The 226,449-nt window shown below is 62.8% G+C and carries 215 protein-coding genes, 1 tRNA gene, 1 pseudogene and 1 riboswitch (1 of these 218 only partly in view); of the genes and pseudogenes, 106 read left to right on the forward strand and 111 right to left on the reverse strand.

The annotated features are described in order from the left end of the window. Both queF and emfA read right to left on the reverse strand, forming a co-directional pair. Window positions 1-77, reverse strand: the start of a protein-coding gene (gene queF, locus ACEN84_RS22240) for a preQ(1) synthase (protein ID WP_112719382.1). The gene continues 388 nt to the left of window position 1, outside the view; only the first 77 of its 465 coding nucleotides appear in the window; the start codon lies at window positions 75-77; the stop codon falls past the left edge of the window. Continuing rightward, window positions 77-991: a CDF family cation efflux transporter EmfA gene (gene emfA, locus ACEN84_RS22245; RefSeq protein ID WP_413709934.1), complete on the reverse strand. Its 915-nt coding sequence runs from the start codon at window positions 989-991 to the stop codon at window positions 77-79. Before emfA ends, queF begins: the two co-directional genes overlap by 1 nt. 202 nt (window positions 992-1,193) lie before the next feature. Here emfA and ACEN84_RS22250 point away from each other — a divergent pair, with 202 nt between their 5' ends. Next, a complete protein-coding gene (locus ACEN84_RS22250) occupies window positions 1,194-1,682 on the forward strand; it encodes a MarR family winged helix-turn-helix transcriptional regulator (protein WP_203428417.1) in 489 nt (162 codons plus the stop codon). Beyond that, window positions 1,682-2,362 carry a GNAT family N-acetyltransferase gene (locus ACEN84_RS22255; protein ID WP_413709935.1) on the forward strand — a complete coding sequence of 227 codons (681 nt, stop codon included), beginning with the start codon at window positions 1,682-1,684 and terminating at the stop codon, window positions 2,360-2,362. Before ACEN84_RS22250 ends, ACEN84_RS22255 begins: the two co-directional genes overlap by 1 nt. A 21-nt stretch (window positions 2,363-2,383) precedes the next feature. Here the strand turns inward: ACEN84_RS22255 and ACEN84_RS22260 are convergent, their stop codons facing one another. The 7 genes from ACEN84_RS22260 to ACEN84_RS22290 form a co-directional block, all read right to left on the reverse strand. Continuing rightward, the gene (locus tag ACEN84_RS22260) at window positions 2,384-3,037 is read right to left on the reverse strand and encodes an Isoquinoline 1-oxidoreductase subunit (RefSeq protein ID WP_413709936.1); all 654 of its coding nucleotides are present in this window, start codon (window positions 3,035-3,037) and stop codon (window positions 2,384-2,386) included. An 11-nt stretch (window positions 3,038-3,048) separates the two neighbouring features. Next, a complete protein-coding gene (locus tag ACEN84_RS22265) occupies window positions 3,049-5,208 on the reverse strand; it encodes a molybdopterin cofactor-binding domain-containing protein (protein WP_413709937.1) in 2,160 nt (719 codons plus the stop codon). Between the two features lie 3 nt (window positions 5,209-5,211). Further along, entirely contained in the window at window positions 5,212-5,670 is a 459-nt protein-coding gene (locus ACEN84_RS22270) for a (2Fe-2S)-binding protein (protein ID WP_413709938.1), read from the reverse strand. Window positions 5,671-5,810: 140 nt separating this feature from the next. Continuing rightward, window positions 5,811-6,506: a DUF2161 domain-containing phosphodiesterase gene (locus tag ACEN84_RS22275; protein ID WP_413709939.1), complete on the reverse strand. Its 696-nt coding sequence runs from the start codon at window positions 6,504-6,506 to the stop codon at window positions 5,811-5,813. Window positions 6,507-6,509: 3 nt separating this feature from the next. Next, window positions 6,510-6,749: a hypothetical protein gene (locus tag ACEN84_RS22280; protein WP_112719389.1), complete on the reverse strand. Its 240-nt coding sequence runs from the start codon at window positions 6,747-6,749 to the stop codon at window positions 6,510-6,512. Window positions 6,750-7,045: 296 nt separating this feature from the next. Continuing rightward, window positions 7,046-9,235, reverse strand: a complete 2,190-nt coding sequence (locus ACEN84_RS22285; protein WP_413709940.1) for an anthranilate synthase — start codon at window positions 9,233-9,235, stop codon at window positions 7,046-7,048. Window positions 9,236-9,488: 253 nt separating this feature from the next. Continuing rightward, window positions 9,489-11,600, reverse strand: a complete 2,112-nt coding sequence (locus ACEN84_RS22290) for a TonB-dependent receptor domain-containing protein (RefSeq protein ID WP_413709941.1) — start codon at window positions 11,598-11,600, stop codon at window positions 9,489-9,491. Window positions 11,601-11,908: 308 nt separating this feature from the next. Here ACEN84_RS22290 and ACEN84_RS22295 point away from each other — a divergent pair, with 308 nt between their 5' ends. Further along, window positions 11,909-12,784: an extensin family protein gene (locus tag ACEN84_RS22295; RefSeq protein ID WP_413711342.1), complete on the forward strand. Its 876-nt coding sequence runs from the start codon at window positions 11,909-11,911 to the stop codon at window positions 12,782-12,784. Between the two features lie 80 nt (window positions 12,785-12,864). Here ACEN84_RS22295 and ACEN84_RS22300 read toward each other — a convergent pair whose 3' ends face one another. Then, window positions 12,865-14,541, reverse strand: coding sequence for a formate--tetrahydrofolate ligase (locus ACEN84_RS22300; RefSeq protein WP_413709942.1), 1,677 nt, complete (start codon window positions 14,539-14,541; stop codon window positions 12,865-12,867). 202 nt (window positions 14,542-14,743) lie between these two features. On the opposite strand from ACEN84_RS22300, the gene ACEN84_RS22305 reads away from it, so the two are divergent. Next, window positions 14,744-15,277 carry a TIGR00645 family protein gene (locus ACEN84_RS22305; RefSeq protein ID WP_112719393.1) on the forward strand — a complete coding sequence of 178 codons (534 nt, stop codon included), beginning with the start codon at window positions 14,744-14,746 and terminating at the stop codon, window positions 15,275-15,277. On the opposite strand, the gene ACEN84_RS22310 is transcribed toward ACEN84_RS22305, so the two are convergent. Beyond that, window positions 15,274-16,275 carry a hypothetical protein gene (locus ACEN84_RS22310; protein WP_413709943.1) on the reverse strand — a complete coding sequence of 334 codons (1,002 nt, stop codon included), beginning with the start codon at window positions 16,273-16,275 and terminating at the stop codon, window positions 15,274-15,276. The two genes, ACEN84_RS22305 and ACEN84_RS22310, sit on opposite strands and share 4 nt — an antisense overlap. A gap of 372 nt (window positions 16,276-16,647) precedes the next feature. Between ACEN84_RS22310 and ACEN84_RS22315 the strand changes: the two genes are divergently transcribed. Together ACEN84_RS22315 and ACEN84_RS22320 are read left to right on the forward strand one after the other, a co-directional pair. After that, entirely contained in the window at window positions 16,648-17,373 is a 726-nt protein-coding gene (locus ACEN84_RS22315) for a helix-turn-helix transcriptional regulator (RefSeq protein WP_130277789.1), read from the forward strand. Window positions 17,374-17,417: 44 nt separating this feature from the next. Then, on the forward strand, window positions 17,418-17,861 hold the full coding sequence (locus tag ACEN84_RS22320; RefSeq protein WP_112719518.1) for a diguanylate cyclase: 444 nt from the start codon (window positions 17,418-17,420) through the stop codon (window positions 17,859-17,861). A gap of 7 nt (window positions 17,862-17,868) precedes the next feature. Here the strand turns inward: ACEN84_RS22320 and ACEN84_RS22325 are convergent, their stop codons facing one another. After that, a complete protein-coding gene (locus tag ACEN84_RS22325; RefSeq protein WP_413709944.1) occupies window positions 17,869-19,014 on the reverse strand; it encodes a DUF2333 family protein in 1,146 nt (381 codons plus the stop codon). Between the two features lie 213 nt (window positions 19,015-19,227). Here ACEN84_RS22325 and ACEN84_RS22330 point away from each other — a divergent pair, with 213 nt between their 5' ends. Continuing rightward, entirely contained in the window at window positions 19,228-20,634 is a 1,407-nt protein-coding gene (locus ACEN84_RS22330; protein ID WP_413709945.1) for an adenylate/guanylate cyclase domain-containing protein, read from the forward strand. Window positions 20,635-20,638: 4 nt separating this feature from the next. Here ACEN84_RS22330 and ACEN84_RS22335 read toward each other — a convergent pair whose 3' ends face one another. Further along, complete coding sequence (locus ACEN84_RS22335) at window positions 20,639-21,268, reverse strand: GNAT family N-acetyltransferase (RefSeq protein WP_413709946.1); 630 nt, start codon at window positions 21,266-21,268, stop codon at window positions 20,639-20,641. A 153-nt stretch (window positions 21,269-21,421) separates the two neighbouring features. Here ACEN84_RS22335 and ACEN84_RS22340 point away from each other — a divergent pair, with 153 nt between their 5' ends. Further along, the gene (locus ACEN84_RS22340; RefSeq protein WP_130277785.1) at window positions 21,422-22,402 is read left to right on the forward strand and encodes an SDR family oxidoreductase; all 981 of its coding nucleotides are present in this window, start codon (window positions 21,422-21,424) and stop codon (window positions 22,400-22,402) included. A gap of 6 nt (window positions 22,403-22,408) precedes the next feature. Here the strand turns inward: ACEN84_RS22340 and ACEN84_RS22345 are convergent, their stop codons facing one another. Next, window positions 22,409-23,356: an AEC family transporter gene (locus tag ACEN84_RS22345; RefSeq protein WP_413709947.1), complete on the reverse strand. Its 948-nt coding sequence runs from the start codon at window positions 23,354-23,356 to the stop codon at window positions 22,409-22,411. A gap of 95 nt (window positions 23,357-23,451) precedes the next feature. On the opposite strand from ACEN84_RS22345, the gene ACEN84_RS22350 reads away from it, so the two are divergent. Then, window positions 23,452-24,327, forward strand: coding sequence for a LysR family transcriptional regulator (locus tag ACEN84_RS22350; protein ID WP_413709948.1), 876 nt, complete (start codon window positions 23,452-23,454; stop codon window positions 24,325-24,327). On the opposite strand, the gene ACEN84_RS22355 is transcribed toward ACEN84_RS22350, so the two are convergent. Both ACEN84_RS22355 and ACEN84_RS22360 read right to left on the reverse strand, forming a co-directional pair. Further along, entirely contained in the window at window positions 24,324-25,397 is a 1,074-nt protein-coding gene (locus ACEN84_RS22355) for a hypothetical protein (RefSeq protein ID WP_413709949.1), read from the reverse strand. The genes ACEN84_RS22350 and ACEN84_RS22355 overlap by 4 nt on opposite strands. A 65-nt stretch (window positions 25,398-25,462) precedes the next feature. Continuing rightward, a complete protein-coding gene (locus ACEN84_RS22360; protein ID WP_413709950.1) occupies window positions 25,463-26,065 on the reverse strand; it encodes a thymidine kinase in 603 nt (200 codons plus the stop codon). 237 nt (window positions 26,066-26,302) lie between these two features. On the opposite strand from ACEN84_RS22360, the gene ACEN84_RS22365 reads away from it, so the two are divergent. The 6 genes from ACEN84_RS22365 (at window position 26,303) to ACEN84_RS22390 (ending at window position 32,083) form a co-directional block, all read left to right on the forward strand. Further along, window positions 26,303-27,259, forward strand: a complete 957-nt coding sequence (locus ACEN84_RS22365) for a choline ABC transporter substrate-binding protein (RefSeq protein WP_112719402.1) — start codon at window positions 26,303-26,305, stop codon at window positions 27,257-27,259. A 75-nt stretch (window positions 27,260-27,334) separates the two neighbouring features. Next, complete coding sequence (gene choW / locus ACEN84_RS22370; protein WP_112719403.1) at window positions 27,335-28,180, forward strand: choline ABC transporter permease subunit; 846 nt, start codon at window positions 27,335-27,337, stop codon at window positions 28,178-28,180. Next, on the forward strand, window positions 28,177-29,229 hold the full coding sequence (choV, locus tag ACEN84_RS22375) for a choline ABC transporter ATP-binding protein (protein WP_413709951.1): 1,053 nt from the start codon (window positions 28,177-28,179) through the stop codon (window positions 29,227-29,229). Before choW ends, choV begins: the two co-directional genes overlap by 4 nt. A 32-nt stretch (window positions 29,230-29,261) precedes the next feature. Further along, window positions 29,262-30,017, forward strand: coding sequence for a HugZ family protein (locus ACEN84_RS22380; RefSeq protein ID WP_413709952.1), 756 nt, complete (start codon window positions 29,262-29,264; stop codon window positions 30,015-30,017). A gap of 106 nt (window positions 30,018-30,123) precedes the next feature. Further along, window positions 30,124-30,441: an ArsR/SmtB family transcription factor gene (locus ACEN84_RS22385; protein WP_112719406.1), complete on the forward strand. Its 318-nt coding sequence runs from the start codon at window positions 30,124-30,126 to the stop codon at window positions 30,439-30,441. 316 nt (window positions 30,442-30,757) lie between these two features. Then, on the forward strand, window positions 30,758-32,083 hold the full coding sequence (locus ACEN84_RS22390; RefSeq protein ID WP_112719407.1) for an aspartate aminotransferase family protein: 1,326 nt from the start codon (window positions 30,758-30,760) through the stop codon (window positions 32,081-32,083). A 67-nt stretch (window positions 32,084-32,150) separates the two neighbouring features. Here ACEN84_RS22390 and ACEN84_RS22395 read toward each other — a convergent pair whose 3' ends face one another. Next, window positions 32,151-33,101 (reverse strand): HD-GYP domain-containing protein, encoded by a 951-nt coding sequence (locus ACEN84_RS22395; protein WP_199627239.1) that lies wholly within the window; start codon window positions 33,099-33,101, stop codon window positions 32,151-32,153. Window positions 33,102-33,370: 269 nt separating this feature from the next. Here ACEN84_RS22395 and ACEN84_RS22400 point away from each other — a divergent pair, with 269 nt between their 5' ends. Both ACEN84_RS22400 and ACEN84_RS22405 read left to right on the forward strand, forming a co-directional pair. Continuing rightward, window positions 33,371-33,625 (forward strand): hypothetical protein, encoded by a 255-nt coding sequence (locus ACEN84_RS22400; protein ID WP_413709953.1) that lies wholly within the window; start codon window positions 33,371-33,373, stop codon window positions 33,623-33,625. Next, window positions 33,622-34,725: a branched-chain amino acid ABC transporter substrate-binding protein gene (locus ACEN84_RS22405; RefSeq protein ID WP_413709954.1), complete on the forward strand. Its 1,104-nt coding sequence runs from the start codon at window positions 33,622-33,624 to the stop codon at window positions 34,723-34,725. The genes ACEN84_RS22400 and ACEN84_RS22405 overlap by 4 nt, the downstream gene beginning before the upstream one ends. A 98-nt stretch (window positions 34,726-34,823) precedes the next feature. Here ACEN84_RS22405 and ACEN84_RS22410 read toward each other — a convergent pair whose 3' ends face one another. Then, a complete protein-coding gene (locus tag ACEN84_RS22410; RefSeq protein WP_413709955.1) occupies window positions 34,824-35,102 on the reverse strand; it encodes an Lrp/AsnC ligand binding domain-containing protein in 279 nt (92 codons plus the stop codon). Between the two features lie 73 nt (window positions 35,103-35,175). Here ACEN84_RS22410 and ade point away from each other — a divergent pair, with 73 nt between their 5' ends. From ade to ACEN84_RS22425, 3 genes are read left to right on the forward strand one after another with little or no spacing between them, the layout of a single operon-like run. Beyond that, window positions 35,176-36,873: an adenine deaminase gene (gene ade, locus ACEN84_RS22415; protein WP_413709956.1), complete on the forward strand. Its 1,698-nt coding sequence runs from the start codon at window positions 35,176-35,178 to the stop codon at window positions 36,871-36,873. Window positions 36,874-36,876: 3 nt separating this feature from the next. Beyond that, entirely contained in the window at window positions 36,877-37,122 is a 246-nt protein-coding gene (locus tag ACEN84_RS22420; RefSeq protein WP_199627255.1) for a DUF4160 domain-containing protein, read from the forward strand. Continuing rightward, window positions 37,103-37,351: a DUF2442 domain-containing protein gene (locus tag ACEN84_RS22425; protein ID WP_413709957.1), complete on the forward strand. Its 249-nt coding sequence runs from the start codon at window positions 37,103-37,105 to the stop codon at window positions 37,349-37,351. Before ACEN84_RS22420 ends, ACEN84_RS22425 begins: the two co-directional genes overlap by 20 nt. Here the strand turns inward: ACEN84_RS22425 and ACEN84_RS22430 are convergent, their stop codons facing one another. After that, window positions 37,352-38,992, reverse strand: a complete 1,641-nt coding sequence (locus tag ACEN84_RS22430) for an alpha-glucosidase (RefSeq protein WP_413709958.1) — start codon at window positions 38,990-38,992, stop codon at window positions 37,352-37,354. Window positions 38,993-39,259: 267 nt separating this feature from the next. Between ACEN84_RS22430 and ACEN84_RS22435 the strand changes: the two genes are divergently transcribed. The 8 genes from ACEN84_RS22435 to ACEN84_RS22470 all read left to right on the forward strand — a co-directional run bounded on the left by ACEN84_RS22435 (window position 39,260) and on the right by ACEN84_RS22470 (window position 47,564). Then, on the forward strand, window positions 39,260-40,840 hold the full coding sequence (locus ACEN84_RS22435; protein WP_130277772.1) for a peptide ABC transporter substrate-binding protein: 1,581 nt from the start codon (window positions 39,260-39,262) through the stop codon (window positions 40,838-40,840). 48 nt (window positions 40,841-40,888) lie between these two features. Next, the gene (locus ACEN84_RS22440; protein WP_112719417.1) at window positions 40,889-41,812 is read left to right on the forward strand and encodes an ABC transporter permease subunit; all 924 of its coding nucleotides are present in this window, start codon (window positions 40,889-40,891) and stop codon (window positions 41,810-41,812) included. After that, window positions 41,809-42,726, forward strand: coding sequence for an ABC transporter permease (locus ACEN84_RS22445; protein WP_413709959.1), 918 nt, complete (start codon window positions 41,809-41,811; stop codon window positions 42,724-42,726). The genes ACEN84_RS22440 and ACEN84_RS22445 overlap by 4 nt, the downstream gene beginning before the upstream one ends. Before the next feature lies 1 nt (window position 42,727). After that, window positions 42,728-43,732: an ABC transporter ATP-binding protein gene (locus ACEN84_RS22450; protein WP_112719419.1), complete on the forward strand. Its 1,005-nt coding sequence runs from the start codon at window positions 42,728-42,730 to the stop codon at window positions 43,730-43,732. After that, window positions 43,725-44,708 carry an ABC transporter ATP-binding protein gene (locus tag ACEN84_RS22455; protein WP_413709960.1) on the forward strand — a complete coding sequence of 328 codons (984 nt, stop codon included), beginning with the start codon at window positions 43,725-43,727 and terminating at the stop codon, window positions 44,706-44,708. Before ACEN84_RS22450 ends, ACEN84_RS22455 begins: the two co-directional genes overlap by 8 nt. 149 nt (window positions 44,709-44,857) lie before the next feature. After that, entirely contained in the window at window positions 44,858-45,199 is a 342-nt protein-coding gene (locus ACEN84_RS22460; protein ID WP_112719421.1) for a hypothetical protein, read from the forward strand. 145 nt (window positions 45,200-45,344) lie between these two features. Next, on the forward strand, window positions 45,345-46,256 hold the full coding sequence (locus tag ACEN84_RS22465; protein ID WP_203428394.1) for a sugar kinase: 912 nt from the start codon (window positions 45,345-45,347) through the stop codon (window positions 46,254-46,256). A gap of 132 nt (window positions 46,257-46,388) precedes the next feature. Next, on the forward strand, window positions 46,389-47,564 hold the full coding sequence (locus ACEN84_RS22470) for a glycosyltransferase family 4 protein (RefSeq protein WP_413709961.1): 1,176 nt from the start codon (window positions 46,389-46,391) through the stop codon (window positions 47,562-47,564). A gap of 6 nt (window positions 47,565-47,570) precedes the next feature. Here the strand turns inward: ACEN84_RS22470 and ACEN84_RS22475 are convergent, their stop codons facing one another. After that, window positions 47,571-48,584 carry an alpha/beta hydrolase gene (locus ACEN84_RS22475; protein ID WP_413709962.1) on the reverse strand — a complete coding sequence of 338 codons (1,014 nt, stop codon included), beginning with the start codon at window positions 48,582-48,584 and terminating at the stop codon, window positions 47,571-47,573. 162 nt (window positions 48,585-48,746) lie between these two features. Between ACEN84_RS22475 and ACEN84_RS22480 the strand changes: the two genes are divergently transcribed. Further along, window positions 48,747-49,184 (forward strand): MarR family winged helix-turn-helix transcriptional regulator, encoded by a 438-nt coding sequence (locus ACEN84_RS22480; protein WP_413709963.1) that lies wholly within the window; start codon window positions 48,747-48,749, stop codon window positions 49,182-49,184. Between the two features lie 58 nt (window positions 49,185-49,242). Here ACEN84_RS22480 and der read toward each other — a convergent pair whose 3' ends face one another. From der to ACEN84_RS22495, 3 genes are all read right to left on the reverse strand, one after another. Continuing rightward, complete coding sequence (gene der / locus ACEN84_RS22485) at window positions 49,243-50,661, reverse strand: ribosome biogenesis GTPase Der (protein ID WP_130277765.1); 1,419 nt, start codon at window positions 50,659-50,661, stop codon at window positions 49,243-49,245. A gap of 15 nt (window positions 50,662-50,676) precedes the next feature. Next, window positions 50,677-51,360, reverse strand: coding sequence for a tetratricopeptide repeat protein (locus tag ACEN84_RS22490; protein ID WP_112719427.1), 684 nt, complete (start codon window positions 51,358-51,360; stop codon window positions 50,677-50,679). A 100-nt stretch (window positions 51,361-51,460) separates the two neighbouring features. Beyond that, window positions 51,461-52,057, reverse strand: a complete 597-nt coding sequence (locus ACEN84_RS22495; protein ID WP_203428391.1) for an NnrU family protein — start codon at window positions 52,055-52,057, stop codon at window positions 51,461-51,463. Window positions 52,058-52,181: 124 nt separating this feature from the next. Here ACEN84_RS22495 and ACEN84_RS22500 point away from each other — a divergent pair, with 124 nt between their 5' ends. Then, complete coding sequence (locus ACEN84_RS22500; RefSeq protein WP_413709964.1) at window positions 52,182-53,177, forward strand: polysaccharide deacetylase; 996 nt, start codon at window positions 52,182-52,184, stop codon at window positions 53,175-53,177. Window positions 53,178-53,252: 75 nt separating this feature from the next. Here ACEN84_RS22500 and sbmA read toward each other — a convergent pair whose 3' ends face one another. Both sbmA and ACEN84_RS22510 read right to left on the reverse strand, forming a co-directional pair. Continuing rightward, window positions 53,253-54,518, reverse strand: a complete 1,266-nt coding sequence (sbmA, locus tag ACEN84_RS22505; RefSeq protein WP_413709965.1) for a peptide antibiotic transporter SbmA — start codon at window positions 54,516-54,518, stop codon at window positions 53,253-53,255. A 122-nt stretch (window positions 54,519-54,640) separates the two neighbouring features. Continuing rightward, complete coding sequence (locus tag ACEN84_RS22510; protein WP_413709966.1) at window positions 54,641-55,822, reverse strand: YbfB/YjiJ family MFS transporter; 1,182 nt, start codon at window positions 55,820-55,822, stop codon at window positions 54,641-54,643. 159 nt (window positions 55,823-55,981) lie between these two features. Here ACEN84_RS22510 and ACEN84_RS22515 point away from each other — a divergent pair, with 159 nt between their 5' ends. Continuing rightward, window positions 55,982-56,569 (forward strand): PadR family transcriptional regulator, encoded by a 588-nt coding sequence (locus ACEN84_RS22515; RefSeq protein ID WP_199627304.1) that lies wholly within the window; start codon window positions 55,982-55,984, stop codon window positions 56,567-56,569. A 51-nt stretch (window positions 56,570-56,620) separates the two neighbouring features. On the opposite strand, the gene ACEN84_RS22520 is transcribed toward ACEN84_RS22515, so the two are convergent. The 6 genes from ACEN84_RS22520 to ACEN84_RS22545 form a co-directional block, all read right to left on the reverse strand. Continuing rightward, entirely contained in the window at window positions 56,621-57,826 is a 1,206-nt protein-coding gene (locus ACEN84_RS22520) for an acyltransferase family protein (protein WP_413709967.1), read from the reverse strand. Between the two features lie 164 nt (window positions 57,827-57,990). Continuing rightward, on the reverse strand, window positions 57,991-58,749 hold the full coding sequence (map, locus tag ACEN84_RS22525; RefSeq protein WP_112719433.1) for a type I methionyl aminopeptidase: 759 nt from the start codon (window positions 58,747-58,749) through the stop codon (window positions 57,991-57,993). Between the two features lie 41 nt (window positions 58,750-58,790). After that, window positions 58,791-59,852 (reverse strand): LLM class flavin-dependent oxidoreductase, encoded by a 1,062-nt coding sequence (locus ACEN84_RS22530; protein WP_112719522.1) that lies wholly within the window; start codon window positions 59,850-59,852, stop codon window positions 58,791-58,793. 199 nt (window positions 59,853-60,051) lie between these two features. Continuing rightward, window positions 60,052-60,519, reverse strand: coding sequence for an SRPBCC family protein (locus ACEN84_RS22535; protein ID WP_413709968.1), 468 nt, complete (start codon window positions 60,517-60,519; stop codon window positions 60,052-60,054). Window positions 60,520-60,623: 104 nt separating this feature from the next. Continuing rightward, the gene (locus ACEN84_RS22540; RefSeq protein WP_413709969.1) at window positions 60,624-61,883 is read right to left on the reverse strand and encodes an RNA polymerase sigma factor; all 1,260 of its coding nucleotides are present in this window, start codon (window positions 61,881-61,883) and stop codon (window positions 60,624-60,626) included. Beyond that, window positions 61,880-62,254, reverse strand: coding sequence for a YciI family protein (locus ACEN84_RS22545; RefSeq protein WP_413709970.1), 375 nt, complete (start codon window positions 62,252-62,254; stop codon window positions 61,880-61,882). Before ACEN84_RS22545 ends, ACEN84_RS22540 begins: the two co-directional genes overlap by 4 nt. A gap of 203 nt (window positions 62,255-62,457) precedes the next feature. On the opposite strand from ACEN84_RS22545, the gene ACEN84_RS22550 reads away from it, so the two are divergent. After that, window positions 62,458-63,411: a hypothetical protein gene (locus ACEN84_RS22550; protein ID WP_413709971.1), complete on the forward strand. Its 954-nt coding sequence runs from the start codon at window positions 62,458-62,460 to the stop codon at window positions 63,409-63,411. Here the strand turns inward: ACEN84_RS22550 and ACEN84_RS22555 are convergent. Next, entirely contained in the window at window positions 63,401-63,958 is a 558-nt protein-coding gene (locus ACEN84_RS22555) for a TetR/AcrR family transcriptional regulator (RefSeq protein WP_413711343.1), read from the reverse strand. The genes ACEN84_RS22550 and ACEN84_RS22555 overlap by 11 nt on opposite strands. Before the next feature lie 12 nt (window positions 63,959-63,970). After that, entirely contained in the window at window positions 63,971-64,432 is a 462-nt protein-coding gene (locus ACEN84_RS22560) for a DUF1348 family protein (protein ID WP_130277752.1), read from the reverse strand. Between the two features lie 168 nt (window positions 64,433-64,600). Here ACEN84_RS22560 and ACEN84_RS22565 point away from each other — a divergent pair, with 168 nt between their 5' ends. Continuing rightward, window positions 64,601-65,626, forward strand: coding sequence for an acyltransferase family protein (locus ACEN84_RS22565; RefSeq protein WP_413709972.1), 1,026 nt, complete (start codon window positions 64,601-64,603; stop codon window positions 65,624-65,626). Here ACEN84_RS22565 and glpK read toward each other — a convergent pair whose 3' ends face one another. Continuing rightward, window positions 65,627-67,120, reverse strand: coding sequence for a glycerol kinase GlpK (glpK, locus tag ACEN84_RS22570; RefSeq protein WP_413709973.1), 1,494 nt, complete (start codon window positions 67,118-67,120; stop codon window positions 65,627-65,629). It abuts the gene before it with no gap. A 139-nt stretch (window positions 67,121-67,259) separates the two neighbouring features. Beyond that, a riboswitch (TPP riboswitch) is annotated at window positions 67,260-67,371 on the forward strand. Here glpK and ACEN84_RS22575 point away from each other — a divergent pair. The 8 genes from ACEN84_RS22575 to xdhC all read left to right on the forward strand — a co-directional run bounded on the left by ACEN84_RS22575 (window position 67,363) and on the right by xdhC (window position 76,461). After that, complete coding sequence (locus ACEN84_RS22575; protein WP_413709974.1) at window positions 67,363-67,971, forward strand: YkoF family thiamine/hydroxymethylpyrimidine-binding protein; 609 nt, start codon at window positions 67,363-67,365, stop codon at window positions 67,969-67,971. Its footprint overlaps the riboswitch before it by 9 nt. A 27-nt stretch (window positions 67,972-67,998) precedes the next feature. Further along, on the forward strand, window positions 67,999-68,787 hold the full coding sequence (locus tag ACEN84_RS22580) for an ABC transporter permease (protein ID WP_413709975.1): 789 nt from the start codon (window positions 67,999-68,001) through the stop codon (window positions 68,785-68,787). After that, a complete protein-coding gene (locus tag ACEN84_RS22585; protein ID WP_413709976.1) occupies window positions 68,784-69,548 on the forward strand; it encodes an ABC transporter ATP-binding protein in 765 nt (254 codons plus the stop codon). The genes ACEN84_RS22580 and ACEN84_RS22585 overlap by 4 nt, the downstream gene beginning before the upstream one ends. Before the next feature lie 2 nt (window positions 69,549-69,550). After that, on the forward strand, window positions 69,551-70,561 hold the full coding sequence (locus ACEN84_RS22590) for an ABC transporter substrate-binding protein (protein WP_413711344.1): 1,011 nt from the start codon (window positions 69,551-69,553) through the stop codon (window positions 70,559-70,561). A gap of 76 nt (window positions 70,562-70,637) precedes the next feature. Next, entirely contained in the window at window positions 70,638-71,414 is a 777-nt protein-coding gene (locus tag ACEN84_RS22595) for a 3-hydroxybutyrate dehydrogenase (protein ID WP_413709977.1), read from the forward strand. Window positions 71,415-71,444: 30 nt separating this feature from the next. After that, window positions 71,445-72,911, forward strand: coding sequence for a xanthine dehydrogenase small subunit (xdhA, locus tag ACEN84_RS22600; protein WP_413709978.1), 1,467 nt, complete (start codon window positions 71,445-71,447; stop codon window positions 72,909-72,911). A gap of 180 nt (window positions 72,912-73,091) precedes the next feature. Further along, window positions 73,092-75,431 (forward strand): xanthine dehydrogenase molybdopterin binding subunit, encoded by a 2,340-nt coding sequence (gene xdhB, locus ACEN84_RS22605; RefSeq protein ID WP_413709979.1) that lies wholly within the window; start codon window positions 73,092-73,094, stop codon window positions 75,429-75,431. A gap of 223 nt (window positions 75,432-75,654) precedes the next feature. Next, a complete protein-coding gene (gene xdhC / locus ACEN84_RS22610) occupies window positions 75,655-76,461 on the forward strand; it encodes a xanthine dehydrogenase accessory protein XdhC (RefSeq protein WP_413709980.1) in 807 nt (268 codons plus the stop codon). On the opposite strand, the gene ACEN84_RS22615 is transcribed toward xdhC, so the two are convergent. Further along, window positions 76,440-76,643: a hypothetical protein gene (locus ACEN84_RS22615; protein ID WP_246777461.1), complete on the reverse strand. Its 204-nt coding sequence runs from the start codon at window positions 76,641-76,643 to the stop codon at window positions 76,440-76,442. The two genes, xdhC and ACEN84_RS22615, sit on opposite strands and share 22 nt — an antisense overlap. Before the next feature lie 103 nt (window positions 76,644-76,746). Here ACEN84_RS22615 and ACEN84_RS22620 point away from each other — a divergent pair, with 103 nt between their 5' ends. After that, window positions 76,747-77,652 carry a LysR substrate-binding domain-containing protein gene (locus ACEN84_RS22620; protein ID WP_413709981.1) on the forward strand — a complete coding sequence of 302 codons (906 nt, stop codon included), beginning with the start codon at window positions 76,747-76,749 and terminating at the stop codon, window positions 77,650-77,652. Here ACEN84_RS22620 and ACEN84_RS22625 read toward each other — a convergent pair. Both ACEN84_RS22625 and ACEN84_RS22630 read right to left on the reverse strand, forming a co-directional pair. After that, window positions 77,646-77,978 carry a hypothetical protein gene (locus tag ACEN84_RS22625; RefSeq protein ID WP_112719453.1) on the reverse strand — a complete coding sequence of 111 codons (333 nt, stop codon included), beginning with the start codon at window positions 77,976-77,978 and terminating at the stop codon, window positions 77,646-77,648. The genes ACEN84_RS22620 and ACEN84_RS22625 overlap by 7 nt on opposite strands. A gap of 86 nt (window positions 77,979-78,064) precedes the next feature. Next, window positions 78,065-78,763 (reverse strand): Type 1 glutamine amidotransferase-like domain-containing protein, encoded by a 699-nt coding sequence (locus tag ACEN84_RS22630; RefSeq protein ID WP_413709982.1) that lies wholly within the window; start codon window positions 78,761-78,763, stop codon window positions 78,065-78,067. 125 nt (window positions 78,764-78,888) lie between these two features. Here ACEN84_RS22630 and puuD point away from each other — a divergent pair, with 125 nt between their 5' ends. The 7 genes from puuD (at window position 78,889) to ACEN84_RS22665 (ending at window position 87,343) form a co-directional block, all read left to right on the forward strand. Continuing rightward, a complete protein-coding gene (gene puuD / locus ACEN84_RS22635; RefSeq protein WP_413709983.1) occupies window positions 78,889-80,133 on the forward strand; it encodes a urate hydroxylase PuuD in 1,245 nt (414 codons plus the stop codon). Then, window positions 80,130-81,437, forward strand: coding sequence for a guanine deaminase (gene guaD / locus ACEN84_RS22640; protein ID WP_413709984.1), 1,308 nt, complete (start codon window positions 80,130-80,132; stop codon window positions 81,435-81,437). The genes puuD and guaD overlap by 4 nt, the downstream gene beginning before the upstream one ends. Before the next feature lie 27 nt (window positions 81,438-81,464). After that, window positions 81,465-82,388, forward strand: a complete 924-nt coding sequence (locus tag ACEN84_RS22645; protein WP_413709985.1) for an adenylate/guanylate cyclase domain-containing protein — start codon at window positions 81,465-81,467, stop codon at window positions 82,386-82,388. Window positions 82,389-82,557: 169 nt separating this feature from the next. Beyond that, on the forward strand, window positions 82,558-83,700 hold the full coding sequence (locus tag ACEN84_RS22650; RefSeq protein WP_413709986.1) for an L-lactate dehydrogenase: 1,143 nt from the start codon (window positions 82,558-82,560) through the stop codon (window positions 83,698-83,700). Window positions 83,701-83,815: 115 nt separating this feature from the next. Further along, window positions 83,816-84,970 carry a PspA/IM30 family protein gene (locus tag ACEN84_RS22655; protein WP_413711345.1) on the forward strand — a complete coding sequence of 385 codons (1,155 nt, stop codon included), beginning with the start codon at window positions 83,816-83,818 and terminating at the stop codon, window positions 84,968-84,970. A gap of 4 nt (window positions 84,971-84,974) precedes the next feature. Beyond that, entirely contained in the window at window positions 84,975-85,631 is a 657-nt protein-coding gene (locus tag ACEN84_RS22660; protein WP_413709987.1) for an OB-fold-containig protein, read from the forward strand. Continuing rightward, on the forward strand, window positions 85,628-87,343 hold the full coding sequence (locus ACEN84_RS22665; RefSeq protein ID WP_413709988.1) for a flotillin family protein: 1,716 nt from the start codon (window positions 85,628-85,630) through the stop codon (window positions 87,341-87,343). The genes ACEN84_RS22660 and ACEN84_RS22665 overlap by 4 nt, the downstream gene beginning before the upstream one ends. Window positions 87,344-87,347: 4 nt before the next feature. Here the strand turns inward: ACEN84_RS22665 and ACEN84_RS22670 are convergent, their stop codons facing one another. From ACEN84_RS22670 to ACEN84_RS22725, 12 genes are all read right to left on the reverse strand, one after another. Beyond that, window positions 87,348-88,085, reverse strand: coding sequence for a metallophosphoesterase family protein (locus ACEN84_RS22670; RefSeq protein WP_413709989.1), 738 nt, complete (start codon window positions 88,083-88,085; stop codon window positions 87,348-87,350). A 1-nt stretch (window position 88,086) separates the two neighbouring features. Continuing rightward, complete coding sequence (uraH, locus tag ACEN84_RS22675; protein WP_413709990.1) at window positions 88,087-88,443, reverse strand: hydroxyisourate hydrolase; 357 nt, start codon at window positions 88,441-88,443, stop codon at window positions 88,087-88,089. Beyond that, the gene (locus ACEN84_RS22680) at window positions 88,440-88,940 is read right to left on the reverse strand and encodes an ureidoglycolate lyase (protein ID WP_413709991.1); all 501 of its coding nucleotides are present in this window, start codon (window positions 88,938-88,940) and stop codon (window positions 88,440-88,442) included. The genes uraH and ACEN84_RS22680 overlap by 4 nt, the downstream gene beginning before the upstream one ends. Before the next feature lie 3 nt (window positions 88,941-88,943). Continuing rightward, complete coding sequence (locus tag ACEN84_RS22685) at window positions 88,944-89,270, reverse strand: DUF86 domain-containing protein (protein WP_413709992.1); 327 nt, start codon at window positions 89,268-89,270, stop codon at window positions 88,944-88,946. 32 nt (window positions 89,271-89,302) lie between these two features. Next, window positions 89,303-89,593 carry a nucleotidyltransferase family protein gene (locus ACEN84_RS22690; RefSeq protein WP_112719466.1) on the reverse strand — a complete coding sequence of 97 codons (291 nt, stop codon included), beginning with the start codon at window positions 89,591-89,593 and terminating at the stop codon, window positions 89,303-89,305. A gap of 65 nt (window positions 89,594-89,658) precedes the next feature. Then, window positions 89,659-90,156 (reverse strand): 2-oxo-4-hydroxy-4-carboxy-5-ureidoimidazoline decarboxylase, encoded by a 498-nt coding sequence (uraD, locus tag ACEN84_RS22695; protein ID WP_413709993.1) that lies wholly within the window; start codon window positions 90,154-90,156, stop codon window positions 89,659-89,661. Next, a complete protein-coding gene (gene puuE / locus ACEN84_RS22700; RefSeq protein ID WP_413709994.1) occupies window positions 90,156-91,079 on the reverse strand; it encodes an allantoinase PuuE in 924 nt (307 codons plus the stop codon). The genes uraD and puuE overlap by 1 nt, the downstream gene beginning before the upstream one ends. Before the next feature lie 111 nt (window positions 91,080-91,190). Beyond that, window positions 91,191-91,496 carry an AzlD family protein gene (locus ACEN84_RS22705; protein ID WP_413709995.1) on the reverse strand — a complete coding sequence of 102 codons (306 nt, stop codon included), beginning with the start codon at window positions 91,494-91,496 and terminating at the stop codon, window positions 91,191-91,193. Beyond that, entirely contained in the window at window positions 91,493-92,158 is a 666-nt protein-coding gene (locus tag ACEN84_RS22710) for an AzlC family ABC transporter permease (RefSeq protein WP_413711346.1), read from the reverse strand. Before ACEN84_RS22710 ends, ACEN84_RS22705 begins: the two co-directional genes overlap by 4 nt. Before the next feature lie 106 nt (window positions 92,159-92,264). Beyond that, on the reverse strand, window positions 92,265-93,122 hold the full coding sequence (locus tag ACEN84_RS22715) for an AraC family transcriptional regulator (RefSeq protein WP_199627390.1): 858 nt from the start codon (window positions 93,120-93,122) through the stop codon (window positions 92,265-92,267). A gap of 47 nt (window positions 93,123-93,169) precedes the next feature. Then, the gene (locus tag ACEN84_RS22720) at window positions 93,170-93,877 is read right to left on the reverse strand and encodes a DUF1045 domain-containing protein (RefSeq protein WP_112719472.1); all 708 of its coding nucleotides are present in this window, start codon (window positions 93,875-93,877) and stop codon (window positions 93,170-93,172) included. A gap of 115 nt (window positions 93,878-93,992) precedes the next feature. After that, window positions 93,993-95,168 carry an NAD(P)/FAD-dependent oxidoreductase gene (locus ACEN84_RS22725; protein ID WP_413709996.1) on the reverse strand — a complete coding sequence of 392 codons (1,176 nt, stop codon included), beginning with the start codon at window positions 95,166-95,168 and terminating at the stop codon, window positions 93,993-93,995. Here ACEN84_RS22725 and mnmD point away from each other — a divergent pair. Beyond that, a complete protein-coding gene (gene mnmD / locus ACEN84_RS22730) occupies window positions 95,167-95,886 on the forward strand; it encodes a tRNA (5-methylaminomethyl-2-thiouridine)(34)-methyltransferase MnmD (RefSeq protein WP_413709997.1) in 720 nt (239 codons plus the stop codon). The genes ACEN84_RS22725 and mnmD overlap by 2 nt on opposite strands. On the opposite strand, the gene ACEN84_RS22735 is transcribed toward mnmD, so the two are convergent. After that, on the reverse strand, window positions 95,881-99,267 hold the full coding sequence (locus tag ACEN84_RS22735) for a response regulator (RefSeq protein ID WP_413709998.1): 3,387 nt from the start codon (window positions 99,265-99,267) through the stop codon (window positions 95,881-95,883). The two genes, mnmD and ACEN84_RS22735, sit on opposite strands and share 6 nt — an antisense overlap. A 322-nt stretch (window positions 99,268-99,589) precedes the next feature. Here ACEN84_RS22735 and ACEN84_RS22740 point away from each other — a divergent pair, with 322 nt between their 5' ends. After that, window positions 99,590-99,904 carry a hypothetical protein gene (locus tag ACEN84_RS22740; protein ID WP_112719476.1) on the forward strand — a complete coding sequence of 105 codons (315 nt, stop codon included), beginning with the start codon at window positions 99,590-99,592 and terminating at the stop codon, window positions 99,902-99,904. A gap of 43 nt (window positions 99,905-99,947) precedes the next feature. Here ACEN84_RS22740 and ACEN84_RS22745 read toward each other — a convergent pair whose 3' ends face one another. After that, on the reverse strand, window positions 99,948-100,349 hold the full coding sequence (locus ACEN84_RS22745; RefSeq protein WP_112719477.1) for a GFA family protein: 402 nt from the start codon (window positions 100,347-100,349) through the stop codon (window positions 99,948-99,950). Window positions 100,350-100,495: 146 nt separating this feature from the next. Here ACEN84_RS22745 and ACEN84_RS22750 point away from each other — a divergent pair, with 146 nt between their 5' ends. Continuing rightward, entirely contained in the window at window positions 100,496-101,167 is a 672-nt protein-coding gene (locus tag ACEN84_RS22750) for a VIT1/CCC1 transporter family protein (protein ID WP_413709999.1), read from the forward strand. 361 nt (window positions 101,168-101,528) lie between these two features. After that, window positions 101,529-103,319 (forward strand): ABC transporter ATP-binding protein, encoded by a 1,791-nt coding sequence (locus ACEN84_RS22755; protein ID WP_413710000.1) that lies wholly within the window; start codon window positions 101,529-101,531, stop codon window positions 103,317-103,319. A gap of 40 nt (window positions 103,320-103,359) precedes the next feature. Here the strand turns inward: ACEN84_RS22755 and dapB are convergent, their stop codons facing one another. Further along, window positions 103,360-104,133, reverse strand: a complete 774-nt coding sequence (dapB, locus tag ACEN84_RS22760) for a 4-hydroxy-tetrahydrodipicolinate reductase (RefSeq protein ID WP_413710001.1) — start codon at window positions 104,131-104,133, stop codon at window positions 103,360-103,362. 148 nt (window positions 104,134-104,281) lie between these two features. Beyond that, on the reverse strand, window positions 104,282-106,888 hold the full coding sequence (locus ACEN84_RS22765; protein ID WP_413710002.1) for an autotransporter outer membrane beta-barrel domain-containing protein: 2,607 nt from the start codon (window positions 106,886-106,888) through the stop codon (window positions 104,282-104,284). Between the two features lie 690 nt (window positions 106,889-107,578). On the opposite strand from ACEN84_RS22765, the gene ACEN84_RS22770 reads away from it, so the two are divergent. Both ACEN84_RS22770 and ACEN84_RS22775 read left to right on the forward strand, forming a co-directional pair. Continuing rightward, window positions 107,579-109,252: a DEAD/DEAH box helicase gene (locus tag ACEN84_RS22770; protein WP_413710003.1), complete on the forward strand. Its 1,674-nt coding sequence runs from the start codon at window positions 107,579-107,581 to the stop codon at window positions 109,250-109,252. Between the two features lie 270 nt (window positions 109,253-109,522). Continuing rightward, window positions 109,523-111,307, forward strand: coding sequence for a B12-binding domain-containing radical SAM protein (locus ACEN84_RS22775; RefSeq protein WP_203428347.1), 1,785 nt, complete (start codon window positions 109,523-109,525; stop codon window positions 111,305-111,307). Here the strand turns inward: ACEN84_RS22775 and ACEN84_RS22780 are convergent. Continuing rightward, window positions 111,308-112,188, reverse strand: a pseudogene (locus ACEN84_RS22780) (DMT family transporter). A gap of 169 nt (window positions 112,189-112,357) precedes the next feature. Next, window positions 112,358-113,350 (reverse strand): inositol 2-dehydrogenase, encoded by a 993-nt coding sequence (iolG, locus tag ACEN84_RS22785; protein WP_413710004.1) that lies wholly within the window; start codon window positions 113,348-113,350, stop codon window positions 112,358-112,360. Window positions 113,351-113,776: 426 nt separating this feature from the next. On the opposite strand from iolG, the gene ACEN84_RS22790 reads away from it, so the two are divergent. Beyond that, window positions 113,777-114,022, forward strand: coding sequence for a hypothetical protein (locus ACEN84_RS22790; RefSeq protein WP_112719486.1), 246 nt, complete (start codon window positions 113,777-113,779; stop codon window positions 114,020-114,022). On the opposite strand, the gene ACEN84_RS22795 is transcribed toward ACEN84_RS22790, so the two are convergent. Next, the gene (locus ACEN84_RS22795; RefSeq protein WP_112719487.1) at window positions 114,023-114,523 is read right to left on the reverse strand and encodes a hypothetical protein; all 501 of its coding nucleotides are present in this window, start codon (window positions 114,521-114,523) and stop codon (window positions 114,023-114,025) included. A 60-nt stretch (window positions 114,524-114,583) separates the two neighbouring features. Beyond that, complete coding sequence (locus ACEN84_RS22800) at window positions 114,584-115,588, reverse strand: LysR family transcriptional regulator (protein ID WP_199627427.1); 1,005 nt, start codon at window positions 115,586-115,588, stop codon at window positions 114,584-114,586. Between the two features lie 273 nt (window positions 115,589-115,861). On the opposite strand from ACEN84_RS22800, the gene chvE reads away from it, so the two are divergent. From chvE to araD, 6 genes are all read left to right on the forward strand, one after another. Further along, on the forward strand, window positions 115,862-116,926 hold the full coding sequence (chvE, locus tag ACEN84_RS22805; RefSeq protein ID WP_112515571.1) for a multiple monosaccharide ABC transporter substrate-binding protein: 1,065 nt from the start codon (window positions 115,862-115,864) through the stop codon (window positions 116,924-116,926). A gap of 97 nt (window positions 116,927-117,023) precedes the next feature. Next, window positions 117,024-118,562: a multiple monosaccharide ABC transporter ATP-binding protein gene (mmsA, locus tag ACEN84_RS22810; RefSeq protein ID WP_199627429.1), complete on the forward strand. Its 1,539-nt coding sequence runs from the start codon at window positions 117,024-117,026 to the stop codon at window positions 118,560-118,562. Continuing rightward, entirely contained in the window at window positions 118,559-119,764 is a 1,206-nt protein-coding gene (gene mmsB / locus ACEN84_RS22815; RefSeq protein ID WP_112719490.1) for a multiple monosaccharide ABC transporter permease, read from the forward strand. The genes mmsA and mmsB overlap by 4 nt, the downstream gene beginning before the upstream one ends. 119 nt (window positions 119,765-119,883) lie before the next feature. Continuing rightward, a complete protein-coding gene (gene araD1, locus ACEN84_RS22820) occupies window positions 119,884-120,879 on the forward strand; it encodes an AraD1 family protein (protein WP_199627437.1) in 996 nt (331 codons plus the stop codon). 70 nt (window positions 120,880-120,949) lie between these two features. Beyond that, window positions 120,950-122,383 carry an aldehyde dehydrogenase family protein gene (locus ACEN84_RS22825; protein WP_413710005.1) on the forward strand — a complete coding sequence of 478 codons (1,434 nt, stop codon included), beginning with the start codon at window positions 120,950-120,952 and terminating at the stop codon, window positions 122,381-122,383. A 63-nt stretch (window positions 122,384-122,446) separates the two neighbouring features. Beyond that, on the forward strand, window positions 122,447-124,186 hold the full coding sequence (araD, locus tag ACEN84_RS22830; protein ID WP_413710006.1) for an L-arabinonate dehydratase: 1,740 nt from the start codon (window positions 122,447-122,449) through the stop codon (window positions 124,184-124,186). A gap of 66 nt (window positions 124,187-124,252) precedes the next feature. On the opposite strand, the gene ACEN84_RS22835 is transcribed toward araD, so the two are convergent. The 7 genes from ACEN84_RS22835 to ACEN84_RS22865 form a co-directional block, all read right to left on the reverse strand. Further along, window positions 124,253-124,987, reverse strand: coding sequence for a TIGR02594 family protein (locus ACEN84_RS22835; protein ID WP_203428340.1), 735 nt, complete (start codon window positions 124,985-124,987; stop codon window positions 124,253-124,255). Between the two features lie 65 nt (window positions 124,988-125,052). Then, a complete protein-coding gene (locus ACEN84_RS22840; RefSeq protein WP_413710007.1) occupies window positions 125,053-127,815 on the reverse strand; it encodes an adenylate/guanylate cyclase domain-containing protein in 2,763 nt (920 codons plus the stop codon). Window positions 127,816-127,832: 17 nt separating this feature from the next. Beyond that, a complete protein-coding gene (locus ACEN84_RS22845) occupies window positions 127,833-129,032 on the reverse strand; it encodes a reprolysin-like metallopeptidase (RefSeq protein ID WP_413710008.1) in 1,200 nt (399 codons plus the stop codon). 108 nt (window positions 129,033-129,140) lie between these two features. Continuing rightward, window positions 129,141-129,299 (reverse strand): hypothetical protein, encoded by a 159-nt coding sequence (locus ACEN84_RS22850; RefSeq protein WP_413710009.1) that lies wholly within the window; start codon window positions 129,297-129,299, stop codon window positions 129,141-129,143. A 118-nt stretch (window positions 129,300-129,417) separates the two neighbouring features. Continuing rightward, the gene (locus ACEN84_RS22855) at window positions 129,418-130,242 is read right to left on the reverse strand and encodes a transglutaminase family protein (RefSeq protein WP_413710010.1); all 825 of its coding nucleotides are present in this window, start codon (window positions 130,240-130,242) and stop codon (window positions 129,418-129,420) included. A gap of 15 nt (window positions 130,243-130,257) precedes the next feature. Then, complete coding sequence (locus ACEN84_RS22860) at window positions 130,258-131,202, reverse strand: alpha-E domain-containing protein (protein WP_112719498.1); 945 nt, start codon at window positions 131,200-131,202, stop codon at window positions 130,258-130,260. Next, window positions 131,202-132,611: a circularly permuted type 2 ATP-grasp protein gene (locus ACEN84_RS22865; protein ID WP_413710011.1), complete on the reverse strand. Its 1,410-nt coding sequence runs from the start codon at window positions 132,609-132,611 to the stop codon at window positions 131,202-131,204. The genes ACEN84_RS22860 and ACEN84_RS22865 overlap by 1 nt, the downstream gene beginning before the upstream one ends. 287 nt (window positions 132,612-132,898) lie before the next feature. Here ACEN84_RS22865 and ACEN84_RS22870 point away from each other — a divergent pair, with 287 nt between their 5' ends. Then, the gene (locus ACEN84_RS22870) at window positions 132,899-133,639 is read left to right on the forward strand and encodes a phosphotransferase family protein (protein WP_413710012.1); all 741 of its coding nucleotides are present in this window, start codon (window positions 132,899-132,901) and stop codon (window positions 133,637-133,639) included. On the opposite strand, the gene ACEN84_RS22875 is transcribed toward ACEN84_RS22870, so the two are convergent. Next, complete coding sequence (locus ACEN84_RS22875) at window positions 133,636-134,871, reverse strand: ROK family transcriptional regulator (protein WP_112719500.1); 1,236 nt, start codon at window positions 134,869-134,871, stop codon at window positions 133,636-133,638. The two genes, ACEN84_RS22870 and ACEN84_RS22875, sit on opposite strands and share 4 nt — an antisense overlap. Window positions 134,872-135,095: 224 nt before the next feature. On the opposite strand from ACEN84_RS22875, the gene xylF reads away from it, so the two are divergent. From xylF to ACEN84_RS22895, 4 genes are all read left to right on the forward strand, one after another. Then, window positions 135,096-136,136, forward strand: coding sequence for a D-xylose ABC transporter substrate-binding protein (gene xylF / locus ACEN84_RS22880; RefSeq protein ID WP_112719501.1), 1,041 nt, complete (start codon window positions 135,096-135,098; stop codon window positions 136,134-136,136). A gap of 248 nt (window positions 136,137-136,384) precedes the next feature. Then, the gene (locus tag ACEN84_RS22885; protein WP_112719502.1) at window positions 136,385-137,695 is read left to right on the forward strand and encodes a sugar ABC transporter permease; all 1,311 of its coding nucleotides are present in this window, start codon (window positions 136,385-136,387) and stop codon (window positions 137,693-137,695) included. A 14-nt stretch (window positions 137,696-137,709) separates the two neighbouring features. Then, complete coding sequence (locus ACEN84_RS22890) at window positions 137,710-138,492, forward strand: ATP-binding cassette domain-containing protein (protein WP_112719503.1); 783 nt, start codon at window positions 137,710-137,712, stop codon at window positions 138,490-138,492. Window positions 138,493-138,662: 170 nt separating this feature from the next. Continuing rightward, window positions 138,663-138,739, forward strand: a tRNA-Arg gene (locus ACEN84_RS22895). A gap of 38 nt (window positions 138,740-138,777) precedes the next feature. Here the strand turns inward: ACEN84_RS22895 and ACEN84_RS22900 are convergent. The 3 genes from ACEN84_RS22900 to ACEN84_RS22910 form a co-directional block, all read right to left on the reverse strand. Then, complete coding sequence (locus tag ACEN84_RS22900) at window positions 138,778-139,371, reverse strand: Swt1 family HEPN domain-containing protein (protein WP_413710013.1); 594 nt, start codon at window positions 139,369-139,371, stop codon at window positions 138,778-138,780. Next, entirely contained in the window at window positions 139,368-140,093 is a 726-nt protein-coding gene (locus ACEN84_RS22905) for a DUF5343 domain-containing protein (RefSeq protein WP_199627461.1), read from the reverse strand. Before ACEN84_RS22905 ends, ACEN84_RS22900 begins: the two co-directional genes overlap by 4 nt. 301 nt (window positions 140,094-140,394) lie before the next feature. Then, the gene (locus tag ACEN84_RS22910; RefSeq protein ID WP_413710014.1) at window positions 140,395-143,610 is read right to left on the reverse strand and encodes a methyltransferase; all 3,216 of its coding nucleotides are present in this window, start codon (window positions 143,608-143,610) and stop codon (window positions 140,395-140,397) included. A 248-nt stretch (window positions 143,611-143,858) separates the two neighbouring features. Here ACEN84_RS22910 and ACEN84_RS22915 point away from each other — a divergent pair, with 248 nt between their 5' ends. Next, window positions 143,859-144,329: a nucleoside deaminase gene (locus tag ACEN84_RS22915; protein ID WP_112719082.1), complete on the forward strand. Its 471-nt coding sequence runs from the start codon at window positions 143,859-143,861 to the stop codon at window positions 144,327-144,329. Between the two features lie 59 nt (window positions 144,330-144,388). Here ACEN84_RS22915 and ACEN84_RS22920 read toward each other — a convergent pair whose 3' ends face one another. Beyond that, window positions 144,389-144,604: a DUF6719 family protein gene (locus ACEN84_RS22920; RefSeq protein WP_112719081.1), complete on the reverse strand. Its 216-nt coding sequence runs from the start codon at window positions 144,602-144,604 to the stop codon at window positions 144,389-144,391. 258 nt (window positions 144,605-144,862) lie between these two features. On the opposite strand from ACEN84_RS22920, the gene ACEN84_RS22925 reads away from it, so the two are divergent. Next, entirely contained in the window at window positions 144,863-145,972 is a 1,110-nt protein-coding gene (locus ACEN84_RS22925) for a helix-turn-helix transcriptional regulator (protein ID WP_413710015.1), read from the forward strand. Window positions 145,973-145,995: 23 nt separating this feature from the next. Here the strand turns inward: ACEN84_RS22925 and ACEN84_RS22930 are convergent, their stop codons facing one another. The 3 genes from ACEN84_RS22930 to ACEN84_RS22940 all read right to left on the reverse strand — a co-directional run bounded on the left by ACEN84_RS22930 (window position 145,996) and on the right by ACEN84_RS22940 (window position 147,633). Then, on the reverse strand, window positions 145,996-146,751 hold the full coding sequence (locus ACEN84_RS22930) for a hypothetical protein (RefSeq protein ID WP_413710016.1): 756 nt from the start codon (window positions 146,749-146,751) through the stop codon (window positions 145,996-145,998). Window positions 146,752-146,947: 196 nt separating this feature from the next. Then, on the reverse strand, window positions 146,948-147,136 hold the full coding sequence (locus ACEN84_RS22935) for a hypothetical protein (RefSeq protein WP_112719079.1): 189 nt from the start codon (window positions 147,134-147,136) through the stop codon (window positions 146,948-146,950). Window positions 147,137-147,240: 104 nt separating this feature from the next. Beyond that, the gene (locus ACEN84_RS22940) at window positions 147,241-147,633 is read right to left on the reverse strand and encodes a FliM/FliN family flagellar motor switch protein (protein ID WP_413710017.1); all 393 of its coding nucleotides are present in this window, start codon (window positions 147,631-147,633) and stop codon (window positions 147,241-147,243) included. Between the two features lie 387 nt (window positions 147,634-148,020). On the opposite strand from ACEN84_RS22940, the gene ACEN84_RS22945 reads away from it, so the two are divergent. Next, window positions 148,021-148,422, forward strand: coding sequence for a hypothetical protein (locus tag ACEN84_RS22945; protein WP_413710018.1), 402 nt, complete (start codon window positions 148,021-148,023; stop codon window positions 148,420-148,422). Between the two features lie 70 nt (window positions 148,423-148,492). On the opposite strand, the gene ACEN84_RS22950 is transcribed toward ACEN84_RS22945, so the two are convergent. The 9 genes from ACEN84_RS22950 to ACEN84_RS22990 form a co-directional block, all read right to left on the reverse strand. Then, the gene (locus ACEN84_RS22950; protein ID WP_413710019.1) at window positions 148,493-148,699 is read right to left on the reverse strand and encodes a hypothetical protein; all 207 of its coding nucleotides are present in this window, start codon (window positions 148,697-148,699) and stop codon (window positions 148,493-148,495) included. A gap of 47 nt (window positions 148,700-148,746) precedes the next feature. Beyond that, on the reverse strand, window positions 148,747-148,989 hold the full coding sequence (gene rpsU / locus ACEN84_RS22955; protein ID WP_112719075.1) for a 30S ribosomal protein S21: 243 nt from the start codon (window positions 148,987-148,989) through the stop codon (window positions 148,747-148,749). A gap of 28 nt (window positions 148,990-149,017) precedes the next feature. After that, window positions 149,018-149,308 (reverse strand): cold-shock protein, encoded by a 291-nt coding sequence (locus ACEN84_RS22960; protein WP_112719074.1) that lies wholly within the window; start codon window positions 149,306-149,308, stop codon window positions 149,018-149,020. A 110-nt stretch (window positions 149,309-149,418) separates the two neighbouring features. Continuing rightward, window positions 149,419-149,628 carry a cold-shock protein gene (locus ACEN84_RS22965; RefSeq protein WP_112719073.1) on the reverse strand — a complete coding sequence of 70 codons (210 nt, stop codon included), beginning with the start codon at window positions 149,626-149,628 and terminating at the stop codon, window positions 149,419-149,421. Window positions 149,629-149,938: 310 nt separating this feature from the next. Further along, window positions 149,939-150,613: a cupin domain-containing protein gene (locus ACEN84_RS22970; protein ID WP_413710020.1), complete on the reverse strand. Its 675-nt coding sequence runs from the start codon at window positions 150,611-150,613 to the stop codon at window positions 149,939-149,941. Between the two features lie 2 nt (window positions 150,614-150,615). Continuing rightward, window positions 150,616-151,359 (reverse strand): glucose 1-dehydrogenase, encoded by a 744-nt coding sequence (locus ACEN84_RS22975; protein ID WP_413710021.1) that lies wholly within the window; start codon window positions 151,357-151,359, stop codon window positions 150,616-150,618. A gap of 2 nt (window positions 151,360-151,361) precedes the next feature. After that, window positions 151,362-152,474 carry a flavin monoamine oxidase family protein gene (locus ACEN84_RS22980; protein ID WP_413710022.1) on the reverse strand — a complete coding sequence of 371 codons (1,113 nt, stop codon included), beginning with the start codon at window positions 152,472-152,474 and terminating at the stop codon, window positions 151,362-151,364. 52 nt (window positions 152,475-152,526) lie between these two features. Continuing rightward, the gene (locus ACEN84_RS22985; protein WP_130277686.1) at window positions 152,527-152,868 is read right to left on the reverse strand and encodes a carboxymuconolactone decarboxylase family protein; all 342 of its coding nucleotides are present in this window, start codon (window positions 152,866-152,868) and stop codon (window positions 152,527-152,529) included. An 11-nt stretch (window positions 152,869-152,879) separates the two neighbouring features. After that, entirely contained in the window at window positions 152,880-153,647 is a 768-nt protein-coding gene (locus ACEN84_RS22990; protein ID WP_112719069.1) for an SDR family NAD(P)-dependent oxidoreductase, read from the reverse strand. Window positions 153,648-153,749: 102 nt separating this feature from the next. Between ACEN84_RS22990 and ACEN84_RS22995 the strand changes: the two genes are divergently transcribed. Further along, window positions 153,750-154,253, forward strand: coding sequence for a TetR/AcrR family transcriptional regulator (locus ACEN84_RS22995; RefSeq protein WP_112719068.1), 504 nt, complete (start codon window positions 153,750-153,752; stop codon window positions 154,251-154,253). A gap of 11 nt (window positions 154,254-154,264) precedes the next feature. On the opposite strand, the gene ACEN84_RS23000 is transcribed toward ACEN84_RS22995, so the two are convergent. Beyond that, a complete protein-coding gene (locus ACEN84_RS23000) occupies window positions 154,265-155,041 on the reverse strand; it encodes a class I SAM-dependent methyltransferase (protein WP_413710023.1) in 777 nt (258 codons plus the stop codon). A 183-nt stretch (window positions 155,042-155,224) separates the two neighbouring features. Here ACEN84_RS23000 and ACEN84_RS23005 point away from each other — a divergent pair, with 183 nt between their 5' ends. The 6 genes from ACEN84_RS23005 to ACEN84_RS23030 all read left to right on the forward strand — a co-directional run bounded on the left by ACEN84_RS23005 (window position 155,225) and on the right by ACEN84_RS23030 (window position 161,124). Continuing rightward, the gene (locus ACEN84_RS23005) at window positions 155,225-156,109 is read left to right on the forward strand and encodes a LysR family transcriptional regulator (RefSeq protein WP_413710024.1); all 885 of its coding nucleotides are present in this window, start codon (window positions 155,225-155,227) and stop codon (window positions 156,107-156,109) included. Window positions 156,110-156,219: 110 nt separating this feature from the next. Continuing rightward, on the forward strand, window positions 156,220-157,200 hold the full coding sequence (locus ACEN84_RS23010) for a flagellin (RefSeq protein ID WP_413710025.1): 981 nt from the start codon (window positions 156,220-156,222) through the stop codon (window positions 157,198-157,200). 37 nt (window positions 157,201-157,237) lie between these two features. Next, window positions 157,238-157,831, forward strand: a complete 594-nt coding sequence (locus tag ACEN84_RS23015) for a hypothetical protein (RefSeq protein WP_413710026.1) — start codon at window positions 157,238-157,240, stop codon at window positions 157,829-157,831. An 85-nt stretch (window positions 157,832-157,916) separates the two neighbouring features. Continuing rightward, entirely contained in the window at window positions 157,917-158,609 is a 693-nt protein-coding gene (locus ACEN84_RS23020) for a class II aldolase/adducin family protein (protein ID WP_130277679.1), read from the forward strand. Window positions 158,610-158,643: 34 nt separating this feature from the next. Beyond that, the gene (locus ACEN84_RS23025) at window positions 158,644-159,660 is read left to right on the forward strand and encodes an amidohydrolase family protein (RefSeq protein ID WP_413710027.1); all 1,017 of its coding nucleotides are present in this window, start codon (window positions 158,644-158,646) and stop codon (window positions 159,658-159,660) included. A gap of 93 nt (window positions 159,661-159,753) precedes the next feature. Continuing rightward, window positions 159,754-161,124, forward strand: a complete 1,371-nt coding sequence (locus ACEN84_RS23030) for an MFS transporter (protein ID WP_203430078.1) — start codon at window positions 159,754-159,756, stop codon at window positions 161,122-161,124. 2 nt (window positions 161,125-161,126) lie between these two features. On the opposite strand, the gene ACEN84_RS23035 is transcribed toward ACEN84_RS23030, so the two are convergent. Further along, window positions 161,127-162,029, reverse strand: a complete 903-nt coding sequence (locus tag ACEN84_RS23035; RefSeq protein ID WP_413710028.1) for a cupin domain-containing protein — start codon at window positions 162,027-162,029, stop codon at window positions 161,127-161,129. Between the two features lie 89 nt (window positions 162,030-162,118). On the opposite strand from ACEN84_RS23035, the gene ACEN84_RS23040 reads away from it, so the two are divergent. Next, window positions 162,119-162,949 (forward strand): SDR family oxidoreductase, encoded by an 831-nt coding sequence (locus ACEN84_RS23040; protein WP_413710029.1) that lies wholly within the window; start codon window positions 162,119-162,121, stop codon window positions 162,947-162,949. A gap of 45 nt (window positions 162,950-162,994) precedes the next feature. Here the strand turns inward: ACEN84_RS23040 and ACEN84_RS23045 are convergent, their stop codons facing one another. The 3 genes from ACEN84_RS23045 to ACEN84_RS23055 all read right to left on the reverse strand — a co-directional run bounded on the left by ACEN84_RS23045 (window position 162,995) and on the right by ACEN84_RS23055 (window position 164,046). Next, window positions 162,995-163,423 (reverse strand): SRPBCC family protein, encoded by a 429-nt coding sequence (locus tag ACEN84_RS23045; RefSeq protein WP_199627507.1) that lies wholly within the window; start codon window positions 163,421-163,423, stop codon window positions 162,995-162,997. Further along, window positions 163,416-163,751, reverse strand: a complete 336-nt coding sequence (locus tag ACEN84_RS23050) for a metalloregulator ArsR/SmtB family transcription factor (RefSeq protein ID WP_130277674.1) — start codon at window positions 163,749-163,751, stop codon at window positions 163,416-163,418. Before ACEN84_RS23050 ends, ACEN84_RS23045 begins: the two co-directional genes overlap by 8 nt. A gap of 82 nt (window positions 163,752-163,833) precedes the next feature. Then, window positions 163,834-164,046 (reverse strand): DUF1127 domain-containing protein, encoded by a 213-nt coding sequence (locus ACEN84_RS23055; RefSeq protein ID WP_413710030.1) that lies wholly within the window; start codon window positions 164,044-164,046, stop codon window positions 163,834-163,836. Window positions 164,047-164,139: 93 nt separating this feature from the next. On the opposite strand from ACEN84_RS23055, the gene ACEN84_RS23060 reads away from it, so the two are divergent. Continuing rightward, entirely contained in the window at window positions 164,140-165,015 is an 876-nt protein-coding gene (locus tag ACEN84_RS23060) for a LysR family transcriptional regulator (protein WP_413710031.1), read from the forward strand. 4 nt (window positions 165,016-165,019) lie between these two features. On the opposite strand, the gene ACEN84_RS23065 is transcribed toward ACEN84_RS23060, so the two are convergent. Continuing rightward, complete coding sequence (locus ACEN84_RS23065) at window positions 165,020-165,412, reverse strand: hypothetical protein (protein ID WP_413710032.1); 393 nt, start codon at window positions 165,410-165,412, stop codon at window positions 165,020-165,022. A gap of 215 nt (window positions 165,413-165,627) precedes the next feature. On the opposite strand from ACEN84_RS23065, the gene ACEN84_RS23070 reads away from it, so the two are divergent. The 8 genes from ACEN84_RS23070 to ACEN84_RS23105 all read left to right on the forward strand — a co-directional run bounded on the left by ACEN84_RS23070 (window position 165,628) and on the right by ACEN84_RS23105 (window position 177,402). Next, window positions 165,628-165,960 (forward strand): hypothetical protein, encoded by a 333-nt coding sequence (locus ACEN84_RS23070; RefSeq protein ID WP_413710033.1) that lies wholly within the window; start codon window positions 165,628-165,630, stop codon window positions 165,958-165,960. A gap of 126 nt (window positions 165,961-166,086) precedes the next feature. Then, window positions 166,087-167,502, forward strand: a complete 1,416-nt coding sequence (locus ACEN84_RS23075; RefSeq protein WP_413710034.1) for an efflux transporter outer membrane subunit — start codon at window positions 166,087-166,089, stop codon at window positions 167,500-167,502. Window positions 167,503-168,079: 577 nt separating this feature from the next. Beyond that, window positions 168,080-169,324 (forward strand): polysaccharide biosynthesis/export family protein, encoded by a 1,245-nt coding sequence (locus tag ACEN84_RS23080; RefSeq protein WP_413710035.1) that lies wholly within the window; start codon window positions 168,080-168,082, stop codon window positions 169,322-169,324. A gap of 20 nt (window positions 169,325-169,344) precedes the next feature. Next, window positions 169,345-172,572 carry a glycosyltransferase gene (locus ACEN84_RS23085; RefSeq protein WP_413710036.1) on the forward strand — a complete coding sequence of 1,076 codons (3,228 nt, stop codon included), beginning with the start codon at window positions 169,345-169,347 and terminating at the stop codon, window positions 172,570-172,572. A 4-nt stretch (window positions 172,573-172,576) separates the two neighbouring features. Beyond that, entirely contained in the window at window positions 172,577-173,833 is a 1,257-nt protein-coding gene (locus tag ACEN84_RS23090) for a glycosyltransferase family 4 protein (protein WP_413710037.1), read from the forward strand. Between the two features lie 134 nt (window positions 173,834-173,967). Further along, a complete protein-coding gene (locus ACEN84_RS23095) occupies window positions 173,968-174,660 on the forward strand; it encodes a sugar transferase (RefSeq protein WP_112711348.1) in 693 nt (230 codons plus the stop codon). Window positions 174,661-175,098: 438 nt separating this feature from the next. Further along, window positions 175,099-176,553, forward strand: a complete 1,455-nt coding sequence (locus tag ACEN84_RS23100) for an oligosaccharide flippase family protein (RefSeq protein WP_203428238.1) — start codon at window positions 175,099-175,101, stop codon at window positions 176,551-176,553. Window positions 176,554-176,583: 30 nt separating this feature from the next. Beyond that, entirely contained in the window at window positions 176,584-177,402 is an 819-nt protein-coding gene (locus ACEN84_RS23105) for a methyltransferase, TIGR04325 family (protein WP_199627519.1), read from the forward strand. A gap of 52 nt (window positions 177,403-177,454) precedes the next feature. Here ACEN84_RS23105 and ACEN84_RS23110 read toward each other — a convergent pair whose 3' ends face one another. Continuing rightward, window positions 177,455-179,152, reverse strand: a complete 1,698-nt coding sequence (locus ACEN84_RS23110; RefSeq protein ID WP_413710038.1) for an FAD-dependent oxidoreductase — start codon at window positions 179,150-179,152, stop codon at window positions 177,455-177,457. Window positions 179,153-179,383: 231 nt separating this feature from the next. Here ACEN84_RS23110 and ACEN84_RS23115 point away from each other — a divergent pair, with 231 nt between their 5' ends. Then, window positions 179,384-180,562, forward strand: coding sequence for a DegT/DnrJ/EryC1/StrS family aminotransferase (locus ACEN84_RS23115; RefSeq protein ID WP_413710039.1), 1,179 nt, complete (start codon window positions 179,384-179,386; stop codon window positions 180,560-180,562). Next, on the forward strand, window positions 180,552-181,343 hold the full coding sequence (locus ACEN84_RS23120) for a 4'-phosphopantetheinyl transferase family protein (protein ID WP_413710040.1): 792 nt from the start codon (window positions 180,552-180,554) through the stop codon (window positions 181,341-181,343). The genes ACEN84_RS23115 and ACEN84_RS23120 overlap by 11 nt, the downstream gene beginning before the upstream one ends. A gap of 70 nt (window positions 181,344-181,413) precedes the next feature. Here ACEN84_RS23120 and ACEN84_RS23125 read toward each other — a convergent pair whose 3' ends face one another. The 5 genes from ACEN84_RS23125 to ACEN84_RS23145 all read right to left on the reverse strand — a co-directional run bounded on the left by ACEN84_RS23125 (window position 181,414) and on the right by ACEN84_RS23145 (window position 196,944). Continuing rightward, entirely contained in the window at window positions 181,414-183,006 is a 1,593-nt protein-coding gene (locus ACEN84_RS23125; protein WP_413710041.1) for a hypothetical protein, read from the reverse strand. Window positions 183,007-183,035: 29 nt separating this feature from the next. Further along, a complete protein-coding gene (locus ACEN84_RS23130) occupies window positions 183,036-185,852 on the reverse strand; it encodes a condensation domain-containing protein (RefSeq protein ID WP_413710042.1) in 2,817 nt (938 codons plus the stop codon). Further along, complete coding sequence (locus tag ACEN84_RS23135; protein WP_413710043.1) at window positions 185,849-193,924, reverse strand: amino acid adenylation domain-containing protein; 8,076 nt, start codon at window positions 193,922-193,924, stop codon at window positions 185,849-185,851. The genes ACEN84_RS23130 and ACEN84_RS23135 overlap by 4 nt, the downstream gene beginning before the upstream one ends. Further along, window positions 193,921-195,837 carry a non-ribosomal peptide synthetase gene (locus tag ACEN84_RS23140; RefSeq protein ID WP_413710044.1) on the reverse strand — a complete coding sequence of 639 codons (1,917 nt, stop codon included), beginning with the start codon at window positions 195,835-195,837 and terminating at the stop codon, window positions 193,921-193,923. Before ACEN84_RS23140 ends, ACEN84_RS23135 begins: the two co-directional genes overlap by 4 nt. 273 nt (window positions 195,838-196,110) lie before the next feature. Further along, window positions 196,111-196,944: a glycoside hydrolase family 16 protein gene (locus ACEN84_RS23145; protein WP_246777449.1), complete on the reverse strand. Its 834-nt coding sequence runs from the start codon at window positions 196,942-196,944 to the stop codon at window positions 196,111-196,113. A gap of 181 nt (window positions 196,945-197,125) precedes the next feature. On the opposite strand from ACEN84_RS23145, the gene ACEN84_RS23150 reads away from it, so the two are divergent. The 6 genes from ACEN84_RS23150 to ACEN84_RS23175 all read left to right on the forward strand — a co-directional run bounded on the left by ACEN84_RS23150 (window position 197,126) and on the right by ACEN84_RS23175 (window position 203,607). Then, on the forward strand, window positions 197,126-198,559 hold the full coding sequence (locus tag ACEN84_RS23150) for a hypothetical protein (protein ID WP_413710045.1): 1,434 nt from the start codon (window positions 197,126-197,128) through the stop codon (window positions 198,557-198,559). Beyond that, window positions 198,556-199,779 carry a polysaccharide pyruvyl transferase family protein gene (locus ACEN84_RS23155; RefSeq protein WP_413710046.1) on the forward strand — a complete coding sequence of 408 codons (1,224 nt, stop codon included), beginning with the start codon at window positions 198,556-198,558 and terminating at the stop codon, window positions 199,777-199,779. Before ACEN84_RS23150 ends, ACEN84_RS23155 begins: the two co-directional genes overlap by 4 nt. Before the next feature lie 173 nt (window positions 199,780-199,952). Continuing rightward, window positions 199,953-200,669: a Crp/Fnr family transcriptional regulator gene (locus ACEN84_RS23160; RefSeq protein WP_246777448.1), complete on the forward strand. Its 717-nt coding sequence runs from the start codon at window positions 199,953-199,955 to the stop codon at window positions 200,667-200,669. A 381-nt stretch (window positions 200,670-201,050) separates the two neighbouring features. After that, complete coding sequence (locus tag ACEN84_RS23165; protein ID WP_246777447.1) at window positions 201,051-201,683, forward strand: response regulator transcription factor; 633 nt, start codon at window positions 201,051-201,053, stop codon at window positions 201,681-201,683. 218 nt (window positions 201,684-201,901) lie between these two features. Continuing rightward, a complete protein-coding gene (locus ACEN84_RS23170; RefSeq protein WP_413710047.1) occupies window positions 201,902-203,092 on the forward strand; it encodes a glycosyltransferase in 1,191 nt (396 codons plus the stop codon). Window positions 203,093-203,211: 119 nt separating this feature from the next. Further along, window positions 203,212-203,607 carry a DUF1236 domain-containing protein gene (locus ACEN84_RS23175; protein ID WP_112711361.1) on the forward strand — a complete coding sequence of 132 codons (396 nt, stop codon included), beginning with the start codon at window positions 203,212-203,214 and terminating at the stop codon, window positions 203,605-203,607. Here ACEN84_RS23175 and ACEN84_RS23180 read toward each other — a convergent pair. The 6 genes from ACEN84_RS23180 to ACEN84_RS23205 all read right to left on the reverse strand — a co-directional run bounded on the left by ACEN84_RS23180 (window position 203,597) and on the right by ACEN84_RS23205 (window position 208,471). Then, window positions 203,597-203,803, reverse strand: a complete 207-nt coding sequence (locus ACEN84_RS23180; RefSeq protein ID WP_112711362.1) for a hypothetical protein — start codon at window positions 203,801-203,803, stop codon at window positions 203,597-203,599. The two genes, ACEN84_RS23175 and ACEN84_RS23180, sit on opposite strands and share 11 nt — an antisense overlap. A 91-nt stretch (window positions 203,804-203,894) precedes the next feature. Beyond that, window positions 203,895-205,421 (reverse strand): winged helix-turn-helix domain-containing protein, encoded by a 1,527-nt coding sequence (locus ACEN84_RS23185; protein WP_413710048.1) that lies wholly within the window; start codon window positions 205,419-205,421, stop codon window positions 203,895-203,897. A 91-nt stretch (window positions 205,422-205,512) separates the two neighbouring features. Further along, window positions 205,513-206,556: a Gfo/Idh/MocA family protein gene (locus ACEN84_RS23190; protein ID WP_130283893.1), complete on the reverse strand. Its 1,044-nt coding sequence runs from the start codon at window positions 206,554-206,556 to the stop codon at window positions 205,513-205,515. A 9-nt stretch (window positions 206,557-206,565) separates the two neighbouring features. Continuing rightward, window positions 206,566-207,351, reverse strand: a complete 786-nt coding sequence (locus tag ACEN84_RS23195; RefSeq protein ID WP_413710049.1) for a ThuA domain-containing protein — start codon at window positions 207,349-207,351, stop codon at window positions 206,566-206,568. Between the two features lie 197 nt (window positions 207,352-207,548). Next, window positions 207,549-207,890 carry an SMR family transporter gene (locus ACEN84_RS23200; RefSeq protein WP_112711462.1) on the reverse strand — a complete coding sequence of 114 codons (342 nt, stop codon included), beginning with the start codon at window positions 207,888-207,890 and terminating at the stop codon, window positions 207,549-207,551. 17 nt (window positions 207,891-207,907) lie between these two features. Next, window positions 207,908-208,471 (reverse strand): TetR/AcrR family transcriptional regulator, encoded by a 564-nt coding sequence (locus ACEN84_RS23205; RefSeq protein WP_413711347.1) that lies wholly within the window; start codon window positions 208,469-208,471, stop codon window positions 207,908-207,910. A 159-nt stretch (window positions 208,472-208,630) separates the two neighbouring features. Between ACEN84_RS23205 and ACEN84_RS23210 the strand changes: the two genes are divergently transcribed. The 3 genes from ACEN84_RS23210 to ACEN84_RS23220 are packed head-to-tail and all read left to right on the forward strand — an operon-like array spanning window position 208,631 to window position 209,906. After that, window positions 208,631-209,020 carry a group II truncated hemoglobin gene (locus tag ACEN84_RS23210; protein WP_130283897.1) on the forward strand — a complete coding sequence of 130 codons (390 nt, stop codon included), beginning with the start codon at window positions 208,631-208,633 and terminating at the stop codon, window positions 209,018-209,020. A 5-nt stretch (window positions 209,021-209,025) separates the two neighbouring features. After that, window positions 209,026-209,400 (forward strand): DUF423 domain-containing protein, encoded by a 375-nt coding sequence (locus ACEN84_RS23215; RefSeq protein WP_413710050.1) that lies wholly within the window; start codon window positions 209,026-209,028, stop codon window positions 209,398-209,400. Further along, the gene (locus tag ACEN84_RS23220; protein WP_413710051.1) at window positions 209,397-209,906 is read left to right on the forward strand and encodes a GNAT family N-acetyltransferase; all 510 of its coding nucleotides are present in this window, start codon (window positions 209,397-209,399) and stop codon (window positions 209,904-209,906) included. The genes ACEN84_RS23215 and ACEN84_RS23220 overlap by 4 nt, the downstream gene beginning before the upstream one ends. A gap of 211 nt (window positions 209,907-210,117) precedes the next feature. On the opposite strand, the gene ACEN84_RS23225 is transcribed toward ACEN84_RS23220, so the two are convergent. The 8 genes from ACEN84_RS23225 to ACEN84_RS23260 form a co-directional block, all read right to left on the reverse strand. Further along, complete coding sequence (locus ACEN84_RS23225; protein WP_413710052.1) at window positions 210,118-211,047, reverse strand: IS110 family transposase; 930 nt, start codon at window positions 211,045-211,047, stop codon at window positions 210,118-210,120. Between the two features lie 345 nt (window positions 211,048-211,392). Continuing rightward, window positions 211,393-212,163, reverse strand: a complete 771-nt coding sequence (locus ACEN84_RS23230) for a sugar phosphate isomerase/epimerase family protein (RefSeq protein ID WP_413710053.1) — start codon at window positions 212,161-212,163, stop codon at window positions 211,393-211,395. Between the two features lie 120 nt (window positions 212,164-212,283). After that, window positions 212,284-212,643, reverse strand: coding sequence for a bleomycin resistance protein (locus tag ACEN84_RS23235; RefSeq protein ID WP_413710054.1), 360 nt, complete (start codon window positions 212,641-212,643; stop codon window positions 212,284-212,286). A gap of 3 nt (window positions 212,644-212,646) precedes the next feature. Continuing rightward, the gene (locus ACEN84_RS23240; RefSeq protein ID WP_413710055.1) at window positions 212,647-212,961 is read right to left on the reverse strand and encodes an antibiotic biosynthesis monooxygenase family protein; all 315 of its coding nucleotides are present in this window, start codon (window positions 212,959-212,961) and stop codon (window positions 212,647-212,649) included. A gap of 9 nt (window positions 212,962-212,970) precedes the next feature. Further along, complete coding sequence (locus ACEN84_RS23245) at window positions 212,971-213,237, reverse strand: hypothetical protein (protein WP_413710056.1); 267 nt, start codon at window positions 213,235-213,237, stop codon at window positions 212,971-212,973. Beyond that, window positions 213,237-213,641 (reverse strand): DUF2325 domain-containing protein, encoded by a 405-nt coding sequence (locus ACEN84_RS23250; RefSeq protein ID WP_413710057.1) that lies wholly within the window; start codon window positions 213,639-213,641, stop codon window positions 213,237-213,239. The genes ACEN84_RS23245 and ACEN84_RS23250 overlap by 1 nt, the downstream gene beginning before the upstream one ends. A 112-nt stretch (window positions 213,642-213,753) precedes the next feature. Further along, window positions 213,754-215,034: a TonB family protein gene (locus ACEN84_RS23255; RefSeq protein ID WP_413710058.1), complete on the reverse strand. Its 1,281-nt coding sequence runs from the start codon at window positions 215,032-215,034 to the stop codon at window positions 213,754-213,756. 60 nt (window positions 215,035-215,094) lie between these two features. Next, a complete protein-coding gene (locus ACEN84_RS23260; RefSeq protein ID WP_413710059.1) occupies window positions 215,095-215,550 on the reverse strand; it encodes a hypothetical protein in 456 nt (151 codons plus the stop codon). A 141-nt stretch (window positions 215,551-215,691) separates the two neighbouring features. Between ACEN84_RS23260 and hemP the strand changes: the two genes are divergently transcribed. The 7 genes from hemP (at window position 215,692) to ACEN84_RS23295 (ending at window position 220,694) form a co-directional block, all read left to right on the forward strand. Continuing rightward, complete coding sequence (hemP, locus tag ACEN84_RS23265; RefSeq protein ID WP_112711378.1) at window positions 215,692-215,871, forward strand: hemin uptake protein HemP; 180 nt, start codon at window positions 215,692-215,694, stop codon at window positions 215,869-215,871. A 9-nt stretch (window positions 215,872-215,880) separates the two neighbouring features. After that, complete coding sequence (locus ACEN84_RS23270; RefSeq protein ID WP_413710060.1) at window positions 215,881-216,930, forward strand: hemin-degrading factor; 1,050 nt, start codon at window positions 215,881-215,883, stop codon at window positions 216,928-216,930. An 11-nt stretch (window positions 216,931-216,941) separates the two neighbouring features. Beyond that, window positions 216,942-217,874 (forward strand): heme/hemin ABC transporter substrate-binding protein, encoded by a 933-nt coding sequence (locus ACEN84_RS23275; protein WP_112711380.1) that lies wholly within the window; start codon window positions 216,942-216,944, stop codon window positions 217,872-217,874. A 1-nt stretch (window position 217,875) separates the two neighbouring features. Next, window positions 217,876-218,991 (forward strand): FecCD family ABC transporter permease, encoded by a 1,116-nt coding sequence (locus ACEN84_RS23280; protein ID WP_413710061.1) that lies wholly within the window; start codon window positions 217,876-217,878, stop codon window positions 218,989-218,991. Window positions 218,992-219,001: 10 nt separating this feature from the next. Next, on the forward strand, window positions 219,002-219,787 hold the full coding sequence (locus ACEN84_RS23285) for a heme ABC transporter ATP-binding protein (protein ID WP_413710062.1): 786 nt from the start codon (window positions 219,002-219,004) through the stop codon (window positions 219,785-219,787). 146 nt (window positions 219,788-219,933) lie between these two features. Next, window positions 219,934-220,284: a DUF883 family protein gene (locus ACEN84_RS23290; protein ID WP_112711383.1), complete on the forward strand. Its 351-nt coding sequence runs from the start codon at window positions 219,934-219,936 to the stop codon at window positions 220,282-220,284. A gap of 8 nt (window positions 220,285-220,292) precedes the next feature. Then, window positions 220,293-220,694 (forward strand): hypothetical protein, encoded by a 402-nt coding sequence (locus ACEN84_RS23295; RefSeq protein ID WP_413710063.1) that lies wholly within the window; start codon window positions 220,293-220,295, stop codon window positions 220,692-220,694. A gap of 187 nt (window positions 220,695-220,881) precedes the next feature. Here ACEN84_RS23295 and preA read toward each other — a convergent pair whose 3' ends face one another. From preA to ACEN84_RS23315, 4 genes are all read right to left on the reverse strand, one after another. Continuing rightward, entirely contained in the window at window positions 220,882-222,195 is a 1,314-nt protein-coding gene (gene preA, locus ACEN84_RS23300; RefSeq protein ID WP_130283925.1) for an NAD-dependent dihydropyrimidine dehydrogenase subunit PreA, read from the reverse strand. Window positions 222,196-222,210: 15 nt separating this feature from the next. Continuing rightward, complete coding sequence (locus tag ACEN84_RS23305) at window positions 222,211-223,572, reverse strand: NAD(P)-dependent oxidoreductase (RefSeq protein WP_413710064.1); 1,362 nt, start codon at window positions 223,570-223,572, stop codon at window positions 222,211-222,213. A 416-nt stretch (window positions 223,573-223,988) separates the two neighbouring features. Next, window positions 223,989-224,993: a sensor histidine kinase gene (locus ACEN84_RS23310; protein WP_413710065.1), complete on the reverse strand. Its 1,005-nt coding sequence runs from the start codon at window positions 224,991-224,993 to the stop codon at window positions 223,989-223,991. 185 nt (window positions 224,994-225,178) lie between these two features. Further along, entirely contained in the window at window positions 225,179-225,973 is a 795-nt protein-coding gene (locus ACEN84_RS23315; RefSeq protein ID WP_130283921.1) for a response regulator, read from the reverse strand. Window positions 225,974-226,236: 263 nt separating this feature from the next. Here ACEN84_RS23315 and ACEN84_RS23320 point away from each other — a divergent pair, with 263 nt between their 5' ends. Continuing rightward, on the forward strand, window positions 226,237-226,443 hold the full coding sequence (locus tag ACEN84_RS23320; RefSeq protein ID WP_112711386.1) for a NepR family anti-sigma factor: 207 nt from the start codon (window positions 226,237-226,239) through the stop codon (window positions 226,441-226,443). Window positions 226,444-226,449: the final 6 nt, after the last annotated feature.

Raw genomic sequence — 226,449 nt, forward strand, 5'->3', positions numbered from 1 at the left:
ACGGCTTCCTCGGGAGACTTCGCTGTCTCCGTCTGGTGACCCAGCATGGACAGGCTGGAGACATCGGTTTCAGGCATTATGCTTCCTTTATGACTTTGACGCGCAGCCCATGGGCCTTTTCGCCCTCCGGCTCGACGTGAATGGCAATGCTGGCGCCCGGATGCACCGCGCGGATGGCATCTTCAAGGCGGTCGCAGATATCGTGGGCTTCGCGCACCGACATATCAGCCGGAACGACCATGTGAAAGTCCACGAAGGTCACCGACCCTGCCCGGCGCGTCTTCAGGTCGTGGACACCGAGAGACCCCTGCGCATGCGTGGCGATCGCCTGCTTGATCGCCTCTTCCTCATCGGGTTCCGCCGCATGGTCCATCAGGCCGCCGATCGAATGCGAGATCACTTTGTAGCCCTGGTAGAGAATGTTGATGGCGACGAGGATGGCGAGCACCGGGTCGAAGATCGGATAACCGGTCGCCAGCGCCAGAAGCAGGCCGGCGAGCACGCCGACCGAAGTCACCACATCCGACATGATATGCTGGCCGTCAGCCGTCAGCGCCGCCGAGCGGTACTGCCTGCCGACGCGGATCAACAGCCGCGCCCAGACGAAATTGATAACGCCGGCCGCGAAGTTGATGGCCAGACCCAGCGCCGGCGCTTCCAGCATCTTCGGCTCGGCGAGATAGCCGACGGATTCCTTGACGATCAACAGGGCGGCGACGACGATCAGCACGCCCTCCGTGACCGCCGAGAGATACTCCGCCTTGTGGTGGCCAAACGGGTGGTCGTGGTCGGCCGGCTTCTGCGCATAGCGGATGACGAAGAAGGCGATGAAGGCCGCCACCACGTTGACGAAGGATTCCAGTCCATCGGAGAGCAGTGCCACGGAGCCCGTCACCCACCAGGCGACCAGCTTCAATCCCATGACCCCGAGCGACATCGGAATGCCCCAGAATGCCAGCCGGCGGACGGTCAGGTTACCTTGTTCGTTCATCGCTTATCCCTCTGCGGATGCGAATGAATTGCAGCATCTAGCCCATTCAAACGCAAAACCGCCCGCGCGAAAATCGCGCAGGCGGCCAATGCGGTCCATATGGTTCAAGCCAGCCGGTTTGTCAAAGGTCAAAAGCCGCAAATCCCGTTTGACGAAATTTACATAACACGTTATATAACTTCGCATGCAAATGGAGCTGACAGTGATCGAAGACATCGTGCGGACCTCAGGATTCCTGACGCTCGGCAGCAGGCTGCGCCGTATCGGCGAACGGCTGCAGGCCGATACCCAGCAGTTCATCGACGAGGCTGGCCTCGGCATACAGGCCGGGCAATATCCGTTCCTCGCCGCGATCGATCGCGCCGGACCGCTGACGATCGGCGAGCTCGCCCAGTCGGTCGGCATCACCCAGCCGGGCGCCACGCGCACCGTCGGCCAGCTTTTGGAACTCGAGCTCGTCGCCATAGAGCCTTCGGCCAGCGACCAGCGCCGCAAGCTCGTCTCGCTGACGCCGCGCGGCCAAGAACTCATCGATCTGTCGCGCGCCGAAATCTGGCCGCGCATCGCCGCCGCCGTCACCGATCTTTGCGGCAGCCTCGACGGCCCGATCCTCGATCAACTCTCTGCCATTGAAGACGGCCTCGCCGCGGCCCCCCTCATCCGCCGCGCTCCGGCCAAGGAGACGAAATAATGCCCCATATCCTCGACCGCCCGATCTGGAACGCGCTGCAGACGGAACATGCCGGGCTTGCCGAAGGCGGCGCGCTCGCCCGACGCTACCCGCCATCGATCGTGCCTTTCGCCGCCGCCAGCGATAATAGCAGCGAGAGCTTGGAAGCCTTGGCGAAACTCGCCGCCGCCGGCGAGGTGATGGCGCTGGTCGAGCCCGAGGCGATCGTCATCCCCGATGGTTTCGACATCGTCGGCGAAGCCACGCTCGTGCAGATGATCGGCAGCACGCCGCATGCGGAAATCTCCGATCCGCGCATCGTCAGGCTGACCGAAACCGATGCTGCCGAGATGCTGGCGCTCGCCCAGCTGACCAAGCCCGGCCCCTTCACTCTCGGCGCACAGAAGCTCGGCGCCTTCTGGGGCATCAAGGAAGACGGCAGGCTGATCGCCATGGGCGGCCAGCGGCTGCGCCAGACCGGCTTCACCGAACTCAGCGGCCTCTGCACCCATCCGGACTTCCAGGGCAAGGGCCTGGGCAAGCTGATGTTCCGCTATGTCGCCGGCCAGATCGCCGCAAGCGGCGCGACGACCTATCTCCACGTCAACGCCATCAACAGCGGCGCGATCGCGCTCTACAAGGCGCTCGGCTTCGAACAGCGCTGGGAGCTGAACCTTAGGATTATCAAGCGCCGGCCATGACCGGCGCCTGAAGGCTCAACCTCAGCCCGCCGGGCAGGCCGCGCCGGTATCGACCCAGGCCTTGATCAGCTCGCCGAACTCGGCCTGCGTTCCCGGCGCCGGCTCGCGCCCATCACCGGGGTTCCAGCCCCAGCCGACCAGGCTGTCATGCGACATGTGCTCGACGATCTTCGAAAGGTCGCGGCCGCCATTGCGTTTCGGGTCCTTCAGCTGCTGGCAGATCTCGCCAAGCGACTTGCCGACCCAGGCCATCTCGATCGGCGCCAGATGCCAGGCGGGATTGCCGGGGATGCTCTTCAGCGTCGGAGACTGGCCGACGATCGCTGCATTCTCCGGTCCGTGGCAGGTGTTGCACATCATGCCCGGAACGCCCATGCCGCCATCGCCGCGCGTCACCGGCGGCTGGTGCGGATGCATCGCCATCGTCTGCAGCGGCCGGTCGCCCGCCGGATGGCAGTTCAGACATCGCGGATGCTCGATCACCTTTCCCGCCTCTTCGAACAGCGCCACCGAACGCGCCTTCTGATCGGCGATCGATGCGAAGGAGGCGACCGGCTTCAGGGTCGTCTTGTCGGATGCCGGCGCCGTCTGCGCCAGCGCCATGAACGATACGGGCAAGGCCGCAAGAAGGGAAAGACCGCCTGCCATGCAGGCGAGTGCCAATCTGCTTGTCATACCGGCCTCCCTCAGCTCGTCGCCACGGCAACGATCGGCAGGCTGCGCACCGGCGCACCGGTGAGCCGCCGCCAGGCATTGGCCGTCGCCGGCCCGACCGGTGGCACGCCCGGCTCTCCCACCCCTGTCGGTGGTTCGCCGGATTTGATGACAGCGACCTCCACATCCGGCATCTCGTTGATGCGAATCGAGCGGTAATCGTGGAAATTCGACTGCATGATCGCGCCACCCTCACCCAATGTCACCGCATCGAAGAGCACCGCACCGAGCCCATAGCCGATGCCGCCTTCCATCTGCGCCTTGATGACATTCGGATTGATCGCCACGCCGCAATCGACCGCGCACCAGACCTTGTGCACCCGCGGCGCCCCATCGGCGCCGGCGGAAACCTCGACCACCTGGCCGACATAGGTATTGAAGCTCTTGACCACGGCAACGCCGCGCTGACGGCCTTCCGGGACCTTCCCGCCCCAATCGGCCAGCTCCGCCGCCTTCTTCAGCACACCGGCATAGCGCGGGTCTTCCGTCAGCTGCTCGAGCCGCCCTTCCACGGGATCCTTGCCAACCATCTGGAAGAGCTCGTCGAGGAAGGTCTCGACGGCAAAACCGGTATGGGTATGGCCGACCGACCGCCACCAGAGCGGCGGGATCGCGAGCTTCACATTATGCGAGGTCACCCTGAGGTTCGGCACGTCATAAGGCAGGTCCGAGGCGCCCTCGACCGAGGTGCTGTCGAGATCGGCCTTGCCCATGATCGACTGCCCGACGATCGCCTGGTCCCAGGCAACGATCCGGCCATCGGCATTGATGGCGCCCCGCATCTTGTGGAGATACATCGGCCGGTAATAGCCGCCGCGAATATCGTCCTCGCGCGTCCACATATGCTTGACCGGCCGCGACTGATCGGTGGCGGCGAAAACCGACGCCGCCTCCTGCATATAGGGCGAGCCGAACTGCGCCTTGCGCCCGAAGCTGCCGCCGGTGATCTGCGTATTCAGCCGCACCTTGGCGGGATCGATGCCGGTGATCTTCGCCGCCGTCGCCTTGTCCATGCCGGGGAACTGCGCCCCGTTATAGACATCGAGACTGCCATCCGCCGCCTTGATGAACACCGCGTCGAGCGGCTCCATCGGCGCATGCGCCAGGAACGGGAAGATGATCTGCGCCTCCAGCGTCTTCAGCCCGGCATCGGTGAAGGCCTTTTCGACATCGCCCTTCTCCGAAGCGGTGATCCCCATCTCGCCGAGCGCCTTGGCATAATCGGCCGAAAGCTGATTGCTGGAGCGCGTCTCCGCCTTCGACAGATCCCAATCGACCTTCAGCACGGAGCGGCCCTTCAGCGCCGCAAAGGTGTTGTCGGCATAGACGGCAACGCCCTGCGGCAGCTGCTTGACGTCGACGACGCCCTTCACCTTGCGGGCCTCGCTGTCGTCGAAGGATTTCACCGCCGCACCGAAATGGTTCGGATGGGCGACGACGGCAACGAGCAGATTGTTCGGCACGATATCCAGCGTATAGACCGCCTGTCCGTTGGTCTTCGATACCGTATCGAGCTTCGGCAGCTCTTGGCCGATCAGTGTGAACTTCGAGGGATCCTTGAGCTTCACATCGGCCGGCGGCTTGATACCGGCGGCCTTGGTGGCCAGCGCACCGAAACCACTCTCTTTGCCGGAGGCCGCATGCTTGACCCGACCTTTCTCGACGGTGATTTCTCCGGCCGGAACCTTCCACTCATCGGCTGCAGCCGCCACCAGCATGGCGCGTGCGGTCGCACCCGCCTGCCGGAACTGTTCGTAGGAATTGGCGATCGATGACGACCCGCCCGTCCCCTGAAGACCAAAGGCGAGGTTCGCATAGACCTTGTCGTCGGCCGGCGAATGCACCGCGCGCATCTGCCCCCAATCGGCATCGAGCTCTTCGGCAACCAGCGTCGCGAGACCCGTGAATGGCCCCTGCCCGAATTCGATATGCTTGGAGAGGATCGTCACCGTATCGTCGGTGCCGATCCTGACGAATGTGTTCAGCGTCACCAGCGCGTCCGCGCCGCCCGCCTGCACACCCTTCTCGGCGGCAAAGGCCGAGGTCTTCGGCATCAGCGCAAAGCCGATCACTAGGCCGCCGGTACCGGCAAGAAAGCCGCGGCGTGTCGTTGCAATCTCCTGAATGGTCATGGCTCAACCCTCCATCGACTGGGCGGCATTGTGGATGGCCGCGCGGATCCGGTGGTAGGTGGCGCATCGACAGATATTCCCGGCCATCGCGCCGTCGATATCCTCGTCGGTCGGTTTGGGGATGTTCTGCAGCAGCGAGACGGCCGACATGATCTGGCCGGATTGACAGTATCCGCATTGCGGCACGTCGATCTTCACCCAGGCGGCCTTTACCGCATCGGCCTCCTTGCCCTCGACACCCTCGATCGTGAAGATCTCCGATCCGTCGACGGTCGAGATCTGGGTGATGCAGGAACGGCGCGTGAAGCCATCCATATGCACGGTGCAGGCGCCGCATTGGGCAACGCCGCAGCCATATTTCGTGCCTGTCAGCTTTTCGAAATCCCGGATCACCCACAGGAGCGGCGTATCCGGATCGCCGTCGAAAGTCTTCGTCTGTCCATTGAGCGTGAAAGTAACCATGGTCGAGCCTCGGGGAATTTGGCTGGACCCATTGCGGCCCCAGCGAGCATCGCAGCTTTGTTCACGACGAATAAGCTAGGGCGACGCAAATCCTCGGCCATGGCAAGAAATGATAAAAGCGGCGCCCCGGGCGCCTGCGATCACGCGCCTTCCGAGGGCGCCTCACCACTATCGGCAGCAAAGACCACAGTCTGCGGCCAGCGAAGCAGCGCCTCGGCGCCCGCTGGCGTCAGAGCATAGACGCCCTTGTCCAGCCGCTCGAACCAGCCATAGACATTGCCGAGCAGGATCTTCCCGGCATCCGGCGCCTGCGCCTTCATGTCCCGCGGCCGCGCCAGTCCCTGTTGAAGTGCCGCGGCACAGATCAGCGCCTGCTGTCGATAGGCCGTCATCTGCGGCACGCGCGTGCTGCCGCCGAGTACGGGATCGCCACGGCGGCGCTGATGCTCCCGCACCAGCCGCGACCGCCGCTTCGGATTGGTCCGCGGCATCGGCGATATCGAGGAGACGATGACGCTGACCTCGCCGGTATCGGAAACGCCGAGCATGCCGATCCCCAGCCTGCGGCAGAGATCGCGATAGCGCTTGTCCGCCTCGCGCCCCCGCCCCTTGGCCGAGACCTTTGCGGCGATCCACACCTCGTCGCTCATCGCCGCCCGGTCCACCGCCTGCAGCACCAGCTCCAGATTGAAGCTCAGCTTCAGCTCGCAGACGACGACCACCGTCGGATCGCCCTCGCTCAGCCCGACGAGATCGCAGCCGCCGATCTCGCCCTTGACGGCATAGCCCGCCGCCTCGAGAAACGCCTTGACCGGAAGATAGAGCGAGGTTTCCATCGGTTACGCAGGATTGAGATCGGCGATCTCGCCATGCCGCGCCAGCAGCCGCGGCGACGACATGTCACCGGATTCCTCATCGACGATCACCGCATAGGCGGCCACGCCAACGAAACGCGCCGCCATCGAGCTCGCGATCTTCTCCGCGCTCACCGCATTCGACGCCTGCCGCATCTCGCCCGGCACCAGGTTTCCCCGGTTCTTGCGATACGGGAGCACGATAAACTTCTCAGCATTGGCCACGGCGACATTCCTCATTTGTTGTTCGCGAAATGTTCCGATTTGCGGGGAGATGTCAATGGTGGAAGTGGATGGGGCTGAGGGTGCGGTACGGCACCCCCCTCTGCCCTGCCGGGCATCTCCCCCACAAGGAGGGAGATCGGCCAGTGGCACGGCCTCAGCCGACAATGAAGCTTTTCGTCACGGCGCAAGAGTGGAGCGAGCGGCCGCCCCCAGCCAATCTCCCCACCTGTGGGGGAGATGGCCGGCAAGCCAGAGGGGGGCTTGCGAGGCACAACGCTCCCCGAAAACACGCAGACTCAAGCAGCCTTCGTCTTCGCCTTCCGCGCCAGATGCGCGACAACATTCTCGATCATCCGCATGCCGGCATCGCCGCCGAGCGTCATGATCGATTCCGGGTGGAACTGCACCGCGGCGATCGGCTCCTTGGTGTGCTCGATGCCCATGATCGTGCCGTCCTCGCTTTCCGCGGTGATCATGAAATCACGCGGCAGGGTCGAGGGATCGGCGAAGATCGAGTGGTAACGGCCGACGGTGACTTCCTTGGAAAGACCCGAGAACACGATGCCCGGCTCCAGCACGCGGATGCGCGACGGCTTGCCGTGCATCGGCAGCGCCAGATGCCGCAGCTCGCCGCCATAAGCTTCGGCGAGTGCCTGCAGGCCGAGGCAGACGCCGAAGATCGGCAGGTTGCGGGCGCGCGCCTTTTTGATCGTCGCCTTGCAGTCGAAATCCTTGGGATTGCCGGGTCCCGGCGACAGCACGACGAGATCCGGGTTCAGCCGGTCGAAGATTTCCTCCGGCACCGGCGTGCGCACGGTCGAGACCGTGGCACCCGTCTGGCGGAAGTAATTCGCCAGCGTGTGCACGAAGCTGTCCTCGTGGTCGATGAGCAGGATGTTGACGCCCTTGCCGACGGCAGCGACGTCGCGGCTCACCTTGCCGGAATTGCCGGCCTTGGCATCGCGAATGGCGGAAAGCATAGCGGAGGCCTTCAATTCGGTTTCGGCTTCTTCTTCCTCGGGGATCGAATCGTTGAGCAGCGTTGCCCCTGCCCGTACTTCGGCGATCCCGTCCTTGATGCGCACGGTGCGCAGCGTAAGCCCCGTGTTCATGTCGCCGTTGAAGCCAACCATGCCGATCGCCCCGCCATACCAGGCGCGCGGGCTCTTTTCATGGCTCTCGATGAAGCGCATCGCCCAGAGCTTCGGCGCACCGGTAACGGTGACGGCCCAGGCGTGGCTGAGGAAGCCGTCGAAGGCATCCATGTCGTCCCGCAGGCGACCCTCGATGTGATCGACCGTGTGGATCAGGCGCGAATACATCTCGATCTGGCGGCGGCCGATGACCTTGACCGAACCCGGCTCGCAGACGCGGCTCTTGTCGTTGCGGTCGACGTCGGAGCACATCGTCAGCTCGGACTCGTCCTTCTTGGAATTCAGGAGCTTCAGGATCTGTTCGCTGTCGGCGATCGGATCGTCGCCGCGCTTGATCGTGCCCGAGATCGGGCAGGTCTCGATGCGGCGCCCGGAAACGCGCACGAACATCTCAGGCGAAGCGCCGACCAGATATTCCTGGTTTCCGAGATTGATGAAGAACGAATAGGGCGACGGATTGATCGCCTTCAGCCGCTTGGAAATGTCTGATGGCTTGCTGTCGCAGCGCTCCATGAACTTCTGGCCGGGCACGACTTCGAACAGATCGCCGCGGCGGAAGCTTTCCTTCGCCTTGAACACAAGCTCGGCATATTCGCCGGGGCGGTGGTCGCTCTTCGGCGGAATGGCATCGGTGCGCACGAAGGGCTCGGAAGCGATATCGCCCTGCTTGCCTTCGGTGGAGACACCGCCCTTGGCAAAGTCGTAGCGATCGACCCACGCCTTGGCGGAGTAATTGTCGACGACGAGAATTTCGTCCGGCAGGTAGAGCACCATGTCGCGCTGGTCATCAGGGCGCTTCAGCTTCAGGTCGATCGCGTCGAACTGGAAGGCAAGGTCGTAGCCGAAGGCGCCATAGAGGCCGAGGCTGGCATCGGCCTGCGAATAGAAGAGATCGGTGACGGCGCGCAGTACGGTGAACACCGTCGGCATCTTCGAGCGCTCTTCCTCGGTGAACACCCGGTCGGGCAGCTTCACCTTGAGATCGAGGCGGCGGGCGGTGGAGGCGCCGAGCTCCAGCTCGCGCACGGTCTTCAGGCGCTCGGTGACGAAGCCGAGCAGCACTTCGCCGCGCTCGTTGTAGGCTTCGATCCAGACATCGCGGCCGAAGGAGGAAATGCCGAGCGGCGGATCGACGACGGCGGTATCCCAGCGCGTATAGCGGCCCGGATATTCGTAATTCGACGAGAAGACGGCGCCGCGGCGCTCATCGAGCTTCTCGACATAGGAGACGACGGCATCGGCATAGGGGATCGGCCGCCGCTGCCGGGTGACGGAGATGCCACCCTTGGTCTCGTAGATTTCCGCACCATCATCCCGAAGGATCGTAACCATAGTTCCACTCCGTTATCGGGCCCGGACGAAAGGCGGCCATAAAACAAAAAAGCCGCCTCGAAGTTTCGGGCGGCTCACTCGTCGTCTGAAGACACGATTGGTCGAGGCCGCCTCAGCGAGCCCACCACCAAACTGCAATGTTCTTAGACATGTTCATGGGCGAAATTGTTAGCGTGAGATGAGGGAGAGCGCAAGAGGCGAATGTGGAATGAAAAAGGGCGGCCCGTCGGCCGCCCTTTCCGCGAAGCATCGATCAGAATTTGGCCTTGGCCGTCAGCATGAAGGTACGTCCGCGGCCGGTCTCGACGGCACTGCCTGCAATCGTGCTAGATGCCGGCGTATAGGCCTTGTCGAAGACGTTCGTAACGCTGGCGGTCACTTCGAAGCCCTTCTCGAACTTATAGTTCGCGAAGAGATCGACGAGGCCGTAGCCAGGCTTGTAAGGGCTCGCACCCGCCGCCACGTTGACGTCGCCGATATTCGCGCGGCTGGCCGCGTAAAGGCGCGTGCCGACAGTCAGGCGCTGATCTTCCAGGAAGCGTGCGCCAAGCGTTGCGGTGAAGATGTCGTCAGGCAGATAGGACTGGACGCCGAAGCCGTTGACCTGGGACGGCAGGTCCGTATCGGTGTGCGTATAGGACAAATCGCCGAAGACAAAGCCGGCGTCATAACCAGCCTGGATTTCGATACCCTGCACGGTGGATGTACCGGGATTATTGACGAAGTAGACACCCCCCATCGGCGTGAATGCAGCCGTGATGTAGTTGTCGACCCGGTCGTAGAAATAGTTCGCCTTGAAGCGGAAGCTATCGCCGGAATCAAACAGTCCATCGACTTTGATGTTCGCGCCAATTTCCCAGCCCTTCGAGACTTCCGGCTCCAGGAACGGGTTCGGGAAAAACGCCATGAAGCCACCGGGGTGATCGCCACCCACAAAGGTTTCGTTGATCGTCGGTGCACGCATGGTTTCGGCATATGTCACGTAGGGCTGCAGCCAGTCGGTGGCATTGACGGCGAGCGTAACGCTCGGGTCCAGCCTGCCGTCCGAGCGATCGACACTGTAGGGGCCAGCCGGCATGCCGAGCGGGTTGAGCGCCGTAACCGCACCCGATCCGCTGAGGTCAAAGTGATCGTAGCGAAGGCCAAGCGTCAAATCTGCAATTCCGTAGGTAAAGGTCGTGCTGTTGAAGACACCGAGCGTGCCGTTCTTGCCGCTGCCGTTGACGCCGCCGGCCGGCTGCGCCGTGCTGTTCTTCACGTCATAATCGTCGTGAAAATATTCGACGCCGTAGTTCGAGGATACGGAGATATCGCCAAGATCGAATTTCGAGGTATTCGAGACGTCGAAGCCGATGCCGGTATCGGTAATCTCGCGTCCCGCTGCAGATCCGCCGCCTGTCGCGTTCGTATCGTAAGTCATCTTCAGACGGTTATAGTAAAAGCCCGTCTTGAAATCGATGAGGTCGTTGTCGCCGGGCTTGTACTCGTAGGTCGCGCTGAACGTCTTGTTCTTCAGGTTCTGGTAATACGAGTTCGCAAAGAAGTCGTTGTCATAGGTAAGGCCGCCAAGGCGAATGGTATTTTCGGCGTTTGGCGTGATTTCGGCCTTGAGCAATCCTGAAATCAGATCCTCTTCGGTGAACGGCACCTCGACACCATCACCGTTATCGAAGTTCTTCGGGTCGCTCTTGCTGATGCCGCCGACCACGGCGAAGACATCGTTGAACCTGTAGGCACCCACTGCCGATTCCGACCAACCCATGCCGTTGTCGCCAGTGGTTGCGGAAACGATGCCGCCGTAACTCTTGTCGCCCTCGATAAGGTCGTCGACATTGTAGGTTTGGAAATTGACGGAGCCGACCAGGCCGCCGCCGCCGACACCGTTGACCGCGCCGCGCGTGATATCGATGCCTGCGAGGAATGCGGGATCGACATAGGTCAGGCCCTGCGCTTCATGTCCGGTGAAGCGGAAGTTCTGGCGAACACCGTCGATCATCATGTTGACACGGCCGGAGCCTTCGAAGCCGCGGATATTGACTGCAACGCCCGGGTTCTGAGGATTGTTTGCCGTCGAGGTGCCGGGAACGCCGCGCAACAGATCGTCGGTTTCCTGACCAGACTGAAGATCGATCTGGTCAGCTGTAACGGTGCTGGAAGGACCCGCGGTATCATAGGGATCAGATGCCGCCTTGCGGCTGCCCTTGACGATGATCGGAGACAGGAACGTCTCCCCTTCCTTCGCCTGCTGATCATCGGACTGCTGCTCCGCAGGCGCGGCACTCTGCGCGAAGCTGACCGAAGAATGAGAAAGAAGAGCCATCGCCGTGCAAGCAAGCAGCAGCGAACGCGAATTGCGGACAACCATAAAACCAACCCTCTAATGTGATGAAGTACCGGGCTGGCTGGTCGGTTCGCGGGGCGATCGAGGGGCTGGCTAGGCGTTTTTTCAGATTGAGACGGACCCCAAAAATCCGCCTTCTTTTTGCCGCAATAAAAAACATGACTATTTGTGTCAATATATCGCGGCCAATTATCTTGAATAAAATGATCATGTTTTAACGATCGCCGCCGCCGTTGCGAAATTGCAACGAAATCAGCGCGTTTGCGTTGTCCCTCTCGCCGCTAACAGCAACGTGGGATGGGCATGTGAAAATCGCTTCCGCAATCGCCGCCATGAGCCTCGCCGTTTTCGTGCTCTCGGGCGCCACGCTCCCCCGCACCGGGCCGGTGCCGGAAGACAAGCCGCAGGCTGCAGAACCTGCAGCGCCGCAAACCGAGACGCCGCAAGCCCCCGCTCCCATTCCGCAGCCGAAACCCGAAGAGCCGAAGGAAGCGGAGCCCAAGCCCGAATCCAAGCCTGAGCCCACAAAGCCCGAAACAGCCAAGCCGGACGAAACCGCCCCCGCCGGGACAAAGCCGTCGGACGAAAAGCCCGAAGCGCCGAAGGCGGAGACGCTGGAGGAGCAGCATCTGACGATCGAGCCCGAAAGCGATGCCGATCATGCCGATTGCATCAAGGAATTGCAGAGCCTCGGCGTGGTCTTCAAGGAAATCCCGCGCATCGACGACAGCAATGGCTGCGGCATCGACAAGCCGATCGTGCTGTCGGAAGCGCTCCCCGGCATCAAGGTGAAGCCCGAGGCGACGCTGCGCTGCCCGACGGCCCGGGCGCTCGCCCACTGGATGAAGGAAAGCGTCATCCCGGCCGCCGCCGTTGCCGCCAGGGACCAGGGCCGCATTACCACGATCAACCAGGCCTCGGCCTATATCTGCCGCCTGCGCAACAGCGCCGAGACCGGCAAGATCTCCGAACACGCCCGCGGCAACGCCATCGACGTCGCAAGCTTCAGCTTCGAAAAGGGCGAGGACATCGCCGTCAAACCGCGCCGCGAGGATTCGACGCTGACAGGCGCCTTCCAGCGCACCGTCAGTGCCTCAGGCTGCCTCTATTTCTCGACCGTGCTCGACCCCGAAAGCGACGCCGCCCACGAAACCCATTTCCATCTCGATGTGCTGGAGAGGAAGGGCGGATACCGCTATTGTCACTGAAAAAGCAGCTCGCTCAGAGCCTTAGCGTGGGAGAGTGAATCGGAAACTGAACCACCTGATTCAGTTTCCGAAGCTGCCCCTTAGAACAACCCCTCGATATACCCCTGCTCGTTCAGGAATATCCGCTCAGCCGAAGGTGATTTCGGAAGACCCGGCATGGTCATGATCTCGCCGGTGATGACGACGACGAAGCCGGCGCCGGCCGACAGGCGCACTTCGCGCACCGGCACGATATGCCCTTCCGGCGCGCCGCGCAGGTTGGGGTCGGTCGAGAAGGAATATTGCGTCTTCGCCATGCAGACAGGGAGATTGCGGTAGCCCTGCTCTTCCCAGGCGGCGAGCTGGTCGCGCACCGCCTTGTCGGCGGTCACTTCGCCGGCGTGGTAGATCTTCGAGGCGACGATTTCGATCTTCTCGAGCAGCGGCAGGTCGTCGCCATAGAGCGGCTGGAACTTCGCCTGGCCGGAATCGGCAAGCTCGACAACCTTGTGGGCGAGCTCCTCGATACCCGCTGAACCCTCCGCCCAGTGACGGCAGAGGATGGCTTCGGCGCCAAGGCGGGCCACATATTCCTTGACGGCGGCGATCTCGGCCTCGGTATCCGAGACGAAATGATTGATGGCGACGACGACGGGAACGCCGAACTTGCGGACATTCGAGACATGCCGGCCGAGATTGGCGCAGCCCTTCACCAGTGCCGCGACATTCTCGGCGCCAAGGTCTTCCTTCTTCACCCCGCCATTCATCTTCAGCGCCCGCACGGTCGCGACGATCACCGCAGCCGCCGGCTTCAGACCGGCCTTGCGGCATTTGATGTCGAAGAATTTCTCGGCGCCGAGGTCAGCACCGAAACCTGCCTCGGTCACCACGTAATCACCGAGCTTCAATGCCGTCTTGGTGGCGACGACGGAGTTGCAGCCATGGGCGATGTTGGCGAAGGGGCCGCCATGCACGAAGGCCGGATTGTTCTCCAGTGTCTGCACCAGGTTCGGCTGCATCGCGTCCTTGAGGAGAACGGCCATAGCGCCATCCGCCTTCAGGTCGCGGGCATAGACAGGCGTCTTGTCGCGCCGGTAGGCGACGATGATGTTGCCGAGACGCTGTTCCAGATCCTTGAGATCGGAGGCAAGGCAGAGGATCGCCATCACTTCGGAAGCAACGGTGATGTCGAAGCCGCCCTCGCGCGGAAAGCCGTTGGCGACGCCGCCGAGCGAGCTGACCATGCTACGAAGCGCCCGGTCGTTCATGTCCATCACGCGGCGCCAGGTAATGCGGCGGATGTCGATATCCAGCTCGTTGCCCCAATAGATATGGTTGTCGATCATCGCCGCCAGCAGATTATGGGCCGAGGTGATCGCGTGGAAATCGCCGGTGAAATGCAGGTTGATGTCTTCCATCGGCACGACCTGCGCATAGCCGCCGCCGGCCGCCCCGCCCTTGACGCCGAAGCAGGGGCCGAGCGAGGCCTCGCGGATGCAGACGATCGCCTTCTTGCCGATGCGGTTCAGCCCGTCGCCGAGGCCGACCGTCGTCGTCGTCTTCCCCTCGCCCGCCGGCGTCGGGTTGATGGCGGTCACCAGGATCAGCTTGCCATCCGGCTTGTCGACCTGGGCGGCGATGAAGCCGGCGCTGATCTTCGCCTTGTCGTGGCCATAGGGCACCAGATCCTGGTCGGGAATGCCGAGCTTGGCGCCGATTTCGAAGATCGGTTTCTTCTCTGCCGCGCGGGCGATTTCGATGTCGGATTTGATGGCCACGGGGATGTTCCTCGGAATGGTGTTATTGTCCGACCATGCCGCCAAGCCCGCGTCGGAAACAAGACCCCGCATGCCGCTTTTCACGCCGTTCCACGACAATCGGCGCTGCGCCTGCCGCCGGAAACGGCCTTTCATCCTTGATGCGGCACATCGGGATAGGTTATGTCGGCCTCATCTTTTCTGCGTGCGGGGGCACCTCAAAATGAAATCACTCGAACTTCTCGTCGAGCGCATCATCCTTTCCAGCCGCTGGCTGCTGGTCGTCTTCTATCTCGGCCTCGTGGCCTCGCTCGCCGTCTATGCGGTGTCCTTCTGCTACAAGTTCATCAAGGTCGCAGGCGGCGTTTTCACGCTCGGCGAAGACGAGATGATCCTCGCCATGCTCGGCCTTATCGATGCCGCGCTGGTCGCCAGCCTCATCGTCATGGTGATGATCTCCGGCTACGAGAATTTCGTCAGCCGCTTCGACGAGGCGGAGGCTGACGCGGAGAACGAGGTCTCCTTCCTCGGCAAGCTCGATTCCGGCAGCCTGAAGATCAAGGTCGCCTCCTCGATCGTCGCCATCTCCTCGATCCACCTGCTGCAGGTCTTCCTGAATGTCGACCAGTACGAAGACGGCAAGATCATGTGGCTAACGCTGATCCACATCGCCTTCGTCGTCTCCGCCGTCATGCTCGGCTTCCTCGAAAAGCTGATGAGCTCGACGAAGAAGAACGACCTGAAGGACAAGGACTAGCCGCCTGAGGCAACGGGTGCGTCCGCAACCGGCTGCGCCGCTGGCGTGGCAGGCTCGGCTGCCGGCGCATCCGCATGCCGGTGGCAGCGCGCGCTTGCCGGATCATCCGCCCGGCAGAGCGGGATCCCCGGGCTTTCGTTCGAGGCCAGCATGTCGGTCAGCAGTCCGAGCTTCATCGCCTCGACGGAGGGCAGAAGCCGCAGTGTCTCCGGCGAGGCGCTCAGGATCCGTTCGATCAAATCCTGGCTAACGCCCATTTCGGTCAGATAGGCGGAGAGCACCGCCTCGGCCTGCTTGCCAAGCTTGGTGGACTTGCTCTGCCCGGCATTCTTGCGGCCGATCTCCTGGCGGGAAACTTCCTGCTTGCGGCCGTTCACCATCCGGTACTCGATGCGGTAGGACACGGTCACTTTACTGTAGATCGTCGTGAACTGGTGGACGCCGATATAGGCCCATTGCGAGGCGACGCGCGAGGTGCCGCCCGCCAGCGCCAGCGGACAGGCGGAGACACAATAGGCGCCGCCGGAATAGCTGCGGCCAGTCGACGGCCCCTTCCTGGCGATCGACGCCTTGCAGCGCATGTCGGTCAGCGGGCATCCCTCAAGCCGCGTGCCGCCGACAGCCGTCTCGAACCCGCCCTTGCGGATCATCCGGCCCATCGCATAGGCGGCATTCACCTCCCCGCCTTCGGAGTGAAAGACGATCGGCACCTTCTTGTCGCCGAGCGTCTTCAGAAATTTCTTCAGCCGCCCCGGCGTCGCCTGGGTGATCAGCCCTTCGGCCGAAATCCATTCGGGACAGTCATCCGTGCAGTCGGCGCTGCGCACCAGAATGAAGCTCATTGCCGGCTGCGCAGGCTTCTTCGCCTGCGTCTCCGGCCCTGTCTGCTTCGGCTTTGCCGCCCACGCCTCGCTGCCGGCCGAAAGCATCGGCTGGAAGGCGAAGACGAGCGAGAAAATCAACAGCTGTTTGACGACGAAAAGGATGGCGTTGCGCACGGGTCGGCCGTCTCCGGTTTGGATTTTCAAACGCTAGCAAGGCGGATTTCGTGCAGCAAGCGGCATCGCGATGAACAGCCGGAATATCCCGCCAAGGCCCGCAAGGCAGGAATAAAACTTCACTTGAAACAGGTTTCACCAGTGATTCTTACCCTCACAACACGGAGGGGAAACTTGATTGCTTCAGTAATAAGACAAGTAAACCTTCCGCATTCGCTACCTTAATAATACATTATACAACCATTAAGGGTGTTGGTGTGATTAATTTTTAACACTGTAAATTAATCAGCATGGCATCTGCGAATTGTGGCTAGCATCCCGCTCAGTTTTACGTATGTGTTAGCGGTAACATTCGGGTGATCGAGGCGCATTATGTCTTACATGACTACCTCAGAACGGCAATCGCTGCTGACAGGTGAACTGGCGGCCGCCCGAACGCGCGTCTTGTTTGTCCACGCGCTGCACAGGATCGCGGGCGCCTTCGGCCTCTCGCAAACCACCTTGTTTCATACCCCTTCGGCCGAAGACCTGCTCCTCAAGTCCCTGATCATCGAAAGCTCCCTGCCCGCCTCCTTCATCCGCGAATTCGACCGCTCGCACATGCTGCGCAGCTGCCCCTTCGTGCCGAAGCTGCGCGAATCGGCCGTGCCCCAGCACTGGAACATGGCCGAAACGATGCAGGGCCTCAGCTTTCCGTCGGAGCTGCGCAGCCTCGTCCTCGCCTACAACATGCCAACCGGCATCGCTTTCCCCATCAATGCTGTGGATGGCCATCGCCTGGTCTTCTGGTTCGGCGGCGAGCGGGCGCCCTTCGCGCAGAACGAGATCAACGAGCTGTCGATGATCATGCTGCATGCGCTCGATGCCTATAACGCCGTGCGCCGCAACGAGGACAATGCCTATAACGCGCTGTCGGCCCGCGAGCTCGAAGTCGTGCGCTGGACGGCGCAGGGCAAGACCTCCGTCGAGATCGGCCAGATCCTCGCTCTCTCCGACCACACCGTGAACGCCTACATGACCAACGCGATCAAAAAACTCGATTGCGTCAATCGGACCCAGTTGGTAGCTAAAGCCATTCGCCTGAAGCTGATCAGCTGAGAAATCAGAAGAGAATCAGCGCGCAAACCTCAATGGGAGGGAACGTGCCTCTTCGATTTGAACAGCCGGCAGACGGCAAGGAAAAGCAGACCCGCGATCATATCGGCATTACCGATCTAGAGATCGTGCAGATGGTCGCGGCCTACCGAAATTTCGGCTTCTGGCGCATCGAGGTGGAAACCGGGCATTTCTTTGCCAGCGAAGACATCTTTGCGATCTTCCGCATGCCTTTCACGGCGGGTCCCGCCAATCTCGTCGAAATCCTTTCGCGCATTCACCCCGAAGACCGCGTGCTGATCGCCGAAACATTCGAGCAGGCGAGCCTGCACAAGGCAGGCTTCCATTACGCCTACCGCGTCGAAAACGGTCTCGGCGGCTATAAGATGGTGCGCTCGGTCGGCAAGTTCCGCGACGAGGAGATCGTCGGCATCACCTACGAGTTCGTCGAGCAACTGCGCGTCGTCGGCTTCGAGGACAACGGCGCCTGAGGCGCCGTCAGCGCCCCAGCACCGCGCGCATCTCGACCAGGTTCGAGCGCACCCTCAACATATAGAAGCCCATCGTCGCCAGATGGCTCGGCATGATCCAGCCATCTTCGCGGCCGTTCGAAATGATCGCCGGCTGGATACGCAGCGCCGCCTGGAATTGCTTGGTCGTCCCGCCGAACAGGGCGCCGAGGTTGCGCTCGGCCACCACCTGCGAGAAGTCCGCCCGCGCCGCCGTGAGGATCGCGTAATAGCCGTAGAGCTGGCCATAGGCGAACCAGAAGCGGTCGTCGGCGCGCGTGTCGAACCAGCCGAAATTGTGGTTCTCGGAGCGCTCCGCCAGGATATCCGACGTGCCGCCGAGGTCGTTGGCGATGCGGTCGACGAATTGCAGCAGGTTGTCGGCGCGACCGTCGAAGACGGCGTTGCAGCCTGCCAGATCGGTGTTGAACTTGCGCAGCTTCTCGATCGCGGTGCGGTAGTAGCTCGGCGTCGGCGTCTTCGGGCCGAACGGGTCGAGGCCGAAATACCAGCTGTACTCGTCATATTGCAGATAGCCGCGGGCATCCTGAAGATCGCTGTTGATGCCCGATGTGCCACGCACGCGCCCCAGCGTATCGACGAGCTCCGCCGAGGTGCGACGCACCGCCTGATTGACGCCGCGCTGGAACGAAGCCTTGTTGTCGAGGAAGGGCGTGTGATCCCAGTCCATACCGAAAAGCCCCATGCGATAGAGCAGCATGGAGGAGATCCAGGCATTCTGGTTGACGTTGGAATCGATCAGATCGGCGGTCACATCGACGATCGCCGAACGCTGGCAGGTCTTCGGCGCCGCTGCCGTCGTCGTCGCTGCGGCAGCGGACGCATCGGCTGGGATTTCCTGACCGGCGGCAACCTTGCGCTCCGAGAAGCGGTACTGATCGACGAAATTCGGATTGAAGCCGCTCCAGACCTGCGTCTGCCAGACGAAATAGCCGTAGAGCACGGCAAACAGCGCGATAACGGCGATCACCGGTAGGCGGACGAGCCAGGTGCGCCGCTGGTACCAGCCATGCGCCGCCATGAACGGCCAGAGGATGCCGGCGGCAAGAACGCTGAAGCCGCGGCCGATGGCGCTTCCGATGGACCTGAAGAAACCGGTAATCCGGTCGAGCATTGCCGTCTCCCCTTGCGCAGATTTTCCCTATCCACATAAGTGCTTGCCGGAACGAGCACAACAAGAGCAAGAGAAATTTGCTTTGCCCGCCGCAATGCCCGGTGGCGAGGGCAGCACCCAAACGGCCAAGTTTTCGACTGGCTCGCTCCCGTGATATAATCCGCCTCCCTACTGGCGTCGTCCGCCGTGGTCTTTCGTGCAGAGGCTTGCCTGATGAGCGAAGTGGACGTGCTTTTTGCCAATCTTGGACATGCGGCGGACCCGCAGACGGCGGAGTGCATCGAAAAAACCGTGCGCGACGGCTCCGACCGCGATCTCAACCGCATCAATGCGCTGGCTTTCGCAGACGCCCATGGTCTCGATCCGGAAAAGACCATCGCCGCCTTCCTGCATGCCGCCCGCATCGGCGCCTTCGAGATGACCTGGAACGTGCTCTGTCCGGGATGCGGCGGCGTTCTCGATACCGGCGCGACGCTGAAGGCGGTCGATCGCGACAGCTATCACTGCGCGCTCTGCGCCGCCGGCTACGAGCCGACGCTCGACGAGATGGTCGAGGTCACCTTCACCGTCAATCCGCGGGTGCGCCGCATCGCCGCCCATGACCCGGACCGGCTGCCGCCGCTCGAATATTACCGTCAGGTCTTCTTCAGTTCCGGCGTCGATCTGCCCGACGACCTCGAAGAGCGCTTCGGCCGCATCCTGCTTGAGATCATCGAGCTCGATCCCGGCGAAAAGGCCTTCGTCTCGGTGCAACTGCCGCAGCAATTCGTCATCATCTTTGACGCCGTGACGCATTCGGCGCAGTTCATCGATGTCCAGGGAGAGCCGACCAGCGAACGGCAGAACCTGTCGATGGTCATCAGCCAGGCGCACGCTACCAACGAGACGCTGACGCTGCGCCCCGGCCTGCTGCGGCTGACGCTCGAAAACCATAGCGACCGCCGCGTCCTGCCGAATGTCTGCATCGCCAATGACGACCTGCACGACATATTGGGCCACCGCCGCCCGTTCCTGACTGCCAAGCGCCTGCTCACCAACCAGAGTTTTCGCGATATCTACCGGACCGATACGCTGGATGTCGATCAGCGCCTGCAGATCACCAGCCTGACCTTCCTGTTCACCGATCTGCGCGGCTCAACGGCGCTTTACGAACGCGTCGGCGATCTCGCCGCCTTCGATCTGGTGCGGGCGCATTTCAGGGTGCTGCAGGAGATCGTCGCAATGGAAGCCGGTGCCGTGGTCAAGACCATCGGCGACGCGGTCATGGCCACCTTCCCGAGCCCCGACCGCGCGGTTGCGGCGGCGCTCAGGATGCGCGAGGCGATGCTGCGCCTGAACGCCGAACGCGGCAGCGAGGACCTGCTGTTGAAGATCGGTATCCACGAGGGCCCCTGCCTCGCCGTCAGCCTCAACGACCGCCAGGATTATTTCGGCCAGACCGTCAATATCGCCTCCCGCGTCCAGGGTCTCGCCGACCCGCACGTCATCCTGACGACCGAGGCGATCGTCGGCAACGAAGAAGTCTCCGAAATCCTGCGCCAGCGCGGCATCACCTCGGTCTCGCGCATGGAAGAAATCCACGGCATCGGCCGCGAGGTCCGCATCTTTGCGCTGCCGTGAGCACTTACTCGATGATCGGGATATGCGGCGCCACGGTGCGCGGCAGCACGCCGGTGACGCGCGGGTCGTCGGCGACCTCGACCATGAAGGCGTAGGGTGTGAAGCCGGAGCGGCGGTAGAAGGTCAGCGCGTTCGGGTGGTCGAAATGGCAGGTATGGAGCCACAGCCGTTCGATCGGATGCGCCCAGGCGATCGACAGGACCTGGTTTATCAGATGCCGGCCGGCGCCGGTGCCGATCATGTCGTTGGCCACGCCGAAGAAGACGAGCTCACACTCACCCGCCTGCCGGAAATCGAGCTCCAGCATGCCGGAGGGCTTGCCGCCGGAGAAGAGAACGTGGACCTCGATCTTGGGATCGCCGAGCGTTGCGGTGAGCTCCTCATCGCTCATGACCAGCCGCGACACCCACATCCACTCCTCGCCGATCGCCCGGAAGAGCTGGCGATAGGTGGCAATGTCAGGCATGCTCATCCGCTCGAGCGACAGGTCCGGCCGTTCGCCTGAAGCCGCGCCAGCCGGCCTTTCCCGCATCTCCAGGCAGGTGACGGCATTGGCGAGCTTGCCCTTGGGAACCAGCGAATAGCCGATCGGCAAAACCGGGTTTGAAGCACTCACCGTCTCGTTCGTTTCCATCGTCACCCTAACCTGGCAGCCCGCAGAATTCCCTATCGAGGCAATAGCGGCTTGGCCGATTTTTGCAACGCCCCATGGTATTGAGGGAGACGCTCGCTCTGTTTCAGGCTATGAAATGCGACCATCATTTCCGAGAAAACCGAGGTCCCCAACATGGCTTTGAACGTGCTTTTCATCGGCGGTACCGGCCAGATTTCCTATCCCTGCGTCGAGCGCGCGGTCGCGCAGGGCCACAAGGTCAGCGTCTTCAACCGCGGCCTCCGGGGCGACCCGCTGCCATCCGGCGTGGCCTCGATAACAGGTGAACTCGGCTCGGCCGCCTATGCCGATCTCGCCAAGGCCAAATACGACGTCGTCTGCCAGTTCATCGCCTTCACGCCGGATCAGATCGCCAGGGATATCGAAATCTTCTCCGGCAATTGCGGCCAGTACATCTTCATCTCGTCAGCGTCGGTCTACGAGAAGCCGGCGCGCCATTACGTGATCACCGAGGAAACCCCTGCGATCAATCCCTACTGGCCCTATAGCCAAGCGAAGATCGCCTGCGAGGAGCTGCTGAAGAAGTCCACCAATCTCGCCTGGACGATCGTCCGCCCCAGCCACACGGTTCGTACCGGCCTGCCGATCATGATGGGCGACAGCGATGTCATGGCCCGGCGCATGCTGGACGGCGAGCCGACGATCGTTGCCGGCGACGGCCACACGCCCTGGACGCTGACCCGCTCGGTGGATTTCGCCGTGCCTTTCGTCGGCCTGTTCGGCAAGCAGGCGGCGCTCAACGACATCTTCCATATCACCTCCGATCGCGCCCATATCTGGGACGATATCCAGAAGGCGATCGCCCGCCTCCTCGGCGTCGAGGCCAAAATCGTCCATGTGCCGACCGACACGCTGGTCAAATACAATCCCGACTGGATCGGCCCGCTGACCGGCGACAAGGCCTGGACGGCGATCTTCGACAATTCCAAGGTCAAGCGCGTCGCGGGCGATTTCACCTGCGCCGAAAGCCTGGATGAGATCCTGGCCGAACCGATCATGCATCTGAAGCAGCGTCTGGCGAAGAACCGGCCGCCGAAGGGCGAGCTCGATGCGCTGATCGACCGGATCTGCGCCGCGCAGAGCGCGCTCGGCTGACCGCAGCTAGACGCCTGTGCCGCTGACGGCGAGCAGCACGGAAATCGTCACGACCGAGAGAACCGTGGAGGCGAGAACCACCCTGCCCGTCAGGCTCGCCTCGCGGTTATAGAATTCCGCCAGCATGAACGGCCCGGTGCCCGTCGGCAGCGCGGCGAGCAGCACCGCCGTATGCGTGGCAATTGCTGGAAGCTGCAGCACCGGCCCGGCGATCACCCAGGTCACGACAGGCTGGGCGATGAGCTTCAGCCCGACGAGGATGCCCGCCGTCGACAGCCGGCCGCTCGCCTTGCCCGCCTGCGTACCCGCCAGGAACAGCCCGAGCGCAATCAGCGCGCAGGGAGACGCTGCGCCGCCGAGCAGCTTCAGGAAAGCATGAACCGGCGCCGGCAACGGCAGGCCGGAAATCATCACCAGCGCGCCGAGCACCGGCGCCACCAATAGCGGGTTCTTCGACAGCGACAGGAAGGTCTTGAGGGCGATGTCGCGGCGGCGGGTTTCCGATTGCAGGCCGCCTTCGATCAGCACGATCGCCAGCGCAAAGAGCACACAGACCGTCAGGATGGTCGCGATCAGCGTCGGCCCCATGCCGGTATCGCCCATCAGCGACAGAATGAGCGGAAAGCCGACGAAGCCGGTATTGGCGTAGCTGGCGTTGAGAGCATCGATTGCCGCATCGGCAAGGTGCCGCCCCTTCGCCATCCGCCACCACAGCGTCCCGCCGAAGATCACGGCGCAGCCGAGCGTGAATGCGGCGATGAAACCGGGCTGCCAGATTTCCGCAGGCTTCGCATTCGCCATGATGTCAAAGAGCAGCGCCGGAAGCGCCAGATAGACGACGAGACGGTTGACCTCGCGGGTGGCGTTCGGCCCGAGAGCCCCCGCCTTGCGGGCCACCCAGCCGGCAAAAATCAGGGCGAAAATCGGCAATACGATAAGCAGGTTCGTCAGCATCTCGGCACTCGATAGATCCGAGATTGTCGATACGCTCGCGGATCGATATATTCCAATGCCGATTGGATCGCTCATCAATACCCTGGAGGTATCGAATGGATACGCGCCACATGCGCTATTTCGTGGCCGAGACCCTTCATTTCGGCCAGGCGGCGGCCCGGATGAACATGAGCCAGCCGCCCTTCAGCCGCCAGATCTCGGCGATCGAGACGGCGCTCGGCGCCAAACTGTTCGATCGCAATTCCCGTAATGTGACGCTGACCTCGGCCGGAAAGCACTTCCTGAAGGACTGCCGCACGGTGCTCGCGAGCTTCGATGCCGCCTGCCGCGACGTGCAGCTGGTGGCGAGCGGCATCAAGGGCGAGTTGAAGCTCGGCTTCATGATGCATGCCGCCCACAGCATCGTTCCGGCGCTGGTGCGGCTGCACTCCGAGGCGAGGCCCGATGTCCGGCTGATCCTCGAAGAGCGCATCCCGACCGATATCGACGAGATGCTGGTCGAAGGCAGGCTCGATGCCGCCGTGACCTTCGGCACGCCCTACGCGCCGCATCTGCGCACGCAGCTTCTCGCCCGCGACAGGCTGCGGCTCATCGCCCGCGCCGATCATCCGCTGGCGGAGGCTGATGTCATCGGGCCGGAAAGGCTGGAGGGCGAGCGGCTGATCGCAGCCCCCGCCTCAGTCGCGCCAACGCTGCGCTCGGCAATCGGCATCTTCTGCGCCACCGGCGGCACCGTCCCGCATTTCGCCTTCGAGCCGCGGCTGCAGCACACGATCATCCGCCTCGTCGGCGAGGGTCTGGGTGTCGGGCTGATCCCGCAATCCCTCTGCACCGATCTCGGCGAGGCGATCGTCTCGCGGCCGCTGCAAAACCCGCCGGAATTCGATGTGGTGCTCTGCGCCCCGATCGCCACGAAGAATCCGGCCGTGTCAGAGCTCTTCGAGATCGCGGGGTCGCATTTCCGCGTCTAGGGACGCCCGAACCGCAATCTCAACCGCGGCAGCTTCTTCGTCAGGTCGATCAGCGGCGTATCGTGCTCGCTGCTGACGACGGGTGCGAAGACGGAGAACTTCTTCTCGAAGGCGAGATCGGCGGCATTCTTGCGCTGCTCGATATCCTGCGGCACCAGCATGCCCCGCTCGAAGAGCGAGATCGGTGCTGCGATATGCGGAAAGATCGTCTGGCTGATCTTGGCCTTGGCGCCCGGCCGGTCGGTATCGACCTGGGCGCGATAGAGCACCAGCCGCTCCTCGGTATCGACCATCAGCTTGCGCGTCAGCACGTTGCAGAGCGCAATCTGGCCGTTCAGCGCATCGACGAAGATCTGGAACATGGTGATGAAGCGTTCGCGACGATGGCTCTCGTCGCGCATCACCTGCTCCTCGCTGGAAATCCGCTCCGCCTCGGCCTTCAGTGCTCGGCGCTCCTCTTCCAGCCGCTCCCAATCCGCCTTGCCGCCATAGACGCCGATGCGCCCCTGCGTCGTCAGCGCCTTGGCATTCAGCTCCTTCATCCGCATCCGGGCGATATCGATCGCATCCACCAGGCGGCGCCGGTGTTCGATGATGTCGACCACGCCGCTCTCGGCCGCCTTGTGGCATTCGGCGGCGAAGCCCCGATGGGCCGAAACCAGACCGGAAAGCGCATCGCTCTTGGCGAAGAGATCGAGCAGCCGCTCGACGACGGGCGCCTCGCTGACCCGCTGGCTATGTTGGCGCCACATGCGCTGACGCGAAAACCAGCCGGTCAGCCGCTCGCGCTGCGTCAGCCCACGAAAGCTGTCGAGATCCTCGGAAACCTCATCGGAAAGGCGGTCGAGCTCGGCCGCGAGTTCGCCGAGCAGACCATCGAGCGCCTGCCGCTTCGCACCGGCGCTCTGGAAGCGCTGGTTCTCGGCCAGAAACTCCTCGTCGCCCGATTGCGCCTCGTTGCGGGCGAAATCGGCGATGAAGGCGGCGCAGCCGGCGGCCTCGTCGCGCAGCTCGCCGGCCAGCGCCGCGGCACTCTCCAATAGGCTATCGAATGGTGGAGCCTTGCGCACCAGTTTCTCCCGGGAATCGTTGGCCTCAAGCTAGCCGGTCGGAAGCCCGATGAAAATCCGCCCTTTTAGACGGCCTCGGCGACGAAGCGCCCATTCATCTCGTCGTCCCAGTGCCTGCGGCAGAGCGAGACATATTTCTCGTTGCCGCCGACATCGATCTGCGCGCCTTCGTGCAGCACCTTGCCCTCGGCATCGAGCCGCACCACCATCGTCGCCTTGCGGCCGCAATGGCAGATGGTGCGCACTTCGCGCATCTCGTCGGAGATCGCCAGCAGCTCTTCCGATGCCGGAAACAGCTTGCCCTGAAAATCGGTCCTCAGACCATAGACCATCACAGGAATGCCGAGACGATCGACGATGCGGGCCAGCTGCCAGACGTGATCGCGCGTCATGAAATGCGCCTCGTCGACGAAGATGCAGGCGATCGGCTCGCCCTCTCCGGAGAGACCCTTGACGAGACGCAGGAGGTCCGTCTCCGCCTCGAACGGGATGGCCTCGGCTTCCAGCCCGATGCGCGAGCCGATGATGCCCTTGCCGGTACGCTCGTCGAAGGCGGCGATCAGCAGAACCGTCCGCATGCCGCGCTCCTGGTAATTGTAGGAGGCCTGCAGCAGCATCGTCGTCTTGCCGGCGTTCATCGTCGAGTAATTGAAGTAGAGTTTGGCCATGGTTTTCTCCGTCCTCCGCTTTTGAAAGCTCGAATCGCGAAAGAAAAGACCGCAGCGCTGATAATCACAGGAAATCGCGCGGCTGAAACGGCCGGAATCCTTGATTTCCCGGCCCTCACGGAAAATTGCGCGACGTCGCAATCGAGTATGCCAAACCGCCGCAAATGCACTGAGGTTGCTTGTAAATGTCAGCTATTGATGGTTGGCTTGGGGACGTAAGACTGGGAGTCTATATAAATGAGAACGACAAGCGCATCCAAACTGATTACAGCCACCGCCGTCGCCGCTCTTTCCGTAGCGACAGCCGCATTTGCCGCAGACCCTGACAGCTGCTCCACCGTCCGTTTTTCGGACGTAGGCTGGACGGATATTACCGCAACCACCGCAACCGCCTCCGTCGTATTGAAGGGCCTCGGCTATGAGCCGAAGACCACCGTCCTTTCGGTACCGGTCACCTACCAGTCGCTGAAGAACAAGGACATCGACGTGTTCCTTGGCAACTGGATGCCGACCCAGGAAAAGGACGTCCGTCCCTTCCTCGACGACAAGTCGGTCGAATCCTACGGTCCGAACCTGGTCGGCGCCAAGTACACGCTGGCGACCAATGCCAAGGGTGCCGAACTCGGCATCAAGGATTTCAAGGACATCGCAGCCCACAAGGATGACCTGGACGGCAAGATCTACGGCATCGAACCGGGCAATGACGGCAACCGCCTCGTCATCGACATGATCGACAAGGACACCTTCGGCATGAAGGGCATGGAAGTCGTCGAGTCTTCCGAACAGGGCATGCTGGCGCAGGTCGCCCGCGCCGAGAAGGCCGGCAAGCCGGTCGTCTTCCTCGGCTGGGAACCGCACCCGATGAACACCAACTTCAAGCTGACCTACCTGACCGGCGGCGACGACGTCTTCGGTCCGGATTTCGGCGGCGCCAAGGTGTTCACCAACGTCCGTGCAGGCTATTTCGGCGAATGCCCGAACACCGGCACCCTGATCAAGAACATGGTCTTCTCGCTCGAGATGGAAAACCAGATCATGGGCAAGATCATGAACGACGGCGAAGAACCGGAAAAGGCAGCAACGGAATGGCTGAAGGCCAACCCGTCGGCGCTCGATCCGTGGCTCGCAGGCGTCAAGACGCGTGATGGCAGCGCCGATGGCCTGCCCGCCGTCAAGAAGAGCCTCGGCCTCTGATTGGCAGATGCAGGGCGGTTCGCCGCCCTGCCCCTTCGCATCTGATTTCTGCACCTTTTTTGGATAGGCGAGCCCTTGAACTGGATCACTGACTTTAAAATTCCGATTGGCGCCTGGGCCAAATCCTTCGTGGATTGGCTCACGACCAATGCCGACTGGTTCTTCAACCAACTCGCCTTCATCCTGTCGCATGTCATCGATGGCATGCTCTTCGTGCTGCAGGCGCCGCATCCGCTGATCGTGATCCTCGCGATCGCAGGCATTGCCTACTGGATCCGCCGGTCGGTCATCGTCGCGGTCTTCACCTGTCTTGGGCTGCTGCTGATTGCCAACCAGGGCTACTGGAAGGAAACGACGGAAACGCTGGCACTCGTGCTCGCCTCCACCTTCGTCTCCATGCTGGTCGGCATTCCGCTCGGCATCGCCGCTGCCCGCCGTGCCTGGGTCTATTCCGTACTGCGGCCGATCCTCGATCTGATGCAGACGATCCCGACCTTCGTCTACCTGATCCCGGCCCTCATCCTTTTCGGCCTCGGCATGGTGCCGGGCCTGATCGCCACGGTGATCTTCGCAATCCCGGCGCCGATCCGCCTCACCCGCCTCGGCATCATCTCCACCCCGCCCTCGCTGGTCGAAGCCGCCGAATCCTTCGGCGCGACGCCGATGCAGGTGCTGCGCAAGGTGGAACTGCCATTCGCCACGCCGCAGATCATGGCCGGCCTGACCCAGACCATCATGCTGTCGCTGTCGATGGTGGTCATCGCCGCGCTCGTCGGCGCCGATGGTCTCGGCGTGCCGGTCGTGCGCGCGCTGAACACCGTCAACGTCGCAAAGGGCTTCGAAGCCGGTCTCTGCATCGTCATCCTGGCGATCATCCTCGACCGCATGTTCCGCGTAACGGGTGAAGGAGACGGCGCATGACCGCTGTTCGTTTCGATAATGTCAGCATCATCTTCGGCGACAAACCGGAAACCGCCCTGCAGATGGTCGATCAGGGCAAGACCCGCGACGAGATCGGCGCCGCCACCGGCCTCGTCCTCGGCGTCGCCGACGCCTCGCTCGAGATCCAGGAAGGCGAGATTCTCGTCCTGATGGGTCTTTCCGGTTCCGGCAAATCGACGCTGCTGCGCGCCGTCAACGGTCTGGCGCCCGTCGTGCGCGGTTCCGTTAGCGTCTCCACGGCGACCGGCACCGTCGATCCCTACAAGTGCAATGCCAAGGGTCTGCGCGACCTGCGCATGCACACCGTCTCGATGGTCTTCCAGCAGTTCGCGCTCCTGCCCTGGCGCACCGTCGCCGACAATGTCGGCTTCGGCCTCGAACTGGCGGGCATGCCGGATTCCGAGCGCAAGAAGCGGGTCGACGAACAGCTCGAACTCGTCAACCTGACGAAATGGGCAAACCGCAAGGTCAATGAGCTCTCGGGGGGCATGCAGCAGCGCGTCGGCCTCGCCCGCGCCTTTGCGACCGGCGCACCGATCCTGCTGATGGACGAGCCGTTCTCGGCCCTCGACCCGTTGATCCGCACCCGCCTGCAGGACGAGCTCCTCGAGTTCCAGCGCCGTCTGAAGAAGACCATCCTCTTCGTCAGCCACGACCTCGACGAAGCCTTCCGCATCGGCAACCGCATCGCCATCATGGAAGGCGGACGCATCATCCAGTGCGGCACACCGCAGGAAATCGTCAAGAACCCGGCCGACCAGTATGTCGCGGATTTCGTGCAGAACATGAACCCGATCAACATGCTGACGGCGAAGGACGTCATGCAGCCCGGTCTCGGCCAGTCCGCCGCCGGCAGCACCGTCAGCGCAACGGCAAAGCCGGCAACGCCGCTCGTCGATATTCTCGACGCGCTCGCCCGCCAGCCCGGCAGTATCGGCGTCGTCGATAACGGCGCGATCGTTGGCACGATTTCGGCGCAGGATATCGTCAGCGGCCTCACCCGCCACCGGCGCAAAGAACAGGCTTGATCCTTCCGTCCGCTTCCGCCAGAAAAGTGGACATGAAAGATCAAGCTTCCGTATTGCGGGAAACCGACGGGCAGGCTCGCACGCTTGCCCGTACGCTTCTGCGCTCCGCCCGCTATGCCGGCCTCGCCGTTCTCGATCCGGCAACCGGCTTTCCCTTCGCCAGCCGTGTGCTTCTCGGCACCGATATCGATGGCGTCCCTGTTATCCTCGTCTCGGCACTCTCCACCCACACCAAGGCGCTGGAGAACGATCCCCGCGCCTCACTGCTGACGGGTGAACCCGGCAAGGGCGATCCGCTGGCTTACGCGCGGCTGACGACCCAGTGCCTTGCCGAAGGCGTCGAGCGCGGCACCCCGCTGCACGAGCGCATCAGGACACGTTTCCTGAACCGCCATGCCAAGGCCAAGCTCTATATCGACTTCCCCGACTTCCGGTTTTTCCGGCTGCTTCCGCAGTCCGCCAGCCTCAACGGCGGCTTCGGACGGGCCTATATTCTGGAGGGTTCGGACCTGACGATTCTCTCCCCCGCAAACGATGCGGTGGCGGCCAGGGCCGAAGACATAGTGCGAGATTTAGTAGACAACCATCCGGACCTGCTTAGGGCGCTTGAAACCCGTTTCAAGGGCAAAATTGACGGGACTTTGAGGGTTTGTGGCGTGGATAGTGCTGGTTTTGACGTGATTTCGGGCGATTACTTGTCACGTTGTGAATTTGAAGAGCCCGTCACAAATCCCGGGGAAATTATTCCACACATATCTAAAATAGCATACTCGATACCCGAAATTTAGGTATATACAATCTTCATGCCCAATTGCTACTTTTCGGGCGTCCGCCAAAACCCCGTCTAACGCCCTGCGCCTATACGGAAAAATTCGCATTAGGAAGATTGGAATAATGGAAACTACTGACTTGTCAGATCATGCTAATGTGGCGGCCGCGCTTCTGTCAGCAATGGCAAACCCCAAGCGACTGCTCATCCTCGTGAGCCTCGTGAAGGGTGAAGTTCCAGTCGGCGTTCTCGCAACGCAGGTTGGCCTCAGCCAGTCCGCCCTGTCGCAGCATCTCTCCAAGCTTCGTGCCCAGAAGCTGGTCAAGACCCGCCGCGACGCGCAGACAATCTATTACTCGAGCAATTCCGAGCCGGTCATGAAGATCCTCGCAACGCTCGAAGACATCTACGCTGTCCAGAACCGGAGCCGTTCCGCGGCTTGACGATCACGCCGACATAACGTTGGCCAAAAACCGGTCCGCCGATGGAATAAATCCGGAATGGACCGGGCGCAGTATTTCAGCACGTCAACCCTACTCCTTTGACCGGCAGATATCCCAATCTGCCGGTTTTTTCGTTCCTGATGATACCGTCCTGGCGGTATTTCCCTCGGCCGCCGAAGCGCGTAGCAATGAGCGGTAAACTCTGGTCGCAGACGCGCGCGGTGGCTTGACGCCCCGATGCGCGCTGATAGTTTGACCGAACGGTAAAAATACGGGCTCAAGCCCGGGGAACGGGCCTCGCGGCCAGGAGAACAGCATGTCCAATCGCCTCAATACCCCGAACGACCTTCGCGCCTTCTGGATGCCGTTTACGGCAAACCGCCAGTTCAAGAAGGAGCCGCGCATGTTCGTCGGCGCCAAGGACATGTATTACACCACCCATGACGGCCGCCAGGTGCTCGACGGCACCGCCGGCCTCTGGTGCGTCAATGCCGGCCACTGCCGCCCGAAGATCACCGAGGCGATCCGCGAACAGGCGGGCGAGCTCGACTACGCCCCGGCCTTCCAGCTCGGCCACCCCAAGGCCTTCGAACTGGCCAACCGCCTGGTCGATATCGCGCCTGAAGGCATGAACCACGTTCTCTACACCAATTCGGGTTCTGAATCGGTCGAGACCGCCCTCAAGGTGGCGCTTGCCTATCACCGCGTGAAGGGCAACGGCTCGCGCTTCCGCCTGATCGGCCGCGAGCGCGGCTATCACGGCGTCAATTTCGGCGGCATCTCCGTCGGCGGCATCGTCTCTAACCGCAAGATGTTCGGCACGCTGCTGACCGGCGTCGACCACATGCCGCACACGCATCAGCCCGGCAAGAACAACTTCACACGTGGCGAACCCGAGCATGGCGGCGATATCGCCAGCGAACTGGAACGCATCGTCACCCTGCATGACGCCTCGACCATCGCTGCCGTCATCGTCGAGCCGGTCGCAGGCTCCACCGGCGTTCTCATCCCGCCGAAGGGTTACCTGCAGAAGCTGCGCGAGATCTGCACCAAGCACGGCATCCTGTTGATCTTCGACGAAGTCATCACCGGTTTCGGCCGCCTCGGCGCTCCGTTCGCCGCCCAGTATTACGACGTCAAGCCCGACATGATCACCACCGCCAAGGGCCTGACCAACGGCGTCATTCCGATGGGCGCCGTCTTCGTCACCTCGGAAATTCATGATGCCTTCATGAACGGCCCCGAGCACATGATCGAGTTCTTCCACGGCTACACCTATTCGGGCAACCCGATCGCGTCTGCCGCCGCACTCGCGACGCTCGATACCTACAAGGAAGAAGGCCTGCTGACGCGCGCCGCCGAGCTTTCCGACTACTGGGCGGATGCCCTTCATTCGCTGAAGGACTGCCCGAATGTCATCGACATCAGAAACACCGGCCTGATCGGCGCCATCGAGCTCGACCCAATCGCCGGCGAGCCCACCAAGCGCGCCTTCACCGCCTTCCTGAAGGCTTACGAGAAGGGCCTGCTGATCCGCACCACCGGCGACATCATCGCGCTGTCGCCGCCGCTGATCATCGAGAAGCACCATATCGACGAGCTGTTCGGCAAGCTGCGCGAAATCCTGCAGAACAACATCTGATCGTCACCAGACAAACGAAAAGGCCCGCCGGAGCTGATCTCCGGCGGGCCTTTTTCATTTCTCGGTCTCAGGCTTTTGGCGCCGAGGACACCGACAGGCAGAGCGCGAAGCGCTTCAGCAGCTTGGTGTCGAAATGGCCCTCGCGGCCGAGCATCCATTTCAGCGCCTCGGCAGGCGACCAGGGCTGCTTGTAGGGCCGGATCGAGGTGATCGCGTCATAGACGTCGCAGATCGCCGCCAGCCGCGCATAGATGCTGAGCTTCGATCCCGGCAGCATGTTCGGATATCCGCGGCCGTCGATCCGCTCATGATGATTGAGGCAGACGTCGAGAACGATCTCGGGCATCCCCGCCTGCCGCTGCAGGATGGCGTGGCCGAGCTCGGGATGGCTGCGGATCAGCTTCATCTCCTCGTCGTCGAGCTTGCCTTCCTTCGAAAGAATCTCCTGCGGAATCTCAAGCTTGCCGACATCGTGCAGCAGCCCGCCGATACCGAGGACGCGCACCGTCTCCTCGTCGAAATCGAGATAGCGGGCAAAATGGATCATCAGAGCGCTGACGGACAGCGAGTGCAGGAAGGTCGTCTCGTCCTTCGACTTCAGCCGGGTGACGCTGAGGAAGATCGCCGGATTGTCGTCGAGCGACGTTGAAAGCCCGGAGATGACAGGCGCGATATCGTCGAGCGCGACGCCCGCCCCGCCCTGCACCCTGCTGAACACATCTTCCAGCTGCTCGGCGGATTTCTGGATGGTTTCGCGGGCGGCCTTGGTCTGCGCCTCGACGGCACGCGGGTCCTCGGATGCATAGGCGGGCACGTTGGAGCGCAAGCCGTTGGTATCTACACCCTTGGCTGTATTGATGACCACGCCGGCAGCGCCGCTGCCGCGCAACCGCTGGGCATCGGATTCGCGTCTGACGAGAAACCGGTGACGCCCGAGCAACGGGTCGTTCCAGCTCCCTTCGACAGCCTCGATAAACATCCCAGGCCTGACCTGGTTCGCTTCAATGCGCTTTAGCATTCAGACGCTTATTCCCAACGCACGGTTACACTTGCCGGCCGGAGTTTATTCTTGAGACACACTCGCGATCGGCCACCCCTCTACAACCTTCATAGCATGAAAATGTTAATCGGTTCTATTTTACGAATATTCTCAGACACAAAGATTCAGTAGTTATTCTTTGTATAGTCCAAGCATTATTTGCAACTCTCGGATTAAATCGTTGCGACTACATAGCCAAAGGTAGATGCCGGCTAACGATCAGAAAAATTCGGTGATTTTTTAAGAAAATGACGCCGAAGGCGGTCACCACAGCGCAATCCAGAACAATTTTGCCTGTGGTTTTGTTATTTCCTTGCGAAATCAAGCGAGAATTCCTAGAAAATCGCCGTGCGCCTGCTGAAGTCAAAGATGACCGGACGGGCGCATTGACCGCACCGAAGCCGCCGTCTTGGCGCAACTCAAAAGGGTTGTTGTACGCACCGGTTTCGATGTCGCGGCAGTCACGCGGGCCGAAAGCCCAACCCAAGGAGAACGAAAAATGAGTCTGAAGACTTTGACTGGCGCGATGCTCGCATCGCTGGCTTTTGCACCGCTTGCCCATGCCGATATCACCATCGGCCTCATCGCGCCCCTCACCGGCCCGGTTGCCGCTTACGGCGATCAGGTGAAGAACGGCGCGCAGACCGCTGTTGACGAAATCAACAAGAACGGCGGCATCCTCGGCGAGAAGGTCATCCTGAAGACCGCTGACGACGCCGGCGAACCGAAGCAGGGCGTTTCCGCCGCCAACCAGCTGGTCGGCGAAGGCATCAAGTACGTCGTCGGCCCGGTCACCTCGGGCGTCGCCATTCCGGCTTCCGACGTGCTCGCTGAAAACGGCGTGCTGATGGTCACCCCGACGGCAACGTCTCCGGACCTCACCAAGCGCGGCCTGACCAACGTCCTGCGCACCTGCGGCCGTGACGACCAGCAGGCTGCCGTTGCTGCCGAATACGCCCTGAAGCATTTCAAGGACAAGCGTATCGCCATCATCAACGACAAGGGCGCCTACGGTAAGGGCCTCGCCGACAACTTCAAGGCAACGCTGAATGCCGGCGGTGTCAAGGAAGTCATCGACGACGCCGTCACCCCCGGCGACAAGGACTTCTCGGCGCTCACCACCCGCCTGAAGGCCGAAAAGGTCGACGTCGTCTATTTCGGCGGCTACCACCCGGAAGGCGGCCTGCTCGCCCGCCAGCTCGCCGACCTCTCGGTCAAGGCGACGATCATCGGCGGTGACGGCCTGTCGAACAGCGAATTCTGGAACATCGGTACGGAAGCCGCTGCAGGCACGATCTTCACCAACGCCTCCGACGCGACGAAGAGCCCGGATTCCAAGGCAGCAGCCGCAGCGCTGGCCGCCAAGAACATCCCGGCCGAAGCCTTCACGCTGAACGCCTATGCCGCTGTCGAAGTCATCAAGGCCGGCATCGAAAAGGCCAAGAGCGCCGAAGACGCGGAAGCCGTCGCAACCGCCCTCAAGGGCGGCGAAGCGATCCCGACCGCCATCGGCATGCTGACTTACGGCGAAACCGGCGACCTCTCCTCGAAGAGCTTCGAGCTCTACAAGTGGGAAGCCGGCAAGGCCGTTCCGGTCGAATAAGCTTTTCACAAGCGAGAGACTGAAGGATTGGGCGCCGCAAGGCGCCCTTTCTGTTTGCAGCCAAGAGCAATCGGCATTCGGTTCAGGCTGAGCCGGCCCTAGTCGATATGCACGGCAGGCGTCCGCTTCAGCGTCTTCAGGACGACGCTCGTCGTGAACTTGCGGATGTTGCGGTTGAGCTCCATCATCCGGTCGGCCAGCACATCGAAATGCTCCACCGATTGCGCCAGGATCACCAGCGTATAGTCGCCCCGCCCCGACGTGCACCAGGCCTCCTGCACTTCCGAACAGCCGGTCTCGCCGGTCTGCTCCGGCACGGCACTGGCAGGCCGCACCGTCGCCACCATCCTCTGCGGCGCCAACGTCAGGGCCGACATCGCGTGAACGCCCCTCCCCGTCGCGCTGGAGAACGTTTAGGCTAGGCAACCGATTCAGTACGAGGAAGCCGCCATGACCAAACGTCTCGAAACGATGATCGACCAGGGCACCGGCCGCATCCCGGCAGACATCGTCCTGAAGGGCGGCCGCTTCTTCGATCTCGTCACCGGCGAACTCGTCGCCTCCGACATCGCCATCTGCGGCGACCGGATCGTCGGCACCTGCGCCGATTATCAGGGCGTCGAGGAGATCGACATCTCCGGCAAGATCGTCGTCCCCGGTTTCATCGACACGCATCTCCACATCGAATCCTCGCTCGTCACCCCGCATGAATTCGACCGCTGCGTCCTGCCCTATGGCGTGACGACGGTGATCTGTGATCCGCACGAGATCGCCAATGTCATCGGTGAGGACGGCATCCGCTTCTTCCTGGATTCCGCACTCGAGACGATCATGGACATCCGCGTCCAGCTTTCCTCCTGTGTGCCCGCGACCCATCTGGAAACCGCAGGCGCCGATCTGCCGATCGAAAAGCTCCTGCCCTTCCGCGACCACCCGAAGGTCATCGGTCTTGCCGAATTCATGAATTTCCCAGGCGTCATCCACAAGGACCCGATCTGCCTCGCCAAGCTCGAAGCCTTCCAGGGCGGCCATATCGATGGCCACGCACCGCTGCTGAGCGGCACCAATCTAAACGGCTATCTCTCAGCCGGCATCCGCACCGAGCATGAATGCACCACGGCCGGGGAAGCGCTCGAAAAGATCCGCAAGGGCATGCATATCCTGGTGCGCGAAGGCTCGGTCTCGAAGGATCTCCACGCCCTGCTGCCGATCATTACCGAGCGTCTGTCGCCCTATCTTGCGCTCTGCACCGACGACCGCAATCCGCTCGATATCGCCGAACAGGGCCATCTCGACTACATGATCCGCACGGCGATCGCCAACGGCGTCGAGCCTCTCGCCGTCTACCGCGCCGCCTCGATCTCCGCTGCCCGCGCCTTCGGCCTCCGCGACCGCGGCCTCGTGGCGCCCGGCTGGCGCGCCGATCTCGCCGTCATCGACAGTCTCGAAAGCTGCAAGGCCGAAATCGTCTTCGCCGCCGGCCGGCGCGTCACCGACGCGCTGTTTGCCACCCGCAAGCCGGTCGCCCCCGTCGGCCTCGACAGCGTCAAGGCCCGCCCCGTTCAGGCCATGCATTTCGGTGTCCCGGTCGCCGAGGGCGAAACGCCTGTGATCGGCGTCATGCCCGGCAAGATCATCACCGAGCACCGCCGCTACCGCCTTCCCGTCAAGGGCAACCAGACCGACCTCGATCTTGCAAACGACATCATCAAGGTCGCCGTCATCGAGCGCCACGGCAAGAACGGTAACCACGCCAACGGCTTCGTCCAGGGTTTCGGGCTGAAGAAAGGCGCGATCGCCTCCACCGTCGGTCATGACAGCCACAATATCTGCGTCGTCGGAGTCAACGAGGACGACATGGCGCTTGCGGCCAACCGCCTCGGCGAAATCAAGGGCGGCTTCGTCGTCGTCGAGGACGGCAAGGTCACCGGCGAAATCCCACTCCCCGTCGCCGGCCTGATGAGCCTCGAACCCTATGAGAGCGTCCGCGATACGCTGCATCACTTGAGAAAAGCGGCCTATGCCCTTGGAACGACTCTCGAAGAACCCTTCCTCCAGGTCGCCTTCCTGCCGCTCCCGGTGATCCCTCACCTGAAGATTTCGGATAAGGGGATGGTGGATGTCGATCGGTTCATGCTGATTGGATGAGCGATGCCTGTCGTCTTCAGATCCGGAAGCTTGAAGTTTTTCTTCTATTCAAACGAAGGCGATCCGCGCGAGCCGCTCCACATTCATGTCCGCGGACCGGATGGCGAAGCGAAAGTATGGCTTTCGCCGGCAATCGGGATTGCCGAGAGCAAAGGCTTCAATCCGAGGGAGCTAGCTGATATCATTCGAGAAGTGGCGAAGAACAAACCAGCCATCGAGAGAGCCTGGCATGAGCATTTCAGCAACTGAGGTCAGCTTCGATGAAAGCACCATGTGGGTCGCGCTCGACGACGGCCGCACGCTCGGCGTGCCGCTCGCCTGGTTTCCGCGCCTGCTCTCGGCAAATGCCGCACAGCGCGCCGCGGTCGAGATCAGCCCGATGGGCCTCCATTGGGATGAACTCGACGAGGACATTTCGATCGAAGGGCTGATCGCCGGCCGCGGAGACCAGACGATCAAACGCCCGTCCGCCGCCTGATCAGGCAAGAGCCCCGCAGTAGCCGCTGAGCGGCCCAAGCCTGATCGCCCCACCCGTTACCTCACCCTTCAGCCCCGGCACGGCGACCGCACCGGCGACCTTCACACCCGCAGGCAGCTTGAACTCCGCCGCCTCGCGCGTCAGGTTGAAGACGAAGAGCAGCTTCTCCTCGCCCTTCTGGCGGGTGAAGGCCAGGAGGTCCTGGTTGGTGCCGATGAAGTCCATATCGCCGTCGATGAGGACGGGATGCTCCCGCCGGAATTCGAGCGTCTGGCGATAATGCGTCAGGACCGAACCGCTGTCCGTCTGCTGCGCATCGACCGATAGCGCCGCCTGCTCGTAGGGCACCGGCAGCCAGCTTTTCTCGCCCGAGGTGAAGCCTGCATGCGCCTTGGCGGCTTCCCAGGGCATCGGCGTGCGGCATCCGTCGCGGCCCTTGAAGGCAGGCCAGAAGCGGATGCCGTAGGGGTCGCGCAGGTCCTCGAAGGCAAGTTCCGCCTCGGGAAGGCCGAGTTCCTCGCCCTGGTAGAGGCAGATAGAGCCGCGCAGCGCCGCCAGAACGGAGATCGCCAGCTTGGCGATGACGGGACGCTCGGCCTCGGTCTTGGCGAAGCGGCTGACATGGCGGTTGACGTCGTGGTTGGAGAAGGCCCAGCAGACCCAGCCGTCCTTCACCATCCGCTGGAACGTATCGACGCAATTGCGGATATGGGCGGCGGTAAAATCCGGTCCGAGCAGGTCGAACGTGTAGCACATATGCAGCTTGTCGCCGCCGCTGACATAGGCGGCCACCGTCTTCAGCGAGCGCGCGCCATCGCCGACCTCGCCGACCGTCGTGCGGTCCTCATATTGGTCGAGCAGCGCCCGGAAGCGCTTCAGGAAGTCGATATTCTCCGGCTGCGTCTTGTCGTAGAGGTGATTCTGCATGCCGTAGGGATTGCTGTCGGGCGCATCGAGCCCGGCGTCGCTCTCGTCCGGCTCGTGCGCAGGGTTGTCGCGCAACAGCTTGTCGCAGAAGTAATAGTTGACCGTATCGAGGCGGAAGCCGTCGACGCCACGGTCGAGCCAGAATTTCACCGTCTTCAGCACCGCGTCCTGAACCTCCTTGTTGTGGAAGTTGAGGTCGGGCTGCGAAGTCAGGAAGTTGTGTTGGTAGTACTGGCGGCGCACGCCGTCCCATTCCCAGCCCGGGCCGCCGAAGATCGACAGCCAGTTGTTCGGCGCCGTACCGTCGCGTTTCGGATCGGCCCAGACATACCAGTCGGACTTCGGATTGTTGCGGCTCGCCCGGCTCTCGACGAACCAGGGATGCTGGTCGGATGTGTGCGAGATCACCTGGTCGATGATGATCTTCAGGCCCAGCGCATGCGCCGCCTTCATCATCTCGTCGAAATCTTCGAGCGTGCCGAAGATCGGATCGACATCGCAATAATCCGAGACGTCATAGCCCATGTCGGCCATCGGCGACTTGAAGAAGGGCGACAGCCAGATCGCGTCAACGCCGAGGCTGGCAATATGCGGCAGGCGGCGGGTTATCCCCTTGAGGTCACCGAGACCATCGCCATTCGTATCCTGAAAAGAGCGTGGATAGACCTGATAGATTACCGCGCCCCGCCACCAGTCCGCCGTCTTGCCTGCCATGAATGCCTTCTCCGAATAGTCTGATTGCAGACAGACTAAAGCCGTGAAAACAAAAAACAACTGCGTTAACAGCCTATTCTGGGGTGGACGCGGAAAGGCAAATTCGCGCCGCATATAGGCTTGTCCACACCCTTAGCGACCCCTCTGCAAGGGGGGTTGCAACGCCAAACCTTTGCGATAAGGTGCGCGTTGACCTGCACGTAACAGGTCAAAACCGGGAACAAATGACTAAAAACAGGCGACAAAGCCTGGAAAGGTGGCCCAACCATGAACCATATAACGAAAAAAATTCTAGCCTCTGCAATGTTTGGCACATTGCTGGCTTTCTCGGCCCACGCGGCCACGATCAACATCCATAACGGCGGCGACCCGACGTCGCTCGACCCGCAGAAGCTCTCCGGCGACTGGGAAAACCGTATCGCCGGCGACATTTTCGAAGGTCTCGTGACCGAAGACGCCAAGGACAATCCGATTCCCGGCCAGGCCGAAAGCTGGAAAGTCTCCGACGACGGCAAGGTCTACACCTTCAAGCTTCGTGACGGCATCAAGTGGTCCGATGGCCAGCCGGTAACGGCCGGAGACTTCGTCTTCGCCTTCCAGCGCCTCGTCGACCCGAAGAACGCCGCCGACTACGCCTACTTGCAGTTCACTATCAAGAACGCCGAAAAGATCAACAAGGGCGAGATCACCGATCTCAACCAGCTCGGCGTCAAGGCGATCGACGACAAGACCCTCGAGATCACCCTCGAAAACCCGACCCCCTACTTCATCAACGCGCTGATGCACTACACGGCCTATCCGCTGCCGAAGCATGTGGTGGAAGCCAAGGGCGCCGACTGGGTGAAGATCGGCAACATCGTCACCAACGGTCCCTATAAGCCGACCGAATGGGTTCCGGGTTCGCACGTCACCACCGTCAAGAACGACCAGTATTACGGTGCCAAGGACCTGAAGATCGATGGCGCCAAGTTCTTCGTTCTCGAAGACCAGGAAGCCGCGCTGAAGCGCTACCGCGCCGGCGAATTCGACATCCTCACGGACTTCCCGACCGACCAGTACGAGTGGATGAAGAAGAACCTGCCGGGCCAGGCGCATGTCGCCCCGTTCTCGGGTCTCTACTACTACGTCATCAATTCGCAGAAGCCGCCCTTCAGCGACAAGCGCGTCCGTCAGGCTCTGTCCATGGCGATCAACCGCGAAGTCATCGGCCCGCAGATCCTCGGCACCGGCGAACTGCCGGCCTATTCCTGGGTCCCGCCGGGCACGGCGAATTACGGCGATCCGGCCTACGTGTCCTGGAAGGACATGCCCTACAAGGAAAAGGTCGAAGAAGCCAAGAAGCTGCTCAAGGAAGCAGGCTTCGGCCCGGATCATCCGCTGACCGCCGAGCTCAAGTACAACACCAACGACAACCACAAGCGCATCGCCGTCGCGATCGCCTCCATGTGGAAGCCGCTGGGCGTCAATGTCGAGCTCGTCAATGCCGAAACCAAGGTCCATTACGACCAGCTGCAGCGCGGCGAAGTGCAGATCGGCCGTGCCGGCTGGCTCGCCGACTATAACGATCCGGACAACTTCCTGAACCTGCTCGTGACAGGCGTCCAGATGAACTACGGCCGCTGGTCGAACCCGGAATACGACAAGCTGATCAAGGACGGCAACGCCCAGACCGATCTCACCAAGCGTGCCGAAATGTTCAAGAAGGCCGAGCAGATCGCGCTGGATGATTCCGCCGCGCTGCCGATCTACTATTACGTTTCCAAGAACGTCGTTTCGCCCAAGATCGAGGGCTTCGTCGACAACGTCCAGGACATCCACCGCACACGCTGGCTGTCGATGAAAGAATAAGGGAAAACGGCCCCTTCCGCTCCTGGCGGAAGGGGCCGGTTCACGATCATGATCAAATATGCACTCCGTCGATTGCTGTCGACGATCCCCGTCCTGTGGATCGCCGTCACAGCCTGCTTTTTCGTTTTGCGCCTTGCCCCCGGCGGCCCCTTCGATGGCGAAAGGCCATTGCCGCCGGTGATCCTGAAGAACCTGGCCGTCCACTACAATCTGGATAAGCCGCTGGTTCAGCAGTACCTCATCTATGTGGGCGACCTCCTGAGAGGCGACCTCGGCCCGTCATTTGCCAGCGAAGACTTCACCGTCGCGCAGCAGATCATGATCGGCCTGCCCTATACCTTCACCATCGGCACCGCTGCCTTCCTCGTCGCCATTATCGTCGGCGTCTTCGTCGGCTGTCTTGGGGCGCTCTATCAGAACAAGACGCCGGACTACATTCTGGGCGCCCTGATCCTGGTAGGCGTCGTTCTGCCGAACTTCCTGATCGCGCCGATCCTGCAGCTGGTCTTCGGCATCCATCTCGCCTGGCTTCCGGTCGGCGGCTGGGGTGACGGCTCGCTGAAATTCCTCGTCCTGCCCGTCGTCGTGCTGGCGCTGCCGCATGCGGGGCGCATCTCGCGCATCACCCGCGGCTCGATGATCGAGGTGATGGGCCAGAATTATATTCGTACCGCCAAGGCCAAGGGCATCGGCCCGCGCCTGACGATCATGCGCCATGCGCTGAAGCCCGCCATGATGCCCGTCGTCTCCTATCTCGGCCCGGCGGCCAGTTATCTTCTCACCGGCTCGCTGGTTGTCGAAAGCGTCTTCGGACTGCCCGGCATCGGCCGCTATTTCATCAACGCAGCGCTCAATCGCGACTACGGCATGGTTCTCGGCACAGTCATCTTCTACATGGTGCTGATCGTCTTTTTGAACCTTCTCGTCGACATCGCCTATGCGTGGCTCGATCCGAAAGTGAGAAACCGATGATCCTCAATCCTGCCAAACGCGAATTGCTGGCAGCCGAGCTGCTGGAGGCCGAAGGCCTTGCGCCCGAGGGACGTTCGCTGACCAGGGATGCGTTGCGCCGCCTGTCGCGCAACAAGGCCGCGGTCGTCTCGATCGTCGTCCTCGTCCTGTTGATCCTTGTCGCCTTCGCCGGCCCCTGGTTCATTCCGTTCAACTACGAGGATCCGGACTGGGCAGCCTTCCGCATCCCGCCGTCCTTCGAAACCGGCCACTATTTCGGCACCGATCCGAACGGCCGCGACCTGCTGGCACGCGTGCTCTACGGCACCCGCATCTCGCTTGCCGTCGCCTTCACCGCCACGCTGGTCTCCGTCGTCATCGGCGTGCTTTACGGCGCCATTTCCGGCTATATCGGCGGCAGGCTCGATTCGATCATGATGCGCTTCGTCGACATCATGTACGCCTTCCCCTACATCCTCTTCGTCATCCTGCTGATGGTCATCTTCGGCCGCAACGTCTATCTGCTCTTTGCAGCGATCGGCGCGCTCGAATGGCTGACCATGGCCCGTATCGTTCGCGGCCAGACGCTGTCGATCAAGCACCGCGAGTTCATCGAGGCGGCGCGCGCCTCCGGCCAGCGGCCGCTCAAGATCATCATCAAGCACATCATCCCGAACTTGATCGGCCCTGTCGTGATCTTCGCGGCACTCACCGTCCCCGAGATCATCGCCACCGAGAGCTTCCTCTCCTATCTCGGCTTCGGTGTTCAGGAGCCGCTGACCTCGCTCGGCACGCTGATTGCGGAAGGCACCGATGCCATGGAAAGCATGCCATGGCTGTTGATCTTCCCGGCCTGCTTCCTCGTCGCCCTGCTGCTCAGCCTGCTGTTCATCGGCGATGGCCTGCGCGATGCGTTCGACCCGAAGGATCGCTGACATGTCCCAGCAACCACAAGAAACCCTTCTCGAACTGAAGGACTATTCGATCACCTTCGAGACCCCCGACGGACAGGTGAAGGCCGTCTCCGGGATGAACCTGACGATCAAGCGTGGCGAACGCGTCGCGATCGTCGGCGAATCCGGTTCCGGCAAGAGCCAGACCTTCCTCGGCGTCATGGGCCTGCTCGCCAAGAACGGCCGCACCACCGGCCAGGCCCTGCTCGAGGGCAAGGACGTCCTGGCGCTGAAGCCGAAGGAACTCGATCATGTCCGCGGCAAGGACATGGCCATGGTCTTCCAGGACCCGATGACCGCCTTGAATCCGTCTCTGAGGATTTCCCGGCAACTGACGGAACAGCTTGAGGTTCATCGCGGCTACACGGCGCGTGCGGCCTCAGCCGAAGCGCTCGACATGCTGAAGCGTGTCGGCATTCCTGATCCGACAAGGCGCTTCAATCTCTATCCGCACGAGCTCTCCGGCGGCATGCGCCAGCGCATCGTCATCGCCATGGCGCTGCTGACCAAGCCGAAGCTCCTGATCGCCGACGAGCCGACGACGGCGCTCGACGTCACCATCCAGGCGCAGATCCTCGATCTCTTCAACGATCTGACCTCGGAGATGAATACGGCGCTGGTGATGATCACCCACGATCTCGGCGTCGTTGCCGGCCTCGCCGATCGCGTTGCCGTCATGTATGCTGGCCGCATCGTCGAGGAAGCACCGGTGGACGAACTCTTCGAAAACCCGGCGCATCCCTACACAGCAGCGCTGCACGCCTCGATCCCGCGTCCGGATCAGGATGTCGACGATCTCGTCGTCATTCCCGGCCGGCCGCCGAACCTGCAGCACCTGCCGAAGGGCTGCAATTTCTCGCCGCGCTGTTCACAGGTCCAGGACGATTGCATCGATCGCCCGCCGTCGCTCGAAACGCTGGCGCCGCGCCATTGCGCCGCCTGCTTCCACCCCTTCCCGCGCCGCGAGGAGCTGATGATCCATGGCTGACCGTTCCCTGCTCCGGGTCGAGAACCTGACGACCCAGTTCGAACTGCCCGCCAAGGGCTTCTTCAAGCCGCCTGTCATGCTGACGGCGGTCAACAATGTGAGCTTCGACCTCAAGGAAGGCCGTACGCTCGGCATCGTCGGCGAATCCGGTTGTGGCAAGTCCACGCTCGGCCGCTCGATCCTGCGCCTGCTCACCTCCCAGAAGGGCCGCATCCTCTGGCAGGGCCGCAACCTGCTCGATCTCTCCGAAGAAGAAATGCGCGCCGCCCGCCGCGACATGCAGATCATCTTCCAGGATCCGATCGCCTCGCTCGATCCGCGCATGACGGTGGGCGACATCATCGCCGAACCGTTGACCGTGTTCGAGCCGAAACTCTCCAAGGCCCAGCGCCTGGAGCGCGTCCGCGAGATCATGAGTGCCGTCGGCCTCGTACCGGAGATGATCAACCGCTACCCGCACGAGTTTTCGGGCGGCCAGGCGCAGCGTATCGGCATTGCCCGCGCCGTCGTCACCAAGCCGAAGCTGATCATCTGCGACGAGCCGGTCTCGGCCCTCGACGTCTCGATCCAGGGCCAGGTCATCACGCTGCTGCGCAAGCTGCGCAAGGAGTTCGGCCTGACGCTGATCTTCATCAGCCACGACCTCTCGGTCGTGCGCCTGATCTCGGATGACGTGCTGGTGCTCTATCTCGGCAAGGTGGTCGAAGCCGGCGATTGTGCCGCGGTCTTCGAAAACCCGGCGCATCCCTATACGCAGGCGCTGTTCTCGGCTGCTCCGATCCCGGATCCGAAGCTCGCCCGCCAGCGCAAGCGCATTCTGCTGCAGGGCGATCCGCCCTCGCCGCTGAACCCGCCGAAGGGCTGCGTCTTCTCGCCCCGCTGTTGGAAGGCGACCGACATCTGTCGCACGGAAATGCCGCCGACAGAGCAGGTCCGGCCGAACCAGACAGCCGCCTGCTACCATATGGATCGCTGATATCGCGTCCGCCCTGGCGGCTGCTGCGCGCAACACGCGGCATGCTCCAGTGCATGCCCCGGAGCGGAACAATTTTCGCTCCGGGGCAGTTCCTCCTTCGTAAAACGACATGTTCCGGGTCTTGGTAGGGCTCCGAAATGGAGGAAAACATGCTGAAACTCATCTCCAATGCCGGCCTGGCGCTGGCTCTCACCCTCGGCAGCGTCGCGCTGCCCGTCAGCTTTGCGCAGGCGCAGGACGTCCAGTTCCGCATCGGCCCCGATGGCGTGCGCATCTACGACCGTGACAGGGATCGCGACCGCTATGGCGACCGTGATTTCCGCCGAGGCTGCAGCCCGCGCGAAGCCGTCTACGCCGCCCGCGACGCCGGCTTCCGCCGCGCCGAAGTGGTCCGCGTCACCGATCGCAGCGTCACCGTCCGCGGCTGGACGCGCGGCGGCCCGGACCGCATCACCTTCGCCAACCGCCGCGGCTGCCCGGAAATCGGCTAAGCCCCGAGAAGATGCGAGAGAATACGGACGGCCCGCTCAAAGCGGGCCGTTTGCGCGTTCTGTGCGCTTGCCACCCCAGGGATGGCTTGCCACCCCGGTCCGCTGCGCGTAAGCAGCAGACGCTTGAGATTTCCGGGAGGCTGATTTGAGCGGACGCTTTCTTTCGATCGGTGAATGCATGGTGGAGCTGTCGCAGGCTGGCGACGGCCTGCTGAGAAAAGGCTTTGCCGGCGATACGCTGAACACCGCCTGGTATGCCCGCGCCTGCATGCCCTCCTCCTGGACCGTCGATTATTTCACCGCACTCGGCGACGACGCCATGTCCGACGAGATGGCCGCCTTTTTCGACAGCCACGGCATCGGCACCTCCTATATCCGCCGCATCAAGGGCAAGGCGCCCGGCCTTTACATGATCAACCTCAGGAACGGCGAGCGCTCCTTCAGCTACTGGCGCGACAGCTCCGCCGCCAAGCAGCTGGCCGCCGATCCCGATTACCTGCGTGAGGCGGTCGAAGCCTCCGATGTCGTCTATTTCTCCGGCATCACGCTTGCCATCCTGCCGCGCGAGGACGTCGACACCCTGCTCGCCGAAACCCGCCGCGCCAAGGCCGCCGGAAAGTTCGTGGTCTTCGATCCGAACATCCGCCCGCGCCTGTGGTCGAGCTATGACGTGATGCATACCGTCATCAGCGAGGGCGCCCGCTCCTCGACACTGGTGATGCCGAGCTTCGACGACGAGGCCTCGCATTTCGGCGACGATTCGATCGAGGCGACGATCCAGCGCTACCGCGCCCTCGGCGCTCCCAACATCGTCGTCAAGAACGGCGCCGACGGCGCGACCCTCGATTTCGAAGGCAACCGCTCGCTCGTCCCCGCCGAAAAGGTCGAGACCGTGGTCGACACGACCAGCGCCGGCGACAGCTTCAACGGCTCCTTCCTGGCCAAGTACTTGGAAACCAAAGACGCCGAACAAAGCGCCCGCTTCGCCGCCAAAGTCGCCGCCCGCGTCGTCAGCGAGCACGGCGCGCTGGTGCCGAAGGACAAGCTCGGGCTCTGACAGAGCACGTCCACAGCCCTGTAATAAATCCATCACGGAGAGGCCTCAAAATAGGAGGCACGCGGGAATCGGCTTGCTGTCCCCGCCTGGGGTCGTGTCCGCCGAAGCCGGCGGCCTGGATGGAAACGGGATATGCTTCAACATCCTTCGAAGAGCCTGACTGGCGAGAGCTGGGCGAATGCCGCCCCGGGCGCGGTGCCTGAGCGGCTTGTCATCGTCACCGATGCCTGGCATCCGCAGGTCAATGGCGTCGTGCGCTCGATCGAGAACACCAATCGCGAGCTCGCCCGGATGGGCGTCGATGTGTCGATGGTGACGCCGGAGCGGTTCAACAGCATTCCCTGCCCGACCTATCCCGAGATTCGCTTGTCGATCACCAGCTACCGCCGCGTCGCCCGCGAGATCGAAAAACACAAGCCGTCCTATGTCCACATCGCCACTGAAGGCCCGCTTGGGCTGACGGCGCGGCGCTGGTGCCTGAAGAACCGCATGCCCTTCTCCACCAGCTATCACACCCGTTTTCCCGAATATGTCTCGGCCCGCCTGCCGGTGCCGAAAAGCTGGCTCTATGCGTTCGTCAAATGGTTCCACAATTCCGGCGCCGGTTGCATGGTGGCGACGCCGAGCCTGGCGCGCGAACTGTCGGAGAAAGGCATCCGTAACCTGATGCCCTGGAGCCGCGGCATCGACGCCTCGCAGTTCCATCCGGCCGAACTCGAGGAAACGCCCTTCGGCCTGCAGCGCCCCGTCTTCATGACCGTCGGCCGCGTCGCGCTCGAAAAGAACCTCCCGGCCTTCCTCGATCTCGATCTCCCCGGCTCCAAGGTCGTCGTCGGCGATGGCCCGGCGCGCGCCGAGCTTTCCAAGCGCTATCCCGACGTGCTCTTCACCGGTTTGAAATTCGGCACTGAACTGGCCGATATCTACGCCCAGGCCGACGTCTTCGTCTTCCCGTCGTTGACCGACACTTTCGGCAACACGATTCTGGAGGCGCTGGCATCCGGCGTTCCGGTCGCGGCTTACCCGGTCACCGGCCCGCTCGACATCATCGGAGACGAAGGCGAAGTCGGCGCATTGGACGAGGACCTGCGCGCCGCGTGCCTTGCGGCCCTTTCCGCTTCGCGTGACAAGGCCCGCGAACTGGCGCTCACCTATTCTTGGGAAGCGGCGACGCAGCAATTCATCAACAACATCCGCGCCGCCAACGGCGTCATCGCCCCGAAATGGAAGCGCGCCTGGCAATATGCCAAGACGCTGCCACGCAGAAAGGCCGGCGATGCCGCCGGCCCGATGAAATCTGGCGCCTGATGCCGCTTACTGGTGCAGCGCTGCCCGCAGCGTATCGCTGGCAAGCTTGATCGCACCGCGCACGGCGGGTGTTTCGCTGATGGCGTTCAGCAGTACGAAGTCATGGATGGTGCCGTTGAAGCGGACCGACGTGACCCTGACGCCTGCCTGGCTGAGTTTGCGGCCATAGGCCTCGCCCTCGTCGCGCAGCACGTCGTTCTCATCGGTGATGATCAGTGCCGGCGGCAGGCCGTTCAGCTGATCGAGCGAAGCCTCTAGCGGCGAAGCGGTCGGTTCCTTGCGCTTGGCTTCATCAGGCAGATAAGCGTTCCAGAACCACTTCATCGCATCCTTGGTGAGCCACGGACCGTTGGCGAACTGATTGTAGGAGCCGGTCTCGAAATTCGCGTCGGTGACCGGGTAGAACATCACCTGCTGATCGATGGCGGGACCACCGCGTTCCTTGGCCATCAGCGTCACCGCAGCCGTCATGTTGCCGCCAACGCTGTCACCTGCGACTGCCAGGCGGCTGGCATCAACCTTGAACTGCTTGGCATGCTCGGCGACATATTTGGTCGCCGCATAGGCCTGTTCGATGGCGATGGGATAGCGGGCCTCGGGCGACCGCTCGTAATCGACGAAAACAACAGCGGCATCGGCGCCATTGGCGATCTCGCGGACCAGCCGGTCATGCGTATCGGCGTCGCCGAGCACCCAGCCGCCGCCGTGGAAATACATCACGACAGGCAGCGTGCCCTTGGCATGGACAGGACGCACGATACGCAGCTTGATCTCGCCGGTCGGACCAGCCTTGATCGTCAGGTTCTCTTCCTGCGCCGCGAGCTTCTTGACGTCACCCTTCTGGGCGCCGGCCAGCACGTTGCGGGCATCGGCGGGCGAGAGCGTATAGATCGGCTTGGAGCCCGCCAGCGCATCGATGAGCTTCTGGGTCGTCGGTTCCAGAACCGGGTCGGCAGCGGCGCCGAGCGTCGTGGCTGCCAGGATGGTTGCTGCGGAAAGTGCGGTCTTGATGGTCGACATCGTCTTGTCCTCTTCGGTTGTGGTTCGTCGTGAACACGGTTTTTTATATCGCGCACGATTATTTATCTCGCAATTCGATTTAACGCATAACCGCCATGCGAAATAAGCGCTTGCGATTAGTTATCGCGCGATATAAATTCATCCGGTTCTGGAGATGCCCACATGAGTGACGACCTGAAACTCGAAAATTTCATCTGCTTTGCCATGTACACGGCAAACCACGCGATGAACCGCGTCTATAAGCCCCTGCTCGACGAGCTCGGCCTCACCTACCCGCAATATCTGGTCATGGTGGCGCTATGGGAAGAAGACCGCCAGACCGTCGGCGGCATCGGCGACAAGCTGTTTCTGGAATCGAGCACGCTGACACCGCTGCTGAAGCGCCTGGAAGCCGCCGGCCTCATCCGCCGCGAGCGCAGCAAGGAAGACGAACGCGTCGTCGTCATCAGGCTCAGCGATGAGGGCAAGGCCTTGAAAACCAAGGCGGCAACGGTGCCGAACTGCATCGTCGATGCGACCGGCAGCGAATTCGATCGGCTGAAACGGCTACGGGCCGAGATCATTGCGCTCAGGGATGCACTGAACAAGAGTGCGGCCTGACGGCGAGCGAAGCCGCAGCCCGGTGAAAGGCTGCGTGCTGCAATTCTGACGGCGGCCCCTAAGTCCGCCGCTTCTTCCCCTCGAAGGGGTTTTCCTTCTCGCGGTAGTGGATGCGGATCGGAACGCTCGGCATGTCGAAGTCGACGCGCAGGCTGTTTATCAGGTAGCGCGTGTAGGATTCCGGCAGCGCATCAGAGCGCGTGCAGGAGATCATGAAGGCCGGCGGGCGGGCCTTGACCTGCGTCATATACTTGAGCTTCAGGCGGCGGCCGGAGACGGCGGGCGGCGGATGCTGGACCTGCTGCTGCTCGAGCCAGCGATTGAGCTTGGCGGTCGAGATGCGCTTGTTCCACACCTTGTCGGTGTCGATGATCGACTGCATCAGCTTGTCGAGGCCGCGGCCGGTCTGGCCGGAAATCGGCACGGCGCGGATGCCGCGGGCCTGCGGCAGCAGCCGGTCGGTCTTTTCGCGGAGATCGGCAAGCACGGCCTGCTGATCCTCGATCATGTCCCACTTGTTGAAGGCGAGCACGGCGGCGCGTCCCTCGCGCAGCACCAGATCGACGATGTGCAGGTCCTGTTTCTCGAACGGGATCGTCGCATCGAAGACGATGACCACGAGTTCGGCAAAGCGGATGGCGCGCAGCGTATCGGCAACCGAAAGCTTCTCCAGCTTCTCGATGACCTTCGCCTTACGGCGCATGCCCGCCGTATCGAACATCTTGATGGTGCGGCCGCGCCAGTCCCACTCGACCGAGATGGAATCGCGGGTGATGCCCGCTTCCGGCCCGGTCAGAAGACGGTCCTCGCCGAGGAAGCGGTTGATCAGCGTCGACTTGCCAGCATTCGGACGGCCGACGATCGCCACGCGCAGCGGCTTGGTATCGTCATATTCCGGCTCGTAATCTTCGTCTTCTTCCAGCTCGTGGCGGATGTCGACATTGGTTTCGGCCACGTCTTCCTTCGGCGGATAGGCGCGGTCCTTGCCGATCGCTTCGACGATTGCGTCGCGCAGATCGAGCATGCCCTGCCCGTGTTCGGCCGAGATCGGCGTCGGTTCGCCGAGGCCGAGCGTGAAGGCATCATAGAAGCCGCCGTCGGAACCGCGCGCTTCGGACTTGTTGGCGACGAGTACGACCGGCTTGCCGCGACGGCGCAGCATCTCCGCCAGGTCCTTGTCGACGGGCGTCAGGCCGGTCTTGGCATCGACGACGAAGAGCGAAAGATCCGCCTCGTCGATGGCCGCTTCCGTCTGCGCGCGCATGCGGCCCTGCAGGCTCTCCTCGTCGGCCTCTTCGAGACCGGCGGTATCGATGATCGTGAAATTCAGGCCCATCAGCCGCGCGTCGCCGGGACGGCGGTCGCGGGTAACGCCTGGCGTGTCATCGACAAGCGCCAGCTTCTTCCCAACCAGGCGGTTGAAAAGCGTCGACTTGCCGACATTCGGGCGACCGACGATGGCGACCGTAAAGCTCATCAGGTTTCCTTAAACTCAGCCCTGTGCGGCAGGCGCCTTGCCAGACGCAGTGATGTTATCAAGCATCATCTGCGCGCGGTTGGCAACATTGCGCGGGCTCGCGGCATCTTCGGTGATCTGGGTGAACCAGGTGCGGGCCTGCGCCATGTTGCCGGCCTTGTAGGCGGCAATGCCGAGCGCTTCGCGGGCCGAGTGGCGGAAGGCGTTGGCGGGGATCGCCATTTCTTCCAGCTCGGCAACGACCTGGTCATAGGTGCCGGTATCGATCAGCATCCAGCCGGCGCGCAGCTTGGCAGCATTGCGGACGGCTTCCGGAACCGACTGGTCCTTGCCGATCGTCTGGAAAGCGGCAACGGCACCGGCATTGTCGCCCTTGGCGGCGAGCACGGTGGCTGCGCGCATGCGGGCGAGAACCGGATAGGCGCCGTGGCCTTCCTTCTCCAGCTTGTCGAGAGCGGCGAGCGCCTCGTCATTCTTGTTCTCGTCGGCGAGCTTCATCGCCGCCAGGAACTGGTCGCCGGTGCTGGAAGACGCATTGTCATCCCAGTACTGGTAGACCTTGTAGCCGACGGTGCCGAGAACGATCAGGACGGCGAGCGCGATCAGGTAGCGGCCAAAGCGGCGCCATGCGCCCTTCATCTGGTCGGAACGCAGTTCCTCATTGACTTCACGAATGAAGCTGTCGTCGTTGAATGCCATTCTCGTCTCCGGCAGGGAAAGCCCAATTCATGCGTTTTCGCATATTGTTGGGCCTTCTACTCCATTTTGCGGCCGATGTAAGGGGGATATCTGAGATTCCTCAGGAAGCGAGCATCGGCAGCGGCGCGACGCCGATCAGCCATTCATGCACGCGCCAGATCATCAGTGCCCAGACGATGACGCCGATGACGACGGCATAGAGGTCGTATTTCGCCGAAACGAAGACCGGCAGCGTGATCTCGCCGCGGCGCAGGCGCCGCTTCAGCGAGATGCGCAGGATGACGCCCCAGGCGAGGAAAGCGGCAAACAGCAGCACCGAATAGGCCTCGCCATTCGAGAAGAGATGCGCCAGAGCCCAGATCTTCACCGAAAGCACCACCGGGTGCTTGGCCTTCGATCGGATATGGCCGGCCGGCAGGAAGCCGGCGACGAAACAGATGACGGCGATCAGCATCAGCGTCACCGTCAGATGCGCCATGCCGGCAGGCGGATTGTAGAGCATGCCGATCGGCTCGCTGCGGGCGGCGGCGAAGGCATAGGCAACGAAGACGAGCGTCAGGATGCTGGCGACCGAATGGAAGGCGATCCAGACCGGCTTGCCGAACTTGTCGATCATCGCCAACCGGAACCCCGGCACCACGACGCGGATAAGATGAAGGCCGAGAAAGAGAACAAGACTTAAGGCAAGCAAAGCCATGATGATATTCCTGATCGATAACTAACAATGTTCGATACCGGCTGGGCGGGAAAAATGCCAGCGAGACCGCAGCTTCGCCGCAATTCTGTAACAGGAAAGCCGCAAACAAATTGTCGCGGTGCCCATGTTTCGTTCCATTTCCTCTGCCTGTCTCGCCCTTTCCGTTGCCCTGCCCGCTGCCGCCTCGGCGGCCGATCAGCCGAAGCAGCTCGTCATCATTTCCTTCGACGGCGCCCACGACAACGCGCTCTGGCAGAAGAGCCGCGAAATGGCAGCCCGCAACGGCGCGCATTTCACCTATTTCCTCTCCTGCACTTTCCTGATGAATCAGGATGCGAAGAAAGCCTATCAAGCGCCTCATCAGAAACGCGGAAAGTCCAATGTCGGCTTTGCCCAGAGCGACGACGAGATCCGCGAGCGCCTCGGCAATATCTGGCACGCGCATCTCGAGGGCCACGATATCTCGAGCCATGCCTGCGGCCATTTCGACGGCCGGCAGTGGAGTACGGCCGACTGGTCTGAAGAATATGCGACCTTCAAGGCGACGCTGAAGAACGCCTGGAAAGGCGTCGGCCTCGCCGAGCCCGATGGCTGGCAGGATCTCGTCGAGCACGGCATCAAGGGTTTTCGCGCCCCCTACCTTTCGGCGAGCGAAGGCAGCGACATGATCGCCGCGGAGAAAAAGGCCGGCTTCACCTATGACGCCAGCCTCGTCACCAAGGGACCGGCCATGCCCGTCGTCGAAGACGGCGTCATCCGCTTCGGCCTGCCGCTGATCCCCGAGGGCCCCAAGGACCGGCCGATCATCGGCATGGACTACAATCTGTTCGTGCGCCACTCCAAGGGCGAGGAAGACGCAGCAGACAGCAAGACCTTCGAGGAACGCTCCTACGCCGCCTTCAAGGAAGCCTTCGACAAGCAATATGCGGGCGACCGCATCCCCCTCCAGCTCGGCTTTCACTTCGTCGAAATGAACGGCGGCGCCTACTGGCGGGCCCTCGACCGGCTGGTCAGCGACGTCTGCCATCGGGCGGACGTGGCCTGCGTCAGCTATTCGGAAGCGATCCCGACGATCGAGGCGCGGGGCAAGCTGAAGGCGCAGGATAATTCGGCGCTCTAAGCTTCCAGATCACCTTTCACAAAAAAGCGCCGCTGCGGTTCCCACAGCGGCGCTTTTGATTCTGATGACCCGGCGTCAGCCGTCCTGATGGACGACCCCGCCCTCGCGATCGAGATAGCGTTGATCGATATCAGGCAACGGCTCGTCGTCGATCGCCGCTTCGAAGGCTTTCAGGCGCTTGTGGATCGACAGCAGCTCGATGATCGTCGTCCAGGAATTGACGAGATACTGGAACGAGTTGCTGACCTGGCCGAAGGCAGTCGAGATCTGCTGGAAGATACCGTAGGTGATCGCACCGGCAACGATCGTCGGCACCAGCATGAAGGTCACGAAAAGCGCGTCCGCCTGGATGTAGAAATAGCGCGCCACGTTGAAATAGAGGTAGTGGAAATAGAGGCGGAAATAATTGCGGCGGACATTGGAGAAAAGCTCGCGCACCGTCGGCGGCTGAGCGCGGTCGGCATGGTCCTCGCCATAAACGAGTTCCTTTCGGTAGGCAGCCTCGACACGCTGGTTCTTGAAGTTCAGACCCGGCAGCTTGATGCCGACGATCGCAAGCAGCAGCGTACCGAAGATAGACCAGAAGAGCGCCAGCCAGAACAGCGAATTGGCGACCGGGCCGACAATCGGCAGCGCGGTGACATAATGCGAGAGCGCCAGCAGGATCGGCAGGAACACGACGAGCGTCATCACCGAATTGATAAGGCTGATGCCGAGGCCTTCGAGAGTGCTGGAGAAGCGCATCGTGTCTTCTTGCACACGCTGCGAGGCACCTTCGATATGGCGCAGCTTTTCCCACTTCGACATGTAAAAATTGTTCATCGCCGTGCGCCAGCGGAAGATGTAGTGGCTGGTGAAGAAGTCGGTCATGATCGACACGAACATGCTGAGGAAGGCAATCTGCACGAAGATCAGCATCAGGTCGTAGAAATTCTCGACGGTAATGCCGGGCTGCTTCGAAAGCGCGTTCTGCAGCAGGTCGCCGAACGGACGGCGCCAATTGTTGATGACGACGGTGATCTGGACGCCGAAATAGGTAACGAAAATGATCAGCGCCGAGCCCCAGACCGACCACAGCTTCCACGGATGATCCCAGGCCTTGATGTGCCAGAAGCCGCAGAAGATGATCGTGGTCAGGAAGAAGTAGCCGTAGAACCACAAATTCTCAGGCAACAGGAAGAAGGACAGATCGATCGGCTGCTGTTCTTCGGCGACCGGCGCAAAGCCCATATGGACACCGAGATCTGCGGCAAACAGATACCAGACCGCGATGGCGATGAGCGTCCAAATGACAATCGAAGGGAAAAACAGCTTCGGCTGCGGAAAGAAGGAATGAAACACGGGGAGGCGCTTTCCTGAACTGGAATCTCGGGAGCATCAGCAAACACTGATTGTGCGGGAAATTAAGGCAGTTCGAAGAAGGCAGCAATGGCCGGGGGCCATTCTTACGTATTTGTAACGGCTTATCCCAGTTTCTTGATGACCGGCAGCACGAGGAGCGCGCAGACGCCGAGGGCGGCGGCGGCGATATAGGTGGGCAGCGTGAAGCTTCCTGTCCCCTCAGCCACCCAGCCTGCCACCAGCGGCCCGACGATCTGGCCGAGACCGAAAGCCGCCGTCATCAGCGCCATGACGCGCCTGGGGCTTTCCGGCGAAAGCTTGCGGCCGATCTGCAGGCCGTAGGCAGTGATCGCCAGGAAGGTGGCGCCGAACAACGCCCCGCCTGTCAGCGGCGCCAGCGAATGCGGCAGCGTGACGGTCGCGAGCACACCGGCCACCTCGATGATGACAGCAGCGACGTAGACGCCGCCGAGCCCGAGAATGCGCACGAACGGCTTCCACGCAAAGAGCGCCACGGCGGCGGTGACGCCGGCGATGAACCAGCAGAGAAATTCGACGAAGGCGCCCGCCGCATCCATGCGGGCGATCGCCACGAGGAAGGTGGCGGTGATGACATAGCCGAAGCCGAAAATGCCGTAGGAGAGCGTCACGAGCAGCATCGGCGGCGTCCAGGCGATGGCCGGTTCCGGCCCCTTGCGCGCCGCCGCTGCGGGTCCCGCCGGCAGCAATGCCCAGGCCGCGGCAAGGCCGAGTGCGGAGAACAGCGCCCCACCGATCCAGTCCGCCCGCCATCCGCCCGTATCGGGAAAGGCGACACCGATCAGCAGCACCATCAGCGACGACAGCGCGATACCTGCGCCCGGTCCACCGAAATGCGCCGACTGGACATGGTCGTTTCCGGCCGCCGCCCCGTGGCTGAGCACGATCGACGAGGTGAAGACCATCGAAAAGGCACTTGCGAGCCCAGCAAGGAAGCGGATGACCGCAAAGACGGGAACGGATGTCGTCATCGCCATCGCCGCGAGAAGCAGCGCGTTTGCCGCCAGCGCAGCGAGAGCCACCGCCCTCTCCCGCCCGGCCGCCCAGCCATAGGCAGCCAGCACGGCGCCTGCGAGATAGCCGACGAAATTCGCCGAGGCGATGAACCCGGCATCGGAGGCCGAGAGCGGAACGCCGCTCATCATGCCCGGCAGGATCGGTGTGTAGGAGAAGCGCCCGAAGCCCATGGCAGCGGCCATGGCGATCATCCCGGCAAGGGCCGTGCGGACCAGACTGACTGGCTCATTCTCATTGCGTGCCAACATGATGCGCTTATCGCCCGCCCCCTGCTGCACCGCAAACAAGAAATTCTGATCGATCGGTTCAATTCCGGAAACTCTTGGGCTCCTCTTGAAACGTAATATCTTACGATATATGTTTTAAGACATAGCATTCGATATGACTAACGATGAAAGGAAGAAGCTATGAGAGGCTTTAGAGGCGGTGGCGGCGGCATGTTCGGCGACGCGATCCGCATGGGAATGGGCCGGAAGTTTTCGGCGGGCGATCTGCAGATCGTGCTTCTGGCACTGCTGAACGAACAACCACGCCACGGCTACGAACTGATCAAGGTTCTGGAAGAGCGCTCCGGCGGCTTCTACGTGCCGAGCCCGGGCGTCATCTATCCGGCGCTCACCTATCTCGAAGAAACCGGCCTGGCCGAAGTCGAGGCCGAGGGCACCAAGAAGCTCTACAAGATCACCGAAAGCGGCAAGCGCAAGGTTGAGGAGAACCGCGCCATGATCGACGGAATTTTCAGCAAGCTCGAGCGCGTCGGCGAGAAGATGGCCTTCGTCAACCGCATGTTCGATCCCGAACAGCACGGCCGCCGCCGTGAAGAGGAAGACGAGGAATTCATGCGCGACGACCGCGACGTGCGCGCCGCCCGCCAGCTGCTGCGCTCGGCGCTGCGCATGCGCCATCCCTGGTCGGCTGAGGAAGCCGCCCGTATCTCCGGCATCCTGGAGCGCGCCGCGATGGAAATCCTCCAGGGCGGCAAGCCCCAGATCTGACCCTCCGAAACGTCGGAGAGAGCGGCCGCCGCGTATCACGTGGCGGCCTTCTTATTGCAGCGGCAGCGCATTCTGAGCGACCGGCACACCCACCTGCGCCACATCGCGCGGCAGCGCGTGCTGCGCCTGCTCCGATACCCAATAGCCTGCCGCGCCGATGAAGGTCATGATCGCAAACAGCGGCACGGCCACCGCCGATTTCCGGAAGCGCCCGAAGCGGATGGGCTTTTCGATGATCATATAGGTCAGCGCCGCCAACACCAGGCTCGCCGCCAGCAATGCGAAACGCACCTCCTTCGCCGGCGTGTCGTGGCCGATGATGTAGCCGAAGGAGAGAAGCGGCCAGTGCCAGAGATAGAGCGGATAGCTGATCAGCCCGATCGCAACGGCAATCCGGTTGCTGAAGATCAGGGTCTTGAATGCCGCCGTCCGCCCGGCAGCGATGACCAGCACCGCGCCGAGAACGGGCGCCGCCGCGATGATACCCGGAAAGGCTTGCTTTTCCCGGATGAGCGCAAAGCTCAGCACCAGCAGCACGATACCGGCGATTGCCGCAAGGTTCGCCGCCGGCCGCGACAGCCCGCCGTAGGAGCGCTCCAGCTCGGCGAGCGCAGCACCGGCCAGCAGCTCCCAGAAGCGCGTCACCGGCAGATAAAAAGCCGTCGTCCGGTCGATATAGACGATGACGAGATTGAAGATCATCGACACCAGCGCCACCGCCGCGATCGTCTTGATGACGCTCATGCCGCGCCGCCAGGCAATCCAGGCGGCGAGCGGCCAGACGATGTAGAATTGCTCCTCGACGCCGAGCGACCAGAGATGCAGAAGCGGATTGGAAATGCCGCCATCCTTGGTGCTTCCGACCTCGAACCAGAAGAGCAGATTGGCAACGAAGCCCGCACCACCGGCAACATGCTCGCCGAGCTCCCTGTTATCGGCGGCCGAGAGCGCCACGGCGCCGACCGCCAGACAGAAGAGCAGCACCAGGATCAGCGCCGGAAAGATGCGGCGGATGCGGCGGCTGTAGAAATCGAAGATCGAGAACTTGTTGTCATACAGCTGCTGCAGGATATGGCCGCTGATCAGATAGCCGGAGATGACGAAGAAGATATCGACGCCGACGAGCCCGCCAGGCAGCCAGGTCGGAAAGGCATGGAAGATCACCACGGAGAGAACAGCAACCGCCCGCAATCCATCGATATCCGGCCGGTAATTGTGCTGCATCGCCTTGGCACTTCCGCGATCCCTCTCGATCATTCCGCCGACCTCCATGAAGACCGGCGGACAAGAGAATGGAGCCGGATACCAAGCGGTAGCCCGGAATTGCTGCGCCCGCTAACTGGCCATAGGCGGTAGGCCGCCGGATATTCGGACGAAAGGACGGGTAGAGGCGGAGCCCGGCCGCCGAAAGGATGAAGCTCTTAAGCCGCCAGATCCGGCAGCGTCAGGATCAGCGGCCCGTTGCGGGTGGCAACGACGGTATGTTCGTATTGCACGGTCGGCGCCTGCGGATCGGCATAGAGCGTCCAGGCATCGTCGCCGCCTTCGGCCCAGGTGGCGCCGAGCGACAGGAAGGGTTCGACGGTGAAGACCAGGCCTTCGGTCATGATCCGCTTTTCGGAAGGATCCGGCCAGGTCGAGAGCTCGCCTGGTTCCTCATGCAGCGAACGGCCAACGCCGTGGCTCGCCAGATTGGCAACCAGCGTATAGCGGTTCTTCGCCGCAAAGGCGCCGACGGCATTGCCGATCTTGGCGAGCGGCTCGCCCGCCTTGATCTGGTTGAGACCGACGAACAGCGCCCGCTTCCCATCGCGGCAGAGCCGCTCGATCTTCGGCTTGACGGGCGGCACGGTGAAGGAGGCGCCGGTATCGGCAAAGAAGCCGTTCTTCTCGGCGGAGACATCGATATTGACGAGATCGCCGGGGCGGATCACTCGCGGGCCGGGAATGCCGTGGGCGATTTCCTCGTTGACGCTGATGCAGGTCGCGCCGGGAAACTGGTAGCAGAATTCCGGCGCCGAACGCGCACCGGCATCCTCAAGCACCTTGCGGCCGATCTGATCGAGCTCGAGTGTAGTGATCCCCGGCTCCAGCGCTGCAGACATCACCTGGATCGCGTTGGCGCAGATCCGTCCGATTTCCTTCAGCTTTTCCAGTTCGTCGTCGTTCTCGATTACCATCGTTCATCCCGGCTGCCGCCAAGGCGGCTGGCCTTGCGGGTTCAGGCCGTGGCTTTCGCCCCTTCGCCCGCCCCAGTCAATGCCTTTCTGACAAGCGGCGCGACTTTCGTGCCGTAAAGCTCGATGCCGCGCATGATCTGATCGTGCGGCATCAGGCCGATCGCCATCTGCAGCAGGAAACGGTCGTTCCTGAAGACCTTGTGAGCCGCAACGATCTTCTCGGCCACGAGTTCCGGATCACCGAGGAAGAGATTGCCGGTCGGCCCGCGCGCCATGTCGAAATGCGCCCGGTTCGTCGGTCCCCAGCCGCGCTCGCGGCCGATGCGGTTCATCACTTCGGCCTGCGGCCCGTAGAACTGGTCGGCGGCCGCTTCCGTCGTATCGGCAATGAAGCCGTGGACGTTGATGCTGGTCTTCAGCTTCGAGGCATCCTGCCCTGCCCGGCGCGCTGCCTCGCGATAGAGCTCAAGGAGCGGCGCAAAGCGCGGATATTCCCCGCCGATAATCGCAAGCGCCACCGGCAAACCCATCGCACCGGCCCGCGCCACCGATTGCGGCGTGCCGCCGACGGCGATCCACAGCGGCAGCGGATCCTGCAGCGGGCGCGGATAGACGCCGCGGCCATTGATCGGCGCCCGAAGTTCGCCCTTCCAGTTGACCACTTCGCCCTCGCGCAGCGCCATCAGGAGATCGAGCTTCTCTTCGAAGAGCTGGTCGTAATCTTCGAGGTTGTAGCCGAACAGCGGGAAGGACTCGATGAAGGAGCCGCGCCCGGCCATGATCTCGGCACGGCCGTTCGAGATGAGATCGAGTGTCGCAAATTGCTGGAAGACGCGCACGGGATCATCGGACGACAGGACGGTGACCGCGCTCGTCAGCCGGATGTTCTTGGTCTTCACCGCCGCTGCGGCAAGCGCCATGGCCGGAACCGAGGCGGCATAGTCAGGGCGGTGATGCTCGCCAAGCCCGAAGACATCGAGGCCGACCTGATCGGCGAGCTCGATTTCCTCGATCAGATGCTTCAATCGCTCCGCCCCTTCCGCGCCCTTGCTGCGGCCCGGATTGGGATTGACGTCGGCAAAAGTATAAAGGCCCAGTTCCATCATCGGCATCCTATTGAACTTGCCTCTCAGATAAGGATCGGCAAGCCCCCGGGCAAACGGAAATTCTGGAACGGATCGTTCGATAAAGTTGATGGGTGGGTTAGGTGACGCGGGACGGCCAATCCGAATCCAAATTCAACGGCTTGCGGGCGCCGGCGGAATCGGAATCGAAGCCGCTTCAGCGCCCGCTTGGAGTGCGTCAGCCGCGCTTCAGGTACTCCTCAAGCTGTCCGACGACCGTGCCCCAGCCTTCGTGAAAACCCATCTTCTCGTGCGCTTCCTTGTCCTCGGCGCGCCAGTGCAGCGCCTTGGCGGTGTACTTGGTGCGGCCGTTGCCGAGATCTTCGAGCAGGATGACGCCGGTGAAGAAGGGCTTTTCCGAGGGCACCCAGGCGCTGGTATAGGCATCGGTGAAGACGATCTTCTCGTTTTCGACGAGCTCCAGATAGACGCCGGAATTCGGATATTTGTTGCCGTCAGGATCCTGCATGACGATGTAGCTGGAGCCGCCCGGGCGCGCGTCGAGCTTGGCTTCGGCGATGCTCCAGGGCTTCGGCACGAACCATTCCTTGATCGAATTCTCGTCGGTCCAGGCCTTGTAGATCTTCTCGCGCGGCACATCCATTTCGCGGACGAGAACCAGTTCATGTTGCGTCGTGGCGGTCATTTCGGCATTCCTCCTGTTGAAGCGAAACCTGTTTATCCTCAGGTTGTTACAAGGACGCCGCAGCATCCTCCGTTCCGACATCGCCTGATGATTTTTTCCGAAAATTATCTGACGGCGGGCATCGCCTGCTCGTTCTGCAGCTTGTCGAGCTGCAGACGGATATGGGCGGCTTCCGCGGCCGAATTGGCGAGCGCGATCGCCCGGTCAAAGGATTCGCGGGCGCGGCGCACCTCGCCCATCTGCTTCAGCAATCCGCCGCGCAGTCCATGGAAATAGAAATAGCCGTCGAGCTTTTCGGCAAGCGTATCGACCAGCGCCAAGGCCTCCTCCGGCCCCTTGAGCTTGGCGACGGCAACGGCGCGGTTGAGCGTGATGACGGGCGACGGCTGCACCCGCTCCAGCACCCGGTAGAGGATCTCGATCTCTTCCCAATCGGTATCCTCGGCGCGCTTGGCGCGGGAATGGATGGCGGCGATCGCCGCCTGCAGCTGATACGGTCCCGGCTGGCGGTGACGGATCGCCTTGTCGAGCAGGTTCAGCGCCTCGTTGATCAGTGCATGGTTCCAGCGGCCGCGGTCCTGATCCTCCAGAAGAACCAGCTCGCCATTGCCGTCGAAGCGCGCATCGCGCCGCGAAATCTGCAGCAGCATCAGCGCCAGCAGGCCCATGGTCTCCGGCTCGGCCGGAAAGATCCGCAGCATCAGCCGCCCGAGACGGATCGCCTCGTCGGCAAACGCGGCCGCATCGCGTTTCGGGTCGCCCTGCGAATAGCCCTCGTTGAAGACCAGATAGATCATCGTCGAGACGATGGTCAGCCGCTCCGCCCTCTCCTCCGGCCCCGGCGTTTCGAAGGGAACGCCGGCCTTGGCGACGCGCGCCTTGGCGCGGGTGATGCGCTGCTCCATGGCGCTTTCGCCGACGAGAAACGCCTTGGCGATCTGCTGTACCGAAAGACCCGAGACGATGCGCAGGGCGAGCGCGATCTGCTGCGTTGCCGGCAGATCCGGATGGCAGCAGATGAACAGCAGGCGCAGGATGTCGTCGCGGTAGTTGGATTCATCCAGCCGCTCGGCGATATCGCTCTCGGCATCCTCTCTATCGGAAATCAGTTCCTCGTCAGGCAGCGCCTGCGTCCTCTTCTGCTTGCGCACCGCGTCGATGCCGCTGTTGCGGCCGACGAAGATCAGCCATGCCGTCGGATCGCGTGGCGGGCCCTTGTCCGGCCAGGTGCGGATGGCGCGCAGGCAGGCCTCCTGAAAGGCCTCTTCCGCGATATCGAGATCGCGGAAATAGCGAAGCAGCGCACCCAGCGCCTTCGGCCGGGCCGAAGCCAGCGTCACGTCGATCCAGGCAATGTCTGTCATGTGGCTTTATCTCCCGGATGGAACACGTAGAAGGGCCGGATCTCGTAAGAGGTCGAACCCGGATTGACGGCCGACAGCTCCTTGGCGAAGGCAATCGCCTCGTCCAGCGTGTCGAAATCGATGCAGTAGAAGCCGAGCAGCGCTTCCTTGGTTTCGGCAAACGGGCCGTCGAGCACCAGCGGCTCTTCCTTGCCCTTGCGCAGCGTCGTCGCCGACGTCGTCGGCATCAGCCGCCCGGTCGGGCCGAGCTTGCCGGATCTGGCGAGCGGCTCCTGCACGGCGTAGAGCTTCGCCATGACGGCATCCTCCTCCTCCTTCGACCAGGAGAAGACGGTTTCTTCGTTGGCATAGCAAAGGATCGCATAAAGCATCTGTTACTCCTCTTCCTCAATGACGAAGGAGTAACTCGCCATCCGACAGGGCGCAGCAAAAAATTACGCTTCACAAATGAGCCGTGGGGCAAAATTAGCATTGGGGATTGTATCGGGCACTCAGGCTTTCGCCATCGAGTTGCCACCTTCGGCTCCGATTTCTCGCGCGGCTGGATTTCCAACATCATATTTCAGGACGAAACATGCATCTTTTCAAAAGCCTGTTCCTGGCTGCCGCACTTGCGGGCGCAGCCACTGCCGCCACCGCAGCGCCCCAGAATTTCATCTATACCGGCGCCGGTGAGCTCGACGGCCTTAAGGACCTGCTGTCGCGCCCCGATATCGGCGGCGCGCAGGTGGTTTATAACTGGAAGATGCTGGAGACGGGCAAAGGCGAATACGACTTCTCGCCGATCGAGAAGGACCTGGCGATCGCCGAGAGCCTGAACAAGAAGCTGTTCATCCAGGTGCAGGACCGCTTCTTCAGCCCCAAGGCACGCAACATCCCCGACTACATGCTCGAAGGCGCCGAATATGGCGGCGGCCTCGCCCCGCAGTTCGACAATCCCGGCGAAAACAAGGGCATCGGTTCCGGCTGGGTGGCGCAGCAGTGGAACCCGGCGGTGCGCCAGCGTTATCAGGCACTGATCTCGGCGCTTGCAGCCAAGTTCGATGGCCGCGTCTACGGCATCAACCTGCCGGAGACCTCGATCGATCTCGACCCGAAGAACGAGCCGAAGGACTTCTCCTGCGATGCCTATTTCGCCGGCGAGATGGAAAATCTCGGCTTTGCGCGCAAGGCGTTCTCAAAGTCGATGGTGGTCCAGTATGTCAACTTCTGGCCCTGCGAATGGGAAAACGACCACAAATACATGAGCCGTCTGTTCGACTTCGCGGCGAAGAACAATATCGGCCTCGGCGGCCCCGATATCGTGCCGAACCGCAAGGCGCAGATGAAGAACTCCTATCCGTTCTTCAACCAATACAAGGGCAAGCTCGCCTATGTCGGCATGGCCGTGCAGGAGCCGACGCTGACCTACAGGAACCCGCAGACCAAGAAGCCGTTCACCAAGGAGGAATTCACCGCCTTCGCCGATGATTATCTCGGCGCCAGCGTCATCTTCTGGAGCACGAAGAGCCCCTGGCTCAAGAAGTAGCCGAAAGCCTCGTCTTCATCCCGGCAATCGCCCGGCGGAAGACATCATGATCGTCGAGGGCGCGCGACAGAACCAGCGCGCCCTGGATACCGAGAATCGCAGCCTCCGCCTCCTGCTGTGCCGCGCCGGGCTCGTGGCCACTGCGGACGAGAGCGCTGACCAGCGCATCCACCCACCGCCGGAAATAGCCGTTGATCGCCTCGCTGAAACGCTCCCGCGTGCCATCGAGCGCGAAAGCACCGACGAGGCAGATGCGCCCGCCGGAGCGGAAGTAATCGTCGACGCCCCGCCACATCGCCTCGATCGCCACCGAAGGTTCCTCGCGGCGTAGCGGCTCGTAGATGAAATCCTCGAACCAGCGATCGACCTCGGAGAGCACGGCAGCCGCCATCTCCTCCTTCCCGCCGGGGAAGAAATGATAGAGGCTGCCCTTCCCGATCCCGGTGCGTTCGGTGATCCGGCTGAGCGTCGCGCCCTCATAGCCGAGTTCCCGGAAGATCTCGGCAAGCAGGGGCACGACATCGCGGCGTTCGTAGACGGTCTTCAGAGCTCTGCGTCCTTAGAGGCCGAGCTCTGACAGCCCCGGATGGTCATCCGGACGGCGGCCGAGCGGCCAGTGGAACTTGCGGTCCGATTCCTTGATCGGCATGTCGTTGATGCAGGCGAAACGGCGCTGCATCAAGCCGTCGGCATCATATTCCCAGTTCTCGTTGCCATAAGAGCGGAACCAGTTGCCGCTGTCGTCGTGCCATTCATAGGCATAGCGAACGGCGATGCGGTTTTCGCGGAACGCCCAGAGCTCCTTGATCAGCCGGTAATCCAGCTCCTTGGCCCACTTGCGGCTCAGGAAGGCGACGATCTCCGGCCGGCCGTTGACAAACTCGGCGCGGTTTCTCCAGGCGCTGTCGGGCGTGTAGGCGAGCGACACCTTTTCCGGATTGCGGCTGTTCCAGCCGTCCTCGGCAAGGCGGACCTTCTGGGTGGCGGTTTCCAGCGTGAATGGGGGGATAAGTGCAGTCATTGTCATATCTCCTGTACCAATAGGAATGCATTGTACCGATCAGTACAAAAGAAGCAAGGGACGCGCCTGCGGCATTCGCGCACGCATGGAAGAATGACGTCGCGCCCACGTTTCTGACGCAATTGGACGGTTTGTTCCTGCCGCAGCGCACAATCGGAAGGGGAAACCATGCACCAGCAGAAGACCCGCATCGAATGGCTGGATATCGCCAAGGGCCTCTCGATCATCCTCGTGGTCGTCTACCACACCCTGCTCTACCTGAACTTCCACGAGATGGCCCCGGCCCTCTACACCAAGATCAGCAACATCATGGCGCCGATCCGCATGCCGCTGTTCTTCTCGGTGTCGGGTTTTCTCGCCGCTTCGGCGATGCGGGCCACATGGCCGGATTTCGTCAGGAAGAAGATCTGGACCTTCGTCTGGCTGTTCGGCGTCTGGAGCACGGCGCGCTGGCTTTATTTCCGCTATGTCCACACCAACGGCCTCGTGCCCTCGGAGGGTTCGCATCCCTACCAACTCATCGAAATGTGGTGGGCGCCGAATACCGGCATCTGGTTCATCTGGGCGCTGGCAATCTTCATGACGGTCACCAAGCTGCTCTCCTCGACGCCGCGCATTCCGGTCATCGTCGTCGGCACCATTCTCTCGATCCTCACCTTCGGCGGCTATCTGCCGATCGAGCTCTTCACCCACCGCAATGTGCTGCAGTATTTCGTCTTCTTCGCCTTCGGCTGCTGGTATGGAAGGCTGATCGCCGAAACGCTGACCGAGCGCCCTCTCCCCTTCGCAGCCGGTGGCTTTACCGCCTTCATCCTGCTGCTTGCGCTACGCAGCCGCCTGCAGCCGATCGAGCCCGGCTTCTGGGCCTTCGCCTCGTCGATGGCCGGTCTCTCATGGCTGTGCGGCATGGCCGTGCTGATGTCGCGGCTGAAGGCGCTGCGCGACGTCTTTTCCTATTTCGGCCGCAACACGCTGCCGGTCTACGTCACCCATGTGATGATCGTCGCCGGTATAGCCGGCCTGATCGCCACCCTGGTCGAGCCCTCACCATCGATCGGCTATCTCGCGGCACCGCTGATCTGCGTCACCGCCATCACGCTGTCGCTGGCAATCAAGGCAACCGCCGACCGCGCAGGCGCCAGCTGGCTCTACAGCCCGCCGGTCAGGCGCGAGCGGGCGGTGGCAGCCGCCTGATCAAGCATCGCTCAGCGTCCGCTTCACCGCATTCCTCCACCCCTTGAGCTTGGCGGAACGGGTCTTCTCATCCATGTCGGGCTCGAAGCGGCGGTTGCGCTTCCACTTGGCCGAGAAGTCCTTCCGATCCGGCCAGACGCCGGCCCGGCTGCCCGCGAGCCAGGCAGCCCCAAGCGCCGTCGTCTCCAGGATCACCGGCCGGTCGACAGGTGCGTCGAGCAGATCGGAGAGCCGCTGCATCGTCCAGTCGGAGGCAACCATGCCGCCATCGACGCGCAGCACCGTGTCGTCGCTGCCGTTCTTCCAGTCCTTCTGCATCGCATCGAGCAGATCGCGGGTCTGGTAGCAGACGGCTTCGAGAGCGGCCCGGGCGAATTCCGCCGGACCGCTGTTGCGCGTCAGGCCGAAGATTGCCCCGCGCGCCTTCGGATCCCAATGCGGAGCACCGAGACCGGTGAAAGCCGGCACCAGATAGACCTCCTGCGAGGGATCGGCACTTTCGGCAAGCTTGCCGGTCTCGCCGGCCGTATCGATGATGCCGAGACCGTCGCGCAGCCACTGAACCGCAGCCCCGGCGATGAAGATCGAGCCCTCGAGCGCATAGGTCGTCTCGCCATCCAGCCGGTAGGCGATCGTCGTCAACAGCCGGTTCTTCGAGCGCACCATGTCGGAGCCGGTATTCAAAAGTGCGAAGCAGCCGGTGCCATAGGTGGATTTCAGCATGCCGGGCTCGAAGCAGGCCTGGCCGATCGTCGCCGCCTGCTGGTCGCCGGCAACACCGAGGATCGGGATCTCGGCGCCGAGGATCGACTTCTCGACAATGCCGAAATCGGCCGAGCAGTCCTTCACCTCCGGCAGCATCGCGGCGGGGACGCGCAGGATCTCAAGCAGGTCCTTGTCCCATTCGTTCTCGGCGATGTTGTACATCAGCGTGCGCGAGGCATTGGTCGCGTCGGTGACGAAGCTCTTGCCGCCGGTCAGCCGCCAGATCAGGAACGTGTCGATCGTGCCGAAGCAGAGCTCGCCCTTGGCGGCACGTGCCCGCGCACCCTTCACATTGGCGAGCATCCAGGAGAGCTTGGTACCGGAGAAATACGGATCGAGGATCAGGCCGGTCTTCCTGGTGAAGATCTTCTCGAGGTCCTGGCGCTTCAGGTTCTCACAGTAGCTCGCGGTGCGCCGGTCCTGCCAGACGATGGCATTCTGGATCGGCTTGCCGGTTTCCCGCTCCCAGACGACGACGGTCTCGCGCTGGTTGGTGATCCCCAATGCGGCAATGTCAGTCGCCTTCACCTTCGCTTCGCGCAGCGCCATGTGGATGGTCGAGACGACGGAATCCCAGATTTCCTCAGGGTCATGCTCCACCCATCCCGAGCGCGGATAGATCTGCGTGAACTCTTTCTGCCCCACGCCTGCGATCTTCATCTCGCCATCGAACACGATCGCCCGCGTCGATGTCGTGCCCTGATCGATCGCCAGAACATATCCGCTCATCCCTGCCCCTCCCATGAAGCTCTGATGCTTTCAGATAGATCATTTAAGAGGCGGAAACGAAAGGGAAAAGAAAGCCGAGCGCAATTTTGCCCGTCGTCAGATCACCGCTTTACAAGCCGCGCAGCGCATGTTTAAAAGGCGCCAACGACAGGGGTGCTCCGTATAGCCGGGGCTGAGATGCGGCTGGCATGGCCTCAAACTCTAAAGCTGATCTGGATAATACCAGCGGAGCGAGGCGAGCGATGTTTTCTGGCGCACAAATTTCCCTTTACCCGATGACCGACCGTTTCGTCGACGTCATCCTGTCTGCCCTTCCGGCACTTGATCCCTATCGCGAAAAGCTCAGGATCGAGACCGACGACATCTCGACGCTGATCGTTGGCACGCCCGATATCGTCTTCGCCGCCATGCGCGATCTCTATGTCGCAGGCTCGGCAGACGGCATCCACGCGGTGCTGCGCGCCACCATCTCCCGCGGCTGCCCCGGCGAGCCCGATGATCCCATGTGCCACACCGAAGCCCTTACCGGCCCGGTCCTGCCGCTTGCCGAGCGCAAGGCGTCGGCTCTCGAAGCGGTCGCTTCCGCGCCGGTCACCGGCCGTCATGCCGCCGCGCAGTTCTCGCTCTATGTCATGGGCACCGGCGATCACATGGAAGAGATCTACGGCTGTATCGACTTCCTGAAAAACTCCGGCGTCTTCGACCGCTCGAAGAATTTCTGCACCCGGGTCAAGGGCGATGCCGGCGCCGTCTTCGCCACCATCCACGAAGCCTTCGTCCGTTTCGGGCCGCCGAACGGCCATGTGACGATCGATCTCACCGTATCGGCCAACAGCCCCTCCGCCATCTGATCCCAGCGTCACGTCAGGATCCTGCCGATGCCGAGATCTGTCCGCTTGCCGGGCCTTGCCGCCCGTTTCCTTCCCGCCATCCTCTCCGTCGGCGCCCTGCTCGCCGCCTGGGAAAGCTATGTGCGCATCGCCGGCCTCCCGCCCGCGACGCTGCCCGCACCCTCGCGTGTCCTCGCCCAGGCCTTTGCCGAACGCGCAGCGCTGCTGGCAAACAGCTGGCCGACATTGCAGGCGACCCTGGCGGGTTTCGCCGCCTCCCTTCTCATCGCCTTCCTCCTCTCCGTGCTGATCGATTTCGTGCCGCGCTTGCGCTCCGCGCTGATGCCTGTCTTCGTCATCAGCCAGACGCTACCGCTTGTCGCCATCGCGCCGCTCATCGTCCTCTGGTTCGGCTTCGGCCTGCTACCGAAAATCCTGCTCGTCGCCCTCGTCACCTTCTTTCCGATGCTGGTGGCCCTCACACGCGGCTATGCCGCAACCGAGCCTGAGATCGAGGAACTGCTGACCACGATGGGCGCCTCGCGCTGGAAGCGCTTCTGCGCCGGCCGCCTGCCCTCATCGCTGCCCTATTTCTTCGCCGGTCTCAGGATATCGATCACCTATGCCGTCGTCGGCGCCATCTTCGCGGAATATGCCGGTGCCGCCCGCGGGCTCGGCATCTATATCCTCAACGCCAAGAACAATTTCCGCGCAGATCTCGTGCTTGCCGCCGTCCTCGTCAGCGCGCTGCTGACGCTCTTGCTGTTCTCACTCGCCGTGCTCGCCGAACGCCTCGCCATGCCCTGGCACCGGGCAAACGGGGATGCCCCGGAATGAGCAGTGCACCCCTTCTCGATATCGAAAACCTCAGCTGCCGCCTCGGCAATATCGATGTGCTCGCCGGCATCTCGCTACACCTCAAGCAGGGCGAGTTTATCTCCGTCCTCGGCCCCTCCGGCGCAGGCAAATCGACGCTCTTCCGGCTGCTGACCGGCAGCGCCGCAGCATCCGGCGGCAGCATTCGCATGAACGGCCAGCCGCTTTCCGCCGCCGAACGCCCCTTCGCCTTCATGCCGCAGCGCGACGCGCTGATGCCCTGGCGGCGGCTGATCGACAATGCCGCACTCGGCCTGGAGATATCCGGAATGCCCCGCCGCGAGGCTAGGCGCCAGATCGAACCGCTACTTGCCGAATTCGGCCTCGCCGGTTTCGAAGACAGCTGGCCGCATGAACTCTCCGGCGGCATGCGCCAGCGCGCCGCCCTGCTGCGGACGGTTGTTCAACAACGCCCGATCCTGCTACTCGACGAACCCTTCGGCGCCCTTGATGCGCTGACGCGGCTGAAGATGCAGCGCTTCCTCGAAGCGCTCTCTGCCCGCCGTGGCCTCTCGGTAGTCCTGATCACCCATGACGTGCGCGAGGCCGTGCTGCTCTCCGACCGCATCTACGTCTTCTCGCCCCGCCCTGCCCGCGTCACCCTCGAAATCGAGGTCGGCCTGCCCCGGCCGCGAACGGAACCCGGCAGGCATCAGGCCGAGGTCATCGCAATCGAAAACCGCATCCTCGCAACGCTCTTCGAAGGAGACGCCGAACCATGACCATGCCGATCATCACCCGCCGCACGGCGCTTGCAGGCATTCTCGCCCTGACCGCCGCACCGCTTGCCGTCCGCGCCGCAAGCCCCAAGGTCTCGGTCGCCCTCGACTGGACGCCGAACACCAATCACATCGGCCTTTACGTCGCCCGCGAGAAGAATTTCTACCGCGACGCCGGCATCGAGGTCGATATTCTCCCCTATACCGACACCTCTGCCGCAACCCTCGTCGCCAGCCGCATTGCCGATTTCGGCGTTCTCGGCTCGATCGGCCTGATGACCCAGCGCGCCGCCGGTGCCAATCTCGTGGGTACCTTCGCGATCGTCCAGAAGGAAACCGGCCGCGTCGTCTTCAAAGGGGACCGCACAGACATCAAGACGCCGAAGGATCTCGACGGCAAGACCTATGGCGGCTTCGGCAGCGCCTGGGAAAATGCCCTGCTCGGTTCGATGATCAGGAACGCCGGCGGCAAGGGCGAGTTCGAGACCGTGACGCTCGGCACTTCCGCCTATCAGGCGCTCGACAATGGCGCTGTCGATTTCACGCTTGAGGTCTATACCTGGGAAGGTGTTCAGGCCGAGCTTGAGAACAAGGCCCAGCGCGCCTTCGTCTATGCCGACTACGGCGTGCCGGATGAGCACACGGCCATTCTCGGCACCAGCAGCGCCTATCTCTCGGAAAAGCCCGATCTCGCCCGCGCCTTCATGCAGGCGACCCGCCGCGGCTATGAATTCGCCGCCGATCATCCGGATGAAGCCGCCGCGATCCTGATTGCAGGGACTGACGGAGCGCTCACCAATCCGGACCTCGTCAAGGCGTCGCTGAAAACGCTAGCCTCCGACGGCTATCTGCGCACCGCCCCCGGCAAGGCCGGTGCCATCGACCCGGCGAAGATGAAAGCGATCGGCGATTACCTGTTCGACGCCGGCATTCTGAAGGATGCCGATGGCAAGGTGCTGACCGCGCGCCCGGATTTTTCCGCCGCCTTCACCACGGCGCTTCTCGCCGGAAGCTGAGAACGCCATTCGGCGATTGTCAGCCGCAAGGCTTTGCGCATAACCTTGGTCCAACCCGGACCAAGGAGAAGCGCTTATGAAAAGAACCGTCGTCGTCACCGGCTCCACCAGCGGCATCGGCCTGGCGATCGCCACCGCCTTTGCCGGCAAGGGCGACAACGTCGTCATCAACGGCTTCGGAAAAGCCGAAGAAATCAAGGCGATCACCGAGCGGCTTGAATCACTTTCAGAGGGCCGCGCCCTCTACCATCCGGCCGACATGACCAAGCCCGCCGAGATCGCCGACCTGATCGAGACGGCAGCCAAAACCTTCGGAACGGTCGACGTCCTCGTCAACAATGCCGGTATCCAGCATGTCGAGAAGATCGAGGACTTTCCCGTCGAGAAGTGGGACCAGATCATCGCCATCAATCTCTCGAGTTCCTTCCACACGATGCGATCAGCCATTCCGCACATGAAGGCGAAGAAGCATGGCCGCATCATCAATATCGCCTCCGCCCACGGCCTCGTCGCCTCGCCGTTCAAATCCGCCTACGTGGCGGCGAAACATGGTATATTAGGGCTGACGAAAACGGCGGCACTCGAGCTCGCTGAGTCGGGCGTGACCGTCAACGCCATCTGCCCCGGCTACGTGCTGACGCCGCTGGTCGAGAAGCAGATTCCAGATACGGCCAAGGCCCGCGGCATGACCGAGGAGCAGGTGAAGACCGAGGTGATCCTGAAGGCGCAGCCGACGCATGAATTCGTCAAGGCCGAGGAGATCGGCGCGCTGGCGCTCTACCTCGCAAGCGACGACGCCCGCCAGGTCACCGGCACGCATATCTCGATTGACGGGGGCTGGACTGCGGCATAACCATTTAGAAAAACAAGAATAAGGAACATCATGAACGACGCCATCCGCTTCATCCTCAATGGCGAGGACATCACGCTGAGAGATGTCCGGCCGACCGAAACGCTTCTCGATTTTCTGCGTTTGAGGCGCCGGCTGACCGGCACGAAGGAAGGATGCGCCGAAGGCGATTGCGGCGCCTGCACGGTGCTGATCGGCCGCCTTGTCGACGGCAAGCTCGCCTATGAATCCGTCAATGCCTGCATCCGCTTCATGGGCTCGCTGAACGGCACCCATGTCGTGACCGTCGAGCATCTGGCCGCCAAGGACGGCACGCTGCACCCGGTTCAGCAGGCGATGGTCGATTACCACGGCTCGCAATGCGGCTTCTGCACGCCGGGTTTCGTGATGTCGCTCTATGGCCTCTGGCTGTCCAGCGAAAAGCCCGGCCGCCCGCAGATCGAAAAAGCGCTGCAGGGCAATCTCTGTCGGTGCACGGGCTACGAGCCGATCGTCAAGGCGGCGGAAGCGATCGCCAGGGCACGACCGAGCACGCTCTTCGACCCGCTCGAAAAGACCCGCTCCGATATCGTCGCCCGCCTCTGGGCGCTGCAGCCGCGCGAGACGATCGCTATCGCCTCCGACGCCGGCAAGCTTGTTATCCCCGGCTCGGTCGAGGGACTGGCCCGCATTCTCGCCGAAGAACCCACGGCAACCATCGTCGCCGGCTCCACCGATGTCGGCCTCTGGGTGACGAAGCAGATGCGCGCACTCACCCCCGTCGTCTTCATCAATCACCTGAGCGAATTGCAGGCGATCAAGGTGACCGAGGGCGGCGTGACCTTCGGCGCCGGCGTCACCTATACCAAGGCCTTCGAGGTGCTGGCCAAGAAGGTGCCGGCGCTCGCCGGCCTGATCAACCGCATCGGCGGCGAGCAGGTGCGCAACATGGGCACGATCGGCGGCAATATCGCCAACGGCTCGCCGATCGGCGACAGCCCGCCGCCGCTGATCGCGCTCGGCGCCACCGTCAAGCTGCGCTCGGCGGCCGGTACCCGCATGCTGCGGCTCGAAGACTATTTCATCGCCTATGGCAGGCAGGACCGCAAAGCCGGCGAATTCGTCGAGAGCGTCTTCGTGCCCTACCCGGCCGAGGGCACGCATTTCGCCGTCTACAAGATCACCAAGCGTCGCGACGAGGACATCACCGCCGTTCTCGGCGCCTTCTACCTGACGCTCGACGACAACGGCGACGTCCACGACATCCGCATCGCCTTCGGCGGCATGGCCGGCATCCCCAAGCGCGCCCGCACCGTGGAGTCAGACCTGCTCGGCAAGCCCTGGACCGAAGCCACCATCGACGCCGCCCGCGGCACCTTCGACGCGGATTTCCAGCCACTCTCCGACTGGCGGGCCACGGCGGAGTACCGCCAGCTGACGGCGCGGAACCTGCTGACGCGGTTTTATCTGGAGACGGTGGGGACGCCGGTGGAGCTCAAGCGGTTCGAGGGGGTGGCGTGATGGTTGATGTCATGACGGTTTGCGCAAGCAGCCCCCTCATCCGCCCTTCGGGCACCTTCTCCCCGTTGGGGAGAAGGGAAAACCGCAGCAGCGCCACGCGTCCCTTCTCCCCTTGGGGAGAAGGTGGCGGCAGCCGGATGAGGGGGCCGCACGCGCCTCTCATCGCCATGGAGCACCCCCATGGATAAATCCACCTTCGAAAACCCGAAAGCCATGATCTCCGGCCCGATGCACGGCGCGCTGAAACATGATTCGGCGCATAAGCATGTCACCGGAAGCGCCGATTATATCGACGATATTCCCGAACCCGCAGGTCTCCTGCATGGCGCTCTCGGCACATCGGACCGGGCGCATGCCGATATCCTCAGCATGGACCTCTCCGAAGTCCGCCGTCATCCCGGCGTCGTCCTCGTCTTCACCGGCAAGGACGTTCCCGGCGTCAACGACGTCTCCTCGAACGGCAGCCATGACGAGCCACTGCTTGCCGAGACCAAGGTCGAGTTCCACGGCCAGCCGATCTTCGCCGTCATCGCCGAAACCCGCGAGGCCGCCCGCCATGCCGCCCGCAAGGCGAAGATCGAATATCGCGATCTGCCGCACTGGAGCGATATCGACGGCGCGCTGGAAAATGGCAGCCCGCTGGTCATCACGCCGATGACGCTGAAGCGCGGCGAGGCGAAGGCCGAGATGGACAATGCGAAGCACCGGCTGCGCGGCCAGATGCGCATCGGCGGCCAGGAGCATTTCTATCTCGAGGGCCATATCGCCATGGCGATCCCCGGCGAGGACGACGAGGTAACCGTCTGGTCCTCGACGCAGCATCCGAGCGAGATCCAGCATATCGTCGGCCATGTGCTCGATATCCCCTCCAACGCCGTCACCGTCAACGTGCGCCGCATGGGCGGCGGCTTCGGCGGCAAGGAAACGCAGGGCAACCAGTTTGCCGCACTCGCCGCCGTCGCCGCCAAGAAGCTGAAGCGAGCCGTCAAATTCCGCCCGGACCGCGACGAGGACATGACGGCGACGGGAAAGCGCCACGACTTCCTCGTCGATTATGAGCTCGGCTTCGACGACGAGGGCCGCATCCACGCCGTTGACGCCACCTATGCGGCGCGCTGCGGCTTCTCCTCCGATCTCTCCGGCCCGGTCACCGACCGCGCCCTCTTCCATGCCGATTCCAGCTATTTCTATCCGCATGTGCATCTGCAATCGAAGCCGCTGAAGACCCACACCGTCTCCAACACCGCCTTCCGCGGTTTCGGCGGGCCGCAGGGCATGCTCGGCGCCGAACGCTTCATCGAGGAAATCGCCTATGCCACCGGCAAGGATCCGCTCGAAGTCCGCAAGCTGAACTTCTACGGCCAGCCCGGCTCCGGCCGGACGCTGACGCCCTATCATCAGGAAGTCGAAGACAGCATTCTCGAGCGCATCGTCGGCGAACTCGAGGAGAGTGCCGACTATCAGGCCCGCCGCAACGCCATCATCAGCTTCAACCGCGACAGCCGCTACATCCGCAAGGGCATCGCGCTGACGCCGGTGAAGTTCGGCATCTCCTTCACCATGACCGCCTTCAACCAGGCAGGCGCCCTCGTCCATATCTACCAGGACGGCTCGATCCACCTGAACCATGGCGGCACCGAGATGGGCCAGGGCCTCTATACCAAGGTGGCGCAGGTTCTGGCCGACAGCTTCCAGGTCGATATCGACCGCGTGAAGATCACCCCGACGACGACGGGCAAGGTGCCGAACACCTCGGCGACCGCAGCCTCCTCCGGCTCCGACCTCAACGGCATGGCGGCCTATGACGCCGCCCGGCAGCTGAAGGAACGCCTCGTCGCCTTTGCCGCCGAAAAATGGAGCGTCGATCCCGCCGACGTCATCTTCCTGCCGAACCGCGTGCGCGTCGGCGAGACCGAGATCCCCTTCCCGGATTTCGTCAAGCAGGCCTATTTCGCCCGCGTCCAGCTCTCGGCGGCAGGCTTCTACAAGACCCCGAAAATCCACTGGGACCGCGCCGCCGGCCGCGGCACGCCCTTCTACTACTTCGCCTATGGCGCATCCTGCACCGAGGTGACGATCGATACGCTGACCGGCGAATACCTCATCGACCGCACCGACATCCTCCACGATGTCGGCCGCTCGCTGAACCCGGCAATCGATATCGGCCAGGTCGAGGGCGCCTTCGTGCAGGGCATGGGCTGGCTCACGACGGAAGAGCTCTGGTGGGACGACAAGGGACGCCTGCGCACCCACGCCCCCTCCACCTACAAGATCCCGCTCGCCTCCGATCGCCCGAAGGTCTTCAACGTCAAGCTGGCCGAATGGTCGGAAAACAAGGAAGCCACGATCGGCCGCTCCAAGGCCGTCGGCGAACCGCCGTTCATGCTGGCGATCTCGGTGCTTGAGGCGCTGTCGATGGCGGTTGCGAGTGTGGCGGATTACAGGGTCTGCCCAAGGCTCGATGCGCCGGCGACCCCGGAGCGGGTGCTGATGGCGGTCGAGCGGATGAAGATGGTGTGAGAATGAGTGGGGGCTCTGCGTTCGTGGCCTACCCCCCTCTGCCCTGCCGGGCATCTCCCGCACAAGGGGGGAGATCGGCTGGGCGCACCCGCTCGCACCACAGCAATACTCTGACATCCATTGTTTGGGGAAACCCGTGCTTCTTGCCGTTCTCCCCCCTTGTGGGGGAGATGTCCGGCAGGACAGAGGGGGGTAACCCACCCACAAACCTATCGGTCAACCAATGACCGACTTCCACACCTTCCTCACCACCCACCCCGCCACCATCCTCATCGAGATCACCGGCACCCAGGGCTCCACCCCGCGCGAGACCGGCACCTTCATGCTGGTCTCGCCCACCGCCATCTGGGGCACGATCGGCGGCGGGCAGTTCGAATATCTGGCGATCGAAAACGCTCGCGACCTGCTGGAAGATACCGGCACCGAGACGATGGATATCCCGCTCGGCCCGGAGATCGGCCAATGCTGCGGCGGCCGCACGCAATTGCGTTTCCGTAGGGTGACGGATGACATTCTGAACGAACTTGAAGCAAGGCATATCGGCGAAGCCGAACACCGCCCCGCCGTCTATCTCTTCGGTGCCGGCCATGTCGGCCGCGCTCTCGCCGTGGCCCTCGCCCCACTGCCGCTTGCGGTCACCGTCATCGAGACCCGCCAGGAAGAATTGGCAAACTTGCCTGCGGAAACCGCGACGAAACTGACGGCGATGCCGGAAGCCCTGATCGCGGAAATCCCCGCAGGCTCCGCGATGGCCATCCTGACCCACGACCATGCCCTCGATTTCCTGATTGCCCGCGAAGCGCTGGCGCGAACGGACCTCGCCTATACCGGCATGATCGGCTCGGCCACCAAGCGCGCAACCTTCTCAAGCTGGCTTTCGCGCGAGGGCGGCGAGAAGGCGTCACTCGCCCGCCTCACCCTGCCAATCGGCGGCTCTGCCGTGCGCGACAAGCGCCCGGAGGTGATCGCCGCCATGACCGCCGCCGAGATTCTGGCGGCGCTGGCAGCTTATGGCCAGCGCTCGAAATAATCGCGCGGTTCCCGGCCATCCAGGAACCCGAGATCGCGCCTGACCCGGTCGGGCATGGTGTCGACGTCGAGCCGCGAGGAATACACGAACGTGCGGTAGACCCATGCCCGGAAACGGGAGACAAGTGCGCGCGCCGGCAGCTCATTGTGCAGCTCACTGCGTTCGATCGTTGAGTCCTTCATGACAGTCACCTTCATTCAGTTGATGGTATGACTTGCAGTCTGCGCCTGAAAATGCTGCAATTCCAATCGAACGATCATCTCCATGCATAAAGAGAACTTATCCATGAAGCTGTCGAAACAGTTCCCGCTGAATGCGCTGCGCGTCTTCGAGGCCGTTGCCCGGCACGGCAGTTTCACCAAGGCCGGCGAGGAGCTCGGCATGACCCAGACGGCCGTCAGCTATCAGGTGAAGCTGCTGGAAGAGAATGTCGGCGAGCCGCTGTTCCTGCGCCGCCCGCGGCAGATCAGTCTGACGGAGACAGCCGAAAGGCTGGCGCCGCAGGTCACCGAGGCCTTCGAGATGCTGCAGATCGCAATGGCTGAAGCGCGCGGCGAAACCGAAGTGACGCTGCAGATCACCTGCCTCGCCACCTTCGCCTCGCAATGGCTGGCGCGCCGCGTCGGCCTCTTCCAGCTCGACCATCCGAATGTCGCGGTGCGCATCAACACCTCCGATACGCTGGTCGATCTCGGCCGCGAGGCCTTCGACATCGGCATCCGCTCCGGCACCGGTGAATGGCCGGGCCTGCGCGCCGAGAAGCTGATGGATGTCTATTTCACGCCGATGCTGAGCCCGGCCCTCGCCGAAACCATCGGCGGCGTCCACCAACCGGCCGATCTCCTGAAGCTCAGGATCTTCGACACCACCGACCCCTGGTGGCACCAGTGGCTGGAAGCGGCAGGCGTTCCGACATCGAACCTGAAGACACGGGCGACGAGCTTCTACGGCGCGCAGGCCTATGAAGCCTCAGCCGCCGTCGCCGGTCAGGGCGTCGCCATCCTGACGCCGGATTTCTACCCGGACGAGCTTGCCAGCGGCAAGCTGATCCGCCCCTTCGAGCTGCAATGCACCGACGGGCGAGGCTATTGGCTGGCCTACCCGGAAAACCGCCGCAACGTCCCGAAGATCAAGGCTTTCCGGAACTGGATCATGACCGAGATGCACGGCAGCAAGCTGCCGGCTCAATAGCCCATTTCGGGCGCATAGAAGCAGCGCGGCGTATCCTCGTTCGGAAACAGGCAGAGATGATAATCGCCGTCGCCGGAATGCATCGCCTTGGTCAGCGGCAGCAGGAAAACGTGGTAGCGTGTCACGAGCCGGTGGTCGCCCGGCACCAGCGTCACCCGGTAACCGTTCGGCGTCACCGTGACGCTCTTTGACGGGATCATCTGGCAATCGCCGGTCTGGCTGTCGCCATTGCAACAGAATGGATCATAAGACCATCCGGAAGGCGCATCATGCGCCAGAGCACCGGAGGCAAAGGCAATCATTACGCATGCCAATATGCTTCGCATGGGCACATCTCCATCGATGCATGCCCCGCCGCAACGCGCATCTCACCGCATCACGGCAGCCCTCGAATTAAGGTGTAACGAAGCCGTCACATTTCAAGACGGCGTGCGGCCACCATCAAAGCATCGAGCCTTTCCAGGCTGATGACATCGGCGGATCCCTGAAAGATCATCAGCGGCTTGCCGAAGATCTCAACGCCGTCGCTGTGAACGATCAGCCCCTCACCGTCCCGGCAGGCGACGACCGGGTGGCTGATCATCTCGCTGTAGCGCAGCAGCTTGGGAAGAAAGCTTTCGTCCTCGTTCAGATGCGGAAAATACTCGAAGGGCACGAGATCGAGCGCCTCGCCATCGATGATGTCGGAAGGCTGCTGTCCCAGGAAGAAGGCATCGACCGCGATCGTCGGCGTCATCAGGATCGCCCCGGCGCTGGTGCCGATCAGGATGCCGTCGTCGAGCGCCCACGACCGCAGACGTTCGAAGACGTTGGCATTGTGCAGCCGCTGCAGAAAGTGGCCGGTATGGCCGCCGGAGAGGTGGATGGCGTTGCAGGAGAACAGACGTTCGAGATCTTCAGGCACCACCGCGTCGAGATCGATGAAGGGATCGAGCGTCAGGCCGTGCTCGGCATAATAGGCGGCCTTCTCCCTGAAGAAACTGCGGTCGGGATCGGGGCCCGACGAGATATAGCCGATGTGCTCGCCGCGCTGGCGCGCGATCTCGGCCAACCGCCGGTCCATCGGCGCATTTTCGGCAATCACCTGATCGCTGTAGAGCGCAAGGATCATCGTTGTTCTCCCTCTCCTGGTGCCCGAACTATCGGCCATTCGCCGCCCGATGGGAAGCGAACTTCCCCCTTCCCTCATGCACCAACATTCTGCAATGTGACGAGTCGAGAAGACAGGGGAACCGAATGTACGAATATGCCATAGCGTGGGAATGGCTGGCCTTTGCGGCGCGCTGGTTCCACGTCGTCACCGCGATTGCCTGGATCGGCTCGTCCTTCTATTTCATCGCGCTCGATCTCGGCCTCGTGAAGCGGCCGCATCTGCCCGTCGGCGCCTATGGCGAGGAATGGCAGGTCCATGGCGGCGGCTTCTATCACATCCAGAAATATCTGGTGGCGCCCGCCCAGATGCCGGAGCATCTGACCTGGTTCAAATACGAGAGCTATTTCACCTGGCTCTCCGGCTTCCTGATGCTCTGCATCGTCTATTATGGCGGTGCCGATCTATTCCTCATTGACCGCCACGTGCTCGATATCGGCCCCTCGACGGCGATCCTGATTTCGCTGGCGTCGCTTGCCGGCGGCTGGCTGGTCTACGACCTGCTCTGCAAGTCGCCGCTCGGCAGGAACACCTGGGGCCTGATGGTCGTGCTCTATGCCGTGCTGGTCTTCATGGCCTGGGGCTATACGCAGGTCTTCACCGGCCGCGCCGCCTTCCTGCATCTCGGCGCCTTCACCGCGACGATCATGTCCGCCAACGTCTTCATGATCATCATCCCCAACCAGAAGATCGTCGTCGCCGACCTGATCGCCGGGCGCACGCCCGATCCGAAATATGGGCAGATCGCCAAGCAGCGCTCGCTGCACAACAACTACCTGACGCTGCCCGTCATCTTCTTCATGCTGTCGAACCATTATCCGCTGGCCTTCGGCACCGCCTTCAACTGGGTGATCGCAGCCCTCGTCTTCCTGATGGGCGTCACCATCCGCCACTGGTTCAACACCACGCATGCCCGCAAGGGCCGCCCGACCTGGACCTGGATCGCCACCGTCATCCTCTTCATCCTGATCATGTGGCTGTCGACCGTGCCGAAGGTGCTGACCGGCGAAAAGGATGCCGATGCGGCGGCCGTCGCTCCCGCCTTCCAGCAATTTGCCGGCGACGCGCATTTCCCCGCCGTCAAGCAGCTGGTTGGCACGCGCTGTTCGATGTGCCATGCGGCAGAGCCCGTCTATGAGGGCCTGGCGCGCCCGCCGAAGAACGTCATCCTCGAAAACGACGCGGAAATTGCCGCCCACGCCCGCGAAATCTATATACAGGCAGGACGCAGCCATGCGATGCCCCCGGGCAACGTGACCGACATCACGCCCGACGAGCGCAAGCTGCTCGTCGCCTGGTATGAAAGCGCAGTCGAAGGCAAACAGCAATGACAGTGAAACTTCTGCGCGGGCGCCTGCTCTCGTTCAAGCGCGCCCCGCAAAGCCTGACGGATACGGAGAGCTATCTCTACGAGACCGACGGCGCCCTGCTGCTCGACGGCGGCAAGATCGCGGCCAGCGGCAGCTATGCCGATGTGAAGGCAAGCGCGCCCGAAGGCACGGAAGAGATCGACCATCGCCCGCATCTCATCATGCCCGGCTTCATCGACACCCATCTGCATTTCCCGCAGATGCAGGTGATCGCCTCCTATGCGGCCAACCTCCTGGAATGGCTGAACACCTACACCTTCCCCGAGGAATGCCGCTTCGTCGAAACCGCGCATGCGCAGAAGATCGCCACGCATTTTTACGATGAGCTGATCCGCCACGGCACGACGACCGCCGTCGCCTATTGTTCCGTCCACAAGACCTCCGCCGACGCCTTCTTCGCCGAAGCCATGAAGCGCGGCATGTGCATGGTCGGCGGCAAGGTGATGATGGACCGCAACGCGCCGCAGGGCCTGCTCGATACGCCCGAGATGGGCTATGACGAGACCCGCGCCGTCATCGCCGAATGGCATGGCAAGGGTCGCAACCACGTCGCCATCACTCCGCGCTTCGCCATCACCTCGACGCCCGCCCAGATGGAAGCGGCAGCAACGCTCGCCCGCGAATTTCCGGATCTGCATATCCAGACGCATCTTTCCGAGAATCACGACGAGATACGCTATACCTGCGAGCTCTATCCTGAAGCGGTCGACTACACCGATACCTACGCCCGCTACGGGTTGCTCGGAAAGAAGACGCTGTTCGGCCACTGCATCCATCTCTCCGACCGCGAGGCGGATGCGATGAGCGAGGCGGGCTCGATCGCCGTCCACTGCCCGACATCGAACCTCTTCTTGGGATCCGGCCTCTTCCCGCTGAAGGCGCTGTCGCGCCGCGAGAAGCCGGTCAGGATCGGCGTCGCCACCGATATCGGCGGCGGCTCCAGCTATTCGATGCTGCGCACGATGGACGAGGCCTACAAGATCCAGCAACTTCTCGGCGAGCGCTTGAATCCACTGGACAGCTATTACCATATGACATTGGGCAATGCCGAAGCCCTGTCGCTGGCAGACAGCATCGGCACGCTGGAGACCGGCACCGACGCCGACATCGTCGTCCTCAACGCCGCGGCAACGCCGGCCATGGCGCTGAAGATGGATGTGGTCAAAACCTTGGCGGAAGAGCTCTTCCTGCTGCAGACGATGGGCGACGACCGGTCGATCGTGGAGACATATGTCGCGGGCAACGCGATGAAGGTGGCGCTCTGACATAGCGCCTGCGAAATCGGGGGAAGCATGAGCGAGACGCAGCGCAAGTTGACGACCATCTTCTCTGCCGATGTGCAGGACTACACGCGCCTCATGGGCCTTGACGAAGAGGGCACGCTGGCGACGCTGAAGCGCTACCGCGACGCCATGTCCGGCCTGATCACCGCCCATGGCGGCCGCGTCGTCAACACCTGGGGCGACGGCCTGATTGCCGAATTCCCAAGCGTCGTCGAGGCAGTGCGCGCCGCCGTCGACGTGCAGACCGAGCTCGCTGCCTTCAACGACGCCAAACCGGCAAGCGCGCAGATGCTGTTCCGCATCGGCATCAATCTCGGCGACGTCATCGCCGACGGCTCCGATATCTACGGCGACGGCGTCAATATCGCCGCCCGCCTGCAAGCCTCGGCACCCGCGGGCGGCATCGTCATCTCCAGCACCGTCTACGACCAGGTGCGCAACAAGGTGCCCGTCGGCTTCGATTTCCTGGGGCCACTCACCGTCAAGAACGTCTCCGAAGCGATCCCGAGCTACGCAATCCGCATCGGTGAAACTCGTCCCCCGCATGCGCAGCCGATCGCGCAGTCCGCCCCGCAGCCGGCGGCTGCTGCGTCGCCCGGCCGCCCGGATCAGCGGCCGTTGGCTTCGCCATCACGAGCCCGAAAACTCCTCGGTATCTTCGCGATTGCCGCAGCTTTTTTCGCCCTCATCAACGCGCTCACCTGGGAAGGCAATCTCTGGGCCGTCTGGCCGATCCTCGTGCTCGCCTTCGCTGCCGCCATGACGATCGCCCGCCTGCAGAACCGCGTCGACCCGCAGCTCGCCGGCCTCGCCGTCATCGGCCTCGGGCTCATCGCCATCAACCTGCTCTCCTGGCACGGCACCTTCTGGGCGATCTGGCCGCTGATGGCCTTCGCGGTGATCGGCGCAATCCGCTGGGTGATGCGGAGTTGAGCGGCAGCCGACGGATGCCAGGCCAGCCGCTCTGCCCCACGCGCTTCTGAACTGGTCGATGGTCAACCCGCCACATAGAACGGATCTCGCCCTTTAAGCACATGATTCTGCTGGCGATAGGCCGCGAGTGTGATACGTCTTCGATAGCCTTCCGGAGGATGCCGATCTCATGTCCAAGCCGCTCACCATCGCCGACCTGAAGACGCTCGCCCGCCGCCGCGTCCCGAAGATGTTCTTCGATTATGCGGACTCCGGCGCCTGGACTGAGAGCACCTACCGGGCCAACGAAAGCGACTTCGCGAAGATCAAGCTGCGCCAGCGCGTCCTCGTCGACATGACCAACCGCTCGCTGGAAACCGAGATGATCGGCCAGAAGGTGTCGATGCCGGTGGCGCTCGCCCCGACAGGCATGACCGGCATGCAGCATGCCGATGGCGAGATGCTGGCGGCACGCGCGGCGGAAGAATTCGGCGTCCCCTTCACGCTCTCGACCATGAGCATCTGCTCGATCGAGGATGTCGCCTCGGTGACGACGAAGCCCTTCTGGTTCCAGCTCTATGTGATGAAGGACAAGGATTTCGTCCTCGATCTGATCAACCGCGCCAAGGCGGCGAAATGTTCGGCACTGGTGCTGACCGCCGACCTGCAGATCCTCGGCCAGCGCCACAAGGACCTGCGCAACGGCCTCTCGGCTCCGCCGAAATTCACGCCCAAGCATATCTGGCAGATGGCGACGCGACCGCTCTGGTGCCTGGACATGCTGCAGACCAAGCGCCGCACCTTCGGCAACATCATCGGCCACGCCAAAAACGTCACCGATCTCTCATCGATATCCATCTGGACGCACGAACAGTTCGACCCGCGGCTCTCCTGGTCCGATGTCGCCTGGATCAAGGAGAAGTGGGGAGGCCCGCTGATCATCAAGGGCATCAACGATGTCGAGGATGCAAAACTCGCCGCCGAGACCGGCGCCGACGCCATCATCGTCTCCAACCACGGCGGCCGCCAGCTCGACGGCGCTCCCTCGTCGATCAGCACGTTGCCTTCGATCGTTGACGCCGTCGGCCATAAGATCGAAATCCACCTCGACGGCGGCATCCGCTCCGGCCAGGACGTGCTGAAGGCCGTGGCCCTCGGCGCCAAAGGCACCTATATCGGCCGCCCTTTCCTCTACGGCCTCGGCGCCATGGGCAAGGAAGGCGTGACGCTGGCACTCGAAATCCTGCGCAAGGAGATGGACACGACCATGGCGCTGTGCGGCAAGCGGGATATCAGAACTGTCGACGCCTCGATCATCGCCGGGCGCGAATAGCGTTTCTGCAGTCGAGGCAATCGATGTTCCAATCTGGATCACAAACGCGCCCGCAACCGTGCATTGTTAATTCTTCAAGATTCTTTTTTAGCCGACCCTTGAAAGCACCAAAGTGGTGCTTTACGTTAAATGCATGGTATCCGCGACGAGAACATCACCGCAATCCATGCTGCGCTACAAACTAGCGCCAGGACCTGATGCGCGCGCCGCGATCGACGAGACCATCGCCGCCTATGAGCAAATGGCCAGTATCCTCGGCGATCTTCTCGCCGGAAAGCCCGGCGCCAATCTCGTTGTCCTGCATGATCTCGCCTACGAGACGGTCCGTGAGCAAACCGGACTGCCTGCACGATTGGTGACGCTCGGCTTACGCGACTTCGCATCGGGCCAGCTTGAGCACGGCGTTTCGCGACTACCTCTGGATGAAAAACTGTTTGCTATCAAAGGCCCTGCCGATCTGACGCTTGCGACCGTCAGGGGCCGGGTTGCCGTGCCCTTCGATGTCGCCGGTTACTCGCCGGGATGGGACAACATCTTTCCAGCCTATCTGGCCGTCACAGGCGGCCGGTATGAAATTCACATCGGCGTCACGCCGAATTCCCCACGGATGGAGGAAAACATGAATGAAGGTGTTCTTTCACGCATGGGCCGTCTGATTGCCGGCATCGCCAATGCCGCCATCGACAAGGCCGAAGGTTCCAACAAGCTGGCGATCATCGAGCAGGCGATCCGCGAAATCGACACTGCGGCCGACGAGGCGCGCACCGATCTCGGCAAGGCACGCGCCGAGGAATATCGCATCACCAGCCGCCGCACCGAGATCACCGACGACATGGCCGCACTCGACGGCAAGATCCGCCTCGCCGTCTCCTCAGGACGCGACGACCTCGCCAAGGCCGGCGTATCCCGGCAGATCGATCTCGAAGCCCAGATCGCAGCGCTCGACAAGGCGCTGGCTGATGCGAAAGAGCATGTCGACGAGGGCCAGAAGGCGTTGCAGGCAGTTCTTGCCACCCGCCGGGAAGCCGAAGCCCGCCTCTCGGACTACAAGCGCAGCGTGGCGCAGCATGCACCGGCAGAAGCAGCGTCCGGCTCCGCCCGTCCGCAACCTGGCGTCAGCGCCGCGAAGGCAGCCGCAGCCGTGTCCCGGGTAACCGGTGTGCCCTCCGGCGAAGTCGCCAGCAGCGCCGAACTCGACGAACTGGACCGCCTCCACCGCGAACAGGCGATCGAGGCAAGACTGGCGCGTTTCAAGGCAGGCGGCCAATAAGCCCATGAGCTTGCTCTTCGCCCCCGAGTGCACGCCCTTCGCCATCGCCGCCGCCATGCTGGTGGGCCTGACGGCCATCGAAATCCTCGCCATGCTGCTCGGCTTCTCAATCAGCGAGATGATCGGCAAGCCGCATGCGCCACACACCGATGGCCATGAGGGCGTCGCGGGTCTCCTGTCGTGGCTCAATGTCGGCGGCGTGCCGATCCTGATCCTGATCCTCATGGTCCTCGGCTTCTTCGCCATGACCGGTTTCGTGATCCAGGCGGTCGCCAACGCCTTCTGGGCACCGCTTCCGGCGCTGGTGGCCTCCATTCCGGCGGTCATTATCGCCGCCCCGATGGTGCGCGCCTCAAGCCGCGCCGTGGCGCGTATCGTGCCGCGCGACGAAACCTATGCCGTCGATCTCTCGGAATTCGTCGGCCACACGGCCGAGGTTGCCATCGGGCCGCTGGACCAGGGCCTGCCGGGCCGCGTCCGGCTGAAGGACGCGCATGGCAACTGGCATTCGCTGCGCGCACGAGCCGCCAAGGACCAGCCGCCGCTTGCCGTCGGCGCCAGGGTTCTGCTCGTCGATCGCGCCGCCGACATATTCATCGCAGTTTTCGCGCCGGACGAGCTTCTCGATACGGCCAGTTCATCCCTGGGAGAGAATTCATGATCTATGACGTCATACTTCCTGCCGCGATAGGCATCGTCCTTGTTCTCGGCATAGGCTTCGTGCTCGCTTCGCTCTACACCCGCTCCAGCCGCGACGAAGCCTATGTGCGAACTGGCCTTGGCGGGCAGAAAGTGGTGCTCGATGGCGGCTCGGTCGTCCTGCCGATCTTCCACTCGATCGCCCGCGTCAACCTGAAGACCCTGCGCCTCGAAGTGCGCCGAGGCGAAGGTGATGCGCTGATCACCAAGGACCGCATGCGCGTCGATATCGGCGCCGAATTCTACGTCCGCGTCAAACCGGATGGCTCCTCGATCGCGCTCGCCGCGCAGACACTTGGCAACCGCACCAACGACGCGGAGCAGCTGCGCATCCTCATCGAAGCGAAGTTCGTCGACGGCCTGCGCTCGGTCGCTGCAACCATGAACCTCGATGCGCTGCAGGAGCAGCGCATGGATTTCGTCAAGGCGGTCCAGGAAGCCGTCGGCGCCGACCTGCAGTCGAACGGTCTAGAGCTGGAGTCGGTCTCGCTGACCCGCCTCGACCAGACGGACATCAAGCATTTCAACGCCAACAACTTCTTCGACGCCCAGGGCCTTGCAGCGCTGACGCGCATCACCGAGAGCCGCAAGAAGGAGCGCAACGAGATCGTCCGCGACACCGAAGTCGCGATCGCTCAGAAGGACCTCGAGGCGCGCCAGCAGTCTCTCGCCATCGAGCGCACCAAGCGCGAGGCCGAGCTCAGCCAGGAACGCGACATCGCCAACAAGTCGGCGGCGACACGCGCCGAAACAGCACAGCAGGAACAGGCCGCCAAGCGCGCCGAGGAAGAGGCGCGCATCGCCTCGCAGCAGGCGATCGCCGAGCGCGAAGCTTCCGCAAAGCAGGCCCGCGAAAGCGCCAATATCGACGCGACGCGTGCCGTCCAGCAGCGCGAGACCGAAGCCAAGCGCGACCTGCAGATCGTCGCCCAGGAAAGCGCCATCGCCGTCGCCAACAAGAGCCGAGAGGAGTCCGAAGCCAAGGCAGCCGCTGAAGCGGCCCGCGCGCTGGCGATCGCCGCCGAGGAAAAGGTCGGCACGGCCAAGGCCGTCGAGATCGCCGAACGCGAAAAGCAGATCGCCGTCATCGACGCCCGCAAGAAGGCGGAAACGGAAGCGACTGCCGTAACCGTCGGCGCCGAGGCTGAAAAGCAGGCCGCCATCGACCAGGCGGAGGCGATCAAGACGCTAGCAACCGCCGAAGCCGATGCCGCCGTCATCAAGGCCAAGGGCATTCTCGAAACCGGCAAGGCGGAAGCCGAGAGCGAGGCACTGCTCAACGACGCCCGCAACAAGCTGAGCGCCGCCATCATCGAATTCGAGATCACCCGCGAACGCATCCGCACGATCCCCTCGGCGCTCGCCGAAGCCGTCAAGCCGATCGAGAAGATTTCGGATATCCGGATCTTCGACACGGGCGGCATGCTCGGCCGCGGCGGCAATGGAGCTACAGCCGGCTCCGGCATCGGCATGGGGGAAGGCCTTGCCGGACAGCTCCTGTCCTACCAGGCCAACAAGCCGATCCTCGACAGGCTGATGAAGGAAGCAGGCTTCGAAGGCGACAACGCCATCTCCTCGCTACTCGGCAATCTCGATGGCGCCAAGCCGGATGCCGCGCCAACGGCACCTGCCCCAGCCTCACAGCCGAAGACGACGCCGGATACTAGCGCCTGATCGCCTACAGCCGCCCCCTCGCCAATCCGGCCGCCCATTCAGGGCGGCCGTTTGCTTTTGCAAGCTCCGACATCGCCATGTGGTCATAGGCCACGGTGCGGAAATGGGCGGTCCATGTCTCAGCGTTCTTTTCGAGGATCGCGTAGCTTGCCATCGGATGGCCGTTCTCGACCTTGTGGAAATAGGGCTGATCGTCGTCATAGGCCGGGCAGCCGACGCTGCCGGGGTTGACGAGCAGGCGGCCGCCGGAGAGCGCAATGATCCGCGGCAAATGCGTGTGGCCGCAGAGGATTAGCGGCTGCGTGATGCCTTCGGCGAGCGCTTCGATTTTGGCATGCGCCTTCAGGGAAACGCTGCCATCGGCGGCGACGGCCTCCGTCCAGTAGAGATTGTCGTTTCCGGGCGTCGCGTGGCAGAGATAGGCCTCACCGCGATAGACAAGCTCTGGTGGCAGCGTGCGCAGCCAGTCGAGATGATGAGGGGCGAGGTCATGGAACGCCGCCTCGTCGGACGTCTGCATATGCTCGGGCGAAAACTCGGTCAGGTAGCGGTCGTGATTGCCGCGCACCGTCGGCAGGTTCAGCGCTAGCAGCCGGTCCGCGGTCTTGCCCGCCTCCAGCGGCCCGCTGAAGCAATCGCCGAGATTGACGATGTCGGTGATACCCTGCGCGGCGATATCGGCAAGCACCGCCTCAAGCGCCAGCGCGTTGCCGTGAATATCTGCGATCGCAGCAAACCGCATCTCAGCTGCCCCGGTACGTGGAATAGCCGTAGGGCGAGATCAGCAGCGGCACGTGGTAGTGCGCCGTCGTATCGGCAATGCCGAAGCGGATCGGCACGAGATCGAGAAAGGCCGGGTGCGGCAGCGCCGTGCCTGCGGCGCGCAGGTAATCCCCGGCATGGAAGAGCAGCTCGTAGGTGCCCACCTTGAACGCATCGCCGATCAGGATCGGCCCGCCATCGACGCGGCCGTCCGAATTGGTCTCGACGGTCTTCAGATGTTTGCGAATGTCACCCTCGACCGAATAGAGATCGATCCGCAACCCTTCGGCGGGCTTGCCGAGAGCGGTGTCGAGGACATGGGTGGTCAGTCCGGTCATAGGGCTGGCTCTCTGATGATGAAGGGTTCGTCGAAGAAGAATTCTTCCAGATTATTCTCAATCCCGTCGCGGTCGACGACGAGGAAGGTACACGGCTCGCCAAGCGACATCAGCGGGTGATGCCAGACGTTGCGGCGGTAATTGACCCCCTGGTCGCCCCGCGCCAGAAACACCTGCGGCCTGCCGGGCCTGCCATTTTCATCCTCGGAAACGACGACGAGAAACGGCCGGCCGGAGACCGGCGAGAAACTCTGGCTGCCGAAAGGATGTCGCTCCATCATCCCGACCTCGTAGGGAAAGGCACGCGGCTGGCCACGGAAGAGATTGATGATCACCCGCGCACCCTCGCCTGCTGCCTCGGCGGAAGCGAGCGCATGAAACCGCTCGGTCGTGCCGCCATTGATGTAGCGCATCGTTTCCGGATGTGTTTCGATCACATCGCCGAAGGGCGCGAAGGCGGCTTTGGTGAGGGGGTGAATATCGAGGAAGTCAGGCATCGGTCATTCGCCTTGGATCCGCCAGTGGCGGATGTTTTCAAGTTGGGTCACGAGGTCGGGCAAGGCCGTTCTTGCGGTCTGCCAGATCACCGGCAGTTCCGCCTTGTAGTAGTCATGGACGATCAGATTGCGCATACCCTTGATCCGCGCCCACGGAATCTCCGGATGGCTTTGCGGAAATCCGGGTTCGATCGCCGATATGCGTGCTGCCGCCTCGCCGACAAGCACCAGCGACATCGTCACGGCAAGCTGAGTTCTGATGTCACCGAGAAACTGCGCCCCGCTCATCCCTTCGGTCAGATCGAACGCCGTCTGCGCGGCAGCCTGCATGCGATCGATATGTTCGAGAAGCCGCTCATTGCTCATATGGCGGACGCTTCCGAGAGAACGCGCGCCTTGATCTTGTCGGGCAGCCCGCCGGGGGTCACCAAATCCACCTTGACCCCGAGCATATCCTGCAACTCCTCCAGCAGCCCGCCGAGATCGAACAGCGTCGTTCCCGGCAGCGCATCGACGAGAATATCGAGATCGCTGTCGGCCCGGTCTTCGCCACGGGCCACCGAGCCGAAGACGCGCGGGTTGGCCGCGTTGAAACGCTTCGTCGCGTCGCGGATCGCCTGCCTGTTCTTCTCCAGCACTTCCGATGGCTTCATCCTACCGTCTCCTGCAACTGAGACTATAGGCGATGCGGAATGATGAGGAAAGAATTCCGCATCACTCAGCGCGCCGGAAGCATGGCGGTGAGCCGCAGAAGCGCGATCTTCTCGACCTGACCGGCGGCTGTGGCAAATTCCTCCTCTCGGCTGTTGCCGATCCGCTTCTCGAAGGCTGCGAGGATATCGTCCTTGTTCAAGCCCTTGACCGCGATGATGAAGGGAAAGCCGAATTTTTCGGTGTAGCGGTCGTTGAGCTCGGTGAAGCGCTTGTGCTCTTCGGCGCTCAGCCGGTCGAGCCCGGCGCCCGCCTGCTCTTTTCTGCTGTCTTCGGTGAGTTCGCCTGATATCGCCAGACGTCCCGCCAGATCGGGGTGAGCGCGCAGCACGCCGAGGCGTTCCTCTTCGCTCGCCGCACGAAAGACTGCCACCATCGGCGTATGAACGCGATCGGCCGTCAGCTCGCCATGGATGAAACCGTCGTCATAGGCGCGTTCGGCGATGAACGGCGAATGCTCGAAGACGCCGCCGAAGCGGGTGACAAATTCCTCCCGCCCGCTCATCAGATCGTCTCCGGCTTGTGATGCTCATGCCAGTGCCTGGCGATCTCGATACGCTGCGGCACCCAGACCTTCTCGTGACCCAGCACATATTCCATGAAACGCTTCAGCGCCGCGGCACGGCCGGGACGGCCCACGAGGCGGCAATGCAGGCCGACGGACATCATCTTCGGGCTGCCCTCCCTGCCTTCCTCATAGAGCGTGTCGAAGGCATCCTTCAGATAGGCGAAGAACTGGTCGCCGGAATTGAAGCCCTGCGGTGTGGCGAAACGCATGTCATTGGTTTCGAGCGTATAGGGAATGATCAGGAACGGCTTGCCGTCCACGCCCTTCACCCAATAGGGCAGATCATCGGCGTAAGAGTCCGACGAATAAAGGAAACCGCCCTCTTCCTGCACCAGCCGCAGCGTGTTGTCGGATGGCTTGCCCTGGTACATGCCGTAGGGCCGCTCGCCGGTCAGTTCGGTATGCAGGCGCACGGCTTCGAGAATGTGCTTGCGCTCCAGATCCTCGGGGAAATCCTTGTATTCCAGCCAGCGGTAGCCGTGGCTGGCGATTTCCCAGCCGGCCTCCTTCATCGCCGCAACGGCTTCCGGATTGCGCGCCATGGCAAGCGTCACGCCATAGACGGTCGCCTGCATCTTCAGATCGGTGAACATCCGCCACAGCCGCCAGAAGCCGGCGCGCGAGCCATACTCGTAGATCGATTCCATGTTGAGATTGCGCTGGCCAGGCCAGGGCTGGGCACCGACGATCTCCGAAAGCAGGTTCTCCGAGGCCGGGTCGCCATCGAGGATCGAGCTCTCGCCACCCTCTTCGTAATTGATGACGAATTGCACGGCGACATGGGCGCCGCCGGGCCATTTCGGATCGGGTGTGCTGCGGCCGTAGCCGACGAGATCGCGCGGATATGTATCGAATGCCATCAAATCACCTTCTCGAAGACAGGCGAAACGGTAGCACCCGGAGAGCGAAAGTCGAGCCGGAAATGTGCAAGAGACTTTCACGGAAATCGCGAAAGTCTCTCACGAAATCGCTCAGCTGAGCCCGATCGCCCTGAGGATCGCCACGCAGACGACGCCCGATGCCACCGCCGCCAGCATCGGCAGCCGAAGCGCGGCAAGCGCCGTCACCGCGCAGGCGATGGTCTCGGCAATGCCGGTCGCAAAGGCGGTCGGCGCGACGACCGCCATCAGAACCGCCGGCGGAATGGATTCGATCGCCTTGCGCCTGCTGCCTTCGAGCGAGACATGGCGAATGAGGATGAGACCGCTGATGCGCGTCGCGATGGTTGCCGCCGCCATCGCCAGGATCGCAAGCAGTGTGGAAAGATCGAGCGTCATGGCGTTACCTCGATGCGGCGCCTGCCACTGAAGAGAGCGGTGACGAGACCGGCGAGAGCACCGGCGGCGATATACCAGACACCAGGAATGAAATGCTGGGTGAGCACGGCCGCCGCACCACTGGCGAGCAGCACCGCACCCGTTTCCGGCCCCTTCCAGAAGCCCATGACCAGCACGATGAAGACGGCGGGAAAAGCAAAGTCGAGGCCGAGCGTGACGGGATCGCCAAGGAACGCGCCAAGCGTGGCGCCCGCCAACCCCGAGATCACCCAGGCGAGATAGAAGGGTGTCGCGAGCCCGGCGAACCACGCAGGCGTCAGCCGCGCCACACCGGCCCGGAACTCGGCCATCGCCCAGATCTCGTCGGCAAGGAACAGCACGGAGAGATAGCGGGCGCGCGGCGGAAAGGCCTGCATCTTGGTGCCGATCGAAGCACCCATCAGCACGTGGCGGATATTGACGAGCAATGCCGCAAAACCCAGCCCCGCCCAGGAGGCCGGATGCGTCCAGATATCCATCGCCACGAATTGCGAGCCGCCGGCAAAGACCAGCGCGCTCATCAGCCCGGTCTCGACGGGCGAAAGCCCCTTGGTGGCGGCCACCGCGCCGAAGACCAGCCCGATCGGGATGACGGCGGCGATCAGCGGCGCGATCGCCCGCATGCCGCCGGAAAATTCCGCCCAGAATTCATTCTTGTTCACGTTCAAAAACTCCGCTTGCTGCGGAGGTCATAGAGCCGCGCCGAAGCGGCGTCTTGAACGAAAGTGATTATCGGGCCCGGTACTGGCCGGGCGTTATCCCGGTGCGCGCCTTGAAATGGCGGGTGAAATGCGCCTGATCGGCAAAGCCGCACTCGAGCGCGATCTCCGCCGGCTGCTCGCCCGCCTGCAGCTTGCGCCGCGCGATCCGCACGCGGATATCGGTCAGGAACGCATGCGGCGTGATGTGAAATTCCTTGCGGAAGGCGCGGATCAGATGCGCGCGGCTGAGCCCGGCAACGCCTGCCAGTTCCTCGAGCCCTATATCGGTCGCGTAGTTCTCCATCAGGTAGTCGCGGGCCTGGCGCACCGCCGACCGCTCCTTGGTATCGACGGGCACGATGATCGAACTGCCATGCTGGCGGAACATCGCGTCGAGCACCTGGAACATCGCCTGGCTGCTCTCCAGCGCCCCGCTGCCGATTTCGAGAATCTCATGCGCCTGCTGAAAGGCGGCGGCGAGCTTCGGGTCGTGCAGGATCTGCTTGCCGAAGGCGGGCGTACCCTGAAAGCTCTTGCCGGTCACATCTTCGAGGACTTCCCGGAACAGCGCCATGTCAGGATAGATCATCCGGTAGCGGTATCCGCCCTCGGTCGGCGCCCCGTCATGCGTCTCGCCGGGATTGATCAGATAGAGGTCGCCGGGGCCGGATGCCTCGCGCGTGCCGCGGATCGTGGCGATCTGGCTGCCGCTCTCGATGGCGCCGATACTGAACGTATCATGCGCATGCGGCGCGAATTCGTGGGTCAGGAAGGTTGCGCTCAGGCATTCCATGCCGCCGAAACGGCGGTCGCGCCAGAAGCGCGTCGTCTCCGCGCCGGCAAGCGGCATGACATCGGTTGCCTGTTCCTGCGAGATATTCTGCATCGCGCGGATATAGCACCAATCCGCGCCGGCTTCTTGAACAAAAGTGATCAAGCGATCTTGCGGGCGCTGACCTTGCCCATCGGGTGCAGCGAATGCACGCGGAAGGGACCGCCCATACCCTCTTCCATCATCAGCGCGATGTTGGAGATCTGGATCGGATCGTTCAGCACCGGCTCGAAGATCGATCGCAGCGCCTGCTCGATGCGGGGCATGTCGACGCAATTGACCGGACCGGTGACCGGCATGTGGAACCGGAATTCGTCCATCACGTAAGGGTTGCCCCAGCGGTGCAGATTGGCGAATTGCGCCGCCGAGAGACCATCGGGATCGCTGCGCTCGATATCGGCTTCCGATAGAGGCGCGCGGAAGCGGTCGAAATGCTGGACGATGGAAGATGCCAGATAGCGCACGTTCTCGCAGGGCAGCGTCGGCACCAGGCTGTAATAATTGCCGAGCCGGGCCACTTCGATACGCGGCACACTGAAAGGCTGGATCGTGCCGGAGAACCGCATCAGCTCCCGCAATAGTTGCGCTTCCGAAACATCCGCGGAAAGGTGGAACGGTGCCTTCAGCACGCCATGAAATCCATAGCGGCGCGGCACGGCCGTGTGGAAGGCGATCTCGTGAATGCCAAGCCCGCGAACGGCCGGCGGCTCCAGCATCTCGCCCGAAAAGACGTTACGGCCAAGCCAATTGGCCGCCACATGGCTGAGCGGATCGCTCGGCGAAGGCGTGAAGCAAATGGCATAACGCATGCGATTTCCTCCATCTGAGTGCACGGCGCACGGCCGAATCCGGCGCCATCGATGCGCTAGCAGATAGGTGATTTGCATGACAGAATAACGAAATAAGCTCTGGACTAATTCACGTTTAGCGTGAAGCGGCCGTCATATGGCTGGAAAGCGCGAAACTATCCGGCAGGTCGAACCCCGCGGGCTGACCGGCAATCTCGCGAGTGACGCATTCCGCCAGCCGGTGGGCGAGCCCGAAACTCACCTTGAAACCGCCCGTCAGCGCATGGAGCCGCGGATGATCGGGATGGCGCCCCACCATCGGATCGCGATCGATCGCCTTCGGCCGCAACCCTGCCCAGCGTTCGACGACGGGCGCATCCGCCAACGCCGGCGCCATTTCGCGCGCCGCCGCAATCAACGGTTCCAGCTGGTCATCGGTGCCATAGGGATCGGCAAAACTGTTCTCGCTGGTGCTGCCGATCGCGACATGCCCGCCTTCATGCGCCACGATATAGAGCCCGTCGCGGAAGATCACCGGAAAAGCCGGATCGATATCGGCCTTCAGCAACGCCGCCTGCCCCTTGACCGGCTGCCCCAACAGCTGTGGCAAACCCGGATTGAAGCGCTGCAGGATCGGGAAGGATGCGTGCCCGGCCGCGATGATGCAGTGACCGAAGCTCATCTGGGTGCCATCGATTTCGGCGACACCGGTCTCAACGCCCAGCGAACCAAGCGCCGCCATCTCGGCAATCCGTACATGCCGCGCCTTGTCGAGAAATGCCTTGAGCGCAGTGACCAGCGACCGCGGCGCAACGCGGGCCGCCAGCGTGTCGTGCACGAAGCCGCTCTCGCCCGCAGCCGGATCGATCCAGCCGCTGACGGCGGGCAGATCGGAAACATGCCAGTGAAACGCCCGGCCCTGCTGGTTCCAGTTGACCTCGGCATCGGCCGAATGCCGGAGCGCGATCGTCTTCAAATGGGGCTTCGGCAGCGGAATGATCCGGCCGGAGCGCCGGTAGCCTGCGGAAAGGCCGGTGGCGGCTTCCAGTGCCGCGATCTCGGTTTCGAGGCTGAGCAGCGCGTCGAACTGGAACTGCTTCTTGGCATTCCACTTGTCCGGCATATGCGGCATCAGCGCGCCCAGCAGGCCGCCGCTGGCGCCCCCGCCGATCCGCCCGGCATCGATCAACAGCGTATCGATGCCCAGCCGCTCGGCATATACCGCCGCCCACAGACCCATGATGCCGCCGCCGGCGATCAGCAGATCGGCGGATTGACCGGAGAGAAGAGCCGGACTATCGGCTTGTGGCATGACAGATATCGATCCCGATCAGATTGGCAGCAACAGCCAGCCGCTCGAATGGCGAGACGGCGATATGCCCTATTCGCAGGCCTTTGGCGATCACTTTTATTGCCAGACCGACGGCCGCCTCGAATGCGGCCACGTCTTCCTTTCCGGCAACGGCCTGCCGGAGCGTTGGGCGGAAAAGCAGAGCTTCCAGATCGGTGAACTCGGCTTCGGCACCGGCCTGAACTTTGCCGAGACCTGGCGCCAGTGGAAGCTGCACCGCAGGGACGGCCAGCACCTGCACTTCATGTCCTTCGAGCTCTACCCGATGCAGCGTGACGAGATTGCCCGCGCCCTCTCGCACTGGCGGGAGATCGACGCCGAGCGCGACGGGCTGACCGCCGCCTGGCCCGATAGCCCGCAAGGCATCATCAGCCTCGATCTCGATCCGCAGACCCGTCTCAGCGTCGTCTGCGGTGCGGCACTCGATGGCGTCAGGGCCGCCGAGCCGCGCTTCGATGCCTGGTATCTCGATGGCTTCGCCCCGTCGCGCAACGGCGACATGTGGTCGGAAGAGCTGATGCGTCTCGTCTGCGAGAAAACCGTTCCCGGCGGCAGCTTCGCCACCTATGCCGCCGCCGGCTTCGTCCGGCGCAATCTCGTTGCGGCAGGCTTTGCCGTCGAGCGCCGCAAGGGCTTTGCGGGAAAGCGCGAAATGCTCTGCGGCCCGAAGGCCCTATAGGCCGGAGCGGCCCGGCAGCGGCTCGCTCTTGCCGAGCCACAGCTGGATCTTCTCTTCCAGCAGCTCCGGGCTGATCGGCTTCGACATATAGTCGTCCATGCCGGCATCGAGGCAGAGCTCGCGGTCGCTTTCCAGCGCATGCGCGGTGACGCCGATGATCGGCACGCGATGCCCCTGCCCGCGTTCGCGCGAGCGGATCGCCCGTGTCGCATCGTGACCGTTCATCACGGGCATCGACACATCCATCATGATGATCCGCGGCGAATACGCTTCCCAGGCATTGACCGCTTCCTGGCCGTTGTTGACGACGAGGAAGCTCAGGCCCGTGCCCTGCAGGATCTGGGTGAAGACGATCTGGTTGACCTCGTTGTCCTCGGCCACCAGCACGTCGATGAAATCGGCCTTGCGGCGCGGCGTCTCGATTTCGGGCTCGGCCTCTTCCGGCTCCGGCACCTTGGCGGCGAGCTCGGCCTGCAGCCGCGCAAGCTCGGCTTCGGACGCCTGCTTGACGCGCTTGGCCCTGACGACCTCGACGATCGTGCCGCGCAGCAGGTTGGCGCGCGCCGGCTTCATCAGATGCGCCTGGCCGTTCAGCGCCGCAAATTCCTTCTCGGAACCCGATATGTCCATCGACGTCAGGAAGATGATCGGCAGGTTTTCGAAACGCCGGTCGGCGCGCAGCTTGCGCGCCACTTCGGCGCCGTTCATCTGCGGCATGTGATAGTCGAGCACCAGCGCATCGACCTCGACGCCCACCTGATGCGCCGCTTCCAGAATGGCGATCCCCGTCGCGCCGCTTTCCGCCGCCACGCCATCGAAACCCCAGAGCGTCAGCTGTTCGCTGAGAATGCTGCGGTTCACCTCGTTGTCGTCGATGACGAGAATGCGCGCGCCGCGCACATTGACCGGCAGCGGCTTCGGATCGAGCTTGGCCGCCGCCACCGCGAACGGCAGGTTGACGGTGAAGACGGTCCCGCGCCCCGGTTCACTCTCGGCATGGATGTAGCCGCCGAAGAGATCGACGAGACCGGCGGTGATTGCCAGCCCCAGGCCCGTTCCCTCGTGACGCCGCGTCGAGGAGGAATCGACCTGCGAGAACTTGTCGAACACCGATTGCAGCTTGTCCGTCGGGATACCGATACCGGTATCCTCGATCCTGAGCTCGACCATGATCTCGCCGTCCGATCCCTGACGGAATCCGATATCGACGAAGACATGGCCCTTCTCGGTGAACTTGACGGCGTTGCCGACGAGATTGGTGACGATCTGCCGGAAGCGCCCGGCATCGCCGATCACGGCGGCAGGCAGGTTCGGATCGGCGCGCACCAGCAGTTCCAGATCCTTCTCGGCCGCCGGTGACGACAAGAGCGTCGCCACATCCTCGACCGCCTCGACCATGTCGAAGGCCGCCTTGCGCAGCTTCATCTGCCCGGCATCGATCTTCGAGAAATCGAGGATGTCGTTGATGATCGTCAGCAGCGCATTGCCGGATTTGACGATGATGTCGATGAAGGTCTTCTGGCGCGCATCGAGATCGGTCTTCGCCATCAGTTCGGCCATGCCGAGAACGCCGTTCATCGGCGTGCGGATCTCGTGGCTCATATTGGCGAGGAATTCGGACTTGGCGCGGTCGGCAGCCTCGGCGCGCGACAGCAGCCGCTCCAGCTCGCCCTCGCGCTGCTTCATCTCGGTGACGTCGGTGAAGAGAGCGATCCAGTGGCCGCGCTCGCTGATCGTCGCGTCCATATTCACCCAGCGCTCGCCGGAAATATGGAAGACGGTGGTGATCGGCTGGCGCGTGGCGATGCTGCTGCGCCAGTAATGCAGCGTATCGGCCGCGGCGCCATTGAAGTCGCCGCGCTCGGCGCAAAAATTGAAGAGATCGATCCAGCCGCGCCCGGCGGCCAGATATTCCGGCGGGATCTGCAAGACGCCGGAGAGCGCATCGTTGGAAAGCTGGATGATGCCGTCCTGAACGATCGCCAGCCCCTGCGGCATCGCCCGCGTCGCATCGCGCATCAGTTCGCCGAGCGTCTCGATCGCCGCTTTGGCGTCATGGACTTCCTGCTCGCGCTGGCGGATGGCGCTGATATCGGAATAGGTCAGCAGGATGCGGTCGTCGGAAATGCGGCGGCTGTCGAAAATGATCGACTTGCCGCCCGACCAGTTGAGCTCCACCGGCTCCGGATCGTCGGCGGTCGAGAAGTGATGGCGCCGCGATTCCAGGATTTCTTCCGGCGTCTGAGTGTAGCCGTAGCGCCCGAGCGCGTGATTGCGGCGGATCACGTCCATGAACGGCCGCCCGTCGAAACGGTCCTCGATCGGCAGATCGCTGATCAGGTAGAACTCGTCGTTGACGTAGAGGATATCGAGCTTGTTATCGAGGATCAGCACGCCGACCGGCAGCGAGCGCAGGATGCTCTCGATATCCCGGTGCAGCACTTCGGCATGCTGCTGCGATTGGATGAGCTCCGCCTCACGCTCTTTTAGCGGCGAGATATCGGAGAAGGAACCGACGACATAGAGCTTGCCGTCGGGCGTCTGCACGCGGTTGACGCGCGACAGGATCGGATAGGACTTGCCGTCGGTGCTCGGCAGCTTGCCCTCGACCTCAGTCAGCGAGCCGTTCTTCAGCGCCAGGCAGTTTTCTTCATAAATGGCGCCACCGCCGTCTTTGCCGAACATTTCGTGCTCGGTCAGCCCCAGCACCTTGGCGCGGTCGTGACCGGTGAAGGTCTCGTAATATTGGTTGGCATAGACGAGACGGTGCTGCTCGTCGCGGGCGAAGGCCGCGACCGGCAGATCTTCCATGATCGTGCGCAGCAGATCGAGCTCGGCAACGCTCTTGTGCCAGCCGGTCTCAGCGACATGCCTGGAGCCGCCTCGGTAAGCCGCATTGACGGCGAGCGGCCGCCCGTCATCGCCGAAGATGCCGACGGGATGGTCGAGCTTTTCGAGCGCCGAACGCACCCGCTCGAAATCGGCAAGCAGCGCCTGATCGGGACCGGAGGCGACAGGACGGCGTGGCTGCGCCCGCTTCTCGAAAACGCCGAGCACATAGGCCCGCTCTTCCGATGGCATGAAGCTTTCGATCTGCACCCGCTCGTGACTTGTGGCCGCCCGGTCGAAGCAGATTGCGCTTTCCTCGGTGCCGAAGACCAGCGCCCGGCGCTCCTTGTCCTCGCGCTCGTCCTCTTCCGGCCGGTTGAGAACCTCGCGGCTGCGGCGGCCGATGAAATCGGAAATGTCGAGACCGAAAAAATGCGCATAGGCGGCGTTCACAGCGACATAGCGAAGCTCGCTGTTCTTCACATAGGCTGGCGTATCCAGATCCGCGATCCGGCTGCATGCCAGTTCCAGAAGGTTGCCTGCCGATGTCAAAAAGCGTCCACTCCCGCTGTGAATGAAATATTCACGTCTGCAACCATAATGCCAAGTCGCTTAACAAGCTTTTAACCATAAAATCTTACAGCGCGAGCGGCAGGCGCCGAAAGCGGCGTTAAAGTTGAATCAGAACGGCAGCGGCGGGTCTCATCCCCTTGCGTTCATTTGCGCTTTCGCCCTCGCGAAAATGCGGCAAAACCCCGGCAATCATGACGAAAATTTAATTCCGCAAGCGCTTGTGCGACCATCAACGCGCCGCGATCGGGGCGGATTCTGACCATGGCTTCAAGACAAGCCTTGTCCATGAAAGGAATTCGACATGTCCGTTCTTCATAAGACCATGGCGGCGGGCCTGATTGCGCTGACCTTTGCCGGCGCCACCTTCGCCACCACAGGAACAGCCAATGCCCGCGGCGGCGACGCCTTCTGGGGCGGTGTTGCCGGAGGCGTCGTTGGCGGCGTGGTCGGCGGCGCAATTGCCTCGCGCCCCTATTATCCCGGCCCCTATGCCTACTATCCGCCGCCGCGGGCCTACCCGGCCTATCCGGCTTACTACGCGCCCCGCTATTGCCACACGGAATGGCGCTATGACCGCTGGGGCCAGCCCTTCCGCGCCGAAGTCTGCAGACGCTGAGTGACTTGCGGCGCCGCTTCCTCCCGGCGGCGCCGTCTTTTCCCTAGAACCAGAGATCGCGCACGCAGCGCCCCGTCGACGGCAGATCGGTGAAGGTCACCAGCCCGTCGAAATGGTCGATCGCCAGATCCTCCACCGCCTCCGGCGGCGCAAGCCTGACATTGACCGCCATCCGCCGCCGCCCATCCGATTCCAGCACCAGACCGCGCCAGGCGAGAACGCAGGCGCAGTCAGGGCAGAACAGGATCTCCAGCGGCGACTTGTCCCTTCCCGAGCGCGTATAGGACGCCGTCGGCCCGCTGACCGCCACCCGCTCGCCTTCATAATCATAGGCCCAGAGCGTGCCGTACCGGCGGCAGAGCGTGCAGTTGCAGGCGGTGATCGATCCCGGATCGCCTTCCAGCGTCCAGTGCGCCTTGCCGCAATGACATGAGCCGATCATCATGACGTGATCTCCTCCTTCGCAGTCGATGCGCCATCCTGCCGGAATGAACCGGCAACCGCAATCAGCCTTGATCCGGCTCAATGAGCCCGCGGCCCGCCTCGATCATAGTCGTCTCTTGCGGCGTTGCCGCACGGGAGGGCCATTCGATGACGTCGCCGATCCGCTCCATATTCGACGCGCTCGATCCCGGCGATGCGCTCGGCGAAGTCCTCTTCGGATTGATCATGGCGCTGACATGGACCGTCGGCTCCCGGCTCGTCATGCATGAGGAAGGCATCGAGGTGCGCGATCTCGTCGTCGCGACGCTCGGCTGCAACGCCGCCTGGGCGATCATCGATGCCGTCCTGTTCGTGCTCGGCACCAGTTTCTACAAGAGCCGGCGCCTGCGTCTCTTCCGGCATATCAAGGCCGCCCGCAACGAGGCGACGGCGCTTGCCGTGCTTGCCGAGGAATTTCCGATCGAGGACACCCCGTTCTCGGGAAAGACCGCCGATGCCGAAGCTCTCTACCGCTCGCTCCTGGCGCTGACCGCCCGCGCCGAGCCGCGAAAGGCATTGCTGACGAGAAACGACATCCTCGCCGCCACCGGGATCGGCATCCTGGTTTTCGCAACCGCCATCCCCGCCGTGATCCCCTTCTTCCTGATCGCCGATGCCGAACTGGCGCTGCGCGTCAGCAACCTCGTGCTGATCGCCCTGCTCTTCATCACCGGCTATGCATGGGCAAGTTTTTCCGGTGGCAGACCGCTCTATGCCGGGCTCACGATGACCGGTCTCGGCCTCGTACTCGTGCTGATCGCCGTCGCGCTCGGCGGCTGACGCATACAGCAAAAGCACGGCACTCGCGCCTCGATGGTGTGTCGTCCCTGCATCATTCTCTGCAAAGTAGAAAAGATCCGGTTGGCAAGACCGGATTTGTCCGGTACAAAATCTCCATCGCTGCAGATCAAACAGAGGAGGCGTTGCATGACATCAGTATTCATCGAAACCCTCCCGTCCGGAATGATCCGACACTAGGTCATTCCAATTCGCGGCCCGCCCAGGGCACGCGGCAAGCGGTTTTAACGTCTTTCACAGCGCCACCGATCTGCCGGGGTTATTTCGTCTCCCGTTCCGGCTGTGTCTATTCACTCTCGATTTTGGGGCCGGCTGCCCTCGATATGGCGCCGGACTGGTTAAAATGACTCGCAAGAAGCTCGACTTCCGTGCCGATGCTTATCGCAACGTGCTCGGCTTTGTTTTTCGTCAATGGACGCATCGCCCTGCCCTCGTCGGCAGCATTATTCTGCTGGTCATCGCCAGCACGCTCGCCGAAGTTCTTGTCCCGGTCTTCTCCGGCCGGATCGTCGATGCGATCGCCGGCGGCAATGCGGCCGATGGCGCAATCCGCGCCTTCGTTGTCGTTGCGGCGCTCGGCCTCACCAGCGTCGTGCTGCGCTGGTTCATCTTCAACGGCATCATCCGCCTGACGCTGCGCATCATGGCCGATGTCGCCAATAGCGGCTTCCACAAGGTGCAGCGCTTCTCCACCGACTGGCATGCCAACAGCTTCGCCGGCTCGACGGTGCGCAAGATCACCCGCGGCATGTGGGCGCTGGATGCACTGAACGACCTGTTGCTGGTTGCGCTCCTGCCGTCGGTCGTCATGCTCGCCGGCGCCAGCATCGTGCTCGGCAGTTACTGGCCGGTCATGGGGCTCATCGTGGCGGCGGGATCGCTGATCTATATCGGCGTCACGGTCATCCTCTCGATGGGCTACGTCTCGCCTGCGGCCAAGCTCGCCAATGCCTGGGATACCAAGCTCGGTGGCGCGCTTGCCGATGCGATCAGCTGCAACTCGGTGGTCAAGGCCTTCGGCGCCGAAGACCGCGAGGAAGAGCGCCTGAGCCACGTTCTCGCCAAATGGGACAGCCGCACGCGGCGGACCTGGCGGCGCGGCACGCTGAACGGCACGATCCAGGGCTTCATGATGGTCTCGATGCAGGCAGGCATCCTCGGCACCGGCCTCATCATGTGGCAGAAAGGCCTGGCGACGCCGGGCGACATCACCTTCGTGCTGGCGATGTTCTTCGTGCTGCAGGGATATCTGCGCTCGGTCGGGCAGGATATCCGCAACCTGCAGCGCGCCGTCAACGACATGGAAGAGCTGGTGCTGCTCGACAAGACGCCGCTCGGCATCGAGGACAGGCCGGACGCCAGGGCGATCGCCATCGGCAAGGGCGAGGTCATCTTCGATCGCGTCACCTTCCAGTATGGCGCCCATCCGACGCCGCTTTATGACGACTTCTCCGTCGCCATCAAGCCGGGAGAGCGCGTCGGTCTGGTCGGTCATTCGGGCTCGGGCAAGACGACCTTCGTCAAGCTCATCCAGCGTCTCTATGACGTCAATTCCGGTTCGATCCGGATCGACGGGCAGGATATCGCCCAGGTGACGCAATCGAGCCTGCGCGGCCAGATCGCCATCGTCCAGCAGGAGCCGATCCTGTTCCACCGGACGCTGGCCGAAAACATCGCCTATGGCCGGCCGGAGGCATCGAGACGCGAGATCGAGGACGCCGCGAGACAGGCAAGCGCCCATCACTTCATCATGAGCCTTCCCAAGGGCTATGAGACGATGGTGGGCGAGCGCGGCGTCAAGCTGTCGGGCGGCGAACGCCAGCGCGTCGCCATCGCCCGCGCCTTCCTCGCCGATGCGCCCGTGCTGATCCTCGACGAGGCGACGTCCAGCCTCGACAGCGAGAGCGAAGTGCAGATCCAGCAGGCGATGGAACGCCTGATGGAGGGACGCACGACGCTGGTGATCGCGCACCGCCTGTCGACCGTCAGGGCACTCGACCGCCTGCTGGTCTTCGACAAGGGCAGGATCGTCGAAGAAGGCGACCACCAATCGCTCGTCCGCCTCAACAACGGCATCTACCGCCGCCTGTTCGAGCGGCAGGCGCTGGAGCTCACCAAGGGCCTGGTGGCATGAACCCGAAGCACCGGAGCACGGCCTCCGGTGCTTCGACCCCTCAGGATTTCCGCGTCAAACCCAGGACATCCTGCATGTCGTATTCGCCCGGCGCCCGCCCCATGACCCAGCGGGCGGCAGCCAGTGCGCCGCGGGCAAACATGCCGCGGTCGAGCGCCGAATGCGACAGCGTCAGCACTTCCTCTCCAGCCGCAAACATGACGCTGTGCTCGCCGACAATGCCGCCGCCGCGGATCACCGAAAAGCCGATTTCACCGGCCGGGCGCTCGCCGGTCATGCCGTCGCGGCTGCGCCGCTCGACGGATGAGAGCGCCACACCGCGGCCATCGGCGGCGGCTTCGCCGAGCATCAGCGCCGTGCCGGATGGCGCATCGACCTTGCGGCGGTGATGAGCCTCGAGGATTTCGATGTCCCAGGTTTCAGCGGGCAATGTGCCCGCAACCTGCGCGACGAGGCCGACCAGCATGTTGACGCCGATCGAGAAATTGCCGGAGCGGACGATCGCGACCTTGCTGGCCGCCCTGTTGATCCGTTCAAGCTCATCCGCCTCGAAGCCCGTTGCACCGATCACCAGCGCCGGTCCGTTTCTCTCCGCGCAGAGTTCGGCCAGTTCGGCCGCCGCCGATGCCGTGGAGAAATCGAGGATCACGTCCGCCGTCTCGATGGCCACGGAGCGATCGACAAGCCCGTCGCCGCCGGTCCGGCCGATGCTGCAGACGTGGGCAAAGGCAGGATCGTCGGCAAGCGCGGAAAGAATGGCGCGGCCCATATGACCCCGGGCGCCGCTGACGGCAATTTTGACAGGCAAGGTCACGGGCATCTCCATCCGCATAGGGGGCAACCGAAGCACCGGCGCGCCTCGAACCCTGCGATATGGCAAAACGGCAGCCTTGCCTACCGTCACGATGAAGACGGTTAGCCAAAGCGCCCGGCCCGCGGCGCGGACCGGGCGCTCTGATCGCTTACCACTTCACGCGGATACCGGCAGTGCCGCTCAGTGCATAGCTGCTGCCGACATTCTCGAGCGAGGACCGTGCGGTCGCTTCACCGTAGACGGAGGTGCGCTCGTCGTTCCAGCTATAGGAACCGCCGAGCGTCACACCGGCCGAGAGCCGGTCGTTTTCCGTCTTGAAGCGCAGGCCCGCGACATCGACCGCCGTTCCCTGCAGGAACTCGTAGTAGAGGTTTGCGGAGCCGTAGAGCTTGGCATGAACCGTCTTGCCGTCGGCTTTCTCCCAGCTCTCGTCACGATCGAAGGCAATACCGGCGCGGCCGTTCAGGCTGTCGCCGCGATCGAGCGAAACCGGCGCGCCGAAGGCATCATGGAAATCATCGAAATCGACCGACGAATAGATGAGCTGCGCCTGCGGCGTGATCGACCACGAACCGGCCGAGGCAAAGCGGCGCCCTGCCTCGATGCTGAGCGTCGATCCGAAGCCGCTATTGCCGCCCTTCAGGTCGGCATTGGTGAGATCGGATTTCAGCGTCGTGTCGTAGAGGGTGAACTGCCCCTGCGCATCGGCATAGAAGCCATCCGCGCCATACCAGGTGAGCGTCGCGCCGACGCCCTGGCCCATCGTCTCGATCTTGCCGTCGCCGTAGATCGAGCTGACATCGCCGGTGATCGTGCCGAAATGCGCCGTCAGCCCGCCGATCAGCAGGCCCTTGCCGCTCTGATAGAGTTCGCCGTCGACGCCGCCTTCGGCCTTCCAGAGATCGTAATCATAGGTGGCGCCGCTGGTGCTGGAAGCGGGATCGACGCGGCCATACATGCCCTCGGTGCGCATCCACACGCCATCCGGCCCGTTTGCGGCGACCGGATCGCTGCCGGTCTCCCAGTAGCGGTCGCCGACGCGCTGCTGCAGCGTGCCGATGGCATTCAGCTGCTGCAACATCTGCGGATAGACCTCGTAGATCGGCACGCCCGCCTGATAGAGCGGCGCCGTCGATGTCGCAATCAGCACCGAGCGCAGATACCAGTCGCCATCGGCAGGTGTGGCGATGCCGTTCTGATAGAGCCGGTAGGCATAGGCGCCACCGACGACGGCCTGATCGCCGTTATAGACATAGTCGCCCTGCAGCGAGAAGGTGCCGGCCGATGTGCCGCCGACATCGATGATCTTGATGCCCTCGACCGTCTGCGCCCCGGCACCTCCGGCATTCGTCACCCGCACGGTGGTCGTCCCCGCCGTATTGCCTGTGACGACGAGCTGGCTGGTCGCCGACGTATCGCCGCCGAGCACCGACTGGATATCGAGCACGCCGTTATTGCCGGTATAGTCGCCCGAGATCGTCAGTGCGCCCACGGCACCGCTTCCCGCCACGATGGTCCCCGAATTCGTCACATCGCCGAAGATCGTGCCGCTGCCGCCAAGCGTCGCAAGGTTGGTGATGTCGCCGGTGACGCTGTCGGTCGCGTCGTCGCCGATCAGCAGCGTGCCGTCGGAGACGGTCCAGTCCGTCGTGGCCGTGCCGACGCCGTCGAGCAGCCACGTGCTGGTGCCTGTTTTCTCGAACGTATCGAAATTCTGATACTGCGCGGCGGCGCCGATCTCGTCGATATGGAAGGTCTCGTTGCCGGTGCCGCCCAGGCGCAGCGTATCGTTGAGAGTCGCGTTGCCGATGACATTGCCATTGATCTCGAACCCCTTCTGGAGCTCCAGCGTGAAATTCGATGTCGCGTTCGTCGTGACGATTGCATCCGCCATGCCACTACCGGCGCTGATCGTCCCGCTGTTGACGATGGTGGCATCGGCCATCTGCACGGAGATGGCGTAGGCATTGCTGCCGCCTTCGATCGTCGCGCCGGTGTTGTTGATGATCGTCCCGTTGGTGCGGATCTGCACGCCTTCCCCGCTGAAAACGGTTCCATTTACGCCGTCGCCACCGCGGATCAACCCGTTGTTGGTCAGCGTACTGAGGGCACCGGCAGGGCCTCCGAGGAACACGCCGAGTGCGCCGTTGCCCGTAGCGCTGCTTCCCCCCTGGATTACGCCGTTGTTGGTTATGTTGGTGCCGCGCTGTGCCTGAACACCGAAGCCTCCGCTTCCAGCGCCTGAATTGGATCCGCCGGTCACAGTACCGTTGTTGACAAACGTCGTCGCGCTCAAACTTGCGCCTGTGCTCGACGTGGCTCCTCCGTCAGGTCCGCCCGTTATCGAACCATTGTTTATCAGAGACGAAGTGCTGGCGCTGCTGATGACGATACCACGCTGAGCGGTCGCCCCCGCAAGCGAGCCTTCGATCGTCACGCTTTGCCCGCCGGTATTGTTGAATTGCACATTGGCAAGAGCGAACCCTTGGGTATCGATGGTGATCGGCTTGAGCGGCACTGGCATCACTGCACCGCTCGATGAGAATCCCGCCGTCAGCTTGATCGTCGCCGTCGCATCGCCATCGGCATTGGCCGTGTTGATCGCATTACGCAGTTCGGTGTCGTTGCTGACCAGATACTCAGCCCCGAGAGCCGGGGATGCCAGACAGCTGCCGAGCAGCAATCCGGCAAAGCTCACGCCGGCGAGAAGAGACTGCTGCTTTTCGAAAAACCTGATGCCGGGGGTGGCGCTCACGAATATCTCCATAAAGTTGATTCTAATATGAACAATTACACGTCTTGAATACGCTCCCCCTGCCCGCGTTCGACCGATCCGGCAAGCAACCATTAGGTTGTAAAGCGACAAACATTTTTCAGAAAACGACACGATGTTGCGGCGCAGCAACAGAATTTTCGACTATGAAACTTTTGTAAATCAATGTGTTAAGACATTGGTAATCTTCCGAACCATATTAGAAAAACCACATGTCGCATCCGAACGCCGGAAGGCGCCGCCGCCCCCACACGCGGCAAGGACCGGACGGCATGGAGCACACCAATTGATTGAGGTCGGCGACGCTCCGCGGATCACCGTCGCGGGGCCCGAAAATCGGCTGACATCGCCGCCTGCTCCGTCGCTCCCGGCAAAGCGCAAGGCAGCCATGCGGCCCATCCCCTTGACTTTCGGCGCGAACTAGACCAAATGCAGCCCAGCTTTCACCTTCCGGCCGCCGCGTGAGCGTGCCCCTGCCAGCAAATAGGAGCAGGAAGAAGGGGCAAAGCGCATTTCGAAGAGACCGCACCCAAGACGCGGCAGAAGCGCTGGAAAGCTTTTTCCAACAAGACAAGTTCCCACTTCACGCGGGGTTCTTGACGCCAGAACGACACCGGACCGCATAGGGCGCTCCGGTGGTTTGCTTTTGGCGCGCCCTGAAAAGGTTATGACTTGACCACTTTTGAATCGCTTGGTGTCTCCAAGCCGGTTGTCGCCACTCTTTTCCAGCTCGGCATCGAAACGCCGACCCCCATCCAGGAAAAGGCAATTCCGCTTCTCATCCAGGGCCGCGACCTGATCGGCCTTGCGCAGACCGGCACCGGCAAGACGGCCGCTTTCGGCCTGCCGCTCATCGAGAAGCTCATCCATGAAGAACGCCGCCCCGACAACCGCACGACCCGCACGCTGATCCTGGCGCCGACCCGCGAACTGGTGAACCAGATCGCCGTCAACCTGAAGAACTTCCTGCGCAAGTCGCATCTGCGCATCAACGTCGTCGTCGGCGGCGTATCGATCAACAAGCAGCAGCTGCAGCTCGAAAAGGGCACCGATATCCTCGTTGCCACGCCCGGCCGCCTGCTCGACCTCGTCGCCCGCCGCGCCATCGGCCTCACCGCCGTGCGCTACCTGGTGCTCGATGAAGCCGACCAGATGCTCGACCTCGGCTTCGTCCACGATCTGCGCAAGATCGCCAAGATGGTGCCGAAGAAGCGCCAGACCATGCTGTTTTCGGCCACCATGCCGAAGTCGATCGCCGATCTCGCTGCCGACTACCTGACCGATCCCGTCACCGTCGAAGTCACGCCTCCGGGCAAGGCTGCCGACAAGGTCGAGCAGTATGTCCACTTCGTCAACGGCAAGAACGACAAGACCGATCTCCTGAAGAAGTCGCTGACGCAGAACCCCGATGGCCGCGCCATCGTCTTCCTGCGCACCAAGCACGGCGCCGAGAAGCTGATGAAGCATCTCGATTCCGTCGGCTACTCGGTCGCCTCGATCCATGGCAACAAGAGCCAGGGCCAGCGCGAGCGCGCCCTCAAGGCCTTCAAGGACGGCGATATCAAGACGCTGATCGCCACCGACGTCGCCGCCCGCGGCATCGACATCCCGGCTGTCAGCCACGTCTATAATTACGACCTGCCGGAAGTTGCCGAAGCCTATGTCCACCGCATCGGCCGTACCGCACGTGCCGGCCGTGACGGCATCGCGATCGCCTTCTGCGCGCCGGATGAAGCCCGCCTGCTCCGCGACATCGAGAAGCTGATGAACATCAGCATCGCAGTTGCCAGCGGCGAAGCTCCGGCCGACATGCGCGCTGCCCCGCGCCGTGGAAACGGCAACGGCAATGGCAACAACCGCAATCGCGGCGGCGAGCGCCGTGGTGGTGGTGAGGGCCGTTCCGGCGAAGGCCGCAGCGAAAACCGTAACGGCGGCGAAGGCCGCGGCAACCGTCCGCAGCGTCCGCGCCGCGAAGGTGAAGCCGGCGAAGTCCGCGCCGGTGGCGAAGAGCGCCGCGAGCGCCGTCCCCGTCCCGAGCGCCAGAAGCAGCGCAACGAGGACTTCCGCGGCCAGCGCCGTGGCGAAGCGACCCCGGATGCCGGTCCCGACAACGATCTCGCATCGACCTCGGATTTCCGCACGGCCAAGAAGCCGCAGCGCCCGAACCATGCCGGTGGCGAAAACCACAATCGCCATCACCCCGGCGCTGCCCGCAACGGCAACGGCCGTCCCGGCCGCAAGCATGGCGAGGGCCAGCAGGCCCATGGCGAGCGCAAGGACGGCTCCGGCGGCATGCGCCGCAAGGGTCCCCGCAATGGTGGCGGCCAGCGCCGCGAACAGGCCTGAGACAGGTCTGAACACTGAATTCAGAAAGAGGCCGGTATCATCCGGCCTCTTTTTGTTTTAGAACCACGGTGACGGAATACTTCCGGACCGGCGGCCTTGAACAGCCGCGGCCCGGCAGCCATATGCGAACGAAATTGCAATCTGCATTGCGAGACGCCGGGGTCTATCGTCGATCAGAGCAGATTTGTTTGAAAGCCAGCGTCTGAGAGGCGGCTGGAGACGATTACGTGCATTCCATTTCAAGCTCCCATTGATCAAGAGAGACTGCCCGTGCCATTGCCTCAAAATTCCAGCGCCAAGCGCTTCCAGCTGATTCTGATCAAGCCGTCGCATTACGACGACGATGGCTACGTGATCCGCTGGTGGCGGGCGATGATCCCGTCCAACTCGCTGGCAGCACTCTATGGCATCGCCGCCGACTGCGCCGAACGCGAAGTGCTCGGCCCCGGTGTCGGCATCGATATCAAGGTGATCGACGAGACCAATACCCGCGTCAACATTCCCGAGCTTCTGGCGCAGCTTGCCCGGCACGGCAATTTCGGCATGGTCGGACTGATCGGCGTGCAATCGAACCAGTATCCCCGCGCGCTGGATATCGCCCGCCCCTTCCGCGCCGCCAATATTCCGGTGTCGATGGGCGGTTTCCATGTGTCGGGCTGCCTGTCGATGCTCGACGGTAAGGCAGTCGAACTCGATGCCTGCCGCGAGATGGGCATCTCGATGTTCGCCGGCGAAGCCGAGGGCCGTCTCGATAAGGTGCTGCAGGATGCCGCCTACGGCCAGCTCGAGCCCGTCTACAATTTCATGAACGACCTGCCGGGCATCGGCGGCACGCCTGTGCCCTTCCTGCGCAAGGAAAACATCCAGCATACGCTCGGCCTCTCCAGCAGCTTCGATGCCGGCCGCGGCTGCCCCTACCAGTGTTCCTTCTGTACCATCATCAACGTCCAGGGCCGCAAGTCGCGCTTCCGTTCCGCCGATGACATCGAGAAGCTGGTGCGGATGAACTGGGCGCAGGGCATCCACAAGTTCTTCATCACCGACGACAACTTCGCCCGCAACCGCGATTGGGAAGCGATCTTCGACCGGCTGATCGAACTCCGGGAAAAGGACGGCATTCCGCTCGGCCTGATGATCCAGGTCGATACGCTCTGCCACAAGATCCCGAACTTCATCGAGAAATCGAAGCGCGCCGGCGTCACGCGCGTCTTCATCGGCCTCGAAAACGTCAATCCGGACAATCTGACGGCCGCCAAGAAGAACCAGAACAAGATCACCGAATATCGCAAGATGCTGCTCGCCTGGAAGGCGCAGGGCATCATGACGCTCGCCGGCTACATCCTCGGCTTCCCGGCCGATACGCCGGAGAGCATCCGCCGCGACATCCAGATCATCCAGCACGAGCTCCCCCTCGATGTCATCGAGTTCTTCGTGCTCACCCCGCTGCCGGGCTCCGAGGATCACCAGACCCTCTGGCGCAAGGGCGTCGAGATGGAAAAGGACCTCAACGTCTACGACGTCGAGCATGTCTGCACCGCGCATGAGAAGATGAGCCGCGAAGAGTGGGAAAGCGTCTATCGCGAGGCCTGGTCGCTCTATTATTCACCCGAGCACGTGAAGACGCTGCTGCGCCGCGCTGTCGCGACCGGCGTTCCGCTCGCCAGCCTCGTCAAGGTGCTGGTCTCGTTCGCCACCACCGTGCCGCTCGAGAACGTCCATCCGCTGCAGAGCGGCCTGCTCCGCCTCAAGCACCCGTCGGAACTGCGCCCGGGGCTGAAGCCGGTTCATCCCCTGCTCTTCTGGCCGCGCTTTGCCTGGGAAACCTTCAGCAAGCATATGAAGCTCGCAAGCGTCATCGTGAAGATGAGCTATGCCGCCTTCAAGATCGCCAGGGATCCGGCCTCGAAGACCTACATGGACCAGGCGCTGACCCCTGTTGGAGAAGACGACGAAGAAAAGCTCGATCTCTTCACCAAGACCGCAGGCGGCACCGCGGCCGTCAACCACGTCCGCAAGATCGCCAAGCTGACGCACACAGCGCCCGCAGCCGAGTGATCAGGCCTCGATCGCCTGAACACTCTTGCGGTTCGTCAGATAGACGCCAGTCACGACAACAACGGTGCCGAGGATGAGCGGCAGCGTCAGCGGTTCGCCGAAGGCGATGAAGGCCTCGATCGCCACCGTCGGCGGCATCAGATAGATCAGCGACGCCGCCCGCGATACCTGGCCGCGGCGGATCAAATAGAGCAGCAGCCCGATACCGCCCATCGACAGGCCGACGACCGACCAGGCGAGTGCGGCGAAGGCCTCGATGGTGCCGTCGAAATGCAGGTTCTCGAAGGCAAGCGCCAGCGGCACGGTGATGGCGAGCGCGCCGAGATATTGCAGCGTCGCGATCGCCTTCAGGTCGCCGCTGTGCAGATGCTTCTTTTGATAGATCGTGCCGTAGGTCACCGATGCCATGCCGATCAGGTTGATCGTCAGCGGCACCGCCGCATGCATGAGATCGGCCGTACCGGGTTCGAGAAGCTTCGGCGACACCGCAATGATGATCCCGAGGAAGCCGAGCGCCAGCCCGAGCTTCTGTGCCGGCTGCAGCCGCTCGCCGATCAAGAAAGGCGCGGCCATCGCCGTCAGCAGCGGCTGCATCGCAGCGATGACGCCCGAGATACCGGCCGGCACGCCATTGGCAATCGCCCACCAGATGGCGGCGAGATAGAAGCCGTGCAGGAAGAACCCGGAATAAACAGCTCGCCAGACCGTCGCCCGGTCGGGCCATTTCGCCCTCATCGCCAGACAGAGCGCCACGAAGGCCAGCGCCGAGAAGGTGTAGCGGATGGCGAGAAACGTGAACGGCTCTGAATGCATTTCGCCACGACCCAGCCGGTCGACCAGAGAAGCACGAAGATGGCGGGAGCGAAGCGGTCGAGGGTCATGATGCGGCTCGGGGCAAGAGCGAAAATATCGTTGGCTGATAGCCTCCCCGCCCGGCCGCGTCAAAGGCGAAACGTTGAAGCTAAATTCAAGTTTCGCTGATCCCCGAAAACGAAATGGCCGGGCGATTGCCCGGCCATCTCATTGTGGCTTTCGGTCGGGAGAAGGCCGTCAGCCAATCTTGATGAGCTTGCCTTCCTTGACGGACTGCACGGCAGCATCGGCCAGCGCCAGCGCCGCGAGGCCATCGGCGCCCGACGGAGAAATCTTGCTGCCCTTTTCGACCGCAGCGATGAAGGCCGCGATCTCGTTGGCATAGGCTTCCGTGTAGCGGGTCATGAAGAAGTCGTGCAGCGGCGGGCGGGTATAGCCGTCGCCGTTTGCGACTTCGATCGAAACCGGGCGCTGGTTCTCGGCCGAGACGAGACCCTTCGAGCCATGCACTTCGATGCGCTGGTCGTAGCCATAGGTGGCGCGGCGCGAGTTGGAAATCATCGCCTGCTTGCCGGACTTGGTCTGCAGCAGAACGGAAACGCTGTCATAGTCGCCGGCCTCGCCGATCGCCTTGTCGACGAGAACGGCAGCCGTTGCGAAGACCGAGACCGGCTCTTCGCCGAGCAGGAAGCGCGCCATGTCGAAGTCGTGGATCGTCATGTCGCGGAAGATGCCGCCGGAACGCTTGATGTAATCGACAGGCGGAGCGCCCGGATCGCGCGAGGTGATCGTCACCATCTCGACATCGCCGATGCGGCCGTCGTCGATCGCTTTGCGCACGGCCATGAAATGCGGGTCGAAGCGGCGGTTGAAGCCGACCATCAGCTTGGCATTGGTTTCGTTGACGACCTTGATGCAGGCGCGGACGCGGTCGACATCGAGATCGACGGGCTTCTCGCAGAAGATCGCCTTGCCGGCGCGCGCAAAGCGCTCGATCAGGTCGGCATGGGTGTCGGTCGGCGTGCAGATGACGACGGCGTCGATATCCTTGGCAGCCTCGATCGCCTCGATCGTGCGCACTTCGCAGCCATAGGCGGACGCAATCGCATCGGCCGCCTGCGGGAATGCATCGGCAACGGCGACGAGCTTGGCGTTGGCATCGCCGGTCACCGCCTTGGCATGAACCTTGCCGATACGGCCGGCGCCGAGAAGACCAAATCTGACAGTCATGAGAACCTCCCTAGGATTCGGAACAAATGGACCGAATTGCAATATTTCTGGAATTTTCATTCCATTTTCTGCGCGAGCCGTCAAGCCCGCCACTCTTTCACATTTGTGAAATCCATCTTAGAGCGCTTCCTGACCAGATTGAAGCATTCTGCCGGAGCAGGTTTTCGACAGGGCAAAGGCGATTGGCGAAGGGCATACCTATAGGTACGGCCGAGCCGATCGCCTTTGATCCTGGCGGAAAGATGCCCGGCCCCTCCGGGGTTGGCTGAAACGGGCCGGCTGATCGACCGGCTGGCTTGGCCGTAGGACGTGGCTACTACGCGCGCCAGCCGGTCGACCATCCGACTCCGTTTGAGCCAACAGAATGCTTCAATCTGGTCAGGAAACGCTCTAAAGACAAGTGATGGAAATATGACCGGAGCACTTATGCAGCTGATCGACCCGAGCCATCCCGCCTACCGCAATGCCTGGGTACGCGCACTTATCGTTGCCGTTTGCCTTGGCTGGGCAGTGCTCGAATTTTTCGGCGGCGACCCCTTCTGGGGCGTGCTGTCGGGTGCCGCAGGCGTCTACGCCTTCTATATGCTGTTCTGGACCTTCAAGCCGCAGCAGCCTGCCGAAGAAAAGCCGGCCGTCACCGAGCCTGCCGAAGAAGACAAGGATCCGGAGTGATCAGCGGCTGAGACGCCGCACCGCTTCATCGATCAATAGATTCGCCAAAGTCATGCGCCGCGTCGCGTTGTCGCGGAATTGCGGTGCCACGCGGTCGGGATGATTGAGCTTGGCAAAGGCGCGGCGCTTCTCGCCGAGCGACTGCACGGTATCCGCCGCCGAGATCGCCAGCTCCGCCGCAATGTCGGCCGGCGCCGTGCGTGACAGATGTTCGGGCATGACGGGTTCCGGCTCTGGCTCCGGTACAGGTTCTGGCTCCGGCTCGACGGCAACTGCTTCAGGTGCCGGTGGCGGCGCCTCGAATTCCAGATTGTCGAAATAGGCCTGGCCCGGCTTCTGCCCAGCGGCCGACACCCCTTCCATCACATCGAAGGCAAGGCCGGTCGAGAAACCATGGACGCGATGAACCACGGGCTGATCGCCAGCCTCGTCGTCATCCCCGCCCTCTTCCGCCTTCAGCCGTTCCAGAACCGACTGGAACACCGATTGTCCGAACAGCATGCTGCCTTCCCGTTTCGAAGGCGCGCAGTCTCCAACGCCAAGATGGCGCCGGGCTTGCGGCTAAGTCGAAACTGCGAGCGCCTCCTCCAGGATCAGATCGTAAAGCAGCCGCGCGCTCGGCGGCATCGCCCGCTCTCGGGCGGTGATCAGGCTGTAGGGCTTGACGTTGATCTCGAATTCCGTCGGCAGCATGCGGACATCCGACGCCTCCGAGCTCTGGCTCGACAGGAATTGCGCCACATCGACGGCAACAGGCGCGATCGCATCCGTCTTGCAGATGATCGCGCAGGTCAAAAGCAGCGACGAGGTGTTGACGATATTGCCGGGAACCGGAACGCCGGCGCCGAGGAAGATATCCTCGACCGTGCGGCGCAGCAGCGTGCCCGGCGGCTGGAACACCCAGTCGTAGTCGCGCAGATCGGAAAGGCTGCTCGGCCCTCCCTTGAGCAGCGGGTGGCCGCTGCGCACGATGAGACAGGCCTTCTCGACGCCGATCTCCCGCACTTCGAAAAGCCGCGGATTGAGATCGTCGGGGATGCGGCTGATGATGAAGTCGTGCCGGGCCGCCAGTAGCTCGCGCGCCAGCACGTTGCTGGTCTCCACCTGGATGTTCACCTCGATGCCGGGGAAGCTCTTGCGCACCTTGTCGATCGCCGGAACGACGAGGCTCATGGCCGGCGCCGTCACCGCGCCGATGAACACCGAACCGCCCTTCCCGCTCTTCAATTCGGCGATCTCGCGGCCGGCTTCGCGCAGCTCCAGAAGGATCTTTCGCGCACGCTTGGCGAGTGCTTCCCCGAAGGTCGTCAGCACCACGCCGCGCGCCACCCGCTCGTATAGCGGCGTCTTCACGATTGATTCCATTTCGGACAGCATTCGCGATGCGGCGGGCTGCGAGATGGCGAGCGTCTCGGCGGCGGCCGAAATCTGGCCGCTATCTTCGATTGCGACAATCATGCGCAGGTGATTCAGCTTCAAACCCGCACGAAGAAAGGCGTCATCGGCAAAATTGTCGCTGTGGATATCGACGTAATCCATCGAAATAGGCTCGGAGATGATCGTCATGGTTGCGGCCTCCCCTCCGCCTTCCATCAAAAGTAATACTTTTTAACGATATACCAAATTTGTTATGCACTTTACCACTTATTCTATTTGACAGTTATAGGATTCCGTACGAGTTTGCCGCCGTGTGCTGGTTGGCACTCAACACGTGTGAGATCGTGGAGGAGACCTACTTCGTTTCTCACCATCTGAAGTAACTATCCAATCTACGGAACCTGCCACAGTTTCGTGGTGGGCGATTTTTCGTCCGCCGATCTATTAACAAGGGAGAGAGAAATGAAATCCATTATCTCATTGATGGCTGCGGCTGCCTTCGGCGTCGCTTCGTTCGTTGTACCGGCAATGGCCGCCGACAAGGGTCTCGTTGGCATCGCAATGCCGACCAAGTCCTCGGCTCGCTGGATCGACGACGGCAACAACATCGTCAAGCAGCTCACGGACGCCGGCTACCAGACCGACCTCCAGTACGCTGACGACGACATTCCGAACCAGCTTTCGCAGATCGAAAACATGGTCACCAAGGGTGCCAAGGTTCTCGTTATTGCTTCGATCGACGGCACGACCCTCTCGGACGTTCTCCAGAAGGCTCACGACGCCGGCATCAAGGTCATCGCTTATGACCGCCTGATCCGCGACTCCGGCAACGTTGACTACTACGCAACGTTCGACAACTTCCAGGTTGGCGTTCTCCAGGCTGGCACGATCGTCGACAAGCTCGGCCTCAAGGACGGCAAGGGCCCGTTCAACATCGAACTCTTCGGCGGTTCGCCGGACGACAACAACGCCTTCTTCTTCTATGACGGCGCAATGTCGGTTCTTCAGCCTTACATCGACTCTGGCAAGCTCGTCGTAAAGTCCGGCCAGACCGGCATGGACAAGGTCGGCACGCTGCGTTGGGACCCGGCAACGGCCCAGGCTCGCATGGACAACCTGCTCTCGGCTAACTACACCGACGCCAAGGTCGACGCTGTTCTGTCGCCTTACGACGGTCTCTCCATCGGCATCATTTCGTCGCTGAAGGGCGTTGGCTACGGCACCCCGGACCAGCCGCTCCCGGTCGTTTCCGGCCAGGACTCGGAAGTTCCGTCGATCAAGTCGATCATCGCTGGCGAGCAGTATTCCTCGATCTTCAAGGATACCCGCGAACTCGCTAAGGTCACCGTCGCCATGGTTGATGCCGTCATGTCTGGCAAGGAGCCGGAAGTTAACGACACCAAGACCTACGACAACGGCGTCAAGGTCGTTCCGTCCTACCTGCTGAAGCCGGTAGCTGTCACCAAGGACAACTACAAGACCGTCCTGATCGACAGCGGTTACTACAAAGAAGACCAGCTGAAGTAATTTCAGAAGTCGGCCGGAACCCGCTTTATGGGGGGTTCGGGTCTTCGATTCTATGATCGCCTGACGGTTTTCAGGTCACGGCGCTGGATTTTTGACTATGGACAATACAATCCTCGAAATGCGGAACATCACCAAGACGTTCCCGGGTGTCAAAGCGCTCGAGAATGTGAACCTCAAGGTTCGCCAGGGTGAGATCCACGCATTGGTGGGCGAAAACGGGGCCGGCAAGTCGACCCTCATGAAAGTTCTCTCCGGCGTTTACCCGGCCGGAAGCTACGATGGCGAGATCGTCTACGAAGGCGACGTCCGCAACTTCAAGGTCCTGAAGGACTCCGAAGAGATCGGCATCGTCATCATCCATCAGGAGCTGGCCCTCGTGCCGCTGCTCTCGATCGGCGAAAACATCTTCCTCGGCAACGAGAACGCCAAGAACGGCGTCATCAGCTGGCAGGAAACCTTCAATCGCACGCGCCAGCTGCTCGCCAAGGTGGGCCTGCGCGAATCCCCTGATACGCTGGTCACCGACATCGGCGTCGGCAAGCAGCAGCTCGTCGAAATCGCCAAGGCGCTGTCGAAGAGCGTCAAGCTGCTCATCCTCGACGAGCCGACCGCATCGCTGAACGAAAGCGATTCCGACGCGCTCCTCAATCTGCTGATCGAGTTCCGCAATCAGGGCATCACCTCGATCATCATTTCGCACAAGCTGAACGAGATCCGCAAAGTCGCCGACCAGATCACGGTCCTGCGCGACGGCATGACCGTCAAGACGCTCGACTGTCACGCGGACGAGATCAGCGAAGACATCATCATCCGCAACATGGTGGGCCGCGATCTCGAAGACCGCTATCCGCCGCGCTCGGTGCCGATCGGCGAAACCATTCTCGAAGTGAAGAACTGGAACGCCTATCACCAGCATCACCGCGACCGCCAGGTGCTGCATGACATCAACGTCACCGTCCGCAAGGGCGAAGTCGTTGGCATCGCCGGCCTGATGGGTGCGGGGCGCACCGAGTTCGCCATGAGCGTCTTCGGCAAGGCCTACGGCCACAAGATCACCGGCGACGTCCTGATGCACGGCAAGTCTGTCGATGTCAGCACCGTCCGCAAGGCGATCGATGCCGGCCTCGCCTACGTCACCGAGGACCGCAAGCATTTGGGCCTGGTGCTGAACGACAGCATCCTGCACAACACCTCGCTTGCCAATCTCGCAGGCATCTCCAACAACACGATCATCGACGACATCAAGGAAAGCAAGGTCGCGACCGATTACCGGTCGAAGCTGCGCATCCGTTCGTCGGGCATCTTCCAGGAAACGGTCAATCTCTCGGGCGGCAACCAGCAGAAGGTTGTCCTCTCCAAGTGGCTGTTCTCCGATCCCGATGTTTTGATCCTGGACGAGCCGACCCGCGGTATCGACGTGGGTGCGAAATATGAAATCTATACTATCATCAACCAGCTTGCCGCCGACGGCAAAGGCGTTCTGATGATCTCATCGGAAATGCCCGAGCTTCTCGGTACGTGCGACCGCATCTACGTCATGAACGAAGGACGGATCGTCGCGGAACTGCCGAAGGGAGAAGCGAGCCAGGAAACCATCATGCGCGCTATCATGCGCTCAGGGGAGAAGAAACAATGACTCCGGTCAACCCAACAACCGAGGAAAGCAACGTCGTTTCCGTTGTTGACTACATCCGTAGCAACATCCGCGAATACGGCATGCTGATCGCGCTCGTCGCCATCATGCTGTTCTTTCAGATCTACACCGGCGGCATCCTGTTCCGCCCGGTCAATCTGACCAACCTCGTTCTCCAGAACTCGTTCATCGTCATTATGGCCCTCGGCATGCTGCTGGTCATCGTGGCGGGCCACATCGACCTCTCGGTCGGCTCGATCGTCGCCCTTGTCGGCGCGATAGCGGCGATCCTGACGGTGTCGCTCGGGGTGAACTTCTGGCTGGCCGGCGTGATCTGTATCCTCGTCGGCGCGCTGATCGGCGCGGCACAGGGCTACTTCATTGCCTATCACCGCATCCCGTCCTTCATCGTGACGCTTGCGGGCATGCTCGTCTTCCGCGGCCTGACGCTCACGGTTCTCGGCGGCAAGAACATCGGCCCCTTCCCGAAGGAATTCCAGGTCATCAGCACCGGCTTCCTGCCGGGTGACATGATCGACATCGCCGGCATCCCGGTCCAGTCGACCTCGCTCGTCCTGACGCTGATCATCCCGGCCGTTCTCTTCTACCTCGCCTGGCGCCGCCGCAAGGTCAATGAAAGCCACGGCATCGATGTCGAGCCCTTCGGCTTCTTCATCGCCCAGAACGCCATCATCACGCTCGCGATCCTCGCGCTCGGCTGGCAGCTGTCGACCTATCGCGGCCTGCCGAACGTTCTCGTCGTCATGCTGGTGCTGATCGCGATCTACACCTTCGTCACCCGCCGCACGACCATCGGCCGCCGCGTTTACGCCATGGGCGGCAACGAGAAGGCCACGAAGCTCTCCGGCATCAACACCGAACGCCTGAGCTTCTACACCTTCGTCAACATGGGTGCGCTTGCAGGTCTCGCCGGCATCATCGTCGCGCTGCGCCTCAACTCGGCAACCCCGAAGGCCGGTGTCGGCTTCGAACTGGACGTTATCGCCGCCTGCTTCATCGGCGGTGCATCGGCTTCCGGCGGCGTCGGCAAGATCACCGGCGCAGTCATCGGCGCCTTCATCATGGGCGTCATGAACAACGGCATGTCGATCATCGGCCTCGGCATCGACTACCAGCAGATGGTCAAGGGCGCAGTCCTTTTGGCCGCCGTCTTCTTCGACGTCTATAACAAGAACAAGGGCTGAGCGCTTCGGCGCCAGCTCCATGCATTCGCATTCGCAGTCATGAAAACGAATAATTCCGGCTCCCTCTGGAGCCGGAGAGGCGGAGCATTATCCGCAGCTACCCAAAGAGGATGAAGACCGTGCTTATTTCGCAGATCAAGGGTTCGAACGGAGAGATCATCGTCGCCGTGCGCGAGCCGGGCGGTGCAGCGAAGGCCGTGAAGAATGCAGGCAGCGTCTATGCGCTCGCCATGGAAGCAGCAAACAAGGGCAAGTCCCTCGTCTCGGTCATCGAGGCGCACGGCTACGGCGACGCCGTCGATCTCGAAAAGGCATATGCGGACGGCAGCTTCCTGCCGCCGATCACTCATCCCGATGCAGCCCACCTGCATCTGACCGGCACCGGCCTGACGCATCTCGGCTCTGCCGCCACCCGCGACAGCATGCACAAGAAGACCACCGAAGCCGCCGAGGAAACCCTCACGGACTCGATGAAGATGTTCAAGATGGGTCTTGAGAACGGCAAGCCGAAGGCCGGCGAAAAGGGCGTCCAGCCCGAGTGGTTCTACAAGGGCAACGGTTACGGTGCGGCAGCTCCCGGCGCTCCCCTCGTCTCCCCCTCCTTCGCGCTCGACGGCGGTGAAGAACCCGAGATGGCCGGCATCTATGTCATCGCCGAAGACGGTTCGCCGTTCCGCATCGGCTTTGCGCTGTCGAACGAATTCTCCGATCACGTCACCGAGCGGATCAACTATCTCTACCTCGCCCATTCCAAGCTGCGCCCCGCAAGCTTCGGCCCGGAAATCCGCATCGGCGCAGCCCCCGAGGACATCCGCGGCACCTCGCGCATCAAGCGCGGTGGCAAAGTGATCTTCGAAAAGCCCTTCCTGTCCGGTGAAGCGAACATGTCGCACACCTTCGCCAACCTCGAATACCACCACTTCAAGTACGGCCTGTTCCGCGTGCCCGGCGACGTCCATGTCCACATGTTCGGCACCGCGACACTGTCCTTCGCCGATGGCATCAAGACCGAGGAAGGCGACGTCTTCGAAATCGAAGTCGCTGACTTCGGCCTGGCGCTGCGCAATCCGCTGAAGATCGACGCCGAAGAAGAAATCGTCGTCAAGCAGCTCTAATTTCACTTCATCCGGCCGCCAGACGGCCGGAGCAAAAAATTTGTAAAAGGTAGAGGAGGCTTCCAGGCCCATGACCATTTATCAGAACCTGATCGCCGGCGAGTGGGTCGGCACCAATGCGACGAAGAACATCAATCCCTCGGATACCAACGAAGTCGTCGGCCTCTATGCCGACGGTTCGGCCGAAGACACGAAGAACGCCATCGCCGCCGCCAAGGCCGCCTTCCCTGCCTGGTCGCGCTCCGGCATCTGGGAACGCCACGTCATCCTGAAGAAGGCCGGCGACGAGATCATGGCCCGCAAGGACGAGCTCGGCGCTCTGCTGGCGCGCGAAGAAGGCAAGACGCTTCCGGAAGCCATCGGCGAAACCATCCGCGCCTCGCAGATCTTCGAATTCTTCGCAGGCGAAGCGCTCCGTCTCGCCGGTGAGACGATGCCGTCGGTGCGCCCGAATATCGGCGTCGAGATCACTCGTGACCCGCTCGGCGTCATCGGCATCATCACCCCCTGGAACTTCCCGATCGCCATCCCGGCCTGGAAGATCGCCCCGGCTCTCTGCTACGGCAACACCATCGTCTTCAAGCCGGCCGAACTCGTTCCCGCCTGCTCCTGGGCGATCGTCGACATCCTGCACCGCGCTGGCCTGCCGAAGGGCGTTCTGAACCTCGTCATGGGCAAGGGCTCTGTCGTCGGCCAGGCCATGCTCGACAGCCCGGATATTGCCGGCATCACCTTCACCGGCTCCACCGGCACGGGCAAGCGCGTCGCCACCTCTTCCATCGAGCATAACCGCAAGTTCCAGCTGGAGATGGGCGGCAAGAACCCGATGGTCGTCCTCGATGACGCCGACCTCACCGTTGCCGTCGAAGCTGCCGCCAACTCCGGCTTCTTCTCCACCGGCCAGCGCTGCACGGCATCGTCGCGCCTGATCGTCACCGAAGGCATCCACGACAAGTTCGTCGCCGCGCTGACCGAGAAGCTGAAGACCGTCGTCGTCGACAACGCCATGAAGGCCGGCACCCATATCGGCCCCGTCGTCGACGAGCGCCAGCTGAAGACCGACATCGACTATATCGAGATCGGCAAGAAGGAAGGCGCCAAGCTCGCCTTCGGCGGCGAGCTCTTGACCCGCGACACCCCCGGCTTCTACCTGCAGCCGACGCTCTTCACCGAAGCCACCAACCAGATGCGCATTTCGCGCGAAGAGATCTTCGGCCCGGTCGTCTCGGTCATCCGCGTCAAGGATTACGAAGAAGCGCTGGCCACCGCCAACGACACACCCTTCGGCCTCTCCTCAGGCATCGCCACCACCAGCTTGAAGCATGCGACGCATTTCAAGCGCAATGCCGAAGCCGGCATGGTGATGGTCAACCTGCCGACCGCAGGCGTCGACTTCCACGTTCCCTTCGGCGGCCGCAAGGGCTCGTCCTACGGCCCGCGCGAGCAGGGCAAGTACGCCGCCGAATTCTACACAACGGTCAAGACCAGCTACACGCTGGCTTGACGACCAACTGGTGATCCGGGCCGTCGCGAGGGCGGCTCGGCATTCCTCAAAAGGCAAGAGACAATGTTCAAGAAAGCGGAATGGCCCCGCAAGCTGCGGTCGCAGGAATGGTACGGCGGCACCAGCCGTGACGTGATCTATCACCGCGGCTGGATGAAGAACCAGGGACATCCCCACGACCTGTTCGACGGACGCCCTGTCATCGGCATCCTCAACACCTGGTCCGACATGACGCCGTGCAACGGCCATCTGCGCGAACTCGCCGAAAAGGTGAAGGCCGGCGTCTGGGAAGCCGGTGGCTTCCCGATGGAAGTGCCCGTCTTCTCGGCTTCGGAAAACACCTTCCGCCCGACGGCGATGATGTACCGCAACCTCGCGGCACTCGCGGTCGAAGAAGCGATCCGCGGCCAGCCGATGGACGGCTGCGTGCTGCTCGTCGGCTGCGACAAGACCACGCCGTCGCTGATCATGGGCGCCGCATCCGTCGACCTCCCCTCGATCGTCGTCACCGGCGGTCCGATGCTGAACGGCTATTTCCGCGGCGAGCGCGTCGGCTCCGGCACGCATCTCTGGAAGTTCTCCGAAATGGTGAAGGCCGGCGAGATGACGCAGGCCGAATTCCTTGAGGCCGAGGCCTCGATGAGCCGTTCGTCGGGCACCTGCAACACGATGGGCACCGCCTCGACCATGGCCTCCATGGCCGAAGCGCTCGGCATGGCGCTGTCCGGCAATGCCGCGATCCCGGGCGTCGATAGCCGCCGCAAGGTCATGGCGCAGCTGACCGGCCGCCGCATCGTGCAGATGGTCAAGGACGACCTGAAGCCCTCCGACATCATGACCAAGCAGGCCTTCGAAAACGCCATCCGCACCAACGCGGCGATCGGCGGTTCGACCAATGCCGTCATCCATCTTCTCGCCATGGCAGGCCGCGTCGGCATCGACCTGACGCTCGACGACTGGGACCGTTGCGGCCGCGACGTTCCGACGATCGTCAACCTGATGCCGTCGGGCAAGTACCTGATGGAAGAGTTCTTCTATGCCGGCGGCCTGCCCGTCGTGCTGAAGCGCCTCGGCGAAGCCGGCCTCCTGCACAAGGATGCGCTGACCGTATCAGGCGAGAGCGTCTGGGAAGAGGTCAAGGACGTCGTCAACTGGAACGAAGACGTCATCCTCCCGGCTGAAAAGGCCCTGACGCAATCCGGCGGCATCGTCGTCGTTCGCGGCAACCTCGCCCCGAAGGGCGCCGTCCTGAAGCCGTCGGCCGCCTCCCCGCATCTGATGGTCCACCGCGGCCGCGCCGTCGTCTTCGAAGACATCGACGACTACAAGGCGAAGATCAACGACGACAATCTCGACATCGACGAGACCTGCGTCATGGTCATGAAGAACTGTGGTCCGAAGGGCTATCCTGGTATGGCCGAAGTCGGCAACATGGGTCTGCCGCCGAAGGTGCTCAAGAAGGGCATCACCGACATGGTGCGCATCTCGGACGCCCGTATGTCCGGCACTGCCTATGGCACCGTCGTGCTCCACACCTCGCCGGAAGCCGCTGTCGGCGGCCCGCTGGCCGTGGTCAAGAACGGCGACTTCATCGAGCTCGACGTTCCGAACCGCCGCCTGCACCTCGACATCTCCGAAGAGGAACTGGCGAAGCGCCTCGCCGAGTGGAAGCCGCACCACGACCTGCCGACCTCCGGCTACGCCTGGCTGCACCAGCGGCACGTCCAGGGCGCCGATACCGGCGCCGACCTCGACTTCCTCAAGGGATGTCGCGGTAGCGCAGTGGGCAAGGACAGCCACTGAGAAGTGCGAAACTCGAATGCGAAAGGCGGCCCTTGGGTCGCCTTTTTGCTTTCGTGGGTGTTGTGATCAGCAGCTCGGCCGCGGCGACACCGCCGGACGGAAGGCCGAGATCCGGTGAAAGGAATGGAGCGCCAGCCCGGAACCGGGGAAAGGCACATCACGGATATTGATCGAGGAATGGCCGTGAATATCGGTCTGATTGCCGCCGATGACCCGGTAATTGCTGCCGCTCCGGCCGAGATAGAGGGCAACATGGCCGCGGCAGCCTGTGTTGCCCCGCTTGAAGACGACGACGTCGCCGACCGAAGGGCTGCGCGTCAGCCCGCCCGCCTTGCGGAAACTGCCGGAGACCGTGCTGCGCGTGCCGCCGTCATAGCCGCAGCGCTCCAGGCACCAGTTCAGAAAGGCCGCGCACCATGGCGTCCGGTCGCCGCTATGGTCGTCATCGGTGGCCCGGTAGAACTCGACGATAACGGGGTTCCAGCGGCTCGCCCATCCCGCATTATAGGCCTCGCCGTCGCGGTTGACGTCGCGAAGACCGGCGAAGTAGCGCATGACCGCCAGCGGCGTCGAGCGCGGCGCGGCGTTGATGATCCGTCGTGCCGTCGCCTCCTCGGAGCCTGACGGCGGCAAGCGGCCGCGCAGGTAAAGGCTGGACGGCAGCGGCCCGGTGAAATCGGCGCCGTAGACTTTCGGACCTGCATTCGCAGGCGCCTCTGCCAGCATATCGGCAGCAAAGACGTTGCCGCCGATCGATACCGCGCAGGTCGCTGCGGCAAGGAATTCCCGTCTGCTGATCATCACAAGCCCTCCCTCCGTGATCGCACGCAACAGTCAGGTCAGGCCGGGCTGCATGCCGGCCGGTCCTAGGATTTCAATGCAAACTCCACCACCTCGGCCTCCGGCAGTGCCGCCCCCTCCGCCTTGAGCTCCGTCAGCCGGATCGGAGCCATGGTTTCCAGGATTGTGCAGAGCCGCTCGTAGCCGACTCTCTCGGTGATCTCCCGGCTTGCTGTATCCAGCACATAGAAATGCTCGCTATAGCCGAGCAGCACCGCGGCGCGGTCGAGATCGCCCTCGATGCCGACGATCAGCGCCAGATGCTCGACCATGCGCGTGATCGCCGCCGGCCAGCCGAGCGAGCGCGCCTTCAGGAGCCCGTTGAACGCCGTGAGCCGCGCCTCCGTCAGCCGATCGGAAGCCAGCAGATAGGCCGTCAGGTTGCCGAAGCCGAGCGCCAGCTGGCGCCTGTTGCAATCTTCGTGATCGATCATCTGGCGCGCAGTGCTGATCGCCGCCGCGACATGCCCCTCGGCGAACTCGAGCTCGGCAAGCGCGATCATCGCATTGACGATCCCCTGCGTGTCGCCCAGCAGGCGGGCCACCACGGAGGAGCGGTCGATCAACGTGCGAGCCTCCGCAAAATGACCTTCGAAATAGGCCGCTACCGCGCGCGACCGCAGGCAGGCAGCAAGAGGCTTTGTCGGCGGCAGGGTCGCGAGCAGCTCCAGCGCTTCCTGAAGATAGCGCAGCGCTTCCTCACGCTGGCTGGGCGTCAGCAGCGCCGCCCCTGCCCGCGCCAGCGCCTCGCCCGAGCCCAGCTGATCACCGAGATTGCGGAAATGCGCAGCCGCTTTGATCGCAGCATCGAATGTCGACTTGTCGCCATGCGAGCTCACCGATGTCCGCCCCAGCCAGAGCCGTGCCGCGACATCCTCCGCAGTATCGTCGGGCAACGAGCCGACGGAGAGCGAGAACCATCGCTCCCGCTCCGGCAGCAGCGAAAGCTCGTCCCATATCCGCAGGCTGACGCTGGTCAGCTCCCGGCCGATATCGGCGTCCCCTTCCGGCCCGAAGGCCCATTCCAGCGACGCGCGCAGATTGTCGATCTCCGACTGATAGGACGTCATCCATGGCTCGGTCGGCATGGACGGCCAGACGCGGCTTGCCTGCGCGTAGAATTGCGTCATGTACTCGGCAAGGCGCCGCCTACGGCCCCGCTCGCCCAATTCGAAGAGCTTGGCGAAAGCATATTGGCGGGTGGTTTCCAGCAGCGAATAGCGGGTGCTCTCCGTCGAGAAATCGGCAGCGACGAGGGATTTGTCGGCAAGCGAGGTGATAAGCTGCAGCACATCGTCGTCATCGATCGGATCGCCGGAGACGACCGCCGCCGCCGATTCCACCGTCCAGCCGCCGACGAAAACAGACAGACGCCGCAGTAGGGTCTGCTCCTGCTCGCTCAGCAGATTGTAGCTCCACTCGAACAAGGTCTGCAGCGTGCGGTGGCGCGGCGGCGCTCCGCGCGTTCCCTGCGCCAGCGAGTGAAACCGGTCACGCAGGCCCGCCGCCAGCGCCTCCGGGCGCATGATCCGAAGCCTTGGCACTGCAAGCTCGATCGCCAGCGGAATGCCATCCACCTGATGACAGATGCTGATCACCGCCTCCAGATTGGCCTCCGTCAGCACGAAGTCTCCGGCAGCCGCCGCGGCGCGTTCGACAAACAGCCGCACCGACGGAAATGCCATTGCCTCGTCGACAGTGCTCCCCTCCGCCGGCGGCACGGCGAGGCTTGGAACGCGAAACAGGTTTTCGCCCGACACACCAAGCGGCTCCCTCGATGTCGCGAGGACCGACATCGAGGGACACCCGGAGAGAATGGCATCGACAGCATCCGCCGAGGCATCGACGAGATGCTCGCAATTGTCGATGATCAGCAGCGCCTGCTTTTCGCGCATGAAGCCGACGGCGCTCACCACGGCCGTGCGGTTATGCTGGACGGCGACGCCGATCGTCCCGCAGATCTGCTCGGCCACCAGCTGCGGATCCTCCAGCCGCCCAAGCTCCACGAACCAGACGCCATCGGGATAGGCTTCCACCAGCCGCGCGCCGAGATCGATCGCAAGCCGCGTCTTGCCCGCCCCGCCGGACCCGATCAGGGTCAGCATCCTCGCCCGCTCCAGCCGGCCGATCAGCTCGGCGGCCTCCGCCTCACGCCCGATCAACGATGTCAGCGGCCGCGGCAGGCGATCAGCCCGGGCGCCGAGCGAGCGCAGCGGCGGAAAGGCCTCGCTGATGCCGTCGGCAACCAGCTGGAAGACCTGCTCCGGCTCCTGCAAGTCCCGGAAGCGGTGGCGGCCGAGATCGAAAAGGTTGGCCCCTTCGGGCAATCTCCCCTGCAACAGGTCGGCAACGGTGCCCGACACCAGCACCTGCCCGCCATAGGCGACGAGCAGCAGCCGAGAGGCGCGATTGATGCCGGGACCGAAGCAATCCTCGCCGCGCACCTCGACCGGTCCGGCATGCACGGCCATACGCACATTCATGCCTTCGATCGCCCCGAAATCCTGCGCATTCAGCGCCCGCTGCGCCTGGAGGGCGGCAGAGACGGCGGCGGCCGGGGCGGAGAAGACGGCATGGAAGGAATCGCCGACCGTCTTGAACACATGGCCGCCATGCGAAAGGATTGCCTCGCGCAGGATCGCGTCATGCCGTTCGAGCGCCTCCCCCATCGCATCGGGAAATTCCTCCCAGCGATAGGTCGATCCCTCGACATCCGTCAGCAGGAACACAAGCACGCCTGATGTCAGCGGGCTGCCCGCCGGTTGCTGTGGCGACATTTCAAACGCCATTGCCCATCCTTCCGTCTCTAGCGGAATGCCGCGGCCCGGCCGGCCGTCGCATTCAGCAGCCGGACCACATCGGCGCGGCGCGCATTGCCCCAGTCCGGCGGACGCGACCATTGCGGCTGCCGGACGCAGGTGACGCGCCGGCATGGATAGGCCATGACGCTCTGCTTGCGCTGCGGCTCGTTCCGGTAGCCATGCCCATAGGCAAACGGGCAGCCGCTGCTGTCCTCGACATTGTGGCAGGCGCCGAGCAGGTGGCCGATCTCATGGGCAAACGACAGGTTCTTGATCGAACAGTCGAAGTAGTTCGATGCGAAGGCCGAGGCCGCATTGGCATAGACCTGCTGCGACCAGCCGCATTCGCCTCTGTCGGTGGTGATCAGGAGTACGAGATCGGCCTTGGTCCGGTCCCGTATCGCATGGATGCCGTCCATGTAGCCGTCCCGCCGCGCCGTCAGGCGGGCCGTGTCCCGCTTCTGCGAGCCGGTCTCCGTATATTGCACGACCTGCGCATCGGCCAATTCGGCCCTGGCATTCACCGAGGACTTGGCAAAAGCGGTGTTCGTCTCGTTGACCGCCTGCTTGGCAAACAGCGCGATATTGCTGATCTGCGCCTTCGCCTTCGGCGTGAAGAAAACCAGCACGCGGATCGTCGCCACCGCCCTGTCGGCCTTGCGCAATTCGCGGCCCGGCATCTCGCGCTTCTCGCCGCGCCGCTGCAGCCGCCGCTCCGTGTGATCGGGCGGCAATCGATCGGTGGCGACCTTGATCATCACATGCGCGCCGCCGCCGATCGGCTCGATGCTGTAGAGCTCCTCATTGGTCCGGATCGTCGCCGAGACCTCATTGCCATCGACGGTGACGACGGCATTGGCATGACTTTCCGCATTGCTGCGGTTCGCCGCTTTCTCTTCGCCCGACCAGACGAAATCGCGCGCCGTGGCCGCGACCTTGTCGTTGCCGCTCAACGAAAGCGACCGGCCCTCGCCGAGATCGAAGGTAACGTCGCCGCCCTTTTTCAGCTGTTCCGGATCAACCTCAGCGAGCCTTGCCCATTCCGTCGTCGGTAGCGACTTGATCGCCTTCAGCTCGTTGTTTTCCTCGGTGCTGAGTGTGGTCGCCTCCGGCAGCAGCCGCACGAAGCTCTGCGCCTGCGCATATCCGGCAGCGCCGGCAACCAGTATGAATGCAATGATCTGTACGATTTTCCGCTCAAACATGGTGCGATCCCCCAGATGAAACAGGCGTGGCAACCGGCTGAAAAACCGGACACGCATTTCAGGAACGGCAAGATCAAGCCGTTGAATTATCGCATGTTGGCACTGTGATTAGCGCGGCCGGTCAGTCCCGCCGCTATCCGCGATGTCGCCGGGCCGACAACTTCGGTCAAAGACCCGGACGGGCATGGCGCAGGCGCGCAAAGCACCCGCACAGATCTTCTGCGGATTTTCAGAATATTGATCGGCAAAGGCCTGCATTGCTGACATGGATACTCTCCCCATGGTCAGTTGCCCACTGCATTCCTAGGTTGATTGTAGCACAGGTGCGCGATATTACATTAGACTATATTGCGATTAATATATTTTGATCGCTATCCGTGTGACATCAGCTCTGGCTTTGGCTCTGTGCCTGCCCCTGATCTTCGACCTTCACCACCACCGACAGTTTCTCGCCCGGCGTGCCGATGCGCATTCCCGAGACGGGTGCGGCGTCGCGATAGCACAGACCGGAGGCGGTGCGGACGTAGCGGGCATCAGGGCAGATCTTGTTGGCGGGATCGAAGCCGACCCAGCCGAGGCCGGGGATATGCGCCTCGCCCCAGGCATGGGTTGCCGCCTGGTCAACCTTCTCTTCCATCATCAGGTAGCCGGAGACATAGCGCGCCGGGATCTGCATGGCGCGGGCAGCAGAGACGAAGATATGGGCGTGGTCCTGGCAGACCCCACTCTTCTTCTCCATCGCCTGCTCGGCGGTGGTCTCCGTGTCGCTGGTACCCGGCTTGTAATCGACGGTCTCGTGGATCGCCGCCATCAGCGCGTGCATGCGGGCGAGATCGTTGTCGCCGCTGACGGTCTTGATGAGCTCCTTGATCAGCTTGCCGGGCTTGGTGCGCGGCGTGTCGCGCAGGAAGAGCCAGAGCGGGCAGAAGCCGGTATGCGGACCGGTGACGCCATTGCGATCCTCGGTCTCGACCTCCCCTTCGGCGACGATGCGCGTCACCTGCTGCTCGCCTTCCAGCGAGACGAGATTGACGTGATTGCCGAACTGGTCGTCATACTCGACTTCGGGCGTCGCACCCTCGACATTGAGCGACCAGTTGATGACGACCTGGCCGAAACCGCTCGGCGGCGTCAAGCGCAGGCGCTGCAGCGAAAACTGCGCCGGCTCGTCATAGCGGTATTCGGTGATGTGGCTGATCTTCAATCTCATCTCTTCATCCGCCGCTTATACGTAGAACCGGTAGCCGTTGGTGATCTCGACGCTCAGCGTGTTGTTGCGGTTGACGAATTCCTCCAGGAATTCGTGCAGCCCCTGATCGATCACGTCCTTGATCGCCCGCGCATGCAGCGAAGCGCGGATTGCATCCGCCGTGTCATGCGCCGAAAGCCGCTCGCCCCCATAGCTGCGCGAGATATAGCCGAGATTGCTGACGATCTTCTCGTAGCAATAAGCAAGCGAGCGCGGCATCTGGCCGTTGAGGATCAGGAAGTCGGCAATATTCGCCGCCCGGTACTCGTCGTCATAGGCCCAGCTGTAGGAGCGGTGCGCCGAAACCGAGCGCAGGATCGATTCCCACTGCACGTTGTCGACCGACGACCCGACCTGAGAGACCGATGGCAGCAGCACGTAATATTTCACGTCGAGAATACGCGCCGTATTGTCGGCCCGCTCGATGAAGGTGCCGATGCGGGCGAAGTTGTAGAGCTCGTTGCGCAGCATCGAGCCGTGGAAGGCGCCGCGGATCAGCCCTGCCCGCCGCTTGATAACGTCGATGACTTCAGGCAGCTCCGCCGCCTTCAGCCGCTTCGAAAGCAGCGCCTTCAGCTCGATCCAGCATTCGTTGGTCGCTTCCCAGGTCTCGCGCGTCAGCGCCGTGCGCACCATGCGGGCATTGTTGCGGCCGTTGTCGATGCAGGACATGACGCTCGACGGGTTGGAAAGATCGCGCAGTAGATAGTCGATCGCATCGGCGCTCGTCAGCTTCGCATGGCCCTCGTCATAGGCCTCGCGCACGCCGGCACTCTGCAGCACGCCATCCCAGTTGTCGTCCCCCGTCCCGCTGCGCGTCAGCGACATGCGCAGGCCGGCATCGACGAGACGCGCGATGTTTTCGGCGCGCTCGATATAACGGAACATCCAGTAGAGTCCGTTCGCAGTTCTTCCGAGCATCAGTCCTCCAATACCCAGGTGTCTTTGGTGCCGCCGCCCTGGCTGGAATTGACCACCAGCGAGCCCTGCTTCAGCGCCACGCGGGTCAGCCCGCCCGGAATGATCTGTACCTTGTCGGAAACCAGCACATAGGGACGCAGGTCGACATGGCGCGGCGCAATCCCCTTGTTGACGAGGATCGGCACGGTCGAGAGCGACAGCGTCGGCTGGGCGATATAATTGTTCGGCCGCGCCTTCAGCTTCTCGGCGAAATCCGCCCGCTCCTTCTTGGAGGCCGTCGGCCCCACCAGCATGCCGTAGCCGCCGGAGCCGTGAACCTCCTTGATGACGAGTTCCTCGATATGTTCGAGCACATATTTCAGGCTCGACGGTTCCGAACAGCGCCAGGTCGGCACGTTCTCGAGGATCGACTTGCGGCCGGTATAGAACTCGACGATCTCGGGCATGTAGGAATAGATCGCCTTATCGTCGCAGATGCCGGTGCCCGGCGCGTTGGCGATGGTGATATTGCCTGAGCGGTAGACGTCCATGATGCCGGGAATGCCGAGCGCCGAATCCGGACGGAAAGTCAGCGGATCGAGGAAATCGTCGTCGACGCGACGGTAGAGAACATCGATCGCCTCGTAGCCGCGGGTGGTGCGCATCTTCACCTTGCCGTCGATGACGCGCAGGTCCGACCCCTCGACGAGCTCGACGCCCATCGTATCGGCCAGGAACGAATGCTCGTAATAGGCGGAGTTGTAGATACCCGGCGTCAGAACGGCGACGCGCGGCTTGCCCTTGCAGCCGGGAGGGGCGAGCGAAGCCAGCGACTGGCGCAGCAGATAGGGATAGTCCTCGACGCGCTGCACCTTGTTCTCGTGGAACAGCTCCGGGAACATCTGCATCATCGTTTCCCGGTTCTCCAGCATGTAGGAGACGCCGGAAGGCGTGCGGGCATTGTCCTCGAGTACGTAGAACTGGTCTTCGCCGGTACGCACGATGTCGGTGCCGACGATATGGGTATAGACGCCGCCCGGCGGCCGGAAGCCGATCATCTCGGAGAGGAAGGCAACGTTGTTCTCGATCAGCTCGCGCGGAATGCGCCCTGCCCGGATGATCTCCTGCTTGTGGTAGATATCGTCGAGGAAGGCGTTCAGCGCGATGACGCGCTGCTCGATGCCCTGGGCGAGCTTGCGCCACTCACGGCCGGAGATGATGCGCGGGATGATGTCGAAGGGGATGAGCTTTTCGGAGGAATCCGCATGTCCGTAAACCGCGAAGGTGATGCCGGTTTTCCGGAAGATGTTTTCCGCGTCGCGGGATTTTCCAATCAGATGCGCCCTGTCCTGGGCATTGTACCACTCGAAATATTTCTCATATGGCTGACGCGGACTCTCGCCCCCGGTGATCATTTCATCAAATGCCAAAGGTGTGGCTCCCCTTTTTTGTTCATTTGAATACAACGCAAATAGCAATGCAAGAACCATGCACAGTTCGCAGGGAAGATTTGTAAAATCGTCTGCAACGCCGAAAAGCGCCGAAAAACTGGGCATTTAAGCAAGGATGGCACGAAGCGCGAAAGTTTCAATCGCTAGCGCCAGCACAAAATATAAGCAATTGATGATTTTACGCCCTGGCGCCCGATTCAATTCGCGGCAGCAGCAAGACGCATTTGCGCCTATGCTTGAATGAGCAGAACGATCCGGAGCCGGACATGAACGAGATTGGCGCCTTATTGGGATCAGGCAAGGAAGCCGATGTCCATGTCTATGGTGATCATGCCCTGAAGCTCTACAAATCGCCGGGCGTAAAAGCGCCCACCTTTCGCGAGGCTGCAAATCTCGCGGTCGTCGAACGCCTCGGCCTCCCCGCACCCCATGTCTACGCTGCCGGCAGACATGACGGGCGCTGGGGTATCGTGATGGACCGCGCGCCGGGCGCATCCTTTGGCTCCCGCATCAAGGCGGAGGGCCTTCAGCCGGTCCTAGCGGAAATGGTGCAGCTGCAACTTCGCCTGCACGCCGTGCCGGGGACCGGGCTAGCATCGCTGAAAGACCGGCTGACCGCGAACATCCGGAAGACGCCGGAGATTGGAAGCGCGCTGCGGGAGACACTGCTGCGGCAGCTTGCGGCCCGTCGGGAGCAAGACCGCGTTTGCCACGGGGATTTCCACCCCTGGAATATCCACGGCGCCGGGGACCAGGCGATCATCCTCGACTGGCTCGATGCCTGTTGCGGAGATCCGCTCGCCGACGCCTGCCGCAGCTATCTTCTGATGCTGCATGCGATGCCGGAGGCGGCCCACATCTATCTCGAAATCTATGCCGGTCAAAGCGGCCACCCTGCCGGTGAGATACTCGCATGGCTGCCGCTCGTTGCCGCAGCGCGTCTCACGGAAGGTGTCGACAGGGAACGCGATCAGCTTCTGCTGCTTGCGGCCAGTGGGAGCGCTTAAGCCGAACGCTCCAGCCCCACCTGGCTGCCGCCACCGAGAATATCCTCGTCGAGCAGCGCCAGCGCCCGGTTGAGATGACCCTCGAAGACGAGGTTCTGCTCGTCGGCGACGACGCGTAGTTCCGGCATGCCTTCCAGGCGCACCAGATGCGATTGGCCGAGCCCCTCCTCGATCCCCTGCCGCAGCAGATCGTAATAGCGCGTGCCGGGACCGGTGATCGCCACCGGCATGCGTTCGGTCATGCTGAGCATGCGCGACAACCCGTTGCCGAGCGCCAGCCCCGCCTGGCGGAAGGCGAAGGCAGACATGCGGTGACCCTGACGGGCGCGGGCCGCGATCTTGTCGAGTTCGCTGACGGGGACGAATTTGGCAGGGATGGTATCGAGCGGCACTTCGAAGGCGGTTCTGAGGATCGCATAGAAGCCCGCATAGGCCTCGATGCATCCCTTGGTCCCGCATCGACAAAGCCCGCCATTCGGCGTGTGCAGCATATGGCCGAAATTCGGCGCCGAGGTCTCGTGGCCGCCATTCGCCCCGCGCCGGACGATGCCGAGCCCGATGCTGTGGCCGAGCGACAGCGCTGCCAGCGAGCGGAAATCGGCGCCCTTCACATTCTCCTCATGGGCGCCGAGTGCGGCGGCGACCAGCAGCGTTTCATTGTCGAGAATGACGCGCGCCTGCCATTCCGGCCGCAGCAGCGATTCGAAATCGATCCGGTCCGTGCCGAAGATCGGCGACCAGAGCAGCACGGGTTCGGCAGCATTGACGAGCCCCTTGCTGCTGATCGAGATCAACAGCACTCGCTCCTGCGAAATGCGCGAGCGCTGCAGGATGCGCTCCAGCCCCTCCTTGACCGCGGCGGCGAAGGCGGGCGCCCCCGCCGGATCGTGCGAGCGACCCTCGCTGAACCGGTCGATCAGCTTGCCGGCATAATCGACCAGCGAATATTGCACGGCGTCCGAGGAGATGATGACGACGATCAGATAGCCGCAGTCGCGGCGCGGGCGAAACAGCACGCGCGGACGCCCGCGCCCGCTCGCCGCCTGCTGCTCGGAGCGCTCGATGATCTCGGATTTTTCGAGATCGGCAGTGATCGCCGAGACGGTGGCGGAGGAGAGCTGCGTGTAATCGGAAATCTCGGTATGCGCGAGCGCGCCGTGGCGGCGAAGGGCCGCGAGAACAAGCCCGCTATTCCTTTGCCGCACAGACTCTGTGCTCGATTTGGTCAGCATGAATGCCGCCCTTCCCCCGCTTCCGCCCTCGTTTCACAGGCCATCTCCAACAACTTCTGAGTGTCGGACGATTCTGCCGGTAGTGGCCTGTTGACAGTTGAAAAAATCTCTGACACTAAATTTCTCGACTGTCGAGAAAATAATTAGTTTTCTGGACAGCGATCCGCGGCGGCCGGAGGAAACCACTGGCTGGGGCTGGCCGCTCATCACTTGGGAGGATAGTTATGAAATCTATTATGAAGCTGATGGCGGGCGCCGCCATCCTCGTTTCCATGCAGACGGCTGCAATGGCCGCCGACCTCGTCGTTGGCGTGTCCTGGTCGAACTTCCAGGAAGAGCGTTGGAAGACCGACGAAGCTGCAATCAAGAAGGCACTCGAAGCCGCTGGCGCGAAGTACATCTCCGCTGACGCGCAGTCTTCGGCCGCCAAGCAGCTGACCGACGTCGAATCGCTGATCTCGCAGGGCGCAAACGCCCTCATCGTTCTGGCTCAGGACTCCGACGCAATCGGCCCGGCCATCGAAAAGGCTGCTGCTGAAGGCATTCCGGTCGTCGGCTACGACCGCCTGATCGAAAATCCTGCTGCCTTCTACATCACCTTCGACAACAAGGAAGTCGGCCGCCTCCAGGCTGAGGGCGTCTTCAAGGTCAAGCCGGAAGGCAACTACGTCTTCATCAAGGGCTCGTCTTCCGACCCGAATGCTGACTTCCTTTTCTCGGGCCAGATGGAAGTTCTGAAGGCTGCAATCGACGCCGGCAAGATCAAGAATGTCGGCGAAGCCTACACCGACGGCTGGCTGCCGCAGAACGCGCAGCGCAACATGGAACAGTTCCTGACCGCCAACAACAACAAGGTCGACGCAGTCGTTGCTTCCAACGACGGTACGGCTGGCGGCGCAGTGGCTGCTCTCGACGCACAGGGCATGGCTGGCTCCGTCCCGGTTTCCGGTCAGGACGCCGACAAGGCCGCTCTGAACCGCATCGCGCTCGGCACCCAGACGGTTTCCGTCTGGAAAGACTCGCGTGAACTCGGCAAGCGCGCTGCTGAAATCGCCCTGCAGCTCGCAGGCGGCACCACCATGGACAAGGTCGACGGTGTCACCACCTTCGACGGCGGTCCGAAGAAGGTGAAGATGCAGTCGATCTTCCTGAAGCCGCTCGCCATCACCAAGGAAAACCTGAACGTCGTCATCGACGCCGGCTGGATCTCCAAGGCTGAAGCTTGCCAGGGCGTCAAGGCCGGCAGCGTCAAGGCCTGCGACTAATCCTCGACGGGCAACCGACATGCCGGCGCCGCAGCGGCCACGCTGCGGCGCCGGATGCGGATGAGCAAAAGAACATGGCTCTCCGCCTCGCCAGCACCGCGAACGCTTTTCATTCCCTGCCAAAATAGCGCCGTGCCTTGAACGCCTATTTCGGAAGCCTCGCGATGATCGATTTGAAGAACAGGGCAGCGAACCGGATTTTTCGGGCATCCGGCCTGCGCCCAAACAATGGGGGAAACGGCAAACCCATGGCAGACCTCACCCAATCGTCATCCAGCAACCCGCGCACGGCTGACGCTAACGCTTTCACGCGCTTCCTGCGCGCCACCGAGATCGACACGCGTCTGCTCGGCATGGTCGCGGCGCTGCTGGTCATCTGGATCGGCTTCCACCTCTATACCGGCGGGCTGTTCCTCACCCCCCGCAACCTCTGGAACCTCTCGGTCCAGACGACCGAGATCGCGGTTCTCGCGACGGGCATGGTGCTCGTCATCGTCACCCGCAATATCGACCTGTCGATCGGCTCGATGCTCGGCCTCGTCGCCATGATCATGGGCGTCGTCCAGGCGAAATTCCTGCCGCAATATCTCGGCTTCGACAATTCCTGGACATGGGTGATCACCCTTGCCGCCGGCCTCATCGCCGGCACGCTGATCGGCCTCTTCCAGGGCGTCATCATCGCCTTCATGGGCGTGCCCTCCTTCATCGTCACGCTCGGCGGCTTCCTCGCCTGGCGCGGCCTTGCCTGGTACGTCACCTCGGGCCAGACGGTCGCGCCGCTCGACACCACCTTCCGCATCATGGGCGGTGGCGCCGAAGGCGCCGTCGGCGCCACCTGGAGCTGGATCATCGGGCTCGTCGCCTGCGTGCTGATCGTTCTCGGCATCATCGGCTCGCGCCACCAGCGCAAGCGCTTCAACTTCCCGCGCCGTCCGCTCTGGGCCGAATATTTCCTGGCCGTGCTCGGCTGCGCCCTCGTGCTTGGCGCCATCTGGGTCTCGACCATCTATTACTGGCCGGTCGCCATCGCCAAGAAATATGCCGAAGCCAACGCCATCGCCTGGCCCGAGACCGGTCTGTTCATCTCCTACGGCATCGCCGTACCGGTGCTGATCGCCGTTCTCGTCGGCATCGTCATGACCTTCATCGCCACCCGCCTGCGCTTCGGCCGCTATGTCTTCGCCATCGGTGGCAACCCTGAGGCGGCCGAACTTGCCGGCATCAAGACCCGCTGGGTCACCGTCAAGATCTTCGCGCTGATGGGCTTCCTCGCAGCCGTCGCCGCGGCGATCTCGACGGCCCGCCTCAATGCGGCCGCCAACTCGCAGGGCACGACCTACGAGCTCTACACGATTGCCGCAGCCGTCATCGGCGGCACGTCGCTCGCAGGCGGCACCGGCACGATCGCCGGCGCCATGCTCGGCGCGCTCGTCATGCAATCGCTGCAGTCGGGCATGGGCCTCGCCAATGTGGATACCCCCATCCAGAACGTTGTGGTCGGAGCCGTCCTCGTCGTTGCCGTCTGGCTCGACACGGTCTATCGCTCGCGTGCCAAGTAAGAGGAGTACGATCCATGACTGAACAACGCACTCCCCTTGTGGAACTCAAGAATATCTCGATCTCCTTCGGCGGTATTCACGCGGTCGACAATGCCTCCGTCGATCTCTATCCCGGCGAAGTCGTCGCCCTTCTCGGCCATAACGGTGCCGGCAAGTCGACGCTGATCAAGATCCTGTCCGGCGCCTACAAGCGCGACAGCGGCGAGATTCTGATCAACGGAGAACCTGTCGATATCCGCAATCCGCGCGATGCCAAGAAATACGGCATCGAGACGATCTACCAGACGCTCGCCGTCGCCGACAATGTCGACGCCGCCGCAAACCTCTATCTCGGCCGCGAAATCCGTACCAAGTGGGGCACGCTTGATGACGTCGCCATGGAGGCCTCGGCCCGCGAGGTGATGGGGCGCCTCAACCCGAACTTCCGCCGCTTCAAGGAGCCGGTGAAAGCGCTTTCGGGCGGCCAGCGCCAGTCGGTGGCGATCGCCCGCGCCATCCTGTTCAACGCCCGCATCCTGATCATGGACGAGCCGACGGCAGCCCTCGGCCCCCAGGAAACGGCGCAGGTCGGCGAGCTGATCAAGCAGCTGAAGAAGGAAGGCATCGGCATCTTCCTGATCAGCCACGACATCCACGACGTCTTCGACCTCGCCGACCGCGTCTCCGTCATGAAGAACGGCCAGGTGGTGGGCCACGCCCGCACCGAGGACGTCACCAAGGACGAAGTGCTCGGCATGATCATCCTCGGCAAGGTGCCGCCGAAAGCCATCCCCGGCCCCGGCGCCATGCAAGTCTGAGGCATCACGACAATGGAAAGCCCGCCGCCCCAGACAACGGCGGGCTTTTCATCCGAATTCCGGTGACACCACCAGCCATTCCGCCGATTTCGCCATTTGGCGATTGAAGAGCGCCGAAAGCTAGGCTAAGAACCACCACATCGGACAGGCGATTCAAACCGCCACGGCATGCACCCGTAGCTCAGCTGGATAGAGTGTTGGATTCCGATTCCAAAGGTCACAGGTTCGAATCCTGTCGGGTGCGCCATTTTTTGCAGTTCTGTGTCGCCGCATAAATGCGGAAATCTATTCCATTAGCTTGTACCAATCGCGGATAGCCAGCTTTAGCCGGATTGCCTCTTCTTCGGGTAGAAAATTGCAATGGGCAATTGGCCCTCGGACGAGGTTCAACCGGTTGATAACGCGAAGAACCCTGTTTCGCGTAGCATTCGAGAACATCCCTGAAAAGACCTCCCAGTTGTCCTTCACGATTTCGCCTAGTTCTCCGAACGTCGTGTAGTCAATCAAGCGGTCAGAACGAGGAGGCAGTCCTTCAGCCGCCTCACGATCGTAGTTCTTCTGAACGTTGTCTCTGACCACTTGGGGAACGCACGTTTTCCACCAATCGCTTCCGTTGCTCTCAAGCATCGTCGCTTCGATCAACTCTCTAATGTCGTTTTCGAGCGCGTAAAACAGCTTGTAAAATTCGCTCATCCGCTCAGCCGCGACAAGTGTTTCGAAATCCACCTGCTTCAAGTAATCGGCCACCAACGAATCGGCCTGAGCTTCAAGTGCGCCCCTCGTGTTGCCGATCCTGTTGTTACTAAAAGCGGTCCGAAGATTGCGAGTTATCACCGCATTTTTAAGGATGAACAGCTCTATGTGATCTTCCTGGCTCATCTTAGGAGATTATCCCGTAGACTTTTGAATATCGCATTGAAAACCGCAATGTTCTCAGTTTCCGGAAGAACAATGTTTATCTGATACGACAACCCGAGCTTTACTCCATCAATTGACCGATCCAGAGAAATCTTCTCAGAACCATTGCCGATGTCAGTCTCGCGGGCAGCATCTATATCTTTTGTGATGTCGGACGTAATGAATGCGCGAATGGCTTCGAAGGACGCATACATCAGTCGGATGATGCCATCAGCTTTCTTTAGTCCTGTAATTTCGACAAGGACATCTTTGACAGCATTCTCATCAGCGCGGTGTACGAATTCCTTCCGCTTGAACAATTCGCCAAATGCGTTTCGCAGTCCTTCGTAAGCGGCTTGGCTCCGCCCCCCATCAGTCTTAAATTTCGAATACAAAGTCGTGGGTGAGCCGTCGGGACTGAGAAACTGCATCTTCTTCAACATCGGCGGTACTGCTCTGGCACCACCGCCGGTGAGGTGGAGGATCGTATCCATGAAGTCTGGACTAAATTTGTCAGGACGTTCCGCGGCAATTATCCCTTCTAGGGCGCGTTTAAACACCCCAGGAGACGGCGTATATGGGACGCCGCCTTTGATCTCTCTCTGCTTCGCTTTATCAACAGACGACGCGGGAGCTTCCTCTGCCGGATCGTTCGCATTTTCCGCTGCCTTCACAGCGACTGCAGGATTCTGTTGCTTTGCCATGATGCCTCCCAGCTATCACGGAGCTTATCGTAATAGCCTGGCTCTGCAAGGTGAACGCGAGTTTGCCCGCAACTAATAATTTTAGTGTAAGCTAGCCAGCGCTCCTTTTCACAACTGCAGGAGCTTGCAGCGGCGATACCCGATCCCCTCAAAGATCGAAGACTGAGCGACGAGGACTGAATTTAGGATGACCTGTTCTGCTGTTTTCCGTCGCTGAAGCCGAAGACTCGTCGCGCGCCAACCCAATACAAAAACGGCGCCCTACTCCCGGCGCCGCTTCCATCTCATCCCTCACCAAACCTCAAACATCACACCTGAACACCGCCACATCCGTGTGGTTCCCGACGAGCTCGATCGTTCTGAACCGTCCGGTCTTCCGCAGCGTCTCCGAGAGGCGCTCGTGGAAGAAGACGAGGTAGTTGCTGTCGACGTGGCCGTGGCGGACTTCGTAGCCGGAGATGATCAGGCGCTTGGCGGTGCGCGATGCGGCGAATTCGACGAGTGCGCGGTAGACCTCCGGGTCACCCTGGTGGATCAGCACTTCCATGCAAATCACCACGTCGTGCAGCGGGATGGTGTCGGCATGGCGCTTAAGGTCGAAGACCTGGAAGCCCCATTCCGGCTTTGAAGCCTTGGCGATGTCGATCGCTTCCTGCGAGCGGTCGAGACCGAGATAGGTCTTGATATCGAGCGCCTTGACCACCTCGAGATCGCCCGAGCCGATATCGAGAACGCTGCCGAGCTGTTCGACGCCGTTGTCGATCAGGAGCTTGCGCTTGTAGATCAGATTTTCGCCGCGCGAGCCGACGCCGGAGCCGCGTTGCGGATTGACCTTGTAGCGAAGGTTCCAGAACAGGTCGTTGCGGAATTCGGCGCGGATCAGCGTGTTCGCCTTGGTGAAGGCGTCATGCACCATCGGGTTCATGTCGCAGCGCGGCGAGAGCAGCCCCTGATCGTTCACGCAGTGCTCGTGATAATGCAGGATCCTGATCGGCTTGCCGGGCTCGGCATAGCCGTGGTGGCCGGGAACGTGGCCGTAGTAATTGTAGTTCGAGCTCAGGGGCTCGTAGGCAAGGTTGCCGGCGGTGATCGTCAGCCACATCGCCACCTGATCGACATTTTCAGACCGGCCGGCGCGCTGCAGCGGTTCCGGGTTGGCAAGCAGCCACAGCGCCCATTTGCGCCACTCGGTGCGCACGGTGGAAAGCAGCGGCTTCGGAATGACATAGACGCCGCCGTTGCAATTGCCCCTGAAGGTTTCGTCCGTGCCGTTATCGGCCGGCAGCTTCGGACCGACCGACTGCAGCTGTGCGGCACGGGCCACTTCGAGCAGAACCGGGATCGGCGGATTGGGCGTATCGACGACCTTCGCCTTCAGCGCCGTTCCGGTCGCGAGCTCCGAGAGATCGCCGAGCGCCATCGTGTCCGCGTCGAGCAGCACGAGATAGTCGAACTCCTCCTGGCCGAACGGATCGAGCTGCGAGATCTTGTTGCAGTATTTCTTGTCGCCGAAAGCTTCGAGGCGATGCGTGCGATATCCCTTTTCCGAGAAGATCAGCACCAGATCGTCCGAAACGCTCGGCGTGAACTGCACATGGATATCGGCAGGCTTGGCACCGGCAAACTCGACGAGCGACTTGGCGCAGTAATAGGCCTGGAACACGAATTTCGGATGATTGTCGACCGCGATCGAATAGGCGACCTTGGCCGATTTGCCGGGCTGCGCAATCTGTACGCCGCCGAGGGGTACTGCCCGCTGCGCATCGACGAGCGCCAGCAACCTTGCGATTTCCCGGTCCTTCGCCTCGATGATGCTGCCGCCGTTTCGGAGGAGATCGTAGGCGTTCTGCCGCGGCGGGATGACCTTGCCGAGGATTGCGGCGGCATCCAGCTTGACGCGGCGGCCCGTTATTTCCGCCTGGAAGGCTTCTTCGAGCGCGAGGTACCTGGCGCAGCTATCGTCCGACAGCGACATGCCGGCGGCGCGCGTGGCGATCGCCAGGAACTGGCGGATATCCATCTTCAGCGCAGGCTGCGGCTTCTCGCAGAAGGTCAGCGCCGACAGGGCATCATAGAGGCCGCGGAACAGCAGATAGCCGAGCTCGATCGTCTCGCCCGCAACCCATCCGAGATTGACGAAACGGATCGCCTCGCCATCGAACATCATGTTGCGGGGCGTGGCATCCAGCAGGGCCCCGGAGACCGGCGCGCTCGCATTCAGCCGCGCATTGCGCGCCAGGCCCGCCTCTTCCTTCACTGCATCCCACCAGACCTGCGTCCAGCTTTCGAGGTCTGACAGCGGCCAGTTGTTGCGCCCGACGATATATTGCAGCTCGTCTTTCCACCGCCGTCCGGCAATCAGCGGCTCGCGCTTCAGCTGGACCGCGAACCTGGCATCGGCAGGCGCCCCGCCCTCGGCCAGCAGCCTCTTGCGATCGCCATAATAGCCCTCGCCGTCCTTGCCGAACTCGACGACCGTGCGGTATTGCGGCGCCCGCGGCAGGCCGTAGTGATAGCCGAAGACGCCATCTTCGGCGATTTCGCTGGCAGAGGAGACGACCAGGAACGAGTTCGCCAGTTCGCCGGCCAGGCCGTTGCGAACCACCGCGCTCCAGGCAAAATCCGTCGTGAATGTCTTGACCGCCGGCGTCTGCGCGTCGGCCTTGCCTGCCGCGCTGATGAGGCCGGAGAAATCCGCCGGCATATCGGCAACGAAGGCATCGTCTCTGAGAACGGAAACCGGCAGCTTGTAATCCGGATACGGATACCACCATTCCTGATGCTTGAACCCAGCGCGGCCGATGCGCTTGCCGAGCTCCGCCTTGCCGAAGGTGACGACGCCGCGCGACATGTAGCGATCTTCGATGCCGAGCATCGGCTCGCCGAGATGATCTTCCGGGAAACCGGCGAAATATTTCAGGCCGAGCTGGTTTTCGATGGCGACGATCAGCACGCCATCGGGCTCGAGATAGCGCGCCGCATGTTCGAGCATGAGATCGACGGGATCGCGCCCCTGCTCCTTCGAGAAGAAGACGCGGGCATATTCCAGGACGCCGATCAGCGTCACGGTCTTGAATTTGCGGTCGGAAGCAAAATCCTGGAAGGGATCGACGACGACGCTGACATTTTCGAGACCGCGGCAGCGCTCGGCGGCAATCGAGGCCCGGCGGGGGCTGCCTTCGAGCGCGACCACCTCAAGACCGGTTTCGCCCAGGAACCGTGTGACGGCGCCGCAACCGGCTCCGATCTCCAGAACCGGGCCCTGAATGTGCTTCATGATCGGGCGCAGCAGATTGGCGCGCTCCGAACTCAGATGATAGAGCGAGGCCCAGTCGCTCACCGCATTCTGGATTTCTGCCGAGAAGATCGACCGGTCGCGCGCATTGCGGATGGTATTATAAAGACGCGTCTCTATTTCATCGCCATCGGAATAGGCAAAAGGCCGGCTATTGCCCGGGCGGCGCCACACATTCTCGTCCTGGCTGTATTCATAGGACGACATAAATTCCATCTTCATTCAACCAGCCCTGCTTTATCGAATTGAACCTGACGCACTCTACGAAGGCGCCGCCCGCACGATCGGATGCCAGCCTCTATCGACTCGGCACCCGTTTTCGGGAGATCCGCCACTTGGGGCATAGTTGGTACGGAGATTAGCTTGCGCCTGCCTGTTGCGCTTAGGTTGCGTGAGACAGACACCGGCGTTTCGAGAATTCATCGATCCGCGCTAAGATCGGCCGGCTTCAGCCTTTGGGGGACTGCCTGATGGAAGATCATGAGCCGTTTTTGCGCGAGGCGATCGCGCTGTCGAAATCCGCGGTGGCAAATGGGGACGAGCCGTTCGGCTCGTTGCTGGTCAAGGATGGCAAGGTCATCCTCAGGGCCGAGAACAGCGTCTTCACCGGCCGCGACATGACCAATCACGCCGAGCTGAACCTGATCAAGCTGGCAGCGCAGCACTATGACGCCGAGGCGCTCGCCGATTGCACGCTTTATACAAGCACTGAACCCTGCGCCATGTGTTCGGGCGCGATCTACTGGTCGGGTATCGGCCGGATGGTCTTCGCCTGCTCGGAAACGCGGCTCGGCGAGATTGCCGGGATCGGCCTCGATGTACCAAGCCGGGCGATCCTGGAAACCGGCGCGCGTGTTGTCACGGTGATCGGCCCGCATATCGAGGAAGAAGCGGCCGCCGTTCATCAGGCATTCTGGCCGAAGCATCTGGGCAAGATCTGATCCTCGACGCAGCGGGGAAATCCGGCCCGCCGGACCTCCCCGCGTTTAGTTCGCGGCGCTCAGCCCTGCGGCATCGGCACGCATTCCTTGATGCGCGGATTTCCGGGCGTCGAGCCGGTCACCTGCTTCACCTGTCCGGCCGGGCAGGTGCCGTCGTCGACAAGCACCTTCTTGCCGGTCGCCAGCGTGCCCTTTGCGGGCTCCTGCTTCAGGATTGTCTGGCAGCTGGCCAGCCCGACGGCCAGAAGAACCGTCAGCAGATATCTGAGTTTCATGTTGTCCCCTTTCCCGATGGTCGGCGGAACCGCAGCCGGATCCGATGTCCAGCCGTCAACCCCGCCCGTCTCAGGATTTACAACCCCTTCCCCCGCCCGGCATGCTCCACCTGGAGTATAGAGAAACCGCCTCCTGCGGCTGTCGCGCCTGCTGCCCGGGCGGACATATGAGCATCGCCTTTAGGAGGGCTGTTCAACAGCCTTGCGACCTGCGACAACCGAGGCGTGTTCTTTTCTTGATCAAATCCGGGATGGGAAATGCAGCAGTCCGCCGACGTATCCGTTCAGTTGATCGACATGATTTATGCAAGCCTGTTCGGCGAATGCGGCTGGCAGGATTTTCTCGATGCCGTGGCCAAGACCTCGCCGGATGGCAAGGCCGCGCTGCATTATCACGACCTCGCCTCCCCGGTTGCCCATGTGCCCTATATGTCGGGTTTCTCGGCGGGCGAGGTCGAGACGTTCAGCAGCCACTTCGCATCGGTAAATCCCTGGATTCCGCGCATGGGGCTTGTCCCGGTCGGCCGCGGCCTGTGCGGCGACGAAATCTTCACGCGCAACAATCTGGTGAGAACCGAATTCTACAACGACTGGCTCAAGCGGCAGGCCGGTTGCGAAACCAGCATCGGCGTCTCGATCATTCGCGAGAAGGCCCGCACCTTCATCCTCTCGACTGCAACGTCATCGGCGGATCCCGAGCACAACAGGGAAGCGGCCGAGCGCTACACCGTGCTCGCACCCCATCTCCGACGAGCCTTCGATTTCATCCGCAAGCGCGATCTTTTCGCCCCCGACAATCAATCGCTGAAGACCCTGTTCGACAGTATCGGCGCCGGGCTGTTCTATGTCTCGGAAAAGAAGAGATTACGCTGGTCGAACAACACGGCGGCGCAAATCCTCGCCGCCGGTTTTCCGCTTCACATGACGACCGGCGGGCGGCTCGATATCCGCTGTCAGAAATCAGCAGCCGCCTTCGAGCGCCTGGCGTCTCGGAACGACGGGCAGTGCGAGCCCTATACGGCGATCGTCCAGGCGGATGGCGCAGACAGCAGTTACCGGCTGACGATGGTGCGGATTCAGTCCAGTGCCTTCACCGAGTTCATGGAGGGACCGACCGTCGCGATCATTGCCGAGCCGATGGTCGCCGCGCCGCTGAAGGACAGGCGCAGCGCCCTGATGGAAACGTCGAAGCTGACCGTCACCGAGATAAAGGTGGCGCTCAGCGTCGCCTCCGGTAACACCCCGCGCGAAGTCGCGACAGCCTGCCAGATGCATTACGAAACGGTCCGCACCCACCTGCGCAGCATCTATTCCAAGCTCGGGGTCAATTCGCAGGTGGCGCTGGCGGCGCTTCTGCTCGGAAGCTGAAGGCCGCCCTCGCCTGAAGAACCTTACTGCGCCGTCACGACCGGCTCTACCACCGGCTCAGCCGGCGTTACCGGATCCGTCACCACCACCGGATCCGTTACCGGATCGGCCGGCGCCGCCGGGTCCGTTGGCGTCACCACCTCGGTCTTTTCCAGCGTTCCCCGGATCTGGTCGATCTTGCCGTCGGCCTCTCCGACGCCGAGGATCGTCTTGGCCTTGTCGAGCGCGGCAGGGGTGATCGTGCCGGTCTTGGTTGCCGAGGCCAGTGCTGCTTCGAGGGCGGCGTCGCCGAGTTCGGGGTCGTCGGCGGCCGGGAATGTGCCGTTGTCGAGCTCATATTGCGCATAGGCCGTGGCATAGGCGGCGATCGCATTCATCTTCGGGTCCGCAGTGTGCAGATAGGCCTTGTAGCTGCGCTTCAGCGAGTTCAGCCCGGCAAGCTGGGAGGCCGCGGCCGTCTTGGTTCCGGCAACGCCCGTATCTTCGGTCGCGTCGGTGTCGTCGGTCACGCCCTTGCTCTTGGCCGCCTGCGACTTGCCTTTCGAGCCGCTCTGCGACGATGCACCATGCGAGCCGCTGTTTCCGTGGCTGCCGCTATTGCCTCCACCATTGCCATTGCCGCCGCCGTTACCGTTGCCGCCGCCATGGCCGCCACCATTCCCACCTCCATTACCGCCGCCCTTGGCGAAGGCGACGGTGTCGAAGCCGATCATGCCGGCAGAGCTCGCCGCCACGGCCAGGGAAAGAGCGGCAACGGATGCCAGAATTCGAATGCGCATGATGATCCTCCTGAATCTCGCGTCGAACCTTTGTTCGAGTCGAGCGGAGGTTAGCGCCGGCCGGGACGCCGCACATCGGCCCAAGGTCCGGGGTGGTGCAGATCGGCAGAGCTGCGCTTCGGCTAAGGTTTACGCCTGGTTTACAGGGAGGGCGGAGCGCGATCGCGCGCCCCGCGCCGCCATGCGGTCCTCGCCCTCACCCCATTCGCATCCTCCGGCTTCCGGCCCGGCGAAACACCGCGGCCTGGTTCTGCCTTACGGTCTCCACCTCCGCCAATGCCGCCTCGATCAGCGATTTCGCCGAAAACAGCTCCGGCTTGTCGCGCAGCATTTCCAGCACCGTCTTCAGATGGCTTTCAGTCATAATGCAGGCTCTCATCGTCATGATGTCTCCTTGCAGCCTCCTTCTTGCCGGATGCCCCCGCTATCCCGTCCGGCATGCATTCCAGGCCTCATGGCCCATCCCTTCGCCCCCATGCGAAATGAAAATCAGCCGGCGATGCGGATCATCCGCACGCCGATGACATTGTCGTCGGCATCGGCGACGATCTCTCCGTGGCCGATCAGCCGGCCGTTGACGAGAAGTTCGACCGGGCCGCCGAAGCGGCTGTCGAGCCGGAAGCTGTGGCCGGGATCGACCCGCATCAGCTCGGCAACGGAAACCCTGGCACGGCCGATCACCACCTCGATCTCGACAGGGATATCGTCGACCTTCTTCCTGAGATCAGGACCGGCAGCCGCGAGAACCTCGGGCGGCACCGCCGAGAACAGCAGGTTTGCCTCATGTTGATGCAACCGCTCCGCAACGGGATCGTTCTTCTCCGCTCCGCCATCGGCGGGAGCCTCGCCAAACGGCGACAAATCATCGGAAATATTAGACATAAAGCACCATCTTAAGGAAAACGCGTCCGGTCGGCCGTTCGGCACGCGATGATTTTAGGACGGGCGGATGGCGCGCCGCAGCCAAAAACGATTTTCCGCCAGACATCAGCGTTAACAGATGGTTGCGGTCCACAATGAACCGCCCGGAAGCTTGCCATATCGAAACAGAATGAGGGCCGGAGGCGCCGATCCGGCATCGCCGGCTATGCCCTGACGGTTCCGCCCGCGCGAATCTCTGCCCGACTCACTTCGTGATTGCGAGGCGCGCCAGCCACACCAAATGCCATCAACATCTTTGCGAGGCGCCACACGCATTGCGCGTTGCCTTTTCGCGGGACGGGAGCTACATGGTTAAGAATTCGTTAATTTCTTTTCAGCAGCCATTTCATGTTGAGCTCCAGCACTCACCGCAATTACCTGTCGCGGCTGGCCTTCGCCGGGGATAATCCCGAGCCGGTCTTTACCAGGGTCAATCTCGTCGCCCGGGCGCTCTGCCCGGTCAAAGGCGTGAAATCCTTTGCCGCCCATCAGGTGCGCATCGTCAGCATCAGCGAGGCCGCAGCCGTGCTGCAGGCGCGCAATATCGAGCTGCTGACCGATCACTTCTATCTCTGTCTTGGAAAGTTCGAGATCTTCCTGACCTGCGCCCGCGTGCGCGCGCAGGAAGGCAGCCTCTTCGTGCGCTTCTCGAAGCCCGAGGAGACGAGCTTCATCCGGGCGCTTTCAGAGATCACCTTCCCGATGACGACATTGGAGAAGCTGCGCGGCCATTCGGTCCGCGCGCCATAGAGGCGCGCATCAGGCAGCCGGAGACGGCCGCCTGATCATTGCGCGTAAGCGCCATTTGGGACGCTGAGACCTAGGCCTTCTTGGCGCCGCGCGCCTTCTTGGCCGGCTCTTCGGGAGCGGGCTGCGCCAGTCGCAGCGCCCGCAGCCGTTCCGTTTTCTTCTGCCGGTCGAGGAGCTCGCTGGCCATGATTTCCTTGGCCATCGAGTTTGTCTGCTCGGCCTTAGCCTGCGCCGAAAGCTTCTCGGGCTTGAAGAGATTGTCTTTCGTCTTGCTCATGCTTCCTCCCTTTCGACGGAACGCCAGTGCCGGAACGCTGACTGATGTCAGCGGCTGCGAGCCACGACTTTCTTCTTCGGGCCGGGCAGCAGGCCTTCACGCTGCGCCTGCTTGCGGGCGAGCTTGCGGACGCGGCGAACGGCTTCGCCCTTTTCGCGGGCGCGCTTTTCGGACGGCTTCTCATAGGCGCTGCGCGCCTTCATTTCGCGGAAGATGCCTTCGCGCTGCATCTTCTTCTTGAGCACACGAAGAGCCTGATCGACGTTGTTATCGCGGACGAGTACCTGCAAGACGTCTCCTTAATCGGCCTTAAGGCCGTTATTTCCTGATCCGGATCGCATTCGCGTTGATCCAGCTTGATGTCGCGGCTTCCGCACTGGCCTGTGTTTCAACAGGGGGAAGCGACGATGGCGAGGCCAGAACGTCGATATCGTCCTGGCGGATGCTCCGCTCGTAATTCTCGTTCTGGAACCTGACACGGTAATGAACGAGGCCCTGCGCGGCAGGCAGGACGGAGACGATGCGCCCGGCGCCAAAGGCCTGCCCACCGGCGAATATCCCCGGCTTCAGGACAATGTTATCGCCCGGCTGATAGCGGCGGGTTGCCATGCCATTCTCCGAATGAAGTGAAAAAACAAAAGGCCGGGACTGCTCCCGACCTTCCTCCGTCATCGTCTCAGCGCGCCAGTACATCCGTGGTCGCGCGAGGCGCTGACAAATTATGCAGCCTGCAGGTTATCTGCCGAGCTCTTGCCCGAGCGGCGGTCCTGCACGATTTCGTAGCTGATCTTCTGTCCGTCTGCGAGCGAGCGCATGCCTGCGCGTTCCACTGCAGAAATATGGACGAAAACATCGGCGCCGCCGTTGTCAGGCTGAATGAAGCCGAAACCCTTGGTGGCATTGAACCACTTGACTGTACCTGTATTCATAACGATTTCCTTTCAAAGCAACCGTGTGTTTTTCCCGCGATACCCTGCGGAATGAGATCGATTATTTGGAGGGAAATCTGAAGAGGCGAAAGCGCTCTCGGACGACGTCACAAGCAATGGTCGATAACGCCAATGTAATGTCAATTTAATATTTGGCAACGGCAAGACCCAAGAAACTTGCCGCCGCTTGAAATTCCATCCCGTAATTCGTTGTTTTCGTTCGATTTCATTTCCGGAAAGGCAGCAGCGATAAAACAGACTTCTATCGCCCGCCCGGTCCCGGGCAGCACCCGGGACCATCGGATTGCAATCAAAACGCGCAGACATCCGCGTGCATGAGCGGCCCGCGCTTCATCCAGACCTGCGCGCCATCGGCGCCAACTTCTGCTGCAAGCGCAGTACCTGCCGGAAGGCGGCCCCAGGCGAGGCGTTCCAGCCGCTCGCCATCGACAGTCAGCGACCCCTTCAGCACCAGGAATTCCAGCCCTTCGGCATTGTCGACGGTCACAGCCGCCCCTGCCCGCCACTCTTCGAGGCGCACCTGCTCACGGCCGTCGTCGAAGAGGATGAGAGCGCTCTCGGCGCCGGGGCGCGGCGTATCCTTGCGGCCCTCGCCCGGGCGGCGCACCGTCTGGTCGCGGTCTTCGGCGCGGAATTGCCATAGCCGCACGAAGATCGAGCAGCCGCCTGCCGAGGCCGCCATATGCGAGGTGCCCGGCGGGTTGCGGATGTAGGATCCGGCCGGATAGTCGCCATGCTCGTCCTGGAAGATGCCGTCGAGCACCACGAATTCCTCGCCACCGGTATGGGTGTGCGGCGGAAAGGCGCTGCCCGGGGCGTAGCGGACGATCGAGGTGGCGCGCGCCTTCTCCTCGCCGATGCGAAACAGCATCTTGCGGTCGACGCCAGGCGCCGGGCTGGGGATCCAGTCGAGTGCCGCCGAATGCACGGTTACAGGTTTCGTCAGGTCGTCATTGATACGCATGGTCAAAGCTCCGCCAATCCGCCATCGAGAAGTATTTCGGTTCCGAGCATGAAGCTCGATTGGTCGCTGGCGAGAAACGCCACCGCGGCTGCGATCTCCTCCGGGCGCCCCATGCGCCCGGCCGGCACGCGGGCGCCGACCCGCTCGGTATAGGCCTTGTAGTCGTCGGCTGTCTGCCCGGCGCTGTGATGGATCGGCGTATCGGTCGGCCCGGGGCTGACGCAGTTGACGCGGATCTTGCGCTCGGTGAGTTCGGCCGAGAGCGTGCGGGCAAAGGAGCGGACAGCCGCCTTCGAGGCCGAGAGCGCGCCGCGCCCCGGCGTACCCACCTTGTTCAGCCACGACGTGTTGAGGATGATCGAACCGCCATCGGCCATGACGGGCAGCACGCTCTGCACGGTGAAGAACACGCCCTTGACGTTGATGTCCATCAGCCGGTCGAAGGCTTCCTCTTCGGTCGCGGCAATCGGCGTGCCATAGGCGACACCGGCATTGGCGAAGAGAATGTCGATCGTGCCGAAGGCGTCGGCCGCCTGCTTCGCCATCGCCTTCAGGTCGGCAAGCGAGCGCACGTCGGCGCGGATCGCCACGGTCTCGCCGTCGAGTTCACGCCGCGCCTCTTCGAGTTTGGCCTCGTCGGTGCCCGATATGGCGACACGGGCGCCATCGGCGATCAGGCGGCGGGCCGCCGCAAGGCCGATGCCGCTGGAGCCGCCGGTGATCAGTGCAGTCTTTCCTGTCAGCATGGTTACCTCCTGTTCGCAGCCGCGCGCCGCGATCCGATGATTGCAGAAACGGTGCGATCGGCCGCGTCGACGGCGCCCGAGAGATAGCCGGGATCCGTCTGGCTGGTTTCGCTTCCGGCAAGCGAGATGAAGGGCTGCCATGCGCCGTCCACCCAGGGCCTGCGGTCGGGCGACGGATGGGCGCCGCCGGTGCGGTCGGCCTTCGTGGCGGTCGCCGGATCGGCAGCCCAATCCTTGAACAGCGTTGCCCGCGGCTGCAGCGCCTTTTCGCCGAAGAGGCGGCCGAGCTGCTGGACGCAGGCATGCGTCAGCAGGTCTTCGCCGATCGACTGGCGCTCGTCGGCGCCGACGCCGAGGAAGCCGAAGAGAGCGGCGGAGCCCGTCGCGGTCGTCGCATCATGGATCTCGACCAGCGGCCCGACCATGCTCTGCGCCGTTCCCGACAGGCCTTCCTGGCGCCAGAATGGGCGGTCGTAAAGCGCGAAGAATTTCGCATGCGGCGCCATCCAGGTCGCCGTCTGGCGCCAGCGCGAGGCCATGGCGGTCGAAACCGGCGGCGAGAAGGAAACGGTGGCTTCGAGCAGACGCGGCGGCAGAGCAAAGATCACATGCCCGGCCTGAACACTCTCCTGCCCGCCGGTAGAATTCGAAACCGTCAGCGTCACGCCATCGGCGCCAAGCGCGGCGGCAGTGACCTTCCGGCTCAGGAAGATGCAATTTTCCGGCAGTTCCGCCGTCAGCGCCCGCACCAGCGCATTGGTGCCGCCGGTCAGCCGCATCGATTGCGGCTCCTGCCGGTAGCCCTGGTAACGCTGCACCGGCTCGCGCGACATGCGCTCGAACACGACGTCGCCGTCACTCGACTGCGCGAAGGCCGGCAACTCGAGCTCGGCGACAAGCGCGCCGATGGCCGGCTGCATCTGCGGCCAGAACCAGGAAGGCCCGAGATCGAAGCCATCGGCCGAAACACTGCCCGTCTCGTCGACGGAGAAGATCCGCCCGCCCAGCCGGTCGCGGGCTTCGAACAGCAGGAAATCGATATTGGCTGCATGAAGCAGCCTTGCGGCATGAAGTCCGGCAAGGCCGCCGCCGATGATCGCAACAGATGTCTGCATTGTCATTCCTGAAGGTTGAAAAGGGGCCGGCATCGCAGCCGGCCCCTCGATGTCACTTGTTCGGAAGGGCCGCGACGGCGTCGAGAACCCGGGCGGAATAGGTCAGAGCGGCGCCGGCATTGAGCGCGATCGCGACGCCGAGCGCCTCGGCGATCTCTTCCTCGGTCGCGCCGTGCTCGATCGCCGCCTTGCCGTGAACGGCAATGCAGCCGTCGCAGCGGGTGGTGACGGCAACGGCGAGCGCGATCAGTTCGCGCATCTTCGGGCCGAGGTGGTTTGCCTTTTCGCCGGCGCGATCGAGCGAGACCACGCCACGCAACGTATCCGGCGTCAGCTTGCCGAGTTCACCGACGCGGCCGAGCAGTTCGTCGCGATATCCGTTCCAATCCATCATCTGCATCATCCTTACTGGCGGCCGGCGGTGACGCCGCCATCAACCGGGAGAACCGTGCCGGTGATCCACGAAGCCTGCTCGGAAGCGAGGAAGAGGATCGCCTCGGCCACATCCTTCGGCTGGCCATTGCGGCCGAGCGGATGGAAGGCGTCGAAGGTCGGCAGCACTTCCTTGACCTGCTCGGCAGACAGGAAGGTGTTGTAGACGGGGGTTTCGACGACGGCCGGAGCAACCGCGTTGATGCGGATGTTATAAGGTGCAAGCTCGATCGCGAGGTTGCGGACCATGGCGTGAACGCCGGCATTGGCAGCCGAGTAGGCAGCCGACGGCGTGGCGCCGATCGCCTGGATCGCCCACATCGAGCCGGTCTGGACGATGACGCCGCCCTTGTCCTTCATCACCTTGGCAGCAGCCTGCGCGGTGAAGAACTTGCCCTTCAGGATCGTATCCAGATACCAGTCGTAATCGCCCTCGGTAAGGTCGAGGAACGGCTTCGGGTTGAAGACGCCGGCATTGTTGACGAGGATGTCGAGCGTGCCGAATGCCTTGACGGCGGCGTCGACCAGGGCTGCGCCCGTTGCCGGATTGGCGATGTCACCGGCGGAAACGATGACCTTCTTGCCGGAAGGATCGATTTCCTTGGCGGCAGCCTGCAGCTTGGCGAGATCGCGGCCGTTGATTGCGACCGAAGCCCCCTCGGCGACGAAGCGGGCCGCCACTTCCTTGCCAATTCCCGAACCGCCGCCAGTGATCGCGACTACTTTACCTTCAAAGCGCATGATTATCTCCTTATCTATCTATCAGTAGATAGGCAACACCACTTAGCGCTTGCTTTAACAGATTTCAAGACCTATCTATCAATAGATAGAGAGAAGGTGACAATGTCGGAAAAAGTGCAGGCAATCATGGACGCCGCGGAGCGCATGATCAGACAGGGTGGCTATAACGGATTCAGTTTCCGCGAGATTGCCGCTGAAGTCGGCATCAAGAGCGCCAGCGTCCACTACCATTTCCCCACCAAGGAGGCACTCGCCGCCGCTGTCGCCCATCGTTACACGGATCGGTTCGGCGATGCTGTCGAGGCGGAAAAGTCGTCGGGCCTGAACACGGTCGCCGCCTGGCGCCGCGTCTTCCAGCGTTCCTTTGCCGAAGATGGCCGCATGTGCCTCTGCGGCGCGCTGGGCGCTGCCTCGCGTGATCTGCCGGATGAGGTTGCGGCGGAAGCGAAGCGCTTCTTCGAAGTCGGCATCGAAAGGTTGATGGCGTCGGGCATGACGCGCGAGGAAGCGCTGAAGGTGCTCGCCACCCTGGAAGGCGCCATGCTGATGTCGTCGGCGCTTGGCGATGCGAGCTCCTTCGACGACGCGACGAAGGAACTCGCCTAAGTCTTCAGCCTTTAGGGCATGGAAACGATCAGCCGCAGCGAACCCTCGAAGAAGGGCTGCGTGCGCAACGCGCCGTACCGCTTGTCCCAGCTGCCATCCTTCAGATCACGGCCGAGTTCCTCGACGAAACGCTCGCCGATGGAGGGATCGACGAAGCTCCAGGCGGAATTCGCACGGCGCGCGCCGGGATCGAGCAGCCGCTCCGGGCGGCCGTAATAGCCTTCGCTGAAACCATCGGTGCAATGCAGCGGGATCGGCACCGGCCGGATCTCGACTGTGCCGCCGAGCGCTTCGGAAATCGACGCCAGCGACGGGTAACGGCTGGCTTCGACCGCGATCATCTCCGGCGCATAGACCTGCAGCCACGAGCGATGCAGCTCGTCCGGATCGCAGCTCAGCACCGCGACCGGCCCGCGCGTGACACGGCGCATCTCCGCTAGACCCGCCTTCAGATCCGACCATTGATGAACCGAGAAAGTCGTCATGCTGCCGTCGAAACTCTTGTCGTCGAAGGGCAGCTTTTCCGCCACCGCGTCGATCGCGACCGGAAGATGGGCCGGGCGCTGCGCCCGCATCGAGGCCGACGGCTCGACCGCCGTCACCACCCGGTCCGTCGGCTCGTAGGAACCGGCCCCGGCGCCGACATTCAGCACCGTCCCGGCATCGCCGAGCGCGCTCCAGATGAAGGCGGCAATATGCGGATCGGGCTGGCGGTACTGCGTGTAATTGGTGCCGATCACGCCGTAATTGGCGTCGCCGGCGCTTCCATCCGTATGTCTGTTGCTCATGCTTTCAAATCCCTTGGTGGGCAAAGCTTCGCCCTCCCCGAATGCCGTGGCATTTCGGAGCTGTTGTGCGTTTTGCGGCTTTGCCTTAATGTTGCGAGTGGAGAAAACACCATAATCTCCAGCCTGAAAACCGATAAGCTCGAACAGAGTTTGTTCTGAAAACGCACATAGCTGAGGTGTGACATGGCAAGACGCCTTCCTTCACTCAACGCCCTTCGCGCCTTCGAAGCCGCCGGCCGCCACGGGCGTATGACGCTCGCCGCCGACGAGCTGAACGTCACCCACAGCGCCATCAGCCGCCAGATCCAGCATCTCGAAGAGGTTCTCGGCGTCTCGCTCTTCGAGGGACCGAAGAACCGGCTGCGCCTGACCGAAGCCGGCCAGACGCTACTGCCCGGCCTCGTTGCCGCCTTCGACCAGATCGACATGTCGGTGCGCTCGGTTGCCGATACCGGCGACGGACCGCTCGATGTCTCCTGCCCCGGCACATTCACAATGCGCTGGCTGATCCCGCGGCTCTATCGCTTCCAGGCTGAACATCCTGACATCGACGTGCGGCTGACCGCCTCGTCCCGTCCCGTCGATTTCTCCCGCGACGGCTTCGATGTGGCGATCCGCGTCGGTACCGCGCCGTGGCCCGAGGGCGCCGATGTCATCCCGCTTTTTCCGGAGCAGACCGGCCCAGTCGTCGCCCCATCGCTCGCCTCCACTGTCAGCGGCCTGCCCGTGCTGCACACCAAGACCAGGCTCCGCGCCTGGGGCGATTGGCTCACCCGCTCCGGCATCGCCATCGAGGGCGGGCCGCGCGTCGAATACGAGCATTTCTATTTCATGCTGGAAGCAGCCGGCGCCGGCCTCGGCGTCTGCGTGGCGCCCTGGCCCTATGTCACCGGCGACATCCGCGACAACAGGCTCGCCGCACCCTTCGGCTTCATCGACAGCGGCCACGAATATGTGGCGCTCCGCCGCGCCAGGCGAAACCGCAAATCGGTGATCTTCTGCGAATGGCTGCGCGCCGAAGCCGAGGACTTCGTCTCGACGAATCCGGCGCCGCAGCGCGAGGTGTGAAATCTGAAATTGCAGCGGTAACCAACTGTTAAGCATAACAAACTGATAAGAACCGCACTCCGGTGCATGACGCATCTCCCTCCCCCACAATTCATTTTTACGGGTTTCGGATGTCGTCGATCATCACGAACAACGCGGCTATTGCTGCGCTCCAATCCTTGCGCTCTGTGAACGCCTCGCTTTCAGGAACGCAGCAGCACGTCTCCACCGGCCTTCGCATCGAAAAGGCTTCCGACAACGCCGCCTATTGGGCGATCGCGACGACGATGCGCTCCGACAGCAAGGCTCTGTCGGCGGTTCAGGACGCCCTCGGCCTCAGCGGTGCGGTTCTCGATACGACCTACACGGCGATCGCTTCGTCGATCGACCTGATGTCGGAGGTGAAGGCCAAGCTGGTTGCCGCCTATGAAGACGGCGTCGACAAGACGAAGATCAACGAAGACCTGACGCAGCTGAAGCAGCAGCTGCAGTCGACGTCCGATTCCGCCTCGTTCAACGGCCAGAACTGGCTGTCGTGGAACACCGGCGCCGACTCCGCCGACAAAAGCATTCCGGCCTATTTCATCCGCAACAGCGACGGCACCGTCAGGGTCGGAACGGTGTCTTATCCGATCAATACGCCAGCACCCCGGACCTCCACCGACGTCCAGTATTTCGTCGATAACGGCGGCTCGGGCGAATACGGCATCCTCTCCACCGAAGCCTTCGCGGTCGAGGTCGGCTCGGCCAAGAATTACGTCATGCTGAAGGGCGCCACCGCCCCGGCAACGGCCGTCGATATCGCCATCGACAATTCGACGACGGATGACGAGCTCGACGACATGCTGGCGACGGTGGAAGGCATGACCAAGCAGATGACGGCGGTGGCCTCTACCATCGGCTCGCTCAGCAAGGGCGTCGAGATGTCGATGGATTTCGCCCATGACCTCTCCGACTCCGTCGACAGCGGCGTCGGCCGGTTGGTCGATGCCGATATGGAAGACGAATCCTCGAAACTGACGGCGCAGCAGACACAGCAGCAGTTGGCGATCCAGTCGCTGTCGATCGCCAACAGCGCCCCGCAGAACCTGCTGAGCCTGTTCAGGAACTGATCCGGCTCAGCCCTAGGATTGCCCGCCGCCGAGCTTCTTGTCGGGGAACACCTGGTATTCGGAGCTCGACGAGGACGTCGATTACAAGCTTCCCTCGGGCCTGAAGCTGCACAAGATCGGCGAGGACAAGTCGATCGAGCAGATGCTTGTCGACGGCGAGATCGACGCCCTGCTGCATCCCGATCTGATCGCCCCGATCAAGAAGCGCGACCCGCGCGTCGGCCGGCTGTTTCCGGACTACAAGGCCGAAGAGATCGCCTATTACGAGCGCACCGGCATCTTCCCGATCATGCATGTGATGGGCATTCGCCCTGAGATCGTCGAGCGCCATCCCTGGGTGCCGATCAATCTCTACCTCGCCTTCGAGGAAGCCAAGCAGATCGCCATGAAGCGCATGGAAAACCCGCGCATCGTGCCGCTCGCCTGGTATCGCGAGGCCTGGGAAGAGCAGCAGGCGATCATGGGCGACGATCCCTGGGCCTACGGCCTCGACGGGCAGAACGCCAAAACGCTGGAAACGGTGATCGGCTATGCCCACCAACAGGGCCTGATCGACCGCAAGGTCACACCGTCCGAGCTCTTCCTCGACATATCGCAGGGTCGCAAGCGCGGCGACAAACACCGTGTGTAGCGCCTGCGACGGCAGCGGCGCTGCATTCGAACCGGCCTGGTCCGGCACCGGCATCCGGTGTGACAATTCCTCGGAGAACAAGACGATGCACGAAGACCTGAAGCAGCGGATGATCGAGGCTGGCCGCATTCTGGAAGCTGCCGGCCAGGGCGACTGGACGCGCGGTCACGTCTCGATCCGCGTTCCCGAGCAACCTGACCGCTTCTACATGAAGCCGTCGAAATTCGGCCTCGAGGAGATCACCCTCGACAACATCATCACCGTCGATCTCGACGGCGAGAAGGTGGACGGCGAGTTCGGCCGCCACAACGAGGTCTATATCCATTCCGAGGTGCTGCGCGCCCGGCCCGATCTGAACGCCGTCGTCCATACCCACGCGCCCTATGCCACCGCCTTCTCGGCGCTCGGCAAGCCGCTGCAGCCGGTCGGCCATCCGGGCTCGATCTTCGCCGAGGGCCTGCCGGTCTTTTCCGAAACCACGGAGCTGATCACCACCGCCGAGCGCGGCAAGGCGGTCGCCGCCTGCCTCGGCGAACATGGCGCCATGCTGTTGCAGAACCACGGCATCGTCACCGCCGCCCCTACCATCGAGCAGGCGATCTATCTGGCGCTGTCGCTGGAGAATGCCTGCATGATGCAGCTGTGGGTCGAGGCTGCCGGCGGCGCCAAGGCGCTCGGCAAGCCCGAGGATATCAAGGCCAAGCGCAAGCACATGTTCCGCGACGAGATGTTCAAGGCGACCTTCGCCTATCTCGTCCGCCGCCTGAAGCGCGGCTGAGCCGGCCATACACATACGACTTAGGAGGAGTCCGATGTATTATATCGATGCGTTCAACCATTTCTTCCCGAAGGCGCTCTGGGACCGTATCCAGAAGCTCGACGGCGCCGGCAAGGATATCGGCCGCCGCATGCAGGGCGTGCCCTGCATCTACGATCTCGAAACCCGCTTCCGCGTCATGGACGAGTTTCCCGATTACCGGCAGATCATCTCGCTCGGCATGCCGCCGCTCGAAGCCATGGGCGGCCCGGAGCTCGCGACCGAATTTGCCCGCATCGCCAATGACGGCCAGGCCGAGCTCGTCGAGAAATATCCGGAGCGCTTCGCCGGCTTCGTCGCCGCCCTGCCGATGAATGCCCCTGAGGCCGCCGTTCGCGAAGCCGAGCGCGCCTTCACCGAACTCGGCGCCAACGGGCTGCAGATCCACACCAACGTCAACGGCGCGCCGCTCGACGAGGAGCGCTTCTTCCCGATCTTCGAGGTCGCCGCCAAGCACAACAAGCCGGTGCTGCTGCATCCCTCGCGCAACGCCTCGATGACCGATTACGCCACCGAGGACAAATCGAAATACGAGATCTGGTGGACCTTCGGCTGGCCCTACGAGACGAGCGCCGCCATGGCCCGCCTGGTCTTCTCCGGCTTCATGGACCGCCTGCCGGACCTGAAGGTTCTCGCCCACCACATGGGCGCCATGGTGCCCTATTTCGAGGGACGCGTCGGCCCCGGCTGGGACCAGCTCGGCAAGCGCACCACCGACGAGGACCTGACGCTGGTGCTGAAGCGCCTGAAGAAGCGCCCGCTCGACTATTTCAAGGACTTCTACGCCGATACCGCCGTCTTCGGCTCCAAGGCCGCGACGATCTGCGGCCTGGAATTCTACGGCGCCGACCGCATCCTCTTCGCCTCGGATTCGCCCTTCGACCCGGAAAAGGGTCCGGGCTATATCCGCGATACGCTGAAGATCCTGAATTCGCTCGATCTTCCCAAGGAAGACATGGAAAAGATCTGCTTCCGCAATGCCGAGGCCCTGTTCGGGCTGAAGGGCAGATAACCCGCGAGAAGTTGAACTGGTGCGCGGCCGCAATGCGTCCTATAACGGCCGCGCATCATTTACCGGTCAATGCCCTTGCCTCGTCTCACGCCGATCATTCTTGCCATCGCGCTCTTCATGGAGCGGATGGATTCGACGATCATCGCCACCAGCCTGCCGGCGATCGCCGCCGATATCGGCACATCGCCGATCGCGCTGAAACTGGCCGTCACCAGCTATCTCGTTGCCCTTGCCGTCTTCATTCCGATCAGCGGCTGGATGTCGGACCGTTTCGGGGCGCTGAACATCTTCCGCATCGCCATCGGCGTTTTCATGATCGGCTCGATCGGCTGTGCCTTCTCCGGTTCGATCGGCGCCTTCGTCTTCTGGCGGCTGGTGCAGGGCGCAGGCGGCTCGATGATGACGCCGGTCAGCCGCCTGCTTCTGGTGCGCGGCACACCGAAACATCAGCTGGTCGATGCGCTGGCCTGGCTTACCATTCCCGCACTGGTCGGCCCGATCCTCGGCCCGCCGGTCGGCGGCTTCTTCACCACCTATCTCAGCTGGCACTGGATCTTCTGGATCAACGTGCCGATCGGCATTGCCGGTATCATCCTCGTCACCCGGCTGTTGCCGCCGGTCGAGCCGCGTGAGCCGAAGCCGCTCGATTTCACCGGCTTCTTCCTCTCCGGCATCGGCTTCAGCGCCTTCGTCTTCGGCATTTCGGTCGTCAGCCTGCCGGCGCTGCCGATGTATTACGGCTATACGACGATCGCCATCGGCATCCTGATGGGCATCGCCTATCTCTGGCACGCGAAGCGCACCGAACATCCGCTGCTCGACCCGCGCATGTTCCGCTATCCGATCTTCCGCGCCTCGATCGTCGGCGCCTCGAATTTCCGCATGGGGCTTGGCGCCCTTCCCTTCCTGATGCCGCTGATGCTGCAGCTCGGCTTCGGCCTGACGCCCTTCCAGTCGGGCATGGTGACCTTCATCACCGCTGTGGGATCACTGAGTTCGAAATTCGGCGCGGCGCGCACCTTCGCGCTCTTCGGCTTCCGCCGCATCCTGATCGTCACCACCTTCATCTCCGCCGTGCTGCTCGGCATCAACGCGCTGTTCCATCCGGGAACGCCGATCTGGGTGATCATGGCCTGCCTGCTCGTCGGCGGCATTCTCCGTTCGATGGCCTTCTCCGGTATCAGCGCCATGTCCTTTGGCGATGTCGACGAGGCCGATACCGGCCAGGCAACGGCGATCAATGCGGTCGCCCAGCGCGTCTCGATGGCGATGGGCGTCGCCGTCGCCGGTGCCTCGCTCGATATCACCAGCAGCATGCATGGCGGCGGGTTGCTGCTGTCGGATTTCCACATCGCCTTCGCCGTCGTCGGCCTGGTCTCCGCCTCCAGCGTCATCACCTTCTGGCGCCTGCCCCCGCAGGCCGGTGACGATCTCGTCAGCCGCCGCACACGGCACGCCGACTGATCTCAACGCCCTGCGGAGCGGCCGAATTCACGCGGCGAACAGCCATTGTGACGGCGGAAGGCGGTGCTGAAGGCGCTCGCCGAGTCGTAGCCGATATCACCGGCCAGCCGGTCGAGACTGATATCGCCGCGGCTCAGCGCATCGCGGGCGAGCGCCATCCGCCACTGCGCCAGGTAGTCGATCGGCGTCGCACCGAGAGCTTCGGCAAAGCGGGCGGCAAAGGCCGATCGCGACATGCCCGCAAGCTTCGCCAGCCCCTCGACAGTCCAGCGCTCCCGCACATTCGCATGCATCGCCCGCAAGGCGCGGGCAAGCGACGGATCGCGCATCGACCGCAACATGCCTGACGGCATCGTCTCGCCGTTCATCCCGCCCCAGCGCAGCGCCTCCACCAGCATCACCTCCAGCAGCCGCTCGACCACCGGCTCCCGCCCCGGCCGGTCCTCGACGCTCTCTTCGATGATCAGCGCGACGATCCGCTTCAGCCGGTCCGCCTCGCCCTCATTGGCGCGGATATGGATGATCCCCGGCAGCAGGGCGAGCAACAGCGCCGCATTGACCGGCTCGATCCGGAAGCCGCCGCCGAGCATGCGAAAATCCGGCTCGCCCTCAGCCTCGCCATGCCGCACCGGCTGATCCGTCGGCTGGCGCGAGATCCGCGCGGCCCTGGGATCGCTGAACAGCGCAAAGGCCGGCGTCGACGGAATGAGAATGAAATCGCCCGCCGAAAGCCTGACCGGCTCGCCATCCTCGAACTGCAGAAAGCAGCCGCCTTCCAGCACGATGGCAAATCCCGGTGCGTCATAGGCGTTGTAGCGCGCGCCCCAGGCGCCACGTCCGGTGATCGGCTTGGAGACGGCGGCATGCGGACGAAGCAGGCCGATGAGGTCGCTGAAGGGATCCATACTGGACGATCAATAACGTTTCGTGGAGTTCTAATTATAGATCGTCCGCGCGGCTTGTCTATGCTCCCCACCAGCGAAAGGAGCTACACATGCCCAAGACAATCATGATCACCGGATCTTCGACCGGATACGGAAAAGCCGCCGCGGAATTCTTCCTCGACAAGGGATGGAACGTACTGGCCACAATGCGGCGGCCGGAGAGCGCCACCTTCCAGGACACGACGGGGCGACTGAAGCTTCTGCCGCTGGATATCACCGACGCCGAAAGCATCAGCGCGGCAATCGCCTCCGGCATCGAAGCCTTCGGCGCGATCGACGTCTTCGTCAACAATGCCGGGATCGGCCTCGCATCGGCCTTCGAGGCGACGCCCGACAGCATGACGCGCGAAATCTTCGAGACCAACAGTTTCGGCGTCTTCGCCGCCTGCCAGGCGATCATCCCCGTGATGCGCAGACAGGGCAGCGGCGTCATCATCAACGTCACCTCCAGCGCCGGAATCGGCGCCATGCCGATGGTCGCCATCTACTGCGCCAGCAAATGGGCGGTCGAAGGTTTCACGGAATCGCTCGCCTACGAGCTCGAACCCTTCGGAATCAAGGCGCGGCTCGTCGAGCCCGGCTATGCCCCGACCACAAGCTTCACCGCCAATAGCGGCGACCGCATGAACGGCCTGATCCCTGAAGACTATGCCGCCTATGCGCAGGCCTATTTCGGGAAGATGGCGAATTACCCGACGCGCTATTGCACCGAAAAGGAAGTGGCCGAAGCGATCTTCGCCGCCGCGACCGACGATACCGGCCAGCTGCGCTATCCCGCCGGTCCCGACACAAAGATGGTCGCCGCCCTGCGCTGGACGACATCGGACGCTCAGTACACGGAGACGATGCGCAGGACCTTCAGCCCGCAGGGCGGGGAGTAAGGAAAGCACGGCCGCCGCGCGTTATCGGCGCGGCAGCCGTGAGCATCAGGCGATGATGCCCTGGAGATTGTCGAGGATGGCATTCCAGCCGCCGCGGTGGCCGTCGCGGGCTTCCTCGCTGCGGAACTTCACCTGCTTCAGCGTGATATCCGTCGTGTTCGCATCGACCTCGGCGAGATCGATGGTGACGACGCTGTCGTCGAGCGAGTAAGGCGACTCCCAGGTGAAGGCGAGCCGCGCATGCGGATCGATCTCCAGATAGGTGCCGCCATGCGGGATCTCGCGCTCGGCCGTCTTCATCACGATCGAGAAGCGCCCGCCCTTGACGGCATCGGTCGACACTTTCGAGACATCGGTCGCGCCGCTCGGCGTGCGCATGAAGCGCGCCAGCGTTTCCGGCGACAGCCAGGCATTGAAGACCGTCTGGCGCGGTGCTGCGATCCTGCGGTTGATGGTCAGTTCCAGTTCACTCATGTCCGTCATCCTTCGAAACGAGAATTGTCTCCAGCGCCGCAAGGCGCAGGTCCCAGATGGACTTCAGTTGCCCGAACCAGCTCTCAGTCAGCCGTAGCGGTTCAAGCTCCGCGGCAATCAGATGCTCGCGGCCCAGAGTCCGGCGGGTTACAAGTCCCGCCTCCTCCAAGACCTTGATATGCTTGGAGACGGCATTCAGGGACATGTCGAAATGAGCGGCAAGCGAAGTCACTCTCAGCGCTCCCTCCTGAACAAGGAGCGTAAGGATCTGCCTCCGCGTGGTATCGCCCGCGGCCTTCAGAATACGTGACAGTGCGTCGTCGTCCATTTATTCACCCGTATGGTTGAATATACAAAATTCGAATCGATAGTCAACCATATGGATGAATGTTTTCGCGGGAGGCAAGAGCTCAGCGCCAGAACCAGGACTTGGCGACCTCCGCCCGCGCCGCCTCTCTGGTCATGCCGATATCGCGCAGCTCGTCGGGCGTGAGTTCGGACAGTGAATTGCGCGTCCGCCTGCGCTCCATCCACCCACGGCAGGCGATGATCAGCGCCGCAAGCCGCAGCCTTGGCTTCTTCTGCTCCCAACTCCCGGCGATGTCTTCGATCTCTGTGGCCATGTCGCTCTCCTGTTGTCTGTGGAGGCAACATGCGCTGGCGAGGAAACGAAAAGAAGCTTATGCTTCTGATGCAATCCATAAGGAAATCTTCTGATGCTGAATCTGGAACAGCTCGCCGCATTCGTCAGCGTCGTCGAACTCGGCAGCTTCACCGCCGCCGCCGATCGCGCAGGCATCACCCAGCCGGCCGTCAGCCTGCAGATCAAGCTTCTGGAACAGCGGCTCGGCGTGCGCCTGATCGAACGCGCCGGGCGCCGCGCCCAGCCCTCGTCGGCCGGCGCCGAGCTCCTCCCCCATGCCCGCCGCATCATCGGCGAATGCGCCGCGACGCTGGAGGCGATGGCACCCTATAAGGAAGGGGCGGCCGGGCGCGTCAGGATCGGCAGCGGCGGCACCGCCTCGATCCACCTGTTGCCCCGCGCCATCGCCGCCGCCAAGAAGCGGATGTCCGGCCTGGAGATCACCGTCAAGATCGGCAATACCGACGAGATCCTGCGCGATATCGAGGCCAACGCTCTCGATATCGCCGTTGTCACCCTCCCCGCTTCCGGCCGTTCGCTGGACGTCGAGCCCTTTTACGAGGACGAACTTCTCGCGGTCGCGCCACGCGGCAGCGACATGCCCGAAGGCGGCCCAGATGCGGCGTTCCTGCAGCAGAAGGTGATGATGCTCTATGATGGCGGCAACACCCGCGAGACGACGGATGGCTGGTTTGCCGATGCCGGCCTCAAGGCGGAGCCGGTCATGGAATTCGGCAGCGTCGAGGCGATCAAGGAACTGGTCGCGGCCGGCCTCGGCTGGTCGATCCTGCCGTCATTGGCGCTGCGCCGCGACCGCGCCGGCTATCTCGCGGCATCGCCGGTGAAGCCGCGCCTCGTGCGCCAGCTCGGCATCGTCATGCGCCGCGACAAGCATCTGACCCGCGGCCTGCGCGAAGTCGTCAAATGCCTGCGCGAGTTCAAGGCCTGAGGGCCTATTTCTCCGCTTTCGACAGCACCAGCGGCACAACGGCGGCCAGAATCGCTGCAACCGGTGCGTTACGCAGCATGCGGCCGAACACGAAGGTTCCGGCCATCGCCCCGGCAAGCTTCAGCCACGGATAATCGCCGAGCTGGTCGTGAGCGCTGCGATCGGCCCATTCCAGATTGGCACGCACCACGGTGCCCGCCTGCTCCTTGATGACGGCCAGCCGGGCACGCAGAACCTCGAGCTCGTATTGCAGGTTCTGCAGGTCGGCTTCCAGCGCCTCCTCGTCGGGATTGTCGCGGATGAAATCGTCAGCCATCGCCTCGGCTTCCATCTCGGCCATATGCGTCTGCAGGTCTTCCTCGCTCGCCTGAGCCCCCGGCCGTGATCTGTCTGCCATATGCGCCTCCTGTCTTTCCGGCCGCCACGCACGGCCGCTCAAGCTCGAAACTCGCGGCAGCGCCGAAAGTTTCGCCCTTTCTCCCGAAGACGGTGAATTCCGTCGGAATTACCCCGCATGCGGGGCCACGGCCACCGTTTTGCTGAAGCTTGCGCGCCGTTTCTAATCCTAATTGGCAGGTTGCTATGGCAAACCCCCGCTGCCGTTATAGGAACATGAGGTTTGTTCTTGTCTATATCGCCGCGTGTGTGGCTGTCAGTCTTGTAACGGGGATCGTCATCTATCCGATCTTCGAACCGGCGTCGGAACCGGCCGAAAAGCCGTCGATCCGCATTGCCCGGCTGGAGGAGCCGAAGAGCACGCAGAAGACCTCCCGCCTTCGCGCTCCCTGCACGGCACCGACGGAATGCGATGCCAATGCCGCCGCCGCCAACCTCGCCGATATGCTCGCCACCCGCTTCGCACCGGCCGGCGCCAATGCCGAAACGCCGCTGCAGACGCTGCGCCCGCAGCCGCCGCTGGCCCAACATGAGGAGAATGCGCTCTAGTGCCGCCGGAGGGCCTCGGCACGCCGTCAATCCTCTGTTAACCATAATTAGGCATCGTGGATATAACCACGGAGAGGGCCGTTGATACGTCAGACGATAATCGCGCGAGTTGCAGCATGCCTCGCCATGTCAGTTGCACTTGCCGGCTGCGTAAGCGGCCCGGATCATGTACCGCCGGAAATGCCTTTGCCTGCGAAGTTTGGCGAAGGCGGGGTCAAGAGCAATGGTGATGTTGCGACCGCCCAGTGGTGGACGGCCTACCGCGATCAGCAGCTGAACTCGCTGGTCTCCCAGGGTATCGGCCAGAACCTCGACGTGCTGCAGGCCCTCGAGCGCATCAACTCCGCCGAAGCTCAGGTCACCGTTGCCGGTGCCGGCGCCCTGCCGAGCCTCGTCGTCGGTGCCTCGCAGACCGTCAGCGGCCAGATGGGCAACCTGCGCAACCAGCGCGGCGCCACCAACACCACGGCCGGTGAAGCCAATGTCTCCTGGCTGCTCGACCTCTTCGGCGAATACCGCCGCTCGAAGGAAAGCGCGCTGGCCTCGCTGGATTCGGCTTACGCCACCGCCGATGTCGCCAAGCTGACCTTCCTCCAGGATCTGGTCAACAGCTACATCGACGCCCGCTACTACCAGGAGCGCATCGAACTCTCCAAGGGCGATCTGAAGTCTCGCCGCGAGACCTTCGATCTCACCAAGTTCCAGCTGGAAGCCGGTGCCGCCTCGCGCCTCGACGTCGTCCAGGCCGAAGGTCTGGTACAGTCGACCCAGGCCGAAATCCCCGGCCTCGAAACCAGCTTCCGCGTCTCGGCTCACCACATCGCCACCCTGCTCGGCCTGCCGGCATCGTCGCTGATGGCCGAACTGCAGAAGGGTTCGCGCCAGCCGGTGTTCCGCGGCGGTCTGCAGGCCGGTATTCCGGCTGACCTGATCCGCAACCGTCCCGATATCCGCAAGGCCGAACGCGATCTCGCTGCCGCCACCGCCAATATCGGCGTTGCAGAAGCGCAGCTCTATCCGTCGATCTCGCTGTCGGGTTCGATCTCGCCCTCCTACGTCCGCCCGGTTGGCGGCAATGGCGGCCTGACCACCTGGTCCTTCGGCCCGACGCTGAACCTGCCGATCTTCGACGGCGGCCGTCTGCGCGCCAATGTCGACATCACCAAGTCGGATGCCAAGGCTGCTTATCTCGCCTGGAAGTCGGCTGTTCTGAGCGCCGTCGAGCAGGTCGAGAACGCGCTGTCGGCCGTTCGCCGCGATGCCCAGACGGTGGAAGCCCTGCGCGCCCAGGTCAAGACGACCCAGGAATCGCTGGAACTGTCGACCGCCAGCTACAAGGACGGCGCATCCTCGCTGCTCGACGTTCTCGACTCGCAGCGCAACGTCTCGACCGCCCAGGCAAGCCTGGCCGCTGCCGTCCAGCAGATGGCCAAGGACTACGTCTCGCTCAACGTCGCCATCGGCGGTGGTTATGCGCCCGCAGGGGCCAAACCCTCCTCCGAAGCCAAGGCCGATACGGTCGCCGCCACCAAGGGCAGCTGAACCCTCCGAACCACCGCTCGCAGCGCCGATTCATCGGCCGCTGTGGCGGTTTTGCCTTAGCCCAAAGGGATTAATTGATTTCGCTCGCTGATATGGCATCCTGCTGATGGGATCGGGGACAGTAGCGAGTAGAACCAATTCCAAATGCGGCAGCTAATACTCGCGGACTACATCCCGCGACCTGGCTCCTTGCGGAAGGGCTCGCTTCGGAACACGGAGCGAGCCCGGTTTCGTTGCCACGCAAGGAGAGTGGCTGGCGCGGCCCCTGCCCGCGCCGCCTCCAAGGCTGAACCAGCCCCTCCCCATCCCGATAAGCCGAAATGATCATCACTGGTCTCATCACGCACGCCCTCATGTGCGCGAGCTACCGCATGCGGCCAAAAGGACTAACTGCACCTACCGCCTCCAGGGGATTTTACTCGTCACCGTTTCGTCTGATCATCCCTGACACTATGCCCGGCGGCCGTCCGCCAGGCCATGCGAACCGTGAGGCCGTAACATGACGATAGGCGCAAAGGGGCGCGGAACCTTATCCGCGAGGGTTGTGGGCGCCACCCTGCTACTGTGTTCCGCAGCAATGCCGGCGGCAGCGCTCGCCGGTGCTGCTTACCAGGTCCGCCCGGAAACCCACCTCAAGGTCAGCGTCGTCGAATGGGTCGCGGCAACCGGCGACTACAAGGAATGGACGGCGCTGAACGGCGAGTTCACCGTCACGCCGGCCGGCAACATCTTCATCCCGATGATCGGCCAGCTGAATGTCGAGGACAAGACAGTCGACCAGATCTCGCAGCTGATCGGCACCAACCTGAAGCGCATCACCGGCCTTGCCACCGCGCCGACCGCCTCCGTCGAAGTGGTCAAATATCCGATGATCTATGTCAGCGGCTCGGTCGAACGAGCCGGCGAATTCGAGTTTCGCCCGGGTCTCACCGTCAAGCAGGCAATGGCGCTCGCCGGCGGCAAGGAGCGCCGCAGCAGCCCGCAGGGCGAATATTCCGATGCAGAGCAGATCCGTTATGCCGGCGATCTCGGCCGCCTGGAACTGCAGCTGAAGCAGCAGATGGCCAAGCGCGCCCGCCTGATGGCCGAATTCTCCGGCAAGGACGCCATCGAATTCCCGCCGGAGATCGCCGCAGCCAGCCAGGATCCGATCATCGGCCAGATCATCCAGAGCGAGACGGCGCTGTTTACCGCCCGCGCCGATGCGTTGAACCGCGCGCTGCAATCGGCAAGCGAGCTCGAAACGCTGCTGACCAGCGAAATCAGCGTGCTCGACGAGAAGATGGCGACGCAGGACCGCCAGGTCACCATCGCCCAGGACGAACTGACCGACATTTCCAAGCTCGTCGACACCAAGATCCTGACGACCTCGCGCAAGACCTCGCTGGAGCGCACGGTCGCCGAAATGCAAGGCAGCAAGCTCGACCTCGTCGTCGCCTCGATGCAGGCCAAGCAGAAGCTCAGCGAAACCAAGCGCGATGCCGAAACCCTGAAGAGCCAACGCACGACGGAAGCCGGCCAGGAGCTGCAGGCGACCGAAGCCGATATCGAAGATACCAAGCTGAAACGCACCACGACGCTGCAGCTGCTGCAGATCGCGGGTGCATCCGTCTCCCGCTACCAGAGCCTGAAAGCCGTCGACCTGCAGCCGCTGGAATTCTGGCTGACGCGCAGCGCGGCCGACATTCCGACGACGAGCGAAGTCGCCGAAACCGAAGAACTCCAGCCCGGCGACGTTCTGGACGTTCGCTACAACGTGTCATCCAGCCTCCAGGGGACGGTCGTTTCCGCCCTCGAGCCTGAACAAAAACAAACGCCTTAGGGAGCTCAGCGAGGATAGACATGGTCATTCAAGAGATCGGCAAAATCGTTCCCGGCAACCATCATGGTTTCGATGAGGCGCAGCGCGAATATATTTCCTTCCGCGATATCTGGCGGTTCCTGAAACGCCATGCCTCCCGCCTGGCGATCTGCACCGCGATCGGCGTTGTCGCCGGCGGGCTCTATATCTTCAGCACCGAGCCGATGTTCTCGGCAACGACCCGCCTCGTCATGGACCCGGAACAGGGCCGCATCGCCTCGCAGGACGCCTTCAGCGGGACGATCATCATCGAAGCCGCCGAAATCGCCAGCCAGGTGGAAATCGTCAAGTCGGAATCGATCGCCCGCGACGTCATCGCCAAGCTGAAGCTCGATCATGATCCTGAAATCATCGGCGGCACCTCCTGGCGCGGCGCGATCACGCAGGGGATCAAGGAGATCATCCACGGCTTCCGCAAGCCCGAGGCCGCAACGGAATCGGCCACCGAGACGCCCGAGGAAGCGCTGATGCGCCGGACCATGGCGTCCTTCCTGTCGCGCGTCACCGTCACCCGCGTCGGCCAGTCCTACATTCTCGAAATCGGCTACAGCTCGACCGACCCTGAGAAGGCCGCCCGCGTCGCCAATGCGATCGCCGACGCCTATATCCGCTCCGGCCTTGCCGAGCGCGCCGCCGCCGCACAGAGCGGCGCCAAGTGGCTGGAAAGCCGCCTGATAGAGGTCGGCCGCAAGGCCCGCGAGACCGCCATGCAGGCCGAGGAATTCCGCGCCAAGAACGGCATCATGGAGATCAACGCCACCTCCTCGCTCGACCAGCAGCAGCTCTCCGAAATCAGCACCCAGGAACTCGCCGCCCGCACCCAGACGGCGGCCGAAGCCGCCAAATACGACGCCATCTCTCGTCTGAAGAGCGGCGAGGCGCCGGATACGACGGTGCAGGAAGCGGTCAACAATCCGCGCATCCAGAAGCTCCAGGAAGACCTGAGCATCTCGGTGTCGAAGCTCAACAACCTGATGAGCCGCTACGACGCCGGCAATCCCGCCGTCGTCGCCGCGCAGGACGAGGTCGCCGGTCTGAAGAAGGCGATCGACGACGAATATTCGCGCATCCAGTCGCTCTATGCGACCAATCTCGAAGTTGCCAAGGGCCGCGAGCAGCTGCTGAAGAACCAGCTGGATACGCTGACCGCCGCCGGCACCGACAAGAACCTCGCCCGCGTCGAGCTGACCGAAATGGAAAGCCAGGCGACCACCTACCGCCGGATTTATGAAACCATCCTGCAGCAGGTGACCGGCGCCATCCAGCGCCAGTCCTTCCCGATCGGCAACGCCCGTATCGTCACGGCCGCAACCGCACCGCTTTCGAAGAACTGGCCGAAGCCGAGCCTGATCATTCCGCTGACCGGCATGCTCGGCCTCGCCGGCGGCCTCGGCATGTCGCTGTTCAGCGATGGCTACCGCCGCCGCCTCAATGTCGTCGGCCGCCTGCGAAACGAGCTCGGCATCAATTCGCTTGGCACCATCCCGCTGATTTCCCGCGAGGGCGATCTTGCCGCTGCGGTCTCGCCTGTTGCGATCGACGTCGCCTATCGCCGCGTCCTCGACGCACCCTACTCGCGCTTCACCGAGGCGTTGCGCAGCATCCGCGGATCGATCGACGCCGCCTTCCGCTCCAACAACTCGACGGTGATCGGCATCACCTCGATCGCCCCGAATACCGGCAAGACCACGCTCGCCGTCAACCTTGCCCAGGTCTACAAGCATGAAGGCAGCAATGTCGTTCTCGTCGATGCCGATTTCATCAGCGCCCGGCTGAGCGCGATCGCCGCCGATAGCGGCCAGTCTTTTGGGCTCAAGGTGCTCGGCCCCGACTACGCCGCGCCGCGCAAGGGCAATCGCCCCAATGCCGAGGCCGAACCGGTAACGGATGGCGAAGGCGCGCTGTCGACCGTCATCGTCCCCGATATCCTGCGCACCGCCGGTCCGCACCAGCGTTTCGGCCACCTGATGGCGCTGCGCCAGGAAATCGAGGCGCTGCGCCGCAAGTTCAAGATCGTCATCGTCGACATGTCGCCCTTCGAGGGTTCCGCCGATACGCGCCAGATCTGCAGCTTCATGGACGGCGTGCTGCTGGTGCTCGGCAACGGCAATCCGATGACCGCCGAGCGCATCCAGAATGCACTCGCCGAATTCGCCACCAGCCGCATCAACCTGCTCGGCATCGTGACGACACAGCTCGGACCGGAAAAGACCAAGCCGGTCACCGGCCGCCACCGCTTGCTGAAGCCGGCACCGCCATCGGCGCCGAGCCGCACCGTATCGTCGGTGCCGGCGATCATCAGCCGCGCCACGACCTCGCCGCTGAAGATGACGATCGGCATCGCCAGCTCCGGCCGCCGCGACATCCTCTCGGCGATCCTGCCGCAGATCTCCAAGCAGACGCGCCAGCCCGATGAAGTCATCGTCTGCGTCACCTCGACCAGCGATATCGATCAGGTGTCGCTCGCCTCGCTTGCCTGCCCCGTCCGGATCATCATTTCCGAGCGCGGCCTCTGCCGCCAGCGCAACGAGATCGTCGCCAATGCCGACGATGCCGACGTCATCCTCTTCCTCGACGACGATTTCATCATGGTGCCGAATTATGTCGAGCGGCTGGAATCGATCTTCCAGACCAACCCCGATGTCGCCATGTGCACCGGCAAGGTCCTGGCAGACGGCATCATCGGCCCCGGCATCTCGGTTCATGACGGCCTTAAGCTCGTCAGCGATCGCGCCCGCCAGGCGTCCAACCTGCCGATGACCATCAGCCCGATCTACAATGCCTATGGCTGCAACATGGCGATCCGCATGTCGGCCGTCAGCGCCGGCCAGATCCGCTTCGACGAGAACCTGCCGGCTTACGGCTGGCTCGAGGATGTCGATTTCAGCCGCCGCATCGCCGAATATGGCGGCGTCGTCTCGGCCGATTGCCTCGAGGGCGTGCATCTCGGCGTCAAGGTCGCCCGCACCGCCGGTATGAAACTCGGCTACTCGCAGATCGCCAACCCGATCTACCTGATGCGCAAGCAGACGATGGGCACCCGCTACGGCGCCGTCCAGATCGGCCGCAATCTCGCCGCCAACGTCGCCAAGTGCCTGCGTCCGGAACCCTGGGTCGACCGCCGCGGCCGCCTGAAGGGCAACATGATCGCGCTCTTCGATCTGGTGCGCGGCAGACTTACCCCGCGGCGTATCGAGAGTATGGATTGACCGGATGCGACACCACCAGCCCGATCGCGTCGTCATCATCAACGATCGTTCAGAGCGGGTTGGCGGCGCATCCAACCTCGCCGTTCTCTCCGCCGAGCTGATCCGCGAACGCGGCATTCCGGTGACCTATTTCGCCGGCGACACCATTGGAGCGGGCATCGGCACCGCCGAGATGGTCGGCGTCGGCGGCCAGCCGCTGGTCAACCAGGGCAAGCTGACCGCAACGATCGGCGGCCTCTACAATCAGGCAGCCTATGACAGCCTGCGCACCGTCATCGCCCGCACGGATTCGCCCGGCACCATCTATCATGTCCATGGCTGGTCGAAGATCCTGTCGCCGTCGATCTTCCGCGCCCTCTGGCGCGTCCGGTCCCGCGTCGTCCTCCATGCGCACGACTATTTCCTCTCCTGCCCGAATGGCGGCTATGCCAATTACCAGAGCCACCGGGTCTGCAATCTGACGCCGATGTCGGCGCGCTGCCTGACGACGCAATGCGACAAGCGCGGCTACCACGAAAAGGTCTGGCGCTCGACGCGCCATCTGATCCGCGAGCACTTCTTCCCGACGCGCTATACGCCCGCCAATATCGTCATCGTGCACCAGCACATGCATGAATATTTCACCCGCGCCGGCATCAATGCCGAATATATCCGCACCATCCGCAATCCGGTGGAGCCTTTCCTGCAGGCGCCGCCGAGCCCGGCCGCCAACAAGCCGTTCTTCTTCATCGGAAGACTGGAGCCGGAAAAGGGTTTCGAGGATGCTGCCAAGGCGGCGCGGCTTGCCAATGTTCCGCTGCATGTCATCGGCGACGGCGCCGGGCGCGCCGTCCTGGAGCACGATTATCCCGAAGTCGTCCTGCATGGCTGGAAGAACAAGGACGAGATCGCTGCACTCGTCACCGCGGCGCGCTGCATCGTCATCTCCTCGCGCGTACCGGAGCCTTTCGGCCTCGCAGCCGTCGAGGCGGTCGCGAGCGGCATTCCGGTGATCATTCCGCAGGCAGCGCTGCTTGCCCGCGAGATCGCCGAGCTCGGCTGCGGCCTGCCCTTCGAGAACGGCAATATAGCGGCGCTGGCCGCCGCCATGACCAGGCTTGCCGGCGACGACGCCATGGTTCGCGCAATGAGCGAGAATTGCCTGCGCCAACGCAGCAGCATGGCGCATACCTCGCTCTCCTGGGCGGAAGCGCTTTTCGAGCTCTACAACGAAATCCTCGAACGCGCCCACCCCGGTCAACAAGCTGCACTTGCTGGGTAATTCGGCCCGGCAAGGCAACGATTGGACGCTCCGGCTTACCTCTATCTGACTAGCCGACTACCCTCTGGATGAATTGTAAATGGCTGGATGCGCTGGCAACCTCACGATGGGTTCAAGGGTAAATGGGGTTTGACATGTTATCTGCTTTCGACGGCTTTGCCCGCGGCGATCAGGCCACGCCGGAGACCCGCGTCGTTGCTGCCGGCTACCGGCTGAAGCGCACGCTCGACATCCTGCTTGCCGGTGGCGGCTTGCTGTTTCTCGCGCCGGCCCTGATCCTGATCGTCATCGCATTGCTCATCGTCGACGGCCGCCCGATTTCCTTCAGCCATACCCGCGTCGGCCGCTATGGCCGCCCATTCCGCTGCCTGAAATTCCGCTCCATGCGCACCGATGCCGCTGAGCGGCTGGCCGAAATCCTCGCGACCGATCCGGTGCGCCGCGCCGAGTGGCAGGAAACCCAGAAGCTGATGAACGACCCGCGTGTCCATTGGCTCGGCAAGCTTCTGCGCATGACCAGCGCCGACGAGCTGCCGCAGCTGATCAACGTGCTGCGCGGCGAGATGAGCCTTGTCGGCCCGCGCCCGATCATCGCCGAGGAAATCGAGCGCTACGGCGCCAATGCACATGTCTACCTGTCGATGACGCCGGGGCTTACCGGCATGTGGCAGGTCAACCGCCGTCAGGACACGTCATACGAGGAACGCGTCCAGTACGATCTCGACTACTATCGCACCTGTTCCTTCACCACGGATATCGGCATTCTCTGGAAGACGGTGGGTGTCGTGTTTTTCGCTCAGAACGAGAAAGAGCGGCTCACCAAATGAAAATGGCAGCGAGAACGACCCAGAAGGCGAGGCAAAAAAGCGCCAAGCCCCAACGGAGTTTGTATTTCAGAAACGACGGCCGGGTATCCGGCGCCTTGTGCCCGGAAGGATTTTCGGACAGATCATCGAAGCTGGCTGCGTTCCGCGCATATGCAGAATTTCGTGCCGCCTTTGACTCTGTGACCATGACATTGTCTCCATACCGTCTCGGCAGCCGACTCAGTACAAGCTCTCCGTCCTGCCGGAAATCGCATACCGCGCCAGCCTTGTCCAACGATTGTTTCCGCGTTGGCAGCCGCCGTAGCATGTCGTCCAAGCTTTCCCTAATAACACCGCAGCCGCCTCCTGGTTCAATTTCTGCCGAGGTTTGCTGAGATGATCGGGGAGGAAGACAGCAACAAACAGCCGGAAAAGCCCGGAAAATCAAAGCGGATCAAGATGCCCGCCTTTGTCGGCGCCGGTCTGTGGACACTGACGGCAAAGATCGTCTCGCAGGTCGCACAGCTGCTCGCCTTCCTGATCGCCGCCCGCGTTCTGGAATCGGCGCAATTCGGCTTCTATGCCTATAGTTCCGCCATCGCCATCCTTCTCGTGCTCTGTGCCGAGGGCGGCTGGGGCGAATATGTGATGAAGTCGCATTGCACCGGCGACGAGCTCGACCAGATCGGCACGATTGCCGTCATCTCCGGCCTGCTCTGCACCGGCGTCGGCTTCGCGTTGTCGATCATCCTGCATTATTGGGGCGATCCCTGGCTCGGTGTGCTGATCGCGCTCTATAGCTGCTGGTTCCTGCCCTCCTCGCTCTCGGTCGTCTATGACGGGCTGCTCGTCAATCGCGGCCAGTTGAAGCAGCAGTCGATCATCCGCATCATCGCCGAGTGTCTCGGCCTCGCCGTCACCATCGCCGGCCTGCATGTCGGCTTCCACGTCGCCTCGCTGATCGTCGGCCGCCTGGTGATGCAGACCGCATGCCTGATCGGATCGCAGATCGTCGTGCGCTGGTATCCGCGCGTCCACCTGACCCGCGCCTTCCTGTTGGAAATACTCGAGTTCTCGCGCCACATCCTGTCGAACCGCATCATCTTCTATCTGCGCTCCTATTCCGGCACGTTGGCGCTCGGCAGCTTCCTCGGCCTTGCGGAAGCCGGTTACTACCGCGCCGCCGAACGCATCGTCGGCGCCATATCGGAGCTGCTCGGCGAACCGGCGCGCATGCTTGCCTGGACCGCCTTCCGCAAGATCCGCAACCAGCAGAACGACGCGCTGCGCTTCGAGGAGCTCGGCCGGACCGCCACGCATTTCATGACGGCGCTGATGATCGTCTCGGCCCCCGTCTATATCGGCCTGGCGCTGGTCTCGCCCGCCCTCGTCGATATCGCGCTCGGCGATGCCTGGGCGCCGACGGCAGCCCTCGTCTCGATCCTCGCGATCAAGCAGGTTCTGCTGATCCCGGGCTATGTCACCGAGCCGCTGCTGTCGATCACCGGAAACATTGCCCGCATGCCGCGGCTGATGCTGCTGAACGGCGTCGTCGCCATCGGCCTGATCGTCGCCGCAGCGCCCTTCGGCGTCGAGGCCGCCGCCTTCGGCCAGTGCGTCGCGGCGCTGATCAGCCTGAAGATTTCCACGCATCTGCAGGGCCGCTACGGCGGCCTCGACTGGAAGCGCGTGTTCAGCGATTGCGGCTACGTATTCGTCGCGATCCTTGCAATGTCGGCCATCGTCTATGCCTTCGGCTATATCGGCGAAGCAACGGCGATGACCCGCATCGAGATGATCGCTTTTCAGGTGCTCTCGGGCGCCGTCACATACTTTGCAGCACTGGGGGTGATGCATCGTATCCATGGCGGCGTCGTTCCGATCTGGGAGGTGAAAGACCATCCGAAAAGCTAATGCCCATTCATCAACACCGGGGGAAAGCCGATGACGACTGTAACGCTGAAAGGCCGCACATCGACTTTGCGTGACGCAAGACGGCGTGCTGAGAAATTCGTGGTACCACTGCAGGCCCTGAGCGGGCGCCTGCGCTATTTTCTTCCCATCCCGCGCCGCTTCACCGGCGCCTATTCAAGCTATCAGGAAGCGCTTGCCGCAGCCAAAAACGGCGCCCTTGCGGGCTACGATCACGATGAGATCGCGCCCGTAGCCTTCGAGCAGATGTGCCGCCTCGCCGCCTGGGATTATCCCGTCCTCTTCTGGATGCGCGACCTCGTGCGCGAGACCGGCAGTCTCGTCGATGCCGGCGGCCACATGGGCACCAAATATCGCGCCTTCCGCTCGCATCTGCCGCTCGGCGAGGATTTCCGCTGGGTGGTCTACGACCTGCCGGCCATCGTCCGCGCCGGCCAGAAGCTCGCCGACAAGGACCAGCTGACCCGGCTCTCCTTCGTCGACAGGATGGCCGATGCCGGACCGACGCCGCTCTTCCTCGGCTCGGGCCTGATGCAGTATCTCGACGTGCCGCTCGGCAAGCTGATCGGCGAGATGCCGGAAGCGCCGAAGCATATCCTTCTGAACAAGGTCGCCCTGCGCAAGGGACCGACCGTCGTGACGCTGGAACAGATCGGCCGCGCCAGGGTGCCCTACCAGATCCGCAACGAAGCCGAATTCCTGCAGCACGTCACCGGCCTCGGATACGAGCTCGTCGACCGCTGGGCGATCCCCTCGCTCTCGACACGGATCGACACCCATCCCGAACTCGGCAGGACCGAAAGCGCCGGCTTCTACTTCCGCAAGATTTGACTGAGTAAGTGGTGAGAACTGAGCCCGCCATCGCAAGATGGCGGGTGCTTTTTTAGCTCACCTGCCGCGAGGGCTGCGAGCCCGACAGCGGACGCCGCTCTTCGGCGAGGCGCTCCTGCAGGTGGTCGGCAAGCCGCATCGACAGCGCCACCAGCATCAGCGTCGGGTTCGCATGCCCGGCCGTCGGAAAGACCGAGCTTCCGGCCACATAGACCCCCTCGACCCCATGAACCATCGAATTGCCATCGACGACGCTGGTGGCGGGATCGCTGCCCATGCGCGTCGTGCAGGAGGGGTGCGCCATGTCCATGAAGGCAGCAGCCGACGGGTCGCCGGCGGCAATCCAGTCTGCGAGTTCCGGTTCCGGCAGACCGAGGCGGCGGAACTCGGCCGACATCGTTTGCGCCAGCCTTGCGATGCTTTCGATCTCCGTCTCGCCGATCTTCCAGTTGACGCGGGCGATCGGCTTGCCGAAGCGGTCGAGCTTCTCCGACAGCGTCACCCGGCTCTCCGGATCCAACTGCTGCTCGGCCATCACGTCGAAGCGCAGCTCCGCCGAGCGATGCGGCAGGCCACGCAGCTTGACGAGGCGCTGATAGGCACCGGAGGTCAGCATGCCCGGTGAACCGAGCACCGTCATGAGATCGCTGATCGCGCGCTTGCCCCCGCCCTTCGCCAGACGCTTCAGCGCCGCCCAGGGATCGTCGGCCGCATGGATCTGCACCGGATAGGCGGCGCAATTGGTAAGCCCCTCGCGCGCCTGGATCATCGGGCTGAGCGACAGGCCGCGCAGATAGAAATGCGGCGCACCCTCATGCTTCAACCCGTAGAAATTGAAGTGCCGGGCAACGGCGTCGATATCGCTGCCCTTGCGGAATCGCATCAGCGTGGTGCGCGGATGATCGGCGAGATAGCGCCCGACCGTCCCGCGCGCATTGCCGAGACCGGCTGAGGACATCGAGTTGGAGGCGAGCAGCAGCCGGGCATTCTCGACGCCGCCGCAGCAGAGCACCACCATCTTCGTCCTGACCGTCGCCATATTGCCCTCGGGGCTGGCAACCGAGAGCGAATGATGTCCGCGCTGCTCGGCGCGGATCTCCGTCACATTGGCATTGGTGAGGAACTTCGTGCCTGATAGCGCCAGGCTGCGCGCCACATTGGCAAAGCGCATCGGCTCGCCGCGCTTCTGCCGCTCATGGCTGAACTGCCAGAAGAAATAGCGCAGCGTCCGGTCGTCGAAATTGAGCTTCTCGGGCACGGTCCTCAGCAGCGCATGCAGCCCGGCGTCATAGACGTTCGGGCCGAGATTGAGGAGCTCGGCGGCACGGTCGAGATGCGGCATCAGCTCGCTGCGCTCGAACGGCCAGCCGGAGAGCCTGAGCCAGGGCCTGAGCGCGAAATCCATCTCGTCGAAAGCCGCGCATTTGCCGACCCACGTATGGGTGCTGCCGCCGAGCATGCGGTTGCGCAGCTCGAAGGCCGGAATGTCGTTCAGCCAGGAAAGGCTGCCATTATAGCCGCGTCCCTCAGGTGCACGCCGCTCGCCGGAGGGCTCGCCGGTATTCTCGACCGCGTTCAGAACCTGCGGTCCCGGCTCGTAGGAAAGGCCGCCGCTGTCGAGCACGAGGACGTCGGCCTTGCGCGACAGTTCGCGCGCGATGGTCAGTCCCGCAGGGCCGGCGCCGATGATTGCGACATCCGCCTGCAGCAGCGTGTGGACAGGCATGGATCTGAGGTCGAGAATGCTCAAAGCCTTTTCCCCTTCAAACTCTTGCCTTCCTTGATAGCAAGACTGCAAACGCGGCTAAATCGTCCAATGAGGTCCAGCCGATTAGATCGCCTACCGACTTCGGATAGTCCGCCACCCCACACCGCCCTCACCTAAGCCGGAAGGATATGCTGAACGGCCCGACGCTCCGTTTTAAGGTTCGACGTCGCGCGGCAGGAGCGCCGCGGATTGGGAGCGCAGGAGACTTGACCAATGGCCCGTGTCGGAGTTCGTGAATGGCTGGCGCTTGCGCCGGTAATGCTGTCCGGAAAGCTTGCCCGCTACAGCGATGACACCGGAGGGCCTCTGAAGCGCTTCGAAACGGATTTCTGCGAGAAATTCGGCGTCGCCCATGCGCTGACCATGTGCAACGGCACGGCAGCGCTGATCTCGGCCGTCGCCGCCGCCGGCATCGGCCCGGGCGACGAAGTGCTGGTTCCCGCCTATACCTGGATCGCCACGGCAGCCGCACCGCTCGCCGCCGGCGCCGTTCCCGTGCTCGTCGATATCGACCACACGCTGACGATGGATCCGGCCGATATCCTGCGCAAGATCACCCCGCGCACCAAGGCGATCATCCCGGTGCACATGTCGAACATGGTCTGCGACATGGATGCCATCATGCGCATCGCCAAGGAGCATAACCTCATCGTCATCGAGGATGCCTGCCAGGCCGTCGGCCTGACCTACAAGGGCAAGCGCACCGGCTCCTTCGGCCATGCCTCGGCCTATAGTTTCAACCAGTTCAAGAACATCAACATCGGCGAAGGCGGGGCGCTGGCGACCGGCGACCACACGCTCTTTGCCCGCGCCCGCATGTTCCACGATATCGGCGCGCTCTTCCGCGGCCATCTCGAATTCATCAAGGAACCGCCGATCCTCGGCGTCAACTTCAAGGCCAACCAGATCCAAGGCGCGATGCTGAACGTCCAGCTGAGCAAGCTCGACCCGATGATCGCCAAGATGCGCCGCCGCTACGACGTGATGGCCGAGATCCTCTCGCATAGCGACGTCATGCGCGTCGGCCCGCATAATGACATCGCCGCCGCCGCCGGCCTGCATGTGATCTTCGACACCGAGGACGATGCCAAGCGCTTCGCCGCCGAGCACAAGCGCGGCGTCTACCGCCTCTACGATTCCAGCCGCCACGTCTTCACCAACTGGCAGCCGATCCTGCAGAAGCGCACCGCCCACCCGGCCATGAACCCTTATAACTGGGCCGACAAGGCCGTCGATTACGGCGGCGACACCTGCACCCAGTCGCTGGATATCCTGCGGCGCACCTGCCGCATCAGCCTCGGCGAAAACTATCCGCTGATGCTGATGGCGCATCTTGCCAAGCGCATGGTGCAGCAGCGCCCGGCCGGCGGACAGCTCGCCTATGCGACCTGACGCGGGCGGCAGCGACGGTATCATCGACCTCTGGCTGTTCGATATCGAGCCGCCGCTGCATCAGCTGCGAAGCCTTGAACCGCATCTCGGCGAAGACGAGCGGGCGCGAGCCGCCAGCTTCGTCTTCGATGCCGACCGCAACCGCTACATTGCCGGCCGCGGCCGCCTGCGGCAGATCCTCGCAAGCTATCTCGGCATCGCCCCCGGCCATGTCCGCTTCACCTATAACGGCTACGGCAAGCCGTCGCTCGACGATGCCCATGCCACGGACCTTCAGTTCAACCTCAGTCACAGCGCCGGCCTGGCGCTGCTGGCGGTTTCGGACCGCTATACGATCGGGGCGGATATCGAACGGGTGGCGCCGCTGAAGGAAGATGTCGCCGGCTATTTCTTCTCGGATGCAGAACGCCGCGACCTCTCGATCCTCCCGCAAGCCGAATATCTCGACGGCTTCTTCCGCTGCTGGACGCGCAAGGAGGCTTTCGTCAAGGCGCATGGCGAAGGGCTCTCCCTGCCGCTGCAATCCTTCGACGTCTCGATCGGAACGGAACCCGCCCCTCTCCTCAAGCGGCTGGCCTCAGATCCCTCAGGTCCGGAGAACTGGAAACTCTTCAACCTGGCGCCGGCGGTAGGCTTTGCCGCCGCACTCGCGGTTCTTGCGGGCGGCGGCTCGCCGGAGCTGCGCTGGCGCAGCCTCGACGAGCTCTGGGGCCAATCGGCATTCGGTTCAGGCCGTGCCGAAAATGGTGGTTTTTCCACGACCCGGAGCGCAGCGTACTAAAGGTACGTGAGCACCGGAAGCGTGGAAAAGCGCCATTTGCAGGCCGGTATGGACTGAAGGGCGATTGGCCCTACGCCGTCAGCCGCGCATCCAGTATGTAGCGCCCGCCAGCCTCATCGAAATGATGGCAGCCATGCAGCCCGGTCTTGAAATCGGGCGTGATGACGCGCACGCAACGCTCGCGATAGGCCTCCGGGCTCAGCTCGTCGATCTCCATGATGTTGAGACCATAGCCGTAGATGCCGTTGGTATTGCGCTGCGAGGGCCGGTAGAGATGACCGTCGCGCTCGAACATCCGTCCGCCATTGCGCGCCGCGACACTGCCGAGCACGACGGGATTGTGCCGGTGCGGCTTCAGCCCCTTCAGATCCGGGCCGTCGACCTCGTAGATATAAAGCTCGCTGCAGTGATCCTCATAGGCGTGATAGTCGGAGAGATTGCTGAACAGCCACCACTTGCCGCCATGCCGGACGAGCATGTTGTCGGCCGCGGATCGTCCTTCCAGCGCCGTCGAGTAAAGCTCCCATTTCAGCGGAAACTCGACGCAGCGCCAGATTTCGACACGCTTGGTCGCATGCGTCTCCGGCATCATGAAGATCTCGTCACCATCCCGGAAGACATAGGGATAGGAGAGATGATGCTCGCAATTCAGCGCGATACCAACGGGCACCAGCCGGTCGTCCTCGAAGCGGCCGACGGAGATATGCGCCTTGTGCCCTCCGGTCGAATAGGACTCGTAGAACAGGTAGCAGTTGCCCTCGTGCTCGAAGAGGAACGGATCGGCCTTGATGTCGTCCTTGGTCGGCGGCACCTCGATCGATTGCGACGGATCGAAGTCGTCGATCTTGCCGTGACCGGTATAGAGCGTCCAGACGGCAGCGCGCAGATGCATGCGCCGCCCGGCGGCCGCAGCGGCACGCTCGAAGAGATGCAGGCCGAGTGCCGCGCCATAGCGCATGACGGTGGAGAGCTTCGGCGGCGGCGCCGGATTGCGCAGGCGGCCGGGCACTGTCGCAAGCTCGCCCGCCGCCGCCTTGCGCAGCTCGCGCAGCAGCAGCGTCACCGCCCGCTCCTTGATGAAGGCGGTGTTGCGGGCGGCTGAAATCTTGATGTTGAAACTGCAGGCGGCGATCGTCACCTTGCCGGCAGCGCCTCGATCGGCCGAAAGCACCAGCTCGGTCGCCGGCGCCTTGGTCAGCAGATCTCGGTAGCCGAACCAGCTGCCATCGGCCGAGCACTCGTCCAGGAAATTGAACGACCAGACACCGAGCGGCAGAAGGTTCGACACCGATGCTGGCAGGCTGGCGGGCGTCATCCGCACGATCAGGTCGAGGCCGAGCTCCGACGCCAGTCTCGATACATAATTGCCCCGCGCCGCCTCGTCGGCCATCGCGTGCATCACGTCGAAGCGCTGGTCCTGCGCCTGGAAGGTGCCGGGCAGGTATTTCGGCTGACGGGCAAGCAGGCGGTTCTCGATCTGCCATTGCAGCCGGAACAGCCTGGAGGCCCGCGCCTCGCCCTCCGGACGGTCATGGACGATGACCGTTTCCAGCACGAAGCGCTTGTCGGCCTTGATCCGGTCGAGGATGGCCAGCTGCCAGTTTTCCAGCGCATCCTTGGTTCCGGCCAGAACGCCGATCATCAGCGGTCTGTCTTGTTCCATGTCGTCGCTCCGTATCACCGGGTTGCGGTTCATTGTGCGCTCTGGGATTCCAGCTTCTTCGAGATCGCCGAGGCGAGCTCGCGGATGCCGTCGCTGCCGAGAGAGTCTTCATGCCAGCCGCTGAGGCTGACGACCGCCGTATCCTTGGCGACCGCATCCCCCCAGCCGAAGCGCAGCTTGGCGGCGCGTGGGTGATGCGCCTCGCTGCGCAGGAAGACGATCGACGGATCCTGCGTCTGCGCCGGCTTGTATTGCCGCGAGGCGCGGACCAGCAGGCCGGTTACGGCTTCGTTGGCGACTTCCTCGGGCGAATACTCGCCCTTGCGGACGCCGAAGAAGCGCAGCAGGCCAAGCGTCAGGTTGAACTCCTTGAGATAATCGATCAGCCGCATGCGGCCGCCGAGCACCTTCTGCGTGAAATAGATCGACCGCTTGACGCGCCGCTCCATGTTCCAGCGCTTCTGCGTCAGCTTCGGCTGCGCCCGGAAGTAACCCGGTGCCCAGGCGTCGATCATCGCGGTGAACTGCACCTCCTTGCCCGCCTCGCGCAGCTGCCGGGCGATCTCGAAGGCGAGGATGCCGTTGACACAGAGGCCGACGATCGCAACCGAGGTCACCTGCGGCGGGATTTCCATCGCCTCGATCGCCAGGGCGGCGATCTCCTCGAAGGACTTGCCGGCAAGCGCATCGTCGAGACGCGCATTGAACATGTTGACGTTATAGACGGGCGTGTTCTCGGGAAGCGCTCCGGCGAGCTTGTAGTAAAGGAACGGGTGATTCAGCGTATAGACCGCGGAGGCCCCGCTCCCCTGCTTGCAGGTCATCAGTTCCCAGGGATTGCCGGGGACTACGGCCGGTGCTTCCACCGGCTCTGCCTTGGCGGGAGCCGCCTGGGAGACGCCGAACACCGCGCCCGTGAAGCGCTCCAGCGTCGGCTCGCGGAAGAGCAGCTCGAGATTGGGCTTCTCCTCGAATTTCTCGCGAACCGCCGACAGCATGCGCAGCGCCAGCAGCGAGTGGCCGCCGAGCGCGAAGAAATCGCTGCCGGGCTCGACGGAGGGCACGTTCAGCACCTGCTTCCAGATCGCCGCAACCGCCGCCATCTTCTCCGGATCGGCTTTCAACGAAGCTGTGTTCTTAGGCTTTGCCGCAGCGACCGGTGTCGCAGGCGCCTTCGCCGGCAGGCGGAGCGCGGAGCGATCGACCGAACCGTCAGCCGTCTTCGGAAGCCGCATCAGGACGCTGATTTCCTTCGGCAATTTCGCCGCCGGAACCTGCGCTTCGAGATGGCGCATCAGCAACGCAGGCAACTGGTCGAGCGCCTCGTCACAGGTCGGCGACGGCACGATGAAGGCAACCGAGCCGGTCTCGCCACCGGCCGATATGACCGCGGCTTCGCCGACAGCCGGATGCGAACGCAGCACGCCCTCGACACTGCCAGGATCGAGACGGCGGGCCTCCGCCGGCGAGCCGGCGCGCAGCGGCACCGTCAATGCCGAGAGGTGAACCTCCGGATCGGCAAGCACCGCGTCGTAGGTTTCCTTCCAGTAGCTCAGGAAGGTCTCGATCGTCGCACGGTCGAACAGGTCGGTATTGTACTCGATCGACATGCGCCAGCCGCTCGGGCGGCCGACCATCATGAAGCTCAGGTCGTAGATCACGCCAGGCGACTGCGACGGCGCGCTGATCAGTTCGAACTCGCCATAACGGCGGTCTTCGAGGAAGGCCTTCGACAGGTTGAAATTGACCGAGATCAGCGGATTGCGCGACGGATCGCGCGGCGGATTGATCATCCCGACCAGCTCGTTGAACGGCATGCGCTGGTGGGCGAGAACGCCTTCCAGCATCTCGTTTGCCGCATGCACATGCTCGGTGAAGGTGGGATCGCCGCCGATGTCGTATTTCAGCACCAGCGTGTTGATGAAGACGCCGATCAGGTTTTCGAGATCGGTATCCTCGCGTCCCGCGACATTCGAGCCGAACAGCACGCACTTGTCACCCGTCAACCGGTGCAGCATGGCGCTGATGACGGCCGCACCATAGCTGTAGAGCGACACGCGCGCCTTACGGGCGGCGGCATCGATCCTGTCGCCGAAATCCATCGGCTGCAGGATCGAGATCAGGTCGGCATTGGTGGTCTTGACCGGACCGCGCGGGCGGTCCGGCTGCACTTCGAAATAGGGCACATCGGTCAGCTTCTCGCGCCAGAAGGTGCTCTCGGTCTCGAAACCGTAGCTTTCCAGATATTCGGCCTGCCAGAGCGCGTAGTCGCCATATTGAAGCGCCAGTTCCGGTACGTCGGGTGTGCGCCCGGCATCGATGGCGGCGGCGATCTCGCCGAGCTCGCGGCCGAGCACGCGGATCGACCAGCCGTCGAAGCAGCTCTGATGCGCCGTGATCAGGAGCACGCCGACATCGTTTTCCATCATCAGCAGCGTGACGCGGAAGAGACCGGCCTTGCCGAGATCGAAGGGCACCCGCGCCGTTTCCTCGCCGATCGACGGCACGCGGCTCTTGCGGGTTTCCGGCGTCATGTTGCGCAGATCGATGACCGGCATCTTGAAGTCGACGCTCTTGACCACCTGCTGATAGGGACGACCGTCCTTCTCGACGATCCGGGTGCGCAGCACCTCATGGCGCTGGATGATCTTGCGGAAGGCGGCTTCCAGCGTTGCCGCCTTGAAGTTTCCGCGGATCTCCCAGCGAACCGCCACGTTCAGGCCGGGATTGCCGGGATTGAGCTGGTTCAGTATCCAGCAGCGCAGCTGTGTCTGCGTGCAGGGAAACTCGCCGATGATCTCCTGGTCGTCTTCTGGCTGTGACGGTGTCTTTTCGAATACGCTCATGATGCTCTCCCCAGCCCGTTGCGGCGAGCGCCGTTACGGAAGTCCTTCAGCGACGGAACGTGATACTGAGCCGCTGTCTGGCTCATCGTGTTCTGCTCCTCGGCGAAGGCCGCAAGTTCGGCGATCGACGGATGGCGCAGCAGGTGCTTGGCTTCGAGCGGCAGGCCGGCATCCAGCATGCGGGCAGCGATGCGGAAGATGGCGAGCGAGTCGGTGCCAAGTGCGTAGAGATTGTCCTCGACGCCGACGTCGGGGAGGTTCAGCACTTCCTGCCAGATGGCGAGCAGCTTGGCCTCCATGTCGGTCCGCGGCTTGACGGTGATGATCTGCGTTTCGCGCTTCGGCAGGCCGCGCAGCTTCAGCGTCTTGCGGTCGAGCTTGCCGTTTGCGGTCTGCGGCAGCTGGGTTTCAGGTACCCAGAAGGCGGGAACCATGTAGCCCGGCAGCTTGGCCTTGGCATGGGCGGCGAGTTCGGCGGGCGACGGTTCACTTGCCCCGGCGGCCGGCACGACATAGGCGACCAGCGACTTGTCGCCCTTCTCGTTCTCGGCAAGAACCACGGCGCATTGCGCGATCCCCGGCACCTGGGCGACGACGGATTCGATGTCGCCGAGTTCGATGCGGAAGCCTCTGAGCTTGATCTGCTGGTCGCGGCGGCCGAGCAGCTGCAGCGAACCATCCACCAGCCGCTTGCCGACATCGCCCGTCCTGTAGAGGCGATGCGGCTTGCCCTGGTCGAAGGCGACGGGAGCGAAGGCCTTCTCGGTGAGATCGAGCCTGTCGAAGTAGCCGTTCGCCAGGCCGTCGCCACCGATGCAGAGTTCGCCGATCACGCCGATCGGGGCGATCTGGTTGGTCTCATCGAGAATATAGAGCTGGGTATTGGCGATCGGGTGGCCGATGGTGATCGGCTTGCCGGCGTCGGTGACCTGCTCGACGGAAGACCAGATGGTGGTTTCGGTCGGGCCGTACATGTTCCAGAGCTCGCCGCCGATCGTCAGCAGCGCCCGGGCCAGGTCCTTCGGCATCGGCTCGCCGCCGCAGAGCATCTTCAGCGAAGGCTGGTTCTTCAGCCCGGCCTCGACCAGCATCTGCCAGAGGGTCGGCGTTGCCTGCAGGACGGTTGCCCCGCTCTTGTTGACGAGATCGACCAGCGCAAAGCCATCCTGCACCGTCTGGCGGTCGGCGATGATCACCTTGCCGCCAGAGATCAGCGGCAGGTAGAGTTCGAGTGCGGCGATATCGAAGGAGATCGTGGTGACCGCGACGATGCTGTCATCTGCCGTGAACTTCGGCTCGCGCTGCATCGACAGGAGGAAGTTGGTCAGCGCGCGGTGCGGAACCTCTACACCTTTCGGCACGCCGGTCGAACCCGATGTGAAGATGACATAGGCGGCCGCACTGGCCTCAGGCAAGTTTTTTAGGACCGCCTCCGTCAGCGAAGCAGCATCCCGAGTCTTGTCGAGGCGAATGACCGGAACGCCGGCGGCAAGGGCTGCCATCTCGTCGCTATCGGCAATCATCGCGCCGATACGGGCGGCATCGATGGTCTGGCTGAGGCGCTCGACCGGATGGCCGGGATCCATCGGCACATAGGCATGGCCGGATTTCATGATCGCCAGCAGGGCGACGACCATGGCGATCGAGCGGTCGCAGAGCAGCGCGATGCGCTGGCCGGGCTGCGGCACCGCCATCTGGATCTCCAGCGCCAGGGCGTTCGAGCGGGCCTCGAGATCGCCGTAGCTGATCGTCTCGGCACCGTACTGGACGGCCGTCGCATCGGGATGCTCGGCAGCACGCTTGGCGAAGAGCGAGACGGCGAGTTCTTCCTGGTCGTAGCTGGAAGCCGTGTCGTTGAGATCACCGATCAGCCACGAGCGTTCTTCGGCTGAAAGCATCGGCACCTGTTCGATCGCCATCGTCAGATCGTCGGCAAGGGCGCTGACCATCGTGTCGAAGTGGCCGATCCAGCGCTCGACCGTTTCGCGGTCGAAGACATCGGCATTGTAGTCGACGTCGATACGGACGCTGTCGCGGCCTTCTATCATGTTGAAGAACAGGTCGAAGTTGGAGAAGGCCTTGGCATTCGGCGCCATCTGCGCCTTCAGGTCGCCGAAGCTTTCGTCACCGGCAACACGCTCCAGGTTGAACTGGATTTCCGTCAGCGGCAGGCGGCGGGCATCGCGCTTGACGCCGAGCTTCCTGACCAGCGTGCCGTAGGTATAGGCCTGGTTTTCGAAGGCCTTGAACACCAGCTGCTGTGTCGCCTTCAGATGCGTCAGGAAGCTCTCATGCGCATCGACGGTCTGGCGCAGCGGCAGCAGGTTGACGCAGTGGCCGAAGAGCACCTCGTCACCGGCGAGCGTCTGGCCGGCAGACGGGATGGCGATGACGATGTCCTGCTGGCCGGAAAGCCGTGCGACCATGACCTGCAGGGCGGCAAGCAGCGTCGAGAACAGCGTTGCCCCCGACTTCGCACCGGCCTTCTTCAGCGACTTGTAGTGCTTGCTCGAAATGAAGCCGGTGCAGGTGCCGCCCGCAAAGGTGCGCGGCTCCTGGCGCTGGCGGTCGAGCGGCAGCTCGGGCAGTTCGGGAATGGTCTTGAACTGATCGAGCCAGAAGGCTTCGGTCGCCGGATCGGTCTCCGAGTTCGGTGCATATTGCGTCGCATAGGTCGCGAAGGACATGGCCGGCGGCAGCTCCGCCTCCTTGCCTTCCTTGATCGCCGAATAGACGGTCGAGAGCTCGTTGACGAAGATGTTCAGCGACCAGCCGTCACAGATGATGTGGTGACCGGTGAAGACGAAGACATGCTGGTCCGCAGCGAGCTTGATGATCGCGGCGCGGGCGAGATAGCCCTCGACGAAATCGAAGGGCGTGCGCGCCTCGCCATCGAGGATTTCCTGCAGGCGGGCTTCCGGATCGCTGTCGCCGGACATGTCGATCAGCGGCACTTCGAGGCGAAAGTCCTGGATGAATTCGAAGTTTTCGCCGGTGCGCGAGAACTTGATGGACAGCGCATCGTGGCGTGCCGCGACACGATCGACGGCCTGCTGGAAGACGGCATGGTCGAAATCGCCTTCGAGCCGCAACAGGAAGGATTCGTTGAAGGCGCAGGATGCCTCGTCACCGGCCTGGGCTGCGAGCCAGACTTCCTTCTGCGCCTCGGTCAGCGGCGCCGAGTGCAGCCGCGGCTTGTCCTCAGACTTGAAAGGGTTGGAAACACCATTGGTCTTGCGTTCCGCCGGAGCGAGGATACCGACGCCCTGCAGGGCATCGAGCGCCTTGCGGAAGGCAGCGGCGATGGCGTTGAAGTCTTCCTCGACATGCGCCGTCGTCAGGAAGCAGGGATAACCTTCCTGGATATGGATGCCGTTCAGGCGCATATGCGGATAGACGAGCGCGCCGAGCGGATCTTCACCGCCGAAATCGGTGATGAACCAGCTCTTGTAGCCATGGATCGTCATGCTGATGCCGCGCTTGGCGAGATCGGCATTCATTTCGGCAATCAGCGCCTGGGTGCGTTCCGCGACCCAATCATAAAGAATGGCACCATCGCCCTTGATATGGTCGATGACCGCGCGCATGGCGGCAAGAACCAGAGGATGGCGGACGAAGGTGCCGGCGAAGAAGGTCGGTGCCGTCATCGGCACCGAGTCATCGCCATAATTCCAGTGGCCGCCGTCGAGGGCGTCCATGAAGCGGGCATTGCCGGTTAGGACACCGATCGGCATGCCGCCACCGATGACCTTGCCGTAGGTGGCCATGTCGCCCTTGATGCCCCAGATCGCCTGCATGCCGCCCGGATCGACGCGGAAGCCGGTGACGACTTCGTCGAAGACCAGCGCAAATTCGGCATCGGTGGCGATCTGGCGCAGCGAACGGACGAACTCGACCGGGCGCAGTTCCGGATGGCGGCTCTGCACCGGCTCGATGATGACCGCGGCGATATCGTCGGCGTTGCCGCGGATATAGTCGAGGCTTTCAGGGGCACCGTAGCGCAGCACGACCATGTTCGAAACAGACGCAGCCGGGATGCCCGAAGCGATCGGGATCGCCGAGGGATTGTCGGCACGGTTGCGGCCCTTGACCAGCACTTCGTCGAACTGGCCGTGATAGTCGTTGGAGAACACCACGATCTTGTCGCGGCCGGTGACGGCACGCGCCAGGCGCATCGCCGCCATGACCGCTTCCGAGCCGGTATTGCAGAAGGTGACGCGCTCGTGGCCGGTCAGCGTCGCGATCGCGTCGGCGACTTCACCGGCAAGCGGCGTCTGCGGGCCGATGGCAAAGCCGTCATCGGCCTGATCCTTGACGGCGCGGACGACGAAATCAGGCGCATGGCCGAAAGCCGTCTGGCCGAAGCCGTTGACCAGGTCGATATATTCGTTGCCGTCGATATCCCAGAGGCGCGAGCCCTTCGAGCGGTCGCAGACCAGCGGGAAGATCATTTCCTTCCATTCCGGGCGGAAGCCGGAGGCCGTGCGCGGATCGGCAAGGCGGCGGCGATAGCGGGCGGTCGAGGACTTCGACCGGCGCGTCTTGGTTTCATAGGCGGCAATAAGATCCGAGATAAACTGGCGTTTTTCCGGCGACAGCTCGGAAACCGTGCTCTTGGTGCCCGGCTTGTAGAGCTTCATGCGGCGCGAGGCCTGCGGAGCATCGCCACCACCCTCGCCTTCCGGCGCAGTGGGTGCTGCAACAGCGGCAGGCGCTGCGGGCGCGGCTTCAGTGACCGGCTCCGGTGCAGGAGCGGCAGGCACGACGACCTGCGCCGGCATCAGCGCGGCTTCGGAGACGCCACCCTGCATCAGCGCCATCTGCTGAGCAAACAGCGACTGCATGACCTGCAGCTGCGACTGCATCAGAGCTTCGAGGCCCGTACCGGAAGCCGCCGGCAGCGGATTGATGCGCGGTGCGGCAACCGGCATGACCGGCTGCGACACCACCTGGACCGGAGCGGCAGCAGCGGCCGGGGCAGTCGCGACAGGTGCGGCAGCAGCCGGAGCCTTGTCGGCCGGCATCTCGCGGTCGAGATGGCGGGCGAGATCGGCGATCGAGGGGATGTTGCTCAAGAGCTCGCGGAAGGAGATCTTGACCTTGTATTCGCGCTCCACCTTCTGGGCGAATTGGCCGATCAGAAGGGAATCGAAGCCGAGTTCGAGGAAGGTTGCGGAACTATCGCTGGCACTGAGCGACTCGCCCGAAATGTCGCTCAGAATCCGAAGCAGGGAAGCTTCGATGACAGGAACACGATCGACAACGGATGCAACGGTCATTGGTTTACTCTCACCGGTAGGTTGCTCTTGAATGCTGGTGGCGGGGGTTGCCACGGGTACGGAAACGGGTTGTGAAGCAGCGCCTGCCGCGGCGCGGCGTGCCGAAGGCGGCGCGTCGATCCAGTGGCGCTTGCGCTGAAAGGGATAGGTCGGCAGATGAACCTTGCTGCCGCCGCGCGACCAGGCCGACCAGTCGATGTTGCAGCCGGCCATCCAGAGCTTGCCGACGGCATCGCCGAGCGTCTCCGGCGCCGCATCGGCGCGGTCATGCTCGGGCAGCGACTGGATGATCGTCGCGACATTTTCCTTGGCGAGCGTCTGCGAGGCGAAGGTCGAGAGCGCCCGGCCGGGGCCGATCTCCATCAGCACCGGCTTGACGCCGCGGCAGAGCGTTTCGAGACCGGCGGCGAACCGCACGGTTTCGCGGCAATGGCGTGCCCAGTAATCCGGCGACGTGCCGCGCTCGCCGGTCTGCCAGTCGCCGGTGACGCAGGAGATATAGGGAAGCGTCGCCGTGCCATAGGTAACGCGGGCGGTCTCGTCGCGCAGCGCATCGGCTGCCGCATCCATCATCGCCGAGTGGAAGGCGTGCGACGTATGCAGGCGGCTATAGGCGATACCGGCGCTGTCGAGCGAGGCACAGGCGGCATCGACGGCGGCAAAGGTGCCGGAGATGACGCAGAGCTTCGGCGCGTTGACGGCAGCGATCTCGACGCCCTCGCGCAGATGCGCCGAGACCGTCTCGATATCGGAGCGCACCGAGACCATCGCCCCATGCGGCTGGTTCTGCATCAGGCGGCCACGAGTGGCGACCAGGCGAAGACCGTCTTCGAAGGAGATGACATTGGCGAGCGTGGCGGCAACGAATTCGCCGACGCTGTGACCGATCATCGCGAAGGGACGCACGCCACGGCTCATCCAGAGACGGGCCAGCGCATGCTCGACGAGATAGAGGCAGGGCTGGGCGATCTGCGTCTCGCGCTGCTCGTCCATCATCGTCTGCGTCACGGCGCCGGAATGGCAGATATATTCGCGCAGATCCGCATTCAGCGTCATCTTCAGCAGTTCGGCGCCGCGGTCGATCCAGCGGGTGAATTCCGGCTCGCGGCTATAGAGGGCAGCGCCCATGCCGACATATTGCGCGCCCTGCCCCGGGAACATGAAGGCGATCGGCGGCGCTGTGTCCTCGGCGGTCATCGACGTGTAGCGCTCGGACTTCAGCCGCTCGATCGCGTCGTCGCGGTTCATGGCGGCGAAGGCGCTTCTGTGGGCGAAGGTGCGGCGGCCGGTCTGCAGCGTGTGGGCGGCATCGGCGAGCGTCACATCCGGCTTGCTTTCGAGATGGGCACGCAGATTGCCGCGCATCGCGGCAAGCGCCTCAGGCGTGCGGGCCGAGAGCGGCACGATGAATGGACCCTGAGCCGCCGCCGCCTCGGCAACGGCAGGCGCTTCCTGCAGCACGACGTGAATATTGGTGCCGCCGACCCCGAAGGCGCTGACACCGGCGCGGCGCGGCGTATCGGAGGCCGGCCAGTCGGCCATTTCGTTGAGGATGTAGAAGGGGCTGTTGGCAAGGTCGATGCGCGGGTTAGGCGAACGATAGTTCGGCATGCCCGGAAGCTTGGCATTCTTCAGCGCCAGCGCCGTCTTGATCAGGCCGCAGACGCCGGCAGCCGCATCCATATGACCGACCGTGCCCTTGACGGAGCTCAGCGCCACATTACGGCGGCGGCCGGAAATGCTGGAAAAGGCCTCGCTGAGGCCGCCGAACTCGATCGGATCGCCGAGCGGCGTGGCGGTGCCGTGGCACTCGATATAGCCGATGGTTTCAGGCTCGATACCGGCATTGGCGATGGCTGCCGAGATGACATTGGCCTGGCCGGCGATGCTGGGCGCCGTGAAGCCGACCTTTTCCGATCCGTCATTGTTGACGGCATAGCCGCGGATCACGGCATAGACGCGGTCGCCGTCGCGCAGCGCATCTTCGAGACGCTTCAGCGCCACGACACCGGCGCCACTCGCAAACACGGTTCCGGCAGCATCGGCATCGAACGGACGGCAGACGCCATCCGGCGAGACCATGCCGCCTTCCTGATACATGTAGCCGCGCTTCTGCGGCAGGGTCACGGAGACGCCGCCGGCAAGCGCCATGTCGCAGCTATAGGTGAGCAGGTTCTGGCAGGCCTGGGAGACGGCAAGCAGCGAGGTCGAGCAGGCCGATTGCAGCGAGAAGGCCGGACCCTGGAGATCGAGCTTGTAGGCAACGCGGGTGGCGAGCGCGTCGGTCAGCGATCCGACGATCTGCTGGTAGAAACCGATCTGGTAGTTCGAGGTCATCTCCTCGGCCGTCTGGCGGTCGCGGAGCACGTTGTTGATCAGGTAGGTCGGCATCGAGGCGCCCGCGAAGACGCCGATCAGGCCTTCATACTTGGCAGGATCGTAGGCGGCGTCTTCCAGCGCTTCCCAGCAGATTTCCAGGAAGATGCGGTGCTGCGGATCGGTGACCGCGGCTTCCTTCGGGAACATCCCGAAGAAATCGGCATCGAACATGTCGACATCGGCAAGCGCCGGGCGTGCCGGGACGAAATTCGGGAGAGCCCTCTCCTCATCGGTAAAGGAGTCTTCGAGCTCATCCAGCTTGTACTTGTAGAAGCTGTTCTCGCCGGATGCGACGAGGTCCCAGAGCGCATCGACGTTCTTCGCTCCGGGAAACCGTCCCGACATGCCGACGATTGCGATCTGCCCTGCATCAGGCAAGGCTTCTCCGGCGTCGCCCCCACGATCCCCTGTCATTTCGTGTTCCTCCGGAACCGAGCCATATTGTTGCGCTGCTGTTCGGCGCGCAGGGCTGCCGCAGCGTCCCGGCCCGAATTGTCGTGTTTGCCCTCGAGGAAGCGCGATAGTTCGCGGATCGTCGAGTGCTTGAAGAGCTGGACGACCGGAACCTGGCGGCCGAGCTCGGCCTCCATGCGGGCGTGGATCTGCATCAGCTGCAGCGAGGTGCCGCCGAGATCGAAGAAGTTGGTGTCGAGATCGACGGGCTTGTTGCCCAGCGCATCGCGCCAGAGCCGCGTCAGCATCGCCTCGCTGCCGGTGTCAGCGGCGATCTCGATCGCGCTCGGCGCAGCCTCGACAACCGGAGCCAGAAGCTTCGAGCGATCGATCTTGCCGGCCCGGGTCATCGGCATCTGATCGATGACGATTGCCGAGTTCGGGATCATGAAGGCCGGCAGGCGGCCGCGCAGCGTCGCCATGACATCGCGCGTCAGTTCCTGGTCCCTGCCGCGCAGATCCTCGCGCGGGCAGAGGAAGGCGATCATCTGCTTCAGTTCCGGTCCCATCACCTGGCAGACGACGGCCGCTTCCGAAAGCCGCGTATCGTTGCGCAGCGCCGTCTCGATCTCGTCGAGCTCGATGCGCTTGCCGTTGACCTTCACCTGGCGGTCGCGGCGGCCGTGGAAATGAACGGTGCCGTCGGCATCCATCGTGCCGAGATCGCCGGTCAGGTAGCAGCGGACCGGACCATCGCGGGTCTCGACCATGACGAAGCGCTCGCGCGTCAGCTCCGGCCGGTTGAAGTAACCGAGGCCAAGCCCCTCGCCAGCGAGAGCGATCTGGCCCTCTTCGCCGACAGGCACTTCATGCAGATGATCGTCGAGGATGAGGATCTGCGTGTTGCCGATCGCCTTGCCGATCGGCATTTCGGTGCCCTTGAAATCGGCCGGGATGTTATAGCCGGTCACCAGCACCGTCGCTTCGGTCGGGCCGTAGGCGTTGGTGAGGCGGCAGTTCGGATGCGACTGCAGGAAGCGTAGCGAATGGGCGACCGAGGCGACATCGCCGCCGAACAGCACATGGCGCAGCGACTGAACCCGGTCACGGCCGAAATCGGCAAGCAGATTGAACAGGCCGGGCGTCGAGGCATGGAAGGTGACGCCGTGTTCTTCAATCAGGTCGCAAAGGCGGCTGATCGAGAAGTTCAGATCCGGCATGCCGACCAGCTTGCAGCCGTTCAGCAGCGCGCTCCAGATTTCCAATGTCGAGGCATCGAAGGAGATCGTCATCGCATGCAGCACGACATCCTTGCTGGTGAGCGGATTGAAATCCTGTTCCAGCACCAGATTGGCAATGCCGCGATGCGCCACGACGACGCCCTTCGGGCGGCCGGTCGAGCCAGAGGTGAACATCACATAGGCGACGTCGTCGCCGGCCGGCCGCGCGGCCGGGCGAACCGTCGGAGATGCGGAAGCTTCGGCGATAACCGCCCGTGCATCGAAAACCTTGCTCGGAAGGCCCGGGATCAGTGCCAGCTTCTGGATCGACGCCGCTTCGGCGAAGATCACCTTCGGAGCGCATTCGCGGATGACATAATCGAGATGTTCGGCCGGATAGGCCGGATCGAGCGGCAGGTAGGCGGCGCCCGCCTTCAGGGCGGCCAGCATGCAGACGATCGTTTCCAAGCTGCGCGGCAGAAGAAGACCGACGACGTCACCCCTCGAGACGCCCCGCTCTTCCAGCGTCACGGCCACCTTGTCGGAGAGCTCGTCGAGCTCGCGATAGGTCAGCGAGACGCTGCCGAAAACCAATGCCGTGGCCGACGGATTCTTCTGCACATGCGCGCGAAAGATCTCCGGCAATCCCTTTTCGCGGTCGTAGCTGACCGTATCGCTTCTCTCGATCGTCCCTGGATATGCTAGGCCCGTCATTGCACTTCCCCCTTGTCGTCTGCTGGCGGGTTTCTGCTGCGCGGCATTCGTGTGGCGACCTTCCCATTTCAGCGGGATTTCGCCAGATGATCATTGGGATGACCTCTTCGCCAAACCGGCCCTCCAAAGCGCTAGAGGGTGTAGACCGGCCGACGCATGGGGCTATCCGTTAGTGCCCTACCTAGCCAAAAGAATTAGCCTGCCCGGGAGGGCCGGAAATGCGCCGGGAGCGGCATCTCTGCCGCTCCCGCAATTGCTTGTGAAACCTGGAAATTACGGCTGCTGCGGCAGCGCGTAGACATGCACGTAATCGACATACATATGCGATGGATCGGGTGCGCTCGCCTTGGTGACATTGTCGACCAGGCCAAGGTTGAGCAGCACATACATCGGCTGCTGGTGTTCCGGCCGCGTCTCGGTCTTCCAGACCATCTGCCGGTCGAAATACATGCGGATGTATTTCTCGTCGATCTTCACCCCATAGGTATGAAAATCGCCCGGCTTGTTCTTCAGGAAGGCGTTGATGCGCGAGAATTTCGAATAGTGGTCGCCGTTGCGGTACCAGACGTGGACGGTCGAGGAATAGCCGTCGGGCTTGTCGCCGTAATATTCCATCACGTCGATCTCGGCGGTCGATTTCGAGCGGTCCTTGCCGATCAGCCAGAAGGCCGGCCAGAGACCCGGTCCGGTCGGCAGCTGCGCCCGCGTTTCGAAGTATCCGTACTGCTGCGCAAAGCCATTGCCCTTCGGATCGACGGAGGCAAGCAGGCCGGAGCGCCACTCACCCTTGCCGTCCTTCGAGGACTCGATACGCAGCACGCCGTCGTCGACGGTGAACGGAAAGCCGTCCTTGGGATTGGCAAAGCGCGCGCCGCCGAAATCGCCCGACCACGGCGTATGGGCGATCCAGCGCGTTCCCGGCCCCCAGGCCGAAACGCTGAGATCGTCGAACTCGTCGGCGAAGGTCATCTTCATCTTGTCGAGATCGAGCCCGTCACCGGTATCGCCGGTTACAGCCGCATCCTCGGCAAAGACAGGCGCCGGCGCGGCCATCGCGAGAGCGGCCGCACAGAGCGCCAGCAGCAAAGGCCGCCGGCCGCCCGTCAATTCATCACTGCGAGAAGTCTTCGATAGCTTTGACATGCCGCGAACGATAGGCAGAGCGCAAAACCGGGTGAAGAACCACGTTCGGCCGAAGCCCTGCCCGAAAGAAGTAGTCCGGGGCGTAAATACGCGCCGGTTCCTAGCATGCTAGTCTTTTTCTAAATCGGGCGGGACAACGACTTCCATGCACTTTCAGATCATGGGACTGCTGACGTTGGTACTTGGCGCGGCGGCACTCTATATGCCGCCGGTCTGGTCGTTCCTGTTCATGTTCGCCTCCACCGTCTTCGGCTCGGCCGCCGCCTTCAACCTGTCGGGCCTCGGCGGTGCATCGGTGCTGGTTCCCAACCTGTTTCTGGTCTTCTTCTGCATCCGCGTCATCATGAGCTGCGGCGAAGGCCGGGTGTTTGCGGCTTTCGTACCACCACGGATCGGCTTCTTCCTGCTGACGCTCACCATCTTCGGGCTGGTGACGGCAGTCTTCTTCCCGCGCCTGTTCGCCGGCATGGCCGAGACCATGGTGGTCGAGCGGCAGGTCGGCGCCCGCAGCTTCATTGCACTCACGCCGCTGCGCTTCTCCTCCAACAACATCACGCAGACGGTCTATGCGATCGGCGGCCTGCTCTGCTTCGGCTGCACATTCGCCTGGTTCCGCCGCGAGGGCATCGCCACCTCGCTGGTCACGGCGCTGATTGCGACGACGACCATCAACCTCGCCTTCGCCGTCGCCGATATCCTCACCTATTATTCGCGCACCGAATGGCTGATGGGCTTCGTGCGCACCGCCAATTACGCGCTGCTGACGGGTGCCGAAAAAGGCGGCCTGAAGCGCATTTCCGGCACCTTCCCGGAGGCGTCCGCCTTCGCCGACTATACGCTGGTGTTCTTCGCCGCGATCTCAAGCCTGTGGCTTGACGGCATCCGCACGCGCGTCACCGGCATATTGGCGCTGTCGCTGCTGGCGGCCCTGCTGCTCTCGACCTCGGCGACCGCCCTCGTCGGCGTTGCCGCGGTGATGCCCTTCCTGCTGCTGCGGGCAATCCGCGGCCGCCACGCGCTGGCAATCACCGTCGCCGCCGCCGCCTTGCCGCTGGTGGCCATCATCGTCGTCGTCGCCCTGCCCGACATGGCGGCCGGCCTTCACGACTTCCTCGACGAAATGGTGCTCTCCAAGGCCGACAGCCAATCCGGCCGCGAGCGCTTCATGTGGAATGCCGTCGCCTATGAAAGCTTCGTCAATACCTATGGCTTCGGCGCCGGCCTCGGCAGCGCCCGCGCCTCGAGCTTCGTGCTGGTGCTGCTCTCCAATCTCGGCGTCGTGGGCACGATGATCTTCGTCATCTTCGCGATCGCCGTCTTCACCGCCCGGCTGCCGAAATACGATCCGGAACGCAACGAGGATATCGCCGCCGTGCGCGCCGCCAAGCTCGGCTTCTACGCCGTGCTGGTGACGGCAACCATATCGGGCACCGTCTACGATCTCGGCCTGACCTTCTACATCCTGGCGGGTGGCGTTGCCGCCCTGTCGCTGCCGCGCACCGTCAGCCGCCCGGCCCACAACAATCCGGCATTCCGCTTTGCGGGCGCGCATCAGGATGCTGCACAGGCCCGCTCATGAAAATCCTGGTCTTCAACGTCAAATACAGCGAGAATCTCGGCGACGGCCTGCTGGCCGATTGCATCGAGGAGACCCTGCGGGCCGAAGGCGGCGAGGTGGAGACGCTGGATCTCGCCGGGCGCACCGCCGTCGGCACCAGCCGCAACCGCGCGCTGATCCTCAATATCCTCCGCCATCTGCCCGCCCCCATCCGCCGCGCCGTCGTTTCCCGGGCGCTGGCCAAGCAGCTGAAGACGAGCAGCCGTCTCTGGGATGAGAAGATCGCTGCCGCCGATGCCGTCATCCTCGGCGGCGGCAACCTCTTCCAGGACGACGACCTGAATTTCCCGCTGAAGGTCGGCACGCTGCTCGATTGCGTCGCTCGCTCGAAGAAGCCGCTCGCGATCTACGCCGTCGGCGTCGGCCCGCACTGGTCGGAACCGGCAAAACGGCTGTTCGGCCGCCTGCTCGGCACCAATCTGAAGCATCTGTCGGTGCGTGACGGCTTTGCATACCGCAACTGGCTGCAGCATTTCCCAACCGGCCCCATTCCCGAAATCGAGCCCGATCCCGGCTTGCTGGCAGGCTCTCTCGCACCTGCCACCTCCCCCATCCAGGGAAATGTCGGCCTCTGCGTCACCGAACCGAAGATTCTCGCCCGCCACGCCTCGCGCGCCGGCGCTGCCATTCCGCTGACCTCGGTCGCCGACTATCTGGCGCTGATTGCCGAGCTGACCGGCACCGGCTACCGCGTCACGCTCTTCTCCAACGGTGCAAGCGAAGACCAACGGCTGGCGGAAGCGGTGTTCGCCGCGGCAGAAACTGCCGGCATCGGCACAGCAGGAGAGCTGGCACTTGCCGGCCGCCCGCAGGACCCGCAACAGCTGCTTTCGATCCTTGCTGAAAACAGCGTCATCGTCGCCCACCGCCTGCATGCCTGCATCGCCGCACATGCGATGCAGATCCCGGCCGTCGGCATTTCCTGGGATGGGAAAGTCGAAGGTTTCTTCAAGGCGATGGACCGCGCAGGCTTCTTCGCCGCCGCCGGAAGCACCCCTTCAGAGATCGCCGCGATGGTCGCCAAAGCGGAGCGCGAAGGCATCGATCCGGCCCGTCATCACGAACAAGTGACTTCAGCCAAATCTGCGCTTTTGAACGTGCGGTCGATTTTGCGCGGCAACGAATACTTTAACGCGAGTCCAAAGGCCAAAAAACGTAATAAATTGACACAGAGTGTATAAATACGAGAATTATTCTGCACCACTATTGAAAATAACCATTCCCGCAAATCTATCCCCACCAACAATGGCATCGGCGAGACAACGATAAATATTCATGTTACGATCTTCTCATATTTAATGGTTAAAAGGTAATTAAGGGGAAAGAGAACCACGAAGTTTGCTGGAGGCGGGGCGTGGCGATATACGAAGGGTCGGACCACGAAAATCTTGGGCTGGTCAGAATACAAGGGCAAAGGGTTTCGTTATCGGGCGGGAGTTACCGCGCCTATGACGACGGCGATATCGTCTTTGACCCGGAAGCCAGAAAAGCGGCGCTGCTTATTCTTGTGAGCGGCTGGGCGGTATCGTGCAAATCGCTGCCCAACGGCACGCGCGTCATTCTCGAATTCATTCTCCCCGGCGACATCATCTGGACGCCATCGGTGGCAATCGCCCGTGAGATGATCGAAGCGATTTCGCCTACTCAATTCTACGAGCTCAGCGGCATGACGCTGGCCCGCTATCTCGACAGCACCACCGGCCAGGACATCGTGATGGCCGAGATGATGCGCTGTCACGCCCGGATGTCCGAGCGCCTGGCCAATGTCGGCCGCCGCGACGCGCTGGCCCGCACCGGCCACCTTCTCCTTGAGCTTGCCGCCCGTATCGGGCCTGACCGGAAGCGCCCGGGCATGGATGGTTTCCAGTGCCCACTGACACAATCCGATATCGGTGACGCCGTCGGCTTGTCGACCGTCCATATCAACCGCGTCCTGAAGGACTTGCGCGTCAACGGCCTTGTTTCTTTTAGAAACGGCATCGTTGAATTCCTGAATCGCAGGAAACTTGAAGAGCTTGTCGAGTTTGACGACAGTTACTTGGCGACACAACCGCAGATTATTCCGCGGTAATTCAATAGTCCGAATTAAGTAGGACAACCATTTCTGGGCTAATTACTTCTACTTTCGATATTTTAATAGAGCCTTAACCTATGTTAATGCCACCGCTTTTGGCTTCATCCATATTTACACTCAAGAGATAAATTCCGGAGCCAAGGAATTCATAAATTCTCAGCACATAGTGCTAAGTAATAATTCTCGGGCTTACTTCTCTTGCACGTTTAGTATTGAGTTCAACCAATGTAGGGGCGTGAAATGGAAGGTCTTACAACAACAAGTGATCAGATTCGAACTGACACAGCAGCTCACCTCATCTCTCTTCGCACATCGGATTCCCTGAGGCACTTTTCCTCATCCTCCCGGGCAGACGCCCAGGAAGACCTGCCGGAATACGTGCTTCTTCTGGATCCCCGTTCGCTGCAGAGCGAATGCCTGTCGCGCAGCCTTTCCGAATATGACGAGGACCTCAAGGTCATCACCGCGACCTCCATCGAAGACTGGCAGCGCAAGCGCATGCGGTTCGAGCCGGCGCTGATCCTCTATATGATCGGCGGCAAGCACGTCTCGGACCCGGATGTGAGCGATAAGATTGCCAAGCTCACTCAGAAATTTCCATCGGTACCGGTTGTCGTCGGCGCAGAGGGCGACGAGATCCAGCAGGTACTGAAGGCGCTGGAATGCGGAGCAAAGGGATACATTCCGGCCAATATCGGTATCGGCGTTGCCGCCGAAGCCATTGCACTTGCCCGTGCGGGCGGCGTCTTCATTCCGGCCAGCAGCCTGCTCGCCGCCAAGGAGATGATCACCTCCAGCACCACGGCAGCCAAATGCGGCGATCATTCCTTCACGCCGCGCGAAATGTCTGTCGCCGACGCTCTGCGCCGCGGCAAGTCCAACAAGATCATCGCCTATGAAATGAACCTCTGCGAAAGCACCGTGAAGGTTCACATTCGCAACATCATGAAGAAGCTGCATGCGACGAACCGCACGGAAGTCGCCTACAAAATCCGCGAGTTCGCTCAATAATGTTTCATATCGCAGGAAATTGAGCCGGAGCGCCATAAACGCTCCGGTTCTTTTTGCGTGCCGTGCACTCAGCTGCCGCCGGGCTCTAACGTCCTGAGAATGCATAACACTTTCGGCTAGCCCCCTACCCCTATTTGATCCGCCGGCCGCCGATGGAAGCGCTATGGCGCACGCCAGCCTTCGCCGATGATGGCACCGCTTCAATCGAGGGGACATCCATGCGCGTTGCAATCGTTCATTATTGGCTCGTGTCCATGCGCGGCGGCGAAAAGGTCGTCGAGGCGCTCTGCGACATGTATCCGGAAGCGGACATCTTCACGCTGGTCTATGACGAAAGCCGCGTCTCCGAGAAGATCAAGCGCCACAAGGTGACCTCTTCCTTCCTGCAGAAGATCCCGGGCGCGGTTAAGCATTACCAGTCGCTGCTGCCGCTGATGCCCTTCGCCCTCGAAAGCCTCGATCTCAGCGGCTACGACCTGATCATCTCGAGCGAATCCGGCCCGGCCAAGGGCATCATCGCCCCGCCGCATTCGACGCATGTCTGCTACTGCCATTCGCCGATGCGCTATATCTGGGACCACTACCATTCCTATCGTGCCAATGCCGGCCTCGCCTCGCGCATGCTGCTGCCCTGGATGGCGCCGCTGTTGCGCTCCTGGGATGTCAGTACCAGCATGCGCGTCGACCGCTTCGTCGCCAACTCGCATCACGTCAGGGCCCGCATCGGCAAATATTACGGCCGCTCGGCAACCGTCATCTATCCGCCGGTGGCCGTCGACGACTACGCGCCCGCGGCTGAAACCGGAGACTTCTATCTCTGCGCCGGCCAACTCGTCTCCTACAAGCGCGTCGATCTCGCCGTGCGCGCCTTCACCAAGATGGGCCGCAATCTCGTCGTCATCGGCGAAGGCAAGGAACTGGCGGCACTCAAGGCAATTGCCGGTCCGACCATCACCTTCCTCGGCCGCGCCCCCTTCCCCGTGCTCAAGGAGAAGCTCGCCCGCTGCAAGGCGCTTATCTTCCCGGGCGAGGAGGATTTCGGCCTGATCCCCGTCGAGACCATGGCAAGCGGCCGTCCGGTCATCGCCTTCGGCAGCGGCGGCGCGCTGGAAACCGTCGTCCCCGGCCTCAGCGGCGTGCTCTTCCACGAGCAGACACCTGAGGCGATCATCGACGCCGTGCACGCCTTCGAAGCAGAATCAGCCGCCTTCGACCCCGCCGCCATCCGCGAACACGCCGCCCGCTTCAGCACCCGCAATTTCAAGCTCGGCATGGACCTCGTCATTCAGGAAGAACTGCGCGCCCGCAAGACCGCCTCGCTACAAACCACCCCCCATGGCGAAACCCGCCGCTTCCCCTTCGAACCGGCCTTCCCGGCCGCGGCGGTGGAGACCGACAGGGTGCATTGAGGCAATTCGGCCGTTGCTCACGCCATGTGACCACTACGCGGAAAGCGTGATTCTCATCCGGGAACAACTGATAACGTGCATCGTTTTCTCCCCGCAAACCGAGCTAAGGAGAAACGAAAATGTACAAGATCCTACTTGTGTCCAGCGCGCTGGCGCTGTCGTCCCTGGCCACGAATGCGCTGGCTGATGGTGCTGTGACCGGCGCGGCCGGTGGCGCCGTGACGGGTGCAATTGTCGGCGGCCCCGTGGGCGCTGCAGTGGGTGGTGTCGCCGGCGCCGTTGCCGGTGCCGTGATCGATCCGCCGCCGCGCGAGGTCGTCACCTATGTCGAGGCCCAGCCCGCCCCGCCGCAGGCCGTGGTCGTCCAGCAGCCGATCGTCGTCGGCAAGCCGCTTCCGGCCGAAGTGCAGGTCATGCCGGTGCCGGAAAATCCGAAATATGCCTACACGGTGGTCAACAACCAGCGTGTGATCGTCGAGCCGCAGACGCACCGCGTCGTGCAGGTCATCCAGTAACGATCCCGGCTGCAGGCAACGCTCCAGACCCCGCTTCGGCGGGGTCTTTTCGTTTGCGGAGGTGGAGGCGAAAAGCGAGGCGGCGAAGAAGGGAAAGACGCGGCGGCGCGGGCAACACCGGCAGATCATCTACCGGTATGCGATCGCCATAGAGCTTGCCCTGATCGAGCGAGACGATGCTGAGTGCCGAGAGCATGGAAACCTCCCCTGATGGTGAGATCATCCTGCGGCAGCGCGGCGCGCGGGTCCTTAAACCGCGCGTGAAAACTTCCTAAAAGATGCAAAGGCTATTCCGCCCGCAGCCCGGCAAGCGCCAGGCCTTCCAGCACGATGGCGAACCGGCTCGGATCCTTCGCAGGCTGCCCCGCCCGGATACTGGCGAGCGAGACGCCGGGCGCGATCCGGCGCAGGCTTTCGAGATGGCGATGCGCCTCGCCGAGCTCGCCGCGATGGGCATGGGCGGCGATGAGCATCCAGTAGGTGGCATCGAAATTTGCATTCAGCGCCAGGGATCGCGCCGCCCAGGAGATTGCCGCCTCGAAATCCCGCTTAAACAGCGCTGCCATGGCAAGTCCCGTCAGCGAAAAGCGGGCATCGGCATCGCGCGGGCCGAGGGCCACGGCGCGCTGCAGACGCTCGACGCCAATGCCGATATCGCCGCAATGAAGCAGGGCGATGCCCGAGGCGGCAGCGACCATCAAGTCATTGGGATTGGCGGCGAAAGCCGCCTCCAGCACGGCGACGCCGCCCTCGTAATCACGCCCCGCCTGCAGCAGCGCCATGCCGCAATGGGTCATCACCCGGGGATCGCCGGCGCAATGTTGCAGAGCGCGGCGCGCCAGCTCGACGCTCTCGGCCGCATCATCTGTGGTAAAGGGCGGCCAGCCCATCGCGTGCCGATGTTCCAGCACCCAGGCAGCGTGGGAAAGAAGCATCGCATTGTCCGGCTCGATCGTCAGCGCCTGCTGCAACAGCGTATGGGCGGCCGCATTGCCCTCCATCGACTCGTCATGAAGGGCGGCAAGTGCCCTCAGATAAAGATCGTAGACGGCGACGCTCTGCGGCCGCTCGCGGCGGGAGCGCTGCATCTCGGCAATCTCGATCGACGGCTCGACGGTGGAGGCGACGCGCTCGGTGATCAGATCCTGGAAACCGAAGATATGGCCGATGACATCCTCGAAGCGCTCGGCCCAGAGATGCCCCGCCGTGACGCCATCGATGAGCTGGACATCGAGCCGGATACGCTCGCCGTCGCGCCTGACGCTGCCTTCGAGCAGATAGCGGACGCCAAGCTCCGATGCCGCCTGGCGGATATCGACGGCCCGGCCCTTATAGGCAAAGGAAGAACTGCGCGACACCACCGAAAAGGAGCGGAACCGCGCCAGCGCCGTGATGATCTCGGCCGCGACGCCATCGGCGAAATAGTCCTGCTCGGCGCCGGCGCCGAGATTGACGAAGGGCAGGACGGCAACGGCGGGCGGATGCGGATCATCGGCGGCAACGGCACTTTCCAGCGCCAGCCGGTAGCCGAGCCGCGGGATCGTCACGATCCATTCCGTGCCATCGTTGCGCTGGCCGAGCGCCTTGCGCAGCGATGCGATCTGCACAGTCAGATTGCCCTCTTCGACGGCAAGACCCGGCCAGCCGCATTCCATCAGCGCGGCCTTGGAGACGGCCTTGCCCTCCGCCGCAGCCAGGGCGGCCAGCAGGAGAGCGCCTTTCTGGCCGATCGCCATGGGCTTGCCCTCCCGCGCCAGCTCACCCGTCGCGAGATCGATGCGGAATGGACCGAAGGAGACAACCGGCTTGCGCATGCGCCACAATAGCGCGGAACCGGGTGGCGGGAGAAACGGATTCAGCCGGGGGATGCAGGGGCCGCAGCAGTAAAGCTGCGGCCCCCGAAGATCACACCTTCAGCTCGCGCCGTTCCCGCTCGGTAACGACGGAGAGGTCGATCACCTTCTGAAGGTTGGCGGCATGGCGGAAGTTCGGATCGGGCTGGACGCCTGTCATCACCGCTTCGGCGAAGCGCTGGTAGTTGGTCGGCACGGCGGGAACCTCGATATCGCTCCAGGTCGCCGTCTCCACATCGTCTCCAAGGCAGCCGCGCAGCGACGAGCCGTTGGGATTGTGGTTGACCTCCAGGCTGCCGCGCTCGCCATAGATGCGCAGTTTCAGCTCGTTCAGATGCCCAGTCGCCCAGCGGCTAGCGTGGACGACGCCGAGCGCGCCATTGGCGAAATCGACCGACATGGTGAAGCTGTCATTGGCATCCAGCATATATTCGCCGATCTGGCCGCCGGGCGCCTTGTTGAAGGTCTTCAGGCGGGCAAAGACATGATCGATATCGGTCGCAGCACCGTATGCCGCGAAATCGAGAATGTGGATGCCGACATCGCCGAGCACGCCGTTCGAGCCGTGGCCGGTCGACAGGCGCCAGAGCCAGGTCGATTCCGTGCGCCAGTCGCCCCAGGCGCGCGACACCAGCCAGCTTTGCAGATAGGACGCTTCCACATGCTTGATCGTGCCGAGTTCGCCCGACAGCACCATTTCGCGGGCGCGCTGCAGCGGCGCGACATTGCGATAGGTGAGGTTCACCATGTTGATGACACCGGCCGCTTCCGCAGCCTCCGTCATCTCCAGCGCCTTCGGATAATTCTCCGCCAGCGGCTTTTCACAGAAGACATGCTTGCCCGCCGCAATCAGCGCCATGGTCGTCGGGTGGTGGATCCTGTCAGGCGTCACATTGGTCGCCGCGTCGAATTCGCCCCAGGCGATCGCCTCGTCGAGGGTCAGGAAACGCTTTTCGATGTTGAACTTGTCGGCGAAGGCCGCAAGGCGGACGGTGTCGGTATCGACAGCGCCGACCACTTCCACGCCGTCAATGCGGGTAAAGTGGTCGAGCTGGTTCTTCGCCATCACGCCCGTTCCGAGAACGAGTAGTCGCATGGATGCTCCTCAGCGGTAACCGGCTTCGCCGGCCTGGTGCAATCTTGGGCCGCGTTCTTCGATCGGCTCCAGTGCCTTCTCAACCGGCACATTTGGAGCATCATGGATCGCAGTCAACGCGCCGGCCGGGTTATGGGCCCATTTTACGCCGTTGATCAGCACCTTCTTGACGTTGGCGTCGTGATAGGTCGGGTAGGTTTCGTGACCCGGGCGGAAATAGAAGATGTTGCCGGCGCCGCGGCGCCAGGTCATGCCCGAGCGGAACACTTCGCCGCCCTGGAACCAGGAGATGAACACCGTTTCCAGCGGCTCGGGAACCGAGAACTGCTCGCCATACATCTCTTCATTCTCGAGCACGAAATTCTCGTCGAGACCGGCCGCGATCGGATGGCGCGGATTGATGACCCACAGCCGCTCGCGCTCGCCCGCCTCACGCCATTTCAACGCGCAGGGCGTGCCCATCAGCCACTTGAAGATCTTCGAGAAATGGCCGGAATGCAGAACGATCAGGCCCATGCCCTCCCAGACGCGCTTGGCAACGCGCTCGACGATCTCGTCGGAGACAGCGCCATGATCCTTGTGGCCCCACCACAGCAGCACGTCGGTCTCGTCGAGACGCGACTGCGGCAAGCCATGTTCGGCCTCCTGCAGCGTTGCAGTCGTCGCGTTGATGCCGGGATCGCTGTTCAGCGCCTTGGCAATCGTCGTGTGCATGCCCTCCGGGTAGATCCCCCTGACGATCTCGTTGGTATTCTCGTGAATATTCTCTCCCCAGACGACGGTACGAATGGCCATGCTGGTGCTCCTCTAGGCTTTCGGGGTTGTCAAAACTGGCAGGTCGAGAAGAATTCAAAGCGCTTTGGAAAAATGCTCAAAACTGCGCCGTGCCTCCTCCAAGTCACAAGAAGACATAGACCTTTGGCCGCAATTTGACAAAGGGGAAAATTCCGCGCGGCGATGCGGCGCAGGAATACGCACAAACCCTAATGAAATCAGTGCGAAACGGATTTCGAGAAGAGATTGACGACGAGCACGCCGGTGATGATGAGGCCAAGGCCGATCATCGCCGGAAGGTCGAGGCGCTGCTTGAAACAGATGAGCCCGACGGCCGAAATCAGCACGATTCCCAAAGCGCTCCAAATCGCATAGGCGATGCCGACCGGGATCGATTTCAGCGTCAACGACAGCACATAGAAGGCCGCCGCATAGCAGACGACGACCACGGCGGCTGGCAGGAGCCGGGTGAACTGCTGCGACATTTGCAGCGCCGTCGTGCCGATGACTTCCAGCACGATCGCGAGAAAGAGCAACGCATAGACGGCAGCCGGGTTCATGGTCTTCAATCCTGGAATTATCGCTTGGTCAGTTCGCCGAGCCGCGCAATCAGCGCCCGGCGCTCGGCAGGGCCGAGATCGTGGCTCTCCGTCGTATCCGAAAGCCACAGTCCATCCGCCGCAAAGCGGACGATCTGCGCATCGACGGAGGAATCGGTGCCGACATATTCGTCGGCCCGCGCCTGCACCCATTCGCGCCAGCGCTGGCGAAGCCGCGGCTCGGCGAGCATGGCGATCGTCACCTGCGCCCAATGGCGGGAGTCCTCACGGTCGCCCTGGATATCGGCGACAGCCAGCAGATAGGCGCGCGTGAAGCGGCCATGCGAGACCGGATCGACCCGCATCCGCTCTTCGATATCGGCATCGAAACGCTCGAGCAGGCTTTCGAACAGCGCATCGAGCAACGCGTTCTTCGTCGGGAAGTGATGCAGCAGCCCGCCCTTGCTGACGCCGGACGCGCCGGAGACTGCATCGAGCGTCACCGACGCCATGCCATTCTCCGTCGCCAGACGCGCGGCGACATCCAGCAGCTGCCGGCGGACGAGTTCGGGTTGTTTCTTGCGGTGATGTGCGAGTGCCATGATCATCAAAAATACCGGCTGGACGGTTTTGTCAATCGAAATCGATAGAGGCGCCTGCCAGTGCGGGCATTTGGACGAATTGCCGCGCCTTGGAGCCATCAGGTTGCGCTCGCCGCCTGTCCGTTGCATGACAGATGCGGGGTATCAAGGGATGGTTCAGTGGCTGAAGAGGCAATCACGCTCTATCAGGCGATCGGTGGCGACGACACGGTAAAGGCGCTGTCGCACCGCTTCTACGAGCTGATGGATACGCTGCCGGAGGCGAAACATGTGCGGGCCGTTCACCCGCCGAGCCTCACGGGCAGCGAAGAGAAATTCTACGAATATCTGACCGGCTATCTCGGCGGCCCGCCGCTCTATACCGACAAGCGCGGCCATCCGCGCCTGCGCAGCCGCCATTTCGTTGCGGAGATCGGCCCGGTCGAGCGTGACGAATGGCTGCTCTGCTTCCGCCAGGCGATGGACGAGACGATCGCCAATCCGAAACTCCGCGAGATCATCTGGCCGCCGATCGAGCGGCTCGCCTTCCACATGCAGAACAAGGAATAGAGCGCATGCTCGACAATCACCGCATCGCGCCCCTCTTCTTCCTGTTCGCCGGTCTCTTCGGCACCGCCGGTGTCGGCCTTGCCGCCGTCGCCGCCCATGGTGGCGGCGACGCCAGCCTCGCCGCCTCGGCCTCCGCCATGTGCCTCGCCCACGCGCCCGCCCTGCTCGCCCTGGCGCTCGCAGGCGAGAAACTGAAAACCGCCTGGCTGGCCGGTTTGCTGATGATCATCGGCACCGCCCTCTTTTCCGGCGACCTCGTCTCGCTGCGCTTCGCCGGACACGGCCTCTTCCCCTACGCTGCACCAACGGGCGGCTGGGCGATGATGCTCGGCTGGCTCGCGATCGCCATCGGCGGCTTCCTGCACCGCCCGGCCCGATGACCGCCACGACGATCCGCCTGGCCCGCAAGGGCGAGCTCGAAACGCTGCGCGCCATCGAGATGGATGCCGCAGGCGCGCTGATCGACGCCGGCGTCCGCTTCCCGGGCGAGCCGCATCCGCTCTCGCTTGAGCAGCTCGGCGCTTATCTGGCGGATGACCTGCTGATCGTTGCAGCGGACGGCGATGATGTGGCGGTTGGTTTCCTTGCCGCAGAGGAGATCGACGGCATGCTCTATATTGCCGAGGTCGACGTGATCAGGCACCTCCACGGCAAGGGCATCGGTCGGTCCCTGATGCTGGCGGCGATCGATATTGCGCGGGCACGCGGGCTGTCGGCGGCGATGCTGACGACTGACCGGTTTGTCGTGTTCAATTATCAGTTCTACCGGTCGATGGGGTTTGAAGAACCCGCTGATATGCCCGCGGGTTTGCGGGCGATCCTGGAGGGTGAGATCGCCAACGGTATGGATGCCGGGCGGCGTGTGGGGATGGTGCTGCAGCTCTGAGAGTGGCGGGCGGATAGTCTCGAGCCCGGAGCCCCCTCACCCTAGCCCTCTCCCCGTTGGGGAGAGGGGACGGTCGCAATTGTGACCGCAGTATTGGATCTCTCGCTTGCATCCGGCCGGCACTCATAGCCACGTAGCGAGTTGGGACGGGTCGAAACGAGCGGCCGCCAAACGTCCCTTCTCCCCTCGGGGAGAGCGACTGTCTTTGGCGTCAAGCGTTTTGCCATGGTTTTGCGTCCCGGATGATAGCGTTGAGGATGGTGAGGAGCTTTCGCATGGTTGCGACGATGGCGACGATCTTCGGCTTGCCCGCGGCGACGAGCCGGTCGCGGAAGGCCTTGAGACCTGGGTTGTGACGGCTTGCGACGAGGGCGGCCATGAACAGAACGGCGCGCACCTTGCCTCTGCCGCCGCCGATGAAGCTCTTGCCCTTCCATTTGCCCGACTGCCGCGTCCAGGGCGCCAATCCTGCCAGTGAGGCGATCTGGCGCCGGTCGAGGCTGCCGAGCTCCGGCAGTTCGGCCAGCAGCGTGCGGGCCGTTGTCGACCCGACGCCTGGCACGGAGACCAGCAGGCTCTCGCGCACCCGCCATATCGGCGACTTGCGGATATGGTCGTCGAGATCGGCATCGAGGCTTTCGAGTTCGCGCCGCAAGGCCGCAAGCAAGCGCTTGATGCTTTTCTGCGCCTGTCTTGCCAACACCATACGCAGCCGGTTCTCCTCGGCAACGATCATCTGCACGATCTGGCGCCTGCGGGCGACGAGTTCCGAAAGAGCCTGCGTCTCGGCATCGCGCAGAGGCCGGATCTCGGGCTTGGTCGCCAGCACGAAGGCGGCAATGACGGCCGCATCGATCGGGTCGGTCTTGGCCTTGCGGCCAATGGCATTGGCATAGGCACGCACCTGCGCCGGATTGACGACGAGCACCGTCAGGCCTGCCGATGACAGTCCGGCCACAGCTTGCGTCTCGAACCCGCCAGTCGCCTCAAGCGCGATCGCATCGGCCCCGATCGCCTTCAGTCGGCCGGTCAGCTCGCCAATGCCGGCATCGTCGTTGTCCACCGCAAAAGCCTCGCCCTGCGGAAGCACCGCCACGTCGAGCCGGTCTTTCGAAACATCGATGCCTACTATCGTCTCCATCGGATCCCATCCTTGCCTAAGCGGGCTTTGCCTGCGCAAGCGGCCCTGGCGACTGTTCGGGTTCAATGGAACGGCGGACGGAGACCCAGGCTCTCCCACGGGCTTGGTGTCCCAAAGGTGCATCGGTCTTCCATCCGCCACCGCGATAGGCATTACAGCCTCGATAGCGGATAAAGGGAAGTTACAAAGGTGGCGGCAGCCGGATGAGGGGGCTGTTGGCTCTGAAGGCAGAGAGCCCCAAACCCACCCACCTTAGCAGTTTGAACGAAGACCGCCCCACCTCTCCTCCATCGTCCCTGTGCTCGTCACAGGGATGATGGAGTTCTGGGCCGCACCCCGGCCCCCTCACGAATGCGCCATAAACCGGCTGAGATAGGCAAAACTCGTCTGCGCAAATTCAAACGGCCGCTTTGGGCTGTCGTGCTCGACCACCAGCGTCCGCGCCCCGTTCGCCAGCGCCAGCCGCCAGAGCGACGGCCACATCAGCGTGCCGGCGCCGACGTCGGCCCAGCCGTCCTCGTCGGCATTGGCGCCTTCGGGCGCGCGATCCTTCACATGGGCGGAGACCAGAACCTTGGCGTAGCGGTGCAGCCAGTCGGCCGGGTTGACGCCGGCGCGCGAGATCCAGGCGATATCGGCCTGCCATACCAGCGGTGTGCCGCGCGCCGCCTCGAACATCACCTCGAAGCCGTAGCGCGCCGTCGGCAACAGCGAGAAACCTGCCATCTTGTTATGATAACCGACCGAAATGCCGTCTGCCGCATAGCGCTCCGCGAGACGGCCGAGTTCGGCGCCGAGGCGCTGCCAGCCGCCCGTCGTCTCCGGCGGCAGGAAGGTAGCCGATTGCGGCACGAAGAGTTCCCTGATGCCGCAGGCGCGGCAGGCCTCGGCAACCCGGCCCGGCTCGCTCTGCAGAAATTCGAGGCCGATATGGGCGGTGGGAGAGGTCAGGCCGTGGCGCGCCAGCGCTTCGCTGAGCGCCGCTGCATCCTGCAACTGATGTCCGAGCGGCTCGACGGACTGGAAACCGGCCTTTGCGGCAGCGGAAAGCTGGGCGTCGAGCGATCCGAGTTCGCGCAGCGAGAAGAGTTGCAGGGATAGAACAGGCTTCGTCATATCAGGACGATAGCACGGGCGAAGGGCCAAACCATAGCGCGTCCTCGCCGCGGCAGATTGCGGCCAGGGGTCGCAGAAGGACCCCGGGGGTCGCAGTGGGACCCCAGTTGTCGGCAGAACTCAGCGGCCGGGAATGCGCGCGAAGCGCAGCAGGTTGCCGTGCGGATCGTGGATGAAGAATTCTTCCATGTTCCAGGGGCGCAGTTCGAGCGCGCTGAGGCGCGGTACGCCCTTGCCGGAATATTCCTGATGCAGCGCGCCGATCCGCCCGCCGCGGATATAGACGGAGCTGCGTTCGCAGAGCGAGCGGTCGTCCGTCAGACGGAAATGCAGCTCCATCTCCTGGCGGCGGACGATCAGATAATCCGCCGTCTCGTAGGTCGCGGCAAAGCCCAGCTCATCGCGGTAGAAGGCAAGCGTCTCGGCAATATCGAGAGACGGCAGGATCGGGATGACTTCGACGCGCTGCGGATCTTCCATCGCTCAGATACCCTCGACCACGTTGAAACCCTCGAAGACCGGCGGCCCCTTGTACATCGCCTTGCGATCACCCGCATTGCGATGGGCGGCGCGAAAACTCTCGGATTTCGTCCAGTTGAGGAAATCCTCCTCGCTCGCCCACAGCGTATGCGAGGAAAACAGCGTATAGCCCTCCTCCGCATTCGCCTTGCCGCGCAGCAGCCGGAATTCGACGAAGCCCGGCACTTGTGAGAGGCTGGAATCGCGGTTGCGCCAAACATCCTCGAATTCGGTTTCCGAACCGGTCGCGACCTTGAAGCGGTTCATTGCGATATACATGCGGCGTCCTCAGCGCTTCCGGCTTTTGCGCACCGGCGCGGCGAAGGCAACGATGTTGTTGCCGTTTGCAGCCTCGCGGCCGAGCGGCTTTTCCGGCTCGACACCCGGCATCCTCGTCGCCCAGTAGGGAAATTCGGTGACGTTATCCGCCTCTGCCCGGCGCTCGGCATTCTTCATCAGCAGATCGTAGAGTTCGGGCACGAGGCCGTCGCCATTCTGTGCGGCGAGCTTGTGCAGGCCGATCATCATGAAGCCCTCGGGGCGCTGGTCTTTCATCAGGAATTGTCTCGTTCGTTCATCGTGTTCAAGGCCCGCTCGAGGCTGGACTTGCTGCCGCTGCGCAGCGGAATGAAGGCCTTGCCGAATTTCTTGCAGCCGGTCTTCACGCGCACGCAGGCGTCATGGCTGATACAGTCGATCGGGCAGAACACGCAGTCGACGGAGGGAAGAACGGTATCGATGCGGGAGACCGCTTCGCGCAGCCCGCCGTCATGATGGATGAGCTCGGCGCCGAAGCTGCTGGCGATCTCGCGAAGATGTGCCACCTGGCAATCCCGGCCGCCGACATAGAGAAAACTGCGGCCATCCAATTTGGACCGTCCCGACGGCTGCGCCTCGGCTGCCGCATCCGCGCTGACGCGGATTTCCCGGTTGGATCCCTTCTTCGCCTTCCGAGCCATTTACCACCCGTTCGCTCGTTGATCGTCACACGATTCCAGTGTGCAAGCGGGACCTTATTAAACTTGATTTTTAGAGTAAAGTATAAAGTTGACTCTTTTGATCATATTTATTTCAGCGGCCGGTGACCTGGACTTCCTGGGTAAAGGTCCAGCTCGGCTTGCCCCATTCGGACGGCAGCGGCGGGAACGGAGACGCCCGCTGAACGCCAGAGACAACCGCCTGATCGAGCTCTGGGATACCGGAGCTGCGGGCAACCGAAAGGCCGGTCAGCGAGCCGTCGCCGCCGATCGTAAGCCGCACGCGGACATTCATCGAGGCGCTCATGCGCTTGTATTCCGACGGCACTTTCACGGCGCGGCGGATGCGCGACTGCACCTTGCCCGGATAATTGGCGACAGCAGCGCTGCCTGCCCCGCCGGAGCTACCGGCCGAGCGCGAGTTCTGGTCGGAATTGGCGCTTTCCTGTCCGTCATTGGCGCCGCGGCGCGAGTCCTGCTTGTTCTCGCCCTGCGAACCGGCAACCTTTTTCACCACCTTCTTCGGCGGCTCTTTCTTCTCGGCCTTCGGCTTCTCCACCGGCGGCACCGCCTTGGGCTTCGGCGTCGGGGTCGGCGCTTCCTCGGGCTGGATAGCCTCCGGCACCGCTTGCGCCACCTCCGTCTGCTCGACGGGCTTCACCTCTTCCGGCACCTCGGTCGCCATCGGCTGGACGACGGATGTTTCGGCCGGAACGTTGGAGGTCAGCACTTTCGGCTCGGCCGCGGTCACCGTCTCCGGGGAAACGCGAGTTACCTCCTGCGTCGGCTGTACCGGCTGGGCCTCCACCGTTTCCGTGGGCTGCACCTCGGTCGGCTGCACTTCCGTTGGCTGAACCGTTTCCGGCTGAACGCTTTCCGCCACCACTTCCTCGGGCTGCGGCTCGACCTGCAGGTCGGGATCGCCGGCCGAGGCCTGGTCGGCTTCGGAATCGCCGAGAATGATGACGCTGACGGCCTCGCCAGCCTCTTCCTCCGGCTGATGCGGCGTCACAACGAAACCAATGGCAAGCGCGGTGAAGACGATCGCATGAAATGCAAAGGACGTCAGGCAGGCTGCAACGACATTGCGCTTGACGGGCTTGGCCGCCGCATCCTGCTTCTCGATCGCAGACGTATCCATTGTCGGCGCATCGGCGGCATCGGCTTTCGGTTCCTTAGCATGCTCGGGGAAGGAGCCGATCTGGGCGAAGCGGGCATAGTGGACGACGGCTTCGGCGGCGGGCTGGCGCGGCGCGTTGCGCAGCTCCGGCATTTCATGGCCGGGATGCAGGCCGGGCAGATTGTCGTTCGACCCGCCCTCTTCCTGATCGGCAAAGAACACCTGCCGTGACTGGGATTTCGCTGAAACTACCATGTGCCTGCCCCGGCCAGTTGGAAACTGAAGCCTCGCCGGGGCTCATCCCCGGCGCATTCATTACCCTTCGAAGGGAACCGAAATCTGCGACCGGGTCACCAGACCCTTCATGCATTCGCCGGCAGCCGGTCCGTCACAGACCGGCGTGTCGTTGATCAGGATGCGGGTGACGGCCTCGCACTTGACGTTCGGCATATCGAACTGGCGCACGCGCTTCTTGCCCTGCGGCAGATCGCGGAAGTCGAGAACGGTGATCTTGTCGACGGCATTCTTGTCGTTGAAGAAGGCAAGCTCGAAGGAGATCTTGTTGACCGGGGCGGCCAGCTTGTTCAGCGCCACGAAGGTCATCATGCAGCCCTTCTGCGAGGGCGCCAGCGCATTTAGCTCGACCTCGAGAGCATTGGCGGGAGCGGCCGGAGCAGCGGCAGCGGCATCCTGGGCATAAGCCGGAAAAACGCTTCCCGCCGCGATCAATCCGCCTGCCACGAGCGCTGCAAAACTGCGTGCCGCCATCATCACTTCTCCATGCGATTTCGAAAACTTGAGTTGATAACTCTTCTATTGCGTCTTTAAAAAATGCTGACTATGAAAGTCAAGATAAATGTATCGGAGCCGCGGGAAAACAAGCCGCGGCACAAGCGGAAATTGCCAACCGAAATGATGGTTGAAAAGCCTGACACCTTTAAGCATGCGCCGTTCGTCAAGGATGCGGCGGAAGTGCGCACGATCGAAAGCGGAGACATCTTCCGCGGCGCGAACGAGATCATGATCCGGCATGAGGGCGTGGTCTATCGCATGAAAATTACCCGTCAGGGCAAGCTCATTCTCAATAAGTAAGGGTAGAACATGACCGAGAACACCAGACCGGCACCGGCCGAAATTCGTGCGTTCCGCGCCGAAAATCCGAAGATGCGCGAGCGCGATATCGCAGCTCAGCTGAAAATCTCCGAGGCTGCCCTCGTCGCCGCCGAAGTCGGCATTTCCGCCACCCGCATCGATGCCAGCGCCAACAAGCTTCTGGAGCGCGTCGCAAGCCTCGGCGAAGTCATGGCTCTGTCGCGCAACGAAAGCGCCGTGCACGAGAAGATCGGCGTCTATGAGAACATCACCACCGGCCAGCACAACGCCATCGTTCTCGGCGAGAATATCGACCTGCGCGTCTTCCCGAGCCGCTGGGCGCATGCCTTTGCGGTGACCAAGAAGGATGGCGATACCGAGCGCCTCAGCCTCCAATATTTCGACAAGACCGGCAATGCGGTCCATAAGGTGCACCTGCGCCCGTCGTCCAATGTCGAGGCCTATCATGCGATCGTCGCCGAACTGAAGCTCGAGGACCAGTCGCAGGAATTCGTCGAGCAGGAAGCAAGCTTCGGCACCGATGAAACCGGCGATGTCAGCCGCGACGAACTGCGCGACAACTGGAGCAAGCTCACCGATACCCACGAATTCTTCGGCATGCTGCGCAAGCTGAAGATCGGCCGTCAGGCGGCCGTGCGCACCGTCGGCGACGACTACGCCTGGAAGCTCGATCCCTCGACAACGGCAGACCTGCTGCACGCCTCGGTCAAATCCGGCCTGCCGATCATGTGCTTCGTCGCCAATAACGGCATCGTCCAGATCCATTCCGGCCCGATCTTCAACGTCCAGCCGATGGGTCCGTGGATCAACATCATGGACCCGACCTTCCACCTGCATCTGCGCCAGGACCACATCGCCGAGGCCTGGGCCGTGCGCAAGCCGACCAAGGACGGCCATGTCACCTCGCTCGAAGCCTACGATGCCAAGGGCGAGATGATCATCCAGTTCTTCGGCAAGCGGAAGGAAGGCACCGACGAGCGCAGCGACTGGCGCGAGATCATCGAGAACCTGCCGCGCGCCGCAAGCGTCGCCGCATAAGGAGCATGGTGATGAAGATGCCCTCCAGCCTGCGCCGCATCCGCCTCTGGGAACTGGCGCTGACGGCGGCCGTCATGGCACTGCCGCTCATCCCGTCGCCGGTCGCCACGCCCGGCTATTCCTTCGTCCGCTCCGCCCATGCCGCCGAGCCGAAGAAGCTCGACACCTCGCGCGTCGTCTCCGTCGGCGGCGACGTCACCGAGATCATCTATGCGCTCGGCGAAGAAGGCCGCATCATCGCCCGCGACTCGACCAGTATGTATCCCGAAGCGGCAATGAAGCTGCCCGATGTCGGCTACATGCGGGCGCTCTCGCCAGAAGGCATTCTCGCCGTCAACCCGTCGGCGATCATCGCCGTCGAGGGCGCTGGCCCGCCGGAAGCGCTGACCGTTCTGAAGAACGCCAGCGTTCCCTTCGAAACCGTGCCGAACACCTATGACCGCGAAGGCATCCTGAAGAAGATCGATCGCGTCGGCACCCTGCTCGGCGTCGAGGACAAGGCCAAGGCCCTGGAAGCCAAGGTCGGCGCCGATCTCGACGCGGCGATTGCCGATGCCGAGAAGCGCCCGGAAGGTGAGCGTAAGCGCGTGCTCTTCATCCTCAGCGCCCAGGGCGGAAAGATCATGGCGTCGGGCACCGGCACGGCCGCCGACGGGATCATCAGCCTTGCAGGTGCCGTCAACGCCGTCGGCACCTTCCCGGGCTACAAGCCGCTGACCGACGAGGCGATCATCGAGGCGAAGCCCGACGTGATCCTGATGATGGACCGCGAAGGCGGCCATGCAGCAGCCAATGACGATCTCTTCAAGCAGCCGGCAATCGCACTGACGCCCGCCGCCCAGAACAAGGCGGTCATCCGCATGGACGGCCTGCACCTTCTCGGCTTCGGCCCGCGCACGGCAAGCGCGGTGCGCGAACTGAACGCCGCGATCTACGGCGGCTGACATGGCAATGCAGGATGCGATGGCGGGTGAAAGACGCTCTCTCTTCTCGATCACGGCGCTGCGCGAGCGGCAACAGGCGGGCGATCGCGCCCGCCTCGCGGTCCTGGTCATCGCCCTGCTCGTCGTCGGCTCGGTCTTCTCGCTGCTGTTTTCGGTCACCACAGGCGCGTCGGACGCATCGATGTTCGATGTCATCGCCAATCTCGGCGGCCAGGCCGATGCGCTGACCATGCGCGACCGGATCATCATCTTCGATATCCGCATGCCGCGCGCCATTCTCGGCTTCCTGGTCGGCGGCTCGCTTGCCGTCTCCGGCGCGGTGATGCAGGGGCTGTTCCGCAATCCGCTTGCTGATCCCGGCCTCGTCGGCGTTTCCTCGGGTGCCGGTTTCGGCGCCGTCGTCATGATCGTGCTCGGCGGCGGCATCGCCATGCCGCTGTTCAATCTGCTCGGCATCTATGCCCTGCCGCTCGCAGCCTTCGGCGGCGGTCTCGCCACCACGCTGCTGCTCTACAGGGTCGCCACCAGCAACGGCCAGACCTCGATCGGCACCATGCTGCTCGCCGGCATCGCGCTCGGCGCTCTCACAGGCGCCCTGACCGGCCTTCTGACCTATATGGCGAACGACCAGCAGCTGCGCGACCTCACCTTCTGGGGCATGGGCTCGCTCTCGGGCGCCACCTGGATGAAGATCGCAGCGTCTGCGCCGATCATCCTGCTCTCCTTCGTCGTCCTTCCCTTCATGGCCCGCGGGCTCAACGCCATCACGCTCGGCGAGGCCGCCGCCTTCCACATGGGCGTACCGGTTCAGCGGCTGAAGAATATCGCGATCGTCACCGTCGCGGCCGCCACCGGCGCCTCGGTCGCCGTCAGCGGCGGCATCGGCTTCGTCGGCATCGTCGTGCCGCATGTGCTGCGCATGGTGATCGGCCCCGACCATCGCTACCTGCTGCCCGCCTCCGCCCTGCTCGGCGGTTCGCTGCTGATCTTTGCCGACGTCTTGGCGCGCACCATCGTCGCTCCGGCCGAACTGCCGATCGGCATCATCACCGCGGCTGTCGGCGGTCCTTTCTTCCTGTGGATCCTGCTGCGCCAGCGCTCGCGGCTTGCCCTCTGAGACCATTTCCATGATCGAGCTTTCCAATGTTTCCGTCGATCTGTCGGGCAAGACCATCGTCCACGGCGTCAGCTTCACCGCCCGTGCCGGCGAGCTGACGGCGATCGCCGGCCCCAACGGCTCCGGCAAGACGACGACGATGAAAGCCGTCTCCGGCGAGCTTGCCGCCAGGGGTTCGGTGAAGATCAACGGCGCCGAAGTGCGCGACATGGCGCCCTGGAAGCTCGCCGCCATCCGCGGCGTCCTTCCGCAGGCAAGCGCCATCTCCTTCCCCTTCACCGTCCGCGAAATCGTCCGCATGGGCCTGACCACGGGCGTCAATCTTCATCCCGAAAAAGCCGAGGAAACCGCGGCCCGCGCCCTTGGCGCCGTCGACCTGCACGGCTTCGAGGGCCGCTACTATCAAGAACTGTCGGGTGGCGAGCAGCAGCGCGTCCAGCTCGCCCGCGTCCTCTGCCAGATCGCCGAGCCGGTCGCCCACGGCAAGCCCTGCTGGCTGCTGCTCGACGAGCCGGTCTCCAGCCTCGACATCAGCCACCAGCTGACGATCATGCGTCTCGCGCGCCAGTTCTGCGAAGCGGGAGGCGGCGTCATCGCCGTCATGCACGACCTCAACCTGACCGCCCTTTTTGCCGACCAGATCGTGCTGATGAAATCCGGGCGGCTGGCGGCGGCCGGCAACGTCCGAGACGTGCTGACGGACGACAACATGCAGTCCGTCTTCGGCTGCGCGCTACGCATCAACCAGGTGCCGGCTGATGGCACGCCGTTCGTGCTGGCGCATAGTGCTCTCTGAGCTCCGATAGGGAACCTTTCCGCGCCTTTCGCGTTCTCCGTGTCGATGATTTGGGTCATGGCCGGGGCACTCTCCCAACAGCAATGGTCTTGACCTGCGTTTAAACAGGCGGCGCTTCTGCTCGCCCAAAAGCATGGAGAAAAATCATGGCTTCATCCATCCTCCAGTCCGTTCGCGGCTCCCGCAAGGGCAACGGCACGCTCCACAGCATCGAGAGCACGATCGAAGACCAGATCGAGCATCTGCGCGACGAGATCGAGGCGCTGACCAAGATCGCCGCCAAGAATTCCCGCCGCCAGTCCGACAAGATCCGCTATCAGGCCTCCGCCGGTTACGACGAGCTGGTCGGCCGCAGCGAAGATCTGCTGCGCGACCTGCAGGATGGTTATCTGCGCGGCGCCAGCGAAGTCCGCGACACCGTGCGCAAACATCCGGTCGCCACGATCGGCGCGGCCGCCGCCTTCGGCCTCGTGCTCGCCCTCCTCGCCCGCCGCTAGGAGGCTCGATGCTCTTCCCGATCCTCAGCATGCTGGTGGGAAACAGCGTTCACCGTACCGTTGCGCGAACCAAGCGCAACGGTATTTTCATTGCGATCGCCGCGCTTTTCCTGCTGACAGCCTATGCGCTGGCGGTGACCGCTGGTGCGATATGGCTTGCGGGCATCTACGGCCCGGTCGGCGCCGCCCTCTTCCTCGCCGCCTGCGCAGTGCTCATTGCCGTCATCGCGCTTATCGTCATGGCGATCCTCAATGCGCAGGAGAAGCGCCGCGTTGAAGAGCGCCGCCTGGCGCTTGAATCGGCCGCCGCCGCCGGCATCGGCCTGATCCGCTCGCAGCCGCTTCTGACGGCGGGGATCCTAATGGCGCTTGTGGCGTCGAATTTAGTTGGGTCGAAGAAGGACGATTAGTCCGCGTCTTGGGAGTACCCGGTCCACCGCATTGGCTGACCCGGCACACCCCTCTCCTCCCTCATTTCTGTGCTCGTCACAGGGATGCTCGACCGGATTCCAGTGACGGGCAGGAGGGAGGTGAGTCTGGCACCTACAGGACCAAGCAAAGCCGCGGCGCAAATTCCGCCGCGGCTTTGCTAATCTATTACTCCGCGGCCTGTCTCGCCATCGGGTTATTCGGATGGGTCGTCCAGTTGGCGTAGGTGCTTTCGACTGTCTTGCCTGTGCGTTCGTCCAGCGCGCCTGCCGGCAGGCCTTCCATGGTGATGCAGTTCTCGACTGGGCAGACGTTGACGCAGAGATTGCAGCCGACGCACTCGTCTTCCATGACTTCGAAGTGGCGGACGCCGTCGACGAAGTTGGTGATCGCCTGGTGCGAGGTGTCCTCGCAGGCGATGTGACAGCGGCCGCACTTGATGCAGGCGTCCTGGTCGATCTTGGCCTTGGCGATGTAGTTGAGGTTCAGATACTGCCAGTCGGAGACATTCGGCACGGCGCGGCCGGTGATGTCGTCGAGGGTGCGGTGGCCCTTTTCGTCCATCCAGGCCGCGAGGCCGGAGATCATCTCGTCGACGATCTTGAAGCCGTAGGTCATCGCCGCGGTGCAGACCTGCACGTTGCCGGCGCCGAGCACCAGGAATTCGGCCGCATCGCGCCATGTCGTGACGCCGCCGATGCCGGAGATCGGCAGGCCCGACGTCTCAGGGTCGCGGGCGATCTCGGCCACCATGTTCAGCGCGATCGGCTTGACGGCCGGGCCGCAATAGCCGCCATGGCTGCCGCGCCCGTCGATCGACGGTTCCGGCGAGAAGGTGTCGAGATTGACCGAGGTGATCGAGTTGATCGTGTTGATCAGCGACACGGCGTCCGTGCCGCCTTGCTTGGCGGCGCGGGCAGGGCGGCGGATGTCGGTGATGTTGGGCGTCAGCTTGGTGATGACGGGCATGCGCGTGTACTGCTTGCACCAGCGCACCACCATCTCGATATATTCCGGCACCTGTCCGACCGCGGCACCCATGCCGCGCTCGGACATGCCGTGCGGACAGCCGAAGTTCAGTTCGATGCCGTCGGCGCCGGTTTCTTCCACCAGCGGCAGGATCGCCTTCCAGCTCTCCTCCTCGCAGGGCACCATGATCGAGGCGATCAGGGCGCGGTCGGGCCAGTTCATCTTCACCTGCTTCATTTCCCGCAGGTTGGTCTGCAGGTCGCGGTCGGTGATCAGCTCGATATTGTTCAAACCGAGCAGGCGGCGGTCGGCGCCCCAGATCGCGCCGTAGCGCGGGCCGTTGACGTTGACGACGGGCGGGCCTTCCTCACCGAGCGTCTTCCAGACCACGCCGCCCCAGCCCGCCTTGAAGGCGCGCTCGACGTTATAGGCCTTGTCGGTCGGCGGCGCGGAAGCGAGCCAGAACGGGTTCGGGGATTTGATGCCGACGAAATTATTGCGGAGATCAGCCATTGTTCATGCTCCCCTTCAGGCGACGGCAACGGCCGGCTGCAAACCTGCAGCAAGCACGCGGTTGATGGATTCGGCGGCATCGCGGCCTTGCGCGACGGCCGAGACGGTGAGGTCGTCACCGCCGAGCACGCAGTCGCCACCCGCCCAGACGCCCTCGATCGAGGTGCGGCCTTCGCCATCGATGGCGATGCGGCCGGCTTCGGTGCGCAGCACGCCGAGGCCGGAAGCCTCGAAAGTCTGGCCGATCGCCTTGAAGATCTGGTCGGCGGCGATCACGCCGGTCTCGCCCGTCGTCACAAGCCGTCCCTCGGCGAGTGCCGTATATTCGACCTCGATGCCGGCGACGGCGCCATTCTTGGCGACGATCGATTTCGGCGCCAGCCAGTGGCGGATGATGACGCCCTTCGATGCCGCGAGATCCTGTTCGAACTCGGAGGCGTTCATGTGCTCCTTGCCGCGGCGGTAGCAGATCGTCACCTCTTCGGCGCCGAGCAGCTTGGCCTGAACTGCAGCGTCGATCGCCGTCATGCCGCCGCCGAGAACGACGACGCGGCGGCCGATCGCGACCGTGCCCTTGTCACCGGACTGGCGCAGCTTGGCGATGAAATCGACGGCGTCCTCGACGCCGGGCAGGCTTTCGCCATCGACCTTCAGGGCGTTGACGCCAGCAAGGCCGATGCCGAGGAAGACGGCGTCATATTGCGCCTGCAGGTCCGAGAGCGAGAAATCACGGCCGAGCAGCTGGCCGTTCTTTACCTCGATGCCGCCGATCGACAGGACGTAATCGACTTCCTTCTGGGCGAAGTCGTCGACCGACTTGTAGGTGGCGATACCGTATTCGTTGAGGCCGCCGGATTTCGGCTTGGCGTCGTAGATGACGACGTCATGGCCCTTGACCGCCAGGCGGTGGGCGGCGGCGAGACCGGCAGGACCGGCGCCGATGACGGCGATCTTCTTGCCCGTCGAAGCGGCGCGGCTATAGAACTGCTTGCCTGCGTTCATCGCGGCGTCGGTCGCGTAGCGCTGCAGGCGGCCGATCTCCACGGGCTTTTCCTCTGCCGTGTTGCGCACGCAGGCCTGTTCGCAGAGCTCTTCGGTGGGACAGACGCGGGCGCACATGCCGCCCAGAATATTCTGGTCGAAGATCGTCTTGGCCGAACCGATCGGATTGCCGGTCGAGATCTGGCGGATGAACAGCGGAATGTCGATGGAGGTGGGACAGGCCGTCATGCACGGCGCGTCGTAACAGAAATAACAGCGGTCGGAAGCGACCAGCGCCTCATGTTTGTCGAGGCGCGGATGCAGATCGGAAAAGTTGTCGTCATACTCGGCGGGCGAAAGCCGGCCAGCATGAATCCCAGTTTCCAGTCGTTCCATTGAAGTTCCCTCATTATTGGTAAACGGCTAGTGAGGGAAAGCGTAACTCAGGTCTAAAAATTTATCAAACGGTAAAATTTTGAGTGCTTATAGAGGTTATGCCACTGATTTTACATCCTTATTCTCATCGGGATTTTGGCTGCGGCATCAGGGATTTCGCGGGGGTTTCACCGCCGCGACAAAAAAGGTTCACAAAAGTCCACTTTTTTTCCGGACGGGTGGAACCAAAGGTTAATGCGCCCGTTATTGAGGTATCCTGATGATGATCGCATCGACCCAACATGCGCGCCCCCAACCCATCATCCGGATCTACTCACGGTCCCCTCCCGGTGAGTGAAAACAGCCAGTGCGCCGCCCTCGCACTGGCTGTTTTATTTTGTCCACACCAGTGCCGTCTTGGGGAGTAGAGCGCCCGGTCAGGCGCGCTTCAGGATTTCGAATTCGGTCTCGGGAATCAGCAATGCATATTCGATGCGGCCGGGTGTCAGCTTGAGCACTGCCTTGCCGTTCATCGATGAGGGCACGACGCGCTCGAGCACGGTCTTGCCGAAGCTGTTTTCGCTGAATTCGTGAACTTCCGTCCGGTTCGGCAGGGCTTCTGCCCAGGTCACTTCGATCGCCTTCCTGCCGTTCAGCTCGGCTTCGCGGCAGTTGAGCGTGATCGAGGCCGCACCGCCGGCGATGGCGCCGAAGGACGCGGAGTTGACGATCAGTTCGTGCAGCGCCAGGCCGAGATGGACGGCGGCATTGGGTGTCATATGGGCGTTGATGCCGAAGATCGGCATAGTGCCGGCGGTCTCCGGCCAGTAGGGGGCGAACTGCTTTTCGGCGAGCTCGAAGAGGTAGGCGCCGCGCCAGCTGGAATCGGTGATCAGATCCTGCGAATTGGAGAGCGACTGCAGGCGTCCGCGGAATTTCACCAGGAAACCATCGAGCGACAGCGTGTTGCGCGCCGTCTGCGTGGCAATGCCCTGGATGATGGCGAGCAGGTTTTTCGAGCGGTGCGAGAGCTCGCGAAGCAGCGACTTCAGCACCTTTTCGCGGTGACGGGTCTCGGTGACTTCGGAGAGGACCGAGAGAATGCCGTAAGTGCCACCTTCGGCGACGCGCTGGACCTTGAGCTCGTAGCTGCGCATCTCGCCGTCGACATTGACCTCAACTTCGGCCGTCGTCGGCGCGCCGCCTTCGAGAACCTTAAGCTTCAGGGCGTGGAGATATTCGCCGTAAGCCAGGCCGAAGAGGTCGGCATCGGTCGCGCCGGGTCTGAAGAGATGCTGGAAATGAGCGGGCAGGTTCTCGGCGTAAGCGATTGCGAGCTGGGAGTCCTGAAAGAGAATCGAAATTCCGGCACTGCGAAGCGCCCGTTCCATCATCACGGCTTTGCCATCCACATGGGAGGCATTGCCGATTAATGGTTTCATCGTAGTCACCAAGCCGCCTTTCCTTATCCGTCTGGTGCAGCTGGAAAGAGGTTGCCAATTCAGCCGGTCCGTCCGCCGGTCAGTTTATGACCAAGCGTTGCAGAAACAGTTAAAGCTCCCGAAGCGCGCCAGCCAGGCTGGAACGCTTCGGCTTTTGCTTTGTTCCGTTATCCGGAAAACCCTTTTCAGGCAGCAACCTTGGTCGATTCATTGAAGAACAGCGCCTGGCTGATCAATGCCTTGACCATGTCGGGATTGAAGGGCTTCGTAACAAGGAACGTCGGTTCCGGACGTTCGCCGGTCAGCAGACGTTCGGGGAAGGCGGTGATGAAGATCACCGGCACGCTTGAGGTCTTCAGAATGTCGTTGACCGCATCAATGCCCGAGCTGCCATCGGCAAGCTGGATGTCGGCAAGAACCATGCTCGGCTTGGTCTTGTTGTAGAGCGCGACGGCTTCCGTGTGGGTGCGGGCGATGCCGGTGACCTTGTGGCCAAGGCTTTCGACCATCTGCTCGATATCCATGGCGATCAGCGGTTCGTCTTCGATGATCATGATGTCGGTCGCGACCTGGCGGGAGATTTCCTGCGAGGCGGTGTCGAGCAGGCTCATGACTTCCTTTTCCTCGACGTCGAGGATCAGGGCGATCTCGCCGACGCGGAAGTTCTCGACCGATGCGAGGATGAAGGCCTGGCGTGCCGCCGGCGAGACCTTGGCGAGGTTCACTGTCGCGCGCTGTTCCCATGCATAAGGCGAGGCCGGCTCGGGAATCTGGACTGCGGTGGAACCAAAAAGTTCGGTGAACAGTTTGTAGAGTGCGACGCGGTCGTTAGCGGTATCCGGGAAAATGGATATGTCGGCGATGATCGCTTCAAGCACTGCGGCAACATATGCATCGCCAGATGTCTGAGTGCCGGTGAGAGCGCGGGAATAGCGACGCAGATAAGGAAGGTGCGGCGCAATTCGAGTTGAAAGTGTCATTAATAACTCCCGTCTATAGGCCGGTAACTGGCTCTAATGGGTCAGAAACGTGAGACTATTAAAAAAGTTCCGGACAGTGCGGAACTTTTTTCAGGCGCCCGCATTATCCTTGCCGACGAATAAGGGCATGCCGGTTTGAAGAATGTCATCTGCAGCGTTGCGGCATCAACTGTCCCCGGGACGGTCGGTGCTTTCCGTGTCTGCACCAAGACCTCGGGCGGCCCCTCACAACAGAGAGACAACAGACGAGAAGTGACGAGTTAATGACAACACAGCAGAACGAAGAGAGAGATCAACAACGGCTGGATGTGCGGGCGGGCGACATACTCGATCCCAACAACCAGATCGGCGTCAAATTGCGGTCGCTTTACGCTGCCGTCCAGGACGAAGCGATCCCGGACCGTTTTCTCGATCTGCTCGAAAAGCTCGACCAGGCCGAGATGATGGCTTCGGCCAAGATGGCGGAATAAGGTGGG

Source organism: Rhizobium sp. Rhizsp82 (assembly GCF_047325115.1).
In the GTDB taxonomy this organism is placed as follows: Bacteria; Pseudomonadota; Alphaproteobacteria; order Rhizobiales; family Rhizobiaceae; genus Rhizobium.

Excerpts from the sequence above, each read along its gene's own strand:
- emfA (WP_413709934.1), bottom strand. The coding sequence starts at position 991 with ATGAACGAACAAGGTAACCTGACCGTCCGCCGGCTGGCATTCTGGGGC.
- ACEN84_RS22255 (WP_413709935.1), top strand. The coding sequence starts at position 1,682 with ATGCCCCATATCCTCGACCGCCCGATCTGGAACGCGCTGCAGACGGAA.
- ACEN84_RS22260 (WP_413709936.1), bottom strand. The coding sequence starts at position 3,037 with ATGACAAGCAGATTGGCACTCGCCTGCATGGCAGGCGGTCTTTCCCTT.
- ACEN84_RS22265 (WP_413709937.1), bottom strand. The coding sequence starts at position 5,208 with ATGACCATTCAGGAGATTGCAACGACACGCCGCGGCTTTCTTGCCGGT.
- ACEN84_RS22270 (WP_413709938.1), bottom strand. The coding sequence starts at position 5,670 with ATGGTTACTTTCACGCTCAATGGACAGACGAAGACTTTCGACGGCGAT.
- ACEN84_RS22275 (WP_413709939.1), bottom strand. The coding sequence starts at position 6,506 with ATGGAAACCTCGCTCTATCTTCCGGTCAAGGCGTTTCTCGAGGCGGCG.
- ACEN84_RS22285 (WP_413709940.1), bottom strand. The coding sequence starts at position 9,235 with ATGGTTACGATCCTTCGGGATGATGGTGCGGAAATCTACGAGACCAAG.
- ACEN84_RS22290 (WP_413709941.1), bottom strand. The coding sequence starts at position 11,600 with ATGGTTGTCCGCAATTCGCGTTCGCTGCTGCTTGCTTGCACGGCGATG.
- ACEN84_RS22295 (WP_413711342.1), top strand. The coding sequence starts at position 11,909 with ATGAGCCTCGCCGTTTTCGTGCTCTCGGGCGCCACGCTCCCCCGCACC.
- ACEN84_RS22305 (WP_112719393.1), top strand. The coding sequence starts at position 14,744 with ATGAAATCACTCGAACTTCTCGTCGAGCGCATCATCCTTTCCAGCCGC.
- ACEN84_RS22315 (WP_130277789.1), top strand. The coding sequence starts at position 16,648 with ATGTCTTACATGACTACCTCAGAACGGCAATCGCTGCTGACAGGTGAA.
- ACEN84_RS22325 (WP_413709944.1), bottom strand. The coding sequence starts at position 19,014 with ATGCTCGACCGGATTACCGGTTTCTTCAGGTCCATCGGAAGCGCCATC.
- ACEN84_RS22330 (WP_413709945.1), top strand. The coding sequence starts at position 19,228 with ATGAGCGAAGTGGACGTGCTTTTTGCCAATCTTGGACATGCGGCGGAC.
- ACEN84_RS22335 (WP_413709946.1), bottom strand. The coding sequence starts at position 21,268 with ATGGAAACGAACGAGACGGTGAGTGCTTCAAACCCGGTTTTGCCGATC.
- ACEN84_RS22340 (WP_130277785.1), top strand. The coding sequence starts at position 21,422 with ATGGCTTTGAACGTGCTTTTCATCGGCGGTACCGGCCAGATTTCCTAT.
- ACEN84_RS22345 (WP_413709947.1), bottom strand. The coding sequence starts at position 23,356 with ATGCTGACGAACCTGCTTATCGTATTGCCGATTTTCGCCCTGATTTTT.
- ACEN84_RS22350 (WP_413709948.1), top strand. The coding sequence starts at position 23,452 with ATGGATACGCGCCACATGCGCTATTTCGTGGCCGAGACCCTTCATTTC.
- ACEN84_RS22360 (WP_413709950.1), bottom strand. The coding sequence starts at position 26,065 with ATGGCCAAACTCTACTTCAATTACTCGACGATGAACGCCGGCAAGACG.
- ACEN84_RS22365 (WP_112719402.1), top strand. The coding sequence starts at position 26,303 with ATGAGAACGACAAGCGCATCCAAACTGATTACAGCCACCGCCGTCGCC.
- choV (WP_413709951.1), top strand. The coding sequence starts at position 28,177 with ATGACCGCTGTTCGTTTCGATAATGTCAGCATCATCTTCGGCGACAAA.
- ACEN84_RS22380 (WP_413709952.1), top strand. The coding sequence starts at position 29,262 with ATGAAAGATCAAGCTTCCGTATTGCGGGAAACCGACGGGCAGGCTCGC.
- ACEN84_RS22385 (WP_112719406.1), top strand. The coding sequence starts at position 30,124 with ATGGAAACTACTGACTTGTCAGATCATGCTAATGTGGCGGCCGCGCTT.
- ACEN84_RS22390 (WP_112719407.1), top strand. The coding sequence starts at position 30,758 with ATGTCCAATCGCCTCAATACCCCGAACGACCTTCGCGCCTTCTGGATG.
- ACEN84_RS22395 (WP_199627239.1), bottom strand. The coding sequence starts at position 33,101 with ATGCTAAAGCGCATTGAAGCGAACCAGGTCAGGCCTGGGATGTTTATC.
- ACEN84_RS22400 (WP_413709953.1), top strand. The coding sequence starts at position 33,371 with ATGACGCCGAAGGCGGTCACCACAGCGCAATCCAGAACAATTTTGCCT.
- ACEN84_RS22405 (WP_413709954.1), top strand. The coding sequence starts at position 33,622 with ATGAGTCTGAAGACTTTGACTGGCGCGATGCTCGCATCGCTGGCTTTT.
- ACEN84_RS22410 (WP_413709955.1), bottom strand. The coding sequence starts at position 35,102 with ATGTCGGCCCTGACGTTGGCGCCGCAGAGGATGGTGGCGACGGTGCGG.
- ade (WP_413709956.1), top strand. The coding sequence starts at position 35,176 with ATGACCAAACGTCTCGAAACGATGATCGACCAGGGCACCGGCCGCATC.
- ACEN84_RS22420 (WP_199627255.1), top strand. The coding sequence starts at position 36,877 with ATGCCTGTCGTCTTCAGATCCGGAAGCTTGAAGTTTTTCTTCTATTCA.
- ACEN84_RS22425 (WP_413709957.1), top strand. The coding sequence starts at position 37,103 with ATGAGCATTTCAGCAACTGAGGTCAGCTTCGATGAAAGCACCATGTGG.
- ACEN84_RS22430 (WP_413709958.1), bottom strand. The coding sequence starts at position 38,992 with ATGGCAGGCAAGACGGCGGACTGGTGGCGGGGCGCGGTAATCTATCAG.
- ACEN84_RS22435 (WP_130277772.1), top strand. The coding sequence starts at position 39,260 with ATGAACCATATAACGAAAAAAATTCTAGCCTCTGCAATGTTTGGCACA.
- ACEN84_RS22440 (WP_112719417.1), top strand. The coding sequence starts at position 40,889 with ATGATCAAATATGCACTCCGTCGATTGCTGTCGACGATCCCCGTCCTG.
- ACEN84_RS22445 (WP_413709959.1), top strand. The coding sequence starts at position 41,809 with ATGATCCTCAATCCTGCCAAACGCGAATTGCTGGCAGCCGAGCTGCTG.
- ACEN84_RS22450 (WP_112719419.1), top strand. The coding sequence starts at position 42,728 with ATGTCCCAGCAACCACAAGAAACCCTTCTCGAACTGAAGGACTATTCG.
- ACEN84_RS22455 (WP_413709960.1), top strand. The coding sequence starts at position 43,725 with ATGGCTGACCGTTCCCTGCTCCGGGTCGAGAACCTGACGACCCAGTTC.
- ACEN84_RS22460 (WP_112719421.1), top strand. The coding sequence starts at position 44,858 with ATGCTGAAACTCATCTCCAATGCCGGCCTGGCGCTGGCTCTCACCCTC.
- ACEN84_RS22470 (WP_413709961.1), top strand. The coding sequence starts at position 46,389 with ATGCTTCAACATCCTTCGAAGAGCCTGACTGGCGAGAGCTGGGCGAAT.
- ACEN84_RS22475 (WP_413709962.1), bottom strand. The coding sequence starts at position 48,584 with ATGTCGACCATCAAGACCGCACTTTCCGCAGCAACCATCCTGGCAGCC.
- ACEN84_RS22480 (WP_413709963.1), top strand. The coding sequence starts at position 48,747 with ATGAGTGACGACCTGAAACTCGAAAATTTCATCTGCTTTGCCATGTAC.
- der (WP_130277765.1), bottom strand. The coding sequence starts at position 50,661 with ATGAGCTTTACGGTCGCCATCGTCGGTCGCCCGAATGTCGGCAAGTCG.
- ACEN84_RS22490 (WP_112719427.1), bottom strand. The coding sequence starts at position 51,360 with ATGGCATTCAACGACGACAGCTTCATTCGTGAAGTCAATGAGGAACTG.
- ACEN84_RS22495 (WP_203428391.1), bottom strand. The coding sequence starts at position 52,057 with ATGGCTTTGCTTGCCTTAAGTCTTGTTCTCTTTCTCGGCCTTCATCTT.
- ACEN84_RS22500 (WP_413709964.1), top strand. The coding sequence starts at position 52,182 with ATGTTTCGTTCCATTTCCTCTGCCTGTCTCGCCCTTTCCGTTGCCCTG.
- ACEN84_RS22510 (WP_413709966.1), bottom strand. The coding sequence starts at position 55,822 with ATGTTGGCACGCAATGAGAATGAGCCAGTCAGTCTGGTCCGCACGGCC.
- ACEN84_RS22515 (WP_199627304.1), top strand. The coding sequence starts at position 55,982 with ATGAGAGGCTTTAGAGGCGGTGGCGGCGGCATGTTCGGCGACGCGATC.
- ACEN84_RS22520 (WP_413709967.1), bottom strand. The coding sequence starts at position 57,826 with ATGATCGAGAGGGATCGCGGAAGTGCCAAGGCGATGCAGCACAATTAC.
- map (WP_112719433.1), bottom strand. The coding sequence starts at position 58,749 with ATGGTAATCGAGAACGACGACGAACTGGAAAAGCTGAAGGAAATCGGA.
- ACEN84_RS22530 (WP_112719522.1), bottom strand. The coding sequence starts at position 59,852 with ATGGAACTGGGCCTTTATACTTTTGCCGACGTCAATCCCAATCCGGGC.
- ACEN84_RS22535 (WP_413709968.1), bottom strand. The coding sequence starts at position 60,519 with ATGACCGCCACGACGCAACATGAACTGGTTCTCGTCCGCGAAATGGAT.
- ACEN84_RS22540 (WP_413709969.1), bottom strand. The coding sequence starts at position 61,883 with ATGACAGACATTGCCTGGATCGACGTGACGCTGGCTTCGGCCCGGCCG.
- ACEN84_RS22545 (WP_413709970.1), bottom strand. The coding sequence starts at position 62,254 with ATGCTTTATGCGATCCTTTGCTATGCCAACGAAGAAACCGTCTTCTCC.
- ACEN84_RS22550 (WP_413709971.1), top strand. The coding sequence starts at position 62,458 with ATGCATCTTTTCAAAAGCCTGTTCCTGGCTGCCGCACTTGCGGGCGCA.
- ACEN84_RS22560 (WP_130277752.1), bottom strand. The coding sequence starts at position 64,432 with ATGACTGCACTTATCCCCCCATTCACGCTGGAAACCGCCACCCAGAAG.
- ACEN84_RS22565 (WP_413709972.1), top strand. The coding sequence starts at position 64,601 with ATGCACCAGCAGAAGACCCGCATCGAATGGCTGGATATCGCCAAGGGC.
- glpK (WP_413709973.1), bottom strand. The coding sequence starts at position 67,120 with ATGAGCGGATATGTTCTGGCGATCGATCAGGGCACGACATCGACGCGG.
- ACEN84_RS22575 (WP_413709974.1), top strand. The coding sequence starts at position 67,363 with ATGTTTTCTGGCGCACAAATTTCCCTTTACCCGATGACCGACCGTTTC.
- ACEN84_RS22580 (WP_413709975.1), top strand. The coding sequence starts at position 67,999 with ATGCCGAGATCTGTCCGCTTGCCGGGCCTTGCCGCCCGTTTCCTTCCC.
- ACEN84_RS22585 (WP_413709976.1), top strand. The coding sequence starts at position 68,784 with ATGAGCAGTGCACCCCTTCTCGATATCGAAAACCTCAGCTGCCGCCTC.
- ACEN84_RS22590 (WP_413711344.1), top strand. The coding sequence starts at position 69,551 with ATGCCGATCATCACCCGCCGCACGGCGCTTGCAGGCATTCTCGCCCTG.
- ACEN84_RS22595 (WP_413709977.1), top strand. The coding sequence starts at position 70,638 with ATGAAAAGAACCGTCGTCGTCACCGGCTCCACCAGCGGCATCGGCCTG.
- xdhA (WP_413709978.1), top strand. The coding sequence starts at position 71,445 with ATGAACGACGCCATCCGCTTCATCCTCAATGGCGAGGACATCACGCTG.
- xdhB (WP_413709979.1), top strand. The coding sequence starts at position 73,092 with ATGGATAAATCCACCTTCGAAAACCCGAAAGCCATGATCTCCGGCCCG.
- xdhC (WP_413709980.1), top strand. The coding sequence starts at position 75,655 with ATGACCGACTTCCACACCTTCCTCACCACCCACCCCGCCACCATCCTC.
- ACEN84_RS22615 (WP_246777461.1), bottom strand. The coding sequence starts at position 76,643 with ATGAAGGACTCAACGATCGAACGCAGTGAGCTGCACAATGAGCTGCCG.
- ACEN84_RS22620 (WP_413709981.1), top strand. The coding sequence starts at position 76,747 with ATGAAGCTGTCGAAACAGTTCCCGCTGAATGCGCTGCGCGTCTTCGAG.
- ACEN84_RS22625 (WP_112719453.1), bottom strand. The coding sequence starts at position 77,978 with ATGCGAAGCATATTGGCATGCGTAATGATTGCCTTTGCCTCCGGTGCT.
- ACEN84_RS22630 (WP_413709982.1), bottom strand. The coding sequence starts at position 78,763 with ATGATCCTTGCGCTCTACAGCGATCAGGTGATTGCCGAAAATGCGCCG.
- puuD (WP_413709983.1), top strand. The coding sequence starts at position 78,889 with ATGTACGAATATGCCATAGCGTGGGAATGGCTGGCCTTTGCGGCGCGC.
- guaD (WP_413709984.1), top strand. The coding sequence starts at position 80,130 with ATGACAGTGAAACTTCTGCGCGGGCGCCTGCTCTCGTTCAAGCGCGCC.
- ACEN84_RS22645 (WP_413709985.1), top strand. The coding sequence starts at position 81,465 with ATGAGCGAGACGCAGCGCAAGTTGACGACCATCTTCTCTGCCGATGTG.
- ACEN84_RS22650 (WP_413709986.1), top strand. The coding sequence starts at position 82,558 with ATGTCCAAGCCGCTCACCATCGCCGACCTGAAGACGCTCGCCCGCCGC.
- ACEN84_RS22660 (WP_413709987.1), top strand. The coding sequence starts at position 84,975 with ATGAGCTTGCTCTTCGCCCCCGAGTGCACGCCCTTCGCCATCGCCGCC.
- ACEN84_RS22665 (WP_413709988.1), top strand. The coding sequence starts at position 85,628 with ATGATCTATGACGTCATACTTCCTGCCGCGATAGGCATCGTCCTTGTT.
- ACEN84_RS22670 (WP_413709989.1), bottom strand. The coding sequence starts at position 88,085 with ATGCGGTTTGCTGCGATCGCAGATATTCACGGCAACGCGCTGGCGCTT.
- uraH (WP_413709990.1), bottom strand. The coding sequence starts at position 88,443 with ATGACCGGACTGACCACCCATGTCCTCGACACCGCTCTCGGCAAGCCC.
- ACEN84_RS22680 (WP_413709991.1), bottom strand. The coding sequence starts at position 88,940 with ATGCCTGACTTCCTCGATATTCACCCCCTCACCAAAGCCGCCTTCGCG.
- ACEN84_RS22685 (WP_413709992.1), bottom strand. The coding sequence starts at position 89,270 with ATGCAGGCTGCCGCGCAGACGGCGTTCGATCTGACCGAAGGGATGAGC.
- ACEN84_RS22690 (WP_112719466.1), bottom strand. The coding sequence starts at position 89,593 with ATGAAGCCATCGGAAGTGCTGGAGAAGAACAGGCAGGCGATCCGCGAC.
- uraD (WP_413709993.1), bottom strand. The coding sequence starts at position 90,156 with ATGAGCGGGCGGGAGGAATTTGTCACCCGCTTCGGCGGCGTCTTCGAG.
- puuE (WP_413709994.1), bottom strand. The coding sequence starts at position 91,079 with ATGGCATTCGATACATATCCGCGCGATCTCGTCGGCTACGGCCGCAGC.
- ACEN84_RS22705 (WP_413709995.1), bottom strand. The coding sequence starts at position 91,496 with ATGACGCTCGATCTTTCCACACTGCTTGCGATCCTGGCGATGGCGGCG.
- ACEN84_RS22710 (WP_413711346.1), bottom strand. The coding sequence starts at position 92,158 with ATGCGGGCGATCGCGCCGCTGATCGCCGCCGTCATCCCGATCGGGCTG.
- ACEN84_RS22715 (WP_199627390.1), bottom strand. The coding sequence starts at position 93,122 with ATGCAGAATATCTCGCAGGAACAGGCAACCGATGTCATGCCGCTTGCC.
- ACEN84_RS22720 (WP_112719472.1), bottom strand. The coding sequence starts at position 93,877 with ATGCGTTATGCCATTTGCTTCACGCCTTCGCCGAGCGATCCGCTCAGC.
- mnmD (WP_413709997.1), top strand. The coding sequence starts at position 95,167 with ATGACAGATATCGATCCCGATCAGATTGGCAGCAACAGCCAGCCGCTC.
- ACEN84_RS22725 (WP_413709996.1), bottom strand. The coding sequence starts at position 95,168 with ATGCCACAAGCCGATAGTCCGGCTCTTCTCTCCGGTCAATCCGCCGAT.
- ACEN84_RS22740 (WP_112719476.1), top strand. The coding sequence starts at position 99,590 with ATGTCCGTTCTTCATAAGACCATGGCGGCGGGCCTGATTGCGCTGACC.
- ACEN84_RS22745 (WP_112719477.1), bottom strand. The coding sequence starts at position 100,349 with ATGATGATCGGCTCATGTCATTGCGGCAAGGCGCACTGGACGCTGGAA.
- ACEN84_RS22750 (WP_413709999.1), top strand. The coding sequence starts at position 100,496 with ATGACGTCGCCGATCCGCTCCATATTCGACGCGCTCGATCCCGGCGAT.
- ACEN84_RS22755 (WP_413710000.1), top strand. The coding sequence starts at position 101,529 with ATGACTCGCAAGAAGCTCGACTTCCGTGCCGATGCTTATCGCAACGTG.
- iolG (WP_413710004.1), bottom strand. The coding sequence starts at position 113,350 with ATGACTGTCAGATTTGGTCTTCTCGGCGCCGGCCGTATCGGCAAGGTT.
- ACEN84_RS22790 (WP_112719486.1), top strand. The coding sequence starts at position 113,777 with ATGCAGCTGATCGACCCGAGCCATCCCGCCTACCGCAATGCCTGGGTA.
- ACEN84_RS22795 (WP_112719487.1), bottom strand. The coding sequence starts at position 114,523 with ATGCTGTTCGGACAATCGGTGTTCCAGTCGGTTCTGGAACGGCTGAAG.
- ACEN84_RS22800 (WP_199627427.1), bottom strand. The coding sequence starts at position 115,588 with ATGACGATCATCTCCGAGCCTATTTCGATGGATTACGTCGATATCCAC.
- chvE (WP_112515571.1), top strand. The coding sequence starts at position 115,862 with ATGAAATCCATTATCTCATTGATGGCTGCGGCTGCCTTCGGCGTCGCT.
- mmsA (WP_199627429.1), top strand. The coding sequence starts at position 117,024 with ATGGACAATACAATCCTCGAAATGCGGAACATCACCAAGACGTTCCCG.
- mmsB (WP_112719490.1), top strand. The coding sequence starts at position 118,559 with ATGACTCCGGTCAACCCAACAACCGAGGAAAGCAACGTCGTTTCCGTT.
- ACEN84_RS22825 (WP_413710005.1), top strand. The coding sequence starts at position 120,950 with ATGACCATTTATCAGAACCTGATCGCCGGCGAGTGGGTCGGCACCAAT.
- araD (WP_413710006.1), top strand. The coding sequence starts at position 122,447 with ATGTTCAAGAAAGCGGAATGGCCCCGCAAGCTGCGGTCGCAGGAATGG.
- ACEN84_RS22835 (WP_203428340.1), bottom strand. The coding sequence starts at position 124,987 with ATGATCAGCAGACGGGAATTCCTTGCCGCAGCGACCTGCGCGGTATCG.
- ACEN84_RS22840 (WP_413710007.1), bottom strand. The coding sequence starts at position 127,815 with ATGGCGTTTGAAATGTCGCCACAGCAACCGGCGGGCAGCCCGCTGACA.
- ACEN84_RS22845 (WP_413710008.1), bottom strand. The coding sequence starts at position 129,032 with ATGTTTGAGCGGAAAATCGTACAGATCATTGCATTCATACTGGTTGCC.
- ACEN84_RS22850 (WP_413710009.1), bottom strand. The coding sequence starts at position 129,299 with ATGTCAGCAATGCAGGCCTTTGCCGATCAATATTCTGAAAATCCGCAG.
- ACEN84_RS22855 (WP_413710010.1), bottom strand. The coding sequence starts at position 130,242 with ATGAGATTGAAGATCAGCCACATCACCGAATACCGCTATGACGAGCCG.
- ACEN84_RS22860 (WP_112719498.1), bottom strand. The coding sequence starts at position 131,202 with ATGCTCGGAAGAACTGCGAACGGACTCTACTGGATGTTCCGTTATATC.
- ACEN84_RS22870 (WP_413710012.1), top strand. The coding sequence starts at position 132,899 with ATGAACGAGATTGGCGCCTTATTGGGATCAGGCAAGGAAGCCGATGTC.
- ACEN84_RS22875 (WP_112719500.1), bottom strand. The coding sequence starts at position 134,871 with ATGCTGACCAAATCGAGCACAGAGTCTGTGCGGCAAAGGAATAGCGGG.
- xylF (WP_112719501.1), top strand. The coding sequence starts at position 135,096 with ATGAAATCTATTATGAAGCTGATGGCGGGCGCCGCCATCCTCGTTTCC.
- ACEN84_RS22885 (WP_112719502.1), top strand. The coding sequence starts at position 136,385 with ATGGCAGACCTCACCCAATCGTCATCCAGCAACCCGCGCACGGCTGAC.
- ACEN84_RS22890 (WP_112719503.1), top strand. The coding sequence starts at position 137,710 with ATGACTGAACAACGCACTCCCCTTGTGGAACTCAAGAATATCTCGATC.
- ACEN84_RS22900 (WP_413710013.1), bottom strand. The coding sequence starts at position 139,371 with ATGAGCCAGGAAGATCACATAGAGCTGTTCATCCTTAAAAATGCGGTG.
- ACEN84_RS22905 (WP_199627461.1), bottom strand. The coding sequence starts at position 140,093 with ATGGCAAAGCAACAGAATCCTGCAGTCGCTGTGAAGGCAGCGGAAAAT.
- ACEN84_RS22910 (WP_413710014.1), bottom strand. The coding sequence starts at position 143,610 with ATGAAGATGGAATTTATGTCGTCCTATGAATACAGCCAGGACGAGAAT.
- ACEN84_RS22915 (WP_112719082.1), top strand. The coding sequence starts at position 143,859 with ATGGAAGATCATGAGCCGTTTTTGCGCGAGGCGATCGCGCTGTCGAAA.
- ACEN84_RS22920 (WP_112719081.1), bottom strand. The coding sequence starts at position 144,604 with ATGAAACTCAGATATCTGCTGACGGTTCTTCTGGCCGTCGGGCTGGCC.
- ACEN84_RS22925 (WP_413710015.1), top strand. The coding sequence starts at position 144,863 with ATGCAGCAGTCCGCCGACGTATCCGTTCAGTTGATCGACATGATTTAT.
- ACEN84_RS22930 (WP_413710016.1), bottom strand. The coding sequence starts at position 146,751 with ATGCGCATTCGAATTCTGGCATCCGTTGCCGCTCTTTCCCTGGCCGTG.
- ACEN84_RS22935 (WP_112719079.1), bottom strand. The coding sequence starts at position 147,136 with ATGACGATGAGAGCCTGCATTATGACTGAAAGCCATCTGAAGACGGTG.
- ACEN84_RS22940 (WP_413710017.1), bottom strand. The coding sequence starts at position 147,633 with ATGTCTAATATTTCCGATGATTTGTCGCCGTTTGGCGAGGCTCCCGCC.
- ACEN84_RS22945 (WP_413710018.1), top strand. The coding sequence starts at position 148,021 with ATGTTGAGCTCCAGCACTCACCGCAATTACCTGTCGCGGCTGGCCTTC.
- ACEN84_RS22950 (WP_413710019.1), bottom strand. The coding sequence starts at position 148,699 with ATGAGCAAGACGAAAGACAATCTCTTCAAGCCCGAGAAGCTTTCGGCG.
- ACEN84_RS22960 (WP_112719074.1), bottom strand. The coding sequence starts at position 149,308 with ATGGCAACCCGCCGCTATCAGCCGGGCGATAACATTGTCCTGAAGCCG.
- ACEN84_RS22965 (WP_112719073.1), bottom strand. The coding sequence starts at position 149,628 with ATGAATACAGGTACAGTCAAGTGGTTCAATGCCACCAAGGGTTTCGGC.
- ACEN84_RS22970 (WP_413710020.1), bottom strand. The coding sequence starts at position 150,613 with ATGCGTATCAATGACGACCTGACGAAACCTGTAACCGTGCATTCGGCG.
- ACEN84_RS22975 (WP_413710021.1), bottom strand. The coding sequence starts at position 151,359 with ATGCTGACAGGAAAGACTGCACTGATCACCGGCGGCTCCAGCGGCATC.
- ACEN84_RS22980 (WP_413710022.1), bottom strand. The coding sequence starts at position 152,474 with ATGCAGACATCTGTTGCGATCATCGGCGGCGGCCTTGCCGGACTTCAT.
- ACEN84_RS22985 (WP_130277686.1), bottom strand. The coding sequence starts at position 152,868 with ATGATGGATTGGAACGGATATCGCGACGAACTGCTCGGCCGCGTCGGT.
- ACEN84_RS22990 (WP_112719069.1), bottom strand. The coding sequence starts at position 153,647 with ATGCGCTTTGAAGGTAAAGTAGTCGCGATCACTGGCGGCGGTTCGGGA.
- ACEN84_RS22995 (WP_112719068.1), top strand. The coding sequence starts at position 153,750 with ATGTCGGAAAAAGTGCAGGCAATCATGGACGCCGCGGAGCGCATGATC.
- ACEN84_RS23000 (WP_413710023.1), bottom strand. The coding sequence starts at position 155,041 with ATGAGCAACAGACATACGGATGGAAGCGCCGGCGACGCCAATTACGGC.
- ACEN84_RS23005 (WP_413710024.1), top strand. The coding sequence starts at position 155,225 with ATGGCAAGACGCCTTCCTTCACTCAACGCCCTTCGCGCCTTCGAAGCC.
- ACEN84_RS23010 (WP_413710025.1), top strand. The coding sequence starts at position 156,220 with ATGTCGTCGATCATCACGAACAACGCGGCTATTGCTGCGCTCCAATCC.
- ACEN84_RS23020 (WP_130277679.1), top strand. The coding sequence starts at position 157,917 with ATGCACGAAGACCTGAAGCAGCGGATGATCGAGGCTGGCCGCATTCTG.
- ACEN84_RS23025 (WP_413710027.1), top strand. The coding sequence starts at position 158,644 with ATGTATTATATCGATGCGTTCAACCATTTCTTCCCGAAGGCGCTCTGG.
- ACEN84_RS23035 (WP_413710028.1), bottom strand. The coding sequence starts at position 162,029 with ATGGATCCCTTCAGCGACCTCATCGGCCTGCTTCGTCCGCATGCCGCC.
- ACEN84_RS23040 (WP_413710029.1), top strand. The coding sequence starts at position 162,119 with ATGCCCAAGACAATCATGATCACCGGATCTTCGACCGGATACGGAAAA.
- ACEN84_RS23045 (WP_199627507.1), bottom strand. The coding sequence starts at position 163,423 with ATGAGTGAACTGGAACTGACCATCAACCGCAGGATCGCAGCACCGCGC.
- ACEN84_RS23050 (WP_130277674.1), bottom strand. The coding sequence starts at position 163,751 with ATGGACGACGACGCACTGTCACGTATTCTGAAGGCCGCGGGCGATACC.
- ACEN84_RS23055 (WP_413710030.1), bottom strand. The coding sequence starts at position 164,046 with ATGGCCACAGAGATCGAAGACATCGCCGGGAGTTGGGAGCAGAAGAAG.
- ACEN84_RS23060 (WP_413710031.1), top strand. The coding sequence starts at position 164,140 with ATGCTGAATCTGGAACAGCTCGCCGCATTCGTCAGCGTCGTCGAACTC.
- ACEN84_RS23065 (WP_413710032.1), bottom strand. The coding sequence starts at position 165,412 with ATGGCAGACAGATCACGGCCGGGGGCTCAGGCGAGCGAGGAAGACCTG.
- ACEN84_RS23070 (WP_413710033.1), top strand. The coding sequence starts at position 165,628 with ATGAGGTTTGTTCTTGTCTATATCGCCGCGTGTGTGGCTGTCAGTCTT.
- ACEN84_RS23075 (WP_413710034.1), top strand. The coding sequence starts at position 166,087 with ATGTCAGTTGCACTTGCCGGCTGCGTAAGCGGCCCGGATCATGTACCG.
- ACEN84_RS23080 (WP_413710035.1), top strand. The coding sequence starts at position 168,080 with ATGCCGGCGGCAGCGCTCGCCGGTGCTGCTTACCAGGTCCGCCCGGAA.
- ACEN84_RS23085 (WP_413710036.1), top strand. The coding sequence starts at position 169,345 with ATGGTCATTCAAGAGATCGGCAAAATCGTTCCCGGCAACCATCATGGT.
- ACEN84_RS23090 (WP_413710037.1), top strand. The coding sequence starts at position 172,577 with ATGCGACACCACCAGCCCGATCGCGTCGTCATCATCAACGATCGTTCA.
- ACEN84_RS23095 (WP_112711348.1), top strand. The coding sequence starts at position 173,968 with ATGTTATCTGCTTTCGACGGCTTTGCCCGCGGCGATCAGGCCACGCCG.
- ACEN84_RS23100 (WP_203428238.1), top strand. The coding sequence starts at position 175,099 with ATGCCCGCCTTTGTCGGCGCCGGTCTGTGGACACTGACGGCAAAGATC.
- ACEN84_RS23105 (WP_199627519.1), top strand. The coding sequence starts at position 176,584 with ATGACGACTGTAACGCTGAAAGGCCGCACATCGACTTTGCGTGACGCA.
- ACEN84_RS23115 (WP_413710039.1), top strand. The coding sequence starts at position 179,384 with ATGGCCCGTGTCGGAGTTCGTGAATGGCTGGCGCTTGCGCCGGTAATG.
- ACEN84_RS23120 (WP_413710040.1), top strand. The coding sequence starts at position 180,552 with ATGCGACCTGACGCGGGCGGCAGCGACGGTATCATCGACCTCTGGCTG.
- ACEN84_RS23125 (WP_413710041.1), bottom strand. The coding sequence starts at position 183,006 with ATGGAACAAGACAGACCGCTGATGATCGGCGTTCTGGCCGGAACCAAG.
- ACEN84_RS23130 (WP_413710042.1), bottom strand. The coding sequence starts at position 185,852 with ATGAGCGTATTCGAAAAGACACCGTCACAGCCAGAAGACGACCAGGAG.
- ACEN84_RS23135 (WP_413710043.1), bottom strand. The coding sequence starts at position 193,924 with ATGACAGGGGATCGTGGGGGCGACGCCGGAGAAGCCTTGCCTGATGCA.
- ACEN84_RS23140 (WP_413710044.1), bottom strand. The coding sequence starts at position 195,837 with ATGACGGGCCTAGCATATCCAGGGACGATCGAGAGAAGCGATACGGTC.
- ACEN84_RS23150 (WP_413710045.1), top strand. The coding sequence starts at position 197,126 with ATGCACTTTCAGATCATGGGACTGCTGACGTTGGTACTTGGCGCGGCG.
- ACEN84_RS23155 (WP_413710046.1), top strand. The coding sequence starts at position 198,556 with ATGAAAATCCTGGTCTTCAACGTCAAATACAGCGAGAATCTCGGCGAC.
- ACEN84_RS23170 (WP_413710047.1), top strand. The coding sequence starts at position 201,902 with ATGCGCGTTGCAATCGTTCATTATTGGCTCGTGTCCATGCGCGGCGGC.
- ACEN84_RS23175 (WP_112711361.1), top strand. The coding sequence starts at position 203,212 with ATGTACAAGATCCTACTTGTGTCCAGCGCGCTGGCGCTGTCGTCCCTG.
- ACEN84_RS23180 (WP_112711362.1), bottom strand. The coding sequence starts at position 203,803 with ATGCTCTCGGCACTCAGCATCGTCTCGCTCGATCAGGGCAAGCTCTAT.
- ACEN84_RS23185 (WP_413710048.1), bottom strand. The coding sequence starts at position 205,421 with ATGCGCAAGCCGGTTGTCTCCTTCGGTCCATTCCGCATCGATCTCGCG.
- ACEN84_RS23190 (WP_130283893.1), bottom strand. The coding sequence starts at position 206,556 with ATGCGACTACTCGTTCTCGGAACGGGCGTGATGGCGAAGAACCAGCTC.
- ACEN84_RS23195 (WP_413710049.1), bottom strand. The coding sequence starts at position 207,351 with ATGGCCATTCGTACCGTCGTCTGGGGAGAGAATATTCACGAGAATACC.
- ACEN84_RS23200 (WP_112711462.1), bottom strand. The coding sequence starts at position 207,890 with ATGAACCCGGCTGCCGTCTATGCGTTGCTCTTTCTCGCGATCGTGCTG.
- ACEN84_RS23205 (WP_413711347.1), bottom strand. The coding sequence starts at position 208,471 with ATGGCACTCGCACATCACCGCAAGAAACAACCCGAACTCGTCCGCCGG.
- ACEN84_RS23215 (WP_413710050.1), top strand. The coding sequence starts at position 209,026 with ATGCTCGACAATCACCGCATCGCGCCCCTCTTCTTCCTGTTCGCCGGT.
- ACEN84_RS23220 (WP_413710051.1), top strand. The coding sequence starts at position 209,397 with ATGACCGCCACGACGATCCGCCTGGCCCGCAAGGGCGAGCTCGAAACG.
- ACEN84_RS23225 (WP_413710052.1), bottom strand. The coding sequence starts at position 211,047 with ATGGAGACGATAGTAGGCATCGATGTTTCGAAAGACCGGCTCGACGTG.
- ACEN84_RS23230 (WP_413710053.1), bottom strand. The coding sequence starts at position 212,163 with ATGACGAAGCCTGTTCTATCCCTGCAACTCTTCTCGCTGCGCGAACTC.
- ACEN84_RS23235 (WP_413710054.1), bottom strand. The coding sequence starts at position 212,643 with ATGGAAGATCCGCAGCGCGTCGAAGTCATCCCGATCCTGCCGTCTCTC.
- ACEN84_RS23240 (WP_413710055.1), bottom strand. The coding sequence starts at position 212,961 with ATGTATATCGCAATGAACCGCTTCAAGGTCGCGACCGGTTCGGAAACC.
- ACEN84_RS23245 (WP_413710056.1), bottom strand. The coding sequence starts at position 213,237 with ATGAAAGACCAGCGCCCCGAGGGCTTCATGATGATCGGCCTGCACAAG.
- ACEN84_RS23250 (WP_413710057.1), bottom strand. The coding sequence starts at position 213,641 with ATGGCTCGGAAGGCGAAGAAGGGATCCAACCGGGAAATCCGCGTCAGC.
- ACEN84_RS23255 (WP_413710058.1), bottom strand. The coding sequence starts at position 215,034 with ATGGTAGTTTCAGCGAAATCCCAGTCACGGCAGGTGTTCTTTGCCGAT.
- ACEN84_RS23260 (WP_413710059.1), bottom strand. The coding sequence starts at position 215,550 with ATGATGGCGGCACGCAGTTTTGCAGCGCTCGTGGCAGGCGGATTGATC.
- hemP (WP_112711378.1), top strand. The coding sequence starts at position 215,692 with ATGATGGTTGAAAAGCCTGACACCTTTAAGCATGCGCCGTTCGTCAAG.
- ACEN84_RS23270 (WP_413710060.1), top strand. The coding sequence starts at position 215,881 with ATGACCGAGAACACCAGACCGGCACCGGCCGAAATTCGTGCGTTCCGC.
- ACEN84_RS23275 (WP_112711380.1), top strand. The coding sequence starts at position 216,942 with ATGAAGATGCCCTCCAGCCTGCGCCGCATCCGCCTCTGGGAACTGGCG.
- ACEN84_RS23280 (WP_413710061.1), top strand. The coding sequence starts at position 217,876 with ATGGCAATGCAGGATGCGATGGCGGGTGAAAGACGCTCTCTCTTCTCG.
- ACEN84_RS23285 (WP_413710062.1), top strand. The coding sequence starts at position 219,002 with ATGATCGAGCTTTCCAATGTTTCCGTCGATCTGTCGGGCAAGACCATC.
- ACEN84_RS23290 (WP_112711383.1), top strand. The coding sequence starts at position 219,934 with ATGGCTTCATCCATCCTCCAGTCCGTTCGCGGCTCCCGCAAGGGCAAC.
- ACEN84_RS23295 (WP_413710063.1), top strand. The coding sequence starts at position 220,293 with ATGCTCTTCCCGATCCTCAGCATGCTGGTGGGAAACAGCGTTCACCGT.
- preA (WP_130283925.1), bottom strand. The coding sequence starts at position 222,195 with ATGGCTGATCTCCGCAATAATTTCGTCGGCATCAAATCCCCGAACCCG.
- ACEN84_RS23305 (WP_413710064.1), bottom strand. The coding sequence starts at position 223,572 with ATGGAACGACTGGAAACTGGGATTCATGCTGGCCGGCTTTCGCCCGCC.
- ACEN84_RS23310 (WP_413710065.1), bottom strand. The coding sequence starts at position 224,993 with ATGAAACCATTAATCGGCAATGCCTCCCATGTGGATGGCAAAGCCGTG.
- ACEN84_RS23315 (WP_130283921.1), bottom strand. The coding sequence starts at position 225,973 with ATGACACTTTCAACTCGAATTGCGCCGCACCTTCCTTATCTGCGTCGC.
- ACEN84_RS23320 (WP_112711386.1), top strand. The coding sequence starts at position 226,237 with ATGACAACACAGCAGAACGAAGAGAGAGATCAACAACGGCTGGATGTG.